At 69.4% G+C, this 226,527-nt stretch carries 231 protein-coding genes, 1 tRNA gene, 3 pseudogenes and 1 riboswitch (1 of these 236 only partly in view); of the genes and pseudogenes, 137 read left to right on the top strand and 98 right to left on the bottom strand.

The features are described 5' to 3' along the window. Positions 1-805: the 3' portion of a bifunctional hydroxymethylpyrimidine kinase/phosphomethylpyrimidine kinase gene (gene thiD / locus OHB21_RS10265; RefSeq protein ID WP_067511819.1), read on the top strand. 41 nt of this gene lie to the left of the window's left edge; only the last 805 of its 846 coding nucleotides appear in the window; its start codon lies beyond the left edge, outside the window; its stop codon occupies positions 803-805. Positions 806-985: 180 nt separating this feature from the next. Here thiD and OHB21_RS10260 read toward each other — a convergent pair whose 3' ends face one another. After that, a complete protein-coding gene (locus OHB21_RS10260; protein WP_067511820.1) occupies positions 986-1,708 on the bottom strand; it encodes a TetR/AcrR family transcriptional regulator in 723 nt (240 codons plus the stop codon). A gap of 157 nt (positions 1,709-1,865) precedes the next feature. On the opposite strand from OHB21_RS10260, the gene OHB21_RS10255 reads away from it, so the two are divergent. The 9 genes and pseudogenes from OHB21_RS10255 (at position 1,866) to OHB21_RS10215 (ending at position 10,674) form a co-directional block, all read left to right on the top strand. Beyond that, on the top strand, positions 1,866-2,543 hold the full coding sequence (locus tag OHB21_RS10255; protein ID WP_195124578.1) for a TetR/AcrR family transcriptional regulator: 678 nt from the start codon (positions 1,866-1,868) through the stop codon (positions 2,541-2,543). A 4-nt stretch (positions 2,544-2,547) separates the two neighbouring features. Further along, positions 2,548-3,465, top strand: a pseudogene (locus OHB21_RS10250) (SDR family NAD(P)-dependent oxidoreductase); the annotation flags it as partial. Between the two features lie 143 nt (positions 3,466-3,608). Further along, positions 3,609-5,261, top strand: a complete 1,653-nt coding sequence (locus OHB21_RS10245) for an AMP-binding protein (RefSeq protein WP_195124576.1) — start codon at positions 3,609-3,611, stop codon at positions 5,259-5,261. Positions 5,262-5,290: 29 nt separating this feature from the next. Next, complete coding sequence (locus OHB21_RS10240; protein WP_067511826.1) at positions 5,291-6,775, top strand: flavin-containing monooxygenase; 1,485 nt, start codon at positions 5,291-5,293, stop codon at positions 6,773-6,775. 15 nt (positions 6,776-6,790) lie between these two features. Next, positions 6,791-7,906, top strand: coding sequence for a lipase family protein (locus tag OHB21_RS10235; protein ID WP_067511828.1), 1,116 nt, complete (start codon positions 6,791-6,793; stop codon positions 7,904-7,906). A 119-nt stretch (positions 7,907-8,025) separates the two neighbouring features. Next, positions 8,026-8,655: a class I SAM-dependent methyltransferase gene (locus tag OHB21_RS10230; protein ID WP_067511830.1), complete on the top strand. Its 630-nt coding sequence runs from the start codon at positions 8,026-8,028 to the stop codon at positions 8,653-8,655. Between the two features lie 90 nt (positions 8,656-8,745). After that, positions 8,746-10,020: an AAA family ATPase gene (locus tag OHB21_RS10225; RefSeq protein WP_067511832.1), complete on the top strand. Its 1,275-nt coding sequence runs from the start codon at positions 8,746-8,748 to the stop codon at positions 10,018-10,020. Beyond that, positions 10,017-10,376 (top strand): RloB family protein, encoded by a 360-nt coding sequence (locus OHB21_RS10220; RefSeq protein ID WP_084537970.1) that lies wholly within the window; start codon positions 10,017-10,019, stop codon positions 10,374-10,376. The genes OHB21_RS10225 and OHB21_RS10220 overlap by 4 nt, the downstream gene beginning before the upstream one ends. Further along, positions 10,363-10,674: an RloB domain-containing protein gene (locus OHB21_RS10215; RefSeq protein WP_170160794.1), complete on the top strand. Its 312-nt coding sequence runs from the start codon at positions 10,363-10,365 to the stop codon at positions 10,672-10,674. Before OHB21_RS10220 ends, OHB21_RS10215 begins: the two co-directional genes overlap by 14 nt. A gap of 101 nt (positions 10,675-10,775) precedes the next feature. Here the strand turns inward: OHB21_RS10215 and OHB21_RS10210 are convergent, their stop codons facing one another. The 7 genes from OHB21_RS10210 to OHB21_RS10180 form a co-directional block, all read right to left on the bottom strand. Next, the gene (locus OHB21_RS10210; RefSeq protein WP_067511836.1) at positions 10,776-11,390 is read right to left on the bottom strand and encodes a TetR/AcrR family transcriptional regulator; all 615 of its coding nucleotides are present in this window, start codon (positions 11,388-11,390) and stop codon (positions 10,776-10,778) included. Positions 11,391-11,395: 5 nt separating this feature from the next. Beyond that, on the bottom strand, positions 11,396-12,178 hold the full coding sequence (locus OHB21_RS10205; protein WP_195124575.1) for an enoyl-CoA hydratase family protein: 783 nt from the start codon (positions 12,176-12,178) through the stop codon (positions 11,396-11,398). A 62-nt stretch (positions 12,179-12,240) separates the two neighbouring features. Continuing rightward, positions 12,241-13,401 (bottom strand): acyl-CoA dehydrogenase family protein, encoded by a 1,161-nt coding sequence (locus tag OHB21_RS10200; RefSeq protein WP_067511840.1) that lies wholly within the window; start codon positions 13,399-13,401, stop codon positions 12,241-12,243. Positions 13,402-13,405: 4 nt separating this feature from the next. Further along, positions 13,406-15,412: an ATP-binding protein gene (locus OHB21_RS10195; RefSeq protein WP_195124574.1), complete on the bottom strand. Its 2,007-nt coding sequence runs from the start codon at positions 15,410-15,412 to the stop codon at positions 13,406-13,408. A gap of 8 nt (positions 15,413-15,420) precedes the next feature. Next, a complete protein-coding gene (locus OHB21_RS10190) occupies positions 15,421-17,019 on the bottom strand; it encodes an acyl-CoA carboxylase subunit beta (RefSeq protein ID WP_195124573.1) in 1,599 nt (532 codons plus the stop codon). Continuing rightward, complete coding sequence (locus OHB21_RS10185) at positions 17,016-18,176, bottom strand: acyl-CoA dehydrogenase family protein (RefSeq protein ID WP_195124572.1); 1,161 nt, start codon at positions 18,174-18,176, stop codon at positions 17,016-17,018. Before OHB21_RS10185 ends, OHB21_RS10190 begins: the two co-directional genes overlap by 4 nt. Continuing rightward, a complete protein-coding gene (locus OHB21_RS10180) occupies positions 18,173-19,888 on the bottom strand; it encodes an acyclic terpene utilization AtuA family protein (protein ID WP_195124571.1) in 1,716 nt (571 codons plus the stop codon). Before OHB21_RS10180 ends, OHB21_RS10185 begins: the two co-directional genes overlap by 4 nt. Before the next feature lie 148 nt (positions 19,889-20,036). Here OHB21_RS10180 and OHB21_RS10175 point away from each other — a divergent pair, with 148 nt between their 5' ends. After that, the gene (locus tag OHB21_RS10175) at positions 20,037-20,195 is read left to right on the top strand and encodes a hypothetical protein (RefSeq protein ID WP_170160795.1); all 159 of its coding nucleotides are present in this window, start codon (positions 20,037-20,039) and stop codon (positions 20,193-20,195) included. Between the two features lies 1 nt (position 20,196). Here OHB21_RS10175 and OHB21_RS10170 read toward each other — a convergent pair whose 3' ends face one another. From OHB21_RS10170 to thiO, 6 genes are all read right to left on the bottom strand, one after another. Beyond that, entirely contained in the window at positions 20,197-20,958 is a 762-nt protein-coding gene (locus OHB21_RS10170; RefSeq protein ID WP_067511913.1) for an adenylate/guanylate cyclase domain-containing protein, read from the bottom strand. Positions 20,959-21,462: 504 nt separating this feature from the next. Next, on the bottom strand, positions 21,463-22,263 hold the full coding sequence (locus tag OHB21_RS10165; protein WP_195124570.1) for an ABC transporter permease: 801 nt from the start codon (positions 22,261-22,263) through the stop codon (positions 21,463-21,465). Continuing rightward, positions 22,263-23,222 (bottom strand): ABC transporter ATP-binding protein, encoded by a 960-nt coding sequence (locus tag OHB21_RS10160; RefSeq protein WP_067511915.1) that lies wholly within the window; start codon positions 23,220-23,222, stop codon positions 22,263-22,265. The genes OHB21_RS10165 and OHB21_RS10160 overlap by 1 nt, the downstream gene beginning before the upstream one ends. A gap of 112 nt (positions 23,223-23,334) precedes the next feature. Next, positions 23,335-24,102 (bottom strand): thiazole synthase, encoded by a 768-nt coding sequence (gene thiG / locus OHB21_RS10155; RefSeq protein WP_067511853.1) that lies wholly within the window; start codon positions 24,100-24,102, stop codon positions 23,335-23,337. Further along, on the bottom strand, positions 24,099-24,317 hold the full coding sequence (thiS, locus tag OHB21_RS10150) for a sulfur carrier protein ThiS (RefSeq protein WP_067511855.1): 219 nt from the start codon (positions 24,315-24,317) through the stop codon (positions 24,099-24,101). Before thiS ends, thiG begins: the two co-directional genes overlap by 4 nt. Continuing rightward, positions 24,314-25,411: a glycine oxidase ThiO gene (gene thiO / locus OHB21_RS10145; RefSeq protein ID WP_067511857.1), complete on the bottom strand. Its 1,098-nt coding sequence runs from the start codon at positions 25,409-25,411 to the stop codon at positions 24,314-24,316. Before thiO ends, thiS begins: the two co-directional genes overlap by 4 nt. 53 nt (positions 25,412-25,464) lie before the next feature. Between thiO and thiE the strand changes: the two genes are divergently transcribed. Next, positions 25,465-26,163 (top strand): thiamine phosphate synthase, encoded by a 699-nt coding sequence (gene thiE, locus OHB21_RS10140; RefSeq protein WP_067511859.1) that lies wholly within the window; start codon positions 25,465-25,467, stop codon positions 26,161-26,163. Between the two features lie 377 nt (positions 26,164-26,540). Here thiE and OHB21_RS10135 read toward each other — a convergent pair whose 3' ends face one another. After that, positions 26,541-27,239, bottom strand: coding sequence for an NUDIX hydrolase (locus tag OHB21_RS10135; RefSeq protein WP_067511861.1), 699 nt, complete (start codon positions 27,237-27,239; stop codon positions 26,541-26,543). 176 nt (positions 27,240-27,415) lie between these two features. On the opposite strand from OHB21_RS10135, the gene OHB21_RS10130 reads away from it, so the two are divergent. The 7 genes from OHB21_RS10130 to OHB21_RS10100 all read left to right on the top strand — a co-directional run bounded on the left by OHB21_RS10130 (position 27,416) and on the right by OHB21_RS10100 (position 35,401). Next, entirely contained in the window at positions 27,416-28,792 is a 1,377-nt protein-coding gene (locus tag OHB21_RS10130) for a hypothetical protein (protein ID WP_195124569.1), read from the top strand. After that, positions 28,789-29,766, top strand: a complete 978-nt coding sequence (locus OHB21_RS10125) for a glutamate ABC transporter substrate-binding protein (RefSeq protein ID WP_195124568.1) — start codon at positions 28,789-28,791, stop codon at positions 29,764-29,766. Before OHB21_RS10130 ends, OHB21_RS10125 begins: the two co-directional genes overlap by 4 nt. 6 nt (positions 29,767-29,772) lie before the next feature. Next, complete coding sequence (locus tag OHB21_RS10120; RefSeq protein WP_228788975.1) at positions 29,773-32,190, top strand: serine/threonine-protein kinase PknG; 2,418 nt, start codon at positions 29,773-29,775, stop codon at positions 32,188-32,190. A gap of 94 nt (positions 32,191-32,284) precedes the next feature. After that, complete coding sequence (locus OHB21_RS10115) at positions 32,285-32,800, top strand: toxin-antitoxin system HicB family antitoxin (RefSeq protein WP_067511865.1); 516 nt, start codon at positions 32,285-32,287, stop codon at positions 32,798-32,800. A gap of 79 nt (positions 32,801-32,879) precedes the next feature. Beyond that, positions 32,880-33,737: a DUF4097 family beta strand repeat-containing protein gene (locus OHB21_RS10110; protein WP_067511867.1), complete on the top strand. Its 858-nt coding sequence runs from the start codon at positions 32,880-32,882 to the stop codon at positions 33,735-33,737. 105 nt (positions 33,738-33,842) lie between these two features. After that, positions 33,843-34,643, top strand: a complete 801-nt coding sequence (locus OHB21_RS10105) for an ABC transporter ATP-binding protein (protein ID WP_195124567.1) — start codon at positions 33,843-33,845, stop codon at positions 34,641-34,643. Beyond that, complete coding sequence (locus OHB21_RS10100; protein ID WP_195124566.1) at positions 34,640-35,401, top strand: ABC transporter permease; 762 nt, start codon at positions 34,640-34,642, stop codon at positions 35,399-35,401. The genes OHB21_RS10105 and OHB21_RS10100 overlap by 4 nt, the downstream gene beginning before the upstream one ends. A 205-nt stretch (positions 35,402-35,606) precedes the next feature. On the opposite strand, the gene OHB21_RS10095 is transcribed toward OHB21_RS10100, so the two are convergent. Together OHB21_RS10095 and pta are read right to left on the bottom strand one after the other, a co-directional pair. Next, complete coding sequence (locus tag OHB21_RS10095; protein ID WP_195124565.1) at positions 35,607-36,815, bottom strand: acetate kinase; 1,209 nt, start codon at positions 36,813-36,815, stop codon at positions 35,607-35,609. A gap of 67 nt (positions 36,816-36,882) precedes the next feature. After that, positions 36,883-38,955 (bottom strand): phosphate acetyltransferase, encoded by a 2,073-nt coding sequence (pta, locus tag OHB21_RS10090; RefSeq protein WP_195124564.1) that lies wholly within the window; start codon positions 38,953-38,955, stop codon positions 36,883-36,885. 122 nt (positions 38,956-39,077) lie between these two features. On the opposite strand from pta, the gene OHB21_RS10085 reads away from it, so the two are divergent. From OHB21_RS10085 to OHB21_RS10065, 5 genes are all read left to right on the top strand, one after another. Next, complete coding sequence (locus OHB21_RS10085; protein WP_195124563.1) at positions 39,078-39,587, top strand: nitroreductase/quinone reductase family protein; 510 nt, start codon at positions 39,078-39,080, stop codon at positions 39,585-39,587. 47 nt (positions 39,588-39,634) lie between these two features. Then, positions 39,635-40,276, top strand: coding sequence for a DJ-1/PfpI family protein (locus OHB21_RS10080; protein ID WP_195124562.1), 642 nt, complete (start codon positions 39,635-39,637; stop codon positions 40,274-40,276). Between the two features lie 49 nt (positions 40,277-40,325). Then, positions 40,326-40,778 carry a MarR family winged helix-turn-helix transcriptional regulator gene (locus OHB21_RS10075; protein WP_067511882.1) on the top strand — a complete coding sequence of 151 codons (453 nt, stop codon included), beginning with the start codon at positions 40,326-40,328 and terminating at the stop codon, positions 40,776-40,778. 72 nt (positions 40,779-40,850) lie between these two features. After that, positions 40,851-41,438: a hypothetical protein gene (locus OHB21_RS10070; RefSeq protein WP_195124561.1), complete on the top strand. Its 588-nt coding sequence runs from the start codon at positions 40,851-40,853 to the stop codon at positions 41,436-41,438. Positions 41,439-41,479: 41 nt separating this feature from the next. Next, complete coding sequence (locus tag OHB21_RS10065) at positions 41,480-41,707, top strand: hypothetical protein (RefSeq protein ID WP_195124560.1); 228 nt, start codon at positions 41,480-41,482, stop codon at positions 41,705-41,707. Between the two features lie 245 nt (positions 41,708-41,952). On the opposite strand, the gene OHB21_RS10060 is transcribed toward OHB21_RS10065, so the two are convergent. Beyond that, the gene (locus tag OHB21_RS10060; protein ID WP_067511921.1) at positions 41,953-42,708 is read right to left on the bottom strand and encodes an HAD-IIA family hydrolase; all 756 of its coding nucleotides are present in this window, start codon (positions 42,706-42,708) and stop codon (positions 41,953-41,955) included. A 250-nt stretch (positions 42,709-42,958) separates the two neighbouring features. On the opposite strand from OHB21_RS10060, the gene fgd reads away from it, so the two are divergent. Next, complete coding sequence (gene fgd, locus OHB21_RS10055; protein ID WP_195124559.1) at positions 42,959-43,969, top strand: glucose-6-phosphate dehydrogenase (coenzyme-F420); 1,011 nt, start codon at positions 42,959-42,961, stop codon at positions 43,967-43,969. 604 nt (positions 43,970-44,573) lie between these two features. On the opposite strand, the gene OHB21_RS10050 is transcribed toward fgd, so the two are convergent. The 3 genes from OHB21_RS10050 to OHB21_RS10040 form a co-directional block, all read right to left on the bottom strand. Next, complete coding sequence (locus OHB21_RS10050) at positions 44,574-45,788, bottom strand: O-succinylhomoserine sulfhydrylase (protein WP_067511922.1); 1,215 nt, start codon at positions 45,786-45,788, stop codon at positions 44,574-44,576. Next, positions 45,785-46,201 (bottom strand): rhodanese-like domain-containing protein, encoded by a 417-nt coding sequence (locus tag OHB21_RS10045; protein ID WP_067511924.1) that lies wholly within the window; start codon positions 46,199-46,201, stop codon positions 45,785-45,787. Before OHB21_RS10045 ends, OHB21_RS10050 begins: the two co-directional genes overlap by 4 nt. A gap of 15 nt (positions 46,202-46,216) precedes the next feature. Beyond that, positions 46,217-46,332: riboswitch (SAM riboswitch) on the bottom strand. 35 nt (positions 46,333-46,367) lie between these two features. Beyond that, a complete protein-coding gene (locus tag OHB21_RS10040) occupies positions 46,368-46,817 on the bottom strand; it encodes an Rv0361 family membrane protein (protein ID WP_067511890.1) in 450 nt (149 codons plus the stop codon). A gap of 295 nt (positions 46,818-47,112) precedes the next feature. On the opposite strand from OHB21_RS10040, the gene OHB21_RS10035 reads away from it, so the two are divergent. The 3 genes from OHB21_RS10035 to OHB21_RS10025 all read left to right on the top strand — a co-directional run bounded on the left by OHB21_RS10035 (position 47,113) and on the right by OHB21_RS10025 (position 49,980). Continuing rightward, positions 47,113-48,468 (top strand): FAD-dependent oxidoreductase, encoded by a 1,356-nt coding sequence (locus OHB21_RS10035; RefSeq protein ID WP_232331847.1) that lies wholly within the window; start codon positions 47,113-47,115, stop codon positions 48,466-48,468. Positions 48,469-48,610: 142 nt separating this feature from the next. Next, positions 48,611-49,477 (top strand): amidohydrolase family protein, encoded by an 867-nt coding sequence (locus OHB21_RS10030; protein ID WP_067511892.1) that lies wholly within the window; start codon positions 48,611-48,613, stop codon positions 49,475-49,477. An 83-nt stretch (positions 49,478-49,560) separates the two neighbouring features. After that, a complete protein-coding gene (locus OHB21_RS10025; protein WP_067511894.1) occupies positions 49,561-49,980 on the top strand; it encodes a hypothetical protein in 420 nt (139 codons plus the stop codon). 39 nt (positions 49,981-50,019) lie between these two features. Here OHB21_RS10025 and OHB21_RS10020 read toward each other — a convergent pair whose 3' ends face one another. Beyond that, complete coding sequence (locus tag OHB21_RS10020) at positions 50,020-50,502, bottom strand: DUF456 domain-containing protein (protein WP_067511896.1); 483 nt, start codon at positions 50,500-50,502, stop codon at positions 50,020-50,022. A gap of 193 nt (positions 50,503-50,695) precedes the next feature. Here OHB21_RS10020 and OHB21_RS10015 point away from each other — a divergent pair, with 193 nt between their 5' ends. Then, a complete protein-coding gene (locus OHB21_RS10015) occupies positions 50,696-51,796 on the top strand; it encodes a CaiB/BaiF CoA transferase family protein (protein WP_067511898.1) in 1,101 nt (366 codons plus the stop codon). Between the two features lie 146 nt (positions 51,797-51,942). Here the strand turns inward: OHB21_RS10015 and yczR are convergent, their stop codons facing one another. Further along, entirely contained in the window at positions 51,943-53,436 is a 1,494-nt protein-coding gene (yczR, locus tag OHB21_RS10010) for a MocR-like transcription factor YczR (protein WP_067511900.1), read from the bottom strand. Between the two features lie 62 nt (positions 53,437-53,498). Here yczR and OHB21_RS10005 point away from each other — a divergent pair, with 62 nt between their 5' ends. From OHB21_RS10005 to OHB21_RS09995, 3 genes are all read left to right on the top strand, one after another. Continuing rightward, positions 53,499-53,798 carry a hypothetical protein gene (locus OHB21_RS10005; protein WP_067511902.1) on the top strand — a complete coding sequence of 100 codons (300 nt, stop codon included), beginning with the start codon at positions 53,499-53,501 and terminating at the stop codon, positions 53,796-53,798. A gap of 79 nt (positions 53,799-53,877) precedes the next feature. Further along, positions 53,878-54,435, top strand: a complete 558-nt coding sequence (locus OHB21_RS10000) for a methylated-DNA--[protein]-cysteine S-methyltransferase (protein WP_195124558.1) — start codon at positions 53,878-53,880, stop codon at positions 54,433-54,435. 273 nt (positions 54,436-54,708) lie between these two features. Beyond that, positions 54,709-55,527 carry an alpha/beta fold hydrolase gene (locus OHB21_RS09995; RefSeq protein WP_195124557.1) on the top strand — a complete coding sequence of 273 codons (819 nt, stop codon included), beginning with the start codon at positions 54,709-54,711 and terminating at the stop codon, positions 55,525-55,527. 353 nt (positions 55,528-55,880) lie between these two features. Here OHB21_RS09995 and OHB21_RS09990 read toward each other — a convergent pair whose 3' ends face one another. The 6 genes from OHB21_RS09990 to OHB21_RS09965 form a co-directional block, all read right to left on the bottom strand. Then, positions 55,881-56,156 (bottom strand): hypothetical protein, encoded by a 276-nt coding sequence (locus OHB21_RS09990; protein WP_195142073.1) that lies wholly within the window; start codon positions 56,154-56,156, stop codon positions 55,881-55,883. A gap of 121 nt (positions 56,157-56,277) precedes the next feature. After that, positions 56,278-59,322, bottom strand: a complete 3,045-nt coding sequence (locus OHB21_RS09985) for an NACHT domain-containing protein (RefSeq protein ID WP_195142072.1) — start codon at positions 59,320-59,322, stop codon at positions 56,278-56,280. 119 nt (positions 59,323-59,441) lie between these two features. Further along, the gene (locus tag OHB21_RS09980) at positions 59,442-60,176 is read right to left on the bottom strand and encodes a transposase (protein WP_328439888.1); all 735 of its coding nucleotides are present in this window, start codon (positions 60,174-60,176) and stop codon (positions 59,442-59,444) included. A gap of 1,214 nt (positions 60,177-61,390) precedes the next feature. Then, complete coding sequence (locus OHB21_RS09975) at positions 61,391-62,311, bottom strand: hypothetical protein (RefSeq protein WP_113975257.1); 921 nt, start codon at positions 62,309-62,311, stop codon at positions 61,391-61,393. A 293-nt stretch (positions 62,312-62,604) separates the two neighbouring features. After that, positions 62,605-65,202: a helix-turn-helix transcriptional regulator gene (locus OHB21_RS09970; RefSeq protein ID WP_113975258.1), complete on the bottom strand. Its 2,598-nt coding sequence runs from the start codon at positions 65,200-65,202 to the stop codon at positions 62,605-62,607. Positions 65,203-65,252: 50 nt separating this feature from the next. Further along, complete coding sequence (locus OHB21_RS09965) at positions 65,253-66,542, bottom strand: adenylosuccinate synthase (protein WP_067513092.1); 1,290 nt, start codon at positions 66,540-66,542, stop codon at positions 65,253-65,255. Between the two features lie 273 nt (positions 66,543-66,815). Here OHB21_RS09965 and OHB21_RS09960 point away from each other — a divergent pair, with 273 nt between their 5' ends. Both OHB21_RS09960 and OHB21_RS09955 read left to right on the top strand, forming a co-directional pair. Next, positions 66,816-67,475 carry a hypothetical protein gene (locus tag OHB21_RS09960; protein WP_228789818.1) on the top strand — a complete coding sequence of 220 codons (660 nt, stop codon included), beginning with the start codon at positions 66,816-66,818 and terminating at the stop codon, positions 67,473-67,475. Next, positions 67,472-68,257, top strand: a complete 786-nt coding sequence (locus OHB21_RS09955) for a site-2 protease family protein (RefSeq protein WP_067513096.1) — start codon at positions 67,472-67,474, stop codon at positions 68,255-68,257. The genes OHB21_RS09960 and OHB21_RS09955 overlap by 4 nt, the downstream gene beginning before the upstream one ends. Positions 68,258-68,638: 381 nt before the next feature. Here the strand turns inward: OHB21_RS09955 and OHB21_RS09950 are convergent, their stop codons facing one another. From OHB21_RS09950 to OHB21_RS09935, 4 genes are all read right to left on the bottom strand, one after another. Further along, positions 68,639-69,733 carry an FUSC family protein gene (locus OHB21_RS09950; protein WP_195125210.1) on the bottom strand — a complete coding sequence of 365 codons (1,095 nt, stop codon included), beginning with the start codon at positions 69,731-69,733 and terminating at the stop codon, positions 68,639-68,641. Positions 69,734-69,809: 76 nt separating this feature from the next. Then, positions 69,810-70,259, bottom strand: a complete 450-nt coding sequence (locus OHB21_RS09945; protein ID WP_067513161.1) for a DUF3151 domain-containing protein — start codon at positions 70,257-70,259, stop codon at positions 69,810-69,812. Positions 70,260-71,401: 1,142 nt separating this feature from the next. Next, positions 71,402-72,037, bottom strand: a complete 636-nt coding sequence (locus OHB21_RS09940) for a hypothetical protein (protein ID WP_195126390.1) — start codon at positions 72,035-72,037, stop codon at positions 71,402-71,404. A 462-nt stretch (positions 72,038-72,499) separates the two neighbouring features. Beyond that, the gene (locus tag OHB21_RS09935; RefSeq protein WP_157115872.1) at positions 72,500-72,838 is read right to left on the bottom strand and encodes a hypothetical protein; all 339 of its coding nucleotides are present in this window, start codon (positions 72,836-72,838) and stop codon (positions 72,500-72,502) included. A gap of 291 nt (positions 72,839-73,129) precedes the next feature. Here OHB21_RS09935 and OHB21_RS09930 point away from each other — a divergent pair, with 291 nt between their 5' ends. After that, positions 73,130-73,753: an Rv0361 family membrane protein gene (locus tag OHB21_RS09930; RefSeq protein WP_147265889.1), complete on the top strand. Its 624-nt coding sequence runs from the start codon at positions 73,130-73,132 to the stop codon at positions 73,751-73,753. Between the two features lie 98 nt (positions 73,754-73,851). Then, positions 73,852-74,895, top strand: coding sequence for a fused (3R)-hydroxyacyl-ACP dehydratase subunits HadA/HadB (locus tag OHB21_RS09925; RefSeq protein WP_195125183.1), 1,044 nt, complete (start codon positions 73,852-73,854; stop codon positions 74,893-74,895). A 19-nt stretch (positions 74,896-74,914) separates the two neighbouring features. On the opposite strand, the gene OHB21_RS09920 is transcribed toward OHB21_RS09925, so the two are convergent. Beyond that, positions 74,915-76,378, bottom strand: a complete 1,464-nt coding sequence (locus OHB21_RS09920; protein ID WP_067513102.1) for a DUF4185 domain-containing protein — start codon at positions 76,376-76,378, stop codon at positions 74,915-74,917. Between the two features lie 137 nt (positions 76,379-76,515). Here OHB21_RS09920 and OHB21_RS09915 point away from each other — a divergent pair, with 137 nt between their 5' ends. Then, complete coding sequence (locus OHB21_RS09915; protein ID WP_232331878.1) at positions 76,516-76,833, top strand: excalibur calcium-binding domain-containing protein; 318 nt, start codon at positions 76,516-76,518, stop codon at positions 76,831-76,833. A 1-nt stretch (position 76,834) separates the two neighbouring features. On the opposite strand, the gene OHB21_RS09910 is transcribed toward OHB21_RS09915, so the two are convergent. Next, entirely contained in the window at positions 76,835-77,953 is a 1,119-nt protein-coding gene (locus OHB21_RS09910) for a BTAD domain-containing putative transcriptional regulator (RefSeq protein ID WP_067513106.1), read from the bottom strand. A gap of 31 nt (positions 77,954-77,984) precedes the next feature. Beyond that, the gene (fbaA, locus tag OHB21_RS09905) at positions 77,985-79,019 is read right to left on the bottom strand and encodes a class II fructose-bisphosphate aldolase (RefSeq protein WP_195125182.1); all 1,035 of its coding nucleotides are present in this window, start codon (positions 79,017-79,019) and stop codon (positions 77,985-77,987) included. Positions 79,020-79,366: 347 nt separating this feature from the next. Between fbaA and OHB21_RS09900 the strand changes: the two genes are divergently transcribed. Next, positions 79,367-80,074: a DedA family protein gene (locus OHB21_RS09900; RefSeq protein ID WP_067513110.1), complete on the top strand. Its 708-nt coding sequence runs from the start codon at positions 79,367-79,369 to the stop codon at positions 80,072-80,074. 9 nt (positions 80,075-80,083) lie between these two features. Here the strand turns inward: OHB21_RS09900 and OHB21_RS09895 are convergent, their stop codons facing one another. The 3 genes from OHB21_RS09895 to OHB21_RS09885 all read right to left on the bottom strand — a co-directional run bounded on the left by OHB21_RS09895 (position 80,084) and on the right by OHB21_RS09885 (position 82,428). Next, positions 80,084-81,172 carry a glycoside hydrolase family 76 protein gene (locus OHB21_RS09895; protein WP_084538073.1) on the bottom strand — a complete coding sequence of 363 codons (1,089 nt, stop codon included), beginning with the start codon at positions 81,170-81,172 and terminating at the stop codon, positions 80,084-80,086. Positions 81,173-81,400: 228 nt separating this feature from the next. Then, positions 81,401-82,087 carry a TrmH family RNA methyltransferase gene (locus tag OHB21_RS09890; protein WP_407675233.1) on the bottom strand — a complete coding sequence of 229 codons (687 nt, stop codon included), beginning with the start codon at positions 82,085-82,087 and terminating at the stop codon, positions 81,401-81,403. Positions 82,088-82,101: 14 nt separating this feature from the next. Beyond that, positions 82,102-82,428 carry a DUF4190 domain-containing protein gene (locus tag OHB21_RS09885; protein WP_067513117.1) on the bottom strand — a complete coding sequence of 109 codons (327 nt, stop codon included), beginning with the start codon at positions 82,426-82,428 and terminating at the stop codon, positions 82,102-82,104. Positions 82,429-82,537: 109 nt separating this feature from the next. Here OHB21_RS09885 and OHB21_RS09880 point away from each other — a divergent pair, with 109 nt between their 5' ends. The 4 genes from OHB21_RS09880 (at position 82,538) to OHB21_RS09865 (ending at position 85,666) form a co-directional block, all read left to right on the top strand. Next, the gene (locus OHB21_RS09880) at positions 82,538-83,911 is read left to right on the top strand and encodes a sensor histidine kinase (protein WP_195125181.1); all 1,374 of its coding nucleotides are present in this window, start codon (positions 82,538-82,540) and stop codon (positions 83,909-83,911) included. Further along, positions 83,908-84,561: a LuxR C-terminal-related transcriptional regulator gene (locus tag OHB21_RS09875; protein WP_067513119.1), complete on the top strand. Its 654-nt coding sequence runs from the start codon at positions 83,908-83,910 to the stop codon at positions 84,559-84,561. Before OHB21_RS09880 ends, OHB21_RS09875 begins: the two co-directional genes overlap by 4 nt. Before the next feature lie 82 nt (positions 84,562-84,643). Continuing rightward, positions 84,644-85,090: a DUF3592 domain-containing protein gene (locus OHB21_RS09870; protein WP_067513167.1), complete on the top strand. Its 447-nt coding sequence runs from the start codon at positions 84,644-84,646 to the stop codon at positions 85,088-85,090. Further along, complete coding sequence (locus OHB21_RS09865; protein ID WP_195142377.1) at positions 85,091-85,666, top strand: hypothetical protein; 576 nt, start codon at positions 85,091-85,093, stop codon at positions 85,664-85,666. It abuts the gene before it with no gap. 20 nt (positions 85,667-85,686) lie between these two features. Here the strand turns inward: OHB21_RS09865 and OHB21_RS09860 are convergent, their stop codons facing one another. From OHB21_RS09860 to clpB, 7 genes are all read right to left on the bottom strand, one after another. Next, entirely contained in the window at positions 85,687-86,376 is a 690-nt protein-coding gene (locus OHB21_RS09860) for a lysoplasmalogenase (protein ID WP_195125179.1), read from the bottom strand. A gap of 2 nt (positions 86,377-86,378) precedes the next feature. Next, entirely contained in the window at positions 86,379-87,437 is a 1,059-nt protein-coding gene (locus OHB21_RS09855; protein ID WP_067513124.1) for a beta-ketoacyl-ACP synthase 3, read from the bottom strand. A gap of 51 nt (positions 87,438-87,488) precedes the next feature. Next, the gene (gene pyrE / locus OHB21_RS09850) at positions 87,489-88,070 is read right to left on the bottom strand and encodes an orotate phosphoribosyltransferase (protein WP_067513127.1); all 582 of its coding nucleotides are present in this window, start codon (positions 88,068-88,070) and stop codon (positions 87,489-87,491) included. Positions 88,071-88,072: 2 nt separating this feature from the next. Then, entirely contained in the window at positions 88,073-88,885 is an 813-nt protein-coding gene (locus OHB21_RS09845; RefSeq protein WP_195125178.1) for an SDR family NAD(P)-dependent oxidoreductase, read from the bottom strand. Between the two features lie 25 nt (positions 88,886-88,910). Continuing rightward, the gene (locus OHB21_RS09840) at positions 88,911-90,125 is read right to left on the bottom strand and encodes a type III secretion system chaperone family protein (protein WP_228789811.1); all 1,215 of its coding nucleotides are present in this window, start codon (positions 90,123-90,125) and stop codon (positions 88,911-88,913) included. 48 nt (positions 90,126-90,173) lie between these two features. Beyond that, positions 90,174-90,968 carry a DUF5666 domain-containing protein gene (locus OHB21_RS09835; protein WP_195125177.1) on the bottom strand — a complete coding sequence of 265 codons (795 nt, stop codon included), beginning with the start codon at positions 90,966-90,968 and terminating at the stop codon, positions 90,174-90,176. Between the two features lie 150 nt (positions 90,969-91,118). Further along, positions 91,119-93,674 (bottom strand): ATP-dependent chaperone ClpB, encoded by a 2,556-nt coding sequence (gene clpB / locus OHB21_RS09830; RefSeq protein ID WP_195125176.1) that lies wholly within the window; start codon positions 93,672-93,674, stop codon positions 91,119-91,121. A gap of 278 nt (positions 93,675-93,952) precedes the next feature. Between clpB and OHB21_RS09825 the strand changes: the two genes are divergently transcribed. The 3 genes from OHB21_RS09825 (at position 93,953) to OHB21_RS09815 (ending at position 97,318) form a co-directional block, all read left to right on the top strand. After that, on the top strand, positions 93,953-94,834 hold the full coding sequence (locus OHB21_RS09825) for an LLM class flavin-dependent oxidoreductase (protein ID WP_195125175.1): 882 nt from the start codon (positions 93,953-93,955) through the stop codon (positions 94,832-94,834). Positions 94,835-95,108: 274 nt separating this feature from the next. Further along, complete coding sequence (locus OHB21_RS09820; protein ID WP_067513140.1) at positions 95,109-96,266, top strand: FAD-binding oxidoreductase; 1,158 nt, start codon at positions 95,109-95,111, stop codon at positions 96,264-96,266. 275 nt (positions 96,267-96,541) lie between these two features. Beyond that, on the top strand, positions 96,542-97,318 hold the full coding sequence (locus tag OHB21_RS09815) for an FAD-binding oxidoreductase (RefSeq protein ID WP_067513142.1): 777 nt from the start codon (positions 96,542-96,544) through the stop codon (positions 97,316-97,318). Positions 97,319-97,322: 4 nt separating this feature from the next. Here OHB21_RS09815 and OHB21_RS09810 read toward each other — a convergent pair whose 3' ends face one another. The 5 genes from OHB21_RS09810 to dnaK form a co-directional block, all read right to left on the bottom strand. Further along, a complete protein-coding gene (locus OHB21_RS09810; protein ID WP_067513144.1) occupies positions 97,323-98,492 on the bottom strand; it encodes a globin domain-containing protein in 1,170 nt (389 codons plus the stop codon). 541 nt (positions 98,493-99,033) lie between these two features. Beyond that, the gene (locus OHB21_RS09805) at positions 99,034-99,435 is read right to left on the bottom strand and encodes a heat shock protein transcriptional repressor HspR (RefSeq protein WP_067513169.1); all 402 of its coding nucleotides are present in this window, start codon (positions 99,433-99,435) and stop codon (positions 99,034-99,036) included. Continuing rightward, positions 99,435-100,592 carry a molecular chaperone DnaJ gene (gene dnaJ / locus OHB21_RS09800; RefSeq protein WP_067513145.1) on the bottom strand — a complete coding sequence of 386 codons (1,158 nt, stop codon included), beginning with the start codon at positions 100,590-100,592 and terminating at the stop codon, positions 99,435-99,437. The genes OHB21_RS09805 and dnaJ overlap by 1 nt, the downstream gene beginning before the upstream one ends. A 24-nt stretch (positions 100,593-100,616) precedes the next feature. Continuing rightward, positions 100,617-101,273, bottom strand: a complete 657-nt coding sequence (gene grpE, locus OHB21_RS09795) for a nucleotide exchange factor GrpE (protein ID WP_067513146.1) — start codon at positions 101,271-101,273, stop codon at positions 100,617-100,619. Continuing rightward, positions 101,270-103,120, bottom strand: a complete 1,851-nt coding sequence (gene dnaK / locus OHB21_RS09790) for a molecular chaperone DnaK (protein WP_067513148.1) — start codon at positions 103,118-103,120, stop codon at positions 101,270-101,272. The genes grpE and dnaK overlap by 4 nt, the downstream gene beginning before the upstream one ends. 465 nt (positions 103,121-103,585) lie before the next feature. Here dnaK and OHB21_RS09785 point away from each other — a divergent pair, with 465 nt between their 5' ends. After that, on the top strand, positions 103,586-104,743 hold the full coding sequence (locus tag OHB21_RS09785) for a zinc-binding dehydrogenase (protein ID WP_067513150.1): 1,158 nt from the start codon (positions 103,586-103,588) through the stop codon (positions 104,741-104,743). A 60-nt stretch (positions 104,744-104,803) separates the two neighbouring features. On the opposite strand, the gene OHB21_RS09780 is transcribed toward OHB21_RS09785, so the two are convergent. From OHB21_RS09780 to OHB21_RS09770, 3 genes are all read right to left on the bottom strand, one after another. Beyond that, the gene (locus OHB21_RS09780; RefSeq protein WP_067513152.1) at positions 104,804-106,342 is read right to left on the bottom strand and encodes a dynamin family protein; all 1,539 of its coding nucleotides are present in this window, start codon (positions 106,340-106,342) and stop codon (positions 104,804-104,806) included. 28 nt (positions 106,343-106,370) lie between these two features. After that, positions 106,371-108,215: a dynamin family protein gene (locus OHB21_RS09775; protein WP_067513154.1), complete on the bottom strand. Its 1,845-nt coding sequence runs from the start codon at positions 108,213-108,215 to the stop codon at positions 106,371-106,373. Positions 108,216-108,370: 155 nt separating this feature from the next. Beyond that, positions 108,371-111,187 carry an IniB N-terminal domain-containing protein gene (locus OHB21_RS09770; protein ID WP_147265890.1) on the bottom strand — a complete coding sequence of 939 codons (2,817 nt, stop codon included), beginning with the start codon at positions 111,185-111,187 and terminating at the stop codon, positions 108,371-108,373. A 297-nt stretch (positions 111,188-111,484) separates the two neighbouring features. On the opposite strand from OHB21_RS09770, the gene OHB21_RS09765 reads away from it, so the two are divergent. The 6 genes from OHB21_RS09765 (at position 111,485) to OHB21_RS09740 (ending at position 120,868) form a co-directional block, all read left to right on the top strand. Beyond that, positions 111,485-113,296, top strand: coding sequence for an Hsp70 family protein (locus tag OHB21_RS09765; protein WP_195125173.1), 1,812 nt, complete (start codon positions 111,485-111,487; stop codon positions 113,294-113,296). After that, positions 113,286-115,784: a LuxR C-terminal-related transcriptional regulator gene (locus OHB21_RS09760; RefSeq protein WP_228801464.1), complete on the top strand. Its 2,499-nt coding sequence runs from the start codon at positions 113,286-113,288 to the stop codon at positions 115,782-115,784. Before OHB21_RS09765 ends, OHB21_RS09760 begins: the two co-directional genes overlap by 11 nt. Positions 115,785-115,827: 43 nt before the next feature. Beyond that, on the top strand, positions 115,828-116,961 hold the full coding sequence (locus OHB21_RS09755; RefSeq protein WP_195125172.1) for a hypothetical protein: 1,134 nt from the start codon (positions 115,828-115,830) through the stop codon (positions 116,959-116,961). Positions 116,962-117,135: 174 nt separating this feature from the next. Then, positions 117,136-118,491, top strand: a complete 1,356-nt coding sequence (locus OHB21_RS09750) for a S1 family peptidase (protein WP_067503962.1) — start codon at positions 117,136-117,138, stop codon at positions 118,489-118,491. A 75-nt stretch (positions 118,492-118,566) separates the two neighbouring features. Continuing rightward, complete coding sequence (locus tag OHB21_RS09745) at positions 118,567-119,892, top strand: S1 family peptidase (protein ID WP_195125171.1); 1,326 nt, start codon at positions 118,567-118,569, stop codon at positions 119,890-119,892. Positions 119,893-120,016: 124 nt separating this feature from the next. Beyond that, positions 120,017-120,868 (top strand): NRDE family protein, encoded by an 852-nt coding sequence (locus tag OHB21_RS09740; protein WP_067503956.1) that lies wholly within the window; start codon positions 120,017-120,019, stop codon positions 120,866-120,868. Between the two features lie 59 nt (positions 120,869-120,927). Here OHB21_RS09740 and OHB21_RS09735 read toward each other — a convergent pair whose 3' ends face one another. After that, complete coding sequence (locus OHB21_RS09735; RefSeq protein WP_067503953.1) at positions 120,928-121,638, bottom strand: hypothetical protein; 711 nt, start codon at positions 121,636-121,638, stop codon at positions 120,928-120,930. 462 nt (positions 121,639-122,100) lie between these two features. Here OHB21_RS09735 and OHB21_RS09730 point away from each other — a divergent pair, with 462 nt between their 5' ends. After that, the gene (locus OHB21_RS09730) at positions 122,101-125,379 is read left to right on the top strand and encodes a (Fe-S)-binding protein (RefSeq protein WP_195125170.1); all 3,279 of its coding nucleotides are present in this window, start codon (positions 122,101-122,103) and stop codon (positions 125,377-125,379) included. A gap of 161 nt (positions 125,380-125,540) precedes the next feature. Here OHB21_RS09730 and OHB21_RS09725 read toward each other — a convergent pair whose 3' ends face one another. The 3 genes from OHB21_RS09725 to OHB21_RS09715 all read right to left on the bottom strand — a co-directional run bounded on the left by OHB21_RS09725 (position 125,541) and on the right by OHB21_RS09715 (position 128,549). Further along, complete coding sequence (locus OHB21_RS09725; protein ID WP_195125169.1) at positions 125,541-126,704, bottom strand: acyl-CoA dehydrogenase family protein; 1,164 nt, start codon at positions 126,702-126,704, stop codon at positions 125,541-125,543. Then, on the bottom strand, positions 126,704-127,933 hold the full coding sequence (locus OHB21_RS09720; protein ID WP_195125168.1) for an acyl-CoA dehydrogenase family protein: 1,230 nt from the start codon (positions 127,931-127,933) through the stop codon (positions 126,704-126,706). Before OHB21_RS09720 ends, OHB21_RS09725 begins: the two co-directional genes overlap by 1 nt. 223 nt (positions 127,934-128,156) lie before the next feature. Further along, a complete protein-coding gene (locus tag OHB21_RS09715; protein WP_324192252.1) occupies positions 128,157-128,549 on the bottom strand; it encodes a hypothetical protein in 393 nt (130 codons plus the stop codon). A gap of 231 nt (positions 128,550-128,780) precedes the next feature. Between OHB21_RS09715 and OHB21_RS09710 the strand changes: the two genes are divergently transcribed. The 5 genes and pseudogenes from OHB21_RS09710 (at position 128,781) to OHB21_RS09690 (ending at position 133,071) form a co-directional block, all read left to right on the top strand. After that, positions 128,781-129,581, top strand: coding sequence for a hypothetical protein (locus tag OHB21_RS09710; protein WP_324192251.1), 801 nt, complete (start codon positions 128,781-128,783; stop codon positions 129,579-129,581). A 42-nt stretch (positions 129,582-129,623) separates the two neighbouring features. Beyond that, positions 129,624-130,838: an AAA family ATPase gene (locus OHB21_RS09705; RefSeq protein ID WP_067503934.1), complete on the top strand. Its 1,215-nt coding sequence runs from the start codon at positions 129,624-129,626 to the stop codon at positions 130,836-130,838. Beyond that, on the top strand, positions 130,835-132,034 hold the full coding sequence (locus OHB21_RS09700; RefSeq protein ID WP_195125167.1) for a vWA domain-containing protein: 1,200 nt from the start codon (positions 130,835-130,837) through the stop codon (positions 132,032-132,034). Before OHB21_RS09705 ends, OHB21_RS09700 begins: the two co-directional genes overlap by 4 nt. Before the next feature lie 217 nt (positions 132,035-132,251). After that, positions 132,252-132,361: pseudogene (locus OHB21_RS09695) on the top strand (DUF4433 domain-containing protein); the annotation flags it as partial. Positions 132,362-132,396: 35 nt separating this feature from the next. Then, positions 132,397-133,071 (top strand): Panacea domain-containing protein, encoded by a 675-nt coding sequence (locus OHB21_RS09690; RefSeq protein ID WP_195125166.1) that lies wholly within the window; start codon positions 132,397-132,399, stop codon positions 133,069-133,071. Positions 133,072-133,212: 141 nt separating this feature from the next. Here the strand turns inward: OHB21_RS09690 and OHB21_RS09685 are convergent, their stop codons facing one another. Next, positions 133,213-133,734, bottom strand: a complete 522-nt coding sequence (locus OHB21_RS09685; protein WP_067503924.1) for a YdcF family protein — start codon at positions 133,732-133,734, stop codon at positions 133,213-133,215. 206 nt (positions 133,735-133,940) lie between these two features. Here OHB21_RS09685 and OHB21_RS09680 point away from each other — a divergent pair, with 206 nt between their 5' ends. Both OHB21_RS09680 and OHB21_RS09675 read left to right on the top strand, forming a co-directional pair. After that, complete coding sequence (locus OHB21_RS09680) at positions 133,941-135,263, top strand: UDP-glucose dehydrogenase family protein (RefSeq protein ID WP_067503920.1); 1,323 nt, start codon at positions 133,941-133,943, stop codon at positions 135,261-135,263. A gap of 127 nt (positions 135,264-135,390) precedes the next feature. Continuing rightward, on the top strand, positions 135,391-136,818 hold the full coding sequence (locus OHB21_RS09675; RefSeq protein ID WP_067503917.1) for an Hsp70 family protein: 1,428 nt from the start codon (positions 135,391-135,393) through the stop codon (positions 136,816-136,818). Positions 136,819-137,205: 387 nt separating this feature from the next. Here OHB21_RS09675 and OHB21_RS09670 read toward each other — a convergent pair whose 3' ends face one another. Beyond that, the gene (locus OHB21_RS09670; protein ID WP_067503913.1) at positions 137,206-138,480 is read right to left on the bottom strand and encodes a YibE/F family protein; all 1,275 of its coding nucleotides are present in this window, start codon (positions 138,478-138,480) and stop codon (positions 137,206-137,208) included. Positions 138,481-138,675: 195 nt separating this feature from the next. On the opposite strand from OHB21_RS09670, the pseudogene OHB21_RS09665 reads away from it, so the two are divergent. Further along, a pseudogene (locus tag OHB21_RS09665) lies at positions 138,676-138,894 on the top strand (dihydrofolate reductase family protein); the annotation flags it as partial. 368 nt (positions 138,895-139,262) lie between these two features. Beyond that, entirely contained in the window at positions 139,263-139,616 is a 354-nt protein-coding gene (locus OHB21_RS09660; protein WP_147265891.1) for a hypothetical protein, read from the top strand. Positions 139,617-140,176: 560 nt separating this feature from the next. On the opposite strand, the gene OHB21_RS09655 is transcribed toward OHB21_RS09660, so the two are convergent. Then, a complete protein-coding gene (locus tag OHB21_RS09655) occupies positions 140,177-141,433 on the bottom strand; it encodes a pyridoxal phosphate-dependent aminotransferase (RefSeq protein ID WP_067503908.1) in 1,257 nt (418 codons plus the stop codon). A 49-nt stretch (positions 141,434-141,482) separates the two neighbouring features. After that, the gene (locus OHB21_RS09650; protein ID WP_084537344.1) at positions 141,483-142,820 is read right to left on the bottom strand and encodes a helix-turn-helix domain-containing protein; all 1,338 of its coding nucleotides are present in this window, start codon (positions 142,818-142,820) and stop codon (positions 141,483-141,485) included. A 287-nt stretch (positions 142,821-143,107) separates the two neighbouring features. Between OHB21_RS09650 and OHB21_RS09645 the strand changes: the two genes are divergently transcribed. After that, positions 143,108-143,557: a hypothetical protein gene (locus tag OHB21_RS09645; RefSeq protein ID WP_067503902.1), complete on the top strand. Its 450-nt coding sequence runs from the start codon at positions 143,108-143,110 to the stop codon at positions 143,555-143,557. A gap of 428 nt (positions 143,558-143,985) precedes the next feature. Here the strand turns inward: OHB21_RS09645 and dcd are convergent, their stop codons facing one another. Then, positions 143,986-144,585: a dCTP deaminase gene (gene dcd, locus OHB21_RS09640; protein WP_067503899.1), complete on the bottom strand. Its 600-nt coding sequence runs from the start codon at positions 144,583-144,585 to the stop codon at positions 143,986-143,988. Positions 144,586-145,198: 613 nt separating this feature from the next. Between dcd and OHB21_RS09635 the strand changes: the two genes are divergently transcribed. Beyond that, complete coding sequence (locus tag OHB21_RS09635) at positions 145,199-146,548, top strand: tyrosine-type recombinase/integrase (RefSeq protein ID WP_195125164.1); 1,350 nt, start codon at positions 145,199-145,201, stop codon at positions 146,546-146,548. Between the two features lie 48 nt (positions 146,549-146,596). Here OHB21_RS09635 and OHB21_RS09630 read toward each other — a convergent pair whose 3' ends face one another. Both OHB21_RS09630 and OHB21_RS09625 read right to left on the bottom strand, forming a co-directional pair. Then, a complete protein-coding gene (locus OHB21_RS09630; protein ID WP_195125163.1) occupies positions 146,597-147,094 on the bottom strand; it encodes an ImmA/IrrE family metallo-endopeptidase in 498 nt (165 codons plus the stop codon). Between the two features lie 161 nt (positions 147,095-147,255). Further along, on the bottom strand, positions 147,256-147,648 hold the full coding sequence (locus OHB21_RS09625) for a helix-turn-helix domain-containing protein (protein WP_195125162.1): 393 nt from the start codon (positions 147,646-147,648) through the stop codon (positions 147,256-147,258). A 248-nt stretch (positions 147,649-147,896) separates the two neighbouring features. Between OHB21_RS09625 and OHB21_RS09620 the strand changes: the two genes are divergently transcribed. The 11 genes from OHB21_RS09620 to OHB21_RS09570 all read left to right on the top strand — a co-directional run bounded on the left by OHB21_RS09620 (position 147,897) and on the right by OHB21_RS09570 (position 153,870). Further along, positions 147,897-148,127 (top strand): MerR family transcriptional regulator, encoded by a 231-nt coding sequence (locus OHB21_RS09620; protein WP_195125161.1) that lies wholly within the window; start codon positions 147,897-147,899, stop codon positions 148,125-148,127. A gap of 103 nt (positions 148,128-148,230) precedes the next feature. Beyond that, positions 148,231-148,536, top strand: coding sequence for a hypothetical protein (locus OHB21_RS09615; RefSeq protein WP_195125160.1), 306 nt, complete (start codon positions 148,231-148,233; stop codon positions 148,534-148,536). Then, entirely contained in the window at positions 148,533-148,658 is a 126-nt protein-coding gene (locus tag OHB21_RS09610) for a hypothetical protein (protein ID WP_267466137.1), read from the top strand. Before OHB21_RS09615 ends, OHB21_RS09610 begins: the two co-directional genes overlap by 4 nt. Continuing rightward, positions 148,655-149,584, top strand: a complete 930-nt coding sequence (locus OHB21_RS09605; RefSeq protein ID WP_195125159.1) for a YqaJ viral recombinase family protein — start codon at positions 148,655-148,657, stop codon at positions 149,582-149,584. Before OHB21_RS09610 ends, OHB21_RS09605 begins: the two co-directional genes overlap by 4 nt. Positions 149,585-149,657: 73 nt before the next feature. Next, complete coding sequence (locus OHB21_RS09600; RefSeq protein ID WP_195125158.1) at positions 149,658-150,782, top strand: hypothetical protein; 1,125 nt, start codon at positions 149,658-149,660, stop codon at positions 150,780-150,782. Next, positions 150,779-151,051, top strand: coding sequence for a hypothetical protein (locus OHB21_RS09595; RefSeq protein WP_195125157.1), 273 nt, complete (start codon positions 150,779-150,781; stop codon positions 151,049-151,051). Before OHB21_RS09600 ends, OHB21_RS09595 begins: the two co-directional genes overlap by 4 nt. 220 nt (positions 151,052-151,271) lie before the next feature. Further along, positions 151,272-151,559: a hypothetical protein gene (locus OHB21_RS09590; RefSeq protein WP_328438338.1), complete on the top strand. Its 288-nt coding sequence runs from the start codon at positions 151,272-151,274 to the stop codon at positions 151,557-151,559. A 31-nt stretch (positions 151,560-151,590) separates the two neighbouring features. Continuing rightward, a complete protein-coding gene (locus OHB21_RS09585) occupies positions 151,591-152,616 on the top strand; it encodes a hypothetical protein (RefSeq protein ID WP_328438337.1) in 1,026 nt (341 codons plus the stop codon). After that, positions 152,613-152,822, top strand: a complete 210-nt coding sequence (locus tag OHB21_RS09580) for a hypothetical protein (protein ID WP_328438335.1) — start codon at positions 152,613-152,615, stop codon at positions 152,820-152,822. The genes OHB21_RS09585 and OHB21_RS09580 overlap by 4 nt, the downstream gene beginning before the upstream one ends. Further along, positions 152,822-153,292, top strand: a complete 471-nt coding sequence (locus tag OHB21_RS09575) for a hypothetical protein (RefSeq protein WP_195125155.1) — start codon at positions 152,822-152,824, stop codon at positions 153,290-153,292. The genes OHB21_RS09580 and OHB21_RS09575 overlap by 1 nt, the downstream gene beginning before the upstream one ends. Positions 153,293-153,318: 26 nt before the next feature. Then, positions 153,319-153,870: a hypothetical protein gene (locus tag OHB21_RS09570; protein WP_328438332.1), complete on the top strand. Its 552-nt coding sequence runs from the start codon at positions 153,319-153,321 to the stop codon at positions 153,868-153,870. 111 nt (positions 153,871-153,981) lie between these two features. Here the strand turns inward: OHB21_RS09570 and OHB21_RS09565 are convergent, their stop codons facing one another. From OHB21_RS09565 to OHB21_RS09530, 8 genes are all read right to left on the bottom strand, one after another. Beyond that, on the bottom strand, positions 153,982-154,236 hold the full coding sequence (locus tag OHB21_RS09565; protein ID WP_195125153.1) for a hypothetical protein: 255 nt from the start codon (positions 154,234-154,236) through the stop codon (positions 153,982-153,984). 468 nt (positions 154,237-154,704) lie between these two features. Further along, positions 154,705-154,986 carry a Clp protease N-terminal domain-containing protein gene (locus OHB21_RS09560; protein ID WP_195125152.1) on the bottom strand — a complete coding sequence of 94 codons (282 nt, stop codon included), beginning with the start codon at positions 154,984-154,986 and terminating at the stop codon, positions 154,705-154,707. 14 nt (positions 154,987-155,000) lie between these two features. Next, positions 155,001-155,366, bottom strand: coding sequence for a hypothetical protein (locus OHB21_RS09555; RefSeq protein WP_195125151.1), 366 nt, complete (start codon positions 155,364-155,366; stop codon positions 155,001-155,003). Then, positions 155,345-155,554, bottom strand: a complete 210-nt coding sequence (locus OHB21_RS09550; RefSeq protein WP_195125150.1) for a hypothetical protein — start codon at positions 155,552-155,554, stop codon at positions 155,345-155,347. The genes OHB21_RS09555 and OHB21_RS09550 overlap by 22 nt, the downstream gene beginning before the upstream one ends. Next, positions 155,551-155,949, bottom strand: a complete 399-nt coding sequence (locus OHB21_RS09545; protein ID WP_195125149.1) for a hypothetical protein — start codon at positions 155,947-155,949, stop codon at positions 155,551-155,553. The genes OHB21_RS09550 and OHB21_RS09545 overlap by 4 nt, the downstream gene beginning before the upstream one ends. Then, entirely contained in the window at positions 155,942-156,079 is a 138-nt protein-coding gene (locus OHB21_RS09540; protein ID WP_328438327.1) for a hypothetical protein, read from the bottom strand. Before OHB21_RS09540 ends, OHB21_RS09545 begins: the two co-directional genes overlap by 8 nt. Next, the gene (locus OHB21_RS09535) at positions 156,072-156,524 is read right to left on the bottom strand and encodes a DNA-directed RNA polymerase subunit beta (protein ID WP_328438325.1); all 453 of its coding nucleotides are present in this window, start codon (positions 156,522-156,524) and stop codon (positions 156,072-156,074) included. The genes OHB21_RS09540 and OHB21_RS09535 overlap by 8 nt, the downstream gene beginning before the upstream one ends. Continuing rightward, a complete protein-coding gene (locus tag OHB21_RS09530; RefSeq protein ID WP_328438323.1) occupies positions 156,521-157,150 on the bottom strand; it encodes a DUF5753 domain-containing protein in 630 nt (209 codons plus the stop codon). Before OHB21_RS09530 ends, OHB21_RS09535 begins: the two co-directional genes overlap by 4 nt. Positions 157,151-157,401: 251 nt before the next feature. Between OHB21_RS09530 and OHB21_RS09525 the strand changes: the two genes are divergently transcribed. From OHB21_RS09525 to OHB21_RS09465, 13 genes are all read left to right on the top strand, one after another. Beyond that, on the top strand, positions 157,402-158,760 hold the full coding sequence (locus OHB21_RS09525; RefSeq protein WP_195125146.1) for a helix-turn-helix domain-containing protein: 1,359 nt from the start codon (positions 157,402-157,404) through the stop codon (positions 158,758-158,760). An 11-nt stretch (positions 158,761-158,771) separates the two neighbouring features. Beyond that, a complete protein-coding gene (locus OHB21_RS09520) occupies positions 158,772-159,446 on the top strand; it encodes a RibD family protein (protein WP_328438321.1) in 675 nt (224 codons plus the stop codon). Then, positions 159,443-159,898, top strand: coding sequence for a deaminase (locus tag OHB21_RS09515; protein ID WP_324196557.1), 456 nt, complete (start codon positions 159,443-159,445; stop codon positions 159,896-159,898). Before OHB21_RS09520 ends, OHB21_RS09515 begins: the two co-directional genes overlap by 4 nt. A gap of 446 nt (positions 159,899-160,344) precedes the next feature. After that, complete coding sequence (locus OHB21_RS09510; protein ID WP_195125144.1) at positions 160,345-160,785, top strand: hypothetical protein; 441 nt, start codon at positions 160,345-160,347, stop codon at positions 160,783-160,785. Then, positions 160,785-160,931, top strand: coding sequence for a hypothetical protein (locus OHB21_RS09505; protein WP_195125143.1), 147 nt, complete (start codon positions 160,785-160,787; stop codon positions 160,929-160,931). Before OHB21_RS09510 ends, OHB21_RS09505 begins: the two co-directional genes overlap by 1 nt. 36 nt (positions 160,932-160,967) lie before the next feature. Beyond that, a complete protein-coding gene (locus OHB21_RS09500) occupies positions 160,968-161,327 on the top strand; it encodes a hypothetical protein (protein WP_195125142.1) in 360 nt (119 codons plus the stop codon). 245 nt (positions 161,328-161,572) lie between these two features. After that, positions 161,573-162,553 carry a DUF3560 domain-containing protein gene (locus tag OHB21_RS09495; RefSeq protein WP_328438319.1) on the top strand — a complete coding sequence of 327 codons (981 nt, stop codon included), beginning with the start codon at positions 161,573-161,575 and terminating at the stop codon, positions 162,551-162,553. A 155-nt stretch (positions 162,554-162,708) separates the two neighbouring features. After that, a complete protein-coding gene (locus OHB21_RS09490; RefSeq protein WP_328438317.1) occupies positions 162,709-163,287 on the top strand; it encodes a WDGH domain-containing protein in 579 nt (192 codons plus the stop codon). Further along, on the top strand, positions 163,280-163,534 hold the full coding sequence (locus OHB21_RS09485; RefSeq protein ID WP_328438315.1) for a hypothetical protein: 255 nt from the start codon (positions 163,280-163,282) through the stop codon (positions 163,532-163,534). The genes OHB21_RS09490 and OHB21_RS09485 overlap by 8 nt, the downstream gene beginning before the upstream one ends. A gap of 10 nt (positions 163,535-163,544) precedes the next feature. Then, entirely contained in the window at positions 163,545-163,811 is a 267-nt protein-coding gene (locus OHB21_RS09480; RefSeq protein ID WP_328438313.1) for a hypothetical protein, read from the top strand. After that, the gene (locus OHB21_RS09475) at positions 163,808-164,158 is read left to right on the top strand and encodes a hypothetical protein (protein ID WP_328438311.1); all 351 of its coding nucleotides are present in this window, start codon (positions 163,808-163,810) and stop codon (positions 164,156-164,158) included. The genes OHB21_RS09480 and OHB21_RS09475 overlap by 4 nt, the downstream gene beginning before the upstream one ends. Beyond that, positions 164,155-164,409, top strand: coding sequence for a hypothetical protein (locus tag OHB21_RS09470; RefSeq protein ID WP_328438309.1), 255 nt, complete (start codon positions 164,155-164,157; stop codon positions 164,407-164,409). The genes OHB21_RS09475 and OHB21_RS09470 overlap by 4 nt, the downstream gene beginning before the upstream one ends. A gap of 25 nt (positions 164,410-164,434) precedes the next feature. Next, positions 164,435-164,923 carry a single-stranded DNA-binding protein gene (locus OHB21_RS09465; RefSeq protein WP_328438307.1) on the top strand — a complete coding sequence of 163 codons (489 nt, stop codon included), beginning with the start codon at positions 164,435-164,437 and terminating at the stop codon, positions 164,921-164,923. Between the two features lie 24 nt (positions 164,924-164,947). Here the strand turns inward: OHB21_RS09465 and OHB21_RS09460 are convergent, their stop codons facing one another. Continuing rightward, a complete protein-coding gene (locus OHB21_RS09460) occupies positions 164,948-165,661 on the bottom strand; it encodes a hypothetical protein (RefSeq protein ID WP_328438305.1) in 714 nt (237 codons plus the stop codon). A gap of 111 nt (positions 165,662-165,772) precedes the next feature. Here OHB21_RS09460 and OHB21_RS09455 point away from each other — a divergent pair, with 111 nt between their 5' ends. Further along, entirely contained in the window at positions 165,773-165,982 is a 210-nt protein-coding gene (locus OHB21_RS09455) for a hypothetical protein (protein WP_195125135.1), read from the top strand. Between the two features lie 83 nt (positions 165,983-166,065). Here the strand turns inward: OHB21_RS09455 and OHB21_RS09450 are convergent, their stop codons facing one another. Next, a complete protein-coding gene (locus OHB21_RS09450) occupies positions 166,066-166,611 on the bottom strand; it encodes a hypothetical protein (protein ID WP_328438302.1) in 546 nt (181 codons plus the stop codon). A 20-nt stretch (positions 166,612-166,631) separates the two neighbouring features. On the opposite strand from OHB21_RS09450, the gene OHB21_RS09445 reads away from it, so the two are divergent. The 12 genes from OHB21_RS09445 to OHB21_RS09390 all read left to right on the top strand — a co-directional run bounded on the left by OHB21_RS09445 (position 166,632) and on the right by OHB21_RS09390 (position 173,683). After that, positions 166,632-167,138, top strand: coding sequence for a hypothetical protein (locus OHB21_RS09445; protein WP_328438300.1), 507 nt, complete (start codon positions 166,632-166,634; stop codon positions 167,136-167,138). A 133-nt stretch (positions 167,139-167,271) separates the two neighbouring features. Continuing rightward, positions 167,272-167,586, top strand: a complete 315-nt coding sequence (locus OHB21_RS09440; RefSeq protein WP_328438298.1) for a hypothetical protein — start codon at positions 167,272-167,274, stop codon at positions 167,584-167,586. A 74-nt stretch (positions 167,587-167,660) separates the two neighbouring features. Beyond that, on the top strand, positions 167,661-168,044 hold the full coding sequence (locus OHB21_RS09435; RefSeq protein WP_328438296.1) for a hypothetical protein: 384 nt from the start codon (positions 167,661-167,663) through the stop codon (positions 168,042-168,044). 161 nt (positions 168,045-168,205) lie between these two features. After that, on the top strand, positions 168,206-168,469 hold the full coding sequence (locus tag OHB21_RS09430) for a hypothetical protein (protein ID WP_195125130.1): 264 nt from the start codon (positions 168,206-168,208) through the stop codon (positions 168,467-168,469). A gap of 623 nt (positions 168,470-169,092) precedes the next feature. Next, positions 169,093-169,323, top strand: coding sequence for a hypothetical protein (locus OHB21_RS09425; RefSeq protein WP_328438294.1), 231 nt, complete (start codon positions 169,093-169,095; stop codon positions 169,321-169,323). Between the two features lie 8 nt (positions 169,324-169,331). After that, positions 169,332-169,808, top strand: coding sequence for a RusA family crossover junction endodeoxyribonuclease (locus OHB21_RS09420; RefSeq protein WP_195125129.1), 477 nt, complete (start codon positions 169,332-169,334; stop codon positions 169,806-169,808). A gap of 22 nt (positions 169,809-169,830) precedes the next feature. Then, on the top strand, positions 169,831-170,193 hold the full coding sequence (locus tag OHB21_RS09415) for a hypothetical protein (protein WP_328438292.1): 363 nt from the start codon (positions 169,831-169,833) through the stop codon (positions 170,191-170,193). Then, positions 170,190-170,765 (top strand): ParB N-terminal domain-containing protein, encoded by a 576-nt coding sequence (locus OHB21_RS09410; RefSeq protein WP_328438290.1) that lies wholly within the window; start codon positions 170,190-170,192, stop codon positions 170,763-170,765. Before OHB21_RS09415 ends, OHB21_RS09410 begins: the two co-directional genes overlap by 4 nt. Next, on the top strand, positions 170,765-171,844 hold the full coding sequence (locus OHB21_RS09405; protein WP_328438288.1) for a phosphoadenosine phosphosulfate reductase domain-containing protein: 1,080 nt from the start codon (positions 170,765-170,767) through the stop codon (positions 171,842-171,844). Before OHB21_RS09410 ends, OHB21_RS09405 begins: the two co-directional genes overlap by 1 nt. Beyond that, a complete protein-coding gene (locus OHB21_RS09400) occupies positions 171,841-172,389 on the top strand; it encodes a ParB N-terminal domain-containing protein (protein ID WP_328438286.1) in 549 nt (182 codons plus the stop codon). The genes OHB21_RS09405 and OHB21_RS09400 overlap by 4 nt, the downstream gene beginning before the upstream one ends. Beyond that, positions 172,389-172,958, top strand: a complete 570-nt coding sequence (locus tag OHB21_RS09395; protein WP_195125124.1) for a class I SAM-dependent methyltransferase — start codon at positions 172,389-172,391, stop codon at positions 172,956-172,958. The genes OHB21_RS09400 and OHB21_RS09395 overlap by 1 nt, the downstream gene beginning before the upstream one ends. 2 nt (positions 172,959-172,960) lie before the next feature. Further along, on the top strand, positions 172,961-173,683 hold the full coding sequence (locus OHB21_RS09390) for a hypothetical protein (protein ID WP_328438284.1): 723 nt from the start codon (positions 172,961-172,963) through the stop codon (positions 173,681-173,683). 48 nt (positions 173,684-173,731) lie between these two features. On the opposite strand, the gene OHB21_RS09385 is transcribed toward OHB21_RS09390, so the two are convergent. Next, positions 173,732-174,106, bottom strand: a complete 375-nt coding sequence (locus tag OHB21_RS09385) for a hypothetical protein (RefSeq protein ID WP_328438282.1) — start codon at positions 174,104-174,106, stop codon at positions 173,732-173,734. A gap of 550 nt (positions 174,107-174,656) precedes the next feature. Between OHB21_RS09385 and OHB21_RS09380 the strand changes: the two genes are divergently transcribed. The 25 genes from OHB21_RS09380 to OHB21_RS09260 all read left to right on the top strand — a co-directional run bounded on the left by OHB21_RS09380 (position 174,657) and on the right by OHB21_RS09260 (position 198,063). Next, the gene (locus OHB21_RS09380) at positions 174,657-175,106 is read left to right on the top strand and encodes a helix-turn-helix domain-containing protein (protein WP_328438280.1); all 450 of its coding nucleotides are present in this window, start codon (positions 174,657-174,659) and stop codon (positions 175,104-175,106) included. Next, positions 175,103-176,410: a PBSX family phage terminase large subunit gene (locus OHB21_RS09375; protein WP_195125120.1), complete on the top strand. Its 1,308-nt coding sequence runs from the start codon at positions 175,103-175,105 to the stop codon at positions 176,408-176,410. Before OHB21_RS09380 ends, OHB21_RS09375 begins: the two co-directional genes overlap by 4 nt. Continuing rightward, positions 176,410-178,077, top strand: a complete 1,668-nt coding sequence (locus OHB21_RS09370) for a hypothetical protein (protein WP_328438278.1) — start codon at positions 176,410-176,412, stop codon at positions 178,075-178,077. The genes OHB21_RS09375 and OHB21_RS09370 overlap by 1 nt, the downstream gene beginning before the upstream one ends. A gap of 18 nt (positions 178,078-178,095) precedes the next feature. Further along, a complete protein-coding gene (locus tag OHB21_RS09365; protein ID WP_328438276.1) occupies positions 178,096-179,868 on the top strand; it encodes a phage minor capsid protein in 1,773 nt (590 codons plus the stop codon). Continuing rightward, a complete protein-coding gene (locus OHB21_RS09360; protein WP_195125117.1) occupies positions 179,865-180,035 on the top strand; it encodes a hypothetical protein in 171 nt (56 codons plus the stop codon). The genes OHB21_RS09365 and OHB21_RS09360 overlap by 4 nt, the downstream gene beginning before the upstream one ends. 46 nt (positions 180,036-180,081) lie before the next feature. Beyond that, positions 180,082-180,891, top strand: a complete 810-nt coding sequence (locus OHB21_RS09355) for a prolipoprotein diacylglyceryl transferase (protein WP_328438274.1) — start codon at positions 180,082-180,084, stop codon at positions 180,889-180,891. A 76-nt stretch (positions 180,892-180,967) separates the two neighbouring features. After that, positions 180,968-181,825, top strand: coding sequence for a P22 coat protein - protein 5 domain protein (locus OHB21_RS09350; RefSeq protein WP_195125115.1), 858 nt, complete (start codon positions 180,968-180,970; stop codon positions 181,823-181,825). 80 nt (positions 181,826-181,905) lie between these two features. Then, positions 181,906-182,334, top strand: coding sequence for a head-tail connector protein (locus tag OHB21_RS09345; RefSeq protein ID WP_328438272.1), 429 nt, complete (start codon positions 181,906-181,908; stop codon positions 182,332-182,334). Continuing rightward, positions 182,331-182,657 carry a hypothetical protein gene (locus OHB21_RS09340; protein WP_195125113.1) on the top strand — a complete coding sequence of 109 codons (327 nt, stop codon included), beginning with the start codon at positions 182,331-182,333 and terminating at the stop codon, positions 182,655-182,657. The genes OHB21_RS09345 and OHB21_RS09340 overlap by 4 nt, the downstream gene beginning before the upstream one ends. 9 nt (positions 182,658-182,666) lie before the next feature. Beyond that, on the top strand, positions 182,667-183,005 hold the full coding sequence (locus OHB21_RS09335; RefSeq protein ID WP_195125112.1) for a hypothetical protein: 339 nt from the start codon (positions 182,667-182,669) through the stop codon (positions 183,003-183,005). After that, entirely contained in the window at positions 183,002-183,445 is a 444-nt protein-coding gene (locus tag OHB21_RS09330) for a phage tail terminator protein (RefSeq protein WP_328438268.1), read from the top strand. The genes OHB21_RS09335 and OHB21_RS09330 overlap by 4 nt, the downstream gene beginning before the upstream one ends. Then, positions 183,442-184,218 carry a phage tail tube protein gene (locus OHB21_RS09325; protein ID WP_328438266.1) on the top strand — a complete coding sequence of 259 codons (777 nt, stop codon included), beginning with the start codon at positions 183,442-183,444 and terminating at the stop codon, positions 184,216-184,218. Before OHB21_RS09330 ends, OHB21_RS09325 begins: the two co-directional genes overlap by 4 nt. A gap of 12 nt (positions 184,219-184,230) precedes the next feature. Further along, positions 184,231-184,887, top strand: coding sequence for a DUF7426 family protein (locus OHB21_RS09320; protein WP_195125109.1), 657 nt, complete (start codon positions 184,231-184,233; stop codon positions 184,885-184,887). Between the two features lie 8 nt (positions 184,888-184,895). Beyond that, the gene (locus OHB21_RS09315) at positions 184,896-185,279 is read left to right on the top strand and encodes a DUF7426 family protein (protein ID WP_195125108.1); all 384 of its coding nucleotides are present in this window, start codon (positions 184,896-184,898) and stop codon (positions 185,277-185,279) included. Positions 185,280-185,299: 20 nt separating this feature from the next. Continuing rightward, positions 185,300-189,187 carry a phage tail tape measure protein gene (locus tag OHB21_RS09310; RefSeq protein WP_328438263.1) on the top strand — a complete coding sequence of 1,296 codons (3,888 nt, stop codon included), beginning with the start codon at positions 185,300-185,302 and terminating at the stop codon, positions 189,185-189,187. A gap of 24 nt (positions 189,188-189,211) precedes the next feature. Then, positions 189,212-190,042 (top strand): hypothetical protein, encoded by an 831-nt coding sequence (locus OHB21_RS09305; RefSeq protein ID WP_328438261.1) that lies wholly within the window; start codon positions 189,212-189,214, stop codon positions 190,040-190,042. Next, the gene (locus tag OHB21_RS09300; RefSeq protein WP_328438259.1) at positions 190,039-191,601 is read left to right on the top strand and encodes a Gp37-like protein; all 1,563 of its coding nucleotides are present in this window, start codon (positions 190,039-190,041) and stop codon (positions 191,599-191,601) included. The genes OHB21_RS09305 and OHB21_RS09300 overlap by 4 nt, the downstream gene beginning before the upstream one ends. Positions 191,602-191,628: 27 nt before the next feature. Next, entirely contained in the window at positions 191,629-192,633 is a 1,005-nt protein-coding gene (locus OHB21_RS09295) for a peptidoglycan-binding domain-containing protein (RefSeq protein WP_328438257.1), read from the top strand. Continuing rightward, positions 192,630-192,851, top strand: coding sequence for an Acb2/Tad1 domain-containing protein (locus tag OHB21_RS09290; RefSeq protein ID WP_328438255.1), 222 nt, complete (start codon positions 192,630-192,632; stop codon positions 192,849-192,851). Before OHB21_RS09295 ends, OHB21_RS09290 begins: the two co-directional genes overlap by 4 nt. Positions 192,852-192,858: 7 nt before the next feature. Next, positions 192,859-193,113 carry a hypothetical protein gene (locus tag OHB21_RS09285; RefSeq protein ID WP_195125102.1) on the top strand — a complete coding sequence of 85 codons (255 nt, stop codon included), beginning with the start codon at positions 192,859-192,861 and terminating at the stop codon, positions 193,111-193,113. 77 nt (positions 193,114-193,190) lie between these two features. Continuing rightward, positions 193,191-193,583 carry a hypothetical protein gene (locus OHB21_RS09280; RefSeq protein ID WP_328438253.1) on the top strand — a complete coding sequence of 131 codons (393 nt, stop codon included), beginning with the start codon at positions 193,191-193,193 and terminating at the stop codon, positions 193,581-193,583. 2 nt (positions 193,584-193,585) lie between these two features. Then, the gene (locus OHB21_RS09275) at positions 193,586-194,605 is read left to right on the top strand and encodes a hypothetical protein (protein WP_328438251.1); all 1,020 of its coding nucleotides are present in this window, start codon (positions 193,586-193,588) and stop codon (positions 194,603-194,605) included. Then, entirely contained in the window at positions 194,606-195,211 is a 606-nt protein-coding gene (locus OHB21_RS09270; RefSeq protein ID WP_328438249.1) for a glycine-rich domain-containing protein, read from the top strand. Continuing rightward, positions 195,211-195,552: a hypothetical protein gene (locus tag OHB21_RS09265; RefSeq protein ID WP_195125098.1), complete on the top strand. Its 342-nt coding sequence runs from the start codon at positions 195,211-195,213 to the stop codon at positions 195,550-195,552. The genes OHB21_RS09270 and OHB21_RS09265 overlap by 1 nt, the downstream gene beginning before the upstream one ends. Before the next feature lie 3 nt (positions 195,553-195,555). Then, positions 195,556-198,063 carry an SGNH/GDSL hydrolase family protein gene (locus OHB21_RS09260; RefSeq protein ID WP_328438246.1) on the top strand — a complete coding sequence of 836 codons (2,508 nt, stop codon included), beginning with the start codon at positions 195,556-195,558 and terminating at the stop codon, positions 198,061-198,063. 18 nt (positions 198,064-198,081) lie between these two features. On the opposite strand, the gene OHB21_RS09255 is transcribed toward OHB21_RS09260, so the two are convergent. The 6 genes from OHB21_RS09255 to OHB21_RS09230 all read right to left on the bottom strand — a co-directional run bounded on the left by OHB21_RS09255 (position 198,082) and on the right by OHB21_RS09230 (position 201,672). Then, entirely contained in the window at positions 198,082-198,735 is a 654-nt protein-coding gene (locus tag OHB21_RS09255; protein WP_328438244.1) for a DUF2637 domain-containing protein, read from the bottom strand. Positions 198,736-198,774: 39 nt separating this feature from the next. Beyond that, positions 198,775-198,993 (bottom strand): hypothetical protein, encoded by a 219-nt coding sequence (locus tag OHB21_RS09250; protein WP_195125095.1) that lies wholly within the window; start codon positions 198,991-198,993, stop codon positions 198,775-198,777. A gap of 24 nt (positions 198,994-199,017) precedes the next feature. After that, positions 199,018-200,568: a UvrD-helicase domain-containing protein gene (locus OHB21_RS09245; RefSeq protein ID WP_328438242.1), complete on the bottom strand. Its 1,551-nt coding sequence runs from the start codon at positions 200,566-200,568 to the stop codon at positions 199,018-199,020. 89 nt (positions 200,569-200,657) lie between these two features. After that, positions 200,658-200,840, bottom strand: a complete 183-nt coding sequence (locus tag OHB21_RS09240; protein ID WP_195125093.1) for a hypothetical protein — start codon at positions 200,838-200,840, stop codon at positions 200,658-200,660. Between the two features lie 326 nt (positions 200,841-201,166). After that, positions 201,167-201,240: transfer RNA gene (locus tag OHB21_RS09235), tRNA-Gly, on the bottom strand. A 51-nt stretch (positions 201,241-201,291) separates the two neighbouring features. Next, a complete protein-coding gene (locus tag OHB21_RS09230; RefSeq protein WP_147265821.1) occupies positions 201,292-201,672 on the bottom strand; it encodes a hypothetical protein in 381 nt (126 codons plus the stop codon). 265 nt (positions 201,673-201,937) lie between these two features. Here OHB21_RS09230 and OHB21_RS09225 point away from each other — a divergent pair, with 265 nt between their 5' ends. Both OHB21_RS09225 and OHB21_RS09220 read left to right on the top strand, forming a co-directional pair. Then, positions 201,938-202,618: a phosphatase PAP2 family protein gene (locus OHB21_RS09225; RefSeq protein ID WP_067503620.1), complete on the top strand. Its 681-nt coding sequence runs from the start codon at positions 201,938-201,940 to the stop codon at positions 202,616-202,618. A 21-nt stretch (positions 202,619-202,639) separates the two neighbouring features. Beyond that, positions 202,640-203,146 (top strand): SRPBCC family protein, encoded by a 507-nt coding sequence (locus tag OHB21_RS09220; protein ID WP_195125092.1) that lies wholly within the window; start codon positions 202,640-202,642, stop codon positions 203,144-203,146. Positions 203,147-203,185: 39 nt separating this feature from the next. Here the strand turns inward: OHB21_RS09220 and OHB21_RS09215 are convergent, their stop codons facing one another. The 6 genes from OHB21_RS09215 to OHB21_RS09190 all read right to left on the bottom strand — a co-directional run bounded on the left by OHB21_RS09215 (position 203,186) and on the right by OHB21_RS09190 (position 208,710). After that, positions 203,186-203,536, bottom strand: coding sequence for a hypothetical protein (locus tag OHB21_RS09215; protein ID WP_067503614.1), 351 nt, complete (start codon positions 203,534-203,536; stop codon positions 203,186-203,188). Positions 203,537-203,622: 86 nt separating this feature from the next. Further along, positions 203,623-204,147, bottom strand: a complete 525-nt coding sequence (locus OHB21_RS09210; protein WP_195125091.1) for a flavin reductase family protein — start codon at positions 204,145-204,147, stop codon at positions 203,623-203,625. Next, positions 204,140-204,652 (bottom strand): NADPH-dependent FMN reductase, encoded by a 513-nt coding sequence (locus OHB21_RS09205; protein ID WP_195125090.1) that lies wholly within the window; start codon positions 204,650-204,652, stop codon positions 204,140-204,142. The genes OHB21_RS09210 and OHB21_RS09205 overlap by 8 nt, the downstream gene beginning before the upstream one ends. 29 nt (positions 204,653-204,681) lie before the next feature. Further along, on the bottom strand, positions 204,682-206,028 hold the full coding sequence (locus tag OHB21_RS09200; RefSeq protein ID WP_195125089.1) for an acyl-CoA dehydrogenase family protein: 1,347 nt from the start codon (positions 206,026-206,028) through the stop codon (positions 204,682-204,684). Then, positions 206,028-207,143 (bottom strand): dimethylsulfone monooxygenase SfnG, encoded by a 1,116-nt coding sequence (sfnG, locus tag OHB21_RS09195; RefSeq protein WP_195125088.1) that lies wholly within the window; start codon positions 207,141-207,143, stop codon positions 206,028-206,030. Before sfnG ends, OHB21_RS09200 begins: the two co-directional genes overlap by 1 nt. A gap of 181 nt (positions 207,144-207,324) precedes the next feature. Continuing rightward, positions 207,325-208,710, bottom strand: coding sequence for a styrene monooxygenase/indole monooxygenase family protein (locus OHB21_RS09190; protein WP_195125087.1), 1,386 nt, complete (start codon positions 208,708-208,710; stop codon positions 207,325-207,327). Positions 208,711-208,807: 97 nt separating this feature from the next. On the opposite strand from OHB21_RS09190, the gene OHB21_RS09185 reads away from it, so the two are divergent. Next, positions 208,808-209,293, top strand: a complete 486-nt coding sequence (locus tag OHB21_RS09185) for a GAF domain-containing protein (RefSeq protein WP_067503593.1) — start codon at positions 208,808-208,810, stop codon at positions 209,291-209,293. A 7-nt stretch (positions 209,294-209,300) separates the two neighbouring features. Here OHB21_RS09185 and OHB21_RS09180 read toward each other — a convergent pair whose 3' ends face one another. Beyond that, positions 209,301-210,731 carry an LLM class flavin-dependent oxidoreductase gene (locus tag OHB21_RS09180; protein WP_195126387.1) on the bottom strand — a complete coding sequence of 477 codons (1,431 nt, stop codon included), beginning with the start codon at positions 210,729-210,731 and terminating at the stop codon, positions 209,301-209,303. Beyond that, positions 210,728-211,939 (bottom strand): acyl-CoA dehydrogenase family protein, encoded by a 1,212-nt coding sequence (locus tag OHB21_RS09175; protein WP_195125085.1) that lies wholly within the window; start codon positions 211,937-211,939, stop codon positions 210,728-210,730. Before OHB21_RS09175 ends, OHB21_RS09180 begins: the two co-directional genes overlap by 4 nt. Positions 211,940-212,040: 101 nt before the next feature. Between OHB21_RS09175 and OHB21_RS09170 the strand changes: the two genes are divergently transcribed. Beyond that, a complete protein-coding gene (locus OHB21_RS09170) occupies positions 212,041-212,343 on the top strand; it encodes a DUF1905 domain-containing protein (protein ID WP_067503585.1) in 303 nt (100 codons plus the stop codon). Between the two features lie 173 nt (positions 212,344-212,516). On the opposite strand, the gene OHB21_RS09165 is transcribed toward OHB21_RS09170, so the two are convergent. The 3 genes from OHB21_RS09165 to OHB21_RS09155 form a co-directional block, all read right to left on the bottom strand. Then, on the bottom strand, positions 212,517-212,930 hold the full coding sequence (locus OHB21_RS09165; protein WP_195125083.1) for a hypothetical protein: 414 nt from the start codon (positions 212,928-212,930) through the stop codon (positions 212,517-212,519). A gap of 63 nt (positions 212,931-212,993) precedes the next feature. Continuing rightward, on the bottom strand, positions 212,994-213,290 hold the full coding sequence (locus OHB21_RS09160; protein WP_067503577.1) for a hypothetical protein: 297 nt from the start codon (positions 213,288-213,290) through the stop codon (positions 212,994-212,996). After that, positions 213,277-213,501 (bottom strand): hypothetical protein, encoded by a 225-nt coding sequence (locus OHB21_RS09155; RefSeq protein ID WP_067503573.1) that lies wholly within the window; start codon positions 213,499-213,501, stop codon positions 213,277-213,279. The genes OHB21_RS09160 and OHB21_RS09155 overlap by 14 nt, the downstream gene beginning before the upstream one ends. Before the next feature lie 97 nt (positions 213,502-213,598). Here OHB21_RS09155 and OHB21_RS09150 point away from each other — a divergent pair, with 97 nt between their 5' ends. Continuing rightward, positions 213,599-214,387, top strand: a complete 789-nt coding sequence (locus OHB21_RS09150; protein WP_067503570.1) for an alpha/beta fold hydrolase — start codon at positions 213,599-213,601, stop codon at positions 214,385-214,387. 13 nt (positions 214,388-214,400) lie between these two features. On the opposite strand, the gene OHB21_RS09145 is transcribed toward OHB21_RS09150, so the two are convergent. The 3 genes from OHB21_RS09145 to OHB21_RS09135 are packed head-to-tail and all read right to left on the bottom strand — an operon-like array spanning position 214,401 to position 217,331. Next, positions 214,401-215,036, bottom strand: a complete 636-nt coding sequence (locus OHB21_RS09145; protein WP_067503567.1) for a TetR/AcrR family transcriptional regulator — start codon at positions 215,034-215,036, stop codon at positions 214,401-214,403. A 4-nt stretch (positions 215,037-215,040) separates the two neighbouring features. Continuing rightward, positions 215,041-215,805, bottom strand: coding sequence for a crotonase/enoyl-CoA hydratase family protein (locus OHB21_RS09140; protein WP_195125082.1), 765 nt, complete (start codon positions 215,803-215,805; stop codon positions 215,041-215,043). Then, positions 215,802-217,331 (bottom strand): acetyl-CoA acetyltransferase, encoded by a 1,530-nt coding sequence (locus OHB21_RS09135; RefSeq protein ID WP_195125081.1) that lies wholly within the window; start codon positions 217,329-217,331, stop codon positions 215,802-215,804. Before OHB21_RS09135 ends, OHB21_RS09140 begins: the two co-directional genes overlap by 4 nt. A gap of 118 nt (positions 217,332-217,449) precedes the next feature. Here OHB21_RS09135 and OHB21_RS09130 point away from each other — a divergent pair, with 118 nt between their 5' ends. The 4 genes from OHB21_RS09130 to OHB21_RS09115 all read left to right on the top strand — a co-directional run bounded on the left by OHB21_RS09130 (position 217,450) and on the right by OHB21_RS09115 (position 221,446). Then, the gene (locus OHB21_RS09130; RefSeq protein ID WP_067503557.1) at positions 217,450-218,199 is read left to right on the top strand and encodes a crotonase/enoyl-CoA hydratase family protein; all 750 of its coding nucleotides are present in this window, start codon (positions 217,450-217,452) and stop codon (positions 218,197-218,199) included. A 198-nt stretch (positions 218,200-218,397) separates the two neighbouring features. After that, positions 218,398-219,504, top strand: a complete 1,107-nt coding sequence (locus OHB21_RS09125) for a DUF4185 domain-containing protein (protein WP_067503552.1) — start codon at positions 218,398-218,400, stop codon at positions 219,502-219,504. Between the two features lie 84 nt (positions 219,505-219,588). Further along, positions 219,589-220,746, top strand: coding sequence for an erythromycin esterase family protein (locus tag OHB21_RS09120; protein ID WP_324192249.1), 1,158 nt, complete (start codon positions 219,589-219,591; stop codon positions 220,744-220,746). Positions 220,747-220,756: 10 nt separating this feature from the next. Next, entirely contained in the window at positions 220,757-221,446 is a 690-nt protein-coding gene (locus OHB21_RS09115; protein ID WP_067503548.1) for a class I SAM-dependent methyltransferase, read from the top strand. A 166-nt stretch (positions 221,447-221,612) separates the two neighbouring features. Here the strand turns inward: OHB21_RS09115 and OHB21_RS09110 are convergent, their stop codons facing one another. Then, the gene (locus tag OHB21_RS09110) at positions 221,613-222,209 is read right to left on the bottom strand and encodes an alpha/beta hydrolase family protein (protein ID WP_195125080.1); all 597 of its coding nucleotides are present in this window, start codon (positions 222,207-222,209) and stop codon (positions 221,613-221,615) included. Positions 222,210-222,439: 230 nt separating this feature from the next. On the opposite strand from OHB21_RS09110, the gene OHB21_RS09105 reads away from it, so the two are divergent. Next, a complete protein-coding gene (locus OHB21_RS09105) occupies positions 222,440-224,275 on the top strand; it encodes an acyl-CoA dehydrogenase (RefSeq protein WP_067503543.1) in 1,836 nt (611 codons plus the stop codon). A gap of 392 nt (positions 224,276-224,667) precedes the next feature. Continuing rightward, entirely contained in the window at positions 224,668-225,753 is a 1,086-nt protein-coding gene (locus tag OHB21_RS09100) for a DUF4185 domain-containing protein (RefSeq protein WP_067503540.1), read from the top strand. 78 nt (positions 225,754-225,831) lie between these two features. On the opposite strand, the gene OHB21_RS09095 is transcribed toward OHB21_RS09100, so the two are convergent. Further along, positions 225,832-226,035, bottom strand: coding sequence for a hypothetical protein (locus OHB21_RS09095; RefSeq protein ID WP_067503537.1), 204 nt, complete (start codon positions 226,033-226,035; stop codon positions 225,832-225,834). Between the last annotated feature and the right edge of the window lie 492 nt (positions 226,036-226,527).

Raw genomic sequence — 226,527 nt, 5'->3', positions numbered from 1 at the left:
CCGCGTCCTCACCATCGCAGGCACCGACTCCGGCGGCGGGGCCGGAATCCAGGCCGATACGCGCACCATGGCGCTGTGCGGCGTGCACGCGTGCGTCGCCGTCGCGGCGGTGACCGTGCAGAACTCGGTGGGCGTGAGCGGCTTCCACGAGATCCCGCCGGGGATCGTGGCCGACCAGGTGCGCACCGTGGTGAGCGATATCGGGATCGCCGCCGCCAAGACCGGCATGCTCGCGTCCACCCCGATCATCGAGGCCGTGGCTGGGGTGTGCCGCGAGGTGGGCATCGGCCGCGACGGCCATATCCCCTTGGTGGTCGACCCGGTCGCCGCCTCCATGCACGGCGACCCGCTGCTGCACGCCGAGGCGCTGGACGCGGTGCGGCACACCCTGTTTCCGCTGGCCACGGTGGTGACGCCGAACCTGGACGAGGTGCGCTTGATCACCGGCGTCGAGGTGGTGGACCGGGCGACCGCGCGCAAGGCCGCCGAGGCGCTGCACGCGCTGGGCCCGAGCTGGGCCATCGTGAAGGGCGGGCACCTGCGGTCCTCGGAGGTCAGCACCGACCTGCTGTTCGACGGCGAGGCGTTCCACGAGTTCACCGCCCCGCGCATCGCGACCGGCAACGATCACGGCGGCGGCGACACCCTCGCGGCCGCGCTGGCCTGCGCGCTGGGACACGGCTACTCGGTGCCCGACGCGGTGGCCTTCGCCAAGGAGTGGACGCGGCGCTGTCTGGAGGCGTCCTACGATCTGGGCGCGGGCCACGGCCCGGTCTCCCCGCTGTGGCGGCTGCGCCACTCCTGAGACACGCCGTCCCGACCAGCGGGCCGGGCTACCGGAACTTGTCGGTGGGCGGGTCCATACTGGGTGTGTTGCGCAACACCATCGGCCTCAACGGCGCGGCCGGTTCAGGACAACGGCGTTCGCGGTGTTCGCGACGAGGCGCCCTCCCTACCGTCCGCGGCGGTATCGCGGGGCCCGGTCCTAGCGGGCCGAGAAGGCCAGGTGCAGGGGCTGCTCGGCGTCGATCGCGATGCCGTTCAACCGCGCGTTCGCCTCGGCGAGCGCCGAGATGATCTCCGCCAGATACGCCACGAACTTCTCGATCGGCATGGCATTGGCCGCCAGCCGGTTCGCGCCGAGCCACCAGTCGGTGGCCGAGGCGACCGCGCCGAAGATGGAGTAGTTGACCAACTCGATGCTGGCCACGTCGACCGTCTCGTCCAGCAACCCCGCGAACAGCTCCGCCAACCGCCGCGCCGACTGGCGGGCCGATTGCAGCGCCCGCTCCGATTCGTCGGCCTGCTGGGTGAAGTGACTGTGCAGCATGAAGCGGAAGACGTTGGGGTGTTCGGTCACCACCAGCGCGTATTCCGCGGCGCTGCGGCGCACCAGTTCGCGGGCGGAGTCGCCGGTGAGGTCGATGCCCGCCAGGATGCGCTCCCACAGGATGTCGCGCACCCGGTCCACGATGGCGTTGTAGAGGTCGGTCTTGTCCTCGAAATGCCGGTACAGCTTGGGTTTCGCGGCGCCGGCCTCCTTGGCGATATCGCCCATGCTGACCTCGGGGCCGTACTTGTCCAGCGCGCGGAACGCCGCGCTCACGAACTCCTGGCGCACCTGGCGCCGGTGCTCGCGCCACCGCTCGGTTCTGGCATCGACGCGACCTGATCGCGCCCGGTCGGTGCTCCGGCGGCTGCTCTTCACCCTTGCGACCGTATCAATTCCCGGTGGCGACCGGTGGTGCGCCGAGTCCGCCCGCCGTGACCGGATCGACGGCGAATCGGATTCGCCGCGCCGTTGACGTAACTGTCTGTGACAGGCTAGCGTCCTTTTTGAATCCGATTCAAGAACTGGAGGCGCGATGGTCGGCAACCGCCGCGGCGAGGCCGCCCGCGCGACACTGCTGGACGCGGGGCGGGTCGCGTTCAGCACCCAGCGGTACGAAGAGGTGTCCATCGTCGATCTGGCGCGCTCGCTCGGTGTAGCCGCCGGGTCCATCAGTTACCACTTCGGTGGTAAGCGCGGCTTCTACCTGGCCGTCATCGCGCAGGCGGCCGACGAGTTCTGGAGCGAGCTGCTGGCGATGCGCGGCCCCGCGCTGGACCGGCTGACGTGGGGCGTGGAGAAACTGCTCGACCGCGCCCACGCCCAGCCCGGGGCGTTCGAGGCGCTGCTCGCCGACGTCGCCGACGCCGAGGTGCGCAAGATCCGCGACGAGCACCGCAGGCGGCTCGCGCACGCGCTGGCGGTGGAGATCTCCGGGTCGGCGGCCACACCCGTGCTGCGCGCGGCGATCGCCGGGTGGATGTCGTTCATCGAGGGCGCGGTCCTGGACTGGCTCCACACCGGCGACCTCGCGCGCGACCAGGTCCGGGATCTGATCCTGGGCAATTTCTTCGGCACCGTGCTTTCGGCGGTGTCGGTCGATCCGGGCATCGAACTCAGCAAGCGCGTCGTGGACGCGGTGCTGTCGGACGCGCGGCTGGGCTCGTTCCTGGCCGGTATGGCGATGACGATGCCCGCCGGAACCGTGGAGTGATGCGATGCGAAATACCTTGCCCACCGGCCCTTCTCGCGTAGTGCACCATCCGCTCGCGCGCGCCGCGGCCCACGCCGTCGGGCCGCGCGGCCTGCGGGACGAGCGACGGTTGCGCCGCGAGGTCGACGGAAAGGTGGTGGTGATCACCGGCGCGTCCTACGGCGTCGGCGCGGCCACCGCGCGGCTGTTCGCCCGTGCGGGCGCGCACGTGGTGCTCGCGGCGCGGTCGAAGGAGCGCCTGGCCGAGCTCGCCGGGGAGATCGGGGCGGCGGGCGGGCGCGCCTACGCCTACCCGCTGGACCTGACCAGCGAGGAGTCGGTGGCCGAATTCGCCGCCGCCGTCCAGCACGATCTCGGCGGCGTGGACTACCTGATCCACAACGCGGGCAAATCGCTGCGCCGCTCGATCCACCTCTCCTACGACCGGCCGAAGGACGTCACGGCCACCGCCGGCGCCAACTACGTCGGCCCGATGCGGCTGACGCTGGCGCTGCTGCCCGCCATGCGCGCTCGCGGCAGCGGCCACATCGTCAACGTGTCCACGGTCGGCGTCATGTTCCCGGTCGTGCCCAAATGGGGGTTCTACCTGTCGTCCAAGGCGGCGTTCGACTGGTGGATGCGCGCGGTCGGCATGGAGGCGCGCGCCGACGGCGTCACGCTCACGACGTTCTACGCCGGGCTCATGCACACCAGGATGAGCGCGCCGAGCCGGTGGATGCGCGTGCTGCCGGGCCAGACGCCCGACGACGCCGCGCGCGTCCTGGCGCGCGCCGTGGTGGAGAAGCCGCGCACGCTCACCCCGGTGTACGGGCATCCGTCGGCGATCGCGGTGCCGCTGTTGCGTTTTCCGCTCGAAGTGATCATCGGCGCGGTGTATCAGCGGCTCGGGGATACCGAAGCATCGCTGTCGCGGGTGCGGGCGGAGGTCGTGTCGGACAACGGCGAGACGGGTAGCGATGCTCGCCCCTCGCCGGGCGGCGGTGAGTCTGGGCGGCAGGAGAATTCGGCGGGTGCGATCCGGACGCCCCTTGATCGAGGGGCCGATCGGAACGGAGGTGGTTCGCGATGAGAACCGACCTGATTCCCGACGTACAACGCTGGGCCGCAGCGATTCCCGCGATCGCCAAGTCGGGGATGCTGGCTCCCGTCGGCCCGAAGACGGGCGCGCGGCTCGCGCAAGCCTTCTACCGGTACGGCTCCACACCGGCAATGCTGTTGGCCGCCAGCGCAATTCGACATCCCCACCGCACCGCCCTCATCGACGACGCCGGTGCGCTCACCTACGCGCGATTGCAGTCGACCTCCGAGGCGATCGCCGCCGCGCTCTACGCGCTCGCCTCGGCACCACCCACCTCGGTGGGGATCATCTGCCGCAACCATCGCGGCTTCGCGCAGGCGATGGCGGCGGGTGCGCAGCTGGGCGCGGAACTGATCTTCCTGAACACCGAACTCACCGACGCGCAGCTGGCCGCGATCCTGGCCCGGCACGCCCCCGACGTGCTGATCTTCGACGAGGAGTACGCGGACGGGGTCGAAGCGGCGGACTACCCGGGGCTGCGCGTGCTGGCCTGGCGCGACGACCCGGCCGCCCCGTCCGCGCTGCCCTCGCTCGCCGACCTCGCGACCCGGTCACACCCGGCGCCGCCGCGAGTCCGGCACTCGGTGCGGATCACCTTGCTCACCTCCGGCACCACCGGACTCGCGAAAGGCGTTCCGCGGTCGGTTGATCCGGCCGCGATCGGACTGCTGTGCGCGACGGCGATGTCGGTGGTGCGGCTGCGCTCCACCGACACCGTGATCGCGGCGCCGCCCTTCTTCCACGGGTTCGGCCTGCTCGCGCTGCTCGGCCCGCTGACGCTGGGCGCGACCGCGATCTGCCGCCGCCGGTTCGACGCGCAGCGCACGCTCGCCGATATCACCGAGCACTCCGCGACGGTGCTGATGGGCGTGCCGGTGATGCTGCGACGGCTGCTCGCCGCGCCCGCGCTCGACCGCCGCGCGCTGCGCGAATCGTCGCTGCGCGTGGTGCTCACCGGCGCGGCGCCGATCACCCCGGCCACGGTGCGCCAGGTCATCGACGTGTTCGGTCCGATCCTGGCCAACGGCTACGGTTCCACCGAAGCCGGGCTGGTCAGCGTGGCCGGCCCCGCCGATCTCGTCGAGGAGCCCGGCACCCTCGGGCGGCCGTCGCTCGGTGTCTCGGTGCGAATCCTGCGTCCCGACAACAGCATTGCCGTACCAGGCGAGATCGGTTCGATCTTCATCCGCAGCGGATTGGTCTACTCCGGATACTCACCCGACGCCACCGGCCGCCCGGCCACCAAACGGGTGGTCGACGGTTACGTGGATACCGGCGATATGGGCCATCTCGACGCGAAAGGCCGCCTCTACCTGGACGGACGCAGCGACGACATGATCGTCTCCGGCGGCGAGAACGTCTTCCCCGGCGAGGTCGAGAACCGGCTGGCCGAACACCCCGGCGTCGCCGAGGCGGTGGTCCTGGGGACCCCCGATCCGGAGTTCGGCCAGGTGCTGCACGCGTTCGTGGTGCCCGAACCCGGCGCGGGCGAGTTGCGCGACGACGATCTGAAATCCCATGTGCGCGAACGGTTGGAGCGCTACAAGGTGCCCAAGCGCTTCACCGTGGTCACCGAGATCCCCCGCAATGCGGGCGGCAAGGTGCTGCGCGCTCGACTACAACCCGGCACCGCGAGCTGAAACCGGCTCCCCGCGAAAGGAATTACGCCATGGCAACGACGCACCGGCGCGACCCCGAGATCGTCATCATCGGGGCGGGTGTGGCGGGTATCGCCACCGCCGTCACCTTCAAGCAGGCCGGTTTCCACAATTTCGTCATCGTGGAGAAGGGCTCCGATGTGGGCGGGGTGTGGCACTGGAACCGCTACCCTGGACTCACCTGCGACGTGCCGTCGCAGATCTATCAGTTCTCCTTCGCGCCCAAGCCGGACTGGCGACGCGTCTGGGCGACCGGGCCCGAGATCCAGCGCTACCACCGTGAAGTTGTCGAGAAGTTCGGCCTGACAGAGCATTTGCTGCTCGAGTCCGAGGTGGTCGGCGCGCGGTTCGGCGACGACGGGTGGGGGGTGAACATCGCCGACGGGCGAGAGTTGCGCGCCGACTTCGTCATCGCCGCCACGGGCGTGCTGCACCACCCGTTCACGCCCGACATTCCCGGCCTCGGCGAGTTCACCGGTTCGGTCGTGCACACGGCCCGCTGGGACGACTCTATCGAGACGGCGGGCAAGCGCGTCGCGGTGATCGGCACCGGATCGACCGGCGTGCAGATCGTTTCGGCGCTGCAACCCGAGGCGGCCACGCTCACCCAGTTCGCCCGTACCCCGCAGTGGGTGCTGTGGGCGCCGATGGGCCTGCCGCAGCCCTGGCTGCTCGGCAAGGCACTCGATCTCGTGCCCGGGGTACACCGGCGTCTGTACGACGGAATGCTTCGGGCCTCCGGCATTCTGGCCGATGTGGTGTTGCGCCCGAGCTGGCGTCGGCGCGCGGTGCAGGATTTCGCGCGACTGTCGCTGACGGCGCAGGTCCACGACCCGCGGCTGCGCCAGGCGCTCACGCCCGACTACGAACCTTTGTGCAAGCGACAGGTTGTGTCGGGCACGTACTACCGGGCGATCTCCGCGCCGAACGCCGAGCTCGTCACCGACGCGATCACCGCGATCACGCCCACCGGCATCCGCACGGCCGACGGCAGGCATCACGAGGTGGACGTGATCGTCTTCGCCACCGGGTTCAAGCCGCACAACTACATGCGACCCATGAATCTGATCGGCCGCGACGGCCTAACCATCGATGAGGCGTGGTCGAAAGGTCCACGCGCGTACCGGATGACGGCGATCCCCGGCTTCCCCAACCTGTTCACGGTGCTGGGCCCGAACTCGCCGACCGGCTCCATCTCCCTCCAGTACTCCGCCGAACTCACCGCCCGCTACATCACCTCGTGGCTGCGCCGGTTCCGCGCCGGGGAGGTGGACACCGTGGAGGTCACCGAGGAGGCGACTACCCGGTTCAACGACGAGGTGGCCGACGCGCTCGGTCCCACCGTGTGGAACACCGGGTGCCGGTCCTGGTACTTCACCGACCAGCACACCATCGACCTGTGGCCCTTCGACCGCGCGACCATGACCCGGATGCTCACCACCCCGGACGAGCGCGACTACCACCTCACCCGCGCGCCGCGCCTGGCCGCGCTCTGATTTCGAGGACCGACGATGCCGAACACCCACCTGCGTCCCACCTCCGCCGACGACGCCGTACCCGGGCGGATCCTGCGGGCCGAACCGATGACCGCGCGCCTCGTGCCCGGCTGGGCCATCCGCGCCCGCGCCTGGCGGGTGCGGTACGAATCGACTACCGCGACCGGGGAACCCACCGTGGTGTCCGGCACCATCCTGGCTCCCGAACGTCTCCGCTCGGGCGCGCCGTTGCTCGGATTCGCCCCTGGCACACAGGGACTCGCGCACACGGCGGCGGTGTCGCGACTGTTGCGCTACGGGCTGGAGTACGAAGGGGCCTTCCTCGCGGCCGCGCTGGGTCGCGGGTGGGTGCTCGCCGTCACCGACTACCCCGGGCTCGGCACGCCCGGAACGCACCCGTACGTGGTGGGTCCGGCCAACGGGCGCGCGGTGCTCGACATCATGCGCGCCGCTCGGACCTCGCCCGAGCTGGGCCTCGATCCGAGCGGCGTAGCCGGCGTGTACGGGTATTCCGAGGGCGGGAACGCCGCGGGCTGGGCCGCGCAACTGCAACCCGGGTACGCGCCCGACGTGGCGCTGGCCGGGGTGGCGGTCGGCGGCGCGCCCGTCGATCTGATGGAACTGTCCGAGGCCCTGGACACCAGCCTGTTCGCGTTCCTGCTGATCTACGCCGCGATCGGGATGGACGCGAGCTTCCCCGAACTGCGGCTCGACGAATTCCTCAATACGCGTGGGCGACTGGCCGCGGCCGTCATGAAGCGGACGCACATCGTTCCCGCGGTCGCGCTCGGGCTGGCGCTGCCCAAGACTCGCGCGCGGTACCTGGCCGAGGATCTCCTGCGCGATCCCGCCTGGATCGCCCGCATGAGCGAAGCGAGCCTCGGCCACCTCCCGCCGGGCGCGCCGGTGCTCATCGGCCACGGCCGCCAAGACCAGGTGCTGCCCTACCGGCAGTCCGAGTTGTTGCTGCGCCGCTGGCGCGCACTGGGCGCCGACGCCACCCACCACCGCATCGCCTGGGGCGAACACCTCACCGCCGCACCCCAATTCGCCCGCGCCGGGTTCGCGTTCCTCGGTGGGCGGTTCGCCGCCTGGGAGCGGGCGGGGCTGGCCGGGTCGACCGCCGTGTAGCCGCCGCCCCGCGGTCCCGGACTTGCCGGTCCGGCAACGAAAGTGGCCGGTTCGGCACGGTCGACCCACCATGGCGTGAGGCGGAGGTTCCGCCCCGCACGGTGAGCAGGAGATTGCGAATGACCGCGAGCACGGCCGAAGAGTACTGGGAAGGGTTCTACCGCGAGCGCGACAAGGTGTGGACCGGTAACCCGAACCCGCTGCTGGCGCGCGAGGCCGCCGGCCTGGTGCCCGGCTCCGCGCTGGACCTGGGATGCGGCGAAGGGGGCGATGCGCTCTGGCTGGCGGGGCGCGGCTGGCGAGTGCTCGCCGTCGACGTCGCCGAGGTCGCGTTGCGGCGCGGGGCCGCGCACGCCGCCGACGCCGGTGTCGCCGACCGCATCACCTGGGAGCGCCACGACCTCTCGCGCACCTTCCCCGAAGGCGCCTTCGACCTGGTCTCCGCCCAGTTCCTGCACTCCCCGGTCGCCGCCGACGGCGAACGCGACGAGATCCTGCGCCGCGCCGCCGCAGCCGTGGCGCCGGGCGGCACCCTCCTCCTCGCCGCCCACTCCACCTTCCCCACCTGGATGACCGACCCCCCGAAGATCCATTTACCCACCAACGCAAGCCAACTCGAAGCCCTCGCCCTCGACCCCACCGAATGGACCGTCCTCACAGCCGCCCTCATCGACCGCGACCTCCCCGGCCCCGAAGGCCAACCCGGCACCCGCACCGACTCCCTCCTCCGCATCACCCGCCGCAAGTAGGACCAGCCCGATCGCCGGACACCCGCTGACAACCCCTTGATTTGGTAGTCTTCTGACGAAATTGGCCATCTAAGTGCAGCGGGGTGTCGAATGCTCATCCGGTTTGAAGTGGAGAACTTCCGCTCGATACTCGAACCCGCAGAGCTGTCGATGGTTGCGATCGATGACCGGCCGGAGGTGCGGGTCCATCCGAAGTTCGGTGCGTCACTGGTGCCGGTCGCGGGCATCTTCGGGCCCAACGCATCGGGCAAGTCGAACGTGCTGGCGGCGTTGGCCTGGCTGCGTGCAGCGGTTCAGCACTCCCTGCGCATGTGGGACGAGGAGATCCCCGTCGAACCGTTCGCTTTCGGTGATGCGAAGACTCGGGACTCATCATTCGTTCTCGAGTTGGAGATCGACGGAGTTCGCTTCGAGTACCTTCTCGATGTCGGGAGGCATCGAGTCAGCTATGAAGCGCTGTTCCACTATCCCGAGGGACGGCGTCGACGCGTCTTCGAACGCGAAGCCAACGAGCTCACCCTGCAACGCGGGCTGGGGCAACTTTCGGGCACGCGAACGCTTCTCACCGATCGGTCACTGGCGCTGTCGATTATGCGGCGATTCGATGAGCCGACGACCTCGGCGTTCGCACGATCCGTCGTCCGCATGACAGGGCTGGGAAAGTCGTTGGGCCGGAATCGCCGCTTTCCTGTTGGCACGGCACGCTCGACGATCAGCCTCTTCGGTCCACCTCGGAACGAGCAACTCACATTCTATGACGACGACCCGTTCTACTACTCGGAGTGGCAATCGGGTCGCCACCAAGCGATGTCGTTGCTGAAGCTCGCGGATCTCGGAGTAGCCGATGTACAAGTCGTAGAAACACGAATCGAAGCCGCCGGAGAAAAACCCGTGGTCCGCCGGAACGCACAGCTTGTCCATGTCTCCGACGGCGAACAGCTACCCTTCGCGTACCACGACGAATCGGCTGGCACACGTGCCTGGTTCGAACTGATCGGTCCGGTGCTCGATTCCCTGCGACACGGGGAAATCGTCCTCTTCGACGAACTGGACGCGAGTCTGCACCCGACTCTCACCGCTCAGCTCGTCAAACTCTTCGAGGGGCGGAGGTCCAACCCGCACGGCGCGCAGCTGCTGTTCACCTCCCACGACACCAACCTGTTGAATCACCTCAACCGGGACGAAGTGTGGCTGACGGAGAAATCCGAGAAGGGATCGACACGCTTCGCTGCCCTGTCCGACTTCGCCGGTGAACGCGTTCGCCGATCGGCGAATCTCGAAAGCAGCTACCTCAGCGGCCGATTCGGTGCACTACCCGACGTCTCCCGGCCCGAGGTCCTGCGTGACTTGGGCTTGATCGGATGACCGCCAAGGAGCGAGGTAAACGAGGAAAAGAGCTCAAACGCGTCACGGAGACCACACCGGTTCGGGCGACCTTTCGCGTGTACACGGAAGGAAAGTCGACCGAACCCGAGTACATCGACGCCCTCAAACGGCTCCCTGAGTTCGCCGAAGCGGTGTCGGTGGATATCTCCATCGAGGAGGCCGGAGCGACGCCGATGCACCTCGTGGAAAGCGCGTGTACCGACAAGCGCCGCGCCGACCTAGACGTCGACTTCTACTGGTGCGTGTTCGATGTAGAGTTTCCACAGCGACATCCACATCTCCATCGGGCCAGACTGATTAGCCGAAGCCAACGGTATCCGGTTGGCGATCAGTAATCCCTGCTTCGAGATCTGGCTGATCCTCCACCATGGACACCACGGGAGCCACCTATCCACCGACCAAGCGATTCGGCTCCGGCGCGAACGCGATGGGTCCGATGGCAAACACATCGACAGCGCGCTCTATATGAAACGCATGCCCACGGCCATCCGCCACGCACGTACCCTTCGCACGAAGCATGAGCGGGACGGCACAGAATTTCCCGAGGACAACCCCTCCTCCTCGGTCGACCAGTTCGTAACCCACATTCGTGAGGTGGTTGAGTCCATGACCGACGACGCTGCCCACCAGTAGACGGGCACAGCGGGTTGTCTCTCAGCTTGCCGACGGCTGGCTCGTCCGATGCGATGGCCAGGACAGTCAGTCCCTCATCTGCGCGGGCAGCTCGTGCAACGTCAGTGGGGGTTGTTCAAGGCGGTGTGCAAAGTGATCGCCCACTGGTGGACGATGTCTTTGCGGCGGGCGGAGTCGTCGGTGAGGACGTTGGCGAGGCCGAGGCCGCGGGCCATATCGAGGGTGCCTTGGACGAGGTGGTGGACGACGGGGTCGGTGTCGTCGACGCCGAGGGCTTCGATGGCGAGGCGGTGCTGGATGCGGCCGAAGCGGGCCTCCATCGGGACGATGCGTTCGCGCAGGACCGGGTCGGCGGCGGCGTGGGTCCACACCTGTAGCGCCGCCTTGAACAGGGCGCCCGCGTAGGACTCGACCAGGCCGGTGACCACGGCGTGGGTGCGGTCCACGCCCTGGGTGATCGCGCTGAGGCTCGCCGCTTCGGCCTTCGCCTGCGCCATGCGCGAATCGAACATGTAGTCCAGCGCCGCGGTGATCAGGTCTTCCCTGGTGGGGAAGTGATGCTGGGCCGCGCCGCGCGACACCCCCGCCCGCTCGGCGACCACGGCGACCGTGGCGGCCGCCCAGCCCATGGAGGCCAGGCAGTCGATGGTCGCCTCGAGCAGGCGCTGCCGGGTGGCTCGGCTGCGGTCCTGCTTCGGTTCGTGGGGTGTCGCCATGGCGGTTATTCTGCCCAGCTCGGCGGACGGCGCTGCAGGAAGGCCGTCATGCCCTCGCGCACCTGGTCGGTGCCGAAGAAGCTCGCCGACCGCACCGCCAGCTCCTCGGCGGAGGCGTCGAACTCGGCGAGGATGCCGGTGTTGACGAGCCGCTTGGCCTCCGCCAGCCCCTGCGGCGCGCCTTTGCGCAGTTCGCCGCACAGGCGCGCCACCTCGGCCGCCGGATCGTCGGCCACCACGGTGACCAGCCCGATCTCGGCGGCCTCCGCGGCGCCGAACTTCTCCCCGGTGAGGTAGTACCGGCTCGCGGCGCGCGCATTCAGGCGCGGCAGCAGAGTGAGCGAGATCATGAACGGCGCCAAGCCGATCCGCACCTCGGTCAGCGCGAACGAACTGCCCGGCCCCGCCACCACCAGGTCACACGCCGCCACGATGCCCATGCCACCGGCACGCACGTTGCCGTCGACCTGCGCGATCACCGGCTTGGGGATCTCCACCAATCGGCGCAGCACCCCGATCATCACGCGGGTGCGCTGATCGGCCGCCACCGCCGGATCGGCGTCGCTGGCCTCGCTCAGGTCCGCGCCGGCGCAGAAGGTGTTGCCGGTGTGGGCGAGCACGATGCCGCGCACCCGTTCGTCGCCCGCCGCCTGGTCCAGCCCGGCGATCAGCTCGGCGACCAGCCGCGAGGACAGCGCGTTGCGGTTGTGCGGGGAGTCCAGGGTGAGCACCGCGAAACCGTCGCGGATCTCGGAGCGGACCAGCGGCGCGGTGGAGGTCTCGGTCATCGGGTGAGCTCCTGTCGGATGATCGGCATCCGTGCGACCGCCGCCGCACGGATGCCGTTGTGTCAGTAGGACTTCGGCAGGCCGAGGGAGAACTGGGCCACGAAGTTCAGCACCATCTCCCGGCTCACCGGCGCGATGCGGCCGATGCGGGACGCCGACAGCATCGCGGCCAGCCCGTAGTCGGCGGTGAGGCCTGCGCCGCCGTGGGTCTGGATGGCCTGGTCGAGCGCCTTGATACTGGCCTCGGCCGCCGCGTATTTCGCCATGTTCGCGGCCTCGGCCGCGCCCATCTCGTCGCCCGCGTCGTAGAGGGTCGCGGCCTTCTGCATCATCAGCTTGGCCAGCTCGGTCTCCACCTTCACCTGCGCGAGGGGATGCGAAATGCCTTGGTGCGCACCGATCGGCGTCTTCCACACGGTGCGTTCCTTGGCGTATTCGACGGCCCGGTCGATGGCGTAGCGGGCCAGGCCGACGGCCATCGCCGCGCCCATGATCCGCTCCGGGTTGAGCCCGGCGAACAACTGCATGAGCGCCGCGTCCTCCTTGCCGACCAGCGCCGTGGACGGCAGCCGGACGTCGTCGAGGAACAGGCTGTACTGGTGGTCGGGCTCGATGATGTCCATCTCCTGCGCCACCTTGGTGAAACCGGGGGCGTCGGTGGGCACGATGAACAGCGCGGGCTTGAGCTTGCCGGTCTTGTGATCCTCGGTGCGCGAGACGATCAGCACCGCCTCGGCCTGGTCCACGCCGGAGATGAAGATCTTGCGGCCGTTGAGGATCCAGTCGTCACCGTCACGGCGGGCGGTGGTGGTGATCTGGTGCGAGTTGGACCCGGCGTCGGGCTCGGTGATGCCGAAGACCATCTTCGCCGACCCGTCGGCGAGCTTGGGCAGCCACTCCCGCTTCTGCTCGTCGGTGCCGAACTTGGTGATGATGGTGCCGCAGATGGCCGGCGACACGACCATGAGCAGCAGGCCCGCGCCCTGCGCGGACAGCTCCTCCAGCACCAGCGACAGCTCGTACATGCCCGCGCCGCCGCCACCGTACTCCTCGGGGAGGTTCACGCCGAGGAAGCCGAGTTCGCCCGCCTCGTCCCACAATTCGGTTAGCGGCTCGTTCTTGCGCGCCTTGGGCAGCACGTAGTCGCGGTAGGTGTACTTGGCGGCCAGCGCGGCCACCGCCGCGCGCAACTGCTTGCGCTCGTCGGACTCGATGAAACTCATGTCCCTACTGCTCCTGGTTCTCGTTGGCCGCGTCGTCCGGTTCGACGACGGCGAGGACGGCCCCTATGTCGACCTGGTGGCCGACGGTCACGTTGAGCGCGCTGAGCACGCCGTCGGTGGGCGCGGCGATGGTGTGCTCCATCTTCATCGCCTCCAGCCACAGGATCGGCTGGCCCGCCGTCACGCGGTCGCCCTCCTGCGCGCCGAGCCGGATCACGCTGCCGGGCATGGGCGCCAGCAGCGAACCGGTCGCGAGCTGCGCCGACGGATCGCTGAACCGCGGCAGCCTGCGCACCGACACCGGGCCGAGCGGCGAATCCACGCACACCAGATCGTCGTAGCGGGCGACGGTGAACGCGCGCCGCACGGGCCCGCGCTCGCCCGGCACCGCCAGCACCACCCGGTCCGGGCCGAGCTCGAGCAGTGCCAGCCCCTCGTGCCCGTCCACGGTGACGCCGGAACGCGTGAACCGGTAACCGATCTCGTGCACGCCGCTGGCGCGGCTCTCGTAGGACTTGCGCTGCGACTGCGAGGGCAGGTTGCGCCATCCGCTCGGCAGGCCTGCGCCGACGCGCGCCTTCACCCGGTTCGCCGCGGCATCGGCCAGCGCCGCCGCGACGATCGACAACTTCTCGTCGCCCTCGGAGACCAGTGGCTCGGAAAGCGCTGCCAGCCCGTGGGTTTCGATGAAGGCGGTGTCGGTGTCACCCGCCAGGAACGCCGGGTGCGTCAGCACCCGCACCAGCAGGTCGCGGTTGGTGACCAGTCCGTGGATGCGCGCCCGCCGCAACGCCGACGCCAGCAGCCGGGCCGCCTCGGTGCGGGTCTCGGCGTAGGAGATGACCTTCGACAGCATCGGGTCGTAGTGCACGCCGACGACCGAACCGTCCACCACACCGGTGTCCAGGCGCACGCCCGCGCGGTCGATCAGATCGAATTCGGCGGCGACCGAGGGGATCTCGAGCCGATGCACGGTGCCGCTCTGCGGCTGCCAGTCGTGCGCGGGGTCCTCGGCGTAGAGGCGCACCTCGATCGAATGCCCGCGCAGGGCGGGCGGTTCGGCGGGCAGCGCCGCGCCGTTCGCGACATCCAGTTGCAGGCGAACGAGATCCAGACCGGTGGTGAGCTCGGTGACCGGATGTTCCACCTGGAGACGGGTGTTCATCTCCAGGAAGAAGAACTCGCCCTGCTCGTCGGCCAGGAACTCGACCGTGCCCGCGCCGGTGTACCCGATCGCACCGGCGGCCAGCTTGGCGGCCTCGAAAAGCCTTGCGCGCATGCCGTCCACACGTTCCACGAGCGGAGAAGGCGCCTCCTCCACCACCTTCTGATGCCGCCGCTGAATCGAGCACTCGCGCTCGCCGACCGCCCAGATGGTGCCGTGCGTATCGGCCATGACCTGCACTTCGATGTGCCGGCCGGTCTCCAGATAGCGCTCGCAGAACACGGTCGGATCGCCGAATGCCGACTCCGCCTCGCGGCGCGCGGCTTCGATCTGCGGTTCCAGATCGGCCAGCTCGCGCACCACGCGCATCCCGCGCCCGCCGCCACCGGCCGACGCCTTGATGAGCACCGGCAGGTGCGCCGCGGTGACCTCGGCCGGGTCGAGTTCTGCCAGCACCGGCACACCGGCGGCGTCCATCATCTTCTTGGACGCGACCTTGGAACCCATCTGCTCGATCGCCTCGACCGGCGGACCGATCCACACCAGCCCGGCCGCCTGCACGGCGCGCGCGAATTCGGCGTTCTCGGAAAGGAATCCGTAGCCGGGGTGGATGGCGTCGGCGCCCGCCGAGAGCGCGGCCTCGATGATCAGCTCACCGCGCAGGTAGGTTTCGGCCGGGGTGTTGCCCGGCAGCCGCACGGCGGCGTCGGCCTCGGCGACGTGGGGCGAGGCGGCGTCCGCGTCGGAGTACACGGCGACGGTGCCCAGTCCGGACCGGCGGCACGTCGCGAACACGCGCCGCGCGATCTCACCGCGATTGGCGACCAGAACGTTCGAGATCTCCATGCTGGGCCTCACATCCGGAAGACGCCGAAGCCCTCGGCGCCCTTGATCGGGGAGTTGTGGATGGCCGAGAGCGCCATCCCCAACACCGTGCGGGTGTCGCGCGGGTCGATCACGCCGTCGTCGTAGAGGCGGCCCGACATGAACATCGGCAGCGACTCGGCCTCGATCTGCGCCTCGATCATCGCGCGCATCCCGGCGTCGGCCTCCTCGTTGAACGGCACGCCCTTCGCCTCGGAGGCGGCCCGGCTCACGATGGAGATGACGCCGGCCAGCTGCGCGCCGCCCATGACGGCGGATTTCGCACTGGGCCAAGCGAACACGAAGCGCGGATCGTAGGCGCGCCCGCACATGCCGTAGTGGCCCGCGCCGTAGGAGGCGCCCATCAGCAGCGAGATGTGCGGCACCTTCGAATTCGACACCGCGTTGATCATCATCGCGCCGTGCTTGATGATGCCCTTCTGCTCGAACTCCTTGCCGACCATGTAGCCGGTGGTGTTGTGCAGGAACAACAGCGGCGTGTTCGACTGGTTGGCCAGCTGGATGAACTGCGCCGCCTTCTGCGCCTCCTCGGAGAACAGCACGCCGCGCGCGTTGGCCAGGATGCCGACCGGATAGCCGTGCAGCTCCGCCCATCCCGTCACCAGGCTGGAGCCGTAGAGCGGTTTGAACTCGTCGAAATCGGAGCCGTCCACCACGCGCGCGATCACCTCGCGCGGATCGAACGGGATCTTCAGATCCGAGGGCACGATGCCGAGCAGTTCTTCCTGGTCGTACAGCGGCTCGATCACCTCGGCGCGCGGCGCGGGACCCTGTTTGCGCCAGTTGAGCCGCTTGACGATCGAGCGTCCGATGCGAATCGCGTCGTGCTCGTCGGCGGCCAGGTAGTCGGCCAGACCCGAAGTGCGGGCATGCATTTCGGCGCCGCCCAGGGATTCGTCGTCGGACTCTTCACCGGTCGCCATCTTCACCAGCGGCGGACCGCCGAGGAACACCTTGGAGCGCTCCTTGATCATGACCGTGTAATCGGACATGCCGGGCACGTACGCGCCGCCCGCCGTGGAGTTGCCGAACACCAGCGCGATCGTCGGGATGCCCATCGCCGACAGCTTCGTCAGATCGCGGAACATGCGCCCGCCGGGGACGAAAACCTCTTTCTGCGTGGGCAAGTCGGCTCCACCGGATTCGACCAGGCCGATCACCGGCAACCGGTTCTCCATGGCGATGTCGTTCATGCGCAGGTTCTTGCGCAGCGTCCACGGATTCGAGGTGCCGCCGCGCACCGTGGGATCGGGCGCGACGATCATGCATTCGACGCCCTCCACGATGCCGATGCCCGCGATCACGCTGGCGCCCACGTGGAAATCGCTGCCCCACGCGGCCAGCGGGCACAGCTCCAGGAACGGCGAGTCCTCGTCGATGAGCAGTTCGATGCGCTCGCGCGCGGTCAGCTTGCCGCGCTTGCGATGTCGCGCCATCTTCTCCGGACCGCCGCCGCCCACGTTCTTCTCGAACTCGGCCTCGATCTCGGCGAGCTTGGTGTTCATCGCCTCGGCCGCCGCACCGTATTCGGGCGAGCCGCTGTCGAGCGTGCTGCGCAGTGTGGTCATGACTGGTACCCCAATCGCTTCGCGGCCAGGCCGGTGAGGATCTCGGTGGTGCCGCCGCCGATCCCGATGATGCGGATGTCGCGGTACTGGCGCTCGACTTCGGACTCGCTCATGTACCCGAGCCCGCCGAACAGCTGCACGGCCTGGTTGGCCACCCATTCGCCCGCCTCGACGGCGGTGTTCTTGGCGAAGCACACCTCGGCGATCAGATCGGTCTCGCCCTCGGCCGCGCGCCGCGCGACCTCGCGGGTGTAGACGCGGGCCACGTCGATGCGCCGCGCCATCTCGGTCACCGTGTTCTGCACGGACTGGCGGCTGATCAGCGGGCGCCCGAAGGTCTCGCGGTCGCGCACCCAGTCCAGGGTGAGGTCCAGGCAGCGCTGGGCCTGCGAGTACGCCTGCACCGCCAGCCCGACGCGCTCGCTGACGAAGGCGGCCGCGATCTGGTAGAAGCCCGTATTCTCTTGTCCCACCAGGTTTTCCACCGGCACCCGCACGTCCACGTAGGACAGTTCGGCGGTGTCGGAGCAGCGCCAGCCCATCTTGTCCAGCTTGCGGCTGACGGTGAAGCCGGGCGTGCCCTTCTCCACCACCAGCAGCGAGATGCCCGAGGAGCCGGGCCCGCCGGTGCGCACGGCGGTCACCACGTAGTCGGCGCGCACGCCGGAGGTGATGTAGGTCTTGGCGCCGTTGACGATGTAGTGGTCGCCCTCGCGGCGCGCGGTGGTGGTGAGGTGGCCCACGTCGGAGCCGCCGCCCGGTTCGGTGATGGCCAGCGACCCGATCTTCTCGCCCACGAGGGTGGGACGCACGAAGCGCTCGATCAGGTCTTCGTTGCCGGAGGCGATGATGTGCGGCACCGCGATCCCGCAGGTGAACAGCGAGGCGAACAGGCCGCCCGAACCGCCCGCCTCGTGCAGTTCCTCGCACACGATCATGGCGTCGATGCCGTCGCCACCCGCGCCGCCCACCGATTCGGGGAACTGGATGCCGAGCAGGCCCAGTGCGCCCGCCTTCTTGTGGAGCTCGCGCGGCAGTTCGCCCTCGCGCTCCCAGTCGGCGAGGTAGGGCAGCACTTCGCGTTCGGCGAAACCGCGGACGGTGGCGCGCAATTCGCGCCGCTCCGGGGTGTTCCACGGACTGACGGCAGTGGTCATGAGAGCAACTCCACGGGGATGTCGAGGTGGCGGGAGCGCAGCCATTCGCCGAGCCCCTTGGCCTGCGGATCGAAGCGGGCCTGGTAGGCCACGCCCTGGCCGAGCAGGCCGGAAACGAGGAAGTTCACCGCGCGCAGATTGGGCAGCACGTGGCGGGTGACGGTGAGCGCGGCCGTCTCGGGCAGCAGCTCCTGGAGTCGGTCCACGGTGAGTTCGTGCACCAGCCAGCGCCATTGGTCGTCGGTGCGGACCCACACGCCGATATTGGCGTCGCCGCCCTTGTCGCCGCTGCGCGCCAGCGCGAGGGTGCCCAGCGGCACGCGGCGGGTTTCCCCGGCGGGCAACGGCTCCGGCAGATCGGGAGGCGGAACCTCTTCCAGCGCTGCGGTTTCCGATGCCTGCGCAACGGCGATTCGAGATCCGTCGGGCAGCACCGCCGTGTGCGGCACCTCGGCGGCGTCCACGAAGCCGGGGCTGAACACGCCGTACGGAGAACCGTTGCCCGGCAAGGTCGTGAAGCTGCACCCCGGGTAGCTGGCCAGGGCCAGTTCCACCGCGACGCTGGAGAACGCGCGCCCCACCTTGTTCGGATCGGGATCGCGGACCACGCAGCGCAGCAGGGCGCTGGCTTGTTCCTCGGTCTCGGCGTCCGGGCGGTCCAGGCGCGCCAGCGTCCACTCCAGCTCGGCCGGGCGGACGGGCAGCCAGGACTCCAGCTGTCGTTGCGCCAGTGCGGCTTTGGCCTCGATGTCGAGTCCGGTGAGCACGAACTCCATCTCGTTGCGGAAGCCGCCGAGGGTGTTGAGCGAGACCTTCAGCGTCGGCGGCGGCGCCTCGCCCCGCACCCCGCTGATGCGCACGCGGTCGGGCGCCTCCTGGGTGAGGCGGATGGTGTCCAGGCGGGCGGTGACGTCGGGCCCCGCGTAGCGCGGGCCCTGGATCTCGTACATGAGCTGGGCCTCGACCGTGTCGACGGTGACGGCGCCGCCGGTGCCCTCGTGCTTGGTGATGACGCTGGACCCGTCGCGGCGGATCTCGGCGATCGGGAAGCCGGGCCTGCCCAGCTCGGGCAGTTCGGTGAAGAAGGCGAAGTTGCCGCCGGTGGCCTGGGTGCTGCACTCGATCACGTGGCCCGCCACCACCGCACCGGCCAGGCTGTCGTACTCGGTTCGGCCCCAGCCGAAGTGGGCGGCGGCCGGGCCCACGATCACCGAGGCGTCGGTGACGCGGCCGGTGACCACGATGTCGGCGCCGGCGTTCAGGCACTCGACGATGCCCCACGCGCCCAGGTAGGCGTTCGCGGTGAGCGGCGCGCCGAGCCCGAGTTCGCCTGCGCGCGAGAGCAGATCGTCACCCTCGACGTGGGCGACCTTGGCGTCCAGTCCGAGGTCGGCGGCGACCTCGCGCAGCCGTTCGGCGAGACCGGCCGGATTCAGCCCGCCGGCGTTCGCGACGATCTGCACGTTGCGTTCCAGCGCGAGTCCGAGACAGTCCTCGATCTGCTTGACGAAGGTCTTCGCGTAGCCGAGGCTCGGGTCCTTCATCCGGTCGCGCCCGAGGATCAGCATGGTCAGCTCGGCGAGGTAGTCGCCGGTGAGCACGTCGAGTTCCCCGCCCTCGAGCATCTCGCGCATCGCGGAGAGCCGGTCCCCGTAGAAGCCGGAACAGTTGCCGATCCTGATCAGGTCCGGATCGGCGCCCAATCTACCCATCTGCCGGGTGCCTCCTGTGCGGTGGACATCACGTTCCGACCCAGGATCACACGCGGGCAAGAAAAAATCAAGCGCGCGTGCTTGTTAAATATCCGCGCAGGTCAGGCCCGGTAAATCCCCGGCATCCGGGGCACGGCAGAATGGGTGTATGTCGACCGACGTGACCATGATCGTGCTGCTCGCCCTCGCCGGATTCCTGCTGGGCGGTGCGTATTCGATGTGGAAGACGGCGCGCCCGGTCGCGATCGGCCTCGCCTCCTGCGGGCTGCTGGCCGTCGCCGGCGCGCTCGTGTGGGGCCTGTCGTAGCTCAGGCCTTCGTGAGCCGGAAGATACGCAGGTCTTCCGGGACGCCGCTGAGCGGGGCGGCGAAGAAACTGCGCCGGTAGGGCTTCACCGAGACGCCCAGCTCCTCGAGGGTTTCCGGGGGCAGCGCGCGCAGGGTGGCGTCGGAGATCATGGTGTTGCCGTTGCCGCCCGCCTCCATGACGCGGGCCGCCACCGTCACGTCCACGCCCAGCCAGTCGCCGCCGATCTCGCGGGGCGACCCGGTGTGCAGGCCGACGCGCATCTTGGGGCGGTAGCCGCGCACGTTCACCTCGGCGAGATTCTCCTTGGCCTGCAGGGCGGCGCGCACCGCGCGCTCGGCCGACGGGAACACCGCCATCACGCCGTCGCCCATCCGCTTGACCACCTGGCCGCGGCGTTCGATCGGCGGCTCGATGGCCTTGGCCACCTCGCGCAACAGCTCGAGGGTCACCTCGTCACCGGCGGACAGCGACCAGCTGGAGAAGGCCACCAGATCGGTGAACATGATGGTTACTTCCTGGCTACCTTTTCCGCGGCCGACTCGCTCCAGCATCGCCTGCCACACCTGCAGCGCGCCGAAACCGATCTCGCGGGCCGCGCTGGGGGTGTCGCCGACCAGCTTGTCGGCGGCCCGCGCGACGGCGCGCGCGCCACCCGGCCCGGACACCGACAGCGGATCGCCGAAGGAAGGGTCGCCCGGCAGCTGTTCGCGCGCCTTGCGCAGCACCCCGATGAAGTCGGGCCGCTGGTTGGCGGCGTTCATCAGCGCCGAGAACTGCTCTTTGCGGAAAACCCGTCCGGGTCCGCGCGTTTCGCTCGCCTCGTCCGCGGGCACCAAGGGAATCACCACCTCGGGCGCCGCGCCCCCGTTGTCCTCCGGCCGCGGTCCCGATTCGGGACCGCCGGAAGGTGTATCGCTCACGCCCCGAGCGTATCTCAGCGGTCGGGCGGTCGGCTGATTACTCATGATCGCCACTGTGCACCCCTCGATCGGACGGAGCGGCCGCCTCTTTGGGCCCGCCGATGGATAGCGCATTGGTTGCTGCCAGTGATGCTACCGTCCGGAAGCTCTCACGCCGTGGTGTCCTGCGTCACAGACACCAACCGGCCCGGTGCGGAAGGGGGATTGTTCTTCACGCACCGGGCCGGTGGTCGGCACCTCCGCCGGGCAGTGGCGGGGCGGTGCCTCGGGGTCGCGGACCTCCCGACAAGGTCGCTTCCCTGGTACCCGAGTGGCGAGGGAGGGCAACTCGGGTAGATCTTCGGGTCAGGCGTCGCGCTTGTTCACCACGTAGAGCGCGGCGCCGAAGATCACGGCGACGAAGGCCGCGAAGTAGAACAGGGCGGGCCACGGGCCCCAGTGCCAGGGCAGATCGGGGTTCTCCAAGCCGAGGAACCGGTTGGCGTTCTGGAAGGGCAGGAACACCTGGATCTCCCGGCCCCACCGGCCGAACGCGCCGATGATCGGCTCGATCAGCACCGGCCACACGATCAGCAGCGACAGCGCGCCCGCCGACTGGCGTACCAGCGCACCCACCGCGACGGCCAGGAACACCGCCAGCGCGATGAAGATCGGCACGCCGTAGAACACCGTGAGGTCACCGTCGGTGAGGCTGAGCCTGCCGCCCACCTCCGCGTCGGTCACCGCCCGCAGGATGAGGAAGCTCAGGAAGGTCAGGATCGCCGAGAGCACCGCGGCGCCCACCGCGATCATGCCCGCCTTGGTGACCAGCACCGACGCGCGGTGCGGGACGGCGAGGAAGGTGGCGCGGATGGTGCCGAAGCGGTACTCGCTCGTCACCGCCAGCGCGGCCAGGATCATGATCAGGATGTAGCCGAAGCCGGGCATGCCCGCCGCGCCGGTGATGCCGAGGCCCGCCAGCGCGTTCTCCGCGTACGGCGCCTCCGGGAAATCCTGCGGATTCTCCTTGTAGGCGTTCATCGACACGTTGAGCAGCAGGGCGAACAACGCGGTGATGCCGAGGGAGAACACGATGGCCAGCGCCGTGCACCACCACGGCGACCTGGTCGAGGTCAGTTTGATACGTTCCGCCGCCAAGACGCCCATCAGAGCGCACCTCCCATCGCCACGGCCGCCGCCGGGTCGTCCATGCCTTCACCGTGGTACTGCACCGCGCCGCCGGTCATCCGCATGAACGCCTCCTCCAGCGAGGCGCGCTGCGGGGAGAGCTCGAACAGGGTGATGTCGTTGGCCGCGGCCAGTTTGCCGACGGCGTCGCTGGGGACGTTGGCCACCAGCAGCGCGGGGCCCTCGGCGCCCGCGCCGTCCTCGCGCACGGTCATGCCGTTGGAGGTGAGCAAGCTGCGCAGCTGGTCCAGTTGCGGGCTGCGCACCCGCACCGACTGTTCGGAGGCCTTCTCGATGAACTCGGTGGTGGTGGAGTCGGAGATCAGCTGACCGCGCCCGATCACCACCAGGTGTTCGGCGGTCTGCGCCATCTCCGAGAGCAGGTGGCTCGACACCAGCACCGTGCGGCCCTCGGCCGCCAGACGCTGCATGAACCGGCGGATCCACAGGATGCCCTCGGGGTCGAGGCCGTTGACCGGCTCGTCGAAGAGCAGCACCTTCGGATCGCCGAGCAGCGCGCCGGCCAGGCCGAGGCGCTGGGACATGCCGAGCGAGAACCCGCCCGCGTTGCGTCCCGCCACCTCGGACAGGCCCACCAGCCGCAGCACCTCGTCCACGCGGGACTTGGGGATGCCGTTGGAGGCGGCCATCCACTGCAGGTGGGCGCGCGCCGAGCGGTTGGGATGCACCCACTTGGCGTCCAGCAGCGAGCCGACCGTCCGCAGCGGATGGTCCAGCTCGTGATACTGCTTGCCCTCGATCAAGGCGGTGCCCGCGGTGGGCTTGTCCAGCCCGAGGATCATCCGCATCGTCGTCGACTTACCCGCGCCGTTCGGTCCCAGGAAGCCCGTCACCTGTCCGGGGCGAACGGTGAAGGTCAGATCCTGAACCGCGGCGGTCCGGCCATAATGCTTGGTCAGGCCCCTCAGTTCGATCATGGCGTCCAGCATTCCGCAAATTCCCGGCGTTCGCGTCACTACTAGGTGTCGTTTTCGGTCATCCTCGAGGATGACTTCCCCCGCCGGGGTCCTCCGGAAGTACCCCTCGGGGTCACCTGGCGGGCGAGGAGGCCTGCGCCCAGAAACGCTTGGGGATGCGGCCCGCGCGCCGCGCCAGCAGGCCGGCGCGCACGGCGTCGGCCATGGCGGCCGCCATCAGGGCGGGCTCCTTGGCCCGGGTGACGGCGGTGGCCAGCAGCACGGCCGCGCATCCGAGTTCCATGGCCAGGGCCGCGTCGCTGGCGGTGCCGATGCCCGCGTCCAGGATCACCGGCACCCGCGCGCCCGACACGATCATCTCGATATTGTGCGGATTGCCGATGCCCAAGCCGGTGCCGATGGGCGCGCCCAGCGGCATGACGGCCGCGCATCCGGCCTCCTCTAGCCGGCGCGCCAGGATCGGATCGTCGTTGGTGTACGGCAGCACCACGAAGCCCTCGTCGACCAATTGTTCGGCGGCGCTGAGCAATTCGACCGGATCGGGCAGCAGGGTGCGCTCGTCGGCGACGACCTCGAGCTTCACCCAGTTGGTGTCGAGGGCCTCGGCCGCCAGCTGCGCGGTGAGCACCGCCTCGGCGGCCGTGCGACAGCCCGCGGTGTTGGGCAGCGGCGTGATGTCGAGCCGTTTGAGCAGGTCCAGCACGCCCGTGCCGCCCGCGGCGTCGATGCGGCGCATGGCGACGGTGGTGAGTTCGGTGCCCGAGGCGACCAGCGCCTCCTCCAGCACCGACAGGCTCTCCGCGCCGCCGGTGCCCATGATGAGCCGGGAGCCGAATTCCCGGTCGGCGATGCGCAGCGGCTCGAGTTCGGTGGCCGTCATCCGCCCTGCACCGCGGTGAGCACCTCGATGGTCCAGCCACGCCCGACCGGCTCGTCCCAACGCGACTTCGGGAACACCGCGCCGTCCACGGCCAGCGCGACGCCCTGGCAGGGCAGCTCGAGGCGGGCCAGCAGTTCTCGCACGGTGAGCGGTTCGGCGAACTCGTGGTCGGCGCCGTTGACGGTGACGCCGATGGGGATGGATGTCGCGGTCATCGAACTCCTCCTGCGATGGATGGGGACGACGCGGCCGGCGTCGCCGATAAGCGTTGCGGGAGCGCGTCGCGCGCCTCGGGCAGCGTTTCGCCGTCCAGCAGCGCCAGCACCGCGTCGGCGGTGAGCGGCGTGGTGAGCATGCCGTTGCGGCCGTGGCCGGTGGCGGCGATCACGCGCTCGGAGAGCGGGCCGATCAGCGGCAGGTTGTCGGGGCTGCCCGGCCTGGAACCCGCCGCGGCCTCCGCCAATTCGTACTCGCCGATGCCGGGCAGCACGGCCTCGGCGTCGGCGATCAGGTCGCGCACGCCGGCCACGGTGACGGCGGTGTCGAAGCCCGCTTCGTATTGCGTTGCGCCGACGACGATTCCGTCGCCGCGCGGCACCAGGTACACCGGCCTGCCATGCACCCTGGCGCGGATCACCCGGCGCGGCGCCGGCGCCGCGCCCGGCCGGTGCCGCAGGCGCAGGATCTCGCCCTTGACCGGACGCACCGGCAGGTCCGGCCACAGCCGCGCCGAGGCGGCGCCCGCCGCGAGCACCACCCGGTCGTGGGGCAGATCCGCGAGCGCGGTGACCCGCTCGGCGCGGATCTCGACGCCGGCGGCCGCGCAGGCCGCTTTCAGCGCCTCCAGTAACCGGCGGTTATCGACGGCCGGTTCGGCGGGGGCGAGCAGCCCGGCGCGGACGGTGCGGGCCAAGGCGGGTTCGAGCGCGCGAACGCCCGCGCGGTCCAGCAACCGCATGTCGTGACCGCGTTCGCCCACCCACTCGGCGACGGTGCGCAGATCGGCGGCGTCGGCACCGTCCAGCGCGACGGTGAGGGTCTCGTCGGCGACGACGACCTCGAGGCCCGTCACCTCGGCCAGACGCGCGGCGAACCCGGGCCAGCGCGCCAGCGACGCGGCGCCGAAGGCGAGGACGCGGTCCTCCCCCGGCCAGCCCTCCGAGAGGGGGGCGAGCATACCGCCGGCAACCCAGGAGGCGCCGGAGCCGGTGGCCGGGTCGAACAGCGTCACCCGCCGGCCCGCCTCGGCCGCCCGCCACGCCACCGCCATACCGATGGCGCCGCCACCGACGACGGCGACAGTGCGCATGTCAACCAACCTCCTGTTTCGCTCCCCACGGTAGCGCGGCTACCGTCGAAGGCGTGCAACCCTCCCACCACAACCGGCCGCTGCCACCGCGGGATCGCCTGGCCACCGCGCGGCTGTACCTGTGCACCGACGCCAGGCGTGACAAAGGCGATCTGGCCAAGTTCGCCGAGGCGGCGTTCGCGGGCGGGGTGGACATCATCCAGCTGCGGGACAAGGGCTCGCCGGGCGAGGCCAAGTTCGGCCCGCTGGAGGCCAAGGCCGAGCTGGGCGCGCTGGCCGAACTGAAGGCGGCCGCGCGCAGGCACGGCGGGCTGGTCGCGGTGAACGACCGCGCCGATATCGCGCTCGCCGCCGGCGCCGACGTGCTGCACCTGGGCCAGGGTGACCTGCCGCCCTGGTACGCGCGCCGCATCCTCGGCCCCGACGTGGTGATCGGCCGCTCCACCCACAGCCGCGCGCAAGCCGGCCTCGCCGCCATCGACGAGCACATCGACTACTTCTGCACCGGCCCCGTCTGGTCCACCCCCACCAAACCCGGCCGTCAGGCCGCCGGCCTGGACCTGGTGCGCTCCACCGCAGACTCCCACCCAACCCGCCCCTGGTTCGCCATCGGCGGCATCGATCACGAACGCGTCCGGGACGTGCTGGCCGCGGGGGCGGAACGGATCGTCGTGGTGCGCGCGATCACCGAAGCGCGCGACCCGGAAGCCGCGGCCCGGGAGTTGAAGACGGCCCTGCTTGCCAAGGGGTGAGACGCTCCGGCGGCTGCCTTCGATCCGGATGTGACGGCGCGGCGCATCGAGTCGCACGTCTCCCGGCCGACACGAACGGGGGTGACGCGGTATCCGGAGCCGCCGCCCACGGTGACGCGCGGGCGGTCGAGTGAGTGCTGACGGTGCGGGCGGGCACGCCGGATCGCCGCCGATACCTGTGTGCCCACCCCGTTTTCGTGCGGTCCATGCGCGACCGGACGACGAACGCGACCCGACTCACGAGTCCGCCGAGTCCGGCCAACGCGATCGCGGCTGGGTGTGCGCCAACTCGTGGCCGTATTCGCGGGCGGAGACGCAGCGGTCGGGATACCCGGCGGCGCGGGGCGTGCCGGACATCCCGGTGCGGGATCGCGACGCTACTGCGACAACGAAGCCAGGACCTGTCGCATCGTGAGCGAGAGCACCGGCTCGAATTCCTTACCGGCCGAGGGTGTTTCCACCGACACACCCTCCTCGTCGGTGATTCTGGCGTACCCACCCGGCCCGTCCCGCACCGTGTGGAGCCAGACGAAGCCCTGGTCGGCGAGGTCGAGGGTGCGCGGGAGGGCGGCGGCGACGGTGTGGGCGTCGGTGAGGCCCGCGAGGCAGGCGCGGGCGGGGGCGGCGCGCAGGGCGGGCCAGGCCTCGGCGAAGGCGGGGTGCAGGGGGCGGGTGGCGACCTCGTCCTCGGGGACCCAGGCCAGTTCGGTGCTCTCCCGGTTGCGGCTGGTGGGCAGGGTGGCGACGGCGTCGGCCACGACGGTCGTGTAGGTCCAGCCGCCGGTGACCCCGGCCGTCACGCGCTCGCCGCGCACCCGGACGTCGGTGGGCTGGATGCCCGCTTCCTCCCAGGCCTCCCGGACGGCGGCGTGCAGTGCGGTCTCGTGACTGTCGCGCGCGCCGCCGGGCAGCGCCCAGGTGCCGCCCTGATGACTCCACGGGGCCCGGTGCTGGAGCAGCACCGCCGAACCACCACCGGCCAGTGGCGCACGCAGCAACAATCCGGCAGCGCCGAAGCGGCCCCAGTGCTTGGTCCCGCCCGGACCGAGCGACCAACCGTCGCCGTCACCACGCATCGCCCACCGTCCTCACTCGCACCGCCCACCCCGGCAGGTCCCCGCGCGGGGTTCCGGGGCGGGCAGATCTCACATCCGCCGGTCCGCGGGGGGTGTTTCACACGCCGCTAGCCCGGTAGGACCACAATAAACTCCGACGCAGGCGCACAGGTGGGGCGCGGACCCGGAGGTGGACATTGGCTCGGACCGAGCAGTTGGCGACCGCTCGGCCACCGTCGGCCGTCGCCGACCAGGTGCGCAAGCATCTCGGCGGCCCCGCCACGGCCGCCGTGCGCGCCCAGCTCGACCCGGCCGATCTGCGGTCCTTCGCCGGTTCCTCCCCCGGCCGCTTGATTGCCATGAGTTTGCTCTTACTGCTGCTCTGCCTGGCGGCGGGCGCGGTCACCTCCTCGACGGTGAACCATCGCCAGGACGCGCTGCACACCCTGCTGGCCGACACCGAACCCGACGCGCACTCCGCGCACCGCCTCTACACCTCGCTGTCGATCGCCGACGCCGCCGCCAGCACCGCCTTCATCGCGGGCGGGGTGGAACCGCAGGAGGTGCGCGACCGCTACACCCAGGCGATCGGCGAGGCGTCTGCCGAACTCGTCGCGCAGACCGCGCACACGGCCGGCTACGACGAGAGCGGCCCCGACGCCCAGCTGCGCACCGGCATCGCGACCGGCCTGCCCGTATACACCGGCCTGGTCGAGACGGCGCGCACGAACAACCGGATCGGCTACCCGGTCGGCGCTGCGTACCTGAGCGAGGCGTCGCACCAGATGCAGACGACGCTGCTGCCGATGGCCGAGGAACTGCACGACCACCGCACCGAGGCCGTGCACGCCGCCCAGCGCGCGCACGTGCGCCCGCCGTGGACCGCCATCGCGCTGCTGATCGCGGCGCTCGCCGCGCTGGTGTGGGTGCAGACCCAGCTGGCCAAACGGTGGCGGCGTACCTTCAACGCCGGATTGTTGCTGGCCTCCGGCGCGGTGCTGATCCTGTTGGCGTGGACGGTGATCGCCGGGTCGGTGTCGGCGGCGGCGATGATCAGCGGCCGCGACGAGGGCGCCGTGCCCGTCTCCCGTCTCACCGAGAGCCGCATCCTGACCCAGCAGGCGCGCGCCGCCGAGACGCTGAAACTGGTGCGCCGCGACGCCACCGGCGACTACGACCGCGTCTACGACACCAGCGTCACCCGGCTCGCCGAACTCCTCGACGGCCATCCCGCCGGCGCGCCCGCCGCCGAGGATCTGGCCAATGCCCGTGGGGCGCTGGACCGGTGGCGCGAATCGCACGCCCGCATGAACGAGGCGCTGGCGCGCGGCGATTTCACGGGCGCGGCGGCGGTGGCGACCGGACCGGGCGCGGCCCAGTCCACCGCGCACGTGCACGCGCTCGACCTGTCGCTGGACAACGGCATCGAGGAGACGCGAAACGCGTTGCGCGGCGACATCTCCCGGGCCGTGCAGGTGCTGGACTTCCTCTCGCCGGGCGCGTTCGTCCTCGGTGTGCTCGCGGCCGCCGCCGTGGTGCTCGGCCTGTGGCCGCGACTGCGGGAGTACCGATGAGCGCCGCGCGCGGCCTGCTGGCCGCCGCCTCCGCCCTCGCGCTGCTGCTCACCGGGTGCGCCGACACCCGCGACACCGCCCACACCGAGAAGATCGCCACCTACACCGACCCGCCGCTGCCGGCGCAGGCGACACAGCTGCCCAGCGACGCGCCCCCGCCGCCGGAGACCGGCGAGGACTGCGGCGACCCGACCGCGAGCCTGCGCCCGACCGGTGGTCGCGGCGCGCGCGGCCCCAGCCTGGACGCCATCCGCGCCAGGGGCCGGCTGCTGGTGGGCCTGGACGCGGGCAGCAATCTGTTCAGCTTCCGCGACCCGATCAGCGGCGCCATCGTGGGTTTCGACGCCGATATCGCCCGCGAGGTCGCGCGGGATCTGCTGGGCAGCCCGGATCTGGTGGAGTTCCGCAGCCTCGGTTCGGCCGACCGCGAGCAGGCTTTGCAGGACCGCACCGTCGACATCGTCGCCAAGACCATGACGATCACCTGCGAGCGGCGCACCAAGGTCGCCTTCTCGACGGTGTACCTGCGCGCGGGCCAGCGCGTGCTGACCATGAAGAACTCCGGGATCGACGGCATCGCCGATCTGGCGGGCAAGCGGGTGTGCGTGGTCAGCGGCACCACCTCGCTGGACCGCATCCGCCGCGAACAGCCCGCCGCGACCGTGCTGACCGTGCCCACCTGGGCGGACTGCCTGGTGGTGCTGCAACAGCGCCAGGTGGACGCGGTGAGCACCGACGACTCCATCCTGGCCGGGCTGGCCGCGCAGGACCCCTACACCGAGGTGGTCGGCGAGGCTATCAGCGTCGAGCCGTACGGCATCGGCATCACCAAGGGCAACGACGATCTGGTGCGTTTCGTCAACGCCACGCTGGACCGGCTGCGCCGCGACGGCACCTGGACGACGATCTACAACCGGTGGCTCACCTCACTCGGCCCGAACCCCGGCCCGCCCGCACCCACGTACGAGGACTGACGGCCGATGACCATGCGATACCAGCCCTTTCCGCGACCGGAGGACCGGGACGCGCGCGGATCGGAGCCGCCGGAAGAAGCGCCGGCGACGGTGCGGTGGTCCGAGCCCGTCGGCGACCCGCATGCGACGCAGTTGAATCCGGCGTCGGCGCGAACCGGTGACGACGATCCGCACACCGAACCGATCCCGTCGACCGGCGCCGAGGAGCAACCCGGCACGGCCGCCGCGGATTTCGGCCCCGGCACCCAGCGCTCCGAACCGGATTCCGGTGCCGCGATGCGCACTTCGGGCCGCAGCGTGCGCACGGCCCGTTCCCGGCCGTCGGTGCGCAGGCTCGGCGGCGGACTGGTGCCGATCCCCACCGTGCCGCCCGCCGACCCGCGCGCGGCGGTGCTCACCGACCCGGTGGTGTCGGAGGGCAAGCGATTCTGCTGGCGCTGCGGCAATCCCGTGGGCCGCGCCACCGCCGTGCGCCCGGCGACAACGGTTGGCGTGTGCGAAACCTGCGAAGCCCCTTACGATTTCCGCCCGTCACTGCATCCGGGCGAAATGGTCTCGGGTCAGTACGAGATCCAAGGGTGCCTGGCACACGGCGGTCTGGGCTGGATCTACCTGGCGATCGACCGGAACGTGAGCGACCGGTGGGTGGTACTCAAGGGCCTGCTGCACGCGGGCGACGCCGAGGCACAGGCCGTCGCGGTGGCCGAACGCCAATTCCTCGCCGAGGTGGCGCATCCCAGCATCGTGAAGATCCACAACTTCGTGGAACACCCCGGCACCGACGGCGAACCGGTCGGCTACATCGTGATGGAGTACGTGGGCGGGCGTTCGCTGCGCGCGCTGCTCGACGCCCACCCGCGCCCGGAGCGGATGCCGGTGGCCGAGGCCATCGCCTACGTGCTCGAGATCCTGCCCGCGCTGGACTACCTGCACTCCATCGGGCTCACCTACAACGACCTCAAACCCGATAACGTGATGATCACCGAGGACCAGGTCAAACTCATCGACCTGGGCGCGGTGGCCACCATCGAGGCGTACGGAAACCTGTACGGCACCAGGGGTTTCCAGGCACCCGAGATCGCGAAGACCGGGCCGACGGTCGCCTCCGACATCTACACCGTCGGCCGCACGCTCGCGGTGCTCACGCTGGACCTGCCGATGGAGCACGGCCGCTACCGCGACGGCATCCCCGACCCGGCTGACCATCCGGTGCTCGCGCGCTACGAGTTCTTCCACCGGCTGCTGCTCAGCGCCACCGATCCCGACCCGGCCCGCCGCTTCCCCTCGGCCCGCGCCATGGCCGCGCAGCTCTCCGGCGTGCTGCGCGAAATCCTCGCACTGGACACCGGTTCCGAACATCCCCAGCTGTCCACGGTGTTCAGTCCCCAGCGCGCCAGCTTCGGCACCGAGGAACTGATCAGCCAGACCGACGCCTACGCCGACGGCGTCGGGCGCAGCCCGCTGCTCAATGCCGCCGATATCGCCGCGGCACTGCCGATTCCATTGATCGACCCGTCCGATCCGGCCGCTCCGCTGCTGGCCGCCGTAGTGCACCCCGAACCCGAACAGGCGCTCGAAGCGCTGCGCGAAGCGCGCGACCGCGCCGAGACCGATTCCGAGAACACCCCGGAGACAGCGGAACTGGAGTTCACGCTCGCCGAGGCGCGGGTCCGGCTGGACATGGGCGAATCGGCGGCCGTGCTGTACCTGCTCTCCCGGCTGCCGCACTACGACTGGCGGGTCGACTGGTTCACCGGCCTCGCGGAGCTGCGCGAACAGAACTACGAGCGCGCCTACGACGCCTTCGACGCGGTGCTGCAGGTGCTGCCCGGTGAGATCGCCCCCAAACTCGCCCTGGCCGCCACGGCGGAACTCGTTCTGCAGCACTGGGATTCCGAGGACCGGGAGCAGTGGCGCAGCTACGCCGAGAAGTTCTACGCCACCGTCTGGCGCACCGACCGGGCCGTGGTGAGCGCCGCGTTCGGCCTCGCCCGCCAGCTCGCGGCCGACGGGCGCGTCCCCGACGCCGTCGCGGCGCTCGACGAAGTCCCGCCCACCTCACGGCATTTCACGACCGCCCGCATGACGGCGGTCCTGCTGCTGCTCACCGCCGCCCCGGTCGCCGAACTCGACGAGGCGACCCTGCACTTGGCGGCCGCCCGCGTCCAAACCCTCCCGCCCGGCGAGAACCGCGTCCTCCAGATGCGCGTGCTCGTCCTCGGCGCGGCCCTCGCCTGGCTCCAATCCGGCCACCAACCGAAACGCCCCAACGCCACCCTCTTCGGCGCCCCTTTCGCCGAACGCGACCTGCGCGACGGCACCGAAACGGGTCTGCGCGCCCTGGCCCGCGGCGCTCCGGGGCGCACCCACCGCTACGCGCTCGTGGACCTGGCGAACGCGATTCGCGCGAAGACCTGGTTCTGACCCGACGACGCGGGACCCGACCGACCCGCGTCTCACCCACTCTGAGCCACATACACCCTTGCATCTGAGCCAAAATGATGCCAGACTGGCTCACATGGATCTCAGGCCCTATCTCGACAGCATCCGGTACGAGTTGGCCATTGCCGCGCAAGCCGCCGGCGATGAAGCCCATGAACTGGCCGAACGGCTCACGTCGACCCTTCATTCGGCCACCCGGCTGGCCCTGCTCAACGCATTGTCGGACGCGGCAGACGAGATCACCCGGGACCTCGCGCCGGGGTCGGTCGAAGTGCGGTTACGCGGCGTCGATCCCACCTTCGTCGTGACACCGCCCCCCACGGAGCCACCGGAGAGTGGCGCGGCGCCACCATTCGTGGCACCACCAGTAGCGCCAATCGATGACAGCGGTGGCACCTCCCGGATCAACGTCCGGCTCCCCGACCGACTCAAGCAGCGTGTGGAAGAGGCCGCGAGCCGGGAGGGCCTCTCGGTGAACGCCTGGCTGGTCCGCGCGGCCGCCGCCGCGCTGGAGCCGCGACCGGCCACCGCCACGGGCTGGGGCGTCCCCCCGACCTCCGGTGGCAACACCTTCAAGGGCTGGGCGCGCTGACGCGGCGCCTCGCCACCCTCTGCACCACCCACACCCCGACCGGGGTTTTCTCATCACACCACCAAGGAAGGGCACCGCCATGCCTGAATTCGACACCCCCGAACCCATTTCCGTCGTCGTGGACACCTACGTGGGCGACGTCAGAATCATCGCCGGAGACCGCGACACCACCGTGGTCGACGTGCGCCCGGTCAGCAAGGACCGCTTCGATGTCGAGGCCGCCGACCAGACCCGCGTGGACTACTCCGCCGGGCTGCTGCGGGTGCTCACGCCGCGACCGCCGGTATGGAAACAGGCGATCATCTTCGGCCGCAAGCACGGTTCGGTCGAGGTCGTGATCGAGGTGCCGAGCGGTTCACAGATTCAGGCCGACACGGATATGGGCAACATCCAGACCAGGGGCACGCTCGGCGAATGCCGGCTCGAGAGCGGGTTCGGCGACATCCAAGTCGACGCCGCCGACGCGCTGGAGCTGAACTCCGGGATGGGCAGCATCGTGGTGGAGCGCGCCCGCGGCATGCTGCGCGCGCACACCAGCTCCGGCGAGGTGCGTATCCGGCACATCGACGGCTCCGCCGAGATCGACAGCGCCAACGGCGCCGCCACCATCGACGAGGTCACCGGTGAGCTGCGGGTGAAGTCTGCCAACGGTGATATCACCGTCGGCACGGCGAAATCCGGTGTCACCGCCAAGACCGCCGCCGGCGCCATTCGCATCGGAGAGGTCACCCGGGGATTGGTCACGCTGGAGTCCGCCGCCGGTCGGCTGGACGTCGGCATCCGGCAAGGCACCGCCGTACTGCTCGATCTGCACACCAAGTTCGGCTCGGTGCGCAATGAACTCGACACCGCCGCGGGCCCGGAACCATCCGACGAGAAGGCCGAGGTGCGGGCGCGCACCTCCGCCGGCGACATCATCGTCCGCCGCTCGGCCTGACAACACCGCGGGTCGCGAGAGGGAAAAAGCAGTGTCCACCACCACAACTCACGCGCGCGAGCCGCTCTGGGACAAGATCATTCTCGACGAAGGCAGGACCGCCCGATGACAACACCACCTACTCCCGCGATCCGGGTACGGGGCCTGGAGAAATCCTACGGGGACCATCACGTGCTGCGCGGCGTGGACTTCGAGGTGGAGCGGGGCAGTGTCTTCGCTCTGCTCGGCTCCAACGGAGCGGGCAAGACCACGGTCGTGAAGATTCTGTCCACGCTGATGCGCGCCGACGCGGGCACCGCGCACGTCGGGGGCTTCGACGTCGCCGCGCAGCCCGCGCAGGCTCGCGGGGCCTTCAGCCTCACCGGGCAGTTCGCCGCGGTCGACGAGATCCTCAGCGGGCGAGAGAATCTCGTGCTGATCGCCCACTTGCGCCATCTCGACGACCCGGGCGCGATCGCCGACGACCTGCTCGAGCGGTTCTCGCTGACCGAGGCCGCCGCGCGCAAGGTCTCGACCTATTCGGGCGGTATGCGCCGCCGCCTCGACATCGCCATGAGCCTCGTCGGAAATCCGCCCGTCATCTTCCTGGACGAACCGACGACCGGCCTCGATCCGCAGGCGCGCGTCGAGGTCTGGACGACAATCACCGAGCTCACCGAGCGCGGCACCACGGTACTGCTGACCACGCAGTACCTGGAGGAGGCCGAGCAACTGGCAGACCGGATCGCGATCCTGCACGAAGGACGGATCGTGGTGAACGGCACCCTCGCCGAGCTCAAACGGCTGCTACCGCCCGCCGAGGTCGAATACGTCGAGAAGCAACCGACCCTCGAGGACATCTTCTTCGCCGTCGTCGGTGACGACAGCACCGCGGCGTCGGCGCACACGGGTAAGGAACAACGATGACCGCACACTTCGCCGGCGACACCACCTACCTGCTCGGCCGGTCGCTGCGCCACGTCACCCGCAGCATGGACACCATCATCACGACCGCGATCACGCCGATCGTCATGATGCTGCTGTTCGTCTACGTGTTCGGCGGCGCGATCGAGACGGGAACGGATTCGTACGTGCAGTATCTGCTGCCCGGAATCCTGCTCATCACGATCGCCTCGGGCATCTCCTACACCGCCTACCGGCTGTTCATGGATATGAAGAACGGCATCGTCGAGCGATTTCAGTCGATGCCGATCGCACGATCGTCGATCCTGTGGGCACACGTGCTGACCTCGTTGGTGGCCAACCTGATCTCCCTCGTGGTGGTCATACTCGTCGCCGTGCTCCTGGGCTTTCGTTCCAGCGCGAACATCACGGCGTGGCTGGCGGTCGGCGCCATCCTGCTGCTGTTCACCCTCGCGTTGACTTGGCTGGCCGTCATCCCGGGTCTCACCGCGAGCACCCCGGACGGCGCGGGTGCGTTCTCTTATCCGCTGGTCTTCCTGCCTTTCGTCAGCTCGGCTTTCGTCCCGACCGACACGATGCCGGGACCGGTTCGCGCCTTCGCCGAACATCAACCGGCGACGTCGATCGTCGATACGATCCGAAATCTGCTCACCGAGCAGCCCGTCGGCTCCGGGGTCTGGGTCGCTCTCGCCTGGTGCGTCGGCATCCTGGTGGTCGCGTACGCGGTCGCCATGACCACCTACCGCCGCAAGATCGCCTAGCATCCGAACGGCCGCGCACCCCGGCGCGCGGCCGTTCGGTCCTGCGTCCGCGAGCGGGGGCATGCCGCTGTCACGCCGGTTTCGCGCAGCCGCCGATATCCGCCGCCGCACTGCCATTCCACTGATGGACCCGTCCGATCCCCTGTCGGCCGCCGTCGTGCACCCGAGTGGGCACTCGAGCATCGCACGAGGCGAGGCCGCGAGCTCAACCCAGCTCCGCCACGACCCCCCGTGCGCCCCGCGCGATGGCGAGCTCTTCGTTGGTGGGAACCACCAACACCGCGACCGGGGCACCCGGTGGTGAAATACGCCGCGCGGCGCGGTCTCTGGCGGTGTTGAGAGCCGGGTCCACCTCGATGCCGAAGGCCGACAGATCGGCCAGGGCGTCGGCGCGGACCTGGGCGCTGTTCTCCCCGACGCCCGCGGTGAAGGTGATCGCGTCGACGCCGCCCAGCTCCACCAGATACGCGCCCAGGTAGCGGCGCAGGCGGTGGATGTAGACGTCGTAGGCCAGCTTCGCGGCGGCGTCGCCCTCGTCGATGAGCCGGGTGAGTTCGCGGAAATCGTTCACCCCGGACAGGCCCTTGAGTCCCGAATTGCGGTTCAGGAGTCGGTCGATCCGCTCGATGTCGTACTCGCCCGACCGCACCAAGTGCCCGATGATGCCCGGGTCGATGTCACCGCCGCGCGTGCCCATCACCAACCCCTCCAGCGGGGTGAGCCCCATGCTGGTGTCGATCGGCTTCGCGCCACGGATCGCCGACGCCGACGCGCCGTTGCCGAGGTGGAACACGATCTGCCGCAACGTCTCCGGGTCGCGCCCGAGCACTTCGGCGACCCGCCCCGACACGTACTCGTGCGAGGTGCCGTGGAACCCATAGCGCCGAATGCCGTGCGCGGCCGCCACTTTCGCGTCGATGGCGTAGGTGCGCGCGGCCTCGGGCAGTCCGTGGAAGAACGCCGTGTCGAACACCGCCACCTGCGGTACGCCGGGCAGCAGTTCCCGGGTGCTCTCGATGCCGGTGAGGTTGGCCGGATTGTGCAGGGGCGCGAGGTCGGACAGCTTCGCGATGGTGTCGACCACCTCGTCGGTGATCAGCGTCGGCCGGTAGAACACCTCGCCGCCGTGCACCACCCGATGCCCGACCGCGCAGACGTTCGCCTCGGCCAGATCCAGGCCGGTCTCGGCGAACATGTCGAAGGCCAACCGCAAGCCCGCCTTGTGATCCGGAATGGGCCCGGTGTGTTCGAGGGTGTCATGCCCCGCAACGCTGTGCTCGATCGCGCCGGTCGGCTCGCCGATCCGTTCCACCAGCCCGGACGCCGCGACCACCCCGGTGGCCGGATTCAGCAGCTGGTATTTGATCGAGGAGGAGCCGGAATTGATCACCAGCACGAGTTGGTCGTCGCTCATCAGGCCTCCTGCCGGTCGTTCTGCCCCTGCCGCAACCGCGCCGCGCGCGGGTTTGTTCCGCGCCGGCTCACTGCGCGCCCGCCTGGATCGCCGTGATCGCCACCGTATTGACGATGTCGGCCACCAGCGCGCCACGCGACAGGTCGTTGACCGGCTTGCGCAGGCCCTGCAGCACCGGACCGATCGCGATCGCGCCCGCGCTGCGCTGCACGGCCTTGTAGGTGTTGTTGCCGGTGTTCAGGTCGGGGAAGATGAACACCGTGGCCCGGCCCGCCACCTCCGAATCGGGCATCTTGGCGTCGGCGACGGTCGGTTCGATGGCCGCGTCGTACTGAATCGGACCCTCCACCAACAGGTTCGGCTCGCGTTCGCGCACCAGTTTCGTGGCGACGCGCACCTTGTCCACGTCGGCACCGCTGCCGGATTCGCCGGTGGAGTACGAGAGCATCGCGACCTTCGGGTCGATGCCGAACTGTTCTGCGGTGCGCGCCGAGGAGATGGCGATATCGGCCAGCTGCTCGGAGGTGGGGTCGGGCACCACGGCGCAGTCGCCGTAGGCGAGCACCCGGTCGGCCAGGCACATGAGGAACACGCTGGACACGGTGGACACGCCCGGCACGGTCTTGATGATCTCGAAGGAGGGCCGGATGGTGTGCGCGGTGGTGTGCGCCGCGCCCGACACCATGCCGTCGGCGATCCCCTTGTAGACCATCATCGTGCCGAAATACGAGATATCGACGACGGTTTCGCGGGCACGCTCCAATGTCATGCCCTTGTGCTTGCGCAGTTCGGTGTACTCGGCGGCGAAATCGTCCAGGTGGCCGGAGCTGCGCGGGTCCAGCACTTCGGCCTCGGCGATGTCGACGCCGAGTTCGGCGGCGCGGGCGCGGATCGAGTGCTCGTCGCCGAGGATCACCAGGTCGGCGATCCGGCGCTGCAGCACCCGTCCGGCGGCGCGCAGGATGCGGTCGTCGTCGCCCTCGGGCAGCACGATGCGCTTGCGGTTGGCCCGCGCGCGCTCGATGAGCTGGTACTCGAACATCTGCGGGGTCACCACGGTGCTGCGCGGAATGCTGATGCGCCGCAACAACTCCGGTGCGTCCACGTGCTCCTCCATCAGCGCCAGCGCGGTGTTCACCTTGCGCGGGTTGCCCGCCGACATGCGGCCCCTGGTGCGGTAGGCGGCGCTGGCGGTGTCGTAGGTGCCCAGCGCGGTGGTGAGGATCGGCAGCCGCGGTTTCAGGCCCTCCATCAGTCGCGCGACGGTGGGGTGCGGCAGCAGCCCGCCGTTCATGATTATGCCCGCCAGCGACGGAAAACCTTCGGCCTCATGGGCGTTCACCAAGCCGAGCAGCACGTCGGAGCGGTCGCCGGGCGCGATCACCACGACGCCGTCCACCAGGCGCTCCAGGATGTGCTCGGCGGTCATGCCGCCGACCATCACCTTCATCGCCTCGCGCTGCAGCAATTCCGGGTCGCCGCTGTACATTTCGCCGTCCACGGCTTCGCACAGCTCGGCCATGGTGGGCGCGATCAGCAGCGGCACCTCCGGCAGCGACCAGGACGGGACATCGAATCCGCCCAGCGCCGAACAGACTTCGTTCAGCTGGTCGGGATCGCACCGGTTGGCGACCACCGCGACCAGCGTGGCGTGCTCCTGCTCCAGCTCGCCCTCACACAGCTCCACCAGCTGCTTGACCTCGGCGGACGTGCGGTCGGCGCCGCGCACCACCAGCAGCACCGGCGCACCCAGGTTGACCGCGATCCTGGCGTTGAAGCGCAGCTCGCTGGGGCTGGCCACATCGGTGTAGTCGCTGCCCACGATCACCACGGCATCGCAGACCTTGGCGACCTCGTGGTAGCGCATGACGATCTCGGAGATCGCGGCGTCGGGGTCGGCGTGCACCTGCTCGTAGGTGACGCCGATCGCCTGCGCGTAGTCGATGTCGGCGGTGGAGTGCTCCAGCAGGAGTTCGAGGATGTAGTCGGGCTCGGTGGTGGAGCGGGTGATCGGGCGGAACACGCCGACCCGTGCGGCCGTCGCGCAGACGATCTGCAGTACGCCGAGCGCGACCGTCGATTTGCCGGTGTCGCCCTCGGGGGACGCGATGTAAACGGAGGACGCAGCGGATTCGACCATGGGCCCGAGCTTAGTGAGCCGAAGGGCACTGTCTCGGCCAACCGACGGCAAATACCTCCGAAATCACTTTCGCGCCGGATTCCGGACACTTCGGGCGAGCCGGGTTCCGTACGCTCGCGCGTATGACGACGTCCTTCCCGGATCGGCAGTGGGGTTCGCGCACCGGCATTCTCGGGCGCGCGGCCGACAGACTGGCCGCGTCCGGCTTCGGTTCCCGGCTCATCCGCACGCTCACGCCGCTGGATCGCAAGCTGCTCGAGCGCACCGACGCGAAGTACACGGTGCTCGGCCCGATCGGCGCGCCGGTCATCCTGCTCACCACCACCGGGCGCAAGTCCGGGCAGCCGCGCACGCAGCCGCTGCTGTACGTGCACGACGGCGACACCCTGTACGTGATCGGGAGCAATTTCGGGCAGGCGCACCATCCCGCGTGGACGGGGAATCTGCTGGCCGAGCCGCGCGCGACGGTCGCGATCGCCGGGGAGCGCATCCGGGTACGGGCCACGCCGGTGACGGAGGAGGCGGTCAAGGAGTCGGTGTTCGCGCGGTTCGTGGAGATCACCGGGGCGTATGCGGCGTATCGCGATCGGACCACGCGTGACCTGCGCATCTTTGCCCTGACTAGGGACTGAGGGTTTGGTCATTGACAGTATGCTGTCAAATATGACAACATACTGTCATGCTCACGAAGACCGTTCACGTCGCCGTCTACGACACCCTCGCCGACTGGGAAGTCGGTGCCGCCACCGCGCACATCAACAACCCCAGCTGGCAGATCGCGCCCGGCACCTTCCGGATCGAAACCGTCGCGCTGACCGCCGAGCCGATCACCACCAAGGGCGGCCTGCGCATCACGCCCGACCGCACGCTGGATCAGCTCACGCCGGCCGAGAGCGCGATGCTGATCCTGCCCGGCGCCGACACCTGGGTGACGGGTGAACTCGCGCCTTTCGCCCGCAAGGCGCGTGAATTCCTGGACGCGGGCGTGCCCGTCGCGGCGATCTGCGGCGCGACCTTCGGCCTGGCCGCCGAAGGTCTGCTCGACACCCGCAACCACACCAGCAACGTCGCCGAATTCCTCGGCTACAGCGGGTACGCGGGAGCCGACCGGTACGTCGACGCGCCCGCCGTCACCGACGGCACCCTCGTCACCGCCGCGGCCATGGCGCCGTTCGAGTTCGCACGCGAAGTGCTCGGGGTGCTCGGGGTGTACGAGCCGCACATCCTCGACGCCTGGTACCGGCTGTACGCGCACAGCGATCCGGAGGGGTACGCAGTGTTGGACGCGTATGAGCACGCGCGGGCCGGGGCCGGGGCGTGAATGGTGTCGAGTCACAGCGTGCCTCGCGCGCCGGAGCCGAGGTGACGGCGTGAGCGAGAACCCCGAGCAAGTCCTGTTCAGCACCGCCGCCATCACCTCCTTCCGCCTCAACGGCCAATTCCTCACCATCGCCGAAGAACTCGCCGCCCCCGCCGGCCTGACCGCCGCCTGGTGGCAGGTGCTCGGCGCGGTCCTCCCCGAACCGCTTCCGGTCGCGGGCATCGCCCGCACCATGGGCATCACCCGCCAGAGCGTGCAGCGCATCGCCGACCTCCTCGTCGACAAGGGCCTCGCCGAATACCACCCCAACCCAGCCCACCGCCGCGCCAAACTCCTCACCCCCACCCCCGAAGGCCGCGCCGCCATCGCCCGCATCAACCCCCACCACGCCACCCTCGCCCACCGCCTCACCGAAGAACTGGGCCTCGACCACTTCACCCGAATAGTCGAAGCCCTCACCGCCCTCTCCACGGCTTTGGACCGGGTCACCGACCAGAAGTAGATACGCCGTCAGGCCGTCAGCGCCGTGGGTTACGCTGCTGCGCAGCAGATTCGGCGCTGATCAGGGGGTTCAGTGGCACGAGGCGGTCCGACGCGCGGCCAGATGGTCAGGTTTCGCGCCTTTCGTGAGTACGAGGATCACAAGGCCGAGGCCAATAACGCGATGATGGCGCTGCTCGCCGGCGCCCAGTTATCGGCCCACCTGCTGAAGCTGACCGAGGGTTCGGACCGCTTGCTACCCGAAGTATTCCTGGCGGTCGATCACATCCACCGATTCAATCTGAAGTCCGACCAGGCACGGCAAATCCTGCACGGAGCCGACACTCACCTCGGCAAGATGGCCGTACCCTACGTGCTGTCTTTGCACGAGGACTTCATGCGAACTTGCGTCGGGATGCTGGCCGACAATGGCCTATGCGCGAAAGCCCTCGCCAAACGAAACCTCAGTGACCTGCACACGGACTTCGAGAGCGTGACGAGCCACGTCTACGACACCGACATGATGTCGTATATGACGGTGCTGGGGCACATGCGAAACGCCGTGATCCACAACGGCGGCACAATGACCCGGGTTCTGTTCGACACCCTGGCCCACTGGAGTGGCGCCCAGGAACAAGGCTGGGGCGACCTGGCCAAGCGGAACCCGAAGGACTCCGGGTAGGAGACCGGATCGACTTCGGACAGGGCGAGATGATCGCCGCATTGGCGATTACCAAACGTCTCGATCGCGAGACGAACCTCGGCTTGCAGTCCGCTCTCCCCCGGCCGTGCTGGGCCGCGTTGGTCGTAGACGAAGTGGTCGCCGCTCATCCCAAGATCTTGAACGACGCCAAGGTCGCGCTGCGGAACGCACGGGGAGTCGCCCGGCACAGCTACGGCGTGCTCGGGCTCACCGAGGCCGAGCTCACGGCCGAGATAGCGTCCAGATAGCAGATCGGGCGGCCCTCCTGGGCCGCCCGATCGCGATGACAAAGCGGGGCTCTACAGCTTGAGCTATCGGTTGTGGCCGACCGGGGTGTCAATCCCGGATCTCCGCGCTTCTGTGGAAACTCCGGTCGTGAACCGGCAGGGCCTCGAACCCAGTTCCCGCACCCACTCGGGCGCATGGCCACTATAGCACCCGTCCGGGCCGCGAGCAGGCGTCGTTTTGCCTGCTCCCGGCGATGCGAACCGATCTACTCGAAGGGCTTTCGGGTGCGGCCGATGAGGTCGGCCACGGAGTCGATGACGGCGGTGGGGCGGTAGGGGAAACCTTCCACGGAGGCGCGGGTGGAGATGCCGGTGGTGACGAGGATGGTGCGCATGCCCGCTTCGAGGCCGGCGATGACGTCGGTGTCCATGCGGTCGCCGATCATGACCGTGGACTGGGAGTGGGCGCCGATGCGGCGCAGGGCCGAACGCATCATGAGCGGGTTCGGTTTGCCGACGTAGTACGGTTCGCGGCCGGTGGCGCGGGTGATGAGCGCGGCGACCGAGCCGGTGGCTGGCAGGACGCCCTCGCGGGAGGGGCCGGTGGCGTCGGGGTTGGTGGCGATGAAGCGGGCGCCGCGTTCGACCAGGCGGATCGCGGTGGTGATGGCCTCGAACGAGTAGGTGCGCGTCTCGCCGAGCACCACGTAGTCGGGGTCGCGTTCGGTGAGCACGTACCCGATCTCGTGCAGCGCGGTGGTCAGCCCCGATTCGCCGACCACATAGGCGGTTCCGCCGGGACGCTGGTCGTTGAGGAAGGTGGCGGTGGCCAGCGCCGACGTCCAGATCGACTCCTCGGGGACGTCGAGACCGGTCTGGCGCAGGCGAGCTTGGAGGTCGCGCGGGGTGCGGATGGAGTTATTGGTGAGCACGAGGAACGGCGTCTCGTTGGCGCGCAGTTCGGCGAGGAACTCGTCGGCGCCGGGCACCAGGTGTTCCTCGCTCACCAGCACCCCGTCCATGTCGGTGAGATAGGACAGGATCGGTTCGGTTTCTGCGGTCACCGGACAATTGTCGGCTATCGCGCCCGAACAAGCACGCGACTTGCGGCAGAACCGGCCCGCCCCACGCGGGTTCACCGCGCTGACTATGGTCGGAAAGGACGCCTCCGGACCCGGCCGCCGCTGCCCCCTCGCGACACCGGCCGCGTCCCGGTGGCCGACGGCGTGCGGAACTCCGCACCCACACAGCGAAGCGACAGGAGTGGCGCACATGAGTGAGCTGAAGCTCGGATACAAGGCGTCGGCGGAACAGTTCGGACCGCGCGAACTGGTGGAGATCGCGGTGCTCGCCGAGGAACACGGCCTCGACAGCGCGACGGTCAGCGATCATTTCCAGCCGTGGCGGCACAAGGGCGGGCACGCGCCGTTCTCCCTGGCGTGGATGGCCGCGGTCGGTGAGCGCACCCAGCGCATCTTGCTGGGCACCTCGGTGCTCACGCCGACCTTCCGGTACAACCCGGCGGTCATCGCGCAGGCGTTCGCCACCATGGGCTGCCTGTACCCGGGCCGCGTGATGCTCGGCGTCGGCACGGGCGAGGCGCTCAACGAAATCGCCACCGGCTACACCGGCGAATGGCCGGAATTCAAGGAGCGTTTCGCGCGCCTGCGCGAGTCGGTCGAGTTGATGCGCGCGCTGTGGACCGGCGACCGCGTCGATTACGACGGGCAGTACTACAAGACCGTCGGCGCTTCCATTTACGACGTGCCCGAGGGCGGCATTCCGATCTATGTCGCGGCGGGCGGCCCGCTGGTCGCGCGATACGCCGGCCGCGCGGGTGATGGTTTCATCTGCACTTCCGGCAAGGGCATGGACCTCTACACGGAGAAATTGATGCCGGCCGTCGCGGAGGGTGCGGCGAAAGGGGGCCGCGAGGTCTCCGATATCGACCGCATGATCGAGATCAAGATCTCCTACGACACCGATCCCGAACTGGCGCTGGAGAATACGCGCTTCTGGGCGCCACTCTCCCTCACCGCCGAGCAGAAGCACTCCATCACCGACCCCATCGAAATGGAAGCCGCCGCCGACGCCCTGCCCATCGAGCAGATCGCCAAGCGCTGGATCGTCGCCAGCGACCCCGACGAAGCCGTCGACCAGATCAAGCCCTACCTGGACGCGGGCCTCAACCACCTCGTCTTCCACGCCCCCGGCCACGACCAACGCCGCTTCCTCGACCTCTTCGCCCGCGACATCGCCCCCCGCCTGCGCAAACTGGGCTGAGCTACAAGAGAATTCGAGCGCACCGGAAGCGAAATCGCGCGCACCGCATGGGCGCGGCACCGTAAGTGATGGCGATCCGATACTTCCACGGGCGAATCAACCGTTCCGACTGTCGGCAGTCACCGCCAACGACACGGTCGACCGTGAAAGGCGGTGCGGGCGCACTTACAACCCGCGGCCGCACCGCCTTTCGCTCCGCGACCAGGATGGCCAGCGAAGAGGAACCCTGCTACTGATCACGGGTACGCTCCGTGATCAGTAGCCCGACGAGCCCCGGCCAGGTGCGAAGCCGATCGCATCCGCATATTGCTGTTGACAGCAGAGCAACCTCGAACCGCGAACGCGATATCCGCATGCACGGGCAGCGCACCGTCGTTCTCTTGGTCGCCAACTTCCGCCAAGATCTTCCCGGGTCCTGGGTCCGAGAGGTCCGGGACGGCAACTTCCAGACCAACCCCTGGGATGGGACGCCATCCCAGGAGGCCGAGTTCGCACTGTGGGAAGACGTGACAATTCACGGTAGCCCGTGACCTCGAAGCCGGTTTCCGCGCTCGAACGAATCACGCGCGGCCCGCGAGACCAGCGAGCCGCGCGGGAATCGTTCCTACCCCAGCGCCTGTTCCAGATCCGCGAGCAGGTCCTCGGTATCCTCCAACCCCACCGAAATCCGCACCACACCATCGGTCAATCCGATGGTGGCGCGACCCTCCGGACCCATGGCGCGGTGGGTGGTGGTGGCGGGGTGGGTGATGAGGGATTTCGCGTCGCCGAGGTTGTTGGAGATGTCGATGATGCGCAAACGGTTGAGCACCTCGAAGGCGCGCTTCTTCCCTTCGCCCTCGGGGGCGTCGAGTTCGAAGGTGACCACGGTGCCGCCGCCCGACATCTGGCCGCGGGCCAGATCGTACTGCGGATGTGATTCCAGGAAGGGGTATTTCACCCAGCGCACGCCCTTGTTCTCCTCGAGGAAGCGCGCGACGCGCAGCGCGGACTCGGTGGAGTAGCGCACCCGCAGCGGCATGGTCTCGAGCCCCTTGAGCAGGGTCCAGGCGTTGAAAGGGCTCAGCGCCGGACCCGTATGGCGCATCAGGGTTTTCACGGGTCCGTCGATGTAGTCCTGCGTGCCGAGGATGGCGCCGCCCAGCACGCGGCCCTGCCCGTCGATGTGCTTGGTGCCCGAGTAGACCACCACGTCGGCGCCGAGCTCGAAGCCCTTTTGCAGCAGCGGGGTCGCGAAGACGTTGTCCAGCACCACCTTCGCGCCCGCCGCGTGCGCGAGCTCGGTCACCTTGCGCACGTCGACCAGGGTCTGCATCGGGTTGGCCGGCGTCTCGAAGAACACCGCGGCGGTGGGCTTCGACAGCGCCGCCTCCCACTGGTCCAGATCCTCACCGTCGACGAAGACGGTCTCCACCCCCCAGCGCGGCAGGATCTCGTTGCACACCACGAAGCACGAACCGAACAGGCTGCGCGCCGCCACCAGCCGGTCGCCGGCGCCGAGCAGCGCGCCGAGCGCGGTGAACACCGCCGACATGCCGCTGGCCGTGGCGAACGCGGCCTCGGCCCCGTCGATCAGGCGGATGCGCTCCTCGAACATGGCGACCGTCGGGTTGCCGTAGCGGGAGTAGACGAAGTGCTCCACCTCGCCGGTGAACGCGGCCTCGGCGGCCTCGGCGCTCTCGTAGACGAATCCGGAGGTCAGATACAGCGCCTCGGCGGTCTCCTCGAAACCGGAGCGGCGCAGGCCGCCGCGCACGCCGAGCGTGGCGGGACCGACGCCCTCGGGCAGCGGTTTGTCGAAGGCGCCACCGGTGATCACGACTGGCTCCACGGGAGGCCCTCGGCGCGCCACCCGGTCGAACCGCGGTGCCCGGACGCGTCCAGACCGCCCTCGAAACCCTCGGACACGTTGTAAGAAGGCCCGATGCCGAGTTCGGTGGCCACGCGCGCCGCGTGCGCGGAACGCTGGCCGGAGCGACAGATGAACAGCACGGGTGCGTCCTCGGCCCGGTCGGCCAGTTCCTGCTTCAGCTGGTCGGCGAAGCGCGGGTTGCGGGCGCCCGTGCTGTCGACCCACTCGATCAGGACCGTGCGGCGGTCGAGCGAACTGACGTCGGGCACGCCGACGAAACGCCATTCGGCGTCGGTACGCACGTCGACCAGGACGGCGGCGGGGTTGTCGCGCAACACTTCCCACGCCTGCCGCGGGGTGATGTCACCGGCATAACTCATGTGGACCTCCTGTGGAATCCGCACTTGCCGCGCCCGGGTTCGGCGCGCGGCCAGGTCGTCACCCGGAGCACCCCACCGCGGAGGAGGGTTGCCGACCAGCCAGCCGGGGCTTGACGCTGGTTCTCATGACCTCAGCGACGAGATTGCACCGCGGGCCCGCACCCTGTCAAACAGTGCAGACCAGCCATTTACCGTCGGCGCGGATCAGGTTCCAGGTGGCGGTGCGCTCGGCGCCCTCGACGTCGGTGGTGACGGACACGGTCGCCTTCTCGCCGTCGATGGCGGGCGCGGCGATGTTCTTCACCTGAATCGTCTTGCCCGAACCCTCTTGTCCGGCCAGCGGGGACCGTTCGGGGTCGAAGTCGGCGCAGCCGGTGCCGGGCGGCGGCACCAGGTCGCTGCTGTTGGTCCCCTCGACGAAGTTGCGCACGGCCGCGGAGACCCGGTCGGCCTCTGTGACATTTTTCTCAGCGGGCGCGAGCACGCCGCCGAGCACGATCGCCACCAGGACGATTCCCGCCACCACGGCGGCGGCCACGAACGGCGCCAACGAGCGCCGATCGGTCTGGTCGATCGGAATTGATTCACCTTCGTCGGGCGGCTGCTGCTCGGTCATGGATCGATGATCCCCGACCGTGTTCGACGCACCGGCGCGGGTAGTGCACAGTGGCACGGATAGAATCGCCACAACCACAGCCGTCGCGGTGGGCGTTGGGGGGCGTACCCACGGCGCTCGATGAACTTAGCCTAAGCTAAGACCGCCGACGTTGACGTTTCGACCATAAGGGTGCGCGTAAGAGATGACCGAACAGAGTGCAGTGTCCAATGGCGGTGTTCGCGAACCCTCCGTGGTGACGCAGGCTGCCGCCTCCGGGTCTGACGCGCCCACCGCGGGGCCCCGACCGCTCCGCATCGCGATCGTGGGTGCGGGACCGGCCGGTATCTACGCCGCCGACGCGTTGATGAAGTCCGACGCCGACGTGTCGATCGACCTGTACGAGCGCATGCCCGCGCCGTTCGGGCTGATCCGCTACGGCGTCGCCCCCGACCACCCGCGCATCAAGGGCATCATCACCGCCCTGCACAAGGTGCTCGACAAGGAGCAGGTGCGCCTGCTCGGCAATATCGACTACGGCACCGACATCACCCTCGACGACCTGCGCCGCTTCTACGACGCGGTGATCTTCTCCACCGGCGCCAACGCCGACCGCGCGCTGCCGATCCCCGGCATCGACCTGGACGGCTCCTACGGCGCCGCCGACTTCGTCTCCTGGTACGACGGGCACCCCGACGTGCCGCGCACCTGGCCGCTGGACGCCGAGAAGGTCGCGGTGCTGGGCGTCGGCAACGTCGCCCTCGACATCGCCCGCGTGCTGGCCAAGACCGGTGACGAACTGCTGCCGACCGAGATCCCGCCGAACGTCTACGAGGGCCTCAAGCAGAACAAGGCCGTCGAGGTGCACGTGTTCGGCCGCCGCGGCCCGGCGCAGGCCAAGTTCACCCCGCTGGAGCTGCGCGAGCTGGACCACTCGCCCACCATCGAGGTCATCGTCGATCCCGAGGACATCGACTACGACGAGGGCTCCGAGGCCGCGCGCAGGCACTCCAAGCAGGTCGACATGGTGGCCAACACCCTCGAGCAGTGGGCCATCCGCGACCAGGGCGACCGCCCGCACAAGCTGTTCCTGCACTTCTTCGAATCGCCCGCCGAGGTGCTGGGCGACGAGAACGGCAAGGTGATCGGCCTGCGCACCGAGCGCACCCAGCTCGACGGCACCGGCAACGTCAAGGGCACCGGCACCTACCGGGACTGGGACGTGCAGGCCGTCTACCGCGCGGTCGGCTACCTGTCGCAGAACATCAGCAGCCTGCCGTTCGACGACCAGGCGGGCACCGTGCCGAACGAGGCAGGCCGCGTCATCGCCGACGAGAACGCCGACGGCGCCGCCCGCTACCTGCCCGCCACCTACGTGACCGGCTGGATCAAGCGCGGCCCGGTGGGCCTGATCGGCCACACCAAGGGCGACGCCAACGAGACCATCGCCTGCCTGCTCGACGACGCCGCGAACTTCACCCCGGCGCCGGAGCCCGATCCGCAGGCCGTGGTGGACTTCCTCGAGGGCAAGGGCATCCCGTTCACCACGTGGGCCGGCTGGTACCGCCTGGACGCGCACGAGCGCTCGCTGGGCGAGCCCGAGGGCCGCGAGCGGGTGAAGGTCGTGGAGCGCGAGGACATGCTGCGCGCCAGCGAACCGCACAAGGTGTGAGCGCACGGTCGCGGCGGGTGCACCCGCCGCGACCCTTTGCTTTCGGCCACCGCACCGCCGTCCGCGCCCGTCGGGGCGGCCCGACCGGCAAACCGTTCCCGGCCGACGCGCCGCGAACCCCTACTCGAGGCATTCTGTACCCGTGTTCGATGCCCATGTCCACATCATCGATCCGCGGTTTCCGCTGATCGAGAACGAGGGCTACCTGCCCGACCCCTACACCATCGCCGACTATCGAAAACGGATGTCGCGCTTCGATATCGGCGGTGGCGCCGTGGTGAGCGGGTCGTTCCAGGGGACCGACCAGACGTATCTGAAGGCCGCGCTGGCCGAGCTCGGCGAGGGCTGGGTGGGCGTCACCAACCTGCACCTGGACGCCACCGACGACGAGATCGCCGACCTCGACCGCGCCGGCGTGCGGGCGATGCGGTTCAACCTCAAGCGCGCCGCCACCGACATCACCCAGATGACCGTGCTGGCGCTGCGCGCGCACGAACTGGTGGGCTGGCACGTCGAGCTGTATATCGACGGCCAGATGCTGGCCTCGCTGCAACCGGTGATCACCAAACTGCCCGCGCTGTCGATCGACCACCTCGGCATGTCGGCCGACGGCCTGCCCTACCTGCTGGACCTGGTGGACCGCGGGGCGCGGGTGAAGGCGACGGGGTTCGGCCGGGTGGAGATGCAGGTCGCCGACACGCTGCGCCGCATCCACGCGGTGAATCCGCAGGCGCTGATGTTCGGCACCGATCTGCCCGGCACCAGGGCCGGGCGCCCGTTCGAAGACACCGACGTGGACCTGATCTGCGATGTGGTGGGCGTGGACATGTACGCGGTGCTGGAGGACAACGCGCGCGCTTTCTACCGGCTGCCGCCGGTGGAAAGGAACGTGGAGGATCCGGCCCCGACACTGCCGCTGCATCCGATCGAGCCCACGACGCCGTTGCGCCGCGAGGCACCGCCGAAAAACACCCAGACGGACACGATTCCGTTCCCGACGGTCGAATAGGCGCGCGGCCGGATCGTCCGACGTGCGGTATACGGTGGGGATCGAACGAACCGCCCTGAACGATTCGATCCGGAGGCCCCACAATGAAGTTCGGCTCCATCGCGGGACTGGGCATCGCCCTGGCCGCCGCGGCCCTCTCCGTCGCCCCGGCCGTCGCCACCGCCGACGACCCCGAATTCCCGCGCAACGGCGTCATTCCGCCCGGGAACTACCACATCGTCCGGCACCCCTCCAATGTCGTGGGTTCGCCACTGGAGAACTGCGAACTGCGCGTCCACCCGAACGGCGTGAACACCGATCTGGCCTGCTTCGGCGGCGTCCACCCCGGTAGGCAGCGGCCCATCGGCCCGGACCAGACGTACGTGACGTTCGCGTTCCCGCTCGGGTTCGACCTGCGCGATATCGACCCGCGGCAGGGGCACTGGATCGGGACGGTGAACATCGCCGACACCCCGGCGAGCATTCCGTATCCGCTGGCCGGGGTCACGCTTCAGCGTCGCTGAGTGCCCGGTGGTGAGCCCGCGGGAGTGGGCTCACCACGGTCAGGCGATGAACGCCCCCACGATCCACACGCCGGTCGCCAGCAGCGCGCCGAAGAGTTCGATGAGGATCGACAAGCCCACACCTTTGAGCGCGTGTTTCGTCGCCACCCAGGCCTGCCGGTTCTCGCGCAACCGATGCAGTTCCGAAAGATAGACGCCGAGTACGAAACCCACGAACAACCCGACCACCGGGATCACGAAGAAGCCGATGATTCCGAGGACGAAGCCGAGGAAGATCGCGCGGTTCGACACGCCCGCGTCCTTCATCTTCCGGCCGGGCCACGTGTATTTGATGACGCCGGAGATCACCAGGAACACCGTGCTCACCGCGAACACCACCCACGCCGTGGTGCCGCCCGTGACGATCGCCCACACCAGGATCGCGCCGAAGATCAGGATCACCCCCGGCAGGATCGGCACGATGATGCCGAGTATCCCGACGAAGATCGCCACCGCGACGAGAATCTCGCCCCACACACTCACCGCCGGTATTCCTCCCGTTTCCGCGCACAGGCACGCCGCAGGGATTCTCGCCCACCGGGCGCCCGCGCGCACGACGGAAGTTCCCCTGGAACCGCGCGCCGTTATTGTCGTAATGTCAACATCGGCGGGCACGCGCCCGCGACGCGGCACCGTCCGCCGGTGCACAAGGATCAACGACGAACCGAGGTAGGGCGTGAGCACACCATCCACCGCCACCAAGCAGGGCCCGCTCGCGGGCATCCGAGTTGTCGAACTGGCCGGTATCGGCCCCGGTCCGCACGCGGCGCTGCTGCTCGCGGACCTCGGGGCCGACGTGGTGCGGGTGCAGCGGCGCAATCTGCTGCCCGGCTTCATGGAGCGCCCGCAGTGGCGCGGCCGCACCATCGTGGAGGCCAACCTCAAGGACCCCGCCGATATCGAGAAGGTGCTCGGGCTCGTCGAGAAGGCGGACGTGCTCATCGAGGGCTTCCGCCCCGGCGTCACCGAGCGCCTGGGCCTGGGCCCCGAGGAGGCGCTGGCCCGCAACCCGCGCCTGGTCTACGGCCGGATGACCGGCTGGGGCCAGGACGGGCCGCTGGCCGAGCGCGCGGGCCACGACATCAACTACATCTCGCTCACCGGCGTGCTCAACGCCATCGGCCGCAAGGGTGAGCGCCCGGTGCCGCCGCTGAACATGGTCGGCGACTTCGGCGGCGGCTCGATGTTCCTGGTGTTCGGCATCCTCGCCGCGCTGGTGGAGCGGCAGAGCTCCGGCAAGGGCCAGGTGATCGACTCGGCCATGATCGACGGCGCGCTGGCGCTCTCGCACATGATCTGGGGCATGCGCGGCGTGGGCCTGTGGTCCGACGAGCGCGGCACCAACCTGCTCGACACCGGTATGGCGTTCTACGACACCTACGAGACCTCCGACGGCAGGTACATGGCCGTCGGCGCGATCGAACCGCAGTTCTACGAACTGCTGCTGAAGGGCCTCGAGATCGACCCCGAGGGCCTGCCCGCCCAGATCGACCCGAACGGTCAGGACCAGCTGCGCAAGCTGTTCACCGAGAAGTTCAAGACCAAGACCCGCGACGAGTGGACCGCCGTGTTCGACGGCACCGACGCCTGCGTCACCCCGGTCCTGACCCTCACCGAGGCCACCGAGAACGCGCACATCGTGGCGCGCAACGGGCTGGTGGAGATCGACGGCGTCGTCCAGCACGCCCCGGCGCCGCGCTTCTCCCGGACACCGGCCGGAATTCCGACGCCGCCGCCGGACGAGGCGACGCCGATCGAATCCGTCTGGGCGGATTGACCATTCGCGTGGACGCCCGGTTTCCCGCTGGGCGTTCACGCGGGGGTGCGGCCGTCGCGATCGCGGTCATCGGCCGCCGGGTCGGACCCGCACGTCGATGTCCCGTATTCGCGCCGCCGAAGCATGCTGCGGCAGCGAGGAGTTCGTCAGTACAGCGTGAGCGGGTTCAACGGGTCGGCGGCCCGCGGGGTCAGCGCGTCGTAGGCCGCGGCGATGCCCTTCACCGCGATCCGCAAGTCGCCCTCACTGTGGGTGTAGGGCAGGCGGAGGAAGCGTTCGAACGCCCCCTGTACGCCGAATCGCGGTCCGGCGGCGAGTAATACGCCGTGGTTGGGCGCGGTGGCGGCCAGAGCGGTCGACACCGGCGCGGGCAGTTGCGCCCACACCGACATGCCGCCCGCGCCGGGGCTCACCTTCCACTCGGGCAGTTCCTCGGCGAGCGCGGTGAGCAGCGCCGAACGCTGGGCGCGCAACTGGTCGCGGCGCAATTCCAGGATGGCGTCGGCGTTTTCGATGAGGTGCACGGTGGCGAGCTGGTCCACCACGGGCGTGCCGAGGTCGACGGTGGACCGGATGCCCAGCAGTTTGGTGATGAGCGACTGGTGGGTGCGAATCCAGCCGACGCGCAGACCACCCCAGAACGATTTCGACGCCGACCCGATGGTCACGATCTCGGCGCCCTTGCCGAACGCGGCAACCGGCGGGGGCATGGTGTCGACGTCCAGCCCGAGGTCGGCCATCGACTCGTCCACCACGATCGTCATGCGGGTGTCGCGGGCGATGGCGGCCAGTTCGGCGCGGCCCGCCTCGTCGAGCAACATGCCGGTGGGGTTGTTGAAATCGGGCACCAGGTAGGCCAGCGTGGCGGCGGTTTGCCTTGCGGCGCTGCGGATTCCGTCTAGATCCCACCCGGCCGAGGGGTTCTCCGGCAGCAGCGGCACCGGCACCGGGCGGGCGCCGACGTCGCGGATCGCCTCGATGGCGTTCGGGTAGGTGGGGTGCTCGATCAGCACGCGGGCCGCGGGCGCGGTGAGCACGTTGAGCAGCAGGCGCAGACCGTGCTGGGCGCCGAGCGTGATGAGGATCTGCCCGGGTTCGGTGGGCAGCCCGCGCGCGGTGTAGCGGCGGGCGACCGCCTCGCGCAGCGCGAGCACACCGACGGGGTCCATGCCGTGCGTGCCGAGATAGGTCGGAAGTCCTTGCAGCGCAGCCGCATACGACTCCTGCATTTCGGCGGGGGCGGCCATCGCGGCATATGTGAGGTCCACGGTGGCCAGTTCCGGCTGCGACATCGTCGCCAGGATGCTGCGCGCGGGACGCTCCCCGTCGTGCGGCACGGCGGGCGGCAGCGCCACCGTGCTGCGCGACCCCTGGCGGCTGATCAGGTAGCCGTGCTCGCGCAGCAGCGCGTAGGTGGAGGTGATGGTGGTGCGGCTGACGCCGAGCGTGGCCGCGAGATCCCGCTCACTGGGCAGCGCGACGCCGAGCGGGGCGCGACCGTCGTGGATCAGCAGCCGGATGCCCTCGGCCAGGGCCAGGTAGGCCGGGCGGGCCCGGCGCGCCGCCTCGTCCGCGCCTATGTCGCGCCAGTTACCCAGGTCACGCGCCAGGCCGGCCGCGCCGATCACTCGTGTCGCCATAAGGTCCAGTATTCCGGTAGTGGCTATTTAGGCGCAAGGCCAGTTGGCCCGATTCTGGTGTCATGACCGCCTTGCTCACCGTCCTCATCTTCGCCGCCGCGGGCGGCGCCGCCTATCTGCTCCTGCGTCGCGACGCCGTAGCCGCGCTGCTCGACGACCAGCTCCACCCGTGGGCGTCGATCCGCGAGGGTGGTGTGAATCACTACGATGAACTGCGGCAATACGCTGACATCGCCGCCGTTCGGGCGCACTCGGACGCGCAGGGGCTGCCGTCGGCCGCAGCCGAGGGCACCCTCGAATCGCTCACCATGCGCACGGCGCTCCAGCCGGAGGCCACCCCGTCGCCCACGCCCATCTCGTAACGAAGCCACCAGCAGGCCAGTTTCAGAAAACTGGCCTGCTGGTCGCGAACCTGTCGGGGGCCGGGTGCACACTGGGGACATGAGTGCGCCCGTCCGTCCGTTCTCCGCCGCGCTGTTCGACACCGCCGTCGGCGTGTGCGCGATCGCGTGGAGTGACGCGGGCGTGATCCGCTTCCAGCTCCCCGAGGCCGATCCCGACGCCACACGCACCCGCATCACGCGCTCCCGCGCCGGCGCCGAGGTGCGCGAGGAGGAGCCGGGCGGCGCGATCGCCGAGGCCGTGGCCGGTGTGCGCGCTCACCTCGCCGGAGAACTCGACGACCTGCGCTGGATTCCCGTCGACCTCGGCGGCGTCCCCGAATTCCACCGCTCGGTCTACGACATCACCCGGGCCATCGACCCGGGCCACACCCTCAGCTACGGCCAGGTCGCCGATCGCCTCGGGTTGCCCGGCGCGGCGCAGGCCGTGGGACAAGCGTTGGGGCGCAACCCGATTCCACTCATCATCCCGTGCCACCGCGTGCTCGCCGCCGACCACGCGCTGCACGGGTTCTCCGCGCCGGGCGGGATCGATACGAAGGCGCGGCTGCTCGAGATCGAGCGGACGCCGGGGTTCGGGGAGCCGACGCTGTTCTGAGGGTGTGGGTGCACGCAGGTATGCGCGTTCGCGGTTCGCCGCCCCGTGTGCGGACTGCCGAACTCCCGCACGGCACCGGCTGGAATCAGGGTCCGCTGTACCGCACGGTGCTGGGTCACGCCGAGATGGAACCCGGCACACGTTCGTCGGGGCGCACGGGGTCTCGACCTTCGCGCTCAGCCGATACGCGTGGCGTGCCCAGGTGCGGCGGGCGGTGCGCGAACACCGGTCGGTACCGTTTCCAGGAGTCGAGCCAGAGGTGGAGGAGCAAGCATGGAGACCGTCACATCGGCGGACGGGACCGTCATCGCCTACGACCGGATCGGGGAGGGTTCGGCGGGGACGGTCATCGTGGTCGGCGGCGCGCTCAGCTTCCGGAAGTTCCCGAAGATGGTGCGGCTGGCCGAGCGACTGGCCGCCGACCACGGGCTCACCGTGCTCAACTACGACCGGCGCGGGCGCGGCGACAGCGGCGACACCCCCGGCGTGTACGACGTGCGGAGCGAGATCGACGACATCGGCGCGCTGATCGAGGCGGCGGGCGGTTCGGCGGCGCTGCTCGGGTGGTCATCGGGCGCGGTGCTCGCGCTGCAAGCCGCCGGATCGGAGCGGGCACCCGGCGTGACGAAGGTGGTGGCGTTCGAGCCGCCGTACGTGGTGGACAAGTCCGGGCACGTGCCGCCGAAGGACGCCGACGCGAAGCTGCGCGCGCTGGTCGCCGCGGGTAAGCGCGGCAAGGCGGTGAGCTACTACCTGCGCAAGATCATGGGCGTGCCGTGGACGATGGTGTCGGCCATGCGGATCACCCCGTACTGGAAAACCCTGAAGGGCCTGGCGGATTCAACGCCTCACGATTGGACGGTGCTCAGCCCGTTCGCGCGGGGGGAGAAGCTGCGCGGCGTCGAGTGGGCGCACGCCGACGTGCCGGTCCTCGTGCTCTCCGGTGCACAGAGCGCGGCCACCCTGAAGACCGCGGCGAAAGCGATCGCCGCGGTGCTTCCGGACGCCGAACATCGCGAACTCGACAAGCTGGGCCACGACCCGAACGTCGACCTGATCGCCGCACCGGCGGGCGAATTCCTCACACGTTAGGCAACTTCGACGCCACTTGGCCCAGATGGACGACGCGTTCATGGACGGCAACGGCGAGGTACTCGGGCTGCTCGGGCCGGACCTGTTCGGATCGGCCGATTCGCTGCTCGATAGGCACCCGCGTCACTCACGCCCAGCGCTGACACTGCCGGACCGGCCCGTTGAACAGCATCGACGCGTCGTCGAAGTACCGCGTTCGGCGCGCCACGCATGCCGCGCGGACCGGTCCGATGCTCGCGCCCGGGTCGCTGACCCAGCGGTCTTGCGGGACTCGGACTTCCGCCACGCTCCACACGAATCACACGATCCGACAACCACATTCACCCGAGGCGGGTGCCCATCGCCCAACCGGCTCACGGAGGGTGCTGCCGATAGAACTCACACACCTCACCGGTGAGCAACCCATCCATGCACGCGAAGTACGTCTGAATACAACTGTTGGTGGTGCACCCGAGCTCCCGCAGCCGCTCCACCAGATCGAGGTTCCGCTGCTGCTCCGGATTCGGCGCCGGCGCCCCCGGCACCGACGTCAGCGTCTCGCTCACCGGCACCGCCGTCCCCGGCTCCGAGCACGCGGCCAGCGCCAGCACGACCACCGCCGCGCCCATCACCACACCACGCACCATCATCGAACCTCCGAGAACACCTCCGATTTCGCCAGCGTAATCCCATTCGCGAGAGGAAGCTCGCACGGCGTCGAGATCCATCAACCTGCATGCGAACGAGGAGGAATCAACACCGCCACGCGTGCTATTTCGTCTTCACCAACGCCCAGAACTTCTTGATCCGAGGATCCTCAGAGTCTTCATCGAGGATATTCGTAGGCCCAGATTTAAGCCTGAGACGAACCTTTCGCGCGCCTCTAGCGGCAAGAGTTTCCACACGAGCAAGATCAGCATTCTGCAGGTTGTCAATGAACGGCTTCCACTCGTTCGAATATTCATGAGCCCAGCTCAGACGGTGGTCCTCCGGCTGATAACTGTCTTTGAGAATCAAGGTCGTGTGGGCGTATTCCAAATTCTTCAGATAGTGACGTGTGGCCTCCAACCTAACCGGTATCTCGGCCACTGCCTGTTCGCCTGCATCCACCACTTCGGCGCCACTGGACCGCAGCGCCCTCAAGATTTCTGGACGCCGGTAATTGTATTCCCCATTCCGGAACATGAGTTCGACAAGATCTTTGTGATGCACACCGGTGAGCCCCTTTAGATCCGCATTCGAGGACGGCACAGTCATCTTCTTGACCTTAGTTTCCACGAGTTCGAGGCGCCAACCGGAACCGGTGGGCAATACCAGAGAATCTATCCGGCAATCAACTAAGCTGACATTTTCCACATTGACCCTGCTGAGATCGAGCGGATCCACAAAGGCAGCACCTACAATTTGCGCGCCCGGCATATAGCCTGCAGCCGCTATAACAGCAGACCACATGGCGCCAAGATTCGTAGCCGCGACCGCGTCATGAACAACACCGTGACGCCGATCTGTTGCTTGAAACTTATTCAGCGCACCTACAATGGCCGAAAGGTCCGAGGAAGCAACTACACTGCTAACCGTCGCAGATCGCCACTCCGTTCGAGCCATCAGCCTGTGGAACGACCCGAGTTGACCTTCACTGAGGTGGTTCGACGCCATGCCGGCGAGGAAGTTGTCGAAAAAAACTTCATGCTGAAACCTGAACCGCGTCGGACCGCGCGTACCCGATTCCGAAGTCAATCCGCAGAGAACTTGCAGACGTTCTCGAAGCCCGGTACGCTCATCCAACTCATCTACATCAGACAAACCCAATGCCATAGCAGCCGCTAGCTCGAGGTCGCCTGAGTCTACTTCTCGCTCGCGGCTGTCGACCATAATTTCCGCGACATATTCGAATGTGCGTTTGAGTTCTTTTCTATTCAGTAGTCCGGTACCGCTCTCCTCCGAGTACGCCAGCTTTCTCTCTTCCCGAACTATATAGTAATTTAGAAGTTGCTCGGTAAAAGACAGTTCCTGACTTGAGGTTTCATAGTCGCCAGAGAGACACATCTCCGCGAACGCCCGGGCAAAGAACGGGAGTCCCAGTAACAAGCGATCTCGCCCGGAGAGCCTCAGGAATAGATCGGCCGAAAGACCATAGTCCTTCAAGAAGGAAAGGACCTCATCGGATGACCAACGTTGCACTTCGGCTATTCTGTGACGCACAGCGGCGTTACCCGTCTTGGTCGCACGCTGCACACTTGAACGATACTGATTCACATAGAATGACGAGCGCGCTGAAACCACCAATACACCCCGGCCGCCGAGGGCGTCGAGCCAGCCCTGCAATGAATCGAGTGCATCACTATAGGCAGCTCCGCCGAGTAGCTCGTCGAATCCGTCGATGAGTAGCGCAATCAGACCATTTCTACACAACGCCTTGACTCGCTCGTCAGTCAAGTTTTGAGTCAATGCAACTGCGTCGTTGACGGCCGCATCCAAGTTGTCGAGCACCCGACCGGTGGACCGGACATAGAGAAACAGTGGGGAATCGCCACCGTTCTTTCCCGTCCCATTCTCCACTTCGTATGCCCGATTCCTGGCAGCTTTCACCATCGCCCGCGTCTTACCTATGCCGGCCTCACCGTTTATGAAGACGACCTGCGTCTGCCCCTTCTCGACCCCTAGATCTTCGTCGACACCGTCGATCAACTGTGAGAACATCTGCTTGGCAGGATTACCGCCGCCATATTCGGTCACCATCACATGTGCTTCACGGTGAGCCTTAACGTCAGATTTCCAACCCAGATGCTTTACTTCTTCTTCCGCGAATTGGCGCTCGATATCGTCGAGCTTGTAGCGGAGTCGACTGGCAATGATAGGCCAATTGGCCAGTTGCCTCAGGTACTCTCGATACGGGACCCATCCTTGCTCACTCTGCCACTGGGGCCCGTCCGGACCCAGACGAAAGTAGTCTCTACGCGCCTGCACGCCTTCGCTTACGGATTTTCCCCACTCGTACCCGAAGCCATGATCGTGCTCGAAGTACTGTGGAGCGAGGTACGCGACATCAGAGAAGGCGCTGAGATCGCTCTCGACGTCCGCGCGGAATACCTCCAGCACAGAGTCGGGCACCCGCTTGCTGACCAGCCGCTGCCGCAGTAGATCAACTAGACCTTCATCGACGACGACTCGCCTGTAATCGTGCGTTCCAAACTCCAAGAATACTGGCTGCCCGCCGTGAAAATTGGAGTATACACACCATACATCGGCGGAACGCGCGAAGATGAACGGCCATAGCGACACGCTCACACCCGGCCAGGCCAAGGTTGGGCGAAGAAGCCGGCTTTCATCGACCTCCACGAGGTTGACCTCAGCCTCGGAAAGAAGTAGTGCGACTTCGTCGGAAATGGCACGAACCAGCTCCTCGACAATTTCAGAAAGTCCATCAGGGATAGCGCCACCATGACTGACGTGATCGCGGAGGTTCTTTGTCGAGCGAATCATCGGAGGCGCATCAGGAATTCCCAGATCGTAGCGGGACAGAACCCGATCCAACACTGAGTTCAAGTCGGATCCCAGCGTTCCAGATGGCGCCTGCTCAAAACTTCGGCGAAGATTCCTGAGCAACGAGACCCATTCGCCCAATCCGGGAGACCTTCCGATGCTCACCGTTGGCAAACCTAGCGAATGAAGAGATGATACTGCAATCAGCGCCAAGAACCTCACCTGAAAGTCCAGGGCTGAGAAGCTCTCATGCACGCTCAGCGGCCTGTCTGCCGAAGTTCTCGCATATGCTGCTTCAATTCCACGAAATGCGGCTAAAGCAGAGCTGGTCATAGCGAACCTCTACACTGTTGTGCGGCTTGCGATTCACTCGCCGCGAAATCTGTGAGTAGAAGGCTAAGGGATGTCCCGTAAGTCTGACTCGGTGACAGTGCCGGTCCACTGGCCAGGAATCAGCAGGCGTGGGCAAGGTTGGCCAGCCTCGCCACCCCGGACATCGCGACACTCACCCCATCACCGCGCAACCGGCAGTCGCGCAATATCTTCCAGGTCTTCATCCGGGCGAAGGCATGCTCGACACGGGCGCGGACCTTGCGGTGGGACTTGTTGTGTGCCTGTTTCCATTCCGGCAGCTCGACACCAGGCGAGCGGCGGTGCGGGATGATCAAGCCGGTGCCCTGGTAGCCGCCATCAGCGATCACCACCGCGTTGCGGCAAGCCTCGGCCGCACCGGACTCGGTCCAGGCCCGGCAGTCGTTGCGGTTGCCCGGCAACGGCCGCCCGAGCGCGACGACGAGCTCGGTGTCGGCATCGATCACGACCTGATGATTGGTCGAGTACCGGTAGTTCTTACTCTGGGCGGCGACCTTGTGATCACGGGTCGGGACCAGGGTCCCGTCCACGATCAACACCGCACCACGGCCGAACCGGGCCCGGGGCCGTAGCGCCAACGCCGGCCCCAGGTCATCGATCACCCGGGCCGCGGCCGATTTCGAGACCCCGAACACCGCCGCGAGCTGACGCATCGTGAGGTTGGTCCGCCAGTAGGAGGCCACCAGCAACACCCGGTCTTCGAAACACAACCCCCAAGGCCGGCCCCGCAACGGCCGATCAGCGCCCTCGCGCCGCAACTGGGTGATCAGGCGAGCGAACGTGCGTGGTCGCAGCCCGGAGAACAACTCCACCATCACCGGGTCAGACGCCGAGTTCACCACCCGCGACACGATACCCGTTGCCGCTCAACGGCTTACGGGACATCCCTTAGCACCGCCCCCTTGCGCATGTGTCACTGTTGTCGCTTACGCCGACCTCAGATGCATCAGACGTACGCGACTTCCCAGGACAGACTGTTCCCCACTAAACAAGCAAACGTGGTCGAACCATATAATGCGAAATCATCGTTTTGCAGTCATCGATTCCGAAACTTCTGAAACAAATACCCACCTATCTCAGACCTGCGTGGCGAGGTCCTCGCGGAAGGGAGGGCGGCATCGGTGACAGCCTGGTCGACGTACTTGGGGACGTCGTAGAAGTCCACGTAGGCGCCTCCTTCGACCACCACGAGCTTCTTCGGGCCGAGGGCGCGGGCGCGAAAGTTCGGTCGAGTGCCAGAGCGAACAGCCTCGCCGCCCGCGACGATGAAGACGGGCTGAGCGAGCAGGTCCTCCCCCAGGTCGAAGGCGAGGATGCGGGGATGCCGTGCGCGGCGAGGTGCCGGTTCTTCGCGTTGGGGTGCTGGGCGCGCGGGTGAGGCAGTACCACAACTAGCCCGGCACCCTGGGACCCATGGCCTCGCCCTCACTCCGCCCCGGCCAGAAGTGCGGATGGACGCGGCGGAGTGAGGGGCGCGCATTTGCGTGCCCGAGGCAGTTCAGCGCGGAAGGTGCTGTGCCGGAGAGTGTTTACGATAAGACCGCCGGCCAGATGGCCGCCTCGATACCACGCGCACCGCCGGCCACTCTGCACGCCGCTGGCGTATTCGCCGGGGAGGTCATCCGCACAGGAACCGGTGCACGTCCTAGAGCAACCTGCTACCTCGGCGACCGGCGCCGTCGCCCGCCACGACGGCAGCCTGGAGGCCGTGTGTGATGCTCTCCGCCCGGACGTGCGGGTGCTACTTCGAATCCGCACGGTAGCTCGAGCCGCCGGCGCCCCTGGAACACGCTGCTTGGGCCAGCGGCAGGGAGGCCGCGAGCGTCAAGGACACCGCTGCGCGCCGGGCATGGTCATCACCGAATCCGCCTCGGTGATCGCATCGTCGAGGCGGTCCTCGTTCACCGCGCCCGCCGAAGAAGCCCGACCTGCGTGGCGACAATCTGCGGGTGCTGTGGAAGCGCCGGGGGCGCGAGCCTCCACGAGTTCCCGGGCCGTGGGAGTAGGAGGGTTGGCGGCGAGCGCCGGCTCAGATCGTCGCGCCGTAGCTGGCGCCGGCAGTCCCGCCGAGGATGCCGCCGACCACCCCGCCCGCGACGGCGGCGGGGATGCCGAGGGCGGCGGCGCCCGCCGCGGCGCCGACGCCGAGGCCGATGAGGGCGCCCGCTCCGGCGGTGGCCGCGCCGGCACCGGCGATGACGGGTACCGCGCCGGCGAGGACGGTGGGCAGGGTGGCGACGGCGGCGGGGCCGGTGGCGGCGGCGACCACGCCCGCGATGGCGGCCGCGCCGGCGGCGGTGGCGCCCGCGCCGACGATCACGCCGATGCCGGCGCCGACACCCGCGCCGAGGGCGCCGCCCGCGACGCCGCCGACGACGGCGGCCGGGACGCCGGCGATGGCCGCGCCCGCCAAGGCCCCGCCGACCGCGCCCGCGGCGGTGGCGGCGGCGATCTTGTCGGAGCGGCTGGGGTTGATGCCGACGGAGCGGCCCTGGGTGGCGATGAACGCCTCCACGTCGGCGGCGGTGCCGTTCACACCGCCGAGGAGGTCGTCGGGCACCTCGTCCGGGACGGGGGTGCTGAACTCGCCGACGCGCAGGGTGCGCGGCGGCGGGGCGATCGGGGCGACGGGCTCGACCGGCTCCGGCAGGTGCAGGTCCTCCACCGCGATGGGCGGCGGGGGCGGGGCGCTCGGCGAAGGAGCCGGGCGCTGCTGCGGGCGCAGGTGCTGGACCGGCGCGTCGTCCGAGGGGCCGGGGCCGGTCAGGTTGTCCTGGTTCGGTGCCGCGACGCCCGGCTGCTCCGGTGTGGGAGCGGGCGCGGGCGCGCTCGGCGTGGTGACGCCGGGCTGCACCGGCGCCGGATCGGCGAGTGCGGTGCCCGCGCACGCCACGGCGATCGCCAGCGGCAGCGCCCCCACCATCGGCCGCACACCGCGCCGGCCGTTCATATCTCGATTACGCCGCGCCACAACACCCTCACTTCGGTTCGAGCACGCCACGTCCCCGCGTGCCGTGCGCAGGCACGATAGCCGTCATCGATCAGATGCTGTCAAGTCGCCGGTTATCCCCAGGGCCGCCCGATTCGACCCGATTCCGGCACATTCCGGCCGCTCGGAACAATCATCCGCACATCAAGATCATTTGCTGAAAAGTGACTATCACCGCATTGCGGAACCGAACCGCGGAACCTCCGGCCCGGATCACTCCACACCCATCCCCAACCGGCGCAACGGCCCCCAACTCACCGCGACTCCCCACGGATCAACGCGGCGAGGGACTCGCGATCCGTCACATCCATCTTCGTGCACGCGCGGTACAGATGCCCCTCGACGGTGCGCACCGATACGGTGAGGCGGTCGGCGATCTGGCGGTTGGACAACCCCGCCGCGACCAGGTTCGCGATCTCGCGTTCGCGGGCGGTGAGCGGGAGGGGTTGGGCGGTCTGGCGCAGCGCCGGGGTGGCCGCGCCGCCGCAGGCCGCGGCGAGGCGGTTGGCGTTGGCGGCGGATTCGAGGACGCGGCGGCGGTCGCCCGCCCGCTCGTGCGCCGAGGCGGCCTGGGCGGCGGCGTCGGCGGCGGAGAGCTGCGCGCCGATGGCTTCGAATTCCGCTGCGGCGGCGTCCAATCCGGGCCCGTCGTGCGCGGCGAGCGCCACCGCGTGTTTGGCCTGCGCCTGCACCAGCTGTCCGTCGATGCGCGCGGCGAGATCGGCGAGCCGGCCCGCCACCGAATGGTCACCGAAGCGGGCGGCCGCGTGCAGCGCCATCGCCTCGATGGCGTGCTGATGGGAGCGGGCCGCAGCGTCGGCCGCCCCCAGCGCCAGTTTCACGGCCGGGGTGACGCTGCCCTCGGCGGCCGCCGCGCACGCCTTCGCGATCTGCAATTGCGGTTCGTAGACGGCGCTGTGCCGCCCGCCCCGGCGCACCGCCTCCGCGATGGACTCGGTGGCGTCGCTGCCGCGCCCCAGCGCCGAATACGCTTCGGCCAGGCGCACTCTCGCGGGGAACAGCCAGGCCGCCGCGCCCTCGGTGGTGAGCGCGGCCAGCGCCTGTTCGAGGTTCTCGATGCCGTCGAGGAAGCGCCCCTGCGCCACGTCGACGGTGCCCTGCAGGATCTTCGACATCCCCCACGCCAGATACTGTCCCGGCGCCGAGTATCCGAAATACGAAGTGGCGCAACGCCTCGCCGCTTCGAGCTCGCCGGTGAAGGTGAGCGCCAGCACTTCGGCGTGGGTGGACATGAACCGGTTGAGCCCGTCGATCTCGGTCTCCACCTCGTGCCCGCGCGCGGTGTATTTGCGGGCCGCCTCCCCTTTGCCCATGAGCGCCAACGCGAGTCCGCCGCCGAACGCCGCCCACCACACCGCCCACGGCGGCGCGTCGGGCATGGTCATCACCGAATCCGCCTCGGTGAACGCGTCGTCGAGGCGGTTCTCGTTCACCGCGCACGCCGAGGAGAGCCCGGCCAGCGTGGCGACGATCTTCGGGTGCCGCACCCGGGCGCGCACCTGCGCGAGCACGTCGTCGGCGCGATCGGCATCGCCCATGGCCCACAACAGATTCGACACGCGGGTGCTGCCCCAGCGGGCCAGCTGGACTTCGTTGAGCTGGTCGGGATCGAAACTGGCCAAGGTGCGTTCGGCCTCGATGCGGTGCCCCTGCCACAGCAGCGCCCGCGCCAGCAGATCCGCCGATTCCACACCGCCGCGCCGTTCCACCGCCGCCCGCGCGAACCGCTCGCCGAGCGGCAGATTCGCCAGTCCGATCGCATCGGCGGCCGCCGCCTCGAACAGTTCGAGATCGGCGGATTTGTCACTGTCCAAAGCCAATTCGGCCAATCGGATGCGATCGGCGGCCGAGTTCACCGGGCGCTCCTTGAGCGAGGAGTACAGCCGCCCACGTAGTCGCCGCGCCGAGGCGATTCCCAATCGGCGGCGGATGACCTCGCCGAAGAGCGGATGGTTGTAGCGCACGATCAGCTGGTGGGAGTTCTCCACCACGCGGATCACGCCGCGCGTCTCGGCCGCCTCCACCGCGTCGTCGCCGGCGAGTTCGGTGAGCACGTCGAGGTCGATCGGCTCGCAGAAGGTGAGCAGTTCCAGCACGCGCAGCACCGGTTCGGGCAGCTGCTCCACCCGATCCTCCAGCAGCGCGGCCAGTTCCGAGGTGACCGCGGCGCGCCCGCGCAACTGCCACACGCCGTTGACCTGCCGCAGCGTGCCCGCCTCCAGCGCACCCTCCACGAGATGCCGCAGGAACAAGGCGTTTCCGCCGGAGGACTCCCACATCAGGTTGGCGGTGAACCCCTCCAGCTGCCCGCCCAGCATCGATTCCACCAGCCGCACGCTCTGCGGCTGGGTGAACGGCCGCAGGTCGACGCGCAGCAGATGCCCGTCCTTCCACAGCGAGGTCACCGCGTCGGGCACCGGCACGCCGCTGCGCACGGTCGCGACGATGTGGGCCGCCTTGTCGATCGCCAACTGCAGCAACAGCGTTGCCGAGAGCTGGTCCAGCAGGTGCGCGTCGTCGACGCCGATGATGGTGTGGCCCTCGGCGAGCAGGGCTTCCCGCGCCGCCGCCATGTACGCGACCGGGTCGTGCGCGGTGTACACGCCGACCATGTGCGCGAACACGCCCAACGGGATGCTGCGCGCCGATTCGGTGCCCGCGACCCAGCGCACGCTGCCGCCGACGGCGGCCGTGGCCTGCCTGGCCAGGGTGGTCTTGCCCACCCCCGCGTCACCGGTCAGGATCGCGCCGACATACGCCGGGCCGGTCAGCGCGGAGCGAATCGTCTCGAACTCGCTCTCCCGCTCGATCATCGGCCAGTTCCGAGCCATGCGTCAACTGTAGATCTTCGCGGTTCACCACGGGTGAAACCGCCGGTGGCTCAGCCCAGCACGTCGTGGCGCACGATCGTCTGATCGCGGCCGGGACCCACGCCGATGCAGGAGATCCGCGCGCCCGACAGCTCCTCGAGCCGCAGCACGTAGGCCTGCGCGTTGGCGGGCAGCTCCTCGAAGGTGCGCGCGGCGGAAATGTCCTCCCACCAGCCCGGCATCTCCTCGTACACGGGCTTGGCGTGGTGGAACTCGGTCTGCGTGGTCGGCATCTGCTCCACGCGCTCGCCGTCGATCTCGTAGGCGACGCACAGCGGCACCCGCTCCAGGCCCGAGAGCACGTCCAGCTTGGTGAGGAAGTAGTCGGTGATGCCGTTCACACGGGTGGCGTAGCGGGCGATCACGGCGTCGAACCAGCCGCAGCGGCGGGCGCGACCGGTGGTGACGCCCACCTCGCCGCCCTGCTTGGCCAGGAATTCGCCCCACTGGTCGAACAGTTCGGTCGGGAACGGGCCCGAACCGACGCGGGTGGTGTAGCACTTGAGGATGCCGAGCACCGTGTTGATCTTGTTCGGCCCGATGCCCGAGCCGACGGCCGCGCCGCCCGAAGTCGGGTTGGACGAGGTCACGTACGGGTAGGTGCCGTGGTCGACGTCGAGCAGCGTGCCCTGCGAACCCTCCAGCAGCACGGTCTCGCCGCGCTCGAGGGCCTCGTTGAGCTGCAGGCGGGTGTCGGCGATGCGGTGTTTGAAGCTCTCCGCCTGCGCCAGCACCTCGTCCACCACCTGCTGCGCGTCCAGCGCGCGGCGGTTGTAGATCTTGACCAGCACCTGGTTCTTGAACTCGAGCGCGGCCTCGACCTTCTGGGTGAGGATCTTCTCGTCCAGCACATCGGCCACGCGCACGCCGACGCGGGCGACCTTGTCCTGGTAGCAGGGGCCGATGCCGCGGCCGGTGGTGCCGATCTTCTTGTTGCCGAGGAAGCGTTCGGTGACCTTATCGATGGCCACGTGGTACGGCATGATCAGGTGCGCGTCGGCGGAGAGCAGCAGGCCGCTGGTGTCGACGTCGCGCTCCTCCAGGCCCGCGAGCTCGTCGAGCAGCACGCCGGGATCGACCACCACGCCGTTGCCGATGACGTTGCGCACGCCGGGAGTGAGGATGCCGGACGGGATCAGGTGCAGCGCGAACTTGTCACCGTTGGGCAGTACCACGGTGTGACCGGCGTTATTGCCGCCCTGGTACCGGACGACCCATTGCAGTCGGCCACCGAGCAAATCGGTAGCTTTGCCCTTACCCTCGTCGCCCCACTGGGCGCCGATGAGGACGATTGCCGGCATCGTGGTGTCTCCTACGGTTCGACGCGCAACACACCTGTGTTGCAGCTACCTGCCGTACTGAGGCGGTGGCCGGAAGCACAGCTTACCGAATGCCCCTGGCCACCTCGGCGACCAGGCACCGCCGCCGGGTCACAGTAGCGACTCGGGCCGGGCGGGACCGGATGATCGCGACTATGGTGGCTCCGGGCGGTCCCGGGGCAGCGAGTCCGTCCGGCGAGCGAAGGATGTCGACGGGCGAGTTGTCGGCGGGATTCGAGGAGGGTGTACGGCAGTTTGAGTACCCACGTTGTCCGCTGCGACGGCGCCCCCGTCCCGATCGCCCTCGCCGCGCTGCCGACCACTCAGACGGCGGCCCTCCCCGACCCGGCCGTCATCGATGAACTCCTCCCGGTGCTGGCCGCCGACAGCCTGCCCCGCCTGATCGTGCTGGGCGAGGACGCCGGATTGGCCGCTGTCCTCACCCATTTGATGCGCACCGAACGACTGCACGTGGAGATCGGGTACGTGCCCGTCGACAAGACCTATGGTTCCCGCGCGTACGAGACCGGCACGGGGAACGCCGCCGCCAAACGGGCGATCGAGGGCAAAGCGCGCGAAACGCCGCTGATCCGGGACGACACCGGCAAGGTGCTCATCGGCCGCGCCACCCTCAACGGCGTGGAAGGTGCGAAGCTGGAAGGTGAAGCGTACGTGGACGATACGCTGCTGTTCACCGGAAAGGTCACGGCGATGCACGTTTCGCCGACGCTGCACATGCCCGGCGTGCGGGCGACCGTGGAAAAGGGTATGCGCAAACGGCGTTGGGTCGAGGGGCGCGCCGCGCAACTCGGCACCGTGGGCGCGGTGGTGACCCGCGACGGCATCACGACCGAACGGCCCGTGCCGCGCTCCACGTTCTACCGGCATCACGAACCCTGGCTCCTGGTGCGATGAATTACTCCCTGCCGCAACGGCGTTCGGGGCGGGGAGCCGTGCGGCCCAGCCCGGTGTTCCTGCTCGTCCTCGCCGTGACGCTCGGCGGCGGTGTGCTGGCGTGGCTCTCGGACTACGGCTCGACCGAAGCCAAGGTCGGCGTGTTCGTGATGGTGGTGGCGGGGTGGATCGTCACGCTCTGCCTGCACGAGTTCGCGCACGCTTATATGGCGTGGCGGGCGGGCGATCACGAAGTGGAGTTGCGCGGGTATCTCACGCTCAACCCACTGAAGTACTCGCATCCGCTGCTGTCGATCGTGCTGCCGGTGGTGTTCATCGCGCTCGGCGGTTTCGGCCTGCCCGGCGGTGCGGTGTACGTGCACACGCACAGCGTGAGCGCGCGGATGCAGCGGATCATCAGCGGCGCGGGCCCGGCCGTCAACGCGGCGTTCGCGGTGGTGCTGCTGGTGATCGTGGAGATCTTCGGCAGCCAGACCTCGCATGCGGCGTTCTGGTACGGTCTGGCGTTCCTCGCCTTCCTGCAAGTGACGGCGGCCGTGCTGAACCTGCTGCCGATCCCGGGACTCGACGGCTACGGCATCCTCGAACCCTCGCTCAGCTACCGGACGCGGCGGTCGCTGGACCAGCTCAAACCGCTCGGCATGCTGCTGCTCTTCGCGCTGATCCTCACACCCGCGATCAACGGGCCGTTCTTCGATTTCATCTACACCGTGTGCGGGGTGTTCGGCGTGGAGTCGTCGTGGATCGCGCGCGGCGCCGGTCAAGTGCGGTTCTGGCTGTGATCCCCCCGGTCGCCCGGCTCGCGGCGTGAACCGGGCGACCTTCTCCGCCGAGCCGCCGTGCCCACCCGCAAGGCCACCGTATCCAGAGAACGGGTGTTTCGGCAGCGTCGCGCGAAGTGTGTCGACCGCGACACCCCTCGAATCACCGCGGTCTGGATAGGACAGTAGGGGCGCTGGTCGTGCGGGTCGTGAGTAGTGGACTACCCGAACAGTGGGGTGTGCGGGGCGTGGAATGTTCGGGCAGAGCCGGATTCAGCGAGTAGAGGTGCTGATCGCGCCTGGTGGGCGGGGATTCGCGGGAGGTGTGCGCACATCGGATCCGTCCGATGCCGATTCGGTTGCCGAAGGTATCCCGGGCCCTGATTCAGCCGTCAGAGAGCGTCAATCCTCCGGCCGCACATACGGATTGGGAACCGTGGGCGGCAGCAGCGCTATCGCCGAGATGCGGTTCATCCCGCACACCTGCATCAGATCGACCACGATCGACCGCACCTGGGCGAACACCACGTGCGCCGAAAGTCCCGCGCCCTCCACCAGTTCCGGGCGGGCCGCCTTCGCGACCGAACGCAGCACGCGGGCGGCCTCGGCCTGGTCGGGTTGTTCGCCGGGATCGGCGAGCATCATCTTGCGCACCACCTCCACCGACTGCGCGAGCCGCTCCACCTCGTCGATCAGGCGCGGGTCGAGGATTTCGTCGTCGCGCACCAGGGTGAGCGAACGGCGCAGCAGCACGCGGGTGTTGCGGATGGCGTTGTCGAGCGGGTCGGCGGTGGCGCGGACGCGTTCCAGGCGGGCCCGGGAATTCCAGTACAGCGGTGAGATCCGGCTGATCTCGCGGCCGCCCTCCAAGCTGGAGCGCAGCGAATCGATCTTGGGCTGGGTGTCGCGCGCCTGCGCGAGCGCGTCGCGGATCTTGTCCGGGTCCTGTTCGAGCAGGCCGTCGGCGCAGTCGGAGAGGGCCTTGCCCATCACGGCGAGGATGTCGGCCGCGTGCTCACGGGCGCGGCGCACCGGGTGCAGCGGGATCGCCGCCACCACGATCACGCCCACCAGGCCGCCGACCAGCGCGTCGATCATCCGGGAGACACTGCCGCCCGCCGAGGGCGGCATGAGCGTGGCCACCAGTACCGCCGAACCGGCGGCCTGCATGGTGATGACCGAACCGCCGTCCAGGAACACGGCCAGCGCCATCGCCACCGCGACCACCAGCGCGATCTGCCACGCCCCCGAGCCGACGCCCGAGATGAACAGATCGCCGATGCCGATGCCCACCGCGACGCCCACCACCAGCTCGAGCGCGCGTTTGATGCGCGCGCCGAACGAGATGCCGATCGACACCACGGCCGCGGTCGGCGCGAAGAAGGGCTGGACGTGGCCGATGATGTTGTGCGCGACGAACCAGGCCAGCGCGGCGCCGAGCGCGCACTGCACGATCGGCAGGGCGGACAGCCGCAGCCGGGCCGACGCGCTGCGCAGGCGTTGCAGGCTGTCGGCCTTCGCCGTGCCGAAACGTCCCGCCGCGGGCGGGCTCGGTACCGCGCTCACCCGCCGCTCAGTCGAGGCCGAGCTCGGCCGCGGCGCGCGGGTCGCAGTCCTCCAGCAGGTCCAGGCAGCGGGCGTACTCGTCGGCCTCGCCGACGGCGCGGGCCGCCCGCGCCAGCGCGCCCACGCTGCGCAGGAAGCCGCGGTTGGGTTCGTGGCTCCACGGCACCGGGCCGAAACCCTTCCAGCCGTTGCGGCGCAACAGGTCCAGGCCGCGGTGGTAGCCGGTGCGGGCGAACGCGTAGGCGGCGACGACGTCGAGGTTGACGACCTCGTCCGCGCCCGTCACACCCCCGCGCTCCAGCGCCGCCTCCGCCAGGTGCGCCCACGCGATCGAGGCCGCCGGATAGTCCGCCGCCACCCGCACCGGGTCCACGTTGTCGAGCAGCGCTTCCTCCGCCTCGGAGATTTCCGGGAGGAGCACAGGCTGCGGTCCGAGCAGATCACCGAACGAAGTCATGCGCTCATTGTGCACCGCGTGGGGACGGGGGTGGGGTGGGGAGCCGTGCGGGGGCACCATGCGCATGAACGCGGGCAGCACGGGCTCGGGTGCGGTGGGAGCCCGTGCGGGACCGGCTGCGCCCCGGTCCGGGCATCCACCAGTGGTGGACGTTGCCGGTTCGAGCCCTCAACACCGCCCGAAAACCAACGTCACGTTGTGCCCACCGAACCCGGCGCGGGCCGCGGCGCGGGTAAAGACCGTGCGGTGTTCGCGCTGGCTATTAGGCTGGCGCACGAGTTCGATTGTTCAGGCTGAGCGAGGGGTAGTAGGTGTCCGACCCGAACGACAACAAGAACCGGGCCGACGGCGGCGCTGGTTCCGCCGAACAGGCCGCCGCGCGGGATGCGCGCGGTGAGAACCCTGCGCCGCAGGACACCGCGAAAGGCGGGGCGCGTCCCGGTGACGGCGCGGGTGGGGGTGCGCCCAGTCGTTCCGGCGCCGACGCCGATTCGCCTGCGGGACAGGCGGATTCGCGCGGAGGTGATGCGCCGACCACCGAGATCCCGCAGAGCAGTCGCGCTCCGGGCACCTCGGGAACAGCTGCGCCGGAGGCCGTCGGCGGACGGGTCGAGGATCAGCTCGCCGACGCGAAGACCACCGAGATCCCGCGCAACTCGCGCGGTGACGAGGAACCGGTGACGGAGGGCGGGGACGAGTCCGCCGCCGAGGGACCTGCACCCGTGGTGGCACCGCACGGTGATGTCTCCGGCTCGGACACCGCGGGCGAGGGTGGAGCGGCGGGTGCGGAATCGCGCAATGCCGGTTCGGCAGAGGACGCGAAGACGGTCGCGTTCCCTCAGGTGGCCGCGGGAGGTGGGAGCACGGCAGCCGGCGGCCCGGGTAACGAGGCTTCGGCCGGTGGAGCCGGCAGCGGTGCGGTGACGGGTTCCCAGGAGGCGGACGCGAATACCGAGGCTGGTGCGAATTCATCGAGGACCGAGGGTGACGCGGGAGCGGGGGATGTACATAGCGCTGCGGCTGCGGGCGCGACAGCAGCTGCCGCCGCGGGTGTAGCGGCCGGGGCCGACGGTGACGCGGAGCCCGCGCGAGGAGCGGCAGGCAACGGTCCGGCCACCGGCGGTGCGGCAGCCGGGGGCGCCTCAGCCGGCGGTACAGCAATCGAGGGTGCGGCGGCCGGGAACGCGGCAGCTGGGGCCGAGAGCGCGGCGGCCCCACCCGGGAACACGACAGCCGGAGCCGAGAGCACGGCAGCGCCCGGAGGTCTGGAGGTGGCCGGGAGCGCCGGTGAGCGTGGGGCGGACGCGGCGGGTTCGGAGGGGGCGGATGCCGAAGACGCAGGCGCTCAGGACTCGGAAGAGGGTGCGGGGCAGGGGGATTCGGAGGTTCCCGAGCCCGGGGCCGAGCACGCGACGATGGTGATGCGGCGGGTCGATCTGCTCGCCGATGACGAGGACGGCGGGGCGGGGCCCGACGCGCAGACCGTCGTGATGCGGCGGGATCAGCAGGGGGAGCCGGATATCGCCGGGGCCGACGCGGCGACCGTCTCGATGCCGATCGCGCCGCACGCCGGTGACGCCGACGCGCAGACGGTGGCGATCCCCGTGCAGCGCCCGACCACCGACCGCGTCGTTCCGCCCGGCCAGCGCCAGCCCTTGAGCAAGCCACCGAACACCCCGCGGCCCGCGTCGGGTCCGCGGCAGGCCGGACAGCAAGGCGCGTCCGGTCCGGTGCAGGGACCGTCCGGCCCGCAGCACCAGGGCCCCGGCGCCTCCCATCAAGGGCCGCGCGGCCCGCAGGCACATGCTGACCCGGCGGGCTCAGGCCGACCGGGCCGTCCCGAAACCGACGCACCCCGGCCCGCCGCTTCCCCGCAGGGTGGCAGCACCCCGCAGGGCGACGGTCCCCGACCGGGTTCCGACGCGCCGCAAGGTTCCGGACCACAGCCGGGTGGTGGCGACCGGTCGGCCGACGACAAGCGGGACTCCGGCGCGAGCAAGCAGGGCCCGAGTGCCGCGGCGCTCGGTGCCGCGGGTGCCGCCCTCGCGGCCGGCGCCGCGGCCGCCGCTACACCGGGTCCCGGCGACGGACCGAGTGGATCGCGGCACGACCACGGCGGCGCCCCGCAGCAAGGACCGGCCGAGGCCACGCACGATTCCGAGGCGGGTCGACCGGGCGGCTCGGCAGCCGATGCGGCAACTGCTGCGGGAGGCGCGGCCGCCGCCGCGCAGGATGCCGGATCACCGACTGCCGCCGGTCCGCAAGGGCGTGGACCCCAGCAGGGCCCGGGGCAGCGCGGGCCCGGTGGGCCGCAGGGGCCCGGACCCCAGCAGGTCGCCGGTTCGCCGCAGGGCGGTCCACAGCACGGGCCGGGCGCACCGAAACAGGGCCCAGGTGAGGCACCGCTCGGGCCGGGCGGGCCGCAGCAGGGGCCCGGCCAACGTCCGGGCTCGCAGCAAAGTGCGCAGCAGGGTCCGGGGCAACGCGGGCCCGGTGGGCCGCAGGGGCCCGGACAACAGGGCAGCCAGCCGCGGCCCGGGGCGCAGCAGGGGGCCGGTAGCCAGCAGGGCCCCGGACAACAGGGTCCCGGCGGCCCACAAGGCCCCGGCCGGCAAGGCGCCGGTGGGCCGCAGGGACGGGGACCCCAACCGGGCGGACAGCAGATCACCGGCTCGCCGCAGGGCGGGCCCCAACAAGGGCCGCCCAAGCAGGGCCCGGGCGGAGTGCCCCTGGGTCCGGGCGGGCCGCACCAAGGTCCCGACCGGCGGCCAGGTCCTCAGCAGGGTCCGGGTGGTACACCGGGCAGTCCGCAACAGGGGCAACCCCAACCCCCGCACCTGACGAAACCCGCTCCCCCGCACCAGGACGACGTGGAGACGACCAGACCGTCGTCCACTCCCCCTGGCGCACCGCGACCGGGCTCCGCCCCTTCCCCCGCGGACCAGAATGCCACCCGCCCCGCAGCCTCCCTGGCCGGACAGGGCCGGGCGATCGCACCTCCGCAGCGGGTCGAGCCGGCGGCGGCGAAACCGGCGGGCGACACGCCCGGGGAGCCGGGCCGTCCGAAGAAGTGGTTGCTGGCGGTGGGCGCCGCCGTGGTGGTCGCGGTGCTCGCGGTGGCCGGACTGGTGGCGCTGCTGACGGGTGGCGACAGCCCGGAGGAGCAGGTGCGCGCCACCATCTCCGACTACACCGGCGCGCTGCGCGACGGCGATCTGAGCACGCTGCGCAGCAGTACCTGCGGCTCGCTGCACGAGTACTACCGCGACATCCCCGAGGAGCAGTTCGCCGGCGTGCACCAGATCTCCCGGGAGCAGGGCACGGTCCCGGTGGTGGACAGCGTGGACGCGATCCGGATCACCGAGGACACCGCGATCGCGCAGGCCACGGTGTACACCGAGGCCGATCCGGGCAACCGCACGCAGCGCACGTTCGACCTGCAGCGCACCGACGACGGCTGGAAGGTGTGCGACCCGCCCGCGGCGAACCCGTAGGGACATCGAATCGGTAGGTGTGACCACCCTGGTAGACGGTGCGGGTGGTCACACCTACTTGGTCAGCGGACCGGTACGGCCAGTAGCATGGCCCGATCATGGGCAGGGAGCAGACGATGGCGCAGCCGGACACCGGCACAGTGGACACGGCGACGCTCGCGGGACGGCGATTCCTGGTACGCGACCACTACGAGGTCGGCAGGGAGAAGATCCGCGAGTTCGCGAGCGCGATCCAGAACGCGCACACGGCGCATCACCGCGCGGCGGACGCGCTCGCGCTCGGCTACCCCGGCGTGGTCGCGCCGCCCACGTTCGCCTCGGTGATCGGGGTGGCCTGCACACGCGCGCTGCTGGATTCGGTGCTCACCGACTACCACCTGACCCAGATCCTGCAGACCGACCAGGTTTTCGAGATCCACCGCCCGATCGTGGCGGGCGATTCGATCCGCACCGGCATCGTGATCGAGTCGATCCGCCAGTTCGGTGACAACGACTTCATCACCGTCCGTTTCGAATTGGTCAATCAGCACGGCGAGCTGGCGCAGGTGGGGTCGACGACGATCGTGGCCCGGCGCGGCGCCGAGATCGACCCGAACCTGACACAGGCGGTCGAGGCCATCTACATGCATCCGCGCCCCGCGGGCAGCACCGACCCGAGCGCGCTGGTCGACGCTCCCGACGCGGTCACGGCCCCGGCCGCACCGGCCGCGCCGGTGCACACCCGCCCCGATTTCGACGCGCTGTCGGCTGGTGACGTGCTCCCCGCGGCCACCGCGAGCCTCACCCGCGGCGACCTCACCAACTACGCGGGCGTCTCCGGCGACCCGAACCCGATCCACTTCAGCGAGAAGGCCGCCCGGCTGGTCGGCCTGCCGACGGTGGTGGCGCACGGCCTGCTGACCATGGGCCTCACCGCCGACTACGTCACGTCCTGGCTCGGCGACCCCACGGCCGTCGAGAAGTTCAGCGTGCGGTTCTCGGGTTACGTTCCGGTGCGGGCGGATTCGGCGAGCGAGATCGAATTGGGCGGCAAGATCAAGTTGCTCGATCCGCGGCGCCGCGCCGCCACCATCGTGCTGACCGCGACCTCGGAGGGCCGCAAGCTCTTCGGCCGCGCGGTCGCCGAAGTGCGCCTGAGCTGAGGTTCTCCGAAACCCCTTGTCACTCTTCGATTTCGGCGTGCATCAAGTACACGTTGTAATCGCTCCACGTGGTGATGTTGAAGTAGAGGTCCGACCCCGTCGACCACGGGTGGATGAACCCGCCGTAGAGCTCCGGGTAGTCCAGCACGGTCACCGTCGGCGACGGCTCGGACCACACTCCTTGCGGTGAATCCGATTCGCGCACCACGATCGCCGCGCGCGAGGTGTCGAGATAGCTCATCTGCCAGACGTCGCGGCTCGCGTCGAACCGCACCGACAGCTCACCGGCGGGCGCGTGCACCACCGGCGTCGCGCCGCCCGCACCGCCCACGGGCGTCCACTGTCCGTCGCGCCAGTACTGGTAGGCGGTGACGTTGAGGATCTGGTCCTTGGCCACCCGCGCCAGCCCCACCGCGCCCAGCCGGGTGTTGGGCGTGCCGAACATGTAGACGTGGTCGCCGTGCGGAACCATCGCGCTCACTTGGAAATTCGACAGCCCGAAGATGTTGTCCCAGCGCGCGTGCGGGTCCTTGGTCCAGGTCTGCCCGCCGTCGTCGGAGTAGGCGATGCCGCCGTAGTTGGTGTAGAAGGTGCCGGGCAGGCTGTGCCAGGTGCGGATGGACATGTAGCTCAGGTACTGCCGGTCGCCGAGGGCGAAGCCGGAGGTCGGGATGGTGGTGATCTCGACGTTGTCCATCTTGCGGCTGGACAGGATCTCGGCGGCGTGGCAGCGGCTGTCGGTGACCATCCGGTCGTAGGTCATGCCGTCGGACAGGTCGCGATCGGAGCTGAACGCCAGCACATTGCTGCGCCAGTCTCCGCCCATGCCGCCGGGCGGGTGGAAGCCCTGCCCCACGGTGTCGCCGAACGCGACGGCGATCTCACCCGGCGCGCTCTCCCACATGATGCCGAGGTCGGTGCCGTCCACCTGCCAGCGCTTGTCGGTGCGGTTCACCGAGTTCGCGCCGGTCTGCTTGGACACCTCGCGCACGTTCCTGACGCGGGGCGCGGGCCGCTGCGCCGACACGGGCGCGGCTTCGACGGGTGGTTCGACGCGCTCCGGGGGCGGCGGCACGTCGCCGGGGTCCGGACCGGGCCCGGGGACGGCGAAGTGAAAAGGCTGGGGGTTCAACAGGATTTCGGGAATCCCGAGCTGTGTGGCCAGGCTCGGCGGCGGCTTCGGGCCGTCGGTGAGGTCGGGGCACGGGTTGACGCACGGGTCCTCGGGCAGCGTCATCTCGGTGCGCACGGGCTCCGGATCGGGCCGCTGCGGCGGCAGCACCGTGATCACCGGATACGGCACAGGCACCTCGAGCGTCTTGGGGATGAGCGGCTCGTGCACCGGCGCCGGATCGGTCGCGCACGGCCCCGCGCCCGGCACCGGCGGCTCGGGTTGCGCGAACGCGATCGACCGATCGCCGTACAGCAACGCACCAGCACCCAGCACCACGGCTCCGACCGCGGCCAGCACCCGCTTGGCCATGCACCAACCCCTCGACGCTCCGCCGAACGCAATCGGGCTAGACCCTACCGGGCGCGCGGCGAATCCACCGGAAACGGATCGAAATACACCGGGCAGCACCCTCGCCATGCGGCTCGGACGGGAGCACGATGGAAGATGTGAACAGCTCGCCCACCCGCCGATGGGCCGCCGCGGCCTGCGGCGCGCTCATCCTGGCCGGCACCGCGGCCGCCGTCGCGCAACCCCCGCCCGGCGCCCCGCTCACCCGGCCGTCCGACCATCCGATTCCGACCGAACGCAACGGTCCCCGCTACGGGAACCAGCCGAAACAGGACAGCGAGGAAGACCAGCCGCGCCGCGTGCCCTACATCAACTGCACGCAGGTGATCAACGACGGCGCGTGGCCGCTGTATCGCGGGCAGCCGGGCTATTCGCGGCTGCTGGATCGCGACGGCGACGGCATCGCCTGCAACTGACTCAGGACACGGCCTCGAAGGTCAGGATCGTCGCGCCGATCCGGATCGCGTCGCCGTCGGCCAGCAGTGACCCGCTCTCGATCGGCTCCTCGTTGATGTAGACGCCGTTGGCCGAATGCAGATCCTTGATGAGCAGGCCGGCCCGGCTGGGCATGATGTGCGCGTGGTACCGGCTGGCCTTGGGGTCGTCGAGCACCAGGTCGTTATCGGTCATCCGGCCGATCCGCATGCCGCCCATCGCGATCGGCAGCACGCGCCCGTCGGCCATCCGCAGCTGCCCGCTGCGCACCGCGCGCGGCACCTCGGTGACGGTCTCGGTCATGGCGGCCGCCAGCCGCTCGGTGCGCTTGAACTCGACGGTGTTCAACGGCTCCTGGCGCAGCACCCGCTGTTCCAGCTCGACCAGAGCCGGGCCGGGATCGATGCCCAGTTCGTCGGCGAGCACGGTGCGCACCCGGCGGCAGGCGTCCAGGGCGTCGGCCTGACGGCCCGACAGGTACAGCGCCGTGATGAGCTGGCCCCACAGCGGTTCGCGCAGCGGATGCTCGTTCGTCATCGAGACCAGTTCGCTGATCACCGAAGCGGCACGGCCGCAAGCGATCTCGGCGTCGATCCGGGCCGCGACGGCGAGCAGGCGCTCCTCGTCCATCGCGGTGGCGAAGCCCTCGGCGAATTGCAGGCCCGCCAGATCCGAGAGCGCGCGCCCGCTCCATTCGCGCAGCGCCTCGCCGAACAGCTGCGCCGCCTGCTGATGGTCGCCGCGGTCGGCCGCCTTGGCCGCGCTGTCGCGGGTAGCCTCGAAACGGCCGATATCGCAGGCTTCCTCCGGGATCTCCAGCCGGTATCCCGACGACTCGGTGCGCAGCACCTGCGCCGGATCGACACCGGAATTGCGCAGCGCCTTGCGGATGTTGGAGACGAACACCTGCAGGCTGGCGGCGTAGGAATCCGGCGGATCCTCGTTCCACACCATGTCGGCCAGCGCGGCCGAGGCGACGGCGCGCCGCCGGTTCACGGCGAGCGCGGCCAGCAGAGCTCGCGGCTTGGGCCCGCCGACCGCCACCGGCTCACCGCCGACGAACAACCGGACGGGCCCGAGCACACGCACGTCAAGACTCATGAGCTCGGGCCCCCGAAGTACGAAAGAAGGGTCAGGCGCTGATCGACCGTCCCGCGGACTTCAGATCATTGCACGCCTCGACGATGCGCGCCGCCATCGAGGTCTCCGCCTTCTTCAGGTAGCTGCGCGGGTCGTAGGTCTTCTTGTTGCCGACCTCGCCGTCGATCTTGAGCACACCGTCATAGTTGGTGAACATGTGCGCCGCCACCGGACGGGTGAACGCGTACTGGGTGTCGGTGTCGACGTTCATCTTCACCACACCGAAGCGCAGCGAGTCCTCGATCTCGGACTTCAGCGAGCCCGAGCCGCCGTGGAAGACGAAGTCGAACGGCTGCGCGTCGGCGGCCAGGCCCAGCTTGGCGGCGGCCACGCGCTGGCCCTCGGCCAGCACCTCGGGCTTGAGCACCACGTTGCCCGGCTTGTACACACCGTGCACGTTGCCGAAGGTGGCGGCCAGCAGGTACTTGCCGTTCTCGCCCGCGCCGAGCGCGTCGATGGTCTTCTCGAAGTCCTCCGGCGAGGTGTAGAGCTTCTCGTTGATCTCGGCCTCGACGCCGTCCTCCTCGCCGCCGACGACGCCGATCTCCACCTCGAGGATGATGTTGGCGGCCGCGGTGGCCTTGAGCAGTTCCTTGGCGATCTCGAGGTTCTCGTCGATCTGGATGGCCGAGCCGTCCCACATGTGCGACTGGAACAGCGGCAGGCCGCCCGCGTTGACCCGCTCCTGCGAGATCGCGATGAGCGGGCGCACGAAGGTGTCCAGCTTGTCCTTCGGGCAGTGGTCGGTGTGCAGGGCGATGGTGACGTCGTACTTGGCGGCGACCACGTGGGCGAACTCGGCCAGCGCGACCGCGCCGGTCACCATGTCCTTGACGCCGAGGCCGGAGCCGAACTCCGCGCCACCGGTGGAGAACTGGATGATGCCGTCGCTGCCCGCGTCGGCGAAGCCCTTGATGGCCGCGTTGATCGTCTCCGACGAGGTGCAGTTGATGGCGGGGAAGGCGAACGAGTTCGCTTTGGCCCGACCGAGCATCTCGGCGTAGACCTCCGGAGTCGCGATGGGCACTGTGAAGACCTCCGTGTCGTGCGGCGTAGGCAGAAGCCAATTCTGTCAGGCCTAACCCTAGAGGCTGGAGCGTTTCGCCAGCCATGGGGCCCTTGGTCACGCGGGCGTGGGCCAGACCACAACGGTGGGCGGAACCGGAGGTGAACGGCCCGGTTAACCGCCGGTAATTTGCCGCTCGAGGGGGGATTCTCAGTTCGGCACGGTACTGTGGGGCCCGGAAATCGAGGTCGGCGCTCCCTTCGGGCGGGCCGATCGGATCGGACAGGAGGCCGCGTGATTGGGCAGGCAGTGACGACTTCGGTCACGAGCGATCTCGCGCTGACGAACGAGACCACCCGCTGAGGCCGGTGTCCACCGCTTCGACGCCCCTCGCGCTGGGCAGTTTCGATCCTCTCCTCTCGGCGGGTCCCGCACTCGTCTGGACAGTGGTCCTGACCTTCGTCTTCCTGGAGTGCGCGCTCATCATCGGGCTGTTCCTGCCCGGGGATTCGATGTTGATCACCGCGGGCATCGTGATGGCCTCGCACGCCACCGGAGAGGCGCAGGTGTGGGCGCTCTCGGTGGGCGCCATGGTCTCCGCGATCGTCGGTAACCAGGTCGGCTACGTGGTCGGGCAACGCACCGGGCACCGCCTGGTGGCGCGCAAGGACGGCCGCTACATCAACACCCGCAACCTACAGCGGGTGGCCGAGTTGCTGGCGCGGCACGGATTCCTCGCGGTGCTGGTGGCGCGCTGGATTCCGTGGGTGCGCACGCTGTGCCCGATGGTCGCGGGCGCGGCGGGCATGGACCACCGCAAGTACACGATCGCCAGCACGCTCGGCGCGATCATCTGGGCGCCGGTGCTGTTGCTGATCGGCTACTACGCGGGCGGATTCCTGCAGCGGGTGCCCTGGCTGATGCCGGGCGTGGTGTGCCTGCTGGTGATCGGGTTGATCATCGGCACCGTGATCGGGATCCGGCAGTACCGGATGGAGATGGCCCGCCCCGCCGAGGACTTCGACGTGGAGATGGACGACGCTCCCACCGCGGTGCTGCCGCGCGTGGAGTCCTGAACCCGGCGCTCAGAGCCCGGCGCCGCTCACCTGGTAGGCCGCCTCCATCAACATCCAGCCCGACAGCTGCACCGACAGGTCGCGCTCGGGCACCTTCGACGCGGTGACCGACCCGCCCGAGGTGAAATGCCCCGCGCCCGAGGTGCCGCCGGGCAACTGCGCCGGGCGGCTCCAGTCGGCGCCGAACAGCGGCTCGCCCTCCACCTCGAGCCGGTTCGCCCACGCCGCCTCCGCCGAGGCGCGCACCAGGGCCGCGGCGGCCTTGCGATCCTCGACCTGCTGACGCTCGTCGCCGGGCAACATCAGGGCGACCACCGCCAGGTACCGCGCCAGGATGCCGTTGAACAGGCCGCCGTCCCCGCCGCCACCCCCCTTGACGACACCGCCCGCCGTCATGTGCTCGGCGACGGCCGCGAGCAGGTTGTGCACGCGGTCCAGATGGCGCTGTTCGCCGGTGTGCACGGCCAGTTCGGTCTCCACACCGAGCACCACGCCCTGGCAGTAGGTGAACGTGGGGCGTTCGATCACGCCGGAGGGCAGGTGGATGCCGTCCAGGATCAGGCCCGACTCCTCGTCGCGCAGCGTCGTGTCCAGCCAGTCCGCCATCTCCTGGCCGCGGGCGTGGCGGCCGAGTCGGACCAGCGCGATCGCGGCCGGACCGTTGGCCGGGGCGTTGAAGTAGTCGCTGCGCACCCGCCACGGGATGCCGCCGCCGATCTCGGGCTGCCACGCCTCGTACAGGCGCTTCTCCAGCGCCACCAGCGCGCCGCGCGCCTCGGTGATGCCCTGCGTGCGCTCGGCGCGCTCGAGGGCGATGGCCAGCCAGGCCATGTCGTCGTAGTACTTGTTGGTCCAGCCCGTGAGGTTGCGGGCGCGATGCGAGCGCACCAGCTCGCCGATGCGCTTGCGGCGGGCCGGGGTGGGGGTGCGGTTGGCGGCGTCCACCGCGCAGTCGATCAGGTGGGCCTGCCACCAGTAGTGCCAGGAGAAGAAGGCGCGCTCACGCCGGGTCGCGGGCCAGCCTACGACGCCCAATTCCGTTCCGGGACATACCCACAGCGCCCGCAGGTGCCGGGAGACGATCGCGGATTCGGCCATGTCCGCCCGCTCCGACCACAGCGCGGGCGTCGATGCAGCATCCTGCCCGGTGTGCGGGCTCCGCGAGGTCATCTCTCAATGGTGCCAGCTCCGAACGAATTCTCGCCGCCGAATTGTTACCCGGCCGACGCCGAATCGTGCACCCGGCGGCCGGGAGTCCCGCGATCGGCGCGGTCGCCGAGCCCCGTCGGCCGGCACGCGCGGGACGGCCGCGCACCCCGCACCCGTTCACCAAGCCGTCGACAGGTCCGCGTGCTGACGAATCCACGCGTGCATCGCGATGCCCGCCGCGACACCCGCGTTGATGCTGCGCGTGGAACCGAACTGCGCGATCGAAACCGTCATGGCCGCGGCGTCTTTCGCGTGATCGGTGACGCCGGGGCCCTCCTGCCCGAACAGCAGCAGGCACTCGCGCGGCAGCTGCGCCGTCTCCAGCGGGACCGCGCCGGGCACGTTGTCGACGGCGACCACCGCGAGGCCGTGTGCCGCGGCGTACTCGACCAGGTCCGCGACGCTCGCGTGATGTTCGAGGTGCTGATAGCGGTCGGTGACCATGGCGCCGCGACGATTCCAGCGGCGCCTGCCCACGATGTGCACGGCGGCCGCGGCGAACGCGTTTGCGGTGCGCACCACGGTCCCGATGTTGGCGTCGTGCCCGAAGTTCTCGATCGCCACGTGGAACGGGTGGCGGCGGGCGTCGATGTCGGCGACGATCGCCTCGCGCGTCCAGTAGCGGTAGGCGTCGACCACATTGCGGCGGTCGCCGTGTTCGAGCAGTTCGGGGTCCAGGCGCGGATCGTCCGGCGGGGGCGTGTCGTGTTCGGCGCGCCACGGGCCCACCCCGTGCGGGTGCTCGCCCCACTCGGTGGGTCCGGGTAGGTCCTGCTCCGGCGGCGCTTCGTTCACGCCGACGATGCTAGAGCGGCCGGTCAGGACGGCGAGGTGGAGGCCACTACCAGCGAGATCACGATGATCGCGACGACGCCGATCACCACCAGCAGCATCAGGATCGTGCCGATCACGCCGCAGATGTAGCCGGCCTTGACGTTGCTGCGCCCGCCGATCGCGCCGCCCGAGGCGTCGATCTCCGCCAGCGCCTTGCGGCCCAGGAACCACGCGACCGGCGCGAACAGCTGGCAGAACACCAGGCCGAGGATGCCGAGCACCAGGATCGTGGTGGCTTGGGGATGGTCCGGCGGCGGACCGTACGGGCTACCGTAGGGCTGTGGATAACCGGACGCCGGTGGCATGGACATGCACTCGATGCTAACTCCCGGCAACCCTTCGATGGTGTAGCTGGCCACACCCGCGATCCGGGGGCGGGCTCCATCGAGAACGCGGCCGCACGCGAGAAACATGGGGTTCATGACCGAGACGCATGCCGAACCGACCCTCGTGCTCGACAAACCCGACGCCCCGCCGGGCCCGGCGGGGCGCTCGCCGCTGCGCGCGGTGCTGCGCGCGCCGATCGAGGCCAGGACCTGGAAGGAACTGGCGTACCTGATCGCGGTGTGCGTGCTCGGCGGGGTCGCGATCAGCTACCTGTTCTTCGGGTTCGGCGGCGGTCTCTACCTCTCGATCTTCCTGGTCGGCATCCCGATCCTGGCGCTGGTGCTGCTCGGGGCGCGCCTGTCGGGCTACGTGTATCGCGCGCTGTGCCGCGATCTGCTCGGCACCCCGGTCGACGCGCCGCCGCCGTTCCAGCCGCCGCGCGGCTTCTTCGGATTCCTGCGCGGTGCGTTCACCGACCGGCCCAGCTGGCGGGCGGTGCTGTTCCTGCTCGTGCAGTCGGTGCTCGGGCTGATGGCCGGATACGTCGTGCTCGTCGTCATCGCGATGACGGTGTTCCTGGCCATCTCCCCGATCCCGTGGGCGGTGTTCCGGCCCACCAACGTCGACGCGAGCGGCGTGGAGCGGCAGTCGCTCATGCAGTTCGGCGAGTTCTACATCGACACCTGGCCGCGGGTGCTCGGGCTCGCCGCGCTCGGCGTGCTCGGGTGCTTCGCGCTGCCGTGGCTGGTGCGCGGCGTCTGCCACATGCACCGGTGGCTGACGGTGCAGCTGCTCGGCGCCACCCCGCGCGACCGCCAGCTCGTCGAGTTGCGGGAGAGCAGGCGCGCCGCCGTCGACGATTCGGCCGCCACGCTGCGCCGCGTCGAACGCGACCTGCACGACGGCACCCAGGCCCGACTGGTCACCATCGCGATGGCGCTCGGGCGCGCCGAGGAGCGCATCGCCGCCGGTGGCGACCCCAGCGACCTCATCGCCGACGCGCACGCCAGCTCCAAGGAAGCGCTCACCGAGCTGCGCGAACTCGTGCGCGGCATCCACCCGCCCGCCCTGGAACTGGGGCTCGGCCCCGCGTTGGAGACGCTGGCGGCACGCTGCGCGATCCCCGTGGAGCTGCGGGTGCACCTGCCGCGGCGGCCGAACCCGGCCGTGGAGGCGATCGCCTACTTCTCCGTCGCCGAACTGCTCACCAACATGGTGAAGCACGCGCACGCCGAACGGGCCTGGGTGTCGGTGATGCCCGACAGCCAGCGCACCATCCGGGTGACCGTGCGCGACAACGGAGTGGGCGGGGTGCTCCAGCCCGCCGAGGGCGCGCCCGTCGCGGGCAGCGGGCTGGCCGGGCTCGCGGCGCGGGCGCGCGCCGTGGACGGCACCCTGACGGTGGACAGCCCGCCCGGCGGACCGACCGTGGTGACGATGCTGCTGCCGGTCGAGGACCTGCGATGAGCACGCCGCTGCGGATCGTCATCGCCGAGGACAGCGCGATCCTGCGCGACGGGCTGGCCGGGCTGCTCACCGAGCGCGGGCACGAGGTGGTGGCGATGGTGGGCGACGCGTCCACCCTGGCCGATGTGGTGGCGGCGCACAATCCCGACGTGGCGGTGGTGGACGTGCGGATGCCCCCCTCGTTCACCGACGAGGGGCTGCTCGCCGCCATCGAACTGCGCCGCAAGTTCCCCATGACCGGGGTGCTGGTGTTCTCGCAGTGGATCGAAACCCGGTACGCGACAGAACTTCTCGCCGGCGGCGCGAGTGGGGTCGGCTACCTGCTCAAGGACCGGGTGGCCGACGTGCGCGAGTTCGTCGACGCGCTGGGCCGCGTCGCCACCGGCGGCACCGCCCTCGACCCGGAAGTGGTGAGTCAGCTGATGGGTGCCGCACGCCAACAGGATTCGCTGGCCCGCCTCACCCCGCGCGAGCGCGAGGTGCTCGAACTCATGGCGCAGGGGTTGTCCAACGGGGCGATCGCCGAAGCGCTCACCGTGACCGAGCGGGCGGTGGAGAAGCACATCGGCAACATCTTCACCAAACTCGATCTGCCGCCGTCGGACACCCACCACCGGCGGGTGCTGGCGGTGCTGCGGTTGAAGGGGTAGGGATCGGCGCGAAGGCCGGTTCATCCACCCGGAATCGGCCTATCCTGGAGGGATAAGGGCGGGTCAGGGGGTGGAGGCTGCCATGGATCACGCACGGATTCTGCGCACGGTGCTCGGCGTCACCGCCGGATACCTGATCCTGCTCGGCCTGTGGCTCGGCTGGCTCGTGCACCACACCCCGCCCGGCACCGTCCCGTATCAGATCGTGGCGCTGGTCGGCCTGTTCGGCTCCTGCGTCGGCCTCGGCATGCTGCTCGCCGCCCGCCCCTCCCGCGCCGACCGCAAACTCTGGCGCCACGGCCTCGAAGGATGGGCCACCATCGAAGGCGTCCACCCTCTCGCCCGCACCGACCACTACACCGAACTCACCGAACTGGACCTCGAACTCACCGTCCCCGGCTCCGAAACCTACCGCGGCACAATAGTCTTCGACGTCACCCCCGCCGACAAACCCAAGCTCTCCCCCGGCGAAACCATCTCCATCCGAGTAGACCCGGAGAACCGCGACCGCATAATCCTGGTCCTGTAGGTGCCACCGCTCGCGGGCCGAGACTCGATCCGAGTGGAAGTGCGACTCACGAGCGAGGTCCGGGCGCCCCTCGGCGCGGCGTTCGGCCAGCTTTCGCCCGCGCTCGATCACCCCGGCCGCGCGCAGCGCGAACCAGGCGGTCACCGACTCCCAGCGCCGCTCGGCGCGGCCCGTCTCGTGGAGCAGCCAGAGCGGCGGGTCGGCGCGCAGCAGGTCGCCGCCGTCCACTACGACGTAGCTGTACGCCCCGGCCTCCGCGATCACCAGCAGATCGGCGGGGGCACGCAGCGGGACGGTCTCGGCATCGTCGAAACAGCCCAGGGCGTCACGCTTGGTCGCGGCGTCGACCATCCGCACACCGAAAGATGTTCCGGAGAACCAGATTCCCGGGTCCTCCCCGATCAACCGCAGCACTTCACGAACAGCCGCGGGAACCGTCTCGACGCCTTGCTCGGCTGCCCATCGGTCGATCTGCGCGTCTGTGGCTCCGGTCGCCGAATCCGGGTTCCATCCCCGCGCGACCGCCTGGTCGCGGGACCGGCGGATGGCGGCGGCGGCGCGGTCGTCCGCTGGTGACGTCATGGGTCCGTCCGGACCTACTTTTCGTGGACTCGGGGGTCGGTGAGGAGGTACTGGGCGGCGGCGTAGGTGGCCAGGATGATGCCCTCGGTGGTGCGGCGGGCGCGGGGGGAGCTGGCGAAGATGCGGCGGAGCACGATCAGGCCGTCGGAGAGGGTGAAGAGGAGGGCGCCGAGGCCGAGGCGGGAGCGGGGGTCGGGGCCCGGGATATTCAGGCCCGCAAGGTTTTTCGCGCCGGGGGCCAGGGCCGGGTCGGAGGCGAGGGTGGCCGCCGTGCCGAGGGTGGCGCCGTAGGCGGTGAGGGGCGCGGCGACGGTGGGGGCCTTGACACGCATCAGCGCGGCCGCGCCCAGCCAGGCCGCGAGGCGCTGGCCGGCGATGGCCGCGCGGGGCCGGGCGCCGCGCCGCCACCACAGCACGGAGTAACCCGCCTGCATGACGGCGAACGACGACGCGCCCGCGATCAGCCTGCGATCGTCGTCGGGATCGATGAGCAGCACGTCACCGAGGGTGGCCGCACCGAGCGAACCGAGCAGCACGGTGCGGTCGACGGGGTCGAGCGCCACCTCCGAGGTCGCCACGTCGGCGGCCAGCAGCGGCATCATGAGCGGCTTGGCCACCCACTGGAGCTTGTCGCGACCGGTGACGGCGCCGAACACCGTCACCGCCGCCGCGCCGACGAACGCCGCGCGAAAGGGCCTCGCCATAGTCAGAAACTGGCCTCGGCCGGCTTCGGGGGCAGGGTCACGACCTGGCCGGCGTAACTCAGGCCCGCGCCGAACCCGAGCAGCAACGCCAGTTGCCCGCCCTTGGCCTTACCCGTCACCAGCATCTCCTCCATCGCCAGCGGAATGGACGCGGCGGAGGTGTTGCCGGTGTTCTCGATGTCGTTGGCCATCGGGATCTCGTCGGCCAGCCCGAGGTTCTTCTTCATCAGCTCGTTGATGCGGGCGTTGGCCTGGTGCGGGATGAACACCTCGATATCGTCCTTGGACACCCCCGACACCTCCAGCGCCGAGGCCAGCGCGCGCGGCAGAGTGACGGCGGCCCAACGGAATACGCGCGGCCCCTCCATGCGCAGCGACATCCGGCCGACCGGCTCCACCGCCGGGTCGGTGCCCTGCAACCGCTGTGCCTTGTTCATGTACTCGAGGAAGTCGACGTCCTGGGCGATCGCTTCGGCGTTCTCGCCGTCGCTGCCCCACACCGTCGGGGAGATGCCGTTCTCCTCGCTCGGCCCGACCACCACCGCGCCCGCGCCGTCACCGAAGATCATCGCGGTGCCGCGGTCGGTGGGGTCCAGGCCCACGGTCATCGTCTCGGCACCGATGACCAGCACGTAGTCGGCCGAGCCCGCGCGGATCAGGTCGGCGGCCACGCCCAGCCCGTAGCCGAAGCCACCGCAGCCGGAGGTGAGGTCGAAGGCGGGGATGCCGTTCATGCCCAGGTCGGAGGCCACGGTCGGCGCGCCGTGCGGGGTGAGCTTGAGCCAGCTCGAGGTACACAGGATGAGCGCGCCGATCTTGGCGCGGTCGATGCCGGTATTGGTGAGCGCGCGTTCGCCCGCGCCCGCGGCGATGGAGCGCAGGGTCTCGTCGCCGCTGATCCAGCGCCGGTTGCGGACGCCGGTGCGCTCGAAGATCCACTGGTCGGTGGAGTCCAGGACCTCGCACACCTCGTCATTGCTGACGATGCGCTGGGGTCGGTAGGCACCGATTCCGAGCATCGCAACATTCTGGCGACTCTTGTTTACCGCAATGCTCACCACTGGTGACTCACACGTCCTTCACCGTCCGGACAAACTTGAACAGCGTCCAGGCTATCCCAGGGCCAAATCCTTCAGGCCGAGGATGGATCGATATTCCAATCCCTCGGCGGCGATCACCTGATCGGCCCCGGTCTCCCGGTCCACGACGGTGGCCACGCCCACCACGGTGGCACCGGCGTCCCGCAGCGCGCGCACGGCCGTGAGCGGGGAGTTTCCGGTGGTGGTGGTGTCCTCGACGACGAGCACGCGCTTGCCGACGATGTCGGGGCCCTCGATCTGGCGCTGCATGCCGTGGGTCTTGGCGGCCTTGCGCACCACGAACGCGTCGATCGGGCGGCCCGGCGCGTGCATGACGGCCAGCGCGACGGGGTCGGCGCCCATGGTGAGACCACCGACGGCGTCGAAGTCCCAGTCCGCGACGAGTTCGCGCAGCAGTTTGCCGATCAGTGGCCCGGCCCGGTGGTGCAGGGTCGCGCGGCGCAGGTCCACGTAGTAGTCGGCCTCCTTGCCGGACGACAGCGTCACCTTGCCGTGCACCACGGCCAGCTCGCGCACCAGCGCGGCCAATCTGTCGCGGTCGGCGCCGCCCCCGTGCTCGGTGTCACCGTGCACCGCACTCGCCTGGTCGATCATGTCTAAGTCCTTCCGCGTGAATTGAACAAGCCCCGATTCATTCGGACCTGCAGGGTTCGCGGGATGAGTCCGGCCGCGGTGGTGATCGCCTTGTACTGCACGCCGGGCACGCTGACGACCCGGTTCTTCTCGAGATCACGCAGCGAACCGGCGACGACCTGTTCGACGGACAGCCACAGCGGCGCGGGCAGCGAGGACATCTCGATACCCGCGCGGTCGTGGAATTCCGTGCGGACGAATCCGGGGCACAGCGCCTGGATACGGACACCGGTTCCGGCCAGGCCGCCCGCCAACCCTTCCGTGAAGGATACGACGTAGGCCTTGGAGGCCGAATAGGTCGAGCCCCGCCCCGGCACGAGTCCGGCGACGCTGGCCACATTGACGATGGTGCCCTTGGCCGCGGCGATCATGGGCGGCAGCGCGGCGTGGGTGAGTTCCAGCACGGCGCCGACGTTGAGGTCGAGCTGGGCGCGCACCCGGTCGAAGGGCAGCTCCCAGAACTCGCCTTTGAGCCCGATTCCCGCGTTATTGACGAGGAAATCGACGCCGTCGGCGGCCCGCGCCGCGACGCGTTCGCGATCCGCGTCGACCGTGAGGTCGGCGGTCAGCACCTGCGAGCGGGTATCGAATTTGCGGGCCACCTCGGCGGCGAACGCGGCCAGGCGATCGGCGTCCCTGGCAACGAGCACCAGGTCGTAGCCGAGCGCGGCCAGGCGCTGGGCGTAGGCCTGGCCGATGCCGGAGGTGGGACCCGTGACGAGGGCCACGGGGCGGGTGGCGCCGGGCAGGCGCGCGGGGGCGGAACCATCGGTCATGACGACGCGAATCCCCTCGGGTGGGTCACTTGGGCACGGGGCCCTGGTACGGGCGGAAGCCCGGGTGGAAGGGTCCGCCCGGACGGTCGGGCGTGCTCTCCGGAGCGCGCGCGGGGTCCTCGTCGAGGTCCCACTCACCGCGCGGCAGCGGGTCCTCGTCCTCGCGGCGCTGCTCGTCGCGGGACTTGGCGTCGGGGACGACCGCGAGGGAGGGGCGGCGCGCGGGTTCGGCGGCGGGTTCCTTGCGCAGCGGGGCGGGCTCGGCGGGCTCATCGTAGCCCTCGTCCTCGAACAAGGCTTCGTCGTCGTAGTCCGGCTCGTCGTCGTAGGCGCGATTCTCGGCGCGGTCGGCGTAGGCGCGGGGGCCGTCCGGATCGAAGTCGTCGTCGTAGTCGGGCTCGTCGTCGTAGGCGCGATTCTCGGCGCGGTCGGCGTAGGCGCGGGGGCCGTCCGGATCGAAGTCGTCGTCGCCGTCGAGTTCGTAGCCGCGCGGGCCGACGCCGCGGGAGGCGGGCAGGTCACTGTCCCGCTCGTCGCCTTCGGGCGGCGCGACACGTGCTGCGCCGCGCGGGGATTCGGCTTCGCGCTCCGGGGCGCGGCCGCGCGCGCGATCCTCGAAACCGCGCGGATCGGCGACGGGCGGCAGCACGTGCAGCAGACCCGAGAGGCGCAGCACCGCGTCGATGGCGCTCTCCCAATCCTTGGCCACCGTGCCGACATTCAGCATGCCGAGGGTCCAGTTACCCTCGCTCCACAGCATCTGCACGGTCTCGGGCAGCGACTCGATGAACGCGACCATGCGCTGATCCACCGCGTGCCTGGCGATCTCGGGGTTGGTGGCGAAGACCACGCGGTCGCCGATGGCGCCGAGCAGCTCCAGGTCGGCGTCCTTGGGCGGCGAGGCGGTCTTGAGCCGCATGTCGACGTCGATGTCCGAACCGATCTGGCGGCGCACCGCGACCAGCGTGGCCGCGTCCTCCAGATCGAAGAGCACGAACTTCTCGCCCTTGCGGATACCGGAGACCACGTCCACCGCGGACAGGTAACCGAGCTTGGCCAGCGCGCCGCGTCGCCACGTCGACGGGAGCGCCGGTTCCACCGACACATAGGTGTATCCCTGTGCCTTCGCCCAGACCTGGCGCGCGTGACCGGTCCGCTGCCGTTGGACCCGATCGAAATACAGCAGCACGATCGCACCCACGAGCGCGATCGCCGCCAACCCGAACCACATTGCCGTCATCAGGGTCCAGCGTAACTGGCGATGGCGGTCAATGAGCCGCGTACACGCTCAGCGTCCGCCGCCGGGCAGCGCGGTGCTGATGATGATCCGCGCGAGGATGGCGCCGTCGGCCTCCTCGTCGCCCTGCACCATCACCAGATCCCCGACGGGCAGGTCGGCGACCGACGCGCCGGACAGCGCGATCACCTGCGTCGACGCGTCGGTGCGCACCGTGACGGTGCCGCCCGACACGGTGCTGATGGTGAGCGTGCCCGCGTCGTTGGCGCTGATGGTGCCCATGGTGGCGCCGAGTCCTTCGATGCCGGGCAGGCCGGGCACACCGCTCGGCGACGGGCGGGTGGGCTGCGGATTCTCGGTGGGTGTGGGCGCGCCCGTCGGAACCGACAGGGTGGTCGTCGAACCCGCTGTCGTGGACGAATCGTTATTGCCGATCAGCAGCCCGGCCACCACACCGCCCACGGCGATGAGCGCGATCACACCTATGGCGAGCGCGATCCACAGACCCGTATTGCGTTTGGGCGGTTGTTGATCCGGTGGCTGCACCCCCGGAGGTTGCGCACCCGGCGGCACGTACTGGGGTGGTGCGCCCGCCCCCTGCGGGGCATCCTGCGCGCCCGCCCACGCCCCGTACCCGCCGTCATAGGCGCCCCACGACTGACTCTCCAGCGGCGGGAACTCCTTGGTGGCGTTGGCCGGAGGCGGGCCCCACGGTTCGTAGCGCTCGGTGGTCGGGTAACTCGTCGTCTCCCCGGCCTGGTCGAACGCGGACGCCCCCGGCGCTCCGAGATGCTCGGTCGGCGCATCCTCCGGCCGCTGTCCCCAGGGGTCCTTCGGGTTCGTCATGACTCCAGGGTAGGCCCGCCGGTCCGTCCGGCCCGGCAATCGCCGGATGCCGGGCCCGACTCGGCACGTTGTTCGCGCCACCGCACGGCCGCGCGGACACGAGACAGCGCGACCCCGACGCCCACGCCGGGCGTCGGGGTCGCGACGCACTCACTTGCCGACGATCAACCCGTCGCTCTCCAGGCTGACGCCCACCTTCACGGTGTCGCCGTCGGTGATCTCCCCGGCCAGCAATTCCTTGGCGAGGGTGTCGCCGATGGACTGCTGGATCAGCCTGCGCAGCGGCCGCGCACCGTACACCGGGTCGTAGCCGCGCACCGCCAGCCAGAACCGCGCCGAATCGCTCACGTCCAGCTTCAGCCTGCGCTGCGAGAGCCGCTTCTGGAGCTGGTCGAGCTGGATGTCGACGATCCGCTCCAGCTGCTCCTCGTCCAGCGCGTGGAACATCACCACGTCGTCGAGACGATTGAGGAACTCCGGCTTGAACGCCGAGCGCACCGCGTTCATGACGAACTCCTTGTCACCGCCCGCACCCAGGTTCGAGGTCAGGATGAGGATGGTGTTGCGGAAGTCCACCGTGCGGCCCTGGCCGTCGGTGAGCCTGCCCTCGTCCAGCACCGCGAGCAGGATGTCGAAGACGTCCGGGTGCGCCTTCTCGATCTCGTCGAACAGCACCACCGTGTACGGCCTGCGCCGCACCGCCTCGGTGAGCTGACCGCCCTGGTCGTAGCCGACGTAGCCGGGCGGCGCACCGACCAGGCGGGCCACCGCGTGCTTCTCGCTGTACTCGCTCATATCGATGCGGACCATGGCGCGCTCGTCGTCGAACAGGAAGTCCGCGAGCGCCTTGGCCAGCTCGGTCTTGCCGACGCCGGTGGGGCCGACGAACAGGAACGAGCCGGTGGGCCGGTTCGGATCGGCCACGCCCGCGCGCGCCCGGCGCACCGCGTCCGACACCGCCTGCACGGCCTCGGTCTGGCCGACCACGCGCCGGCCCAGCTCCTCCTCCATGCGCAGCAGCTTCTGGGTCTCGCCCTCCATCAGCCTGCCCACCGGGATGCCGGTCCACGCCGACACCACCTCGGCGATGTCGTCGGGGCCGACCTCCTCCTTGAGCATCACCTCGCCGTCGGCGGCCGCGCCGGAGGCCCGCTCGGCCTCGGCGAGATCCTTCTCGAGGGTGGGGATGCGGCCGTAGCGCAGCTCGGCGGCCTTGCCCAGATCGCCGTCGCGCTCGGCGCGCTCGGACTCCCCGCGCAGCGCCTCGAGCTGTTCCTTGAGCACGCGCACCTGGTCGATGGCGTTCTTCTCGTTCTGCCAGCGGGTGGTGAGCTGGTTGAGCTTCTCGCGGCTGTCGGCCAGTTCGGAGCGCAGCTTCTCCAGGCGCTGCTTGGAGGCCTCGTCGGTCTCCTTGCTCAGCGCGACCTCCTCGATCTCGAGGCGGCGCACCGCGCGCTCGACCTCGTCGATCTCCACCGGGCGCGAGTCGATCTCCATGCGCAGCCGCGAGGCCGACTCGTCCACCAGGTCGATGGCCTTGTCGGGCAGGAACCGCGAGGTGATGTAGCGATCCGACAGGGCGGCGGCGGCCACCAGCGCGGAGTCGGTGATGCGCACGCCGTGGTGCACCTCGTAGCGCTCCTTGATGCCGCGCAGGATGCCGACGGTGTCCTCCACCGAGGGCTCGCCGACCAGCACCTGCTGGAAGCGCCGCTCCAGCGCCGCGTCCTTCTCGATGTGCTGGCGGTACTCCTCCAACGTGGTCGCGCCGACCAGCCGCAGCTCGCCGCGCGCCAGCATGGGCTTGATCATGTTGCCCGCGTCCATGGCGGATTCGCCCGTGGCGCCCGCGCCGACGATGGTGTGCAGCTCGTCGATGAACGTGATGATCTGGCCCGCGCTGTTCTTGATGTCCTCCAGCACGGCCTTGAGCCGCTCCTCGAACTCGCCGCGGTACTTCGCGCCGGCCACCATCGCGCCCAGGTCGAGCGAGACGACGGACTTGCCGCGCAGCGATTCCGGGACGTCGCCCGCGACGATGCGCTGGGCCAGGCCCTCCACGATGGCGGTCTTGCCGACGCCGGGTTCGCCGATCAGCACCGGGTTGTTCTTGGTGCGGCGGCTGAGCACCTGCACCACGCGCCGGATCTCGGTGTCGCGCCCGATGACCGGGTCCAGCTTGCCCGCGCGCGCCGCCTCGGTGAGGTCGGTGGAGTACTTCTCCAGCGCCTGGTAGCTGCCCTCGGGATCGGGGCTGGTGACGCGCGCGCTGCCGCGCACGGCGGTGAACGCCTCGCGCAGCGCGTCGGCGGTCGCGCCGTACTTGGTGAGCAGCATCGTCACGTCCGAATCGCCCTGGGCGAGACCGACGACGACGTGCTCGGTCGAGACGTATTCGTCCCCCAGTTCGGTGGCCAGCCGCTGCGCCGCGGTGATGGCGGCCAGCGCCTCGCGGCCGAGTTGGGGAGTGGTGGTCGCACCGGTCGCGCGCGGCAGCCGGTCGACGATGTCCTGTGCCTCGCGCCGGACGGCGGCGGGGTCCACGCCGACGGCCTTGAGCAGCGGGGCGGCGATCCCGTCGGTCTGATCCAGCAACGCCACCAGCAAGTGCGCCGGGCGAATCTCCGGATTGCCCGCGGCGGAGGCCGCCTGCAGGGCCGCGGTCAGGGCCGCCTGGGTCTTGGTGGTGGGATTGAACGAGTCCACGCGTCACCTTCCTACTTGTCGTGTCCGCAGCGTCGAGTGCCCTTTCCCGCACGCGCGGGCTCGCGCTGTTCTCTGGGTTCAACGTCGGAGAGGTTGAGTCTGTTCCGCTCAACTTTGAAAAAGTTTCGCGCGGATCCACCGGTCGCGTCAACGCTACGCCGCGCCGCCCCCGGATGCGATGAATCACACCGTGCGTGGTGTAGGGATGACTACGGGCAACCCGCCGCTTCCGGCGCGCGCGGCAAGACAGTCCCGGTGATCTGCGAACGGAGCACGAAATGACCACTCGGCAGCCCGAATTCGGCCTCTTCCTGATCCCGGAGGCCGACAACTACGCCGGACTCACCGACCTGGCCGCCTACGCCGACACCCACGGGCTCGACCTCATCGGCATCCAGGACCACCCCTATCAGCGCCGCTTCTTCGACACCTGGACCCTGATCACCGCGCTCGCCGTGCGCACCACCCGGCTCGCGTTCTTCCCCGACGTCGCCAACCTGCCGCTGCGCAATCCGGCCGTGCTGGCCAAATCGGTTGCCTCCCTGGACATCATCACCGGCGGACGCGTCCACCTCGGGCTCGGCGCCGGCGCGTTCTGGGACGCGATCGCCGGGATGGGCGGGGCGCGGCTCTCGGGCGGCGAGGCGTTGCGGGCGACCGGCGAGGCGATTGAGATCATCCGGGCCATGTGGTCCGACGAGCGCACCGCGCGGGTGCCGGGCGAGTTCCATCGCCTCGTCGGGATCCACCCCGGCCCCGCGCCCGCCCACGCCCCCGGCATCTGGCTCGGCGCGAGCGGCCCGCGCATGCTGGCGCTGACCGGCGCGCGGGCCGACGGCTGGCTGCCCTCCTCGTCGTGGGCGACGCCGGAGTTCCTCACCGAGGCGGGCGCGCGGATCGACGACGCGGCCGCGGCGGCGGGGCGCGACCCGTCGGCGGTGCGGCGCCTCTACAACGTCTCGGGCACGATCACCGACGGCGCGGACGGCGGCTTCCTGGCCGGTCCCGTCGAGCGGTGGGTCGATGACCTCATCGCCCTGCACCTGGAGCGACGGGTGGACGGCTTCGTCTTCTGGCCCAGCGAGGGCGACGCGGCCGCACAGGTCCGCCGCTACACCGAGCAGGTCGTGCCCGCGGTTCGCGCGGCCGTTGCCCGCTGACCGGGCACATCGGGTCGTCGCGGCGGCGTCGCGCCGCTATCCTGGACAGCGGCCCAGACCCATGGGCCGAGCGCAGCGACGGTGCCGTCGGCGCGTCGACGCCATGAGCCCGTCGTGTTGGACCTCCGCAGGCAGTGAAATAGCCGAGCGATAGCTCTCGGCGGGCTCGGTACGTGCTGCGCATCCCGACACGGCCACGGACTTTTCGGGGATACTTGATCCCCGAGGACCGCCGGTTTCGGGTACGTCCCTGCTGAGAAAGGAAGCTCTCGTCGTGGATGCGCGTTCGGCTGCGCTGGTCCGCGCCAACTTCCGTTCGGTGACCGAATCCCCGGGCGGACCCGAGCGGTTGATCAGTGCCTTCTACGGTCACCTGTTCGCCGAGAGCCCCCGGCTGCGCGAACTGTTCCCGCCCGCGATGGACATGCAACCCAAGCGCCTGACCACCGCCATCCAGTACGTGCTCGACCACCTCGAGGACTGGGATCGCGCGCAGCGGTTCCTGGAGCAGTTGGCCCGCGACCACCGCAAGTACGGTGTCGAGGCCCAGCACTACGACCAGGCGGGCCGGGCCATGCTCACCGCGTTCCGCGTCTACAACGGCAACGGCTGGACCCGCGAACTGGAGGAGGGCTGGCGCGATATCGCCATCCTCATCTCGGCCGCGATGGCGATCGGCGCGAACTCCGACAAGTCGCCGCCGTACTGGGAGGCCACCGTGGTCGGTCACCGCAAGGTGCTCGACGACCTGGCCATCGTGCGCCTGCAATCGGACACGCCGGTGCCGTATCAGGCCGGGCAATACGTGCCGGTGGCGATTCCGCAGCGGCCCAAGATGTGGCGGTACCTCTCGCCGGCGATTCCCTCGAATCCCTACGGGGAGATCGAGTTCCACGTGCGCAAGGTCCGCACCGGCTGGGTGAGCCCGGCCATTGTGAACGAGACGCAGGTGGGCGACCGCTGGCAGATCGGCGGACCGCTGGGCGGCCTGCACGTGGATCGCGAATCGGGCCGCGACGTGCTGCTGATCGGCGCGGGCACCGGTATCGCGCCGCTGCGCGCCCAGCTGATCGAGATGAGCCAGCGCGGGGTGAACCCGCGCGTGCACTTCTTCATCGGCGGCCGCTATCCCTGCGACCTGTACGACGTGGAGAACATGTGGCAGCTCTCGCAGAGCAACCCGTGGCTCACCGTGGTGCCGGTGTGCGAGCAGAAGACCAACCCGTGGTGGTACCCCCACCCGCCCGCCGACGCCCCCTACGGCATGCACCGCCGCCTCATCGGCAACCTCGGCGCCGTCGTCGCCAGCTTCGGCTCCTGGTCCGACCGCCAGATCCAGATAGCCGGCTCGGCCCGCATGATCGCCGACACCAAACGCGCCCTCATCGCCGTCGGCGCACCGGAACACATCATCGCCAGCGACCCGGTGTGATGTGCCCACTCGGCCCGGCTCAGCCCTCACCTGCACGCACGATCCGCACTCTCCCAACCACATCGGGGAGGGAGCCCGACGACCGACCGTTCGCGGCCGTCTCGCGGCCCAGCGCTCGAAGCGCATGCGCGCAGCGCGAGTCTCGAGCGCTGGGCCGCGAGACATCAAGGGCCGCGAACACGCGCGCACCAGCGCGCCAACAAACACAGCCCGTACACCCATTTCGGGCTCGCCCCAACCATGACACACCCGCCTCGAAGACAGGACTCTCCTGAATGACGGACCCCCAGCATCTCGGTAACGGTGTGGCGCAACAGGAATGGACCGCGACCGTCGTCGGCCACCATCGCCTGCGTCACGACGTGGCGGTGATCCGCCTGATCGGGGAGTTCGTGCCGTTCGTCGCCGGGCAGTCGGTGGAGATCCGCACGCAGCGCCATCCCGGGGTGCGGCGCAGGCTCTCCCCCGCGCTGCCGCCGTCGCTGGACGGGAAGCTGGAGTTCCACGTGCGGGCGGTGCCGGGTGGGTGGCTGAGCGGGTCGCTGGTGGCCGACACGGAGGCGGGTGAGGAGTGGTTGATCTCCGCGCCGCAGGGGTCGTTCGCGGTGGATCCGGAGGGCGGCGAGGTGGTGATGATCGCGGGCGGCACCGGTCTGGCGCCGCTGCGCGCGCAGATCCTGGAGCTGGCCAGGCTGGCCGAACCGCCGCGCACCTACCTGTTCGTGGGCGGCCGCTACCCGCGCGACCTGTACGCCGCCGACATGCTCTACCTGTTGGCCGAGGAGCTGGAGTGGCTCACCGTGGTGCCGGTGGTGGAGAGCCTGGAGGACCCGGACTGGCCCGACGAGTGGTTCGAGCACTCCCGGGTGGACGTGGGCTTCCCCGCCGACGAACTGCTGGAGGGCACGCTCGCCGAGGTGGTGGGCGCGCACGGTGCGTTCGCCGAGCACCAAGTGCTGGTGTGCGGGTCACCCGCCATGGTGCGCGCCACGGTGGACCGTCTGGTCGAGACCGGCACCCCGGCCGAACGCATTCAGTACGAAGGACTCTGAGCGCTCAGAACAGCGGGTCGTGGCGGATGTTCTTGGTCTGCGTGCCCGCCGCCATGAGCCGGAACTTGGTGGTCTGCACCATCGAGGGCGAGCCGACGATCTGCACGTCGCGGTCGGCCCAGGACCCGAAACTCGCCACGACCTTGCCGATCTGCCCGGTCATCCGCGGCTCCAACCCGGGCCACTGCCGGTCGACCGAGCCGGAATCGTAGTACCACCAAGGGTTCTCATCGCTCTCGCTGACCGGCGTGACGGTGAGCCACTTGTTGGCGACGGCCAGATCGCTCAGCGTCTCCAGGTCGTAGAGATCGCACGGGTGGTGCCCGCCGACGAACAGGTGCACCTTCGGGTTGGTGCGCCGCTGCGCCATCTGCATGAGTTGCGCACGCAGCGGGGCGATTCCGGTGCCGCAGCCGACCATGAGCATCTTGCGCTTGGTGTTGCGCGGCACCCCGAGCCCGCCCAGCGGCGAGCCGATGTGCCACTGGTCGCCGACACCGGTGTGCCCGACGATGGCCGGACTCACCCAGCCGCCGAGCACACCGCGCACGTGGAATTCGATCTCCCCGTTGGCATTCGCGGGCACGGCGGGCGAGAGGTAGCGCCACATCCGGGGCCGCGCGGGGATCTGCACGCTCATGTACTGGCCCGCGGCATAGGAGATGGGCTGGTCCAGTTGCAGGCGGACGATCGCCAGATTCCGCAGCACCAACCGATTTTCGACCACGGTGCCCGACCACACCGCCGGCGTGGTCTCCTTGTCGGCCGCCTCCTGCATCGTCGCGCCGATGACGGCGAGTCCCTCGTCCCAAGCCTTGCCGACCTCGTCGGTCCACATCTCGGTCCCCGCGAAGCGGCGCACCGCCTCCTTCAGCGAGGTGGCCACCGCGACGTAGTGTTCGGCCCGCACACCGTATTTGCGGTGATCGCGGCCGAGCTGGGCGAGGAACGGCAACAATTTGTTCGGTTCCTCGAGCCGGTCGAGGGCGTAGGAGATGGCCTTGACAAGACGGTCACGCTGTGAATCCATCGCCGCGGGGAAGAAGTCGCGGGTTTGCGGGTAGTCGGTGAACAGGATCGAGTAGAACGACCGCGCCAGCCTCTCCGGCCCCCCTTCTTCCGCAGCAACCGCCTTGAACGTCGTTCTGATCAAAGCGACAGTCCGCGAATCCATTTGTGTCACAACCCCATTTCGCACGAGAACACAAACCGTGCCGGCGAGTGAGGTGCTGCGGGACACTCGACAGCAGCCGATGCCCACTGAGTGTAGGCGAGGTTTGCCGGGTACGGAATGATCCGTCCGAAACACACACGTGTAATTCCCCTGAACCAAGAAGCCCGCGCGCAAAATCGCCGTATAACAGACCGAAAGACCGTTCAGGAGCAATGAATTCGATCACAGATACACCAAATGCGCGCGATCCACTTTGCAAGACTCACCTGGTCAAGCCACCTAGAGCGACCCTGTGGCTACCCTCACGAGCCGCCGACCACGGCCGATGGGCAACCTCCGCGCATTCCGCGCGGAATCCGAAAATACCGACCGGTCCGCTGAATTCATGCCGACAGCAAAGGCAGCTCGACGGAATTCCCTGCGCGCCAGCAAACTTGAACACTGTTCCAGCAAACCCCGCACCGGCCGGAAAGGACAATCGGGCCCCGCCGCTTCCGAATTCCGGAGAGTTCGAAAGAAACGGGGCCCGATCGGCATTCGTTCAGCGCTGGTTGCGCGGCTTCCACACCACCAGCGCGGTACTGCGTTGCGGCGGCGAGAGATCCGGGCGGTAGCCCGCCCGCAGCCGCTCCAGTTCGGCGCGCGTCTCGGCGAGTTGTTCGCGCAACTCCTCGACCTGATTGGTCAATTCGATGATGCGCTTGATCCCCGCCAGATTGACGCCCTCGTCCTGGGAAAGCCGCTGCACCTCGCGCAGCAGCTCCACATCCCTGGCCGAATACCGGCGACCCCCACCCGAAGTGCGTTGCGGCGTCACCAGACCGAGACGGTCGTAGGTGCGCAGCGTCTGCGCGTGCATACCGGCCAGCTGCGCCGCCACCGAGATCATGAAGAACTCGGTGCGCGACGCACCCGCCGACGCCTTCTTCGGATCAGTGGTCATCACGCACCCGCCCATCCCGCACGTGGATCGAACCCGCCGGCCCGTTCCGCCTCCTGATAGCGCTTCAGCGCCTCGGTGGCGTCGGGGTCCAGCTGTTGCGGCACCGCGACCTTGACCGTGACCAGCAGGTCACCGGCCCCGCCGCCGCGCTTGGGCACACCGCGCCCGCGCACCCGCAGGATCCGCCCGTCGGCGGTGCCGGGCGGCACCTTCACCCCGACGCGGCCCTCCAGCGTCGGCACGGAAACCGTTGTGCCGAGCACCAGTTCACTGTAACTGACCGGCAGCACCAGGGTCAGGTCGTCGCCGTTGCGGCCGAACACCTTGTCCTGGCTGACGTGCACCGTCACGTACAGATCGCCCGAGGGCGCGCCGCGCAGGCCCGCCTCGCCCTGCCCGGCCAACCGGATCCGCTGGCCGTCGCTGACGCCCGGCGGGATGCGCACCGTGATGGTGCGGGTCCGGTTCTGGATACCGCTGCCGTGGCAGTCGACGCACGGGTCGTCGATGATCGAGCCCGAACCGCGGCACTCGTCGCAGGGTTCGCTGAACCCGAACGCGCCCTGGTTGCGGCTGACCACGCCGGCCCCGTTGCAGATGGGGCACACCCGGGGACTGGTCCCCGGCTTGGCGCCGCTGCCGTGACACGTGGTGCACGGCGACGGACTGGTCATCCGCAGCGGAACGGTCACACCCTGGGCGGCCTCGCGGAACCCGAGGGTCGTCTCGGTCTCCACATCGGCGCCGCGCCGCGGACGGCTCGTGGTGCGCGTGCCGCCCCGGTTGAACAGCCCGCCCAGCAGATCGCCGAGCCCGCCGTCACCGGCCGAGGCGCCACCGAAGATGTCGCCGATATTGAAGTCCTGCGAGAACCCGCCGCCCGCACCGGGACTGAACCCGCCGCGTGGGTAGCCGCCGCCGGCGAAGAGCCTGCGGGTCTCGTCGTACTCCTTGCGCTTGGCCGGGTCCGACAGCACGGCGTGCGCCTCGCTGACGGTCTTGAACCGCTCCTCGGCCTTGGTGTCGCCGGGGTTGGCGTCGGGGTGCAGGTCACGAGCGAGCTTGCGGTAGGCCTTCTTGATCTCGTCCTGCGAGGCGCCGGAGGAGACACCCAGCTCCTTGTAGAAGTCCTTTTCGATCCACTCCCGTTGGCTCACCGGGTCTCTCCTCCTCTCGCGTGATCAGTGACTGTCAGCACTGGCATCAGCGTCCGATGCCTCTGTCTCGGCCGTCTCCGGCGTCTCGGCCAGGTCGGCGACGCCGTCGGTGACGCCGACCAGCGCGTGCCGCAGCACCCGGTCACCGAAGCGGTAACCCTTGCGCATCACCACGCCGAGCACCGGGTCGTGCCCGGAGCCCTCGTGCTGCACGGCCTCGTGCAGGGTCGGGTCGAAGGGCTCGCCCTCCGCGCCGAACTCCTCGAGGCCCTGCTTGCGCAGCGCGTCGACCAGCTTGTCCGCCACAGACTTCAGCGGCCCGGACTCCAGGTCGCCGTGCGCCTTGGCCCGGTCCAGATCATCGAGCACGCCCAGCAGTTCGGTGACCACCGCCGCCTTGGCCGCGTCCACGGCGGCCTTGCGATCGCGTTCCACCCGCTTGCGGTAGTTCGCGTACTCGGCGGTCAGCCGCTGCAGATCGGCGGTGCGCTCGGCGAGTTCACGACCACCGTCGCCGGTGACGGGCGCCGCCTCGGGGGCGGTGCCGTTGCCGCCCTCGGGCGCGGCGTCCTCGGCCGCGCCCTCGCGGACCTCACCGGTTTCGGGGTCGATCTTGCGCTTGTCGACCACCGAGATCGGCTCCTGCTCGGAGGCGTGCTGCTCCGAATTCCCCTGCGTCACTTCTTCTCCGTGTCCACCGGCTCGTCCACGACCTCGGCGTCGACGACCTGGTCGTCATCGGCGGCCGAGCTCGACGCGCCGTTGCCGGACGCGGCCTGCTCGGCGGCCGAGGCCTCGTAGATGGCCTGGCCCAGCGCCTGCGACTCGGTCGCCAGCTTCTCCACCGCGGCCTTGACGGCGGCGATGTCGGTGCCCTCGAGCGCCTCGTTCGCCTCGGCGATGGCCGCCTCGACCTTGGACTTCACGTCCGCCGGCACCTTGTCCTCGTTGTCCTTGATGAACTTCTCGGTCTGGTGCACCAGCGACTCGGCCTGGTTGCGGGTCTCGGCCTCTTCCCGGCGGGCCTTGTCCTCGGCGGCGTGCGCCTCGGCGTCCTTGACCATCCGGTCGATCTCCTCCTTGGACAGGCCGGAGCCGTCCTGGATCTTGATCGTGTTCTCCTTGCCGGTGCCCTTGTCCTTCGCGGTGACGTGCACGATGCCGTTGGCGTCGATGTCGAAGGTGACCTCGATCTGCGGCACGCCGCGCGGGGCCGGCGGGATGCCGGTCAGCTCGAAGGAGCCGAGCAGCTTGTTGTGCGAGGCGATCTCGCGCTCACCCTGGAAGACCTGGATCTGCACCGAGGGCTGGTTGTCGTCGGCGGTGGTGAAGGTCTCCGACCGCTTGGTGGGGATGGTGGTGTTGCGCTCGATGAGCTTGGTCATCACGCCGCCCTTGGTCTCGATGCCCAGCGAGAGCGGGGTCACGTCGAGCAGCAGGACGTCCTTGACCTCACCCTTGAGCACACCGGCCTGCAGGGCGGCGCCGACGGCGACGACCTCGTCCGGGTTCACGCCCTTGTTGGGCTCCTGGCCGCCGGTCAGTTCCTTGACCAGCTCGGAGACGGCGGGCATGCGGGTGGAGCCACCGACGAGGACCACGTGGTCGATATCGGCGACCTTGATGCCGGCGTCCTTGATGACCTGCTGGAACGGCGCACGGGTGCGGTCGAGCAGATCCGAGGTGATCTTCTGGAACTCGGCGCGGGTCAGCTGCTCGTCCAGGAACAGCGGGTTCTTGTCCGCGTCCACGGTGATGTAGGGCAGGTTGATCGAGGTCGACTGGCTCGAGGACAGTTCGATCTTGGCCTTCTCCGCCGCCTCGCGCAGGCGCTGCATGGCCATCTTGTCCTTGGTCAGGTCGATGCCCGAGCTGGCCTTGAACTTCTCCACCAGCCAGTCCACGACGCGCTGGTCCCAGTCGTCGCCGCCGAGGTGGTTGTCACCGGAGGTCGCGCGGACCTCCACGACGCCCTCGCCGATCTCGAGCAGGGACACGTCGAAGGTGCCGCCGCCGAGGTCGAAGACCAGGATGGTCTGTTCCTTGTCGCCCTTGTCCAGGCCGTAGGCCAGCGCGGCCGCGGTGGGCTCGTTGACGATGCGCAGGACGTTGAGGCCCGCGATCTGGCCGGCTTCCTTGGTGGCCTGGCGCTGCGCGTCCTCGAAGTAGGCGGGGACGGTGATGACCGCGTCGGTGATCTCCTCACCGAGGTAGGCCTCGGCGTCGCGCTTCAGCTTCATCAGCGTGCGCGCGGAGATCTCCTGCGAGGTGTACTTCTTGCCGTCGATCTCGACGGTCCAGTCCGTGCCGATGTGGCGCTTGACGGAGCGGATGGTGCGGTCGACGTTGGTGACAGCCTGGTTCTTGGCGGGCTGGCCGACCAGTACTTCGCCGTTCTTCGCGAACGCGACGATCGACGGGGTGGTGCGCGATCCCTCCGAGTTGGCGACGACGACCGGTTCGCCGCCTTCGAGAACGGCGACGACCGAGTTCGTGGTCCCGAGGTCGATTCCGACCGCACGAGCCATGGTGGTTCCTCCTAGTTGACGTACCTGTTGTGCCGGTGCCGGGCGAGACTGCCCGCCCTGCGGCCTGTTCTTTCGTTGTGCCGCGAGACCTCGCCCCGGCACCTCACGGAGCACGGTCCCAGCAACGCTGAGCGTGGTCGGCTCAATCCTGCCCCCGCTATCGCCGGGAGTCAACTGAAACTTGAGTCGGACACGCTCAATGTTGTCGTACTGACCAACGGGTGGTGCGGGCCGGATAATTCCCGCGGCGGGGAATGTGGTGTAGATCACTTTGGTGAGATAGCAACTGGTGGGGCCGGTGATCCGCAGGCGGGGACGACCTGCTGGCGCGGGTCCCGCTGCCTACCGAGAGCACGGAGGGCGCGGGCGGCCACGAGCCCGTTCGCGCGGGTCCGTCGCTCTCGCTCCGCGTCGTGCGCCCCGGTGATAGGTTGCGGCCAGGTGAGCCGACCGTCAGGAGTGCCCATGCGTGCCGCTGTTGTCACCGATACGAAGTTCTCGGTCGAGCGGCGGCCGACGCCGCAGCCGGGCCGGGGGCAGGTGCTGCTGAATGTGCTGCGGTGCGGGATCTGCGGATCGGATCTGCACGCGCGCGCCCACGCCGACGAGATGGCCGACCTGGCGGCGGCGAGCGGATACGACGAGTTCATGCGCGCCGAGCACAGCGTGGTGCTCGGACACGAATTCAGCGGCGAGGTGGTCGATTACGGGCCCGGGTGTCGCAAGCGGTGGCGGCCGGGCACGAAAGTCGTTGCACTGCCGATTCTCCGGGAGTCCGGGAAACCCCAGCTGATCGGCCTGTCGCCCGCCGCGCCCGGCGCCTACGCCGAGCAGGTCGTGGTGCAGGAATCCATGACGATGCCGGTGCCGAACGGGCTCTCGGCCGAACTCGCCGCGTTCACCGAACCGATGGCGGTGGCCTGGCACGCGGTGCGCAAGGGGCAGGTCGGCAAGGGGCGGCCCGCGTTCGTGATCGGTTGCGGGCCCATCGGTCTGGCCGTGATCAGCATGCTGAAGGCGGCGGGCGTGCGCACCGTGGTGGCCAGCGATTTCTCGCCGCGCCGCCGGGACCTGGCGGCGGCGTGCGGTGCGGACGTCGTGGTGGACCCGGCCGTCGAATCACCGTGGGAGGCGGGGCCGAAGCCGCGGATCGGCGGCGCCACCGACCTGCTCACCCTGGCCTTCGACACCATGGAGCAGCTGCGGCGCATCCCGAACCTGCCCTGGTGGTACGTCTTCCGCGCGGCGGGCGCACTGGGGGCCGCGCCGACGGGGCCGGTGATCTTCGAATGCGTCGGCGTACCGGGGGTGATCGACCAGATCATCGCCGCCGCGCCGCCGAGTTCGCGCGTGGTGGTGGTCGGAGTGTGCATGGAGACCGACCGTTTCCACCCGGCGCTGGCCGTCAACAAGGAGATCGAGTTGCGCTTCGCCCTCGGGTACGACCCCGGGGAGTTCCGCGACACCCTGCACATGATCGCGGACGGAAAGGTCGACCCGCGCCCGCTGCTGACGGGGACGGTGGGGTTGGCGGGTGTGGCGAATGCCTTTGACGCCCTCGCGAATCCGGAGCATCACGCGAAGATTCTGATCGATCCGGGGAGCGGTGCGCTGGAACCGTGAGGTGCGACGGGGCGGATCGTCGCGTCGGCGTAGCTCCGGCGGGCTGCGCATCCGGTGAATTCATCCCGGCGGCAACGCATCCAGAATCCCTTCGGCGCTGCGCGCGGCAGTCAGGCACGCGCGGGCGGTGAGCTGGTCGGCGAGCGGGTGGCGGGCGCGGTCGCGCCACTTGCGGACGGCGGCGAGGGCCTGGGTGCGCAGAGCGTCGAGGGGCACGTCGGCGGGTAGGTCGAGGCGCAGGTGCGGGGCTATGCCGGAGCCGCCGACGAGGCGGTGCAGTTCGGTGAGATCGGCCGGGGGCAGGGTGAGTTCGTCGGTGCGCAGGCGGCCCAGCAGGCGGAGTTCGGTAAAGCCGTGCACGTCGGCGAGGAGGTTGTGCACGCGCGGCAGCAGCCCGTCGGCGGAGGTGCCGGGGTAGGCGGTGATCACCCTGGCCAGCGCGGCCAGCGCCGAGTGCGCCTTCAATTGGTCGGCGCGCTGGCCGAATTGGACGTCGAGCACCGACCGCAACTCGTCCACTCCGCTGCGGGCGGTGAGTTCCGCTGCGAGCGCGGCGGAATCGCGCACCCCGAGACGAATCAGCGTGACCGCCATGCGAATACCGAACATGCCGAAACGTTCGGCCAGCTGAGCTCGCAGCTCGGCGGGCACCGGCAGCGCTGTGTCGTTGTGCGCGAAGCGATCCGCCGAGAGCATCGCCACGGCGAGATCGTCCACCGGCACACCGGCCAGCGCCTGGAACGCGGCGAACTCCTGCTGGCGCAGCGTGGCGGCGGCGAACGCCAGCAGACCGGCCACCGGAATCACCGCCTGGCACAAGCCGGTTCGCTCCAGTTCGGTCGCGAAACGAGTGGCGACGTCGCGGGCGGAATGCAGGGCGTCGATGCGGCCCGCGCCGATCTCGTCGGCACGGGAGACCACGCCGATCACGCCGAGCGGACCCGCCGGAGCCGAATCATCCTGCTGCGCGGCGGTTCCCGCACCGATGCGCTCCAGGAACCGCACGTCGGTGGCGTCGAGCCTGCGCAGCAGGTAGACCACCGCGTCGGCACCCGGCACCGCCACGTGCTCGGTGTCGTCCTCGTCGTCGGGGGTGAGCAGCCGGGCGGTGCGCCGCGACACCTCCCGCGACAGCGACGACGTGCCCGGCGTATCGATGATCGTGGTCTGCGCCAGCGTCGAGGCCGGCCACTCCACCTCGAGGTGGTCCACGTCGCGCGGGCCCGCCACGTCCCAGGCCAACCCGCTCAGGTCGAAGGTCAACCCGCCCGCGCCCCGGCGCACCACCACATTGGCGCGCGCCCCGTCGGCGGCGTACGCGGTGACGCTCGGCGTGGGACCGCCCCGGTACCAGGTGACCACGCGGGTGCATTCCGTCGCGTCGGTCGGGGCGATGTCCTGCCCCACCAGCGCGTTCAGCAGCGTCGACTTGCCCGCCTTGAGCGAGCCCGCCAGCGCCACGCGCAGCGGCTGATCCAGGCGGCGGGCGCAGTCGGCCAGCAGCGCGCGGGGGCGCGGCTCGCTCGCGAAGGAGCGCGCGGCCGCACCGATCAGCGCGTGCGCCGCGCCGACCAGACCGGGGGCCGGCCGCGTTGTCATCGCGCGCTCGAACGGCGTGTCGTCGTGATCACCCGGCTACCGTACCGGCGGCTCCCGGGACGGCGTCGGCGTAGCGGCGCAGTTCGGCGACCACCCGCAACTGACGCTCCAGCTCCGCGCAGCGCTCGGCGCGGCGGGCGGTCTCCATGGTGGCCGCCTCCTGCGCGGCGCGCAGCGAGTCCTCCAGGGAACGCAGGCTGCGCTCGGCCACCCCGGCGTAGTGGTCGCGCAGCGCGCGGTGGATGCGGTGCAGGCGGTCCTTGGACTCTTTGCCCGCCTGGAAGGCGACATCGTCGACGAAGCGGCGCACCGCGTTCTTCGCCTCCGCGCGGCGGCGCGCCAGCCTGGCCTGTTTGTCGTCGCGGAAAGCCTTGCCGCCCACGATGACTCCCGCGCCCAGCGAGATCGGGTTCAGCATCGCCAGCCCGGCGAACGTGCTGGCCAGGCCGACCATCAGCACGCCGCCGTAGGAGCCGCGCAGGCCGACCAGGACCTTGCTGGTGAACCCGATGTCGGGCTCGAGATCGGCGAGGGTGCCCGATCCGGCGCGGCTGTCGCCGTCGTCCAGGCCGGCGCGCACATCGGGCAGATCGACCGCGCCGACGTGGGCGAAGTGCTCACCGACGCGTTCGGCCAGCTGCACCGCCCGCTTGTGCGTCCACAGCAGGTTGTCACCGAGCGCGGAATCGACTGTCTCGGCGAGCCATTCGGCGATCGCGTCCCAGTGCCTGCCGGGATCGTGGCCGTCGATCCACTCCTCGCCGGTGCGGGTGATGCCGCGCAGCCGGTCGCGCAGATCGTGGTCCACATCGCCCGCGAGGTCGGTGATGCCGTCGGCGAGGGTCTGCTGCCAGGTGGCGGTGCGGCGGTGCAGATCCTCGGCGGCGGCCTTCGCGCCGGTGAGTTCGCCGATCGCGGCCGCGGCCTGCTCCGGATCACGCAGCGCGACAAGTTCGCTGCCCAAGGTGAGCGCGAGATGTTCTGCGGCGGCATGGATGTCGCGCGCGACGGCGGCGCGGGTTGCGGCCATGTCGCGGGCGACGACCTGCTCGCGCAGGAACTGGTACAGCGTGCCGAAGCCGGATTCGGCGCCGAGGCGCGGGTCCTGGGTGCGCATGGCGTGGGTGCGCAGCAGCGAGGAGACCGGGATGATCGGCACGTCGAGGCCGGCGCGGTCCAGGTGGGCGCGGTCGGCGTCGAGGACGCGGCGCCAGTGCGGGTACAGGTCGATCTTGGTGAGCACCAGGGCAACCGTGGGGCACAGTTCGCGCACCTGGCGCAAGAAGGAGAGTTCGGGCTCGGTGAGTTCGGTGGACGCGTCGGAGATGATCAGCACCGCGTCGGCCGCCGGTACCATGCCGAGAACCGTTGACACACCGGCATTTCCATGACCGCCGACGCCGGGGGTGTCGACCAGGACGATGCCGTCGGCCAGCAGGGGATTCGGCAGCTGGATCTCGAGGCGCGTCACGCGGCGGCCCTCGGCGAGCGGGGTGCGCGCGTCGACGGCGCCCGTCTCGTCGACCGGGACCGCCACCCGGGCCTCCGGGCCGCCGCCATGCGGATCGGCGAGTACCAGGTGGGCGTCGGCTTCCGCGCCGTGCGCGAGCACCGCCGGGACCACGGTGGTGGCGTCATCGCCCACCGCGCAGATGTCGACGTTGAGCAGAGCGTTGACGAACCGGCTCTTGCCCTGCCCCACCTGTCCGGCGATCACGATCCGCCGCCGAGGATCCCGCACCCGCTCCACCGCCGCCCCCAACCGCGCCACCAGATCCCCCCGCCCCACGGCGCGCGCCACCGTCGCCGCTTCCCCCAAGACCGAAAGCAACGGCACGGCAGGCGCTTTCGTCACCGCGACAGGAGCAACCATCTCACCCGACCTCTTTCATTGTTGCGAGAACTGCTGGCGGACAGGGTCTTGCGTGCGCGCTCGGCGTGCGACCCCACCCGCTCGCTCCGGGGCGCCCGGGTGGGTGCTCGTGGAGGCGAGGCGGGTGGGGTGCATGGGTGGGGCCTTCCGGTGGGTCAGTTGAGGAAGGAGTCGGTGGAGAGGTCGGCGGAGGCGCCGGTGTCCATCGACGTGTCGGTGTCGGCGAACAGCGAGGTGTCCGTGGTGCCGAGGGTGTCGAAGCCGGAGCCGAAGGCACCCGAGACGTCCAGGGAGGACCAGGTGTTCGCGGTGGAGTCGAGGGCGCCTTGGGCCGAACCACCTGCGGCGGCACCGGTATTCGCGGTCGCGCCGATACCGGTGGTGAGGCCCGCGCCCGCATCCGCAGCAGCACCGGCACCGGTCGACAGGCCACCGGCCGCACCGCCGACCGCACCCGCGCCACCGTCGATACCCGCCGAGAGGACTCCACCCGCGCCACCTGCCGCGCTGCCATCGAAGGCGCCGCCGAGGCCGGTCGACAGGCCGCCGGCCGCACCGCCGACCGCACCCGCGCCGCCCTCCAACGCGCCACCGATGCCGGTCGACAGACCCGCCCCGGCTTCCGCGGCACCGCCGATACCGGTCGAGAGCCCGGCACCGGCCTGGCCCGCGGCATCGAGGCCGGCCGACAGACCGCCGTCCAGCGTGCCGCCGAGGCCGCCCGCCGCCTGCGCGCCACCCTCCAACGCACCGGTCAGGCCACCGGAGAGCTCCGCGCCCGCGTCGGCCGCCGCACCGAGCCCGGCGGTCAGACCCGCACCCGCGTCGAACGCGCCGCCGAGTCCCGATTCCAGACCGGCACCCAGCTCGCCGGCCGCGCCGGCCGCGATATCGGCGCCCGCCTGCGCGCCCGCGCCGAGACCCGTTTCGAGTCCGGAGGCAAACTCACCACCGGCCGCGATCGAGCCGGAAAGCCCTGTCTCCAAACCGGTTCCGGCCGCACCGCCACCGATGCCGGCCACACCGCCGACCAGCCCCTGCCATCCACCGCCCAACTCCGCGCCGCCCTGCGCCCCACCGGCCAGCGCACCGCCGAGCTCACTGCTCAACCCGCCACCGATCTCGGCGCCGGCCCCGAGCACGGTCCCCAGCCCGGCCGACACACTCGATTCGAGTCCACCCCCGGCCTGCCCGCCGACCGCACCGGAGACGCCACCGACCGCGTCGATACCACCGGAGACCCCGGCTCCGAACTCACTCCCGAGACTTCCGGCCGCCCCGAGCGCGCCTTCGGCCGCCGCACCGAGATCGGCACCCAGGCCGCCTCCGGCACCCACCGCACCGTCGAGCCCCGCACCGATTCCGGCCACCGCCCCGAGCGCACCTTCGAGCCCCGCGCCACCTTCCGCAACGGCACCGAGCGCACCCTCGACCCCACCGGCGACCGCGCCCTCCACTCCGGCACCGATTCCGGCCCCAGCCCCGAGCGCACCCTCGAGCCCGGACTCCACCGAACCGGCCGCACCGAGCGCGCCTTCCAGTCCCGCCCCGACACCACCGACCGCGCCACCGATGCCGGCCGCGAGGTCTCCACCAAGACCACCCCCGACCTCGGCCACAGCACCGAGCGCACCCTCAACGCCCGCAACCGCACCCGAGGCCCCGCCTGCCCCCAACTCCCCACCCGCACCGAGCGCACCCTCGAGCGCACCCGAAAGACCAGCCCCCACACCGGCACCCGCGTCCACCGCACCTCCGACACCGGCCGCCAGATCTCCAGCCCCGGCGAGCGAACCTTCCAGCCCCGCACCGAGATTCGCCACAGCGTCCACCGCGCCACCGAGGCCCGCCGTCAGGTCGCCGCCCGCGCCGAGCGCGCCCTCGACCGCGCCACCTACGCCAGCACCCAGACCGGCCGCCGCACCGAGCGAAGCTTCGACACCGGCTGCCAGATCACCAGCCGCGCCGAGCGCACCCTCCAGCCCCGCACCGATACCCGCAGCAGCGTCCGCACCGGCCTCCACAGCGCCGCCCACTCCCGCACCGATCCCGGCCGCCGCATCCCCCACCACACCAAGCGCACCCTCGACCGCGCCACTCACGCCAGCGCCAATCCCCGCAGCAGCGCCCAGCGCTCCGCCAACTCCGGCCGTCACATCTCCCACCGCACCGAGCGAACCCTCGAGCCCCGCACCGAGATTCGCCGCAGCGTCCACCGCACCGCCGACGGCGGCACCCACGCCGGCGCCGAGCCCGGCGGCCGCGTCTACCGCACCGCCCAGGCCGGCCGTCACATCGCCGACCGCGCCGAGCCCGCCGTTCAATCCGGCACCCAGCCCCGCGCCGACGCCGGCGGCGGCGTCCACCGCGCCGCCGACCGTGGCACCCAGGCCGGCGCCCAACCCGGCGGTCAGGTCGGTCACCGCGCCGAGGGAGCCGCCCAGGGTCGCACCCAGGCCGGCGGCCGCGTCCACGCCCGCTTGGACCGCTCCGCCAAGGCCGGCGGTCACGTCGCCGACCACGTCGAGTGCGGCGTCCAGTCCCAGGTCCAGGCCGCCGCCCAGCCCCAGATCGATATCGGTTCCGCCGCCCAGCCCCAGGTCGATGTCAGTTCCACCACCCAGACCCAAGTCGATATCGGTGTTCACACCACCGCCGAGATCCACGCCGATTCCGGCGGTCAGGTCGGTGGCGGCGTCGATGCCGGCGGAGGCGGCAGCCCCCACCACGGCGGCCGCGGCGGCCGTGGCCGTGGTGGCGGCGCCCGCGGCGATGATGGCGGAGAGCTGGGAGCCGCCGGCGACGAGGGCCGATTCGGCGACCATGGGGGCGCAGGCGGCGATGTCTTCGGGCGTCACCTCACAGAGGCCCGCCGCGGCCAACGCGCCCTCGGGGTTCGCGCAGTAACCCACCGCGGCTTCGCGGTCGCGCAGCAGGCCGAGGATGAACTCGAGAATCGCGTTGGGAGTCATCGTGCATCATCTCCTGGAATCGGCGGACCGGGCGATCCGCACTCGTTGGAATGCATTTCACGCTAGGCACGCATCGTGTTACGGAGAAACGGGGCGAACCCCCACTCTTCGCCGGGGGCACACCGTTAGGGGGTTGCCCGGCATTAGGGGAATTTCCCCGAACCTGCCCCCAGAAGTAACGGCGGACACCCAGCAACCGACAGATCGAACAAGTCGGCCGGACCACACGGCTTTCGCAGGACATGGCAACAGACAGCAGGGGCTACCGGGCCCCGGTCTCGGCGAAGAGGTTCACGAATGACACAGCGTCTGGCGCTCGGCATCACCGTCGGGTCGTCGAATTCGGTCGCGGTCGCGGCGGTGGGGGAGAACGGCACGGCGGAGGCCACGGGTGCGGTATCGACCCGCCCCAGCGTGCTCCGGCTGGCCGCCGACGAGCCGCCCGCTCTGGGCGCGGCCCGCGCGGGCAGGCATTCCGGCGACGTGGTGGTGGAGGGTTTCCTGGCCCGCGTCGGCGATCCGGTCGCGATGCTGGCCGAGGACGGGTCCGCGCACGCCGCGCACGATCTGGTCGCCACCGCCGTGACCTGCCTGATGGCCGAGGCCGCGCACCGCGAGGGCGCGGAGCCCACGGCCACCGTGGTCTGCCACCCGGCCTGGTGGTCGCGCCACACGGTCGACGTGCAGCGCGCCGCACTCGAGGCCGCCGTCACCGGCGACGTCACGTTGGTCCCGGAGCCGATCGCCGCGGTGCGCTGGCTCGCCGCCGCGCACGGTCCGCTGGGCGACGGCGCGCTCGTCGTCGTGGATCTGGGCGCCACGGCCACCACCGTCTCGGTGGTGCGCACCGGCGCGCAGACCGCGCTGCTGGCCGCGCAGCACACCACCGAAGCCGCTGGCACGGAATTCGATCTGCTGACCATGCGCTATGTCCTGGCTAACGCGGTGCGCGGAAATGATTTCGACCCGTTCGATCCGGTGGTGGAACGGGAATTGTCGGTATTGCGCGACCGCTGCCGAAAAGCGAAAGAAGAGCTTTCCATCAATACCGCCACGGTGGTTCCGGTGCGGGTGGACCCGGCCGAGGAGGCGGGTGAACGCGTCCGCTTGGTGCGCGACGAACTGGAGGAGCTGCTGCGCGGCCCGCTGCTGACGGCGGTGGAGTTGGTGCGCGAGGTGACCCGTCGCGCCGGCCTGGACGTCGCCGATCTCGGGCGCGTCCTGCTGACCGGCGGCGGGGGCGCGATTCCCCTTGCGGCCGAACTGATCTCGACGGAGTTCGGCCTGCCCGTCACCGCCGCGCCCGAGCCCGCCCACACCGCGGCGCGCGGCGCGGCCCTGCTGGCCGCCGACCTGCTCGACGCCGACGCGGCCGCCGCCGTCGCCATGCCGCTCGCGGCGCAAGCCGAGGCGGCCACCGTCCGGCTGCCCGCCGTCGAGCGCGACAACGGCGGCGCGACGCTGCCGACCGACCCCGAAGCCCCGCCCCGCAAGCCATCGGGCGGCAAGCGGATCGCGATCGTGGCGGGCGCCGCGCTCGCGATCGGCCTGCTCGCGACGGGCACCGTCGCGATCGGCACCGGCGTGCAGTCCAGCCCGTCCCCGGCCTCGCCCACCCAGCAGACCACCGTCGCGACCGAGGCCGCCACACCGGGCGCACCCGACGCGGCGCCGACGGACGCACCGGCCGCGGAGCCCGTGTCCGGCCCAGCCGACCCATCGAATCCGGCTGTGGCCCAGACCGGTTCGCCCGCGAGCGCCCCGCAGGGCTCGACCGGCGCTCCGACGGCGAACGACCAGCCCGGCACCCAACAGCAGACGCCAGGCACCCCGGCCGCGCCGCCCCCGGCGCAGGGCCAGCAGCCCGCCCCGAGCCCGAATTCCCCTGCACCGCAACCTCAACCGCAGCCTCAACCGCAGCCTCAGCCGCAACCCCAGCCCCAGCCCCAGCCCCAACCGCAACGCCCCGGCGGCACCGTCGGCGGTGCGGTCGAGGACGTCGTCGGCGGTGTGGGTGGCGTGGTCGGCGGCGTCGGCGAAGGCGTCGGCGGGGTCGTCGGCGGACTGGGCGGTGCAGTCGGCGACGTCCTCGGAGGCAATGGTGGCTGAAACGGCGTTCGACACCCTGCCGACCGCTCGCGAACTGCTCCGCGACATCGATTGCCCGGACGCCGAACCCACCGCCTATCTGATCCGCGGCAGGTCCGGCACCGGTAAATCGACATTGCTGAGCGCGATCCGCACCCGCCTGAGGGCCCGGGGTGTCCCGCTGCGCGACACCCTCACGGCCCTCGAACCGAACGGCGCGGGGCCGCATCAGGCGCTGATCGTCGACAACGCACACACCCTCCCCCAGGGTGATCTCGAAAGACTGTGCGCCGTAGTCGAATCCGGTCACCTCACGGTGGTCATCGCGGCCCAGCCCCGCCCGCACGAACCGGCACTGCGCACGCTCACCGACGCCGTGACGCGCCGCGGCCGCGTGGTGGATCTGCGCCCGCTCGGCGTGGCCGACATCCTGCCCTTCGCGCGCGAACTCGGGATGATGGTGCCGCGCCCGGTCGCCCAGCACATCCACCAGCAGACCGGCGGTATCCGCGGCGGCGTGGTGGCCGCGCTCTCCGCCGCGGGCACCGGCCGACTGGACGCGGGCACCGCGGCGGTGGACGAGGCCGTCACGAAATGGGCACGCGCGCAACTGGAAAGCATCGAACCCGATCTGCTCGAGACGCTGGCCGTGGCCACCACGGGCACCGGCCTGGACGCCACCGAACTCACCGAGGTGCTGGGCGTGCCGCCCGAGACCGCGCAGTCGCTCATCGACCGCGCCCGCGCCAGCGCCCTGGTGACCGACGCCGATCTGCTCCTCGCGCCCGCAGTCGCGCCGCTGCGCACCATGCTGGGCGACCGCCGGTTCGTCGCGGTGCAGCGCCGCCTGCTCGGCGCGCGCCTGGACGCCGGACTGTTGCGCGACCACACCGCCCTGCTGCTCGCCGAATCCGGCGTGCAGGACCCCCGGCTCGCCGAATTCCTCAGCGCCGCAGCCGAACAAGCCGGACGTGACGCGGTGCGCTACTACGCGGCCGCCGCCTCGGCGGGCGCCGAACCCGGTCTGATCGGCCTGCGCTGGGCCGAAGCCGCCGCCAATATCGGCGACGGCGAGACGGCGATGCGGCTGGCCGAACCCGTACTGGCCCGCGCGGGCGCGGCGGGTGCGGATCTCACCGCCGCCGTACGGATCTGCGCGGGCGTGCTCACCCGGCGCGGGCTGGTCGGGCGGGCAGCCCAGCTCTACGGCTGGCTCGGTCCCGACCGCGTCGGCCCCGACTGGGCTGTCGGCGCGACCGTGCTCTACCTGGCGGGCAACACCCCCGCCGCGGCCGATCTCCGCGCCACCGCCGACCGCTGGCCGCCCACCCAGGCCGGGGCGCACGCGAGCCTCATCGCCACCTCACTGGGCCGCTCGATCGACGGAAAGTCGACCGCGACAGCCATTTCCGCGCTCATCCAGGCCTCGCACGCCGATTCGGGCATCGACCGCTTCCTGCCCTGTACGGCGGTGTCCATCGCCGCGCTGCTGTGCCTGAGCACCGGCGACCCGCGCCGCGCGGGCGAGGCACTGCGCCGCGCCGCCGCCAGCGGGCTGCGCTGCCACCAGCTCCAGGTGCTCACCGCCTGGACCGCGATGCTCGGCGGCGACGAGCGCACCGCCGCCGACACCGTCGCCGACCTCGACTGGGACCGGCTCGACCTGCGCGACAAGCTGCTCGCGCACGGCGTCACCGTCGGGCTGGCGCGCCGCGCGGGCGACCACACCGCGCTGACCCGGGCCTGGCAAGCCGCAGCTCCCATGTTCGACCAGGTCGACGCCGACCTGCTCACCGTGCTGCCGGTCGGCGAGCTGTGGCTGGCCGGTATCCGCCTGCGCGACGAGGAACGCGTCCAGCGGCTCGTCGAGGCCACCCGCGAGCTGCTGCACCGCCTGCACCAGCCGCCCGCCTGGGCGAACGCCTTCCACTGGTACGGCGTGCAGGCCGCCATCGCGCACGAGCGGCCCGACGAACTGCTGCCGCCCGCGCACCGGCTCAAGGCGGCCGCCGCCGCGGGCGACCGGCACGCCGCCGTGCTGGCCGACGCGGGCCGCACCTGGGTGCTGGTGCTGCGCGGGCAGGTCGAGGTGAAACTGGTGGAAGTGGCCGTCACCGGACTGCGCGGCATCGGCCTCACCTGGGACGCGGCCCGGCTGGCCAGCGAGGCGGCGCTGGCCGCCGCCGATTCGGCCACCGCGACCGCGCTGCTCAAGCTGGCGCGCACCGTGCGCACCGAATCCCGCCCGCAGGAACGCCCGATCACGACGGCCGTCACCACCCCGGAACCGGCGGCCACAGGCGCGGCGATGCTCAGCGAACGCGAACGTGAGGTGGCCGAACTGGTGCTGCTCGGCCTCACCTACCGTGAGATCGGAGCGCGGCTGTACATCTCCGCCAAGACGGTGGAGCATCACGTCGCACGGATTCGGCGCCGGATCGGTGCACGGTCGCGTTCGGAGTTATTGTCAATGCTCCGCGCCATGGGACACGGATCGTTGCTCGTGTGATCGCCCCGGTGCGGCCGATCGAAGAGCCGAAGCGAGGAATGTGATGGCCACAGGGGTGGGCCTGCGGATCGCCGACGAGGACAGCACCGCCGCCATCGTCACCGACGGCGGGGAACTGCACTACGTGGTGCGCGAATCGGTGCTGCACATGTCCGACGACGGCGACACCGTGCTCGGCGGCGAGCCGCCCGCCGACCATTCGCACTCCATCACCGGTTTCGTGGCCGCCGTCGGCGACCCGGCCGGCATCACCGTGGACGACGGCGAGGCCTACCGCGCCGAGGACCTGGTCGCGACCGCGCTGTTCTGCCTGATCAACCTCACCGCCGAACACCTGAGCGGCGCCGCCGAGTTCTACGCCACCCACCCCGGCGGCTGGCCCGCCGAGCAGGTGCAGGCGCTGCGCGAGGCGCTGGACTACCTGGGCCTGAAGTCGGTGGTGCTGGTCAGCGAGGCCGATCTGCCCGCCGTCGACACCGCCGAGCCGGGCAAGTCCTTCTCCTACGACGCCGCCCGCGCCGCGCTGGCCGCCGTGCTCGCGACCCCGGCGGGTGCGACGCCGCCCGATCCGACCGCGGCGGAGAATTCGACGATCGTGACCGACGTGATCCCGGCGGTGCCCGTGCCGGAGACGCAACAGGCGTACTCGGCGGCGATGCCGATCGCGACGGCCCTGCCCACCGAGGCCATCACCGACGTCCCCGAGACGCCCGCCCCCGCGCCGCAGCCCACCCCGAAGGAGGACCGCAAGCGCGTCACGGTGCTCATCGCGGCCGCGGCGCTGGTCGGCCTGACACTGGGCGGTGTGGGCGTGGCCCTGCTCTTCCGCGGTGAAGACTCCCCCGCGGTGCCGCCCGTGCGCGACGCACAATCGGGCGTGTCCACCACCAGCACGGTCGCACCGCCCCCGCCGCCGCCCGCGCAACCCGTCGCGCCGCCGCCCGCGCCGATCACCACGGAACCTCCGATCGTCACCACGACCACGACGGAGCCGGAGCCTGCGCCGCCACCCCCACCGCCGACGACCACCGAGGAACCGACCACCACCACGGTCCCGCCCACCACCACGCCGGAGGAGACCACGAGTCCGACCAGGACCCGTCCGCGCAATCCCTGGCAGCCCTACGACCCGGAGAATCCGTTCGAGTGGTGGGAGACCCCCACGGTTCCCCGATGATCATGCCGATTGGTAGCGACCGATCGGGGTTTGTGCCTTAAAGTGAAGCGCTGACCGGATCGGACGGGGTTTCCCGGTACCCTCCGGTCGCTCGACGAGGACTTGTGCGCCAACGGATTCGCCGCCGCGAGCGCACGGATGTAGCTGGCACCCGTGTGCCGACGAAGGGACTTCATGCGCAAGTTGGTGGCGCGTCGCGCCTCGGTCAAGGCTGCCTCGATCGCGGCGGCGGCGACCGTTCTCCTGGTTCCGATGTCCGGCACGGCGGCGGCGGAACCCGCGCCACCGCAGCTGAGCCCCGACGCGCTGCCTGCCGAACTCGTAGAGGCCGTCACCCGGGATCTGAAGATGAGCCCGACCGAGTACCTGGATCGCGCCGCCCGCGCCCAGCAGCTGCGCGAGTACGCGCGCGACTTCCGCTCCGAGCGCCCCACCGACTTCGCGGGCGCCTGGATGAGCGCCGAGGGCAAGGCGGTCGTCGCGGTCACCTCCCCCGACGCCGCGCGCGTCGCGGCGGGCGACGGCTACCAGACCCGCCTGGCGCCCGTCTCGGCCGACAACCTGGAGAGCTCGCTGAACCAGCTCACCCAGTGGATCGGCACGCTGCCGCGCGAACTGTCCGAGGCGATCAACTCCGTCGCCATCGACTTCCTCAACAGCCAGCTGGTGCTCAGCGTCGCGAACACGCCCGTGGGCCACATGCTCAACCTGCCCACGCTGATCGCCAACGTGAAGGTCATCCTGTCGCCGGGCGGCGGCGGGCCGGTGGAGCGGCGCCCGATGGGCGGCGACACCTACATCAGCGTGCCCGGCTCGTTGCGGGACACCTCGCTGCGCGGCGTGGACGTGTGCTCGTTCGGTTTCAACAGCGTGGACGCGGCGGGCAACGCCCTCAATATCAGCGCGGGCCACTGCGACCCGAACCTGGGCAAGTCCGATCAGCGGGCCGGCGTCTACCTGCCCAACGTGCGCGATATCGCCAACAGCCCCGAACTGGGCACGTTCGTGCGCGCCGAACTGGGTGGCAGCAGCGCGCTGGACTACTCGGTGATCCAGCTCAACGACCGCGCCGTGCGCGCGGGCATGGACCAGCCCTCGGTGCGCGCCGCCAACGGCACCACGCTCTCGATCACCGGCACCGCCGATCCGATCGTCGGCGCCCCGGTGTGCAAGTCGGGCCAGACCTCCGCGTTCACCTGCGGTTTCGTGGTGGCCGACCGGGTCGAGACGCAGCTCTACACCGCTGACGGCGAGAGCAAGACCGTGCGCGGTTTCGCCAGCTCCGCCTGCACCCTGGGCGGTGACAGCGGCGGCGCGATCGTGTCCGGCACGCTGGCGCTGGGCATCACCAGCGGTTCCAACGCCGCCGACGCCCCCGACTGCGACGAGGCCAACCTCGCGCTGGCCCCGTACGGCGGCACCGCGACGCTGGGCATCCCGATCCGCTCGATCCTGGCCGATATCAACGCCTCCTCCGGCGGCGGGCTCGGCAGCGGCATCACCGTGCGGACGCGCCCGAACGCGGGCTGAGCGCGACGCGCCGAGCGAGGAGAACAAGCCGGGCGAGGAGTGGGATTACCGGCTCGGACCCCATATAGTCTCCCCATGCTCCTGCCACGTATCGGTCTGTTCCGATCCACTGCGCGACAGACCGGCTTCCGCAAGTCCGTGATCGCCGCTTCGGCGGCGATCCTGCTGTTCGGTCCCAGCGCCGCGGTGGCCAACGCCGAACCGGCCGTGCCCGGCCTGCCCGCCGAGCTGCTCAGCGCCGTCACCCGCGATCTGAAGATCTCGCCCGACGAATACCTGCGTCGCGCCGAGCTCGGCCAGCAGGTCGCCGCGTTCGCCACCTCGGCGCAGCGCCAGTACCCGCAGGTGTTCGCGGGCGCCTGGCTCGACGACGCGGGCAAGGCCGTCGTCGCGCTGGCGCAGGGCCCCGGCGCGCAGGAGGCGCGCCAGGCGGCCCAGTCGGCGGGCTTCGAGGTGCGCGACGTCGCCAAGAGCGAGGCGGCGCTGCGCGGGGAGAAGAGCGCGTTCGAGCGGTGGCTGGACAGCCAGCCCGCGGCGGTGTCGGCGCTGGTGCGCGGCGTCGTGATCGATACGGTCAACAACAGCATCGCGGTGCGGGTGGACCAGGCGGGCGTCCCGATGCCCAGCTTCGTGGACCCGGCCCGCGTGATCGTCACCGCGCCGCCCGTGGCGGGTGAGACGCTGCCGCAGGGCACCCCGATCGCCGAGGGCGTCGACCGCGCCTCGCTGACCGGTGGCGACGGGTACGCCGCGGTGGGCGGCGACGTGCAGCTGCGCTGCTCGTTCGGGTTCAACGGCACCGACCGCTCGGGCAACGTCGTCAACATCTCGGCGGGCCACTGCGATCCGAACGGCGCCGCCGCGGGCGGTGCGAACGCGTCGGGCGTGCACGAGATGCTGCCGCAGGACCGGCGCGGGGCGCGCCTGGGCTCGTTCGCCAAGTCGGTGCTCGGCTCGCAGGACTACTCGATCATCCGGATCGACGACGCGGTGGCGGATCGCTTCCGCAATAACGGCGTCCGCGTCCCCGGCGCCGCGCCCGTGCTCATCGAAGGCGTCGCGACGCCTGTGATCGGCGCGCCGGTGTGCAAGTCGGGTTCGCGCACCGGCTTCAGCTGCGGAATCATCAGCGCGGTCGACCAGACCGTGCAGGTCGGCGAGCGCCAGCTCACCCAGAGCTTCTCCGCCACCATCTGCGCGCTGCCCGGCGACAGCGGCGGCGCCGTGGTGACCGGACGGATGGCGCTCGGCATCTCCAGCGCCTCGTCGGTGGCCGACTTCCCGATCTGCGAGATCCCGAACCTCATCGGCGCGCTCACGGGCAACGCGCCGCAGCTGTTCGCGCAGCCGCTGAGCGTGGTCCTGTCGGACAACCCGGGTCTGCGGGTCCGCACGAACTGAGATACCGCGAGAAGGCCGCCGGTTGGGAGCACCGGCGGCCTTTTCGCTGTCTCGGGGACCGTTCCACTGCCCTTGCGCCCCGATAACCGCGATCCGTTCCGGCCGTTCCGGCATTCTGGAATGCATGTGTTTGGTGTTGATCGGCTGGCGCGCCCACCCGGACTACCGGTTGATCGTGGCGGCCAACCGGGACGAGTTCTATGTGCGGCCCGCAGAGCCGATGCGGTGGTGGCCGGAGGTGTCCGGTCTGCTCGCGGGCCGCGACGTGGGCGCTCCGGGCTACGCACCGGGCGTGCGGCCCGGTACTTGGCTCGGTGTGGCGGAATCACCCGCCCGTTTCGCGGCCGTCACCAATGTGCGCAACCCGCGCGACGAACGCCGCGACGCCCGTTCGCGGGGCGCGCTGCTGATGGACTTCCTCGACAGCGCCGAACATCCCGGCCCGCGCCGCTACCTCGATGCGGTCGCCGCCGCCCCGGACGACTACAACGGCTACAACCTGGTGCTGAGCGACCTCGAGACGCTGTGGTGGCACTCCAACCGTTCCCAGCGACCCCCGCGAGCACTGGAGCCCGGCTTCCACGGGCTGTCCAACGGCCCGTTCGTCACCTCGGCGGCGCCCGCGCCGGACGCCGAACTGTCCGCGCCGCGACGGATCTGGCCGAAGGTGCGCGGCGGCCTGACCGAACTGCGCAAGGTGGTGGAATCCGACCCCGATGCCCTCGACCGCTACTTCGACGTGCTCTCCGATCGCACCGAGGCGCCCGACGACCAGTTGCCGGGCACCGGCGTGCCGCTGGAGATGGAACGATCGCTCTCGGCCCGGTTCATCGCCCACCGGATCCACGGCACCAGGGCGAGCACAGTGCTGCTGGTGCGTGAGGACGGGTCGTTCACGGTGGCGGAGCGCTCGTTCGGCGAGCTGGGTGAGAGTCTGGGCGCGGTGAGCTTTCACGGCACGCTCGCGCTGCCCTGACCACGCGAAAGGCCCGCTCCCTTCGCGGGAGCGGGCCTGATTTCGTGCGGTACCGCGGGTCAGTTCGCGGCCTGGGCGGCCTTCGGCTTGTCGGCCCACTGCGTGGTGCCTTCCGGCGCCTGCAGGGTGTTGATCAGCTCGATGCCCGCGGCGAGCAGCGTGGGACCACCGACGGCGATGGTGCCCAGGATCCCGCCGATGCCCGCGCCGATCGGCAGGCCCGCGATGCAGCCGACGCCGAACAGCGGCAGGCCGAATACGCAGCCGACGACCGCGCCGATGGCGGTGCCGACGAAGCCGCCGATGGCGGTGCCGATGCCGAACTTGCTGGCGAAGTCGTTCATCGCGCGCTGATTCTCGATGGGACCCGCGATGGGCTTGACCTCGACCGGCTTGTCCAGCTGCACGCCCTCGGGCTTCTCCGGGGTCACCTCGAGGACGGTGCCGTCCTTCTTGACCTCGGTGGCGACCGGGATGTCGGTCCCGTTGACGTTGAAGCTCAGCGGCAACGAGATGACCGTGTTGCCTGCGTCGTCCTTGATGTCCAGGATGTTCGTCTTCGGGTCGTCGACGGTGGCTCCATCCTTCTCGACCAGCGAGAAGGTCCCCCCACGGAGCGATGCGACGACGGTCTTGTCCACCAGCTTGACGGAGTAGCTGATGTCCTCAGCAGGCGCGGGCGCGGCGGGCTCGGCATGAGCGGTCCCCATACCGACGGTCAACGCACCGATGACCAGCGCGGCAGCCGCAGTGGTTCTGCGGAAGTTCATTCGGTTTTCCAATCCATCATCAGGGTGTGCGCGGGCCGCTGTCGTCACGCGAGAGCTCATTCAATCCGAAAGCTGGTCAGGCACTTCGGATTCTCCCCGAGCGGTGGGCAGCGGATGCCGCGAACAGAACGGTCGTGAGCGTAGTCGACCCCGGCGACTAATGCGAGATCCGTTACATGTGCACACGAGTAAGCCTGCCCTTACCGAATGGGCCTACTTCCTCGGCGTTTACGGTGGTTACCGGCCGATAGCCCCGCGGGCCGGATTTTCTTGGTGTGACATTGATCACACCGGAAATCCGGCCCGCGCCCCAGGAAATAGGGCTGGGTCACAAAAGTGGATCGTACGATGGACACATAAGTTACCGGTGGGTAACTTACTGGGGGTTACGATACGAGCCAACCGGGGCGGCGCGCATGCCGCGCCCGTACAGCTCGTGTTGCCGCAAAGAAAGGTCGCGACATGAATGCCCTGACAGTGACGCTGGGCACGATCGGGGCGACGCTCAGCATCGTGTGCTGGGCGTCGTTCTTGGGCGGCGTCAGGAACATCGCGCGCACCATCATGATCGGGCAGAGCGCGCCGGACCGCTGGCGGCCGTTCTTCCCGCGCTTCAAGCAGATGGTCATCGAGTTCCTCGCTCATACGCGGATGAACAAGTTCCGTACGGTCGGCTGGGCGCACTGGCTCGTCATGATCGGCTTCATGGGCGGCGCCATCCTCTGGTTCGAAGCCTACGGCCAGACCTTCGACCCGTCGTTCCACTGGCCGATCATCGGCAACCTGGCGATCTACCACCTGTGGGACGAGATCCTCGGCATCGGCACCGTCGTCGGCATCACGGCGCTGATCATCATCCGCCAGCTCAACCACCCGCGGGTGCCCGAGCGCCTGTCGCGATTCAGCGGCTCCAAGTTCGCCCCGGCCTACGTCATCGAGACCATCGTGCTCCTCGAGGGCCTCGGCATGATCTTCGTCAAGGCCGGCAAGATCGCGACCTACCACCACTCCAACACCGCGACCGACTTCTTCACCATGCAGGTGGCCAAGCTGCTGCCCGCCAGCCCGGTGATGGTGTCGATCTTCGCGTTCATCAAGCTCATGTCGGGTATGGCCTTCCTCTACCTGGTCGGCCGCAATATCACCTGGGGCGTGGCCTGGCACCGCTTCTCGGCCTTCCCGAACATCTACTTCAAGCGCGAGGACGACGGCGACGTGGCCCTCGGCGCCGCCAAGCCGATGATGTCCAAGGGCCGCGCCCTGGACATGGACAACGTCGACCCCGACACCGACACCCTCGGCGCGGGCAAGATCGAGGACTTCTCCTGGAAGGGCATCCTCGACTTCACCACCTGCACCGAGTGCGGGCGCTGCCAGTCCCAATGCCCCGCCTGGAACACCGGTAAGCCGCTCTCGCCCAAGCTGCTCATCATGTCGCTGCGCGACCACGGCTACGCCAAGGCGCCCTACCTGCTGGCCGGCGGCCGCAAGGACATGGGCGGCGACGAGATCGGCCTGGTCGACGCCGACGGCAAGCCCGACGAGGCCGCGCTGGCCAAGATCCCCGAGGCCGCGCGCGCCGAGGCCGAGCGCCCGCTGGTCGGCGGTGAGGACGCGCACGGCATCATCGACCCCGAGGTGCTGTGGAGCTGCACCACCTGCGGCGCCTGCGTGGAGCAGTGCCCGGTGGACATCGAGCACGTCGACCACATCATCGACATGCGCCGCTACCAGGTGCTGATCGAATCGGAGTTCCCCTCCGAGCTGGCCGGCCTGTTCAAGAACCTGGAGAACAAGGGCAACCCCTGGGGCCAGAACGCCAAGGACCGCCTGAACTGGATCAACGAGCTGGACTTCCAGATCCCGGTCTTCGGCAAGGACGCCGACAGCTTCGACGGCTACGAATACCTGTTCTGGGTCGGCTGCGCCGGCGCCTACGAGGACCGCGCGAAGAAGACCACCAAGGCGGTCGCCGAACTGCTGGCCACCGCGGGCGTGAAGTTCATGGTGCTCGGCCAGGAGGAGACCTGCACCGGCGACTCGGCGCGCCGCGCGGGCAACGAGTTCCTGTTCCAGCAGCTGGCCATGCAGAACATCGAGCTGCTGAACTCGGTGTTCGAGGGCGTCGAAGAGCGCAAGAAGAAGATCGTCGTCACCTGCGCGCACTGCTTCAACGCGCTCAATAACGAGTACCCGCAGGTCGGCGGCACCTACGAGGTGGTGCACCACACCCAGCTGCTGAACCGCCTGGTGCGGCAGAAGAAGCTGGTGCCGGTGGCCTCGGTGTCGCAGAACGTCACCTACCACGACCCCTGCTACCTGGGCCGCCACAACAAGATCTACAACGCCCCGCGTGAGCTGATGGAGGCGTCGGGCTCCAAGCTGGTCGAAATGCCGCGTCACGGCGAACGGTCCATGTGCTGTGGCGCCGGTGGTGCGCGTATGTGGATGGAGGAGCAGCTCGGCAAGCGCATCAACGTCGACCGTGTGGACGAGGGCCTCGGTGCGCTCACCGAGTCGGCCAACGGCTCCGGCCCCGGCAAGATCGCGACCGGCTGCCCGTTCTGCCGCGTGATGCTCACCGACGGTGTGACCGCGCGCCAGGAGAAGGGCGAGGGCGAGGGCGTCGAGGTCGTCGACGTCGCGCAGCTCATGCTCGACGCCATCGACCGCGTCGACGCCGGTGTGCTGACCGAGAACCTGACCGTCATCCAGGAGCCCAAGGCCGAGCCGGAACCCGAACCGGAACCCGAGCCCGTCGCCGAGGCGGCCCCCGCGGCCGCGAAGGCGGCGCCGAAGGGCGGCGGCCTGGCGATGAAGGGCGCGAAGGCGCCCGGCGGTGGCGGTCTCGCCATGAAGGGTGCGAAGGCGCCCGGTGGCGGTGGACTCGGCATGAAGGGCGCGGCCAAGGCGCCCGGTGCCAAGGCCGACGCGCCGGCCGCCGAGGAGAAGCCGGCCGCCAAGGGTCTCGCCATGAAGGGCCCCGCGAAGGCGCCCGGCAAGGGTCTGGGCATGAAGGGCGCCGCCAAGGCGCCGGGTGCCAAGGCTGCTGCCGACGCTCCCGCCGCGGAAGCCGAAGCACCTGCCGCTCCGCCCGTGAAGGGGCTGGGGATGAAGGGTGCGGCCAAGGCACCCGGCAAGGGTCTCGGCATGAAGGGCGCCGCCAAGGCGCCCGGTGCGAAAGCCCCTGCGGCCCCGGCCGAGTCGGCTTCCGAAGCTCCGGCCGAGGCGACCGAGTCCAAGCCTTCGGTGCCCGCCAAGGGGCTGGCGATGAAGTCCGGGTTCAAGCGACCCGGCCCCAAGGCGCCGGGCGGCGCGACCCCGGCCACTGCGGAAGCGGCCGTCTCGGAGACGGCTGTTTCGGAACCGGCTGTCCCGGAGACGGCGGAGTCGGCGACGGCCGAATCCACGTCGGCGGCAACGGCTTCGGCTCCCACCGAAACCAAGCCGTCCATCCCGGCCAAGGGACTCGCCATGAAGTCGGGCTTCAAGCGTCCCGGCCCGAAGGCCCCAGGCGCTCCGGCCCCGGCTCCCGCTCCGGAGCCGACCCTGGCCACCGAGGAGCCCGAGGCGGTCGCCGAACCGGAACCCACCCCGGAGCCGGAGCAGCCCACCAACGGCACCGGCCACGACGCCAACGGCACCTCCGGCAACGGCGCGGGCACCATCGCCCCACCCACCGCCAAACCCGGCGCTCTCGGCTTCAAGTCGGGCGCGAAGGCGCCGGGCCGCAAGAGCTAGGCACGTGAGAGTGGCCCGGATCCCTATGGATCCGGGCCATTTTCGTTGAGTCGAGGGCTCGACCAGGGACCCCTGAACGCGCCGGTAGCGGGCGATCAGCTCACCCACCGACGCGCGGACGCCCGGCAGCACAGGGGTGCTGCCGGGCGGCGTTTCGGTCTTTACGCCCGCGTCGGCTGCGGGCGGGTGAGGTGGGCGTAGCGGGTGCGGTGGTGGTCGGCGGTGCCGTGTTCGCGTTCGAGGGCGGTGAGGCGTTTGAAGTAGTGGCCGATGGCCAGTTCTTCGGTCATGCCCATGGCGCCGTGCAGTTGGACGGCGTTCTGGCCGACGAAGCGGGCCGCGCGGGAGATGGTGGCCTTGGCGGCGGAGACGGCGCGGGCGCGGGCGGGTGGGGCGGCCGTGAGGGCGTGGGCGGCGAGGTGGGCCGCGGCCACGGACTGTTCCAGCTCGATGTACATGTCGACCATGCGGTGCTGGAGCACCTGGAAGCTGCCGATGGGCACGCCGAACTGATGCCGCTGCTTGGCGTATTCGACGGTGTCGGACAACACCTTCCGCAGGCAGCCGACTGCCTCGGCGCAGATCGCGGCGGTGGCGGCATCCACGGCGGCCGAGATCGTCTCCCCCGCTTCGCCTTCCGCGCCGAGCAGCGCGTCGGCGGGCAGGCGGCAGCCGGTGAACTCGAGGTCGGCGGCGGCGCGGTCGTCGATGGTGCGGTACGGGTGCACTCGCACACCCTCCGGCGGGGCGGAGGCATCGAATTCGGTGAGGAACAACGAGATTCCCGCATCATCCAGTCGCCCACCGGAGGTGCGCGCCGAGACGACGAGGTGCGTCGCGGCGGGCACGCCCACCACCACGACCTTCGCGCCGTCGATCACCCACGACTCCCCGTCGCGCCGCGCCGAGGTACCGACGTGCAATGGCACGGCACCCGAGTCCGCTTCCAGCGAAGCGAACGCGACCCGCGCCTTCCCGAGCACGATGTCCCGCAACACAGCTGACGCGCGTTCCCCACCGGCGCCGGCCAGAAGGCCGCCGCCGAGTACCACGGTATCCACGAAAGGTTCCACGACCAGCGCACGCCCCAATTCCTCGGCGATGACCATGGTTTCGATCGGACCGCCCCCATCGCCGCCGACGCCCTCGGGCAGCGCGGCGCCGAGGATACCCAGCTCCTCGGCGAATCCGCGCCACACGTCCGGCTGCCACCCGGCGGCCGATTTCGCCGCGGCGCGGCTGGATTCCAGGTCGTATTTCGCGCCGAGGTACCCGGCGACGGAGTCGCGGAGGAGCTGCTGCTCCTCGGTGAGTGTGAAGTCCATCAGAGCCCCAATGCTGCCTTGGCGAGAATGTTCCGCTGAATTTCGTTGCTGCCCGCGTAGATCGAGCCCGCGCGATCGTTGAAGTACCGCAGCGGCGCGACCGCCTGCCAGTCCGCCCCGCTGTGGTAGCCGTCGGCGGGCGGGGTGTAGTCGGCGACGGGACCGCCGGGCGCCGTGGCGTGCGGCTGGTAGGCCCGGCCGAGCGGCCCGGCCGCGTCCAGCGCGAGTTCGGTGAGCTGCTGGCTCAATTCGGTGGCGAGAATCTTCAGCAGCGAGGACGCGGGACCCGGGTCGCGCCCCTGCGCCATCGCGGAAATGGTCCGGTACTCCAGGACTTCCAGGACCTCGGTGCGAATCCTGGCGTCCGCCAACCGGTTCGCGAACAGCGGATCGTCGATCAAGGCGTTGCCGTCCGGACCGGGCTGCGCGGCCGCCGCCTCGGCGATGTCCTGCGCCATCACCTGCAACCACGGGGCCGCCGCGCCGCCGCGCTCGTGCACCAGCAGGTACTTCGCGACAGTCCAGCCCTCGTCGACCCGGCCGAGCACGTTCGCCTTCGGCACCCGCACGTTGTCGAAGAACACCTGGTTCTGCACCTGCTCACCCGAAGTCATGACCAGCGGCCGGATTTCGATGCCGGGCGCGGTCATGTCGATGAGCAGGAAGGTGATGCCCTGCTGCTTCTTGCCGGTCTTGGCGGTGCGCACCAGGCAGAAGATCCAGTTGGCCTCGGTGGCGTGCGTGGTCCAGATCTTGCTGCCGGTGCAGACGAAATCGTCGCCGTCGTCCACGGCCGCCATGGTGAGCGAGGCGAGGTCCGATCCGGCCTCCGGCTCCGAATAGCCTTGGCAGAAGAACACTTCCCCGGTCAGGATGCGCGGCAGGTAGAACGCCTTCTGTTCGGGGGTGCCGAAGGCGATGATGGCGGGCGCGACCATCCGGATGCCCATCGGCGAGAGCGGGGGCGCGCCCGCGAGGGTGAGTTCGCGGTGGAAGATGTAGTGCTGGGTGAGGCTCCAGTCGCAGCCGCCGTGCTCGACGGGCCAGTGCGGCGCCGCCCACCCGCGCTCGTGCAGGATGTGCTGCCACTCCATGCTGGCCTCGTGGTCGGGGTAGACGCTCGTCGCCGAGCGCCCGGCCCGCCGCAACTCCGGCGTGAGCTTCGCGTCGAGGAACGCCCGCACCTCGTCCCGGAAGGCCAGATCGGCCGCTGACCAGTCGTAATCCATCTGTCCTCCCGGCGGTGATGCCACGGCGCACAACAATTGGCCACCGGCCAATACGCCCCCAATGTAGGCCCATCGGGGTCCGGAAATCAAACTGACGCCACCCGCCCTCAGTTTTCCGCGCCAGCCGGGCGCGACACGGTGCCGCCATCCCTGCCGACAGCCCGGGGACGGGCGCGGCACCACGCGCCGCACCGCACGCGCGTATGATCGGCACGGTGACCACTCATCCCGAGCAAAGATTGGGGGTCCCGTTCGTGCCAGGTGAGTGCTGATGGGCACTCGATTCACGAACAGGGACGATTCCCGCCTCGCCTTCTGGCTGCGCGTGCGCGAGTACGCCGTGCCGCCCACGATGATCGAAACCGCGACCGCCCGGCGTCATGCCGGTGATTGGGTTGGTGCTTGTGCCGCAGCGGGTTTCGATACCGATATCAATCCACGTGCCGTAGCTCGCGTCCACGGCACCGAGACCGCCGCCCAGCTCCGGGCCGACTTGCGCCATCTCGCACCCGATCTGCTGCGATGGCACCTCCCCCGCGTCGCACCCGACGGATTGCTGCGTCCCGGCCTGACCATCGCCCTGGCGCGATACGGTCCACCGGACTTGGGAAAGCATTGCGGTGCAGTCTATTTGGTGGCCCGCACTGCACCGGCGTGGGCCGATGCCGGGCAACGGATCACGCTCGCGCTGTGGGACGGATCCGACACCGGACCGCATCCGCACCCGCGCCCCAACCGGCGCTTCCGCCTGGATCTCCACCGCCACCTGTGGGATGCGCGGAGAACCAGTGAGCTTCGAATACGTTCCGGGGCAGACAAATTCGAAGTTCTCACTGGGCCGTATTCAGTGTCGGAAAACCTCGCCGGGAAGACCGCCGACCTCCCCGAAGGCTGCGCCATCCACACCTGGGCGTCCGAAGCGGAAATCCTGCTGCGCGCCGAGGGCCGCCCGAAGGGCCTCGTCCGGGTGCGGTTCGGCGCGCGGCGCGAGGTGGTGGCCGAGGTTTCGGACGACAAGGCGTTGCGGATCGCAGATCCCCCGCGCGGCACCGTATCCGGACTCCCACTCCTCCCCGACGCGTCGGTCTGGACACCGCCCGATCTGGAATTGCTCCGCGCCGGTGCGATAACGGCCGACCGCCTGCATCCGCTGATCGCCGAGGCGCTCGCACCGGATCGCACGCCGATCACGACAGCCCCTCCGGATCGAACCGACCGGGTGAAGCTCGTGGAATGCCGAGGCGAACAGCACCGAATCGGCCTGTCCGAGGGCGTGCTGACCGCGCTCGATCACGATCCCGCCGAAATCCGTCGCGAAGAACTGCTCGCCGCCCTGACCGGCGCTCCCCTGCCCTGCCTACGCGCCATCGACCGAGCCCACCGTCACCCGGACTGCCTCACCGGCGTCCGGGAACGCCTCGACCACGGCGACACCGCGGGCGCGCTGGCAGTGGTCGAGGGCCTGCTCGGACCCGATGCCGTGCTGCGCGACGGCCCGTTGCGCGACGAACTGGAACTCGCCGCGCAACGGCGGATCACCTACGGACTGTTCAAGGCCGGGCTCATCGCAGCCGGCCCCACCCGCGTGCGGCCCGATGCGCGCCGCCGCGACCGTCGCGCGCATCCGCGCCACGCGACCACGCGCTGACGCGCACTCCCCAATTCCTCTACACCACAAGGTGATTCCCACATGACGAATACCGCCCTCCGTGAACGCGCCCAACTCGACGTCGCCGGCGAACTGCTCGGCTTGCTCGGCGCGGTGTCCACCGAACCCCGCCCGGACAATCAACTCGAAGCGCTCACGCTGGCCGTGGCGGCCGACCTGCCCGTACTCCTGTGGGGCGAACCGGGGATCGGCAAGACCGCGGCCCTCACCCAGCTCGCGGCGTCCCTGGAACTGCCGCTGACCACGGTGATCGCGAGTGTGCACGAGCCCTCGGACTTCGCCGGCCTGCCCGTGCTCGGCGACGACCCCGCCGAACAGGGCGTCCCGATGGCCCCGCCCGATTGGGCGGTCCGCCTCGTGCGCGCCGGCCGGGGCCTGCTGTTCCTGGACGAACTGTCCACGGCGCCGCCCGCCGTCCAGGCCGCGCTGCTGCGCCTCGTGCTGGAACGGCGGATCGGCGCGCTGCGGCTGCCGCCCGAGGTCCGGATCGTGGCCGCCGCCAACCCGCGCGCGTCGGCGGCCGACGGCTGGGAGTTGAGCCCGCCGCTGGCCAACAGGTTCGTGCACCTGCACTGGGCGCACGACCACGAGGTGGTGGTGCGCGGGCTGGGCGGCACCTGGCCGCGCGCGATCATGCCCCGGCTCGATCCCGAAAAGCTTACGGAAGCAGTAGCTTTCGCTCGTCAGGCGGTGTGCGGTCTGCTCGGCGGCCGACCCGCCCTCGTGCACCAGCTCCCCACCACCGAGACGCGCCGGGGCGGTGCGTGGCCGTCGCCGCGCAGCTGGGATATGACGGTGCGGCTGCTCGCGTTCGCGACCGCGGCGGGCTCGTCCCGGGACGTGCTGTCGCTGCTGGTCCGGGGCTCCGTGGGCGACGGTCCCGGTTTCGAATTGCTGGCCCACATCGATCGGATGGATCTCCCCGACCCCGAAACGCTGCTCGCCGATCCGGACGCCGCCGACCTGCCCGAACGCGGCGACCTGCGGCTGGCCGCGCTCGATGCCGTGGTGGCGGCGGTCCGGCGGCGGCCGGAACGGGCTCGCTGGGACGCGGCCTGGGCGCTGCTGGTCAAGGCGGTGGAGACCGGTGCGCCGGATCTGGTGGTCGTCCCCGCGACCACGCTCGCCACGCTGCGCCGCGAGGGCTGGGACGTGCCCGCGTCGATCGAACAGCTCGCCGGGATGGTGTCGATGTCCCGGGAGGCGGACCGCGTCGCCGCGCAGGTGCGCCGATGACCCTCGACAAACTCTTCACGGCCCGCCTGCACGCTGCCCGCGCGCGGCCCTACCTGGCGACCGCGCTGTACGCGCTGCACCTCGTGGAATCGCGACAGGTGCCCACGATGGGCGTGGACCGGTACTGGCGCTGCTACTTCTCCCCCGCCTTCGTAAATCGCACGCCCGTAGCGGATTTGGCGTCGGTGCTGGTGCACGAGGTGTCGCACCTGCTGCGCGATCATCACGGCCGCAGCGACCGCTACGCCCGCGCGCACAACCTGACCGGGCCCGCCGAGCACCTGCGGATGAACATCGCCGCCGACGCCGAGATCAACGACGACGCGTTCGGCGACGGGTTGGTGTGTCCCGAGGGCGCCGTCCTGCCCGCGGACCTCGGGCTGCCCGCGGGCGAACTCATGGAGGACTACCTGCGGCAGTTCCGCCTCGGCCCGCACACCGAGAACGCGGCCTGGCTCGACTGCGGCAGCGGCGCCGACGGCCTCGACCGCGACTGGGACCTGGGCCCCGACGGCGCGCACGGGCTCACCGATCAGGAGCGCGATGCCGTGAGATTCCGGGTGGCGCAAGGCATCGTCGGCCGTCCGGGGAACGCCTCGCGGGGCTGGCGGCGCTGGGCCGAGGAGGCGCTGCACCCGCCGCAGCCGTGGCGGGAACTGCTCGGTGCCGCCATGCGCGCGGCGGCCACCGCACCCGGCGCCGGCGACTACAGCTATGGTCGCCCGGCGCGACGCTCGGCCGCGGTGCCCGGCGCCGTGCTGCCGAGTCTGCGGCGCACACCACCCCGCGTCAGCGTGGTCATCGACACCTCGGGATCGGTCAGCGACGCCGAATTGGGCAGTGCGCTACTGGAAGTGGCGGCGATCGCCCGAGCCGTGGGCGGCCGGCGCGACCTCGTCACCGTTGTGTCCTGCGATACTGCGGCACGGATCGCGCACCCGCTGTGCCGCGCCGAAGGGATACCCCTGATCGGCGGCGGCGGAACGGATCTGCGCTCCGGCATCGCGAAATCCATTCGCGGACAATCCCACCCGGACGTCCTCGTCGTCCTGACCGACGGCCAGACACCCTGGCCACTCAACCCGCCGGGGTGCCGCACCGTGGTCGGCCTCTTCCGCCGATCCCGGACCTCCTACGACCCCGCCTACGTGCCGGACCAACCACCGGATTGGGCGCGGGTCGTGCAGATCGGATAGCTGAGGAGTCCCGCCGAGTGTTCTCAGGACCACCCGCGTGGGCGGTCGCGCGGCCACTCCGCTGGTTCGAGCCGCACACGCTCACCGGTGCGGAACCGAGAAGTGTTGCGTGTCAACACTACTGAACCTCTCGACACGCCGACGCGGCGTGCGTCGGAGCTCGAATCCGTCTAGCGTTGATGGCCGATGCTTCGGCTGACAGGGGGAGACGGGAGCGTTGAAGTATTTTCCGGAGTCGGGATTCGCGGCCAGGCGGGGCAGCCCAGCAGAACCAACCCGCGCGACTGGCTCGTCTGGCATTTCACGCACGTCGACAACCTGCCGGGAACGGCGGACTCGACTGGGCCGACGTCAAGCCTCGGTTGATCGCGGCGTTCGCCGAACGTACGGGCCTGGAAGTCGTCCTGTTCACACCGTCCGATCGGCCTCGAACTCTGGACGCGCCGTCCGATGTCCCGATGACCTGGGGGCGAGCGCTCGTGCTCCAGTTGCTCCGTTCCTATGCCGCGAAACGGCGATCCCTGGAACTGCGCGACGGGCCCGACGGCGCGTCGCATCTGGAGATTCAGAAACTCATGTACTTCGCGAATCAGGTGGAGCCCGCGCTGGGGCTGAAGTTCGCTCCGGCACGCTACGGCCCCTACAGCGAGACGATCCGCCATTTGCTACAAGATATGGAAGGTGCCTTCACGACAGGACTCGGAGACGGGACGGCGCGCACGCTGGACAACAATCCGATCTCGCTGACCGCGGACGGCTCGCGCGCCCTGAACGAATTTCCGGCGTCGGAGCGCGGGGCGCGCGTTACGGAAGCCTGCGACGCGGTGCTGAGAATCGTTGAGGGTTTCGAAGGCCCTTATGGTGTCGAATTGTTGGCCAGCGCACACTGGGTCGTGACCAACCAGGACGCGCACGAGAAGAGAGCAGCGGCCGAGGCGGTACGGGGGTGGACGGAGCGCAAGGGACGAATCTTCACCGACGCGCATGTCGAAGCGGCGCTCGAGCAGCTGGCGGAGCGGATCATGCCGCGGGCGTAGCAGTCGGCACCGCATCGATAGCCGCGAACTCGACGGACTCCGCCAGTTGGTCCAGATTCGTCTCGCCACGGTGGACAAGAACGAAAGGTGTTCCGACCTCGCGGTTTTCGGTCCGGTTGGTTGATGGGAGACACAGCGCGGTCAGCAGTCCTCGAAGAAGGCTTTCACGTAGGCCGCGGATTGGTAGAGGTAGTCGTAGGCCCAGCGGGGTGGGGACAGGTTCGGTTGCGGGTCTACGAAGAGAAGTTCGCCGTCCCAGCACTTTTCGAAGATGTAGCGGGCGCGGGAGATGTGCGGGGTGAAGGTGACGACGATGACGCGGGTCCAGCCTTCGGCGCGGGCGCGGCGGGCGAGTTCGCGGCCTTCGCCGCGCGTGGTGCGCGGGTCGGGGTCGAAGCAGATCACCTCGACGCGGTAACCGCCGTGGCAGATGCGGTTCATCACCGAGCTGTACTCGTACGGGTTGGAGAACAGCACGCGCGGCGCATACCCCTCCCGCGCCAGCCGCAACCCCAGCGCCTCGCGTCCATCGTGCGCCCCACCCAACACCAGAATCGCGTCGGCGGCCGCGGGCACATCCACCCGCGGCCGCACATACACCGGCCACAGCGCCGCCACCCCCACAGCCACCACCACCGCGAGCCCGATCACACTGCGAACCATCAACCGCCCTGGCACACGCCAAACTCTATGCCGACGTGAGCCACAACCTGGGCAGCGGCAAAGACTGCCGATCGTGGGTCGGTCGGGGGCGGTTCGCGCAGTTCAGAAGCGTGCGCCCGGCGCTGTTGCCGCTTGTACACCCAATGTTGCCTCGACTCTTGCCTCGCTGACGTGGCGCGGCCACGCACGGGGCATACCAATCGATCATGCGATGCACTGTCTTCGGAACCGGGTACCTCGGGGCTACGCACGCGGCGTGCATGGCCGAGCTCGGGCATGACGTGATCGGGGTGGATGTCGATCCGGGCAAGGTGGCGAAGCTGTCGGACGGCGTGGTGCCGTTCTACGAGCCCGGGCTCGAGGATGTGCTGCGGCGCAATCTCGACGCGGGCCGGCTGCGTTTCACCACGTCCTACGCCGAGGCGGCCGCGCACGCGGATGTGCACTTCCTCGGGGTCGGCACGCCGCAGAAGAAGGGCGAGTACGCCGCCGACCTGAAGTACGTGCACGCCGTGGTGGACACGCTGGCGCCGATGCTGGAACGCCCGTCGGTGCTGATCGGCAAGTCGACCGTCCCGGTCGGCACGGCCGCCGCACTGGGCGAGCGGGCCCGCGCGCTCACCGCCGCCGAGGTGGAGGTGGCGTGGAATCCCGAGTTCCTGCGCGAGGGCTTCGCCGTGCAGGACACCCTGCGCCCCGACCGCCTGGTGCTCGGCGTCGACGACGCGCGCGAGAGCGCCGGGTGGGTCGAGGATCTGGTGCGCGAGATCTACGCCGACCTGCTCGACGCGCAGGTCCCGTTCCTGCGCACCGACCTGGCCACCGCCGAACTGGTGAAGGTGTCGGCGAATGCCTTTCTGGCGACGAAGATCTCGTTCATCAACGCGGTCTCTGAGGTGTGCGAGGCGACGGGCGCGGACGTGACGGTGCTGGCCGACGCGCTCGGCTACGACGCGCGCATCGGCCGCCGATTCCTCAACGCGGGACTGGGTTTCGGCGGCGGCTGCCTGCCCAAGGACATCCGCGCGTTCATGGCGCGCTCCGGCGAACTCGGCGCCGATCACGCGGTGGCGTTCCTGCGCGAGGTCGACAACATCAACATGCGCCGCCGCACCAAGGTGGTAGACATGGCCGCGAAGGCCTGCGGCGGTTCGCTGCTCGGCGCGAACGTCGCGGTGCTGGGCGCGGCGTTCAAACCGGAATCCGACGATGTGCGCGACTCGCCCGCGCTGAACGTGGCGGGCATGATCCAGCTGCACGGCGCGGTCGTCACCGTGTACGACCCGAAGGCACTGGAGAATTCGCGCCGGGTGTTCCCGACCCTGAACTACGCGACCTCGGTGGCCGAGGCGTGCGACCGCGCCGACGTGGTGCTGGTGCTGACCGAATGGGACGAGTTCACGGCGCTGCGACCTGCGGATCTGGACGGGGTGGTGCGTGAACGATCCATCATCGACGGACGAAACTGTCTCAATCGTGCCACCTGGAGAGGGGCGGGATGGGTGTACGCCGGACTCGGTACACCGTAGAGTTGCCTGGCGAGGCCTCCTCCGCCTGCCTCGTGTGCGACCCAGCGTCGCCGGTAGGGTCCCGGGAGCGGATCGCGTCCCACGGCGCGAACCCTTGTCGTGAAGCGTGGAACGAGATGGGCAGCTGATGAGTTCGGTACTGGGAGTTTCGGTGGGGGCCGGCGCTGTCCGCTTGGCGCGCCCGCACGCCGGTATCCAGCCGGGTCATGTCACGCCCGACGCGTTCGACTTGCACACCGTACCCGTCGACGAGCAGCGCGCGGAGGAATTGGCCGCCGAGGCCGTCGGCGTGACGCTCGCCACTCCACCGGGCATCGCGGCCACCGCGATCGCCTACCGCAGCGAGCAGCAGGCGCACGGGGTGCGCGCGGCGATGGCTCGCCAGCAGGTCACCAATTACGAACTGGTGCCCGAGATCTTCGCCGCGCTCGAATTCGCCCAGGCCACCGGCGATATCCGCGGCATCTCCTCGCTGGTCGTCTACGACCTGGGCGCCACCGGGCTCTCGGTCAGCGTGGTCGACGCCCAGACCAAGCAGGTCCGCCACACCGAACGCACCAGCGATATCAGCGGTGACTACCTGGATTCGCTGATCCGCGAACAGCAGATCGCCTCGGGCCGGATCGCGCACCCGCAGGACCCGGCGGGTCTGGCGGCGCTGGACGCGCTGTGCCGGGAGGCGAAGGAACAGCTCTCGTCCAATACCGCGGTCGCGCTGCCCAGCGAGCAAGGCCTGGTGCTGCTGGCGCAGGAGAACTTCGAGTCGCTGATCATGCTGGCGGTGGAGTCGTCGGCGCGGATGGCGCGCGACGTGATCTCCCGCTCCGGCCACCCCGTGCACGGCGTGCTCGCCATCGGCGGCTGCGCGCGAATTCCGTTGATCGGCAAGGTACTCGAGCGCTGGATGGGTGTGCCGGTGATCGTGCCGGAGAGCCCGGAGACGGTGATCGCGCGCGGCGCGGCGCTGCTGGCCCGGCCGGTGCGCCCAGCCGCCCCGGTCCCGGCCTCGGCGCCCGCGCCGTCCCAGGCCCCGGCGGAGGATTTCACCGACGACGACCTGTCGCCCGCGTGGCTCTCGGCCCCGCCCAAGCGCAAGCAGAAGCGCCGCCCCCAGCCGGACCCGGACTTCGACGATATCGACGGGCTGGCCGACGACTGGCTGGCCGCCACGCCGCGCCGCCGCAAGAAGCGCGAACTCAACGCCGCGGTGCTCACCGTGAGCGCGCTGGTGGTGGTGGCCGCGATCGGCATCGGTCTCGGCTACGGACCCCAAGTGCTGGAACGGGATTCGCGCTCGAGCGAACTACCCCCTTCGGCCACCCCCACCAGCGCGCCCCGCACCACCACCTTCGATCCCCAGATCGCGGTCGCGCCCGCCACCACCACCGAGACCGAGACCGAGTCGGTGGCCGCGCCGCCCCCGCGCCGCCAGACCAGCGAGCCCCCGGCGCCGACCCAGGGGCCCAACACGTTCGTCGTGCCGGGCCTGCCCCCGATTGTCGTCCCGACGATCCCGCCGGAGCTCATTCCCCCGCTCCCGCCCCCGCCGGGCTGACGAGCCAGGGCGAATCACCAGCGCTGACAACGTAATCCGGCATGCCACGGACAGGCTATCAGCGGAACCGGACCTGACCACCCCGCGCGGATCGGCTACCCCAACTGGTCCGCCGAACGCGCGGTCTGCGGTCGTGGCGTGCGCTGCGCAACCGGGAAGTCGTCGAACCCCTCGGCAGCTACCTCGATCTCACGGCCGGGGCCTACGACGTGACCATCCCGCAGACAATCGAGTCAGCGGCCACCACGATCCGTCGGCCGGGGTCCACGACGTGACCATCCCGCAGGTAATCGAGTCAGCGACTACCTCGATACCTCGGCCGGGCTCCACCGAGAGTAAGGCGTGCGCTGCGCGGCAGCCGCCAAGGACGCGGGCGCGCCCCAACCCTCAGCCGCGCGCGTGCCGCCCGTGCCGGGGCGCGCTCACTTCCGTCTTCTGCCCGAAGGGGCGGGCGAGCAGGACGGCGATGCCGGTGGTCAGCGGCACCGACAGCGCCAATGCGATGCCGCCGACGGCCGAGCGGGCGATCTCGATGGCGACCGCGTCGCCGACCAGCACGTCGCGGATCGAGCGGCCCGCGACGCTGAACAGCAGCAGCAGCGGCAGCGCGCCACCGGCGTAGGCGAGCACCAGGGTGTAGACGGTGCTGGCGATGTGGTCGCGCCCGACGCGCATGGCGGCGGCGAAAACCTCACGGCGGGAAGCGCCTTCGTCGAGCGCCGCGAGTTCGAACGCCGCCGACGCCTGCGTGATGGTCACGTCGTTGAGCACACCGAGCGAGCCGATGATGAACCCGGCCAGCAGCAGTCCGGTGATGCTGACGTGCTGGATGTAGGTGGCGACGTTGGTGTTCTGTTCCTCCGACAGACCGGTGAGGTGGGTGATCTCGATCGAGATCCAGGAGAGCACTGCCGCCAGCGCCATCGAGGCGAGCGTGCCCAGCAGGGCCGAACTGGTGCGCAGGTTCACCCCGTGCGCCAGATACAGCACCGCGTAGAGGATGAGCGAGCCCGCCACCAGCGCGACCGGGATCGCGGGCTTGCCGTCCAGCAGCGCGGGCAGCAGGAACACCACCAGCACCCCGAACGCGAATCCGAGCCCGATCAGCGCCTTCAGGCCGCGCCACCGCGCCACCGCGATGATCACCACCACGAACGCGATCACGATGAGCGCCAACGGGAATCCGCGCGCGTAGTCGTCGAACGAGTACAGCGGCGTGCCGTTGGGGTCGGTCTGGCGCACGATGCGGATGTGGTCGCCGGCCCGCAGGTCGGGCTGGCCGGGGCCGGGCGCGATCTCGAACAGCGTCTTGTTGCCCTGGTGCGGTCCGGAGTCGATGGTGATGAGGCTGCGCTGACAGGTGTAGGCGTCGTTGCGCGGCGCCTCGGGTTTGTCGGCGAACACCTTGCCGATGGAGGGGCTGCCGCAGGGCCCGACGTCCTGGGCCACCACGGTGCCGGCCTCGGTCTCCACCGCCCCGCCCCCCGCGTTCTGCATGGGCAGCGGAATCTCGACGTGCTGGGCGCTGGGCCACAGGATGATGGTCGCGATCACGGTGATGACCCCGATGACGGTGAGCAGCCCGATCACGACACGGGTGGCCGTGGCGCCGATCTGGATCGGCTCCGAATGATCGTGATGGTGGTGATGGTGGTCGCTCACCGGGCTCCTACTTCCGTCGTGTCCCCCGGACGGGAAACGTGCGCGGTGCCGAGCTTAAAGGATTTCGTTTTCAAGTTCGGCGGGCCCCGAACTCACACCGAGCCCCGGCAGACCCACCGGCTCGGCATTCGAGCCCGCGGTTCTCCCACGTCGAGCTGTTCTGGACTCCCGAGACCGGCGGAAGAACGCGGCGCCATGCGCAAGCTGATCTACGGCATGAACCTGGCCCTGGACGGCTACGTCTCCGCGCCCGACGGCGACCTCAACCGGAGCGACCCGAGCGACGAACTATTCGAATGGTGGCTCGAGCGAGAGCGGCCGATCGGCCTGTTCCTGTACGGCCGCAAGCTGTGGGAGATCATGAGTTCCCACTGGCCGACCGGCGATCAACAGCCCGATGCCGCCCGGCATGAACATCCGCGGTGATGCGCTCGATACCGGTCAGGCCGCGAAATGCCGCTTGCGTCCTGCCATATCCCTCGGTGTCACTTCGAGCCCTCCGCCATGGCCGAAATCGAATCCCGAACGGCCTTATTCAATCTGCGGAAACTGGCGCCGTCCCCGGATGCAACGCAGGAGCGGCGCCGGCGATACGATACGCTTCATGGCGATCGATGATCACCGGGGGTGTTCTTGTCGCAATCGCGGGGTGGGCAGTTCGTTGCCGTACCAGCTGAAGTCACCGACGCCGTGCGCTGTATCCAGCTGTCAGGGCAAGGATCTGGTGAGCGGGCTCCGCGCCATGGACTCCTACGTCAACGCTCGTTCGAAAGAAGATGATAGTGGCACCGATCAACAATTCAACGCTCCTCTTCATCTTCTACTTCATCATCGTCGTGCACGTTTTCGATTCGGTGAAACATCTATGGTCCGCGAGGACTCGCGAGACGGTTCAGGACGATTCCGCCACGGACGGGCCAACCAGCGTAGTTCACACCAAGAACATGCACCGGCTTACCGCCCTCTGGTCGATCGTCCTCTGCCTGCTTTGCCTTCCGTGGGTGGCATATTTGAACTACATAATCAGCGAGGAGGATCGTCGCATACCACTTCCCGTCCTCATCTTCATGGCAATCTATGTCATCGGATTGGGCGTCATCGGACCGCTCGGCAAGAAACTCATCAACGAGCAGTAGCGCCGACCTGGCCGCCACAACTCACCTCGATCAGACGACAGACTCGGTCACCGCCATCCCACCCCGCACCGATGCACTCGCCCGCCCCGCAGAGCGCCCTCCGCGGCCGACCGACGAGCCGACCCGAACGAACGAGACGACTGGAAGGGCGGCACCGCACACGGCACCACACCCCGGCAAACGCAACAACTGATCACGCACGAACATGGGGGACTCGCCGCGAACGGGCTAACTCCGAACCCCCGGCCGCGTACACAACTCACCCCGCACCTGAATCAGGCCAAAAAACGCGGAGAGACGGGGGAGGGGGCGGCGGAGAGCAGGGGGATGTCTCCGCCGCCCGCGGGCCGACGCCCAGGGGGGTAGGCGGCCGGAACCCGAGGCCAGGTTGCCCAGGGGGGGTAGGCAACCCGACCGGGCACTAGAAGTGCCGAGAGCCACTGTACACAAAAGCTCCACTTTTGCGCTAGTCGGTCTTCAAAACTCGCTCGTATCCATACATTCGGTATGTTTCAGGGGTCGAACCGGGGCGATTCCGGCGTTTGCACCCGAGACGCGCGTCACTGCCGGTAGCTCGCCAGGAAGTTGCCGAACCGCTCGATCGCCACCGCGAGGTCTCGCGCCCACGGCAGCGTCACGATCCGCAGGTGGTCGTGGTGTGGCCAGTTGAAGCCGGTGCCCTGCACCATGAGGATCTTCTCCTGGAGCAGCAGATCCAGGATCAGCTTCGAGTCGTCGTGGATCTCGTAGACGTTCGGGTCGAGGCGCGGGAACGCGTACAGCGCGCCTTTCGGCTTCACGCACGAGACGCCCGGGATCATGTTCAGCCGCTCCCACGCCACATCGCGCTGTTCGAGCAGTCTGCCGCCGGGCAGGATCAGGTCCTCGATGCTCTGATGCCCGCCGAGCGCCACCTGGATCGCGTGCTGCGCGGGCACGTTCGGGCACAGCCGCGAGGAGGCGAGCAGGTCGATGCCCTCCAGGAAGCCGGCCGCGTGCTCCTTCGGCCCGGTGATGGCGAGCCACCCCGACCGGTACCCCGCCACTCGGTACGCCTTGGACAGTCCGTTGAACGTGAGACACAGCAGGTCGGGCGCGAGCGAGGCCAGCGAGATGTGCTTGGCGTCGTCGTAGAGGATCTTGTCGTAGATCTCGTCGGCCAGCAGCAGCAGTTGATGCTTGCGCGCCAGATCGACCAGCTGCTGCAACACCTCGGCCGAGTAGACCGCGCCCGTCGGGTTGTTCGGGTTGATCACCAGCAGCGCCTTGGTGCGCTCGGTGATCTTCGACTCGATATCGGCGATATCGGGCTGCCAGCCGTTGGACTCGTCGCACAGGTAGTGCACAGGGGTGCCGCCGGCCAGACTCGTCATGGCCGTCCACAGCGGGTAGTCCGGCGCGGGGATGAGCACCTCGTCGCCGTTGTCCAGCAGCGCCTGCATGGTGATGGTGATCAGCTCGGAGACGCCGTTGCCCAGGTAGACGCTGTCCACGTCGAGCTCGGGGAATCCGGGCACCAGCTCGTAGCGGGTGACGATCGCGCGCCGCGCCGACAGGATGCCCTTGGATTCGGAGTAGCCCTGCGCGTACGGCAGCGCGGCGATGATGTCGCGCATGATCACGTCGGGCGCCTCGAAACCGAACGGCGCCGGGTTGCCGATGTTCAGCTTGAGGATGCGGTGGCCCTCGGCCTCCAACCGTGCCGCGTGCGCGTGTACCGGTCCACGGATCTCGTAGACGACGTTCTGCAGTTTCGTGGACTGCTCGAAAACGCGCGGCGGGCGATGCGGTAGCTGACTCGGACTCACCTGTCCCATGGTGCCATCCCCCCGCAATCACATTTCCCCTGATCCGGCACCGCGACCCTCAGGCCGGTCGCTCCCCCGGCGGGATGCCCTTGGCTGCGGTGGCGCCGCAGAACTCCTCGATGCGTTCGTCGAGCGCGCGCGCCTCGGTCGCGGCGCGGAAGGTGGGCGCGGCGATCCGCCTGCGCACGCCCGTCAAACGCTCCTCGAGCTGTTTGATGCGCTTGTCCTCGTCGAGCCCGAGCACCGGGTCCAGCGCCTCGGCCGCGCCGTCGAGACTGCCGTTGATCAGGTGCGCGGCCGCGCAGTCGACGCGGGCCAGCGCCTCCGCGCCGTAGGAGCGTTTCTCGGCGGGCCCGCCCGCGTAGAGCTCGATCGCGCGCCGAGTGGCCGCGAGGGCGGGTTCGGCGCGGCCGAGGTGGATGAAGGTGGCGCCCGCGTAGTACTGGGCCTTGGCGTCGGGGAAGCCGAACACGCCGCCCACCTCGTCGTGCAGGTCGTCGGTGGCGGCGCGGGCGCGCGCGTCGTCGGCGGCGCGCACGCAGCGTTCGGTGTCGTCGGCGCTGCCGATCTTGGACCAGATCCTGGCCTCGATATTGAACAGCCGCACCCGCGCGGTCGCCGATTCGGCGTACTCCTGGCCGCTCTGGGCCAGCAGCACCGCGCGGCGCGGGCGCTCCGACCAGTACTCGATGAGCGCGTGCATACCGCGCGTCCAGGCGCGCAACCCGTTGTGCCCGCACAGTTCGGCGTAGGCCCACGCGGCCCTGACCTGCTCGCCCGCGGCGTCGTAGTAGCCCAGGTCGGTGCTCGCGTTGGCGAGCAGACCGGAGAGGGTGCCGGCCAGCAGGTAGAGATGGCTGGTGTCGGCGGGACGCTGATGCCCCTCGAGCAACCGATAGACGCGACGCCGTACCCGCAGCATCTCCACCATCATCGGCACCGGTGGGATGTGCACGTAGTCGTTCGCGATGCGCATGACATCGGCGTCGAGCTGGTCCAGCGTGGTGGCGCCCACGTTGGTGCTCTCGGCCCGGCCCGCGTGCTCGCTTGCCTCGTGGGCAGCCGCCATGATCAGATCCCTCTCCGAAATCGCTGCTAACGCATCACCTCTCAACGCACCCGCGTCTATGAGAGCCAGAAGGTCGGCGTCGCTCGAATAATTGCCGCGCGCTCGGGACGAGCGCGCACCGGAACCGGGCGCGGCGCGCCCGTCGACCCGCGGTTGTTCGATCAGCTCCGCGAATCGCGCCCGCACCACGTCGTCGGACCTGGCCAGGGACGTGTCGAGCGCGGCCTGATTGACCGGGCGCGGATGGACCCGGTCACCGCCCGCCTCCCACTTCGACACCAGTCGTTCGTGCACGCCCAGATGCGCGGCGAACTCCCGGATACTCATCCTCTTGGCATCGCGAAGGGCACGGGTCTCCCTGCCTGACCACTCCCTGACCACGATGTCATTCCTTCCGGACGAACTCCCATCCCAGGGTACGAGGGTGATGTGTCCTGTGCCACACACAATTCGGAGCGGCTATTGGACGCTCGTCCATAACGGAACCGTTGGGAGACCGGCGAATACGTGGCACACACCTGGTGAATCCGCAGGGGCAGCGTAAGGGCAGCGGCAGGGCGATTCCGCACGGCGACCGGGCGCGCGACCCTGGAACCGGAGGCAAGGAGTCGGCCGTGAACGTGGACAAGCTGAGGACCGTCGAGGACTGGGTGGCGCTCTACCGCCACGATTACGGACTGCCCGCCACCGAGCGCGGCGGATTCGTGATGCTGCCCGTCACCGGCCGGGTCTGCGTCGTCCACCTGCCCACCGTGCGTGCCGAAAAGGTCAGGGCGGCACTGGAACAGCACGGGGCGAGGGGTCCCATGCTGGCCCGCCAGATCCGCTGGAGCTTCCTCGCCGAACCCGACAGCCGCCCCGGCCCGCAGGTACTCGAGGTGCTCGACCGCCTCGATATCGGCATCCCCGCCGTGGGCAGCGCCGTGATGTTGCCGACCGGACTCGGCCGGTGGACCCGGGAAGGGTGCTTCTGGGTCAACCCACCGAGCCGGGGCGACGCGCTCCCGCCGTTATCGCTGGTCATCACGACGGCGCTGGCGGTGGGAGCGGGCGGCGGGGACTGAATGCGTCGTCGGTCCCCGCTGCCATCGAACCCGGTCCGCCCCACCCCTGCCCCTAACAGTCGACGGGGCGGACCGGGTTCGATGCGAAAAGGACGCCGCGCGAGGCGGATTCACTGGGGAAGGTGAATCGGCCCCGTTCGGCGTAAGGGTCGTCAACTGGCGGCGGGGCGTCGCAGGCCCGCGCGTACGGCTGTGCCTGCCCGACGGTGAACGGCCCGGCACCGGGCTCGGGGGCCCGCTCCAGCGCGCGTGCGATCGTCGCTCAGGAGGCGGAGGTCACCACCATGTGCCAGATGCGCTGCGGCGCGCGGGGCCTGACCACCACCGTGGGCGACCACGGCATGACGACGCGGCCAACCCTGCGCGCGCCTCAGTTCTGGCCGGGGCGGCCAATTTCCCGCGCGACAACTCCCGGCGACGGGGCGGGGTCAGTGCGACTCGGCCGCGTTCAGCGCGTCGGCGGGCAGGGGGAAGTTGAGGTAGGAACGCGATGGCGTCGGCCCGCGCTGGCCCTGGTACTTCGAGCCCGCGCCCGCGCTGCCGTAGGGGTGCTCGGCCGGGCTGGTCAGGCGGAACAGGCACAGCTGGCCGATCTTCATCCCCGGCCACAGGGTGATCGGCAGGTTCGCGACGTTCGACAGCTCCAGGGTGATGTGCCCGCTGAAACCGGGGTCGATGAACCCGGCCGTGGAATGCGTGAGCAGACCCAGCCGGCCCAGGCTCGACTTGCCCTCCAGCCGCCCGGCCAGATCGTCGGGCAGCGTGCACACCTCCAGCGTGGACCCGAGCACGAACTCGCCGGGGTGCAGCACGAACGGCTCCCCCTCGCCCGGCTCGACCAGACTGGTCAGCTCGTCCTGCCGCTGCGCCGGATCGATATGGGTGTACCGGGAGTTGTCGAACACGCGGAAGAGCCGGTCCAGGCGCACATCGATACTCGACGGCTGGATCAGGTTCTCCAGCAGCGGCTCGACCCCGAGACGCCCAGCGGCGATCTCCGCACGGATATCGCGATCGGAAAGCAGCACCGGGTGAGCGTAACCGTGATGCCCGCTCGCCGGTGCGCGCGGGTTCGCGGCACCGGGTGTTCGATGTCGGAGCGACTCAGCGCCGGCGATGCGTCCCGACGCCCATCCGCCGACGCAGCCGCGCCGACGGCGTCCCGTTGCCCAGCACGGCCGGCGCACGGTGGGGCCGCGGCATCGACCTGCGAACGAAGAACGTGTACCGGCTCACCGGGGAGAGTGCGCATCAGGCGAGCGGCACGCACCGCAACCCGACGTCGAGGACGTGACGGGGTGCCGACGCACCCGAATGACTGTTGACGATCCCGGCCGCCGACGGGAAACGCGCAGCCCCGAAACGACGAATCCCCCTGGAGTCCAGGGGGATTCGATGTGGAGCCGATGACGGGAATCGAACCCGCGCTGTCTGCTTGGGAAGCTGACAGTTCAGGTACAATGACCTGGCAGTTCGGACGCAAACAAGCAGGTCAGAGGCTATTTCGTTGGTCTCCGTTGGTCCTGGTTGGTCTGGCCGGACTACACCAATGGCTACACCACGCAAACGAATCTGTGCGCCCGCCGCCACGGACCCGCAGATCCCACACCCCGCCGCCACGGGGACGAAAGGAACCAAGCAATGACCACGGACGTGGGCAGCGACTCGCACCCCTACCGCGAGACTCGGAAGAAGACCGTCACCAACAAACGGACCGGCGAGAAGCGGCAAGTCGAGTACACGATGTGGGCCGTCGCCATCGAGCTGCCGCCGAAGCCGAACGGCGAGCGGGACCGCAAGGTCATCCGCCGAAAGAACCGCAACGCAGTCATCGCGGCGAAGAATGCGTTCATCGCCGACCTGATCGAGGGTCGGCCCATCCGGCAATCCGCCATGACCCTGGCGCAGTGGCTTGAATACTGGCTGATTGAGATCGCCAAGCCTCGGCTTCGTCCGCGGGTGTACCGCTCCTATGTGTCGATGGTGCGGCGGAACATCATTCCGCACATCGGTACGCACAGGTTGGTGAAGGTGGAGCCGAAGCACGTCCGGTACATGCTGTCGCAGATCACCAAGGCCGGCCTCTCCGCCCGGACCGCGGAGGTGGCGTACAACGTCCTCCATGTTGCCCTCCGGGACGGGCTGCGCGAGCCAGGGCTCGGGCTCCGGCAGAACGTCGTCGATCTGGTCGACAAGCCGAGAACTCGGGCAGCGTCGCAAGACCGTCACGCGCCCAAGGCAATTGCGACCGGCCGCGGCCGAACCCAGCGCACCCGCGCCGCGCTGACATCGGCGGAGGCGAGGGCCGTCATCCGGGCCGCGCTCGACACCGGCGACCCGCTGGCAGTCCGCTGGGCGTTCGCACTCCTAACCGGCGCGCGGCAAGGCGAGTGCCTGGGGCTCGAAACGGATCGGGTCGACCTCGATGCCGGGACGGTCGATCTGTCCTGGGCGATCCAGCGATTGCCGCTGAAACGGAAGGTGGGCGATCCCCTCCCGCTGAGCGATGTGTACCCGCTGGAGATGTTCGACGCGCCACCGGGATACGAGGTCCGCCCGCTGTACCGAGGGCTCGCCCTCGTGCGGCCGAAAACGGACGACAGCGTTCGCGCACTGCCGCTTCCGGCGCCGCTGTTGATACTGCTGCGCGCCCACATCGAGACGATGAGGCCGAACCGGTTCGGCCTTGTGTGGGTGAAGGAGAACGGCCTGCCCTACGACGGCGACGACGATCGGGCGGCGTGGGCGGCGGCGCTGCGGATGGCGGGCGCTCCGGACGTTGTGCTGCACGCGGCGCGCCACACCACGGCGACCCTCCTCCTCGAGGCCAATGTCCCGGAGGAGGTTCGGATGGCGATCATGGGGCAGTCCTCCGCCGCCGCGCAGCGGGCGTACGCGCACACCGATCTCGCGTTGAAGCGTGCCGCGCTGTCCGAACTGAACTCGGTCATCGTGGATGACGACGAGCGCGAGTTCGACGAGTCCGCGTAAGGCGAAGGCCCCCAACCGGACTGGTTGGGGGCCTTCCGTGGAGCATGGCTAACTCGCTCGCAGCGTGGACGCCCCGAGGGTGGCAGAGACCGAGCACCGAAGGGGGCTGCTGTAAGGGTCGGTCGACCACACGAGCCGACGGCCGGTTCGTGCGCGCACCTGCTGCAACTCCAGTTCCGTCAAGGTGCGGAGTCGTTTCGCGAGCACCGCGGTGGTCACTCCGAGACGCTCTGCGACCGCGTCGGCGTCGTCGGCGCGCTTCATCGCCCAGATGAGTTGCGGCAGACCGATCAGGCGGCTGGCGGTGAGTCGCGCGACTCGTACCTCGGTGTCGTGTTGGGGGCAGTCGCACCGATCGGCGAGGTTGCGGAGCGTGATGTGGGCGAGCATGTGCGCGCACATCACGCGGCGTTGCCGCGCGTCTAGCTGGGCGTCTAGCAGAACCGTCCCCTCGTCCTGAATCCACCACCCGTCTGTCCCCGGCAGGTCGGTGACACCGACCTGTACCCCCCTGTTGACCGCATCCGCGAATGGGTCATACCTCATCTAGCCGCTCGCTCTCACTGGTACGCATCCTGGGCACACACACAAAGCTCCCGGCGCGCGCCGCCTACCCCATGGCACGCTCGGAATCGGAGGATAATCCTCCGCAAAAATAGATGTACTCCGCGACCGACCAGTCGTTACGCGGATCGGAGAAATTGCCCTTAGGAATTTCTTTGCCCAGTCTTTAAGAACGCGACGAAGGCTCGGACCTTCTCGACGTCGTCGGCGCTGAGGCCGGAGACGTCGACGTGCTCATGGCCGACGCCAGCCGGAGGATCGGACTCGCCGCCCAGGCGAAGACCGGCGCAGGCCAGCAGGTCGGCGGGCGGAAGCTGCAGCGCTCGCGCTACGCGCGTAACGGTCTCCTCGGTAGTGCGCACAGGATACGGCTCGCCCCGGATCAGCTCGACCCCAGACTCAAGGTGCCGCCAGCGCGTTTCGCTGATTCCCGCAATGTCCGCGGCCCGCCGTTTCGACAGGCCCAGCGCGTGACGGGCCTCCTGCATTCGGACGCCGAGTGCCCACTGCGAATCATGCGCGTCCGTCTCAGTCATCCCGCCATTGTTGCGAAGCGGAAGTGCGAAGTCAATGAAGGTTGCGCAGCCGTTGCACACCCCTTTCGCAGGTCACTTCGCAGTCCCACTCGCATCAGAACATCCGATGTACCTGGTACACACGATGTTTCACGACCTCCCACCCGCCGCTCCCTGATAGGCCCTCGTTGCACTTCGCATTCACTTCGCGTAGGGTCTGCGGAGTACACACACCGGGGCCGCCACCCCGCACGAAAGGAACCAACCCCATGCCCGACCCGCGCGCCGAGAGGCCCGACGTCCCCCTGCGCGACAGGCTCGCACTGACCGTGCAGGAGGTCGCCGACTCGACCGGGTTCAACTACTTCTTCATCGACCGGGAGATCAAGGCCGGCCGATTGGCCGCAGTCGCGCCGAGCGGCACCGCGCGCTCCAAGCGCGTCCGGCCCGCCGACGTGGACGCCTGGCTCCAGGCGAATCCCTGGGAACCCGCTGCCTAACCCACTTCATGGTCGCGACTGTGACCTGGACGTAAAGCGGCCGACGTCTCTCCGCCAAGAGATTGCGACGTCGGCCGTGCACCCGAAAGGAACCAACCCACAAGTGCGTACCAACAGTACCATCTTGCATGAGGCGATTTCGTCTCTCGATGCCGCCGCTCCGCCGATGCACGGCACCAACGTCCCCCAGTGGGACCTGGCCCGCACAGGATTCGGGTACCGGGTCACCGTGTTCCTCCCCGAGAACTTCACCGGCATTGACAACGTTCGGTCGGCGACCAATCCGAATGTCGACGACTTCACTGCACGGTGGATCGAGACGCATGGATCGTCCGCGCTCGGCACGGTGAACGCCATGCTCGACCTCCTGGCGCAGGTCACTGCCGCCGCGCAGGCGGTGACCTCATGACCGCCCCGCGCCGCCCGTTGTCGCCGACGACCGCGCACCTGATCGCGGTCGCGCTCGGCACGTTCGTCACCGTCCTCATCCTCGGCGTCATCTATGCCGTGCGTGTGGGGGCGATCGGATGAGCGCGCCTGAACTGCTCATGCCGCGATCGGAGGCGTGGGTGCGCCGGATCACCGCGTCGAAGATCCCCGGCCTGTTCAACGCGAGCAAGTACAGCAGCCCGACGAAGGAGTACTACCTCCTGCGCGGGGAACTCCAGCCCGACGGCGACAGCGAGGTCACCGAGCGGGGCCGCGATTTCGAGCCGGTCATCCTGGCGCGCTTCTTCCGCCGCCACCCCGAACTGGAACGTGTCGACAGCGGGTCGTTCAGCCGCCCCGGCCTCGAAACCTGGGCTGCCGCAACACCCGACGCGATGGCGCGCCACCGCGAAACCGGCGAACTGTTCGTCATCGAAGCGAAGACGGACGGGCGCGGCGATTACCAGTGGGGGGCAACCGGTTCCAGTGAGATCCCCCTGGGCTACTACCTGCAAGTGCAGTGGCAACTCCACATGACCAGCTGCCACCGCGCGTACGTCGTGTGCCTCGGCCCGTTCTACGACGAGACCGAGCACCCCATTACGTACGACGCCGCGCTGGCCACCGAGATCGAGGACCACTGCCGCGAGTTCCACCGCAACGCTATGGACCCGCACGGTGAACCGCCGGAGGTCGATGGGCACGAGGAGACCTACAACGCGATCCGACGCGCGCATCCGGACATCGACCGGGGCGCGCATGAGGACTGGCGGGTCTCCGTCGACCTGGCGCGCGAGTTCGAGGCCGCCGTGCACGGACACTCGGCTGCGGAGGAAGCGCTCAACCTGATGCGGAGCCGCCTGCTGCGCACCATGGGCACAGCGCGGCGGGCCGTTATCGGCCACGGGAAGAACCGGCAGGTCGTCGCCACCCGGCAACCCACGAAGGGCGGTGCTGTCGCCCTCTACAAGTTCCGCAAGCCGATCGACTGGGCCGCCGCCGACCTTCCGCCTGTCCACCAGTCCTGACCGCCGCCACGGTCACCACCGCCGGGCACAGGCCGCCACCTGTGCCCGGCACATCACCCGAAAGGAACCACCCATGTCCGCCCCGAAACTCCGCACTCGCCGCCCGACCGGCGCTGTCCCGTGGCCGCTGATCCTGATCGAAGGCGGCGAGAAGAGCGGAAAGTCCTGGACCTGCGCCGAATTCACCGCCGACAACCGGCTCGGCCAGGCGTACTGGCTCGACCTCGGCGAGGGCGCGGCCGACGAGTACGCGGCCATACCCGGAGCCGCGTACTTGGTGCTGGAGCACGACGGAACGTACCCGTCCATCCTCGAGCAGATCCAGGCCGTTCACGCCGAAGCGAAGCGCGCCAACGCTGCTGGCGAGAAACCCGTCGTGCTGATCATCGACAGCATGACCAACGAGTGGGACCAGCTCAAGGACTGGACCACCGAACGCGCCCGCGAATCACGCCGCGGCCGACGCGAACTCGCCGCCGACCCCAACGCCGAGATCAAGCCGCCGCCCAACCTCTGGAACGACGCGAACGCGCGCCACTACCGAATCATGAACCTGCTCATGCAGTTCCCCGGCATCGTCGTGATGACGGCTCGCGGCAAGGAGGTCGCGGTCATGGGTGCCGATGGGCAGCCCGTTGCCGGTCAGAAGGAGTCGAAGCCGGAGGGGCACAAGAACCTCGGCTTCGACGCATCCGCGTGGGTTCGGCTCTCGCGCGACGAGGCCCCGAAGGTGGTCGGCGTCCGATCCGTACACGCCGGTATCCGCCCCGGCGTCGACAAGGCGCGCACTGCACCGAATTTCACTCTCGCCTGGCTGGTCTTCGACATCCTTCGGTGCGATCCCGCGACGGCGCAGGTGCGCGACCTCCGCACCCTCGACAGCACACCCGAGCACGTCGCCGAGCCGGAGCCGGACCACCAGGACCTGCCTTCGGTTGCCGATCGTGCACGAGCAGCCGTGGCGCGCAGCACTGGCAGTGCGCCGGACCCGGCGGCCGTCGAACAGTTCACCGCCGACCTTCGCGCGCAAATCACCGCCGCCGACACGGTCGAGCAGCTGCAGGCGCTGTGGAAGTCGGCGGGCGCCCTGCCCGAGACGATGTGCGCCGCAGTCCGCGCCGAGGCGGAGCAGGCTGTGAAGGTCCTCCGCGGCCACGAATCCGGGCGGGCCTCGGAACCGGAGATCGACGCAGCGTGACGTTCGCCTGCGGCACGAACGCCGGATACCACCGTCACCGCCGCGCGCGCGAAACACCGTGCGCGGCGTGCCGGGCCGCCCACGCCACCGCCGCCCGCGCCGAGCGCAGGCGGCCCCGTGGGGATATCCGACAGATTCGCGTCCCCGCCGACCTCCTCGCCGCCCTCTACCTGAACAGCACCGTCGAGCAGCAAGAGGCCGCGGAACGGCATCTCGGCCGCCCACTGCTGGACCAGCTCGTCAACGCCCTCGACAGGAAAGCGTCATGAAACGATCCGACGATTGGGTCTGGTGCGCGACCTGCCAGAAACGCCGCTACTGGACACGCAGGGCGGCCCGCGCCGTCGTGCGCCGACTCCCCGGCCGCCGCATGTCGCCGTACCAGTGCCCGGCCGCGGCCGACGGCTGGCACGTCGGCCACCTACCCGCCCGAGTCCGACTCGGCAAAGTCGGGCGCGACGCACACTATGCCGCTGACAGCCCGGCCGCATGACCGCGCCGACCGCGGCCGACCTCGCCGCATGGGTCACAGCAACCCGCTGCGAGGTCGGCCGCACATTCATGCGCCGACGCCCCGCGTGCAGCCGGCCTCCCGACCACGAGATCACAAGGCACGACTGCGACGCTCCGCCGCCGTGGCGCGCGGACTCCTACATCTGCCGCCGCCACCTCGTCGAGTTGGCCGCGCTCCCGTACCCGTACGTCCACTGCACCGCGTGCGGCCTCAGGCTGCCCACGTTCCGGGCCGCCGTGCCCGACGTACGCCCCATCCGCTGAATCCCACCGCACCCCAACGAAAGGGGACGCCATGCGCAAAGACACACGGCCGTTCATCAAGGTCTACGTCGACCTTCCCCGCCACCCGAAGTTCGCGGGCCTCTCGAAGGCCCAGAAATGGATGATGGTCGAGGCCTGGTGCCACTGTGGCGAATACCTCACCGACGGCGTCGTCTCGCCCGCCATCTGGCGCGGGCTCGGCACCAAACGGGACCGCGACGCCGTGCTCGCCACAGGCATCGCGGTCGAGTTCCGCCGCGGGGAGATCGTGCCGATTCCGAACGGATCGCAACTGGATTCGAGCGAAATCCGTGCGAAGTTCGAGTCGGCGACCGGTCAAATCCTGCCGACAGATTGCGTGCTGTTCTTGACGTACCCCAACCGTCAGAATCTGCGCGCCAATGTCGAGTCGATCCAAGAGAAGCGCAGGTCCGCGGGGCAGAAGGGCGGCGCGGCGAAGGCTCGGAACGCTGCCAAGAAGGATGTCGGCGGGGTAGCAAGTGCTACAGCAAACGCCAACCAAACGGGTACCAAAAACGTGCCAGAACAAGAAGACAAAGACAAAGTACCTACTTACGTAGGTACTTCAAATACTCCATCGGCCGCGCCCAGCCCGACACCGATCCCGTCCGGCTTCGTCGAGTTCTGGGACATCTACCCACGACGAACCGACAAGGGCGGAGCCCGCAAGGCGTACGCGAAGGCCATCACCCGAACCGACCCCGCCCTGATCCTCGACGGTGCTCGACGATTCGCCGCCGACCCGAACCTGCCCGAGGCACAGTTCATCCCACACGCGTCGACGTGGCTGAACAACGAACGCTGGACCGACGGCCCCCTGCCCACGCGGCACCGCCCGTCGCCTGCGCGCACCGTCGACCCGGCAGCGCAGACCCTGACCCCGGCCGAACTGAAGTTCGCCCGCGCGGAAGCGCTGAAAGACAACCCCGACCCGCGAATCCTCGCCGCTGCCGGAATCCCCCTGCCCATCCGCGTCGCGTCCGTCACTGAACTCGACGTCTGGAGCGGCGCCACAGCCATCGACGCCGTCTCATGAGCTACCGCGTCCAGTACACCCGACCACCCGACATGCACATCACCCACACGTGCAGCGGAATCGCCTGCGGCACAGGAACAATCGCGCACGACGGCGACTCATTCGTGTGTTCCGACTGCGGAACGTCCTGGGCCGACGAGAACGACGACGGCCAACTGCACGACCACCCGACCGACCTCCACCCCATCGACCCCGACGGACCGTGATGACTCCCGACGAAATCCTGATCCTCCTCCAAGTCGCCCAGTCCTACGACGCCCGCAACATCGACCGCCTCATGCAGTCCGCATGGCTCGATGCCGCGAACCGCGCCCGGTGGGATCGCGACGCCGCGCTCAACGCCATCCGTGCGCATTACGCCGAGTCGACAGAGCGGATCATGCCAGGCCACGTGACCGCGCTGGTTCGGTCTGCGCGTCCAGCTCCCGGCTACGCGCCTGCGTACCGGCCAGCGTTGCCCGCGGCTCCTCCTGCGTCGCCGGAGACGCGTGCCCGTGCGATGGCGATGTTCGGGCGGCGCGCGCGAACGCAGGAACCCCGGACGGGGCTCTCGTGGAGGCGTAGGCGCGCCTCGGCGGAGCCGGAGGTGTCGGGGGGTGGGTCGGAGCCGATGCGGGCGTTCTCGGGGGATGCGGGCCGGTTGCTCGACGGGCTCCGCGAGAAGGGCGGCATGTAGGCACGCCAGCTGGCAGGATGGCATCTGTGATCGAACGGCTCGCACAGGAATCCGGCGCTCCGACATCTGGCTCGTGGTGGGCCGACTTTCTCTTACTCGCTGCCCCGCTCGCTGCGATTACGGTCGCATGGATCGGGGGGAGGTACGCACTTCGCACCTCGCGAAAGAGCCCGTACGACAGGCTTGATCACCTATTGAAGCTCCGAAATGACTGGCCGAGCGAATTGGCCGGGACCGATACGCTCGACCGCTCTATTGCCCATGCGCTGGCAGAAGTTCGCTATATTGAAGGAATCGTCGCCCATCCTGCCCCATCGGGTGCCGCCCAAGCTGCCGACACCTGGTTCTTCCTTGCAGATCGGAGGCGTGCACGCCTAAGGCTGGCAACTTCGGCATTTATATCCGTGGCCGTGGCTTCGATGATGACAGTTCTGATATACCAAAAGCAGGCGACAGAAGCCCCCTTGTCGGACGACGCTTTGACTTACTGGACAGTCGGCGTGACACTTTGGACCATAGTCTCGTTCCTGCTGATGTGCCCTCGCCCGCAGGACGCGTTTAAACGACTACGAACATGACGATGCCCATCAGGCCCTACGGACAGCGATGCTACTTGACGCTGCGATAAACGAGGCCGACCAGGATCGACGATTGACCTTGTCACGAGCGACCCTGGGATCGACGACGATTCAGTTCATCTTCTCTTGACTTTCTTCCTCGTCAGCGCCTTTATCTATTACGACCGCCGCGACGGATGTCGGCGGTAGGTCGACCAGCTCATTGTCATGCGGCGCAATCGGTCGAACCCGCAGCCAACCGTTTTCTTTCGAGATGACTCGTTCGGCCTTGATGTATGCCAGTCCCTCGGCGCTATCGTCGTGGAACGCCAGGGCGTGAGGTACGCAGTCCGAGGCAATCTTGGTCAGGTAGACACGATTAGTCATGTCCGCCACGATACGGGCATTCTCAGGTGGACTGGATGATTGCCGCCGCAGCCGCCACTGACCGCCGATAATTGATCGTTATCGGCAGTCAGGACTGGGGTGCCGGGGGCTGACCATCGTCGTACGGATGCCGACACGCGTCGACGCGAGGCGGGGTGTAGACCATCACGCCGCACACCAGGCACAGGTCCGTGCGATGCAGTCGCTCCGGGATCGCACGGCAGAGGACCGCGCCGACCTTGCCCGTCCCGGCCTTGAGGCGGTGGCCATTGGGGCACCAGACCAAGGCCGGTTCCGCCCACCTGCCGTCCCGCGTGCGAACCAGCCGTGTTGGCGGTACGCGGCGCCCCTCCACCTCGTACACCGGCCGCCAGCCCGATTCGCTCATACGTTCGAGTATGCCGGATTGTTGCTGACAGCGAAACGGGCTGACCAGCCTCAGCCGGTCAGCCCGCTCCACACCACCGATCAATCGCCCTCGGTGACCGATCCGTCCAAACGCCGAGCCCGCCGCGTCGACTCCCGATACCCCGGCCGTTCCATCACCTGCCGCAGCGCCGCTACGAACTGGTCAAGATGGCCGCTCCGAGCGAGCGCCTCCGTGGGTATCGCGTCAGGGTCGGCGAGGATCGCCAACTGAAGATGCTCGACACCCACCGCGTCGTAACCGAACTCCCGTGCGGCGGATTGGGCCGACTCAAGAATGGTCGCGAGGCGGGGCGTCAGCGGCAACTGCTCCGCGTCCGTCATCAGCGCATCCCTTCTCACCGAGCGAGCGCGAACTCGCTCCACTCCCAGTAATCATCTCCGAAAACCCTCGTGATGTGGCGGCAGATCCACTTGGAGTGGCCGCCGTGCTGGTCCTCGGTACTCACCTGCTCACCGTCATTGCCGGGACCGCACTTCTTCAACGGCACGCCGTACGGGTCCGCGGGCACCCGCGGATAGTTCGCGGCGTCGCTGCCGACGCACGCCGAGTCCGGGTCGTTCGGGTCGACGTGCCCGAGCGGGCACCACCCGACCGGGGTCACCATCGGCGCAGCGACGGCGACGGCCGGACCGGCGGCGACGAGGCCGACCGCCAGGACGAACGCGGCGGCGACCGACTTCAGGGTGTGGGCGATGGACATGGTTCCTCCTGGATGGTCAACGAGCGCCTGGCGTGGCTGGCGTTCTCGCGGGCGACGCGCTTGGTGATGTCGGCGACGGAGAGGCCCGTCGGGATTCGGCGCGGCCACATCGAGTTCGCCTGCGCGACAAGACCGCCGATCAAGATCAGTGCGCCGAGGGTGTACAGGAACACCGCGAGCCCGTTCATGGCCGCACCCCACGGAGTCGCGGACGCTGACCCGCGGGCAAATACCGGGCAGCACCCGCGCTGGGATACCGTCCGTCCTGCCGGATTTCGCGGACCGCGCGGTCGATCTCGTCCCACAGGTCCGTGTAGGCGGGCAGGATTGGACGCACGGCGTCGGTGTCCGGCTGGTCCCCCAAGCCCCATGCGATCGTGCCGGGCGACCAGTACTGATCACGCGGGCGGCCGATGTGGGCCGGTTGCACCGTCGTCTGGTCGTGGAGTGCCATGATCCGCACGACGCCGTCCTCCAACTCCCACATCGCGTGAGCGCCGTCGGTGGGCCGCATCGTGCAGAAGATGCCGCCACCCGCCACGTAGAGGCTGACGGTGTCGGTGTACGGCGCGGTGTCATCCATCGGCGGCCCCCTCGGGGTGGGCGGCCGGCTCGTCCGGGACGAGTTCGTCGAGGGGTGGTTCATCAGGCATCAGATCGTCGAGCGGGCGCTCGTCCGGCATCAGGTCGTCCAGCGACCGCGGCTCACGCACCAACACGGACACCACTCCCTCGCAGGCACGCACGCACCTGATCGAGCACCACCAACCCGGACGGCCGAAACGCACTGCGCGGCGCAGAGATCCACGCCCGGTACTGCGACCTGCTCTCACTGGGGCCAGGCAACGCGACCGACCCACCGCGGCGAATGACGTGGACGTGGTTGCGCCACAACGACGGCTCATCGTCAGGGCTCTCGGGGATGTCCGGCCGCACGAGGAACAACCACGTGTGGCTGCGCGGGTGCGATATGACCGGGCCACCGCCGAGCTTCTGGCGATCCAGGCCGGCCTTAACCCGCTGCCCGAGGTCGGCGGGCATCCGCAGGGCGCCCACCATCCCGGTCGAGAACGAGATACGGCCGCTTGCGTCGATGACGGCTGGGAGATCGCACACGGCGCGGTAGAAGTCGCATCGTGTGCGTGGCGTGTCGCTCACCCCTCCGTCCCCCTGGCGTGGGGGGCCGCCGCGTCGGCGATGAGCCGTTCGGCGTCTCGGCCGGTCACCGCGCGCGCGGTGAGCGCCTCCACCGCGCGCTCGTAGTCGGCGATGTCGCGCGGGTCGGTGAAACGCAAAGCGCCGGTCAGTGTTTCGATCGCCACCGCCTCGTCATCGAACAGGGTGAAGCTGGTGATGCCCGTGAAGTACGTGGCGTCGCGGGGGATGATGCCCAACTCGGTGTTCTGCGGCAGCGGACCCATCAGCGCCCCGAGCTGGGCGCGCATCACGCTCGGCTTCCCCACGGTCGTGTACAGCGCCTGCTCGCCGAGCAGGAAGCGCGTGCGCCGACCGGACTTGCGCCAATCCGCCTGGCGCGCCATCCGGGCCGCGACGGCGGCATCGATCTCCTCGACGAACTCCTCGCCGACGGTGCCGAAGGCCGCGGTCAGCACCGCCGCCGCGTAGTCGAACGTCTGGAGCAAGCCGGGCACGAGATCCGTGGAGTACTCGACCTGCGTCGAGGTATCGGCCTCGAGCTGGCGAGTGCGGCCCTGGAGCGCGCTGGGCTGGTCGCGCCGCCAGTGACGGAACTTCGGGCTGGAGGTACCGGAGATGAGGGACATGGTTTCTCCTCCTTCGTGGGGTGGTCAGGCCGCCGTGATCGCCGTCCAGATCGCCAGGCCAACCGCCAAGCCGACAACTACGGGCGTCCAACGATTCGGTGTGCGAGCCATGAATTGAGGGTCGCGGCGATGGGGAGGGGGAACCATGGGGTCCCGGTGCAGCTCCCATGCAGTTTCAATGCAGTGGCGAACGGCGGCGGTGTACCTTCAAACCACCACGACTGCACAGACAGGGCTGGGGGCTGGGCGGGATGATCGTCTATCGCTGGACCGGACTTGAGTCGAAGGTGCTGCGCGAGGCGATGCAGTGCAGCATCGAGGGATTCGCCAAGCGCGTCGGCGTCGGCGTGCGCACCGTCGCCGACTGGGAGGCCCGTGGCAAAGCGGCAGTGATGCGGCCCTCCAGCCGCGCGCTGCTCGACAAGGCGCTGATGAACGCTCCCGCCGAAGTGCTTGCACGGTTCCAACGGACGATGGAAGGGTTCCCGTCTGGAGGAGAGCAACCCGCGACCGGGTTGCTCCCAACGGTTACTCTGGCGAACGACGCCCTGGACGTCGTTCCGACGGTGGGGGGTGTCGATGCCGCAGATCACGTCTGGGTGCCAGCCCGGACCGCCGCCGGAGAGGTCGTTCTCGTGTCACTCCCTCGTCGCACACTTGTCGCAGGCCTCGGGGCCGGGGCAATCGCCGCCGCCGTGGGTGTGAAGCCTGCCCCCGTGCTCGGCGGTGCGGTCGACCACGTCGACCATTTCCGCGCCCTCCGGATGGCGCTGATCGAGAACGACAACTTGTGTGGATCGAGGCCGCTCGTCCCGCTGATCGAGCAGAGTATCGAGACAATGATCCAGCTGCGCCGCGCCCGAGCGACCGACGCGCGCGACTTGCAGCGGATTCAGATCCTCTACGCCGAGTTCGCTGCGTGGCTGCACCAGGACGGACACAACTGGGGTCGCGCACAACATTGGACGGATCGTGCGTTGACGTGGTCGCACCAGCTGGGCGACGACTACGGAATCGCTGCCACTCTGATCCGGAAAGCGCAGTGCGCGGTCGACATGGGGGACGGCACTGAGGCGGTGGAGCTTGCGGAAGCGGCCGAGCGCGCTGCACCGCCCGGCACGCGGTTCGCCGCGTGCGCCGCCACGTTCGCCGGGTGCGGAGCCGCACTGATGGGAGACCGCGCGACGAGCGACCGCGCGTTCGACCGAGCGCGCACCCTGGCAGATGATGAGAACGCCGACCCTGCGTGGGGATTGTTCCTCGACGGGTCGTATATCGACGTGCACCAGGCGCAGGGGAGGGCAGTGCTCGGCGACTACGGAGCGGCGATCCGCGACTACGCCGCCGCCATCGCACGGATGCGGCCCGGTTTCACGCGCGACCAAGCCGTCTACATCTCCAGGGCGGCGGTAGCGCACGCACGCGCAGGCGAGATCGAACCCGCCGCCCAGATGGGTCTCAACGCGATGCGGGTTGGCGTGAGCACCGGTTCCGAGAGGATCCTGCAGAACGTGCGGCACGTCGACCAGCTGCTCCGCGGAATCGATACCGCCGCGCCGGAAGTCGCCGAGTTCCGCGACGCAGCGGACCGGTGGGCGGTGACCGCGTGACGCGACCGTACGTGCTGCTGTCGGTCGCGGTCAGCGTTGACGGATACATCGACGATGCGAGCCCGGACCGGCTGCTTCTGTCCAACGACGCCGATTTCGACCGCGTCGACAAAGTGCGCGCGGACAGCGACGCCATCCTCATCGGCGCCGGAACGATCTCAGCCGACAACCCTCGGCTGATCGTCAAAAGTGAACGGCGGCAGGCGGAGCGAGTAGCTTCCGGCCGTCCCGCGCACCCGCTCAAGGTGACGGTCACGGCGAGCGGCGCCCTCGACCCGGCCGCGAAATTCTGGCACCACGGCACCGAAGATCACCGGCCCGTCGTCTACACCACCGACACCGGCGCAGCGACCGCCACGGCCCGACTGGGCGAGTTGGCCGACGTCGTCCCCCTCGGTGCCGAGGTCGACTTCGCTGCCCTGCTCGACGATCTCGGCGACCGTGGTGTGAAACGGCTGATGGTGGAGGGCGGTAGCCGCATCCACACCGAGTTCCTTTCGGCCGGCCTCGCGGACGAACTTCAACTGGCGATCGGCCCGACCCTGGTCGGCCAACCCGCCGCACCCCGGTTCCTGAACGAGGCCGACTTTCCCGGTGGACCGACCCGCAGAATGAGGCTGGTGGACGTCTCCCAGATCGGGGACGTCGCATTGCTCCGCTACCACCCGCAGGAGAGGCCCCAGTGACCGACCTCGACCACAGCCACTGGATGAACCGAGCCATCGAATTGGCCCGCCTGTGCCCGGAAGTGGAGGGCGCGTTCTCGGTGGGCGCGGTCATCGTCGCTGATGGCGAGGAGATCTCGACGGGCTACTCCCGAGAAACCGACTCGAAGGTGCACGCCGAGGAAGCCGCCCTCGACAAGCTCGCGGCCGACGATCCGCGGCTGGCGCGCGCGACGATCTACAGCACCCTCGAACCATGCTCCGAGCGCGCCACGAAGTCCCGCATACCGTGCACCGATCGCATACTCGCAGCGGGCATTCCTCGTGTCGTCATCGCATGGCGCGAGCCCGCCACGTTCGTGGAGGACTGCGTCGGCGTCGAGAAGCTACGCCAAGAGGGCGTTGTCGTCGTCGAACTTCCGCAGCTGGCCGAAGCCGCCATGTCGATGAACCGGCACCTCGACCTCTCCTGATCGCCCGCCGGACATCCTGAGGACACCGGTACCGCCTTGCGGAACCCGCGGCCGTCGCACGCCGTCGAACTGGTCATGGACTACGAGGAGCGGCAGGCCCTGCGAGAGGCAGGCGTGAACCCCGACGATCTGCGTATTCAGCTGCGGCACGCCGCCGTGCGGTACTGGCTCCGGAGGCACGCAATCGAGGCCGGCATCCGCCCGCGCCGCCTACCTCGATGCTCCCGACGGTAGCGTGCGAAGTCGTCGCGAAGTGGACGCGAAGTAGCCGGTCAAACGCGAAGTGTGTGTTTGACACTCGGCGCGGGTCAGGATACTGTCATCGACAGGCCACACGGCCGAAACATCCCGGCCGCCAACGGGATTCCCCGCCGGGGCGGGCACACGCCCGCCCCGGCACCAACCCACACGGACCGCCGCCACGGTCCGCCGAAAGGAACCACATCATGAAGATTCACGTATTCGCGTCGTCCGACGAGGCATATGACGCGAGCCAGTGCCGCGACGACATCCTCGACGGCGACATCCTCATCGTCCCGAACGAGGGCGTAGCCGGATGGCTCAGCCAGGCATGGCCGATCGCCGCGACCCGCAACACCGGCGCGTTCCACCGCCTGAACGAGGCCGCCGCGATCAACGCGCAGGCGTTCGGCCCTGACACCGGCCAGCACATCGAGCAGAAGATCAACGCCGCTATCGCCGCCCTGCACAGCCACGGCCGCACGATCATCGCCGTTGAGCAGACCGCGCACGAGGCCGCGCTCGAAGACGAGGCGCACTCGACCAACGCCGATTACGACGCCGAGCACGACGCCCACGAGGCCGCGCTCGAAGACGACGCGCACGCGATGAACGCCGACTACGACGCCGAAGCCGCCACCGCGTAGTGCCCGACCGGGACCAGGAGCGCCGCCGACTCCAGGCGGCGCTCCGCACCGACGACGAGCAGCAGGCGTTGGCCCTGCTGTTCAACATCGACGAGCACGGCCACGAGTACCCGGCCGACCTGCTCGACCTCACCGAACACCCATGACCGCCGCCACGGTCACCCCTCGAAAGGAACCAGCCCATGACCACCAACACCAGCGACGCCGACTACGTCGCCGCCGGGCGCGACGCGCTCGCCAAGGGCATCGCCAATGCGGAACTGACCGCGCAGTTCTGGGCGAAGGTCGCCGCCACCGTCACCGCGTACCGCGCGGAATGCGCGAACCGGCTCCCCAAGACGCCGGACAGCGCCGAGGAATGGTTCGAGTCGAGCCAGCCCTACCTGCCGTTCAACATCGGCGAGCTCACCCAAGAGCTTGCCGCCCTCTCCGGTATCGCCACCAAGGCCCACACGATCGCCAACGTCTACGCCGTCGAGGCCGACCGGCTCAGGGAGGCGTGGTCGACGTTCAGCACGGAAGACACGCAGGATCTGGCCTGATGCCCCCGCGCGACCGCGAGGTCATGCCGGTTCGCTGCGACGCGTGCAACGGGCAGAGTTGCCGCCAATGCGATTGGCGCGGTGAGTATCTCATCACCGTACGGCTCGACGACCTCCTCCCCGCTGAACTCGACTCCTGACCGCCGCCACGGTCGAACACCCGCCCGGCGCTGGCCGCCACCAGCGCCGGGCGTGCACGAAAGGAACCAACCCCCAATGACGTGCACGAAAGGAACCAACCCCCAATGACATTGACCATCACGCACACCGCCGCCGAGGGCACCATGCTCAACGGCACCACGCGCGGCGACGGCACCTACGAGATCATGCGCGACGTCAAAGCCCGCGTCGGCCACTGGAGATGGGCGCGCAGTCTCCAATGCTGGATCGTCGTCTCCTCCCGCGACCGACAGCCGAAGGACTTCCACATCACGCAGGCCGCCGACGCTCTCCGTGCCGCCGGGCACGACGTCGAGATCCACATCGACCGCACCCCGCGCCCGACCGCCGAGGCCGAAGCAGACCGCGCCGCGCGCCAGCAGGACCGCGTCGACGCACTCGACGCCAAGGCCGCTCGTCGCGCCAGCCAAGCCGACACCGCCGAAGCCGCGCACCGCCGCGCCGTCGACCACGTGCCTCCGATGGGCGAGCCGATCAAGATCGGCCACCACAGCGAGCAGCGTCACCGCAACTCGATCAACAAGGCGTGGAACGCACTCGGCCGGTCTGTCGAAGCGGATCGCGCCGCCCGGTACGCACGCGGACGCGCGGACGCCGCCCGTTACACCACGGCCGCCCGCTACGCCCCGGTCACCGTCGCGAACCGCATCGACAAACTCGAAGCGGAGCAGCGCGCCGACCAGCGCATCCTCGACGGCGGCCAGCGCGGACGCGCCCCGTACATCCACATCGAGCCGCCCGCCAGCGGCACCTACCGGGAACGCGTCGAAGCCCGAATGGAGCAGCGCGCCCTCGACATCGAGTACTGGCGAGGAGTCCGCGCCCACCAGATCGCCGAAGGGCAGGCCACCAACTTCGGCCAGGACGACATTTCGGGCGGCGACTTCGTGAAGGTCCGAGGCACCTGGTACCGCGTCAACCGCGCCAACCGCAAGACGGTCTCAGTCGTCTACGACGACAACAGGTTCGGCACCGTGCCCTACGCGGAGGTGCAGGACGTGCGACTCCTGCTCGAGACGCGCGCCGCCCTCGGCATCACCCCGTGACCGGCGACGTCGACGAGGACGACGGCCCCACCGCGTTCGACGCCGAAGACCACTACTACGACCTCCACCGAGACGCCGATTTCGACTGAGCACGACGAAATCCCCTGGGGCACCGGCCGCCACCGGTGCCCCAGGACAACCCGAAAGGAACCAACATGTCCCCCTTCCGAATGCCTGCACGCGTCCGCCCGTACGTCCGCCACATGGAGGCGGTCGCCGCCGAGCGCGACCGCGCCTACCGCGACCGCGCCGAACTCCTCAGCGTCCTCGCGAACATCTTCCCGTCCCATATCCAGGCCGATTCCGAGCCCGAGTCCGATTGGCCCGTCCTGTATCTCGACACGCCCGCCGGGCAGACGTCCTGGCACATCAACCCCCGCGACCTCGAGCTGTTCGACATGGAGACCTACCAGGCCAGGGAGGCCGCCGGGCACCGCGTCACCTGGGACGGCCACACCCGCGCCGAGAAATCCGAGCGGCTGCGCACGCTCGCGCAATGGTTCATGCCGGAAGAACTGCTCACACTGCAGATCCCCGTCGACGACGAACCGACCCAGTTGCGCGCAGTCCGCGACGCGGCCGGAGACATCCGGCTCGGCGGAATGCTCGTCGCGATCGCAGGGACAACACGAGACCAGCTGCAGGCGTGGCACGACGCGGCCAGCAGCGACCGTTACCGCGGCGAGTACGCCGCAGCGCTCGAACTGATCGACCGCGAAAACGCCCATGGCTGACGACGCCCGGCGCTGTATCGGGTGCGGCCGACTCGTGCCGCACCCGTTCCAAGTCGGGTACGGCACACGGCTGTGGGTGTGCGACTCCACCTGTCTCCCCCGGTACTGCTCCCACCCCGGCCCCAGGCATCCCCTGGACGGGCCCGCGCTGTGCGCCCGCCTCTACGGGCACAGCGGCGATCACGCGGCCTACACGTTCGCGCAGCGCACCGTCACCTGGCCCCAGCACCCACCCAACCCGACCTGAAGGGAACCCGATGAACATCACCTACCTCACCGAGTGCACCACCAAGACCGGCACGGTCCGCGTCGGCCAGCACTACTACGACAACCGCGACGACAACATCCGAACCCTCCGCGTCGACCGCATCGTCGACACCAGCTACACCCGGAAGGTCGAGTGCACCGTCATCCGTCAGCAGTACCGCGGCCAGCTCACCGAACCCATGCGGATCACCACCATGACCCCCGAACGGCTCACCAGCCGGGTGTTCGTGCTCGTGCAGGAACGCCCGGCCGAGTGACCACCGTCGAACTGGTCGACCTCTCCGGCGCCCTCGCGCCGGAGACCGACCCGACCATCCCGCACGGCACCACCACGGCGTACTACCACCACCGGTGCAAGTGCGGCCCGTGCACGGCAGCCGTCCGCGGCTACACGGCGGACCTCCGCGCCCGCCGATACGCGCGCCGCATCGTCGGCACCAACGGCCGCCCCTTCGCCGAAACCGACGCCCGAGGCCGGCCACTACCGCACGGCCGCCTCGCCACATACCGCGAATGGGGATGCCGCTGCACCCCCTGCACCGACACCGCCAGCGCCGCGTCCGCAGCGCACAAGGCGACAACCGAAAGGAACCGAAACCGATGAGCGCCCCCGACCTCACACTCCTCGCCAACCAACTCAACGCGACATGGAGCGCGACCACCGACCTGCTCGCCGCGTTCGGCCTGGACGTCGACGACCTGATCGACGCCGCCCGCGCCACCGACCCGACCCGCACGCTCGAAACCCTGCTCCGGTCCGGCGGCCAGGTCCCCGGCGCCGCTGTCGCCGCCGACCACCTCCTCACCGTCGCGGTCGCCGCCGGGCGCGCCGCCGAAGCGATCCGCACCGCGTAACCCCAACCAGCACAAGGAGAACCACATGGCAGGCGAAACCGTCATCACCGTTATCGGGAACCTGACAGCCGACCCCGAACTGCGATTCACGCCCGCGGGGCTGGCAGTCGCGAACTTCACCGTCGCGAGCACACCCCGTGTGTTCAATCGGCAGACCCAGGAATGGGAGGACGGCGAACCGCTTTTCCTGCGCTGCAACATCTGGCGGGAAGCCGCGGAGAACGTCGCCGAGAGCCTGACCCGCGGGTCTCGCGTCATCGTGGAGGGACGACTCAAGCAGCGCTCCTACGAAACCCGTGAGGGTGAGAAGCGCACGGTCGTCGAGCTCGAGGTCGACGAGGTGGGTCCCTCGCTGCGCTACGCCACCGCGAAGGTCCACAAGGCCGGTCGCAGCGGTGGCCTGGGCAGCGGGCGGGGCGGTGGCTCACGCCCGGCGCAAACCGCCAATGCCGACGAAGACGCCTGGGGCAGCGCGCCCGCCGCGCACCACCCGCAGGACGAACCGCCGTTCTGACAACCGGTAGCCCGCGTCGCGCTGTCACTCCTCCTCGACGCGGGCGCTCGGAACTCCGTTCATGGCGGCCTGCAAGGCGCCCCTGACAAATCGAGAGTACTGTCGCGCCCAGTCGCGGGCCGCCTGGTTATACGCGTGAGCGGTGGCGACAGTTATCGCCTCGTCGCCGTACAGTACTGCCTGCTCGCGTATCTCGACCAATGTCTCGTACGCATCCATCAGGTTGTCCGGGGTACCAGGCCACAGAAAGTCCACAGTGTTCGGTCGCAGATAGCCGGGATACGACTTCTCAAGCGCTCTCATGAAATGACGATAGATCGTACGAACCGCCATGCTTGGACTCTCGCTAATTTGCCGCAGTACGCTGGCACCCCCGACAGAGAAGTCTTCCAACGCGGACAAACCAGACTGGACCTGCTCGTACTCGATCACGCTGAGAGGAACCGCAGCACTTACAGCTGGATCGTCACGCGCATCCCTGACAATTCCAGGCTCGGCTGACTCGCTGGGCGGCGTCGGTGCCGATTGAATTCCCGTTGGCTCTGATGCGGCCTCCACTGCCGCTTCAGCGGCCCGCGCCTCCAGTTCCGCTGACACCCCTCCGGCGTTTACTCGCGCAGATTGAAGGCGATCAAGAAAGTCACCGACCTTCGCACGAAAGAGGAAGGCAGCGCACGAAACGATTACTGGCCACTTCAGTGCGTTTATATACTCAAGTACCATCTCAGGCCCGCTCACGTGAGCATCTTAGAGCCGCAACGACTTTCCTCGCTGACGAACCCACATGTCCAGCGAGAATGACTAGCCCACCCGCCGCCACGATCCACCAGATTGGAACCAGGAACGCTGATGTCCAAGCTTGAACACCCGCGCATTGTCGACCAGGACGCGCACGACGAGCGCGTCGCGCTCGACTTGCGGATCGCCACCCTCACCGACCATCTCCAGACCACGGCCGCAACAACCAGTCGGGTCGATCATCACCGAGGGCTCGTCGAGCTGCGCGAATTGCAGAAGCGGAGGCGCGATGCGTTCCGCAGGGAGGTTGGTTGGCGCTAAGCGAGGTGGCCACGGCATTACGCCGTGGCCACCTCTCCCTGGGCTACAGACCAGCGCAGCTAGCTAGATAGATAGATAGGCCATCACTCTACACTGAAGTCCTCGCGAGAACCCACCCGTGTGAGGAAATCGCGCAGGAGGGACACGGCGATCGTTCCGCTCCTGATGAGTTCGCCGTAAGTGCCCGGAATCTTGAGAGTTCGCGTCAACTCCTCCATGAGGTATTCGATGTCGGATTGATCATTCCGTCCCAGGAAATCCGACAGATTATTGAAATTCTCAGTGATATTAGATTTTGTCGTGTCAACTTGACGACTGAGCCTCGCAAAACTGGCTGGGTCGTTGCGGTCGCGAAAACCGATGCGCACAGACCCGAACAGAAAACTTCTACTGCTTATTTCTTGCTCATGGACATGCGTGGAGAACTCTTTCAGAGTAGCGTCCAAAAAGTTCACCGACCGGTGACACTTGAACCACGCTGATCGAAATTCATTTCGCTCCCGGGCAGCCTCGCTGAGCCGTGCTCGGCGAGCCTCCAACCACGCCGCTGCGCCGCACGCAGCACCAAATATGCCCAAGCCAATCGAGAAGGGGTCAGGATCTATGACTTCCTCTGGCGCGGTGGTCATTTCGCATCTACTCCGTTCCTTTGACCCCCGAAAATAGCACGACCTGGTGCGCCCACGCCTTGCCGACAGCCAAAGCCCAACAGGAACTGCTGGAGTGGCAGTATCGGGGGATGATCCGACCCGCCGGTGCCGCCCTCGCCGCCCTCGCCGTACTCACTGCTGGCTGCTCGGTGGAGAGCGAACCGGCCGCCGTCGCAACATCCACCCCGGCCGCAGCGTCGACCAGTACCGCGTTCCCTGAACCGCCGCCGTACACGCACACGATCGAGGGCGCGGAAATTCGCGTGTGGACGTCGAGTGCGGACCCGACGGACCTGCTCGATACCTACAACCACGTCGCGCGCACGCTCCGGTCGACGCTGGCGGAGGGCGGCTACTGGGTGCGGATCAACTGCGAAACCGGCGGCAGCGACACGGCGGACAACCGACTGGCGAACGGCCACATCGGCGTTGGTCGACTGGGCATCGCGCAAACCGGCGACCTGGGAGGTTTCGACGGCGTCGTACCCGGTGCGACCTGCCCGTAAACCCCCGAGCCGAATGTATCGAACATGCGTTCGAGACCGGGTGTAGACTCCGGGCATGGGGATGGCAGCGAACAGGAAGCAACCGGGTGACTCCAACTCTGCAACCCGGCCCGCCGAGCCATACCGTTTCCCCGTGCCCCTCCACACCCTCCGCGCGAAGCCCGTGGAAGTCGCCGCCATCCAGTACACCGGCGACAACACCCACGAAATCAACCGCGCACTTCTCGGCCCCCGATATGGCCAAAAGCCCGGCCTCCGCCCCTTTCCCGGCTCTCAGGCGTACCCGCGCACGTACCAGCGTGACGACGTAACCGCCGAACTCTGGAACGCGGCGGACGCGCAGTGGCAGCCGGTCGGCGCGGGCGACTGGATCATCCGCGGACTCGACGGCTCCCTCTACGCCGCGCCCGCCGCAGTCGTCGCCGAAAAGTACGACGTCATCACCTGATTCTCTCCTCTGCGGCTCCGCCAGGCCGACCCGACCAGGAACCAACCCACAGTCCGAGAGATGCAGGAGATTCAGTGTCGCCGAACCCCGAGAATGCGATCGACGTAGTCCTGACTGCCATCGAGCAGGAAGCCAGCCGCGGCATTGAAGCCGCGCGACTCTCGGCTCTCGCCCGCACTCTCGACTCGCTCCTCCTGATGCGAGGGCTGCAAGAAACCCCGCGACCTTCTGCCGTGCAGGATGCCCCGACGGTCGTGGCGGCCGAATGGTCCGTAACCGAGTGGCTGCGCGCGCTGCCCGACCTCAGATCGGTGGCCGACTCCACCGGGACCATCTGGCAGAAACACACAGGACGCTGGTACATGCCTGGCAGCGAGGCGGGCCTGAATTCCGATGACCTCGCGGCGCGCGCCCCGTTCAGCCTGGTCAAAGTCTTGGCCGACCAGCCCACATTCTGAACCACCCAACCACACCGCGCCGGGGCCGCCGCCCCACTCCGACCGATTGACCGCCCACCGAGGAACGGAGACCCGCCATGCGCCTACATCTCGCCAGCCTCGATTCGGCGATCCACGTCGGGAGTGGAAGCGGCTCCGGCGCGATGCCCCGAAGGAACACGATGAACATCGCGACCGCACTGCTCGCCGACGTCAACAGGCCGCGGCCCTGCATCGTCGGCAGGTGGTTCGCACGCCTCGACCCCGCGAGCCGTGCGGAGGCGGACCAGTGGCTCGCCAGCGGCGGCAAGAAGTCGTCCCTGCTGCGCGTCGCCCGCTCGCGCGGGTACAGCGGCAGCGGTGCCATGTGGTACGCCCACACCAACGCCGCGTGCGCGTGCCACAACGGAAGCGCGGCGGCTGCGGTGCCGATCCCACCCCGCTAGCGCGACACGTAACACGCGCCCGAAGGTTGCTGCCAGGCACCGGAATTGCCGACCATGGCGAACGTGGTGGAAACGATCGCGATGCCGTGTCAGGGTGACCTGCGATTTCTGCAGCCAGGCGAGGATGTCGCATGGGGTAGCCGACCAGAAACCCGGGCCGCGGTCACGATCTGCCACACCGAATGTCCGACAAGCCGTCTCGTCGACTGCGCGCGACGCGCACTCGAAAGCGGCTCGGTCTCGGACGAATCAGAGCGCGTCACCCGCCCGGCGGATGGAGTGGTCGCAGCCGGCATCGTGTGCTCCGGCGACGACGCCACTGCAACCGCACTGCGCGGGCTGATCGCTCGCTACGGTCGCGAAACCGGCGCGCCGCCAACCTGTCTCGGTTGCCGACGACGGTTCGTGCCAGCGCGCGAGCCGCTGAGCGAAGACACGGCGCACCGGGCCGCGCGCGGGTTGTGCTCCGGCTGCTACTCCGCCACCGGGCGCGCAGGGCGACTCGCCCGCGTGCACCAGATCCGGCCCACCGCGTGCGTTGACTGCGCGAAACCACTTGTCGGCCGACATGATCCGGTCCCAGACGGGCATGCACGACACCACAGCCACGGACGCTGCACCACATGCCAGACGCGCCACCGCCGGAACGCCCGAAAGGCCGCATGAACTTCGCCGAACTCGCCGCCGAGCACGCCGGGCAAACACTCGTCTGGCGGGACCGAGGCCGAACGCGCCGCGCCCGACTCGCGAGAGTGGACACCCTCCGCACCCACACCGTCGCGCACATCAGCACGACGTCGGGCCGCCGTCGCCTGGTCCTCGCACACGACGCACCCATCACGCTCGAACCCTGAGGAGTCCGATGCGGAACCCCCGAGCCATCCTGCCGCTGCCATACACGCGACCGCCCCTCTCGCTCAACGACTCCGGAGCATCCCGGGGCGCGGCGTTCGCGAAGGCCCGCGTTCGTCGAGAGATCCGCGAGCATGTGTGCCGCATCGCCGCGCTCGCCTACGTACCGCGCGGCGTCGCGCACGTCACGGTCGAACTGCACTACCAGGCGCCCGACCGGCGACGTCGCGACACCGACAACCTCGTGGCCACGGCGAAGCCCGTGTGTGATGCACTCACCGCCGGACGGCCCGTGCGGATCACGAGCAGGGGAGTCCTGCCTCCGGTGCTCGGGTACGGCATGGTCCCGGACGACACACCGGCATGGATGAGCAAACCGGAGCCCGTCATCCACGCTGCCATCCCCGGCGAGCCGGGCCGCATGTGGGTCGAACTGACCTGGATCACGCACGCCGAGGCCGCGCGGGCCACCGAGACGTCCGCCTGACTGCGAACACCCGGAAGGAACCATGTCCCAGAACGCTGTTATCAACTTCACCGCCGAGCAGATCACCGAGCAAGTCGAAGCGACGCTGTCGCAGTACCCGGACGGTCCGGTGAAGGACGCGATCCGCGCCAAGCTCGCAGCTGGCCTCGAGAAGTTCCCGGACGGTGCCTCCATTCCCGTCGCCGTCCCGACCGATTCGACGACGCCCCCAATCCCGACGCCGGAGCCGGAGCGCGGTCCGGTGGCGGATTCCGCCGACGAGGACCAGGCGCTCACTCTCACCGCGCGGCTGTGGTCCGCGTACCTCGACGCACCGGTCGACACCGCCACCGTCCGCCACCTGTTCGCGCTGCGTGACGTGGCGCAGGAGCGGGCCGCCGCATGACCCTCGTCCCCATCGCCGACCTCATCCCGTACCCCGGCAACGCCCGCGTCAGCGACCTCGACACCATCGCCGACAGCCTCCGCGAAAACGGGCAGTACCGGCCGATCGTCGTGCAGCGGTCGACCAACTACGTTCTCACAGGCAACCACACGATGGAGGCCGCAGAAACCCGACTCGGCTGGAAAGAGATCGACGCCCACTACATCGACGTCGACGACGAGCGCGCACGCCGAATCGTGCTGGCGGACAACAGAACCGCGGACAAAGGGCACTACGACGTCGCCGCCCTCGCCGAGTTGCTGCAGGAGCTGCCGGACCTGGACGGCACCGGCTACACGGACGCCGATCTGGACGCGCTGCTCGAATCGCTCGAAGCCAGCGACGGCCCCGCCGACGAGGCACCCGCTCTCGGCAACCCGATCATCTCCTACAACCTGATCTTCGACGACGAGCAGCAGCAAGACGTCTGGTTCGAGTTCACCAAATGGCTGAAGCGCACGTACTCCGACCGGGCGACCGTCGCGGAGCGGCTGACCGAATACCTGGAAGCGACCGCAGGGGACCGCGGCTGATGGCGCGCGTCAAAGGGTTCATCGACGCGAACGTGTACGACGAGGCGAAGAAGCGGATGCACCGCGTCTACGACCTGTTCGACACGGTCATGGTCGCGTTCTCCGGCGGTAAGGACTCGCTCGCCGCGCTGCACCTGGTGCACGAGGTCGCCACGGAGCGCGGAGACCGCCGTCCGATCAAGGCCGTGTTCCGCGACGAGGAGCTGATACCCGATCAGGTGGTCGCGTTCGTCGACGAGTACCGGCAACTCGATTGGATCGATCTGCGTTGGTATTGCGTGCCGCTGGAGTCGACGAAATACATCCTGGGCCAGTCGACCCGCTACATCCAGTGGGACCCGGCGCGTGAGCACATGCGACCGATACCGGACTGGGCACTCACCCCGGCGAAGCTGAGCCTTCCCGAATCGGTGGTGCTCGATCAATACACCGCCGACACGCTCGTCTCGCGCGGCGAGCGGGGCAAGATCGCCATCGTGACCGGCGTGCGCGCGGCCGAGAGCATCATGCGTTTCAACGCGCTCAAGGTAAAACTGCACGACAACTACATCAACGCGACCCAGGATGCGCGCGTGATGACCGTGAAGCCGTTGTTCGACTGGCAGGAGAACGACATCTTCCGATACTTCTACGACAAGGGCATACGGTACTGCCCGCTATACGACGCGCAGGTGCTCGCCGGAAGCCCGCTCCGGGTCTCGACCCCACTCCATGCCGAGAGCGCGAAGACGTTCGGCCGGCTGCGGCAGTTCGCGCCGACGTTCTACGAGCAGGTGATTCAGCTCGTACCGGAAATGGCAGTGCAGGAGCGCTATTACGGCGAGCTGGACCGCGGCGCGCTGCTGCGCCGCTACGGGCAGTCTCTCGACGGCGTGCAGGCGTACATCGAGGAAACGATCACGGATGAGGCGCAGCGGGAGAAGGCGCTCAAAGCGCTCAATCGGGTGCGCCGGACTGCCGCCCACTCGCCCGCCGCGTTCCCACCTGACCATGTCCTCAAGCAGATGATGGCCGGTGCCTACAAGCGCGCCATCACCCCGCTCAGCCGAGCGGGCCAGCAGAAACGAGCGCGCCGATGAGCAACGCCGAGGGCCTGCCCAAGCTCACCCCCACCCCCGCCGGAGAGGATCCGCTGAACCACCTCCAGTGGGTTCCCGCCGACACGCTTGACCCGAACGCGTGGAACCCGAACCGCGTCCACCGGCCGGAACTCCGACTGCTGGAGCGAAGCCTGTTGTCGACCGGCTGGATTCAGCCGCTGCTGACCAGTCCCGACCGACTCATCATCGACGGATTCCACCGCTGGCGGCTCTCCCTGGACTCCGCGGCTGTGCGGCGCCGCTGGCGAGGCCGCGTCCCGGTCGCGGTGCTCGATGTCGACCGACCGACAGCCATGCTGATGACGATCCGCATCAACCGGGCGAAGGGGTCGCACGCCGCGGTGGAGATGTCCGCGATCGTGCACGAGCTCTTGGAGGTTCACCACCTCGACCCGGAGCAGATCGCCGCCGAGATCGGCGGGACCCGCGCAGAGGTCGACCTACTCGCGCAGGACGGCGTGTTCTCGGCGCGCGGGATCGCCGACTGGGCGTACTCGCCCGCCTGGTACCCGAAGGACGCGTGATGGCTCGATTCGACAGCGCCCAGCACCTCTACGACTGGCAGCGCAGCGGCCGGTTCCCCGCGATCCACGACGGCATCTACAACCTTGTGCGATCAGAGATTTCGCCCACCGACGGCCCCGTTGTCGACCTCGGCTCATCGACGGGACTGCTCACGCGCCGACTGGAGCAGGTCGGCTACACAGTATGCGGCGTCGAAGCGGACGCGAAGGCGGTCGACGCTGGGCAGCGAGCGGGCGTGTACGGGCGCGGCGCGCCGGTCTGGCATTTCGCTCTCGCGCCGCAAACGCTGCCCGAGTTCGCGGTGTGGGTGGAGGGTCGACGCACACGCGCCGTTGTGGCGCGTCGCGTGCTGCCCGAGCTGGACAACGTGGGAGTCGCCCCGGCGATTTTGGGCCGGACGCTCGCGGAGGCGGGAGTGCGGCACCTGTTCATCGAGGGCCGCGCACCACGACGCGACGCGACGCACCGCCTCCGACGCCTCGCCGACGAGATAGGCGAACTCGAAGAACACTGGCGGCCCGCCACTTTCGATGGTGCGCACCGCGCCTACCTGACCGTGAAGGAGTAGCGATGTCGGACGGCTTGGTCGCCGCGCTCGCCAAGGATCTACGCCGCGTCCCCGAACTGTTCGCACAACTCGACGTGACGATCACCCGCACGGACGTCACTCGGCCGCGGGGCGGCGGTGCGCACGGAGCTGGCGGAGAGCGCCCGCTCATCCTCGACGACCGCGCCAGCGAGCGGCGGCGCTCGCTACTGCGCATGCTGCGGCACGCCGCCGCGCCCGTGCCCTATGCCCCGCGCGCGCTGTCGCCGCGGGACGCCGCTCTCGCCATCCTGCGGGACCTGCCGCGCACGTCCGGGATGCGCGGTGCGGAGGTGTGGATGAGGACACTCCTCGCGGAGTTCACGCGGGCATGGGGCGCTGTCGACGCCCCGGCGCCGCTGATGTTCGCGGGACGATGCGAGGGGTGCGGTCGCAGCATCGCCGGACCTGAGTACCGGCGCACGATTCGGTGCCGTCGGTGCGGGGGCAAGCACGACGCCCGGCAGCATCGGACCTGGATGCAGGAAGCAGCCGAGGACCGAACCGGAACGGCGGCCGAACTCGCCGCGCTCATGCCGCACTTCGAGGGCGCGCCGGTGCGGGCAGCAAGCATCCGCAAATGGCATGAGCGCGGTCGGCTGATCGGATGCGTTGAGGAGCGCGGGACGACGTTCCGCCTCGGCGACGTGCTGGCCCTGCATCGCGCTCGGCGCGCCCGCCTCCGTCCGGTCGACCTCGTGGCCTGAAACGCGACGAGCGCCCGAACCTGTTGGTTCGGGCGCTATTTCGTATCGTCAGTTCTCGACGCGGACCAGGCGCGGGTCGTTCAGCGCTCGGTCGTCCTGGATACGGAACGTGCGCCCGACGATGCTGATGAGGTCGCCGTTCCGGACCTCGATCACGTCGGGCTGGTCGATCGGCGTGGCCGAGAGGATGGCGGGCTGCGCGACGAGGTACGCGTATTCGCCCGGCTCGATCGGACCGCGGTAGGTGCGTCGACTCTCGGTGGTCTCGTCGAGGTAGGTGACGGAGAATCGGCAGACGCGCCCCTGGTGGCGGAACCGGCCGACGAGGTCGACACTGCTCTCGAACTGGTGGCCGAACCACTCGTACGCGCTGTGCTTCGGGCTGGTGATCATCGGTACGACGGTGATCTGGGTGTTGCTCATGTGGTTCCCTTCGGGTTGTCGGCCGTGGCGGCGGCCGGTGCCTCGTACATTACGGGAATGTACGGGAGTCGTCAAAATCAGCAACGGCAAAAGGACTGCTCGCTCCGTACATTGCGACAATGCACGTGACGCTGTGCACCCCTGTGGGCTCGTCGACGGTCCTGACTCCAACTCCGCAGTGTCACAGTCGCGGCCGTAGGCTTGAGCCGTCGGCGCGTGACGTAATCGCCCACGCGCACCACAGATTCGAGGGCTGCAGGCAGCCACGCACGCCGCCCTCGCACAGCGCCCGCGCTCCCGAAACCGGTTGAGCGCGGGCGCTTCTCGTCACGGGGGGAGGTGTCCCATGTCGCACGAATGCCTCGCCAAGCTCATCGCTTGGCTGCTGTCGACCGGCTCGGCCATCCTCGCCTGATCGACAACCCCGCACCACCACGGTCCGGGGCAGACTTCGCCCACCCGCACAGGCCCCCGCACAAAGCATCCGCAATCCGGCGGCTGAGACCTGCGCGGGAAGGGCGAGCCCCAACCCCACCGAGGAGGCACCACGGTGCCAGGAAAGAGCGGGACCGGACCCGAATCCATCGAACGTCGTAGGCGCATGGCGAAAGCCCTGGCTCTGCGTGAGGGCGGAGCGTCGTACCGGCGGATCGCCGAAGCGCTCGACGTGTCGCTCTCGACCGCGCACGCCTACGTCGTCGAAGCGATGGCCGAAGTGACAAAGGAAGCTGCGGAGAGCGTCCTCCAGTTGGAGCTGGCGCGGCTGGACCGCATGATGCTCGGCATCTGGCGAGACGCCGCGAACGGCGAACTCAAGTCGATCCACGCAGCACTCAAGATCATGGAGCGCCGCGCCAAACTCACCGGCCTCGACGCCCTCGCCGTCATGCGCATCCGGGCCGACGGCCGCGAACTGTCCGCTGTCGACGAGTTCCACGCCGAAATGCTCGGCGACAAGGCCGACGACGACGAACCCGACGACGACGAGGTCGACCTGTGAAGGTGAAGCCGCTACGCGGGAAAGCCAAACTCGCGTACCGGCATTCAACCGCCGCGATAAACATCCTCGAAGGCTCCGTCAGGTCGGGCAAGACCATCGGCAGCCTGTTCGACTGGGTGCAGTTCGTGCGCCACGGGCCGCCGGGCAACTTGCTGATGGTCGGGCGCACCGAACGCACCCTGATCAACAACCTGCTCCTCCCGCTGCAAGAGCTGTACGGCGCAGACCGCGTCGTGATCAACACCGGCGCAGGCACCGTCACAATCTGCGGACGGACCGTGCTGCTCGTCGGCGCGAACAACGAGCAGGCGCGCACCAAGATTCAGGGCCTCACCCTCGCTGGCGCCTACGTCGACGAGGTCGCCGTCATCCCAGAATCGTTCTGGGACATGCTCGTATCCCGCATGTCCGTCGAAGGCGCGCGCATCTGGGCGACGTGCAACCCCGAGGGGCCGCGGCACTGGTTCAAACGGAAGTGGCTCGACCGCGCCAAGCTCTGGATCGACGGTGACGGCCGGTTCCACGACCGCCGCCGCGAGTGGCGAGAGCTACCGGAGGGGCACGAAGGCCGGCCGCTGAATTTGCACCGGTTCACGTTCACCCTGGACGACAACAAGCACAACCTGCCGGCCGAGTACATCGCCAACACCAAGGCGTCGTACTCCGGGATGTTCTACCTGCGGATGATCCTCGGGCGGTGGGCGCTCGCCGACGGCGTCATCTACGACGCGTTCGACCACGCACGCCACGTTGTCGCACACGACGACCTGCCGACGATGGCGCGCGTCCTGGCGCTCGGGATCGACTACGGCACCACGAACCCGACCGCCGGAATCGTGGTCGGCGTCGGAACTGATGGTCGGCTGTACGCGATCGACGAGTGGGAGCCGAAGCGGGGCACGGACGCCGACCTGTCGCGGCAGCTGGGCGAATGGCTGCGAGAGCGCGGGCACGCGCCCGAATGGACGTACGTCGACCCCGCCGCCGCATCGTTCAAGTTGCAGCTGTTCCGCGACGACACAACGCGCTGCACGGACGGCCTCAACCAGGTCGTCGACGGCATCCGCACGGTCGCCGCCCTCATATCGTCCGACCAGCTCCGGGTCTCCGACCGATGCACGCGGCTGCTCGACGAGATCCCCGGCTACGTCTGGGACCCGAAGGCGTCCGAGCGCGGTGAAGACAAGCCGGTGAAAGCCGACGATCACTTCTGCGACGCACTGCGATACGCGGTGCTCAGCAGTCAGTTCGTGTGGATGTCCATGCTCGCCAAACCGATCCACGTAGCCAAGGAGGCAGCGTAATGCCGTTGCCATCAGCGAACGCCCCATGGCCACCGAAGCACCTGCGCGACGCGTTCAACGCGTACACAACGTGCCAGGTGTGGTGGGAAGGCGACGCCGACAAGCTCGCCTCGGCCCACGGCGAGCCCGAACCCGCACGCCGCAGCGGCGGGTTCATGCAGCGCATCAGGCGGCTGTTCTGGGGCACGAAAACCGATGTCTCCCAACAGCCTCGGGCGCTGCACGTCCCGGTAGCTGCCGACATCGTTCAGACCGCCGCGTCAACGCTGCTGCCAGAGCCGGTGGCCTTCCGCGTCGCCGACGGCGATACGGTCGCCTCCGATGAGGCGCGGACGCGGGTCGACCTCATCCTGAACAGCCCGCAGATGCACTCGGGAATGCTGCAATCCGCCGAGGCGTGTTCAGCGCTCGGCGACGTCTACGGCCGCATCGTCTGGAACTCCGCCATCAGGGACCATGCGTGGATCGACTGGGTGCACGCCGATCAAGCCGTGCCCGAATTCCAGTACGGCGTCCTGTCGGCGCTCACCGTGTGGCGCGTCGTCGACGAAGACACCGAGAAGAACCGCGTGCTGCGACATCTGGAGCGGCACGAGCCGGGCCGGATGGCGATCGGTGACGACGGGGAGGCAACCCAGGTCTACGGCCGCATCTACCACGGCCTGTACGAGGGCACCGCGGTCTCTCTCGGTGTGCCGATCTCGCTGTCCGCACACCCGGACACAGCTGGCATTCCGGTCAACGATGAGGGATACGTCGACACCGGCACCACGCGGATGACCGCGTGCCACATTCCAAACGCGCTGCCCAATCCAGCCTTCCGGGGAAGGTCGACCGTTCAGCACTTGGGGCGGTCCGACATCGGCGACCCCGCCGTCATCGGTCTCATGGATCAGATCGACGAGACGTACAGCTCGCTCTCACGGGACGTTCGACTCGCCAAGGCCCGACTGCTCGTCTCCGAGTTCCTGCTCGACATGAAGTCGCCCGGCCAGGGGTCGACGTTCTCGGTTGAGCAGGAGGTGTACGAGAAGGTCGGCGGTGCACCCAGTGCCAGCCCGGTACTGGAGGCGCATCAGTTCCAAATCCGCGTCGACGACCACCTCCGCACGGCCGAAGGGTACCTTCGCGCCATATTGAGGCGAATCGGATTCTCGCCGTGGACATTCGGGCTTTCCGATGATTCCGGTGCGGCGATGACGGCGACCGAGGTCGATGCCCGGAGCGACGCATCGACGAACACCCAGCGCGCGCGGTCCGGCATCTGGAAAGCCCGCCTCGCCGAACTCGGCCGCACCCTGATCGAGGTCGACGCGGCAGTATTCGGCACCGGCGCCCTGATCGGGCAGGACCTCGAGGTGCGCTGGCCACCCGCCGCCCGCGACTCCGTGCAGGCGAAGTCGCAAACCCTCGTCGCGCTCAAGGCATCCGGGAGTGCGTCGAGGAAGTGGCGCGTTCGCTACCTGAACCCCGACTACGACGACGAAGCGGTCGACGACGAGGTCGCCCTCCTCGAAGCGGAGGAGTCGGTCGCAGCGGTCGACCCGTTCTCGGTCGGCTCCGACCAGCCGCCGGACACCGGTGCCGAGTCCGACGAGGACGCAGTCCCGGACGAGAACCGAGAAGTCGATGAGATCGACGACGAAGACGGCCTTGTTGCCGCATGACGAAAGGCGGGCTCGATCATGGCGTACGAGCCCGCCGCCGTCGACGGACTGCAGGACACAGTCGCTCAGATCTACGCGGACGCTGAGGTGCAGCTGCTCGCTCGTGTCGCCGCCGCGATCGAACGGGGCATCGACTCCCCGGAGTGGGTGACGACCCAGCTCGCCGAAATCTCGCGCCTCAGCGCCGAGTCACGAGGCTTCCTGCTGCAGCTCGACCCTGTCGTTGCGCAGCAGATTCAGGATGCGCTCGTCGGCGCGCACGCCGCGGGGGTGGCGGGAGCGGACGAGGATATCCCCGGCGCGCCGTCCACCGCGCCCGCGCCCGTCATCTCACAGGAGGCAGTCGCCGCGCTCGCAGCGGAGACGACTGCCGCCGTCCTGAGCACGCACACGCAGATCCTGCGCAGCACAGTCGACGGATACCGCGAAGTCGTCGCCGAGGTATCGGGGCGCGTCGTGACCGGCGTAGCGACACGGCGCGAGGTCACACAGCAGGCGCTCGATTCCTTTGCAGCGCGGGGTATCACGTCGTTTCGCGATCGTGCGGGTCGCCGTTGGCACATGGACACCTACGCCGAAATGGCGGTGCGCACGGCCGCTCTCCGCGCGCTCAAGGCCGGTCACACGGACCGGCTATTGCAGCGTGGCTACGACGTAGTGGTGATCAGCTCGCACCCGCGGGCCGCGCCGCAGTGCAGGCCGTTCGAGGGGAAGCTCGTCTCGCTGACCGGGCGGACTCCGACCGGACCGATTCAGGCGGAGTCGCGCACGACCGGCCGCACGGTGTCGGACACCGTCGTAGCCTCCATGGCGGAGGCGGAGACGGCGGGCCTCCATCACCCGAACTGCAAGCACGCTCACAGCCTGTGGGTACCCGGCGCGCCCCGGCCGAAGGTCGAGCCTCACGACCCACAGGGGTACCGAGACGAGCAGAAGTTACGCCGCCTCGAACGCGCAGTCCGTGAAGCGAAACGCCAACAGGCTGCGGCGATCACGCCGGAAGCGAAGACGAAGGCGGGCGCGAAACTCCGTGCCCGACAAGCGGCCATCCGCGACCACGTGGCGCAGACTGGCGTCCCTCGCCGCCGACACCGCGAGCAGCTACGAACCGGGAACCCGGGTAACGCGGTCGAGCCCGTGCGGCTCACGCGCACGCCACCGCCCGCTCCGCAGCCGGCCCCGACTGCCCAGAAGCCGCGGACGGTCCGCGAGTTCAAGAACCTCACCGACGAGGACTTGGAGGAGCGCATCATCAAGGCGGTCGAGGACGTCGACCTCGACCTGCTCGACCGCTTGGAGGCCGAAGACCTGCACCGCCGCCGCCTCGCGAAGAAGCGGGAAGAGCGGTGGGCGGGCTACGAACGCAAGTACGACGAACTGATCGGCCAGGGTGTCGACCACGAGACGGCCGTGGAGCGTGCCTACGGCATCAGCGTGAAGATGCAGCGCCAGCAGGCGGCCGTCGAGTTTCTTCGCGGGCAGGGGTACTCGGGGAAGTCGTTCGCCGAGTTGGCCCGGCACGCGCACAAGGATCAGGCGTATCAGCACTGGCTGGCAGCCGAAGAAGCGACCAATGGCTACATGCTGTCGCGCGCTGGCGAGAGGGCTGGGGTCGACCCGCGCACGCTCTGGTTCGGCAACGCCGCGACCGCCGAGCGGTATGCCAGCGAGGAACTGCGCGCCTACTGGGACCTGCACGGCCGCCCGACATTCGACGAGTTCAAGGCTGAACTGCTCGATCCGCAGAGCGCGGCCCGAATGCGCTCCGCGAGAGGCGATTTCCTGAGATGACCGCTCACGACCTGATCCGTGCGTACAGCGAAGGGCGCGACGCCGCGGACGTTGTCGGCGCAGTGAACCCGTACACCCCGGCGCCTGCAAGCAGTCCGCGCAACCTGCTCGCCCGTCTCTGGCTGAGCGGTCGACTCGCGCACGCCGTCGACGACGGCGACCTCTGAAAGTTCCACGCCCGCACGCGGGCCTCACCGCACCCCAGGAGGGTCGATGTCCACTGCCCTGCCCGTCCATCCCGTCACCGGTCTGACCGCGCTCGGCGTCACCAGCCGGGGCCCGATCTGGCCGCAGCTCGGCGGCGACGGAACCGGCGACGGCAACACCGGCGACGCACCTCCGGCGGCGGGCTCGGCGAAGGTTGAGACCGCGCCCACTGGCGCGCCGGAGCCCACCGCCGAACGCGAGCCCGAGGCCGCGGCGACTGGTGACCCCAAACCCACCGAGGAGGAGGGCAAGCCGTCGTCGACCGCGCCGAAGCGCGGCGGCAACAGTACCGCCGAGGATCCCAAGGTGCGCGAAGCGCGCAACGAGGCCAAGGCTGCGCGAAAGCAGTTCGACGACCTCAAGGAGATGTTCGGCAAGGCGTTCGGATTCGTCGCCGACGAGAGCGAGGCGGACCCGGCCAAGCTCGCCGCCCGCGTGCAGGCGAGCGCCAAAGAAGCGCGGGAAGCACAGTCCGAGCTGGCCGTTTTCCGGGCCGCACCGAAGGACGTCGACACCCAGGCGCTCGTCGACTCCCGCAGCTTCGCGCGGGCGCTGCACAAGCTCGACCTGACCGCCGACGACTTCGACCAGTCGGTCGCCGACCTCATCGCCGAGCACGTCGAGAAGCACCCCAAATTCAAGCTCGCCGCCGCGCCCGCGCCGAAGCCGCCCGCACGGTCCGGAGCCGACACCGGCTCCGGCTCCGGCGAATCCGGACAGCTCACTTACGAGCAGTACAAGGCCATGCTCCCGCAGGAGCGCGTGAAGGCCGTCAAGGACGGCCGCGCCAACCACATTCTGGGCCGCACCAAGTAGGCCCTCGTTTCACGAAAGGGGTTGAAGCCGCATGGCGATCAACTTCATCCCGGAATTCTGGGCCGACGCCGTCCAGATGCCGTTCGAGACCGACCTGGTTTTCGGACAGCCCAAGGTCGCGAATCGCAAGTACGAGGGCACCATCTCCCAGCAGGGCGACACCGTGCGCGTGACGAGCATCGGCGACCCGACCGTCCGGCCGTACAACAAGAACACCGACCTCGAGGTCGAGGACTTGACCGACGACGAGGATTCGATGGTCATCGACCAGGGCGACTACTTCGCGTTCCGCGTCAACGACGTCGAAAAGGCCCAGGCCGCAGTCGATTTCGAGGACCCCGCCACCAAGCGGGCAGGTTACAAGCTGCAGAACCAGGTCGACACCTTCCTGTACGGCCTGCTCAAGGCTGGCGTGCAGGCGAGTAACCAGCTTGGCCGCGTCACGGTCTGCGACGCCGAGCCCGAGAAGGCCAGCGCTGGCCAGCTCTCGATGTACGGCGTGGCCGTCAAGCTGCGCGAGAAGCTGGACCGCGCCAGCATCCCGAAGATCGGCCGCTACATTGGCCTGCCGCCGGAACTGATCTCGCCGCTGCTGCTCGACCCGCGGTTCGTCAACGCCGACAAGCTCGGCCAGGCCGGTCCGCTGCTCAACGGCACGGTCGGCCGGATCGCCGGTTTCGACATCCTGGAGAGCAACAACATCCAGAAGGTCGGCGGCTCCGGCGCAGCGAAGGACGACTACATCGTCGTCGCGGGTATCAGCGAAGCGCTGAGCTTCGCGAACCAGATCAGCAACGTGGAAACGCTGCGCGCTCAGAACCGGTTCGCGGACATCATCCGCGGCCTGAACATCTACGGCGGCAAGGTGTTCCACCCCGACGCACTGGCCTCGGCCTCCGTGCTCCTCGCACCGCCCGCCGACCCGACCCCGTAGCGGGTCACCGTGCCCCGCCTCGCCAGCCGTGACCCGCTCCGGCTGGCGAGGCGGGCAACCCCATACACAGGAAGGCCACCGTGCTCACCTACGCCACCGTCGAACAGCTCGCCGAACACGTCTCGGCCGCGCAGCTCGACAAGCTCGCCGACGGCGACGACGCGCGCTACATCAGGGAGGCGTCGCGTCTGGTGCGTCGCGCGACCCGCAACGACCGCTACGACGCGACACCGGCCGGAATCCCCACCGACCCCGTGCTATCCGACGCGCTCACCATCGCGACCTGCGTGCAGGTGCGGGAGTGGATAGCCAACGGTGTCGACCCGCTCGCTGGCGCCGCTGGCGTCACGCCCGCTGTCGCGTCGGCGTCCGTGAACGGTGCGTCGGTGAGCTATGACGTGGCAACGCAGTCGGCCGCGCGGGCGCGCGCCACCGTCGACGTGTGCGACGCGGCACGCGACATTCTGCGTGCCGCGGGCCTCGCCTCCGCCGCAGTGGGGCGCGTGTGACCGACCCGCTCGCGATGTTCTGGCAGCACGACGTCGTAGTCCAGCGCCGCACCGGTATCGGGGCGGCCGGAGCCGTGTACGACTCCGCCGTCACCGAACGCGGGAACGTCGCGGTGCGCAATCAGCTGGTGCGCGACGCGAGCGGCGACGAAGTGGTCGCGTCCGCGTCGGTCGCGTTTCCGCCGCACGTTGCGGCGATCCCGCCCGGCTCGCGCGTCACGCTGCCCACCGCATTCGGTGGGCGCGTCACGCGCGCCATCGGCGTCTCCGCGTCGAACGCGGGGCCGCCCTTTCCCGACACCCAGGTCGTCTACCTCGAGTAGGAGGAAACGATGGCGATCACGGCCGAATGGAACGGCGACGATATCGCCGCCGCGGTGCGCGCGGGAATCGAGGAAGGCCTGTTCGAGGCCGCTGAAGTCCTGCTCGCCCAATCGAACGCGCTCGTCCCGCTGGAGGAGGGCGTGCTCATGAACACCGGCACCGCCGAAGTCCGCGACGGCACAGCGCGCGTCGGCTACAACACGCCGTACGCGCGCCGACAACACGAGGACCTGACGCTGAACCACCCCAACGGCCGCGAGGCGAAGTACTTGGAGAAGCCGCTCAACCGGTTCAGCGGTGACCTCGAACAGATTGCGGGCGCGGCGATTTCGAGGCGGCTCACATGATCGACCCCGGACAGTTCCTCGACTCATTCGCCCGGCACCTCGACGCGGCCGGCCTCGCCCGCTACATCCCGATCGGCGCGTACCCTCCCGGCACGCTGCCCGCGATCACCTTCACACTGCTGCCGTCGGAACCCGACGCGGCTGTCGCGCTCACCGTCTACGACGAAGTGCTGGACCGCGACGACCACAACCCGGACATCTTCGTCCAGTTGCGTTGGCGCACCGGCGGAACCGACCCACGTACCACCGACGCGGTGGCTGACGCGGCGACGCGTCACCTGCACGACGCCCGCCATGTCCGACTGCCGGACGGGCCGCGAATCCTGCTGTGCCGCCGCCGCATACGCGGAGTCACGGCACCGGACAACAACGGCCGCTACGAGCGCGCCGACTCGTTCGTCTTCACCCTCAACCCTGCTGCCTCAGGAGGCGCACCATGACCGCACCCGCCCCGCTCCAGGCTCCGGACTCGGCGCCGCTGTCGACGGCGCTCGCCCGCGACTACGCCGTCCAGATCGACGTCAACTACGGCACCGGCCAGCCGCCCGAATGGGTGTTCATCATGGGCCTGAACAAGGTGTCGCCGACCACCGACATCACCATGCAGGACGACGGCGATATCCACTCGGGCGGCCGGAAATCCCAGATCGCAACGGCGATCGGTGAGAACTTGGAGCTGGGCGGGCTCCGCAAGGGTGAACGGTCACCGGGCTTCGTCCCCGATCCCGGCCAGGAGAAGCTGCGCGCCCACGGCGAGCAGATCGGATACGCGAACATCGCGCACGTCCGATACTGGCGCGTCGACGAAATCGCCGAGGCCAAAGAGGGCTTCTTCGCGGTCAACTGGACCGGGTCGGCCGACGACAAGGAGGGCCTGTACGGCTGGACCGCGACGTTGACCGGCCGCGGTAAGCACAAGGACATCGCCAAGCCGCTCGCGCCCGTGGTGAAGACGTTCGCGCTGCCGTCCGGCACCACCAGCGGCACCTGGACCATCACGGTCGACGGGCAGACCACCAGCGGTCTCGCGCACAACATCGCCGCCGCCGCTCTCAAGACTGCTCTGGAAGCGCTGTCCACTGTCGGCGCGGGCAACGCGAGCGTCACCGGGGCGAACGGCGGCCCGTACACCGCCGTGCTGCCCGGCACAGTAACCACCGTCTCGGCGTCCGGCACAGGCCTGACCCCGTCGGGCACGATCACCATCTCCTGACGGCCGCGCACAGTGCAGGACTTCGACGACTGGGCAGACCCAGACCTCTACCTGCCGGTGCGCGGCCACCGCATCCGCGTCGCGTCACCCACCGCACGCGACGGGCTGCGGCTGCGTCGACTACTTCTCGACACCGACGCGTTGACGCCCGAACGTGAACGGGTCGAGGTGAGGCGCATCCTCGGCGACGCAGTCGGTGAAATCGACGCCCTCGGCGGCGACGCGACCGTCGTCGCGCTCGTCGGCCGGACCGCGCTGCTGCACTTCGGGCAGTCCCCGGCGGCGGCGCAGGCGCTGTGGAACGGCGACCTCGGCGACGCACCCGCAGCGGCACCGGCCGATCCTGCGGCGCCTGGCCATCTCGGCCCGGACGACCCCGGCGGCGGACCGATCGACTCAGCGACCGGGATGCGCTGGTGGTACAACCCGCCCGAGATGGCCCCGCGGCCACCGGGCTCCACCGACGCGCCCGTGATGTCGTGGGCGGACGTGCTCGCGTGCTGGCCTGCGATCGAACTCGATCTGCACCAGCATTTCGGCGTCGACGTCGACTCTGGCGTCCTCGATGAGCGGCCGTGGCGCTGGCTCGAACAGCGCATCCGTGCGCTCGCCAGCACGCCCGGCACCCGCCTTCACCGGGCCGTGTTCCCCCGACCCAAGACACCGTAAGGAGCCTCGTGGCGCTGCGCGACCTGACCGAGTTCTACGAGCCCGACTTGCTGCTGCCGATCGGCGGCCGAACGTACCGGATCAAATGCCCCGGCATCCGCGAGGCGGACCGGCTGAGGCGGTTCATCCTCGACCCCTCCGTCACCGCCGACCAGGAGCACGACGAGATCGTCACCATCCTAGGACCCGCGCGGGACGAGATGGTCGCCAACGGCGTGCCCGCGACCATGGCGCTGCACGCGGGCCGGACCGCGCTGCTGCACTTCGGTGGCAGTCCGGCGCTCGGCGTCGCCAATTGGCAGCTCGCCCAGCTGGGCGACCTCCTCGAACTCGACGAAATCGAAACCCTTCTCGCCGCAGGCAGACCCGATCCCACCGGGAAGCCCGGCTGAGCTGACCTGCGGAGGCGCGCATGTCCACCAGTGTTGGCGGCATCTACGCCGAACTGTCCATCGACGACACGCGTTTTCAGCGGACGCTCGATTCCGCGCAGCAGGGGTTCACCTCGTTGCGGTCCGCTGCGCAGCGTGCCGCGAATGAGGTCGACCGCAGTTTCCGCGATACCGGATCGAACATCGAACGCGGCGGCCTCGGTGCGCGCAACGCTGCCCGCGACATGCGCGACGTCGGCAATGCAGCCGGCAGTGCGGCAAACGACATGGGACGCGTCGGTAACGCGGCCCGCGACGCGGCCCGCGATGTGGGCCGCGTCGGCGACGCAGCGCAGGAAGCGGCGCGCGCCGCCCGCGAAGCGGAGGACGCCGTCGACGGCATCGGCGACGCGGCGGACCGTGCAGGCAGCCAAGGCGGCGACTCGATGGGCAGCGGCTTCCTCTCCGGGTTCACGGACAAGATCAAGGGCCTCGGAGGCAAGGGCGGACCCATCGCCATGGCGCTGGTCGGCGTCGCCGGAATCGGTTTGGCGGCCGGTGCCGTGCTCGTCTCCGCCATCGCCGACGGCATGGAAGACGAGCGCGCCCGCGACCTCGTCCAGGCGCGCCTGGGCGTGAACGAGGGCACCGCGCGCGTCATCGGCGCGGCGGCCGGTGACGCGTACTCCGCCGGATGGGGCGAGTCGGTCGCAGCGAACATGGAGACCGCCCGCGGTGCCCTCCTCGGCGGCCTCCTCACCGGCGAGGAGACGGCCGCCGAGATGCAGCCGCTCATCGAACAGCTCACCGCGGTGAACCAACTGCTGGGCGAGGACATGACGAAGACGATCAGCGCGGTCCGAGCGCTGATGCTGAACGGTCTCGCGCGGGACAGCAGTCACGCACTCGACCTCATCACCCGCTCCATGCAGCGGGGCGGCGACATCGGCGAAGACCTGCTCGACAGTATTCGCGAGTACTCGAACGGCTGGAAACAGACCGGATTCAGCGCCGAGTTCACGCTCGGACTGATCAATCAGGCGCTCGCAAACGGCGCGGACTGGGGCGACCGCCCGGCCGACGCGATCCGCGAGTTCGGCCGCCGCATGTATGAGGAAGCGGACACGATCAAGGAGACGCTGACCGAGTTGCAGTTGCCCGCCGACGAACTGTTCGACCGGCTGAAGGCGGGCGGCCCGGAGGCCGAGGCAGCGTTTGACCAGATCTTCGACGCGATTCGCGTCATCCCGGACCCGCTCGAACGTGCGGCTGCCGCGCAGGCACTCCTCGGTGACACAGCGGGCGATTTCATCGACGCCTTCACCAAGTGGGACCCCTCCGAAGCGGTCGATGGGATGCGTGACACGGCGGGCGCTGCCGAAGAAGCGATGCGCGTTATGGGCAGCAACAGCGCGACACGGCTGGAGGCGGCGAAGAACTCGATCTCCACGTCGATGAGCGAAGTGAAGCTCGCGATGGCGGAGGCCTTCGGCCCCACGCTGCAGAAGATCGCCGAGTGGATCTCGACCCACAAGCCGGAGATCCTTCGGTTCTTTACCGGCCTCGCGGACGCTGGCCTGGCCTGCCTTGAGGGGCTGATCCGGTTCGCGTCGGGCACGCTCCGCGCGTTCGCCGAGTTGCAGGACGGTATCGGCACGGCCATCGGCGGGACCCTTGAGACCCTGGGCGGCTTCGCTCAGGGCCTAGGTGGCGTGATGAAGCACATTCCCGGGCTGGAGGACACCGGCGAGGCGCTGGAGTCGGTCGGCGGGCTGGCTGAGGGTATGGGTCGGGCGATGGGTTCGGCGGCGGAGCAGGCGCGCGCGCTGGCCGACAAGATCGACGGCGGGCTGCCGACGATCGCCGAAATGCGCGAGCATGTGCGCAACGCTGGCACCGAGGCGGCGAACGCCGCGGAGCTCACGCGCCTGTTCGGCGGCGAGGTGGCCGCCCTGCCGGACGGCAAGGCTCTCGTTGTCGAGGCGCTGACCGAGGACGCCATGGCGCGCCTGCGTGACTTCGGGTTCACCGTGGACAACCTGCCGGACGGCACGTCGCGGATCACTGCGAACACCGCCGAGGGGCAGACGATCATCGACGACTTCGTGTCGCGCAACGACGGCCGCCGCATACCGATGCAGGTCGACATCAATCTCGAAGACCTGACGCTGGACGGCACGTACTCCCGGCCGTCCGGTCCGCAGGCGATTCAGCGGGGCGAGCGCGCCGACGGCGGCATCGACCTGGCGCGGCACTCGTCCGGCACGCTGCCGCGCAACGCCACGATCAAAAGCCCTGTACCACAGCTGATTCAGTGGGCGGAGCCGGAGACGGGCGGCGAGGCGTTCATTCCGCTGGCGCTCGGCAAACGTGGGCGGTCGACGACGATCCTCGCCGAAGTCGCGAAGCGGTTCGGGTACAGCCTGCTCCAGATGGCCGACGGTGGCGTGCGGGGCGACGAGCTGACACAGCAGGCCCGCGGTATCGAGGGCGCCCAGTACGTATGGGGCGGCTGGGACGATTCGTGGAATACCGACTGCTCCGGCGCGGCGTCGAAGATCGCGAACTTGGTCGCGTACGGCGACCCGATGGTCGGCGGCCGGTTCGCGACCGGCAACCAGGAATCAGCGCTGCGCAGCCGTGGGTTCCTGCCCGGCCCTGGCCCCGAGGGCTCGGTGCGCATCGGCTGGGTGCACGACCCGAATATGCCGGGCGGCGGGCACACCGCTTCCACCCTGCACGACGGCACGCACGTGGAGATGGGCGGCGACAGGGGTGACGGGCAGTTCGGGGGGCGGGCTGCCGGGGCGATGGACTTCCCGAACGTCATGCACTACCCGATGCCTCCCAGCGTCGGCCCCAGCCAGAGCCGGAACTACAAAGCCCGGGCGGAGGACTTCAACGCCGAGAACGACCCGGCCGGGTTGCGCGCGTTGACGGAGGCGGGCGACTACACCGACCGATTCCGCACCAAATACGGTGCCGCTGAGGATGATCCGCTCACGGAGGCGTTCCTCACCGGCGGGTATGACGCCGAGGTGGACCCGGCCACACTGCACGCGGGCAATGACCCTGATGGGCTCCGAGCCCTCATGGGAGCGGGCGACTACACCGACCGGTTCGGATCGAAATTTGGTGTGGCGGAGGATGATCCGCTGGTCGACGCACTGCTTACCGCGCGCGAGGAGCGGCGTCGGGATGCGCAGCGGGCGAAAGCTGAGTCGGCGTCGCGCCCCACGTCATCGTCGGGCTCGGTGCAGGACGTCCGGGTCACGAATTGGCCGGAGTCGCTGGGCGGGCAGCCGGCCTCGGAGCGGCAGCCGATCGCCACCTTGTCGGCGCGCTGGTTCGCCGACGGGTCCGAGGATCACCGCGCGCAGATCGCGCAGCCCGGCGACCTGCGCGTCTGGGCGGAGCCGGAGACCGGTGGCGAAGCGTACATTCCGCTCGCCGCCGCGAAACGTGCCCGATCGACCGCGATCCTCCGCAACGTCGCCTCCCGGTTCGGGCTCACGCTCACCCCGTACGCGGTCGGCGGATTCGGCGGGCTCGGGCAGGACGGCGACGGCGGCGTCCACACCGGTTCATGGGAGCTCGCCAAAGTCGGTGAGCGCGGCGGAATTCCGTTGTCGACGCCGTCGCGGTCGGTGCCGCTGGCGGTGTGGAGTCAGGCCGCCTACCGAGCGGCTGCGCTCGGCGCAGGTGTGGCGCTCACCGCCGCGTCGGGCTGGGACAGCACGGGAAAGTTCGTCGGCTTCGACACCGGCAACACCAGCATTCCCGGGCTGGATCAGGGCCTCGACCGGCTCTCCGAACAGATGACCGTCCTCATCGAGGCCGTCAAGGCGGGCAAGCCGGTCGACGTCGAGGTCGATATCGACTCGGGTCGCCGGACCGCCGAGCTCAACATCGTTCAACGCGGGGTCTAACCACCCCGAGAGGGGAGGCCTCGCGTGCCCGTCCGCTACGAGCTGCACGGCGTGCAGTACCCCGACCAGCCGAGGACCGTATGGCGGTTCGGCGACCCTGAGTGCCCGCTGCGCCTCGCCGAGACTCCGAAAGGGCTCGGCGGGGCGCAGTTCGGGCACATCCGGCAGTCCAACGCCCGGGAACTGGGCGCAACCTGGCGAGGCCTGAAACGGGAAATCAACCCGGTCACCCTCACCGTGCGGGTCGGACCGGTGCAGCCGGGCGCTGTCGCCCTCGACCTCTGGAACGCCTGGAGGCTGTCGCTCGGCACGGGATCGGAGCTCGCTGAGTTCCATGTGATCTCGCCGGGTGGCGGCGACCGCTACCAGTTCGTCCGCCGCGAGAATGCGGTGCCGGATGCGACGCTGGACCTGCTCGAAACCGTCGGCGAGCTCACGGAAACCGTGGTGCTCGCCTCCGACGAAAGCCCGTGGCGTGGCGCCACTGTGAACCCCCCGCCGTTTGCGCCGACGGAATGGGCTGGGAAGACGATTCGCAATGACGGCGACTTCGAGACATGGCCGTTCTGGCGGCTCACCGGCCCCGGCGTGTTCTCGATCGGCGTCGGAGACGAGGCGGTGACGCTGCCGATGATCCCTGCTGGCACGCACTGGACAGTGGAGACGAACCCGCAGTATCCGCATATCCACGATGCCGCCGGTGTCGACGTGTGGGAGCAGGCGGGCAACGTCGGCTGGTACCAGCCTGTCCCCGCGAAAACGACAGTGCCGCTGAATATGTCGGGCACGGGTACGTCCGCGAGTTCGCGTGTCGAGGTGTGGTTGCCGCAACTGTATGAGTGGGCCGTCGCGTGACCGCCGCTACCGCTCCGAACCCGCTGTGGCGGCCGAACACCAAGAGCCCGCCCGCGTTCGACATCACCGTGTTCAGCCAGGACTACCTGCGGTCCCGACCGCTCGGGCCGTACCTCAAGGCGCGGTTCGGCTGGTTCTGGACCATCCCCGGCACCGGCACGATCCAGGTTCGCGCCGACCACCCGCTCGCCGGGCGGCTCATGGCCTGTAAACGCGACGTGGTCCCGATCCGCACGTACTACAACGGCATCCCGTGGGACGGGCGCGTGCTCACCGCGAAAATGGAAGGCCGTCCGGGCGAGGAAATCGTCACCGCGACATGCGTTTCCAACCTGTACTGGCTGCTGGTGATTCTGGCATGGGTGAACCCCATGCTGCCGCCCGAGGTGCAAATAGCACTCACGGGCAAGCAAGACATGATGTTCGGTCCGGTCGATTTCGTCCTCAAGTATTTCCTGGCGAAGAACTGCATCAGGTTGCAGAAGCCTGTGTATGTGAAATTGCCGCTCCAATATCATGTTCCGGAGTTGCCGCAGGTTGAGGATATCGACAGCCTGGACGACTTGCTCGATATCGTCGCCTCGATATTCGAGGACATCACCGTTCTGTCCGCACGGTTCACCCAACTCGACGAGCTGTACCAGAACGCGCTCGAAACCAGCGACCGCGGACTGTCCTGCAACCTATGGACGCCCGAGGATGGGCCGAGCCCGCACGTCTTCAACACGGATACGCTCGCCAGGCTGCAGAACGTGTTGGACTTGTCGGGGGACAACTTCCTGTGGTTCAGCAACCCCGACAATGTGCTAGGCCTGGCCGACCCGGACCAGTGGGGCAAAATGCAGCGCGCCGGGTACGTGTTCGACACTCATCGGCGGCGCGATCGCCGGTGGATGCAGTGGCGCACCGACTCCGGACACATCGAGCACTACGAGCGTGTGGTCAAGCATCCGACCGCGCACTCCGTCGTGGTAGGTGGCAAAGCGCCTGAGTTCATGAACTCTATCGTGGAGTGGGGTGCAAATCTCGCCCTTCAGGCAATCCTGAATCTGATTGTGCCCGGCGCGAATCTGGGTTCCATTCTGGTCGGCGATCTGTTCGACGATATCTTTTTCGCATACCAGAGATTCGACGATCCGCAACTTGAAGCGGACCTCGGTGAGCACGCATTCGGTGAGGCGTTCATCGACAACTCCGCCGCACACTCCCTCGACGGGTTCGCGATCGGCATGGCCGGCCTCAAGGAGCACGGCGGCGGCGAATCGCTCAGGTTGCAGGTGCGCGCTGGCGGAATCGACGGCCGCGGATTCAGCTTCGGCGTCGACGACGGCAGCGGTCGCCGTTTCCAGGTCGGCGACATCATGTCGTTCTGGGACCGCGGCACAGTCGTTTCCGACTATGTGTCGTCCGTCGAGGTCGAGGATTCCCGCGACGAGGTCTGCACGGAGTACGTGACGATCGGCGACGACAAGGAACTCCAAGACGCCTGGTCGAAGCTCATTTCCCGCGTCAAGGGCCTGGCTGCCTTCACTCGCGCGATCGCGAATGGCACTGGATAGCAACCGATTTCAACTTGGGAGGCCACCGTGGCTACCACTCATGCCCGGCTCATGCAACTTCTCGCTTTCGCTCAAGTACGGCACGGGCTGCCGTACGCGTATGGCGGAAGTTTCTCGACCAACCCGCGCGATAGTACGGACTGCTCGGGCGTCGCGTTCTCCGCCGCCGCGATCCTGCACGGGCAGTCTCCGTATCGACGGTACGGATCGACGGAGACGGCGAGGCTCGCCCGCCTCAACGGCGTACCCGCACCGTGCGGAATCCTGCCCGCGCGGAACGCCGTGAACATCCCCGCGGACGCACCGCTTCGCCTCGGATTCCAGCACGGTGGCGGCGGCATGAATTCGCATGTGGCCGTGTCGTTTTTCATCAACGGCCGCCAATACAACTTCGAGAGCCGCGGCTACCCCGGCGTGCTGCTCAACAACGGCGCGAGAGCGTGGAACGACAAGCTGTTCCACGACTTCTGGTACTACCCCGGCCCCGTCGACGGCCACGCCGACCCGCAGATGTTCCCGCTTCCCGCTGGCTACTACTACGGCCCGTACGAGGGACCGGAGGAGTCGATCAGCGGGCGCGCTGGCGAACCCCGCGAGTGGACCGACGGACTACGCCGCTGGCAGGAAGCGGTAGGCGTACCCGCCGACGGCATCTACGGCGACGCGACCAGGCGTGCCGCGATCGACCTGCAACTGCCTGCCGGGCTGCTGCCCGACGGCAAGATCGGCCCCCTCACATGGAGGTTGGGCCTCGACAAGAAGGAGGCCGGTTTGTCCGCAGCAGACGCCGACCGCGTGATTCAGCACGTCACCGACTACATCAACGGCTATCTCGCGCCGGTCATTTCGGACGTCAAGGATCTGCGCGAGCAGATCACTGGCTCCCGCGACCTGATCCGGTTCCCGGACGGCGCGATCGACCTTCAGGCCAGCTACCGGGGTCTGCCGCAGCTCGGTAAGCGGGCGGACGGCACCGACCGCACCCTCCCGGACGCGATCGCAGCCCTGCTCGCGGATCGGGGCCTGGCGTGAGCGCGGCCGATATCGCGCACCGGTTCGACTTCCATCCCGCCACTACGGCCGAAAAGAGGGGCGAACACGGCTCCGTGCGGGAGGCGTTCAAGGCGCTCGCCCTGTTCATCGACGAGCGGCTGCCGGACGGCCGCGAGAAGGCCACCGCTCTCACGTCCCTCGAAACCGCAATGTTCTGGTCCAACGCCGCCATCGCCCGACACAACCCCGAAAGCTGAGGCCCCCATGGGTACCCACCCCTTCCCCGCCCCGTCCCAGACCGCCTACCCGTGGCGCGCCACCGTGCGCACCGTCTTCCAGGTCGCGCTGGCGCTCGCCACCCTGATCCCCGTCGTCGTCGTCACCGGCGGCATTCCCACCGAGGGCGCCGTTGCGGTCGTGCTGAGCGCGTGCGCGGCCATCACCCGCGTGATGGCGCTCCCCGCGGTCAACGAGCTGCTGGCGCGATTCGCGCCGTGGCTGCTCGCCGAACCGGTCTGAGCCACAACTGATCTGACAGCCGCGAAGGGCCGCCCGGTTGGGCGGCCCTTCGTCGTGCTGCCCACCGAGGAGGTGGCATGGACATCCCCTACCTGAGCGAGATCTTCGCCGCCGCAGTAGGTCTCGCGGGCGCTCTGGGTGGCTGGCACGCCGCGCGCACCAAGACGCGTGCCGAGGCGACCGCCTCGGCGGAGGACGACGACATCGAGCGCGAGCGCCTGGCCGACACCCGCCTCAGAACCCTGCTGGACGCGCAGCGCGCCGACTTCGAGGCGGTCATCAGCCCCATCCGTGAGGACGTCGAATCTCTGCGGCGCGAGGTGCGGGAACTGCACGCCATGCTCGACGCTCTGCGAGCCCGCTACCGAGCGGCGATCGACTACGTGCGTGAACTGCTCCGATGGGCGCGCAGCCGGCCTGACGCCGACGCCGCGCCGCCGGTGCCGCCGGTGCTAGCGGACGAGGTGTAGCGGTGGACCGGCTCATACCGCCACCACGCGCGAATCCCGCGTTCGCGCAAGAGGTCCCGCTGACACGGATCATCAAGGCGATTCTGGGCGGCTTCGCCAGCATCGCCGACGCAATTTTCAACTTCGTCGACAACGACTACGTCTCCGCTCTCCCCATCATCAACGACCACAGCCAAAGCATCACGGAGATGCGCGAAGTGGTGGATCAACTGATCCTCCAAGGCGTCGCGCTCAAGTTCACGGGCAACGGGATCTACACGCCGAACCCGAACCTGGTTGCGCTGGACGCCATCCTGATCGGCGCGGGCGGAGGCGGCAGCTCCGGAAGCTATGACGCCCTCGTCGACGGCACACGTTCCGGTGGCGGCGGTGGAGGTGGCGGCGAAACCCACGTCACCATCCCCGCCAGCCTGCTGCCGACGAACCTCGACGGCTCGTTCAAGTCGATTCAGATCGTCATCGGCATGGGCGGCGCTGGCGCGCCCGGAGACAGCGACGTGGGCACGGGCGGCGGGCACACGCTACTCGGCCCGGAGGTCGGATCAGCCGCGCAGCCGTGGCTGCTCGCTGGCGGTGGCCAGGGCGGAAGCTGGGGCAACAGCGGACCGATCGCGCTCGGCGGGATTGGAATGATCCCCGGCGGCAACGGTGACCGTGGCCTTGGCCCGGCTGGCGCTGGCGACGGCGCGGGGCATTCAACCTCCGCGTTCGATCTGCACGGCGGCGGTGGCGGTGGCGGGCGTGGTGCGGCGCAGGGCCGCGGCGGCGGCACGACCGGCGGCGGTGGCGGCATCTCCCCCGGCGGCACTCCAGGCAACCCCGGCAACGCAGGAAGCGCACCGTCCGACATCGTCGCCACCGGTGCCGGTGGTGGCGGAGGAGGCTCCTCCGGCAGCGCGCGCGGCGGACACGGTGGCTTCCCTGCAGGTGGTGGCGGTGGCGCAGCGTGCGCGTTCGGCGGCGCGGGAGCAGGCGGCAACGGCGGGCACGGCGTCCTCTATCTGATCGAGAGGATGGCGTAAATGGCTGTCCTGGCCATTCTTCGGGTGTACACGGGTGACTCCGTGTGGTCCCGCCCCGTCGGACTGCGCGCGCTCGACGTCATCGTTCGCGGTGCGGGCGGTTCCGGAAGCGAGACGGTCGGTGGTGGCGGCGGCGCGCTGACGATCAACACCCAGCGGCGGATTTCACCGCTGGAACTGCCCGCGACATGCGCGATCACCGTGGGGCTCGGCGGAACCAACGGCGGCGACGGCGGCACATCCTCGTTCGGCGATCTGCTCATCGCGCCAGGCGGTCGCGGCGGACTCAACGGCGGCGGTGGCGGCCTCACGTTCGCGCCCGGCGGACGCGGCGGTGCCGCAGGACAGCCGGGCCAGACCGTCACGTCGGGCGTTGTCCGCTTGCTCGCCGCTGGCGGCGGCGGGGCTGGCTCCGGATCGACTGGCGGCGGGTCTGGCCGAGTCCCCGGCGGTACCACGCTGCCCCCGTTCTGGGAGTGGTGCCAGTCGGGCGGAGGCGGGCACAGCGGCGAGCCAGGGGGCTACCCGAGCGGGGGCGGCGGCGCTGGCGCAGCGGGCGCGCACGGCCTGGTCACGGTAATCGAGTACTACACCACGGAGGACTGATGGCAACCGCCACACTGCATATCGACGACATCGGCGGCCATCCCGGCCCGGCACGCGTCTGGAAGCTCGACGAGCCTCTACGAGTCCCGGACGGCACCGAGGTCCACTACCTGACCATCTGGGTCCAAATGCCGACACGCTGGCAGCCTGGCGAGGTCGCCGTGCTCTGGGCCAACGACCAGGGCGCCGGAATCGGCAGTCACGGCAGCGTCATCAAACGCGGAGGCTCGCAGGTGTTGCGCGAGGACTTCGCCGGACAACCGGACCACATCGACGGCGCGCACCTGCTCGCGCTCATGGCGAACGGCTACACCGTCCGCCCGACCGACGCGGAGGCGTGACTCGTGACCGTAATCTTCGAGAACTTCAGCGACATCGCCGACGTGCCGGTGAACGGGACCGTCGAGTTCTGGCGACCCGGCGAACCGTCCGGCGACACCGACGGCCCTGGCATGACCTACAGCGGTCGCGTGTACGTCGCGGTCACAGCCGGTGTGATGACAACTCCCGACCTGGACCCTGGCCCGGCGCGCGTGATGGTGCGGCTCGGTGAGTGGGGGCCGCCCCGCGACATCATCATCCCGGACTCGGACGAGCCGGTGCAGTTGCGTCCGCTGTTCGCACAGTACGAACCCGCCGACCCACCCGTCGTGTCGGAGGCGTGGGCTGCGGCGCGCGCCGCGGAGGCCGCACGAGACGAGGCGGTCGCGACCGCAGCCACCATCAGCGACATCGCCGACGATGTCGCGCAAGTCGCGGCGGATAGGGCGGCAGCGGAAGCTTCGGCGACCGCGGCGGCTGGATCGGCCACGGCGGCAGGCGCGGCCCGCACCGACGCTGAGTCGGCGGCGGACGCGGCGGCCGGTGCACAGTCGGCAGCGGCGACCGCGGCCAGCGATGCGGCGGCCGACGCGACAGCGGCCGACGCGGCCCGCGCGGCAGCGGTCACCGCGCGGGACGAGGCTGTCGCAGCAGCCGAGAGCGTCGAGGGCGTCCCCGCCGACGTTGCGCAGGTCGCTTCGGACCGCGCTGCGACCGAGGCCGCGGCCACGGCGGCGGCGAACTCGGCGACGGCGGCGGCCACCGCGCGCACTGCGGCGGAATCGGCACAATCGGCAGCGTCGACCTCGGCGGGCACGGCGTCGTCGGCGTCGGGCGCCGCTGTTTCCGCGCGCACTGCGGCGGAATCGGCGCGCGACGCCGCCGTCACTGCGCGGGAGGCGGCGACGACCGCGCGGGCCGATGCCGAGTCGGCGGCGGCAACCGCGGCGAGCGCCGCCAGCGATGCGGCGCAATCCGCCCTGGACGCAGCGGAGTCGGCAGCCGAAGCTGCGGCGGGTGGTGTGCAGACCTCGCGTCTGATCGCGACCGGCTCCGGCCTTACCGGCGGCGGCGACCTCGGCGCAGACCGCACAATCGCGATCGCGGCCGACGGCGTCACCGCGGCGCACGTTGCCGACGGCGCTCTCCCACAGTCGAAGGTCGGCGCGACCGGGCACCTCACCACGGCGATCGAGGCGCGGCAGCTCGCCAGCGAGAAGGGGCAGCCGGCCGGATACGCGTCACTCGACGGGACCGGCAAGGTCCCCGCCGGGCAACTCCCGGCGAGTGCCCCGGCGGCGCACACGCACACGCTCGCCGAGATTTCCGACGCGACCGCGTTCGGCCGGTCGCTGGCGTCGACGGTCGACGCTGCCGCGGCCCGGGACCTGCTCGATATCGAGGCGGGCGGCACGCCGGTCCTGCGCACGTTGTCGTTCGGCAACGGTGGCCAGGGCTACTACTCCAGCACGGTCAGCTCGACCGCGGGGTCCTTCCGGGTACAGGTGAAGCTCAACACCACCACCTCGCGGTGGCGGCTGCGTATCCGCAACTGGGACAGCATCGCCAACGCCAACAAGAGCGCCCTGACCGGCAAAACGGTGGTGGTTGGTGTGCACTCCACACCGAACGGTGCCGACACCGGCAACTTCGCTGGCGGTGCCGGGACCACGGTGCTCGGCACGGATTTCACGATCCCCGGCGACGGCACCTACTACGTGTCGCCCTGGTTCGACGACCCGGCCGCCCAGTTTCAGGAGGGCGTGGACCATCTGCTCGCCATCGCGTTCACCGGCCCGTCCGGCACCGTGCAGAACGGCAGCGGCCGGGCGTGGGTGTGGGCGAACGCCACATCGGCCGTGGACCCGGCAGTCACCGCGGGCGCGACTGTGGCGTCCGTGCCGACCACCTGGACCGTCGAGTACGAGACGCTGACCACCAAACCGGCGTGGCTGTTCATCGGTGACAGCATCATGGAAGGTCTGTCGGCACCGCGCGCCGGAGCGATCGGCCCCGCGAACTCGAATCTCGCGTACCCGCATCACTGGGCGTCGATGGCAGGTGCGCTGTCGCAGAACATGGCGCTGTCGAACACGTTGGCGCAGTCGTGGGCGAACCCGTCGTATCACCAGTGGTCGCGCATGACCACTGTCGGCCCGTGGGACGGTGCGGTGGTCGGGCTCGGTTCCAACGATGTCGCAGCGAGCCGAACTGCCGCGCAGGTGCAGGCCGACATCACGTCCATCGTGAACAACACGCGGGCGATCATCGGCGCGGGCAAACCGATCTACGTCGTGAACATCATGCCGCGCGCGCTGTCTACACCGGAGGCGCAGCGGCTCGCCGTGAACGACTGGCTCGCGACGTTGCAGCTCGACGCAGTCACCGTCGTCGACTTCGACAAGCCGCTGCGCGGGTCCTCCACTTCCGCGTTGGATGCGACCATGGCGTCCTCGGACGGGATTCACCCGTCGTGGGCGGGAAAGATGCTGCTCGCCAACCTACTTCGCCAATACCTGCCGACGGGCTGAGTCGGTGCGTGGTTGCGATCAGGCGGGAACGGTCTTCCGCCACCGCCTGATCGTCGCCTCGCTCACGCCAACACGGCCCGCGATGGCGTAGTTCGACAGCGTGGTGGTGCGGATCAGAAGCTCGGCGGCCGTGCGGGGCTCGACGTCGGCCACCTCGTGCTCGACGGCCTCGGCTTCCGGTGTCGTCGCCTCGGCGGTCTGCGGGTCTTCGGCGATCTCACGGTTCTCAGCGAGGGGAGTCGGGGCAAGCGTGTCGTCCGGGAGTGTCAGCGAGGCGGCGGCTGGCTCGTCTTGCTGCGCCCGCGGTGCTGGTCGGGCGAGGATGACGGTCAGGTGGGTGACCGCGAGGAGCGCGATCGGCGGCACGAGCGCTACGGCTGCGGCGACCTCGGCAACGACGGGGCCGGGCGGCAGCACGGCATGAATCACGTTCCCTGCGATGGATACCAGGGCGCCCGCGCCGAGTAGGACCCAGGCGTAGGCGGAGCCTCGGAGGGCGACGACGGCGACTGTGGCAACGACGATCAGGCCGTCGACGATGAGGGGCCAGGCGATCGGGTAGGCGACGCCGCTGCGGGCGGCGAGGTCGGTGAGTGCGGCGAAGCTGAGGATGAACGACAGCGCGGCGATGCCGATGGTGCCTGCGACGGCAATTCGGGCAGGGGCGGTCATGGGTTGGTTCCTTCGGGTTGGTGGCCGTGGCGGCGGCCGTCACTTCCTGATGATCGGCGATCCGGGGCGGTTCTCGTGCCACTCCCGGACTGCGGAGGGGAGCCACAGCGGGGTGCTGCCGATCTTGGTCACGGGCTTGGGTGCGGGGTGGTCCTTGGCCGGCCTGTAGATGTAGCTGCGCCAAGTGACCGGTGCTACGCCGATGTAGTCGGCGCACTGCTTCGCAGTCCACAGCTCATCCAGTTTGTATTCGGGCATCGTGGTTGCTCCTCTGCGGGGCGATCATGCCGTGCTTCGCGCGGTGTCGGGTGCGCTGACCACACGGCCCGGGTTGAGGATGTCTTGGGCGCGGGTCACAGCCACATAGCTCAGCATGAGTTCGTCGGCGAGTGCGCGGCGGGCACGCCGTGTCACTCCAGGGTCACCGGAGCGGTGTGCTTCCGCGAGGCGGTCGCGCGCGCCGTCCAGGTGGACGGCGAGGTCGTCGGCGAGCCGAACTCGACTCCACTCGCGCCCCTTGCTCTTGTGCGCGGTCACGACGAGAACGTCGGCCAGGCGCTCGTCGACGACACCGCCGAGTGCGGCCCGCAGCTTGTCGATCCCGTGGCGTTCGATCAGGTCGACGAGTGTCTTCCAATCGGCGGCGTCGGTCGCTTCCTCCGCGTACTCGACGACTTGCCCCCATGAGGTGAAGGCGGCGAGGTCTTCCATCAGGGCGGGGCGGCCCTCCTTCAGGGCGGCTGCGGAGTCGATGAACGCCAGCGCGTAGCCGGTGTCGGCCATCAGGTGTACGCGGGCACCGGATTCCAGCAGGTCGATCACCTGTTGCAGGGCGCCAGCGTTGGTGCGGCACAGGATGGTGTCGTAGTCGGGGTGGGCGCGGTCGATCGTGCTGGGTCGTCCGGGGTGGCCGGTGAGTCGGAGGTCGTCGCCGAGCTCGGCGAGAAGTTCGTTCGCGGCGGCGGCGACGACTTGGCCGAATCGCCACGACTGAGTGAGACGGCCTTCAAGACTGCCCGCGAACCCTTCCATCGCGTTCTCAGCGCCGGTGAACCGGTAAATGCTCTGGGCCGAGTCACCCACGTACACGCGGTGCAGGTGTTCTTGTTCGGCGATGACGGCCGCGAGGACCGGGCTGGTGTCCTGTGCCTCGTCGAGGAACAGCGCCGCGCCGGGGCGGCCGAGCCTCGGATGCTCCAGTGCCCAGAGCTTGAGATAGTGGCTGTGACCGAACGCGACCGCAGTGCCCTCCGGGTTCTGGATATCCGCCCACACCTTGCGCGCCCAGGGGAGCACGTGCTCCGCCAGGGCGCGGTTGTTGGTGTAGTCGCCGTCGCCGTCCAGACCCTTCATCGGCGGCACGTGGAAGACGGTCATCTCGTCGTCGGCGGTCTTGCAGAATCGGTCGATCGTGGCGAGTGCGTGGCGGGCGATCTTCCGGTCGTCGAGCCAGCGGCCTTTGCCGTCCGCGGTCTGGATTCCGGTTCCTGCGATGCCGAGGGCTCGGGCGGTCTCGTGGAACGGGACGCGGCGACTCCTCCGCATCTTCGGAAGAAGGTCGGCGTGGCGAGTGTTGCGGATTCCCTTGTACGCCAAGGCGTGCGCGGTGCTGGCCGTGATGCAGCTCGGCATCTTCCGCCCGGCTTCGTCGGCGATGCTCCGGTTGAACGCGAGGTAGAGGCCGAGTCGATTTTCCCGCTGGAGGATGTCGGCGAGCTGGATGAGGGTGGTGGTCTTGCCGGTCCCAGCTCCGGCGCGTACCCGCAGCGGTTTGCCGGTGCGGAACAGGTCGTGGATGTGCAGTTGCTCGGCGGTGGGCGCGAACGTGCTCATGGGTTGGTTCCTTTTCGGGCCGTGGCGGCGGCCGTGGTGCGCCGGACGTCGGCAGGTTGCTGACGTCCGGCGGGTGATTCGGTGGAGGGTTAGAACGCGGCGTCGATGGCGTCGTCGATCTGGGCGGCGGTCGCGCCCTCGGCTCGGGCGGCGGCCTTGGCGGCGCTGAGTTCGTCGAGCAGGGCGTTGACGTTGCGCGGCGCGGCCTGCGCTTCGTGTGCGGCGTCGAGCTGCGCGGTGAGGGTGGTAATCCGGTCGAGCGTCGTGCTCACGTTGGTTCCTTTCGTGCGGGGTGGCGGCCCCGGTGGTTGATACCCCACGTATCGTACATTGCTTCGATGTACGAGATGAGCAGGTAAAACTAGATCCTAGTGTGATTTACGTCATATCAAATGGTCTGCGCAAAGCGCTCGATGTACCGTAAAACGTGCTCTGACCTGGTAAATCCCGTCTCGGCGAACTGGATTCAGGCGGCGGTCGCGAGCACAGTTCCCCCGCAGTCGATTCGATGAGAGGAAATGGCTACACCCAGGGCTACACCCCGACGAATGCCTCTGCGGCTGAAATGCGAAACCCCCTGTCGCACAGGGGGTTTCGGTGGAGCCGATGACGGGAATCGAACCCGCGCTGTCTGCTTGGGAAGCAGAAGTTCTACCATTGAACTACATCGGCAGTGTGTCGCTCGCGACTTTATCAGACCGGGGTCCGGGCCGGTCAACTCTGTTACTCGGGAGGATCGGGCCGACCGGCCCGATCCCGCTCACGTGCTGTTCGCAGCTCGGCGATCTCCCGCTCGAGGTCCTCCGCCACCACCGAAGAAGCGGCGATGGTCTCATCGGACCGTCCCCGGGAGCCCCGGGCGTACCACTCCCTATCACTGTCGGGCGCGTAGCGGCCGGTAGCTTTCGCGAGAACGAGCCAGAGATGGCGCACAAGCATGGCTACGGCGATCACGACGACGGCGACGATGGATTTGACCATCGTGCCGTAGAGCACCGCGCCGACACCTCCATCACTCGATGCCAACGATAAGGCGAAGGCGCCCCCGAGCAAGCACGCAAAGACCAAGGGCGGCAACCACACCGGACCGAACTTGTTCGCCATCGCCCCCTCCCCGAGAATCCGCCCGCGCAAGCCCCGCGGGCATCGGACGCGCAGTGCCAGTTTACAGCGCGGTCCCGGGTACCTCCTGGACGAATCTCCTCCGAACCGAGAAACGCGCTGCTCATACGCCTTGGCTCGGGCACCGCGGGCCGGGACGTGCTTTTCTGCGCGGCTCACGCATGACACCAAGCCTTCGCGGTGGCGCCGCGCACCACGCGGGCCGGGCCCGGCGAATCAAGAGCTACCGAAGTGTCATGGTGGAGGGGTGACTTCCGAATCGGATCGGCGTTCGCGGGTGGCGGGGGTGCTGGTCGCGAGTGGGGTGCTGCTCGTGGCGTTCTTGGCGGTGCTGACGCGCAGTGTGGTGGCGGGCAGCGGGTTGGCGGCGGCCGATCCGGACGTGGCGCAGTGGGTGGTGGTGCGGCGCAACGGGACGCTCACGACGCTGGCGGCGGCGGTGAGCGATCTCGGCAGCACACTGGCGATGACGATCGTGGTGATCGTGACCTGCGGTGTGCTGCTGTATTGGCGCGATCAGCTGGGGGCGGTGCTGGTCGCGACCGCGGGGATCGGCGCGGGGTTGATCGTGACGATCGGCAAGCGGGTGATCGGGCGGGAGCGGCCGCCGGTCGCGGAACGGCTCGCGGTCGAGTCCAGCCTGTCGTATCCGTCGGGGCACAGCGCCGGGTCGTTCGCGGTGATCGGGATCGTCGCGATCGTGCTCATCCCGCTGTTGAGTCGCGCGGCGGCGCGGATCGCGGCGGCGGTGCTCGCGGCGTTGTTCGTGTTCAGCGTCGGTTTGTCGCGCGTGTACCTGGGGATGCACTGGCTCACCGACGTGCTGGCCGGGTGGAGCGTGGCGGCGCTGTGGTTGCTGCTGTGCGTGTGGGCGTTCTTTTCGATCGGATGGCGTCCGGCCGAGGTCCGCGCGGACACCCGGGCCTGAGCCGCCCGCTACAGTCGGGGCGTGTCACGCACGAAAACGGTCTCGGGCAGCATCGTCGTCGCCACCGACCCGGAAACGGTCTACGACCAGGTCAGCGACGTCACCCGCATGCACCGGTGGAGTCCGGAGAACACGGGCGCCCTGGTCGCCGAACCGGGCGTGCCCGCGCGGGTGGGCGACTGGTTCGTGGGCACCAACCGCCGTCGCGGCGTCCGCTGGAGCACCGGCTGCGAGATCATCGCCGCCGAGCGCGGCCGCCGCTTCACCTTCCGCGTCCGCCGCTACGGGGTCGGCGCGAAACCCGCCCTCCCGGTCGCCATCGCCACCTGGGAGTACACCTTCGAACCGGTCCCCGAGGGCACCCTCGTCACCGAAACCTGGACCGACGACCGCCGCGGCTGGCCCGACCTCCCCACCCTCTGGTTCGACCGCCTCGTCACCGGCCACCCCGGCTTCGCCTCCTTCCAGCGCCGCAACATCCACCGCACCCTCACCAACCTGAAAACCGACCTGGAATCCGCGGACTGAGAGCCCGACCCTCACCCGCCACCGGCCGCTCTGCGACACCTAGTCGCTCTGGGCCCAGGCTGCTACCGGGAAGGTGAGGTAGATGCCGAAGTTGCGGAGGGGGGTGGAGTCGGCGATGGCGGCGTGGAGGGTGTCTACGCGAGGTTGGCGGGTGGCGGCTCGGGAGCCGAAGTACTTCGAGCGGATTTCGATGACCGCGTCGAGGGCGGAGCGATCGTAGGGGCCGCGAGGGTGGAAGCGGAGTTCGACGTCGCCGGGTTGGAGGTTGTGGTCGTAGGGCTCCTCCGGGCATTCGACAGCCAGGGAGACCAGATGGGGGAGGTGGTCGGCGAGGGCTTCGAGGGTGGATTCGGGGACGGAGGGGGCGTAGGTGACGTCGATCAGTGGCACGGTAGGAGGGTAGTCCCCTGTCCGCGTGGTGATTCGATAGCTGAGGGAGATCCCGCCCGGCGGCCGGCCGGGCGGGATCGGGGTGGTCAGCTGGCCACGTGGGCTACTTCCGCGGGTTCCGCGTGCAGGCGGCGGAACCTACTTCCTTGGAAGACAAGGGGTTCCAGGTCGTGGCGGGCGGCGAGGCGGGTGATGCGGAGGATGACGACGGTGTGGTCGCCCGCGGGGACGAGGGATTCGGTGGTGCCCTCGATCCAGGCGGTGGCGCCGTGGATGAAGAGGGCTTCGGCGGCGCCGCGGTGCAGTTCGGAGGCGCGGAAGCGGTCACCGTGGCGGGAGCCGAGGGCACGCGCCGCGTCGTGCTGGTCGGTGCCGAGCAGGCTCAGGCCCAGGTGCGAGGCGGCGGCCAGGTGCGGCCAGGTGGAGGAGCTGTTCTGCACGCAGAACGACACCAGCGCGGGCTCCAGCGAGACCGGCACGAAGGTGCTCACCGCGAGACCGTAAGGGGTGCCGTCCACTTCGGCCGCCACGGCCACGACGCTGCTCGGGAAGTTCGCGAACGCGCGCCGCAAACCCGTTCCGTCACCGGGGGTTTCGAAGAGATCATGCATGTTCCACCGCCTTGCCCGCGGCCAGCGCCTGCGCGACCGGCCGCCATCGTTGCGTGTAAGCGTCGATCGCGCCGTCCTCGGTGAAGGTGCGATCGGAGAGGTAGAGACCGGGAAGCGCGGCAGTCGCGCCGATCTCCACGAGGACCGGTTTGAGCAGCAGATCCGGCGCCAGCGCGTGCGCGGGCCCGGCGCCGAGCATCACCGGCACGGCCACCACGCCGGCCAGCCCCGTCCCACCCTCGAACTGTTCGAGGAAAAGCTTGAGCAGTCCGGTGTAGGTGGCCTTGAAGGTGGGGCTGGCGACGACGACCAGCTCGGACTCGCGCACGGTGCGCACGGCCGCGCCGACCCGCTCGTCACCCCAACTGAGCAGGGCGGGACCGAATTCGACCAGGTCGAGCACGGTGGGCTCCACGTCGGGGCGCAGCCCGCGCGCGACCAGGGTGCCCGCGTCGAGGGTGCGCGAGGCGGGTTTCGGATTGCCGACGACGACGGTCACTGTCACAGCCGATGTCCTAACTTGTTGATAGCCGGTCAGATCACGCCGTGTAGCGGCGGCGCGGAATCGTGCAGCACGGCGCGGCCGATGTGCTGGTACTTCCAGCGGACCGGGTCGTGCAGGGTGTGGGTGCGCGCGTTGCGCCAGAAGTGGTCGAGTCCGAGTTCGGCTGCCGCGCTGCGGGTTCCGCTCACCTCGAACAGGGCGGAGGAGACGTCGGTCGCCGCGCGGTCGGCGAGGACCTTGGCGGTGGCGACGGCCAGCGACGCGGAGGCGATCGGGTTCGGCACCGGAACGGTATCCACCGCCGACGGCCCGGAATCGGTAGTGTGTCGCGCCACTCGGGAGCCAGGATCCGCGGCATCTCCGGAAGCGGAGGAATCGGACCGTGCCGCGCGACCGGACGGAACCTGCGAGCCCGGCACCTCGGAAACAGCGGCGCCCACCGCCACCCCGGCCGCGGTCAACGTCGCCTCGGCCGCCGACACCGCCACCGACAACTCCCCGAACCGCTGGATCAACAGCGGATCGTCGATCGCCCGTGACACCCCCGCCTCGAACCACGGACGGCTCTTGCTCCGCACGAATTCCGTTGCGGCGCTGAGCGCTCCGCGCGCGATACCGGTGTCGATCGCAGCGTGCAGCAGCTGCGCGAACGCACCGTACCCGGTGGGCGCGTTCACCGCGCCCGCCCGCGCGACGAGCTGATCGCGATCCACCACCACACCGTCGAATTCGACGGTCCCGCTGCCGGTCGTGCGCTGCCCCAACCCGTTCCAGTCGTCCACAATCCGCACACCCGGGGTGTCGGCGGGCAGGTAGACGACGTACTCCCCAGCCGGCAACCCGCTCGCGCCGTCCGGATCGTCCAGCCGCGTGAGCACCGCCAGCAGATCCGCGAAAAGCGAACCGGTGCAGTAGTACTTGATCCCGTCGACGCGGAACCGATCCCCCACCGGACGCACGGTGGTCGAGATCTCGGCGACCGTGGCCCCGCCGCGCTCGGACTGCGCGTTCGCGATGCGCGCGCCGTCGAGCACCTGCGAGAAGTGCCGCTGCCGCTGCGCGTGAGATCCCGCCAGCCGCAACAGGTTCAGATACACGAAGTGGCTGTGCGGGATCTGCGCGATATTCGGATCGGCCGCCGCCAGCACCCGCACCACCTCCGCCACCGCGCCGGGCGGCAGGTCGGCCCCACCGTATTCGGCGGGCACGGTGACGGCGAGCAGTCCCGAAGCGGCCAACCGGTCCACTTCCGCGTGCGGCAGCCGCCGCTCCCGGTCGCGCTCGGCCGCGCCCTCGGTGAACTCCGCCGCCAGCGCCGCCGCCACGCGCAGAGCCTGCTCCGCCGACGTGATGCGGTCGGCGGCGACCGCGGTCATCAGCTCACCGCCGCGACCGGTTCGCGGGCGGCCTCGAGCTCGCGCACCAGCGGGAGCACCTTCTCGCCGAAGTACTCGATCTCCTCCTGGAAGTGCAGGAATCCGCCGAGGATCAGGTCGACGCCGAGCGCCTTGTAGGCCACGATCCGCTCGGCGACCTGTTCGGGCGTGCCGATGAGCTCGGTGCGGAAGCCGTCGTTGTACTGGACCAGATCCTCGAAGGAGGAGTCGGCCCACATGCCCTTGCGGTCGCTGGTCGAGGCGCCCGCCTGCTGCACCGCGTCCCGGAATCCCTCCACCGCGGGCTTGTTGGCCTTGGCGATGATCTCGCGCAGGGTGTCCTGCGCCTCCTTCTCGGTGTCGCGGGCGATGATGAAGCCGTTGAGGCCGAACCGCACCTCGCGGTGGTGTTCGCGGGCCACGGCGCGCACGTCCTCGAGCTGTTCGGTGACGCCGTCGAAGTCCTTGCCGTTGGAGAAGTACCAGTCGGCGTAGCGGCCGCCGTTGCGGCGCGCGGCCGAGGAGTTACCGCCCTGGAACAGTTCGGGATTGGGCCGTTCGGGGGTGTTCAGCGGCTTGGGCTCGAGCGTGAAATCGCGGATGCGGTAGAAGTCGCCGCCGTAGTTCACGTCGTCCTCGGTCCAGATCTTGCGGATCACTTCGAGGAATTCGGCACTGCGCCGGTACCTTTCGTCGTGCTCGAGCCACGGCTCGCCGAGCGCTTGGAATTCGCCCGCGAACCAGCCGGAGACGACGTTGATGGCGAAGCGGCCGCCGGAGAGGTGGTCGGCGGTCGCGCCGAACTTGGCCAGCACGGCCGGATGCCACAGGCCCGGGTGCACGGCGGCGATGACCTTCAGGCGCTCGGTGGCGCCCAGCAACGCGAGGCTGAACGAGGTGGACTCGTGCTGGAATTCGGCGCCGTAGGAGGCGGTGTAGCGGACCTGCGAGAGCGCGTACTCGAATCCGTTGTTCTCGGCCGTCTGGGCGAGTTTCTTGTTGTATTCGAAGTCCCAGCTGGTGCGCTGCTCGATATCGCTGGTCACCAGGCCGCCGCTCACATTGGGCACCCAGTAGGCGAATTTGATCTCGTCGGCGATCCGCTCCGTGCTCATGGCCGCTCCGTGGTTGTCTCGGGACTCGTTCGGATTGCCAGGCGTCCGCTACCCGGCTTTCTCCCAGTGCAACACCGGCCCGGCCGGCAGACGAGGGTTTGAATCTGTGCGATCGGATGCCGCGACAGGCACGGCGAACACCCCGCGCGGTGGTGACCGCGCGGGGTGTGCGTACGTCGGATCAGGCGCGGGCGAGCGCGCTGCCGTAGGTGGACCGGGCGAACTTGCCCGCCGGCGCGAACCTGGCGAGCAGATCGGCCGCGTTCTCCCCGGTGACGGCGGTGATGTAGTCCGCGGCGGCGTCCGGCGAGTCGATGCCGACGAACGGCAGCGGCCGGTGCAGCAGCCCGACCAGCGCCGAGGCGAAGCGCGGATCCACGGCCGCGGCGGCGAAGAACTGGTTGCCGATCTCGGCGAGGTCGGGGTCGCCGAGGAACAGCTGCGTCACCTTGCTCGCCGCGACGGCACGCGCGGCCAGGAACTCCGAGTACCTGGCGCGCAGCCACTCCTCGTCGAAGGCGCCCTCGTGCACGGCCGCCGCGGCGACCAGGCGCTGGGCCTGGATGAGCCCGCTCTGCGCGCCCTGGCCGGCGATCGGGTCGTAGGCCACCGCCGTGTCACCGAGCGCGCCCACCGCGTGACCGCCCGCCGTGCGGCCCACACCGACCCGGATGGCCGGACGCACCGCGCCCTTCAGCCACGAGTGCGGGTCCTCGGCGATGTTGCGGGTGGCCAGCACCTCCGGCAGGTCCCACTCGATGTAGTCGCGGTAGAGGTCGTGCACGATGCGCAACGCCGACTCGGCGGAATCGGCTGCGGCGAAACGCTTTTCCCAATCGCTGCCGGGCCGCGCCCAGCCGAGGAACGCCCAACTGGGGCCGGCGTCCTTGTGCAGGTACGGCCCCCACCAGCCCTCACCCTGTTCGGCGAGGATGGAGAACCCGCTGTGCGCGCTGCCTGCGACGCTGCGGTGGGCGAACACGTCCGGCCCGTGCTCCAGGCCGGTCACGGTGACGGTGAGCAGCGACCGCTGCGGCGCGTCGTAGGCGGAACGCTCGGTGTCGATGGGGAACAGCTCCGAGAGGCCGCCGCGCCCGGTGGCCACCAGCGTCAGGTCGTTGGCGGCGGCGATCGGATCGAGCGATTCGGGCGTCACCTGCTCCACCACGAACCGGCCGCCGCGCTCCAGGAACGTGGTGAGCCGTTCGTCGGCCTTGAGCCGGGTGTCGACCGCGACGCCGACGTAGCCGTCGAAATGGCCGTCGAACGCGATGAGTTCGGCCTGCTCCGGGCCCGCGATACGCACGCTGAGCCCGGTGTGGCGGGGCGCGCGCCCGGTGAAGTTGTCGAGGCCGAGCGCGGACTCGGCCTGCTGGGCCTCCCCGAATTCGAGCGCGGTGCCGGTGGCGGGCACATCGTCGCGCAGGGCGCGCTGATCGCGATCGCTGTAGAGGGTCACGTCGAAACCGGCGTCGAGGAGGCCGAGTGCCGCAGTGACGCCGGCCTGCCCGGCGCCGATCACCGCGGCCGAACGTGTGGAACGGGAAACGGAATTCTGCGAAGTCATTGTCGGATAGTGCGCCTCGCGGGCGCCGTGGCGCAGGGGTTGGGATCAGCGAGAATCAATGGGCAGACAGGGTTTCGCCGGCGCCTACCATCGCGTCATGTCCTTCACCGTGGAGAACCTGACCGGCGACCGTCCCGAACAGTACCGCCAACTGGCCGAACAGGCGCGCGCGCTGGTGGCGGGCGAATCCGACCGGATCGCCAACGCGGCCAACCTCTCGGCGCTGATATTCCACACACTGCCCGAATTGAATTGGGCGGGTTTCTATTTCCACGACGGCACGGAGCTGGTGGTCGGGCCGTTCCAGGGGAAGCCGGCGTGCGTGCGAATCGCGCTCGGAAATGGGGTGTGCGGCACCGCCGCCGCGACGCGCACCACGCAGGTGGTGGCGGATGTGCACGCGTTCCCCGGCCATATCGCCTGCGACGCCGATTCCCGCTCGGAAATCGTCGTCCCGCTCACGCGCGGTGCGGAACTGATCGGCGTTCTGGATCTGGACAGCCCGAAACCCGGGCGGTTCGACGAGATCGACCGGGTGGGCATCGAAGCGCTGGCGGCGATTTTCGTCGATTCGCTCGGGTGAGCGGCGGCTATGAGACCGGCGCCGTCGCGCCCGGCCGCGACACCGCATCGGGCAGCGCCGTCGAACCCGGGCCGCCGAGCCGATACCGCGCGCCCCGATGCTCCTCGGGCAGCCGGTCACCCTTCTCGAACAACGCGTTGCGCAGTGTCCCCGGCGTGTACTGCGCCGCGTACGCGCCGCGTTCGGTCAGCACCGGAACCACGTGCCGCACAATATCTTCGAAGGTGCCCGGCGTGATCGCGTAGGCGAGGTTGAACCCGTCCACGTCGGTGTCGGCGACCCACTCCTGCAACCGGTCCGACACGGTCTCCCCCGACCCCACGAAGACCGGGCCGATGCCGCCGATGCCCGCCCAGCGCCCGATATCGCGCACGGTCCATTCGCGGCCGTCGTCGTCGAACTCCTGGAACGCGGCCACCGCCGACTGGATCGCGTTGCTCTGCACCGCGCCGATCGGGGCGTCGAGGTCGTAGCGGGACAGGTCGATTCCCATCCACCCGGACATGAACACCAGCCCGCCCTCGACGCTGGCGTAGCTCAGGTACTCCTCGTGCTTGCGTCGGGCGGCCTCGTCGGTGGCGTCGGTGATGATGGTGGCCAGCGCGTAGATCCGGGCCGCGTACGGGTCGCGCCCGGCCGCACGCAATGCGTCACGGATGCGGGAAACCGTCTGGGCAAGCACGCGTTTCGACGGTGCGGCGACGAAGATCGCCTCCGCGTTCTCCGCCGCGAAGCGCACGCCGCGCGGGGACGCGCCCGCCTGGTAGATCACCGGCGTGCGCTGCGGCGAGGGCTCGGACAGGTGCACGCCGGGCACCGTGTAGTGCTTGCCGCTGTGGCCGATGTGGTGCACCTTCGCCGGGTCCACGTACACGCCGCTCGCCGCGTCGCGCACCACGGCGTCGTCCTCCCACGAGCCTTCCCACAGCTTGTACAGGACCTCCAGGTACTCGTCGGCCTGGTCGTAGCGGTCGTCGTGGTCGAGCTGGTCGTCGGCGCCGAAATTCCTTGCGGCCGAGGGCAGGTAGCCGGTCACGACGTTCCAGCCGATGCGGCCGCGGGTGAGGTGATCCAGCGTGGAGAGCCGGCGCGCGAACGGATACGGATGCTCGAAACCGGTGCCGGTGGTGATGCCGAACCCGAGGTGCTCGGTCACCGCCGCCATGGCCGAGACGAGCAACAGCGGGTCAGCGACCGGGATCTGGGCGCCCTGGCGCAGCGCCGCGAGGTCGTTGCCGCCGTAGACGTCGTAGGTGCCGAGCACATCCGCGATGAAGATGCCATCGAATCGCCCCTGTTCCAACAGGATCGCCAGATCGGTCCAGTAGCCGAGCTCCTTGTAGCGGTGCGACCGGTCGTCGGGGTGGCGCCACAGTCCCGGGGATTGGTGCGCCACGCAGTTCATGTCGAAGGCGTTGAACCGGATGCGCCGGGTCACTTGGCGGCTCCGCGTTCGCCCGCGCTCCACGCGAACGGCAGATCGGTGCCGTTGAGCAGGTGATCGCCGATGGCGCGGGCCTTCTGGATGGCCGGGTTGTGCACGGAGATGGTGCGCGCGTTGCGCCAGTGCCGGTCCAGCCGCAGGCCCTCCGACACGATCGAGGCGCCACCCACCTCGAAAAGCAGGCTGGTGGCGGGCAATACCGTGTCGATGACACCCAGCTGCGCCTGCGCCGCCGCGAGTTCCACTGCCACCAGCGCCTTTTCGTCCTTCGCGCCGGCGTCGAGGACTTCGTCGAGCTGGTCGGCGACGGCCAGCACGGTGGCGCGCGCGGTGTAGGCCGCGGCCGACAGCTTGCCGATCACCTGCTGCACCAACGGGTCGTGACGCGGCAGGTCGGCCGCCGAGTGGGTGTAGCCGCGGGTGCGCTGGGCGACCCACTCCCGGGTGTCGCGTTCGGCCCGCTGCGCGATGCCGGCCAGCACCGCCAGCTGGACGAGCTGGAGGTAGGACGTGCCGTAGGTGGGTCCCGGCGCGCCGTACCCCGGGCCGAGGATGCGGTCCTCGGCGACTGGAACGTCGGTGAATTCCGTTGTGCCACTGGCTGTGAGGCGCTGACCGAATCCGTCCCAGTCGTCGTGCTGGCGCACCCCTTCGGCGTTCGCGTCCACCAGCACGCCCACCCGCTCGCCGTCGCGGTCGGCGGCGGCGAGGATGTAGTCCGAGTAGAGCGAACCGGTGCTGTAGTACTTGGTGCCGTTGAGCAGCCAGTGGTCGCCGCTGCGGGTGAGGGTGGTGCGGTAGCGATCCACCGCGCCCACACCGGGTTCGGTGATGGCGTTGCCCACCAGCGTGCCGTCGCTCAGTGCGCGCAGCCACTGCTCGCGCCGCGGGCCCGGATCGGCCAGCAGTTGGTCCTCGACGAACGAGAAGTGCACGCGCAGCGCCTGCGGCAGGTTCGACTCGGCCGCGGCCAGGTCGATGAGCAGCCGGAACAACTGGCGCACGCTGACGCCGTAGCCGCCGTATTCGACCGGCACCCGCAGCGCGCCGAACTTGGCCGCCCGCAGCCAGGCGATCTCGTCGTGGGCCAGTCGCCGGTCGGTCTCGCGTGCCACCGCGTCCCGGGCGATCCGTTCGAAGATCGGCCCGAAGATCTCATCCAGATCGGAGTCCGCGGTGCGTTTCTGCTCGATGGATGTCATCACCCCACGATGGACGCGATCGTCGCCGGCCTCACGGGTTGCGCGCAGTGCGATCCGAATACCCGGCGGATCTGTCGGACCACCGGCCTAGAGTCACGGGCGTGGCGAGTTCGCGGTTCACTTTCACGGCGGAGGTGTGGGAGCACGCCGGCGCCGGGTCCTGGCATTTCGTCTCGCTGCCCGAGGACGTCGCCGACGAGATCGAGGAACGCTACGGGCACCGGACCGGCGGCTTCGGCGCGGTGAAGGTGCGCGTGACGATCGGGGGTAGCACGTGGTCCACGTCGGTGTTCCCCGACAAGTCGCGCGGCACCTACATCCTGCCGGTGAAGAAGCCGGTGCGGGTCGTCGAGGACCTGGGGGCCGGGTCACGCCCGCGGATCGAGATGGCGGTCACGCTGTGAGCGAGGCCGCGGGTCCCGGTCGGCAGCCTTTCTTCGTACCGGCGACGCTCTGCGTACAGCGCGCCACCCCCCAGCGGCCTCTGTTCGCACCGGCGACGCTCCGCGTTCAGCGCGCCACCCTTCCCAGCGGCCGCTATTCGTAGCGGCGGCGCTCCGCATTCAACGCGCCGCGCTCAGAGGATGCACTCCTGGACCAGGCGCTGCGAGGCCGTGGACAGGCGCGCCCGATCCTCGGCGCTGAGCTCCAGTTTCGAGGAGTCGATCGGACCCGCGGAGAAATCGGTCTCCAGGATCTCGCGCAGCCCGCTCTCCGAGATCTCCTCCTCCACGTAGATCCTGGCGGCGCAGTCGGCCTGTTTCTGCGGCAAGCCCTTACCGGTGAGCGCCGCCGCGATCTCCGCTTCGGTGAGGTCCCCTCCGGCGGGCGCACCTTCGGTGGGAGTGGACGACGACGTGGCCGCCGATGTCGTCGTGGTCTGCGCCGGGGTGCTGGGCGCCGGGACGTCGGCCACCGGTTCCGCGTCGCCGCCGCAGCCTGCCAGCAGCGGCAGCGCCACCAGCGCCGCCGCCATGAGGGTGGTACGCACCGAGAATGCCTCGCTTCCACACGATTTCACTCCCGCGGACGGTATCAGCCCGAGGGCTCCCGGTCACAGGTCCAGCGCGGCCCGCAGCGCGGTGTCCAGGCGTTCCTGCACCTCGGCGTCGATCTCGTCGACGCGTTCGGCCAGCCAGTCGCGGTAGATGCGGCCGATATTGCCCGCGTGCACCCAGCCGTGGCCGGGCACCGCGACGGCGAGGATATCGAGCGGATCGGTGTCGAGCAGTTCGGCGGCGACGAGCCACGGGCGCGGCGAATCGTTGATGCCGTCACTGCTGATGAGCACGACGGTACGGCGCCGTGGCGAACCGTGCGGGTGATAGAGCCACAGTTCACCCCTGCGCACGCATCGCCTCCTCGGCGGCGGCCAGTTCCGCCTCGTCAGCCGCGGCCTGGGCGGCCGGGTCGGGCACGGGGCCGACGCCGGTGCGCACGGCCTCGCGCCGGGCGGCCTTGGAGATCCACGCCGACGGGGACATGCCCGCGCGGGCCGCCGCCTGTTCCGCGAACGACCAGGCCGCCTCGTCCAGCGAAAGAGTGACCTTACGCGTTGCCATACCGTTTATCGTACCCGCGAGCGAACGCTCTGCCAGGGTAAACGCGGGTGCGCTACCGTTGGCACGCCGCCAATGGAACGGAAATGAGGGGCCGCCGATGCCGACGTTGAACCACCACCGGACCGGAGCGGGCGAACCGCTGGTGCTCGTGCACGGGATCGGCAGTCGCTGGCAGGTGTGGGAACCGGTGCTCGAGTCGCTGGCCCAGCGGTTCGAGGTGATCGCCGTGGACCTGCCCGGCTTCGGCGGCTCGGACCCGCTGCCGCACCCGACCACCGTGCCCGCGCTGATCGACGCGCTCGCGGATTTCCTTGCGGCGCAAGGTATCGAGCGGCCGCACGTGGCGGGCAATTCGATGGGCGGGTACATCGCACTGCAACTCGGGGCGCGCGGGCTGGCGCGCTCGGTCACCGCGTTCTCCCCGATCGGGTTCTGGGACACGGCCGGTCGCGTGTGGACGCAGCAGTCGCTGGGCAAATCGGTGATCCTGGCGCGCACCCTGCGGCCCGCTCTGCCACGCATTCTCGGCACCGCCGCGGGCCGGACCGCGTTCCTGGGCTTGGTGTTCGGCAAGCCGTGGGCGGTGAGCAAGCAGGTCGCGGTCGACACCGCCGAAGGCGCGGCGAACGCCCCCGGCTTCGACGGCGCCCTCGCCTCGTTCTCCGAGGTCGGCCTGCCCGACGTGGACGCCGTCGCGAACATCCCGGTCACGGTCGCCTGGGGCAACCGCGACATCCTGCTCACCTACGCCACCCAGAGCCGCCGCGCCCGCGTCGAGCTCCCCGAGGCCAGGCACGTCACGCTGCACGGCAGCGGGCACACGCCGTTCTACGACGATCCGGCGGCGTGCGCGGGAGTGATCTTGGACCAGTTGTCCAGGGGCTGAACAGGATTCGTTCCTACGTCGTGCTCAGAAGAGCCTCCGGCGACTCCGGACCGAGCAGCAGCCGCACGGCGTTCTCCCAGCGGCGCTGGAGGATTCGGTTGTGCCCCGTGTCGCCGGTGAGCAGGGCGCGCATGGCCATGCCGGTCATGATCTCGAGGGTGAACTCGGTGATCGTGGGCACGCGCGGATCGTCGGGGAATTCGGCGCGGAACAGGTCGCGGATACTGGTGTGCATCCGCTCGAACAGGCGCTGCTCCAAGGGCAGAAACGCGGCGCGCAGTTCCTCGTCGGTGCGCGCGCCGACCCAGATCTCCAGCGCGGCAAGGAAAGTCGAGTCCTCGAAGATGCGCGCGGTGAGCCCCACGGCGGTGGCGAGCCGGTCGGCGCCCTGCGGGATCGCGGCGAATTCGGCGGCGAGCTGGTCGGCCCGGCGTGCCGCGATGTGTTCGGCGACACCGGCCAAGAGATCGGCCTTGGTGGGGTAATGATGTTGCAGCGTGCCGCGCGGCACGCCGGCCCGGTGCTGTACCTCGAGCGTGGTGGTGCCCGCGTAGCCCACCTCGAGCAGGCTCTCCACGGCCGCGTCCAGGAGCCGCGTGCGCATCCGCTCACGGCGCAGCGCCTGCGTCTCCCGGACGCGGCCCGTCATCGGATCAGCGCCCCTGCCACCGGGGTTCGCGCTTCTGCGCGAAGGCCAGCGCGCCCTCGGCGGCGTCCTTGGAGAACAGTGCTGGCAGCGCGATCTCGCCCTGTCTGGCGAAGCCCTCGGCCACCGTCCAGTCCGGCGACTCGTCGATGATCCGCTTGCTCGCGGCCACCGAAAGCGGCGCGGCGGCAACGATTTCCGCCGCCAGCTCCAGCGCGACGTCGAGCGCGGCGCCGGGCTCGGTCACCCGGTTGACCAGGCCCAGCTGGTAGAGCCGCTCGGCGCCGATCCGCCCGCCGGTCAACGCGAGTTCGGCGGCGATCGGCCGGGGCAGGCGCTGCGTCAGCCGCAGCACGCCACCACCGGCGGCCACCAGGCCGCGCTTCACCTCGGGGATGCCGAACTGGGCGTCGCGCGCGGCGACGAGGAGATCACCGGAGAGCGCGAGTTCGAAACCACCCGCCAGGGCGAACCCTTCGACCGCCGAGATCATCGGCTTGGCGGGCGGTTTCGCCGCGATGCCCAGCGGACCCCGCTTCTGCGTCATCGGCATCTCGCCCTTCGATGCGGCGACGAGATCCATTCCGGCGCTGAAGGTTCCACCCGCGCCGGTGAGCACCAGCACGCGCGCCTCGGCGTCGTCCTCGAACGCGTCGACGGCCGCCTCGATGGCGCGGGCGGTGGCCAGGTCGATGGCGTTGCGGGCCTCGGGGCGGTTGACGGTGAGCACGGTGATCGCCTCACGGCGTTCGACCAGTACCTGATCGGTCATCGGGCGGTCCTCTCGGTGCGCAGGGTGAGACGGTCGGCGGCCAGATCGGCGGGCGCGCCGATCGGATCGCCCTCGGTGAACGCCGCGAGCATGCCGGCGTCCGAAACCCGGACCAGTATGCGGGCGCCCGCGGGATTCAGTGCGCTCACCACCACGGCTTCGGGTTCGTCGATGTGGTCGGGCGCGGGGCCCTTGCGGTAGACCACGGTGTAGGCCTCGACGGTCGCGGGGCCGGTGTAGCCGGGTGCGGTCTCCCGGCGCGCGGCGGGCACATCGGCCTCGACCGGCTGGAACAGTCGCGCGGGCGGCCGCGAAGAGTACACGCCCACACCGTGTTTCGTGACGTACCAGCCGAGCGAGGTGGACAGGCCGTAGGCCGTGTCGTCAGCGCGCAGCCGTTCGGTGAGGGCGGCCAGCGCGTGCGTGGAGTAATTGTTGCCCGGTCCGCCCCCGAAGGTGAGACCACCGGTGAGGGTGAGCGGGCGCGACGGGTCATCGATCGGCAGGCCGAGCGCGTCGGCGGCGATCTGCACCGCGACGGGGAAGCAGGAGTACAGGTCGATGTGCGCGACCTCATCGATGCCGATGCCGGCGGCCGCGAGCGCCGCGCGCCCGGCGGCCGCGATGGCGGGCGAGGCGGCCATGTCGGTGCGCTCGGTCACGAACCACTCGTCGGTGGCGGTCGCGCCGCCGTGCGGGAAGACCCAGCGCTCGCGCGGCACCCCGGCGGCGTCGGCGGCGGCCGCGCTGCACACGATCAGCCCCGCGCCCTGATCCACCGACAGGTTCGCCACCAGCAGTTTCGGATACGGCGTCGAGACCAGCCGGTTCGCCGACGACGGCGTGACCAGTTCGGCGGCCGAATGCTCGCGCGGCAGCCACGCGTACGGGTTGGCGGCGGCGACCGCGGAGAACCGGGACCACAGCCCGCCGATGCGCGCCGCGTGCTCCGCCTCGCTCAGGCCCAGTTTCGCGCGCAGGGCCGTCTCCATGAGCGCGTAGAAGTAGACCGGGCCCCACATGCCCGCGGCCGTCTCCATCTCGGAGTTCGGGCCCCGGTCGGAGCCGACGATCTCGGTGGGCACGGCATCCTCGGGCTGTTCGGGCCAGTCGAGCGCGGCGCCGGAGCGAGTGGCGGCGTTCCACGAGGCGACCGCTTCCGCGCCCGTGATCAGGGCGACCTCGGCCCGGCCGCGCGCGATCTCGCCCGCGACCGTGTTGAGCAGCCGCTGCGGCGCGTCGCCACCGAACCGCACCGATTGCAGCGTCCGCGCCGGCGCGGCGCCGAGTTCGGCGGCGACGAGCGCCGCCAGGTCCGGGTACGGCTTGCTCACCGGGGCCGCGGCGGCGATCAGGTCGGCCGATTTCAGCAGGCGATCGCCCGATCCGCTGTCGGCGCCCGCGCGGCGCAGGGATTCGGCGGCGAGCGCGACGGGCCCCGGCAACCCGGCATCGCCGGTACGGTGCACGACCTGTCCGACGCCGACGATCACCGGCGTCCTCGGGTCCATTCCGGCTGGCAGCATGGTTCCTCCACTCCCAGTACCGTCAACTCTGACGGTAACTTGCCTTCGATTAGAGCAGAGGCCGCCGACCGGGGCAATGGCCCGTGGACAAGAACTGACTGCCGAGTAAGATCTGGGCATGGGTTCCCACATCGCGCTGCGGTTCGACGGCGATCGCGCCTACGTCACGCTGGACCGGCCCGACAAGCACAACGGCCTCACCCTCGAGATGCTGGGCGACCTGGTCGACGCGGCGCACACCGTCGGCAAGCGCGAGGACGTGCGCGCGGTGATCCTCGGCGGCAACGGGCCCAGTTTCAGCAGCGGCCTCGACATCGCCAAGGCCGCGAGCGACCCGCTGGCCATCGTGCGCAATTTCGTGCCGCTGCCCTGGCGCGGCACCAACACCTTCCAGGAGGCGTGCTGGGCGTGGCGCAGGCTGCCGGTGCCGGTGATCGCCGCCGTGCACGGCCGCTGCTTCGGCGGCGGGCTCCAGCTCGCCCTGGCCGCCGACTTCCGGTTCGCCACACCCGATTCGGAGTACTCGGTGATGGAGGCCAAGCACGGCCTGATCCCGGATATGACCGGCGCCGCGACGCTCTCGCGACTGGTCGGCGTGGACAAGGCGCTGCTGCTGACCATGACCGCCGATATCGTCGACGCCGCCTACGCCGAGCGGATCGGCCTGGTCACCGAGGTCACCGCCGATCCGGTGGCCGCGGCCGAGAAGCTGGCCGACCGCATCGCCGCCCGCCCGCAACACGCCGTCGCGAGCGCGAAGAAACTCTTCGATCGGTCCTGGCACGCGGCCGCGCGGCGCACCTTCGCGATCGAGCGCGCGACCCAGCTGCCCCTGGTGCTGCGGCTGGCATCGGGCCGTAAGGGTTAACCACAGTCTCCGGGCCGAAACCTTGTATCCGGGCCTTCATTTTCACCGTTCGACGGTGCAAGCCACCATTTTTCCCGGCATCGCTGTTAGCATTTCGGACGATTTGGCAGCTAGTCGAAGTGTGGCCCGGAACACAGTCGGTTGGGGATGTGACCGGTCCCCGCCTCGGCTTATCAACTCCCGGAGGGCCGAAGAACCGTGAAGAAGACCGCCTCGATCCTGCTGTCCACACTGGCGGGGGCCACGGCCGTGCTTCTCACCGCCCCCGCGCCCGCGGTGGCCAACCCCAACGCCATCAACCCGATCCCGGTGCTCAACGGCACCAACGGACTTCCCGTGCTGCACGGACGCAGTCGCGCGGTCTTCCAGGTGACGGGCATGGCCAGCCCCAACAACACCCACAACTACAACGTGCTCGGCACCGACCTGGGCATCATGTGGGACAACGGCCGCGGCGAGATGCTCACCGCCTTCGGCGACACCGCGGGCCTGGGTTTCCCCAATCTGCTCGCGGGCAGCACCTGGGCGTGGCGCAGCAACATCCTGGTGCGCAGCAACACCAAGAACCCCGCGCAGGGCATCTACTTCGACAGCGTGGTGCGCGACATCTTCGGGCAGGCGCGCGATCTGATCCCCTCCCCCAAGATCCCGTTCCTGGAAATCAGCCGCATCCCCACCGCGGGCATCGCGGTCGACGGCGTCCAATACATGAGCATGATGTCGGTCAAGACCTGGGACAACGTCGGCGAGTGGACGACCAACTTCTCCGGCTTGGCCGCCTCCGCCGACAACGGCGAGACCTGGGCCGACCTCGGCCACACCCGCAGGCCCAACGAGGGCGGCAACGCCAACTTCCAGATGGGCGCCTTCCTGAAGTCGGGCGGTTTCGTCTACCAGTACGGCACGCCGTCGGGCCGCAATAACGCCGCCTACCTGGCGCGCGTCCCCGAACGCGAGATCCAGAACCTCGGCGAGTACGAGTACTGGGACGGCCAGGGCTGGAAGAAGAACGACGTGAACGCGGCCGCGCCGGTCATGCACGGCGTCGGCGAGCTCTCGGTGATGTGGAACGACTACCTGGGCCAGTACATCTCGCTCACCACCGACCCGTTCAATTCCGTGGTGATGCGCCGCGCGTCGTCGCCGGAGGGGCCGTGGAGCGCGCCCGAGGTGCTCATCGACACCCGCGAGCTGCCGACGGCCTACGCGCCGTCGATCTTCCCGTACCAGACCGGGCGCGATCTGTATTTCCTCACCACGGTGCACACCCAGTACAACGTGGTGCTCATGCGTGCCACGCTCTGAATCTCCCTCCCGGGGCTTGACCTGAACGATGGTTGATGTTCGAGGGTGGTCTCAGGACCTACCTCGAGCCCCAGGGAGGACATCGTGACCACCCCAGCAGTACGTGCATGGCTGCGCGCCAACGCCGTGCCCCTCGTCGACGACGGCCCGGTCCCCGCGTTCGACGGTGCGCGCATCGTCGGCATCGGCGAGTCGACCAGGTTCTCCCGGCAGATCACCGGCCTCCGGCAGCGCTGGACCCGCGATCTGATCGAGCACCACGGGTTCCGCGCGCTCGGCCTACAGGACAGCGCCCGCGCCGGTGCAAGGTTGGACGCGTACGTCCGCGCGGGCGTGGGCGATCCGGTATCGGTGCTGGACGGCGCGTGGGCCCCGTGGCGCACGACCGAAACCGCCGAGGCGCTGCGCTGGTTGCGCGAATTCAACACGCGACACCCCGACGACATGGTCACCGTCTTCGGCGTGGAACCGCCCGCGGCCGAACCCTCGGACTACGACCTCGTGCGCGACCACGTCTACGCCGTCGCACCCGATCGGCTGCCCGAACTAGAGGCGCACCTGACGCCGATTCGCACGGCGCACCGGATCGGCGAACACGTCCAGCGGCACCAAGGCATCCACCCCGGCCGGCCATTCGTCGAGGACGCCGCCGATGCCCTCGCCCTCGTCGAGGCACTGCCCGACGCACCGGGAACAGCGGAAGCGCTCGCCGCGATGCGCTCGATCCACCACTTCCACGCCACCAGCGTGGCGGCCGGTGGCGCGCAGGCCAACGAACACGCCTCCGCCGAGTCGATCGCCGACCACGCGGCAAGCGCGAAGGTCGTGTACTGGGACGGCATCGCCCACACCTCGGCGCTGCCGCTGGGGGTCGGCTCGGCGGTGTTCCGCGGCGCGGGCAGCCACCTGCGGGAACGGTTCGGCGCGGCGTACGCGTCGGTGGGGATCGGGTTCCACCACGGCGACCTCGGGGTGGCGGTCGCGCCGCCGCCCGGCCCTGATCTGCTGGAATCGGCGCTCGGCGAGTTCGGGCTGTCCGCGTTCTCCGTGGACCTGCGCGCCGGCGGGCTTGACGCGCCCGCGCGGATGCGCGTCATCAGCGGCGTGTACGACCCCGAGCGCGACGAGGACGCCACGGCCGAGGTGCCGTCGCTGTCGGGCGCGTTCGACGTGATCGCGCACATCCGGGAAACCGCCCCGGTGGACTGGCTTCCCGAACCGGTGTCGGCGCGCGGTCAATAGACTCGTGCGCATGGATGCGGCCGAGTGGGACGCGCGGTACGCGCAAAGTGAATTGGTCTGGGGCGCACCGCCGAACAGCACCGTCGTGGAGCACGTCTACGGGCTGGAGCGGCGCGCGCCGGTGGGCGAGGACGCGCCGGAGCTGCCGCGGGCGCTGGACCTGGCCTGCGGCGAGGGCCGCAACGCGCTGTGGTTGGCGACGCACGGCTGGCAGGTGCACGCCGTCGACTACTCGCAGGTGGGGATCGACAAGGGCCGCACCGTCGCGACCCGGTTGTCACGGTCGGTGCGCACCCGCATCACCTGGCAGTGCGCCGACGTCACCGACCTGGACGCCGCCGAAATCACCGGGCCGTTCGAACTGGTCCTCATGGTGTTCCTGCACCTGCCCGCCGAACGGCGCCGCGCCCTGCTGCGCCGCGCCGCCGGGATGCTGGCGCCCGCAGGCACTCTGCTCGTTCTCGGGCACGACAGCATCAATCTCACCGACGGGTACGGCGGACCGCAAGACCCCTCGATCCTGTTCACGCCCGACGATGTGGTCGCGGATCTGGGCGGGGAATCCGAGGAGCTGCACATCCGGACCGCCGAGCGCGTGCTGCGGCCCACCGAAGGGCGCGATGCGATCGACGCGTTGGTCGTCGCGACGCGGCCGGGGCCGAAGATCGCCGAGATCGAGCCGATCGGCGCGCCGGACTGAGCGAGCCCAAGCCGCCGTCCACCCGGCGGGCCGAGCGACGCGAGTCCCGACCCGTCCACCCCGGCGGGCCGGACCGAGCGACGCGACCCGAACCTGTCCGCTCTGCGGGCGCGATCGCCGGCACGCGGTCGCCTGGGATCGCCGATCGGTCAGCCCGCCTCGCGCCTCACTCCGACCAGCGCACCAACCACGGCCGCACGGCCTCGGTGATCAGGTCGAACCCGGCCCGGAACGAATGCGGCTGACCGGGGATCACCCGGACCTCGGCGGCGTCGGCCGCGTCGGGGATGCCGAACGGGTCGTTGGCGCCGTTCACCACCACGACCTCGACCGGCGCCGCCGCGAGCAGTTCCTCGCGCCGCGTCTTCTCCGGTTTTCCGGGCGGATGCAGGGGGAACGAGATCGCCAGCACACCGCGGGCATCGGCCGCGACGGCCGTCCGGCACGCCACCCTGGCCCCGTTGCTGCGCCCGCCCTGGATCAGCGGCACACGCCGCACCTTCTTGCGCAGCGCGGCCACGATCTCGAGCCACGCCGCGTCCTGCTTCACCGCCGAGCCGGGCGCGCGCCCGCCCGCGACCCGATAGGGCTGAGTCACCCTGGCCACGGCGCCGTCCAGTTCGACGGCCGAATCACGCACGGCGAGAATGTCTCTCGTATCGACGCCGCCGCCCGCGCCGTGCGTGAGCAGCAGCAGGAAGGCCGGTGACCGCGGCCGGTCGAGCTCGACATCGGCCGGACCCGCACTCGTCTCGATGCGCACACCTCACCGTAACCGGCCTCGTGTAGCGAGCACGGGCGCCTCGCGCGGGGGCTGTTCAACGCGTCACATTGCGGCCGTTCGTCTTTGCCAAGCCCTTACCGGCCGGTAATATGTGTCATAAGTTACCCGCGAGTAGCATGCGGAAAACCGGAACACTACCCCGGTGACGACCACGGGCGGGAACGGCAACCACACCGACCGCACCAACTCAACGGAGAGTGAGTACTGACATGGGTCACTACAAGAGCAACGTCCGCGACCTCGAATTCAACCTCTTCGAGGTGCTGGGCATCGACTCGCTGCTGGATTCCGGCGCCTACGGCGATCTGGACAGCGACACCGTCAAGGAGATGCTCAACGAGGTGCGTCGCCTGGCCGAGGGCCCGCTGGCCGAGTCCTTCGTCGACGGCGACCGCAACCCCCCGACGTTCGACCCGAACACCCACACGGTCACGCTCCCCGAGTCGTTCAAGAAGTCCTACCGCGCGCTGCAGGACGCGGGCTGGGCCAAGGTCGCGGTCCGCGAGGAGCTCGGCGGCCTCGGCGCCCCCAGCGCGGTCTCCTGGGCCCTGGCCGAGATGATCCTCGGCGCCAACCCGCCCGCCCAGATGTACGACGCGGGTGCCGGTTTCGCGCAGGTCTTCTACAACAACGGCACCGATGAGCAGAAGAAGTGGGCTCAGATCGTCGCCGAGCGCAACTGGGGCGCCACCATGGTGCTGACCGAGCCCGACGCGGGCTCCGACGTCGGCGCGGGCCGCACCAAGGCGATCAAGCAGGAGGACGGCTCCTGGCACATCGAGGGCGTCAAGCGCTTCATCACCTCGGGCGACTCCGACGACCTGTTCGAGAACATCATGCACCTGGTGCTGGCCCGCCCCGAGGGCGCCGGACCGGGCACCAAGGGCCTGTCGCTGTTCTTCGTGCCGAAGTACCACTTCGACTTCGAGACCCAGACCCTGGGCGAGCGGAACGGCGTCTTCGTCACCGGCCTCGAGCACAAGATGGGCATCAAGGTCTCGGCCACCTGTGAGGTCACCTTCGGTGGCCACGGCATCCCCGCCAAGGGCTGGCTGGTCGGCGAGGTGCACAACGGCATCGCGCAGATGTTCGACGTCATCGAGAACGCCCGCATGATGGTGGGCACCAAGGCCATCGCGACCCTGTCGACCGGCTACCTGAACGCGCTGGAGTACGCCAAGCAGCGTGTCCAGGGCGCCGACCTGACCCAGATGACCGACAAGTCCGCGCCGCGCGTCACCATCACCCACCACCCCGACGTGCGCCGCAGCCTCGCGCTGCAGAAGGCCTACGCCGAGGGCCTGCGCGCGGTGTACCTGTACACCGCCGCGCACCAGAACGAGGACGTCGCCCAGCTCGTCTCGGGCGCCGACAAGGACGTGGCGTTCCGCGTCAACGACCTGCTGCTCCCGATCGTCAAGGGCGTCGGCTCCGAGCGGGCCTACCAGTACCTGACCGAATCGCTGCAGACCCTGGGCGGCTCCGGCTTCCTCCAGGACTACCCGATCGAGCAGTACATCCGCGACGCCAAGATCGACTCGCTCTACGAGGGCACCACCGCGATCCAGGCGCAGGACTTCTTCTTCCGCAAGATCGCGCGTGACCGCGGCGTCGCCCTGGCGCACGTGGCGGGCCAGATCCAGAAGTTCATCGACTCGGAGGCGGGCAACGGCCGCCTGAAGGGTGAGCGCAAGCTGCTGGCCACCGCGCTCGAGGACGTGCAGGGCATGGCCGCCACCCTCACCGGGCACCTGATGGGCGCCCAGGAGCAGCCGAGCGAGCTGTACAAGGTCGGCCTGGGTTCGGTGCGCTTCCTGCTCGCCGTCGGCGACCTGCTCATCGGCTGGCAGCTGCTGCGCCAGGCCGAGGTCGCCGGCAAGGCCCTCGACAACGGCGCCACCGGTGCCGACGAGGCCTTCTACAAGGGCAAGGTCGCCGTCGCCCAGTTCTTCGCCCGCAACGTGCTGCCGGAGCTCACGGCCACCCGCGCGGTGCTGTCGAACCTGGACAACGACATCATGGAGCTGGACGAAGCTGCCTTTTAATTGCCGCTCCGCGAATCTTGCCCACCCGCCTCTCCGCGTATAAGGCGGCTGCGCCAGGTGCGAGCATCGTGAGGTGCCGTCTGCGGTCGTGTGGGCGGTAGCGTCGGCCCGTTCCCCGACGGGTTACCCATGTTCTCGCGAGATCTCGTGGGGACTTGGGTGAGAGCTTGACTAGGAAGTGGCCCGGAGGATTCCTCCGGGCCACTTTCGTTTGTTCGGGTCGGCGCCCTTCGATGCAGGTGAGGTGTTGTCCACAGGGGTGACAGTTGTGGATAACACCGCGGGGAGGCTCGCTCGGGGGGCGGGGGCGCGGCTATGGTTCTTGGGGTGCGCTCATGATCTGGAGCGCGGGTTGTATCCGCCGGTGACGCCCGTCAGGAGGGACCGTAGGAATGAAGCGCTCGCTGTCGGTGCTCGCGAAAGCCGGGGTGGTCGCGACCGCGTGCCTGGTCGCGCTGGCCGGACCCGCCGCGGCGGACCCGAACAACGTCAACCCGATTCCGGGGCTCAACGGGTGGCGCGGGTTGCCGCAGCTGCCGGGGCCGACGCAGGCGGTGTATCAGATGACGGGCATGGACAGCCCGAACCGCACGCAGAACGTCAACGTGCTCGGCACCGACCTCGGCGTCATGTGGGACGACGGGCGCGGTGGCATGCTCACGGCGTTCGGCGACAGCGCGGGCCTCGGCGTGCCGAACCTGCTGGCCGGCAGCATGTGGGCATGGACGTCCAACGTCCTGTTCCGCAGCACCACCAAGGACCCGTCGCAGGGCATCCCCTTCACCGGCGTCGTCCCGAATCCGTTGCCCAGCCCCAAGATTCCGGGCATCGAGATCAGCCTCATCCCCACCGCGGGCATCTCCGTGGGCGGCGTGCAGTACATGAGCCTGATGTCGGTGCGCGAGTGGGGCGATCACGGCCGCTGGAACACCAACTTCTCCACCCTCGCCGCCTCCGGCGACGGCGGACAGACGTGGGCGCAGCTCACCAACACGCGGCGCGGCAACACCGACGGACACGAGCGCTTCCAGCAGAACGCCTTCCTCAAGACCGGCGGCTACGTCTACCGGTACGGCACCCCCGCGGGCCGCAACCACCTCGGATTCCTCTCGCGCGCCAAGGAATCCGACATCGCGAACCTCGACGCCTACGAGTACTGGGACGGCAACGGCTGGAAGCCGAACGACGCGAAGGCCTCGGCGCCGATCGTCGACGGCGTCGCCGAACTCTCGGTGATGTGGAACGACCACCTGGGCCAGTACGTCATGCTGACCACCGACCCGTTCAACTCGGTGGTCATGCGCACCGCGTCCGCCCCGGAGGGCCCGTGGAGCCCGCCTCGCGTCCTCATCGAGGCCGCCGCGCTGCCCACCGCCTACGCGCCGATGATCTTCCCCTACCAGACCGGCCGCGACTTGTACTTCCTGCTGACGGTGCACTCGCAGTACAACGTGATCCTCATGCGGACACCGCTGTAAGCGAACAGCGCGAGGGCGGCCCGGAGACCAATCCGGGCCGCCCTCTTCGCATTTGGGCTGTTCCGGTGCGCGCGTGACCTACGCGCCGTCAGCGGAGCCGGACGACAGGGCCTTCACCAGGTCGAGGAGAACCTTGTCGATCGGGTACATGTCCGCGACCTGCTGGGCCGACGGCGCGCCGGCCGGGGCGGGCGCGGGGGCGGCCGCGGCGGCCACACCGGAGCCGGCGACGACGATCCCCGCGGCGGCGAGGGCGATTCCGAATGCGCGAAGCTTGGTCATTGAGCAACATCCCCTTTGGAACTAATCGGACGGCCGCTCGGTGCGGCCGACCCCAGCGTTTCTACCACGGTGCGCCGACAGGTCAAACCCATACCCGCCCGATCAATGGCGCGGCAACACATATGAAACCTTTCATCCTGAAGTACTCGTAAAGCCCACTGAAATAGCGGCAATCAGCACAACGCAATCTCGAAAGGCGCTCACGGCTGAACTCGCCCTCCTCCCGGCGCTCTGACCAGCCAAGGGGCACAAACGAAATCGCCCCGCCGCGAGGGCGACGGGGCGATTCGCACGCATGACCCCTATTCGGTCGCGCCACCGTCGGCGCCGTCGCCCGAACCGCTCGCCAACGCCTTCAGCAGCGTGGTGAGGAGGTGGCGGAGCCGGTGTCGACGGGCTCCTCCCCGGTGACGTCACCGGTATCGGGCGCCATGCCGCAATAATTCGGGTTTCGGCTACGAACGCATCTCTCGGCCTTCGCTACGACGTCGG

It is taken from the genome of Nocardia puris (assembly GCF_036051655.1).
Taxonomy (GTDB): domain Bacteria; phylum Actinomycetota; class Actinomycetes; order Mycobacteriales; family Mycobacteriaceae; genus Nocardia; species Nocardia puris.
Note: the sequence above shows the minus strand (reverse complement) of the source record. Positions and strands in the feature narration are given on the sequence as shown.

Bases quoted from the DNA above. Each gene is read 5' to 3' on its own strand.
- OHB21_RS10255 (WP_195124578.1), top strand. From the start codon at position 1,866: ATGGTCGGCAACCGCCGCGGCGAGGCCGCCCGCGCGACACTGCTGGAC.
- OHB21_RS10245 (WP_195124576.1), top strand. From the start codon at position 3,609: ATGAGAACCGACCTGATTCCCGACGTACAACGCTGGGCCGCAGCGATT.
- OHB21_RS10240 (WP_067511826.1), top strand. From the start codon at position 5,291: ATGGCAACGACGCACCGGCGCGACCCCGAGATCGTCATCATCGGGGCG.
- OHB21_RS10235 (WP_067511828.1), top strand. From the start codon at position 6,791: ATGCCGAACACCCACCTGCGTCCCACCTCCGCCGACGACGCCGTACCC.
- OHB21_RS10230 (WP_067511830.1), top strand. From the start codon at position 8,026: ATGACCGCGAGCACGGCCGAAGAGTACTGGGAAGGGTTCTACCGCGAG.
- OHB21_RS10225 (WP_067511832.1), top strand. From the start codon at position 8,746: ATGCTCATCCGGTTTGAAGTGGAGAACTTCCGCTCGATACTCGAACCC.
- OHB21_RS10220 (WP_084537970.1), top strand. From the start codon at position 10,017: ATGACCGCCAAGGAGCGAGGTAAACGAGGAAAAGAGCTCAAACGCGTC.
- OHB21_RS10210 (WP_067511836.1), bottom strand. From the start codon at position 11,390: ATGGCGACACCCCACGAACCGAAGCAGGACCGCAGCCGAGCCACCCGG.
- OHB21_RS10205 (WP_195124575.1), bottom strand. From the start codon at position 12,178: ATGACCGAGACCTCCACCGCGCCGCTGGTCCGCTCCGAGATCCGCGAC.
- OHB21_RS10200 (WP_067511840.1), bottom strand. From the start codon at position 13,401: ATGAGTTTCATCGAGTCCGACGAGCGCAAGCAGTTGCGCGCGGCGGTG.
- OHB21_RS10195 (WP_195124574.1), bottom strand. From the start codon at position 15,412: ATGGAGATCTCGAACGTTCTGGTCGCCAATCGCGGTGAGATCGCGCGG.
- OHB21_RS10190 (WP_195124573.1), bottom strand. From the start codon at position 17,019: ATGACCACACTGCGCAGCACGCTCGACAGCGGCTCGCCCGAATACGGT.
- OHB21_RS10185 (WP_195124572.1), bottom strand. From the start codon at position 18,176: ATGACCACTGCCGTCAGTCCGTGGAACACCCCGGAGCGGCGCGAATTG.
- OHB21_RS10180 (WP_195124571.1), bottom strand. From the start codon at position 19,888: ATGGGTAGATTGGGCGCCGATCCGGACCTGATCAGGATCGGCAACTGT.
- OHB21_RS10175 (WP_170160795.1), top strand. From the start codon at position 20,037: ATGTCGACCGACGTGACCATGATCGTGCTGCTCGCCCTCGCCGGATTC.
- OHB21_RS10170 (WP_067511913.1), bottom strand. From the start codon at position 20,958: ATGAACGCCGCCAACCAGCGGCCCGACTTCATCGGGGTGCTGCGCAAG.
- OHB21_RS10165 (WP_195124570.1), bottom strand. From the start codon at position 22,263: ATGGGCGTCTTGGCGGCGGAACGTATCAAACTGACCTCGACCAGGTCG.
- OHB21_RS10160 (WP_067511915.1), bottom strand. From the start codon at position 23,222: ATGATCGAACTGAGGGGCCTGACCAAGCATTATGGCCGGACCGCCGCG.
- thiG (WP_067511853.1), bottom strand. From the start codon at position 24,102: ATGACGGCCACCGAACTCGAGCCGCTGCGCATCGCCGACCGGGAATTC.
- thiS (WP_067511855.1), bottom strand. From the start codon at position 24,317: ATGACCGCGACATCCATCCCCATCGGCGTCACCGTCAACGGCGCCGAC.
- thiO (WP_067511857.1), bottom strand. From the start codon at position 25,411: ATGCGCACTGTCGCCGTCGTCGGTGGCGGCGCCATCGGTATGGCGGTG.
- OHB21_RS10135 (WP_067511861.1), bottom strand. From the start codon at position 27,239: ATGCGTGGTGACGGCGACGGTTGGTCGCTCGGTCCGGGCGGGACCAAG.
- OHB21_RS10125 (WP_195124568.1), top strand. From the start codon at position 28,789: ATGAGCGCCGCGCGCGGCCTGCTGGCCGCCGCCTCCGCCCTCGCGCTG.
- OHB21_RS10120 (WP_228788975.1), top strand. From the start codon at position 29,773: ATGACCATGCGATACCAGCCCTTTCCGCGACCGGAGGACCGGGACGCG.
- OHB21_RS10115 (WP_067511865.1), top strand. From the start codon at position 32,285: ATGGATCTCAGGCCCTATCTCGACAGCATCCGGTACGAGTTGGCCATT.
- OHB21_RS10110 (WP_067511867.1), top strand. From the start codon at position 32,880: ATGCCTGAATTCGACACCCCCGAACCCATTTCCGTCGTCGTGGACACC.
- OHB21_RS10105 (WP_195124567.1), top strand. From the start codon at position 33,843: ATGACAACACCACCTACTCCCGCGATCCGGGTACGGGGCCTGGAGAAA.
- OHB21_RS10100 (WP_195124566.1), top strand. From the start codon at position 34,640: ATGACCGCACACTTCGCCGGCGACACCACCTACCTGCTCGGCCGGTCG.
- OHB21_RS10095 (WP_195124565.1), bottom strand. From the start codon at position 36,815: ATGAGCGACGACCAACTCGTGCTGGTGATCAATTCCGGCTCCTCCTCG.
- pta (WP_195124564.1), bottom strand. From the start codon at position 38,955: ATGGTCGAATCCGCTGCGTCCTCCGTTTACATCGCGTCCCCCGAGGGC.
- OHB21_RS10085 (WP_195124563.1), top strand. From the start codon at position 39,078: ATGACGACGTCCTTCCCGGATCGGCAGTGGGGTTCGCGCACCGGCATT.
- OHB21_RS10080 (WP_195124562.1), top strand. From the start codon at position 39,635: ATGCTCACGAAGACCGTTCACGTCGCCGTCTACGACACCCTCGCCGAC.
- OHB21_RS10060 (WP_067511921.1), bottom strand. From the start codon at position 42,708: ATGGACGGGGTGCTGGTGAGCGAGGAACACCTGGTGCCCGGCGCCGAC.
- fgd (WP_195124559.1), top strand. From the start codon at position 42,959: ATGAGTGAGCTGAAGCTCGGATACAAGGCGTCGGCGGAACAGTTCGGA.
- OHB21_RS10045 (WP_067511924.1), bottom strand. From the start codon at position 46,201: ATGAGTTATGCCGGTGACATCACCCCGCGGCAGGCGTGGGAAGTGTTG.
- OHB21_RS10040 (WP_067511890.1), bottom strand. From the start codon at position 46,817: ATGACCGAGCAGCAGCCGCCCGACGAAGGTGAATCAATTCCGATCGAC.
- OHB21_RS10025 (WP_067511894.1), top strand. From the start codon at position 49,561: ATGAAGTTCGGCTCCATCGCGGGACTGGGCATCGCCCTGGCCGCCGCG.
- yczR (WP_067511900.1), bottom strand. From the start codon at position 53,436: ATGGCGACACGAGTGATCGGCGCGGCCGGCCTGGCGCGTGACCTGGGT.
- OHB21_RS10005 (WP_067511902.1), top strand. From the start codon at position 53,499: ATGACCGCCTTGCTCACCGTCCTCATCTTCGCCGCCGCGGGCGGCGCC.
- OHB21_RS10000 (WP_195124558.1), top strand. From the start codon at position 53,878: ATGAGTGCGCCCGTCCGTCCGTTCTCCGCCGCGCTGTTCGACACCGCC.
- OHB21_RS09995 (WP_195124557.1), top strand. From the start codon at position 54,709: ATGGAGACCGTCACATCGGCGGACGGGACCGTCATCGCCTACGACCGG.
- OHB21_RS09990 (WP_195142073.1), bottom strand. From the start codon at position 56,156: ATGATGGTGCGTGGTGTGGTGATGGGCGCGGCGGTGGTCGTGCTGGCG.
- OHB21_RS09985 (WP_195142072.1), bottom strand. From the start codon at position 59,322: ATGACCAGCTCTGCTTTAGCCGCATTTCGTGGAATTGAAGCAGCATAT.
- OHB21_RS09980 (WP_328439888.1), bottom strand. From the start codon at position 60,176: ATGGTGGAGTTGTTCTCCGGGCTGCGACCACGCACGTTCGCTCGCCTG.
- OHB21_RS09975 (WP_113975257.1), bottom strand. From the start codon at position 62,311: ATGAACGGCCGGCGCGGTGTGCGGCCGATGGTGGGGGCGCTGCCGCTG.
- OHB21_RS09970 (WP_113975258.1), bottom strand. From the start codon at position 65,202: ATGGCTCGGAACTGGCCGATGATCGAGCGGGAGAGCGAGTTCGAGACG.
- OHB21_RS09965 (WP_067513092.1), bottom strand. From the start codon at position 66,542: ATGCCGGCAATCGTCCTCATCGGCGCCCAGTGGGGCGACGAGGGTAAG.
- OHB21_RS09955 (WP_067513096.1), top strand. From the start codon at position 67,472: ATGAATTACTCCCTGCCGCAACGGCGTTCGGGGCGGGGAGCCGTGCGG.
- OHB21_RS09945 (WP_067513161.1), bottom strand. From the start codon at position 70,259: ATGACTTCGTTCGGTGATCTGCTCGGACCGCAGCCTGTGCTCCTCCCG.
- OHB21_RS09940 (WP_195126390.1), bottom strand. From the start codon at position 72,037: ATGGGAGGCGCCGGGGCCCTGGTGCTGCGGGCCGGACGGTCCCTGCAC.
- OHB21_RS09925 (WP_195125183.1), top strand. From the start codon at position 73,852: ATGGGCAGGGAGCAGACGATGGCGCAGCCGGACACCGGCACAGTGGAC.
- OHB21_RS09920 (WP_067513102.1), bottom strand. From the start codon at position 76,378: ATGGCCAAGCGGGTGCTGGCCGCGGTCGGAGCCGTGGTGCTGGGTGCT.
- OHB21_RS09910 (WP_067513106.1), bottom strand. From the start codon at position 77,953: ATGAGTCTTGACGTGCGTGTGCTCGGGCCCGTCCGGTTGTTCGTCGGC.
- OHB21_RS09895 (WP_084538073.1), bottom strand. From the start codon at position 81,172: ATGGCCGAATCCGCGATCGTCTCCCGGCACCTGCGGGCGCTGTGGGTA.
- OHB21_RS09885 (WP_067513117.1), bottom strand. From the start codon at position 82,428: ATGTCCATGCCACCGGCGTCCGGTTATCCACAGCCCTACGGTAGCCCG.
- OHB21_RS09880 (WP_195125181.1), top strand. From the start codon at position 82,538: ATGACCGAGACGCATGCCGAACCGACCCTCGTGCTCGACAAACCCGAC.
- OHB21_RS09875 (WP_067513119.1), top strand. From the start codon at position 83,908: ATGAGCACGCCGCTGCGGATCGTCATCGCCGAGGACAGCGCGATCCTG.
- OHB21_RS09870 (WP_067513167.1), top strand. From the start codon at position 84,644: ATGGATCACGCACGGATTCTGCGCACGGTGCTCGGCGTCACCGCCGGA.
- OHB21_RS09860 (WP_195125179.1), bottom strand. From the start codon at position 86,376: ATGGCGAGGCCCTTTCGCGCGGCGTTCGTCGGCGCGGCGGCGGTGACG.
- pyrE (WP_067513127.1), bottom strand. From the start codon at position 88,070: ATGATCGACCAGGCGAGTGCGGTGCACGGTGACACCGAGCACGGGGGC.
- OHB21_RS09845 (WP_195125178.1), bottom strand. From the start codon at position 88,885: ATGACCGATGGTTCCGCCCCCGCGCGCCTGCCCGGCGCCACCCGCCCC.
- OHB21_RS09840 (WP_228789811.1), bottom strand. From the start codon at position 90,125: ATGACGGCAATGTGGTTCGGGTTGGCGGCGATCGCGCTCGTGGGTGCG.
- OHB21_RS09835 (WP_195125177.1), bottom strand. From the start codon at position 90,968: ATGACGAACCCGAAGGACCCCTGGGGACAGCGGCCGGAGGATGCGCCG.
- OHB21_RS09825 (WP_195125175.1), top strand. From the start codon at position 93,953: ATGACCACTCGGCAGCCCGAATTCGGCCTCTTCCTGATCCCGGAGGCC.
- OHB21_RS09815 (WP_067513142.1), top strand. From the start codon at position 96,542: ATGACGGACCCCCAGCATCTCGGTAACGGTGTGGCGCAACAGGAATGG.
- OHB21_RS09810 (WP_067513144.1), bottom strand. From the start codon at position 98,492: ATGGATTCGCGGACTGTCGCTTTGATCAGAACGACGTTCAAGGCGGTT.
- OHB21_RS09805 (WP_067513169.1), bottom strand. From the start codon at position 99,435: ATGACCACTGATCCGAAGAAGGCGTCGGCGGGTGCGTCGCGCACCGAG.
- dnaK (WP_067513148.1), bottom strand. From the start codon at position 103,120: ATGGCTCGTGCGGTCGGAATCGACCTCGGGACCACGAACTCGGTCGTC.
- OHB21_RS09785 (WP_067513150.1), top strand. From the start codon at position 103,586: ATGCGTGCCGCTGTTGTCACCGATACGAAGTTCTCGGTCGAGCGGCGG.
- OHB21_RS09780 (WP_067513152.1), bottom strand. From the start codon at position 106,342: ATGACAACGCGGCCGGCCCCCGGTCTGGTCGGCGCGGCGCACGCGCTG.
- OHB21_RS09775 (WP_067513154.1), bottom strand. From the start codon at position 108,215: ATGGTTGCTCCTGTCGCGGTGACGAAAGCGCCTGCCGTGCCGTTGCTT.
- OHB21_RS09770 (WP_147265890.1), bottom strand. From the start codon at position 111,187: ATGACTCCCAACGCGATTCTCGAGTTCATCCTCGGCCTGCTGCGCGAC.
- OHB21_RS09765 (WP_195125173.1), top strand. From the start codon at position 111,485: ATGACACAGCGTCTGGCGCTCGGCATCACCGTCGGGTCGTCGAATTCG.
- OHB21_RS09760 (WP_228801464.1), top strand. From the start codon at position 113,286: ATGGTGGCTGAAACGGCGTTCGACACCCTGCCGACCGCTCGCGAACTG.
- OHB21_RS09755 (WP_195125172.1), top strand. From the start codon at position 115,828: ATGGCCACAGGGGTGGGCCTGCGGATCGCCGACGAGGACAGCACCGCC.
- OHB21_RS09750 (WP_067503962.1), top strand. From the start codon at position 117,136: ATGCGCAAGTTGGTGGCGCGTCGCGCCTCGGTCAAGGCTGCCTCGATC.
- OHB21_RS09745 (WP_195125171.1), top strand. From the start codon at position 118,567: ATGCTCCTGCCACGTATCGGTCTGTTCCGATCCACTGCGCGACAGACC.
- OHB21_RS09740 (WP_067503956.1), top strand. From the start codon at position 120,017: ATGTGTTTGGTGTTGATCGGCTGGCGCGCCCACCCGGACTACCGGTTG.
- OHB21_RS09735 (WP_067503953.1), bottom strand. From the start codon at position 121,638: ATGAACTTCCGCAGAACCACTGCGGCTGCCGCGCTGGTCATCGGTGCG.
- OHB21_RS09730 (WP_195125170.1), top strand. From the start codon at position 122,101: ATGAATGCCCTGACAGTGACGCTGGGCACGATCGGGGCGACGCTCAGC.
- OHB21_RS09725 (WP_195125169.1), bottom strand. From the start codon at position 126,704: ATGGACTTCACACTCACCGAGGAGCAGCAGCTCCTCCGCGACTCCGTC.
- OHB21_RS09720 (WP_195125168.1), bottom strand. From the start codon at position 127,933: ATGGATTACGACTGGTCAGCGGCCGATCTGGCCTTCCGGGACGAGGTG.
- OHB21_RS09715 (WP_324192252.1), bottom strand. From the start codon at position 128,549: ATGCTTTCCCAAGTCCGGTGGACCGTATCGCGCCAGGGCGATGGTCAG.
- OHB21_RS09705 (WP_067503934.1), top strand. From the start codon at position 129,624: ATGACGAATACCGCCCTCCGTGAACGCGCCCAACTCGACGTCGCCGGC.
- OHB21_RS09700 (WP_195125167.1), top strand. From the start codon at position 130,835: ATGACCCTCGACAAACTCTTCACGGCCCGCCTGCACGCTGCCCGCGCG.
- OHB21_RS09685 (WP_067503924.1), bottom strand. From the start codon at position 133,734: ATGGTTCGCAGTGTGATCGGGCTCGCGGTGGTGGTGGCTGTGGGGGTG.
- OHB21_RS09680 (WP_067503920.1), top strand. From the start codon at position 133,941: ATGCGATGCACTGTCTTCGGAACCGGGTACCTCGGGGCTACGCACGCG.
- OHB21_RS09675 (WP_067503917.1), top strand. From the start codon at position 135,391: ATGAGTTCGGTACTGGGAGTTTCGGTGGGGGCCGGCGCTGTCCGCTTG.
- OHB21_RS09655 (WP_067503908.1), bottom strand. From the start codon at position 141,433: ATGGGACAGGTGAGTCCGAGTCAGCTACCGCATCGCCCGCCGCGCGTT.
- OHB21_RS09650 (WP_084537344.1), bottom strand. From the start codon at position 142,820: ATGAGTATCCGGGAGTTCGCCGCGCATCTGGGCGTGCACGAACGACTG.
- OHB21_RS09635 (WP_195125164.1), top strand. From the start codon at position 145,199: ATGACCACGGACGTGGGCAGCGACTCGCACCCCTACCGCGAGACTCGG.
- OHB21_RS09630 (WP_195125163.1), bottom strand. From the start codon at position 147,094: ATGAGGTATGACCCATTCGCGGATGCGGTCAACAGGGGGGTACAGGTC.
- OHB21_RS09625 (WP_195125162.1), bottom strand. From the start codon at position 147,648: ATGACTGAGACGGACGCGCATGATTCGCAGTGGGCACTCGGCGTCCGA.
- OHB21_RS09620 (WP_195125161.1), top strand. From the start codon at position 147,897: ATGCCCGACCCGCGCGCCGAGAGGCCCGACGTCCCCCTGCGCGACAGG.
- OHB21_RS09610 (WP_267466137.1), top strand. From the start codon at position 148,533: ATGACCGCCCCGCGCCGCCCGTTGTCGCCGACGACCGCGCACCTGATC.
- OHB21_RS09605 (WP_195125159.1), top strand. From the start codon at position 148,655: ATGAGCGCGCCTGAACTGCTCATGCCGCGATCGGAGGCGTGGGTGCGC.
- OHB21_RS09600 (WP_195125158.1), top strand. From the start codon at position 149,658: ATGTCCGCCCCGAAACTCCGCACTCGCCGCCCGACCGGCGCTGTCCCG.
- OHB21_RS09590 (WP_328438338.1), top strand. From the start codon at position 151,272: ATGACCGCGCCGACCGCGGCCGACCTCGCCGCATGGGTCACAGCAACC.
- OHB21_RS09585 (WP_328438337.1), top strand. From the start codon at position 151,591: ATGCGCAAAGACACACGGCCGTTCATCAAGGTCTACGTCGACCTTCCC.
- OHB21_RS09580 (WP_328438335.1), top strand. From the start codon at position 152,613: ATGAGCTACCGCGTCCAGTACACCCGACCACCCGACATGCACATCACC.
- OHB21_RS09575 (WP_195125155.1), top strand. From the start codon at position 152,822: ATGACTCCCGACGAAATCCTGATCCTCCTCCAAGTCGCCCAGTCCTAC.
- OHB21_RS09565 (WP_195125153.1), bottom strand. From the start codon at position 154,236: ATGACTAATCGTGTCTACCTGACCAAGATTGCCTCGGACTGCGTACCT.
- OHB21_RS09560 (WP_195125152.1), bottom strand. From the start codon at position 154,986: ATGACGGACGCGGAGCAGTTGCCGCTGACGCCCCGCCTCGCGACCATT.
- OHB21_RS09555 (WP_195125151.1), bottom strand. From the start codon at position 155,366: ATGTCCATCGCCCACACCCTGAAGTCGGTCGCCGCCGCGTTCGTCCTG.
- OHB21_RS09550 (WP_195125150.1), bottom strand. From the start codon at position 155,554: ATGAACGGGCTCGCGGTGTTCCTGTACACCCTCGGCGCACTGATCTTG.
- OHB21_RS09545 (WP_195125149.1), bottom strand. From the start codon at position 155,949: ATGGATGACACCGCGCCGTACACCGACACCGTCAGCCTCTACGTGGCG.
- OHB21_RS09530 (WP_328438323.1), bottom strand. From the start codon at position 157,150: ATGTCCCTCATCTCCGGTACCTCCAGCCCGAAGTTCCGTCACTGGCGG.
- OHB21_RS09525 (WP_195125146.1), top strand. From the start codon at position 157,402: ATGATCGTCTATCGCTGGACCGGACTTGAGTCGAAGGTGCTGCGCGAG.
- OHB21_RS09510 (WP_195125144.1), top strand. From the start codon at position 160,345: ATGAAGATTCACGTATTCGCGTCGTCCGACGAGGCATATGACGCGAGC.
- OHB21_RS09500 (WP_195125142.1), top strand. From the start codon at position 160,968: ATGACCACCAACACCAGCGACGCCGACTACGTCGCCGCCGGGCGCGAC.
- OHB21_RS09495 (WP_328438319.1), top strand. From the start codon at position 161,573: ATGACATTGACCATCACGCACACCGCCGCCGAGGGCACCATGCTCAAC.
- OHB21_RS09490 (WP_328438317.1), top strand. From the start codon at position 162,709: ATGTCCCCCTTCCGAATGCCTGCACGCGTCCGCCCGTACGTCCGCCAC.
- OHB21_RS09485 (WP_328438315.1), top strand. From the start codon at position 163,280: ATGGCTGACGACGCCCGGCGCTGTATCGGGTGCGGCCGACTCGTGCCG.
- OHB21_RS09480 (WP_328438313.1), top strand. From the start codon at position 163,545: ATGAACATCACCTACCTCACCGAGTGCACCACCAAGACCGGCACGGTC.
- OHB21_RS09470 (WP_328438309.1), top strand. From the start codon at position 164,155: ATGAGCGCCCCCGACCTCACACTCCTCGCCAACCAACTCAACGCGACA.
- OHB21_RS09465 (WP_328438307.1), top strand. From the start codon at position 164,435: ATGGCAGGCGAAACCGTCATCACCGTTATCGGGAACCTGACAGCCGAC.
- OHB21_RS09455 (WP_195125135.1), top strand. From the start codon at position 165,773: ATGTCCAAGCTTGAACACCCGCGCATTGTCGACCAGGACGCGCACGAC.
- OHB21_RS09450 (WP_328438302.1), bottom strand. From the start codon at position 166,611: ATGACCACCGCGCCAGAGGAAGTCATAGATCCTGACCCCTTCTCGATT.
- OHB21_RS09430 (WP_195125130.1), top strand. From the start codon at position 168,206: ATGAACATCGCGACCGCACTGCTCGCCGACGTCAACAGGCCGCGGCCC.
- OHB21_RS09425 (WP_328438294.1), top strand. From the start codon at position 169,093: ATGCCAGACGCGCCACCGCCGGAACGCCCGAAAGGCCGCATGAACTTC.
- OHB21_RS09420 (WP_195125129.1), top strand. From the start codon at position 169,332: ATGCGGAACCCCCGAGCCATCCTGCCGCTGCCATACACGCGACCGCCC.
- OHB21_RS09415 (WP_328438292.1), top strand. From the start codon at position 169,831: ATGTCCCAGAACGCTGTTATCAACTTCACCGCCGAGCAGATCACCGAG.
- OHB21_RS09410 (WP_328438290.1), top strand. From the start codon at position 170,190: ATGACCCTCGTCCCCATCGCCGACCTCATCCCGTACCCCGGCAACGCC.
- OHB21_RS09405 (WP_328438288.1), top strand. From the start codon at position 170,765: ATGGCGCGCGTCAAAGGGTTCATCGACGCGAACGTGTACGACGAGGCG.
- OHB21_RS09400 (WP_328438286.1), top strand. From the start codon at position 171,841: ATGAGCAACGCCGAGGGCCTGCCCAAGCTCACCCCCACCCCCGCCGGA.
- OHB21_RS09395 (WP_195125124.1), top strand. From the start codon at position 172,389: ATGGCTCGATTCGACAGCGCCCAGCACCTCTACGACTGGCAGCGCAGC.
- OHB21_RS09390 (WP_328438284.1), top strand. From the start codon at position 172,961: ATGTCGGACGGCTTGGTCGCCGCGCTCGCCAAGGATCTACGCCGCGTC.
- OHB21_RS09385 (WP_328438282.1), bottom strand. From the start codon at position 174,106: ATGAGCAACACCCAGATCACCGTCGTACCGATGATCACCAGCCCGAAG.
- OHB21_RS09370 (WP_328438278.1), top strand. From the start codon at position 176,410: ATGCCGTTGCCATCAGCGAACGCCCCATGGCCACCGAAGCACCTGCGC.
- OHB21_RS09365 (WP_328438276.1), top strand. From the start codon at position 178,096: ATGGCGTACGAGCCCGCCGCCGTCGACGGACTGCAGGACACAGTCGCT.
- OHB21_RS09360 (WP_195125117.1), top strand. From the start codon at position 179,865: ATGACCGCTCACGACCTGATCCGTGCGTACAGCGAAGGGCGCGACGCC.
- OHB21_RS09355 (WP_328438274.1), top strand. From the start codon at position 180,082: ATGTCCACTGCCCTGCCCGTCCATCCCGTCACCGGTCTGACCGCGCTC.
- OHB21_RS09350 (WP_195125115.1), top strand. From the start codon at position 180,968: ATGCCGTTCGAGACCGACCTGGTTTTCGGACAGCCCAAGGTCGCGAAT.
- OHB21_RS09335 (WP_195125112.1), top strand. From the start codon at position 182,667: ATGGCGATCACGGCCGAATGGAACGGCGACGATATCGCCGCCGCGGTG.
- OHB21_RS09330 (WP_328438268.1), top strand. From the start codon at position 183,002: ATGATCGACCCCGGACAGTTCCTCGACTCATTCGCCCGGCACCTCGAC.
- OHB21_RS09325 (WP_328438266.1), top strand. From the start codon at position 183,442: ATGACCGCACCCGCCCCGCTCCAGGCTCCGGACTCGGCGCCGCTGTCG.
- OHB21_RS09310 (WP_328438263.1), top strand. From the start codon at position 185,300: ATGTCCACCAGTGTTGGCGGCATCTACGCCGAACTGTCCATCGACGAC.
- OHB21_RS09285 (WP_195125102.1), top strand. From the start codon at position 192,859: ATGGGTACCCACCCCTTCCCCGCCCCGTCCCAGACCGCCTACCCGTGG.
- OHB21_RS09280 (WP_328438253.1), top strand. From the start codon at position 193,191: ATGGACATCCCCTACCTGAGCGAGATCTTCGCCGCCGCAGTAGGTCTC.
- OHB21_RS09270 (WP_328438249.1), top strand. From the start codon at position 194,606: ATGGCTGTCCTGGCCATTCTTCGGGTGTACACGGGTGACTCCGTGTGG.
- OHB21_RS09265 (WP_195125098.1), top strand. From the start codon at position 195,211: ATGGCAACCGCCACACTGCATATCGACGACATCGGCGGCCATCCCGGC.
- OHB21_RS09255 (WP_328438244.1), bottom strand. From the start codon at position 198,735: ATGACCGCCCCTGCCCGAATTGCCGTCGCAGGCACCATCGGCATCGCC.
- OHB21_RS09250 (WP_195125095.1), bottom strand. From the start codon at position 198,993: ATGCCCGAATACAAACTGGATGAGCTGTGGACTGCGAAGCAGTGCGCC.
- OHB21_RS09245 (WP_328438242.1), bottom strand. From the start codon at position 200,568: ATGAGCACGTTCGCGCCCACCGCCGAGCAACTGCACATCCACGACCTG.
- OHB21_RS09230 (WP_147265821.1), bottom strand. From the start codon at position 201,672: ATGGCGAACAAGTTCGGTCCGGTGTGGTTGCCGCCCTTGGTCTTTGCG.
- OHB21_RS09210 (WP_195125091.1), bottom strand. From the start codon at position 204,147: ATGCATGATCTCTTCGAAACCCCCGGTGACGGAACGGGTTTGCGGCGC.
- OHB21_RS09200 (WP_195125089.1), bottom strand. From the start codon at position 206,028: ATGACCGCGGTCGCCGCCGACCGCATCACGTCGGCGGAGCAGGCTCTG.
- sfnG (WP_195125088.1), bottom strand. From the start codon at position 207,143: ATGAGCACGGAGCGGATCGCCGACGAGATCAAATTCGCCTACTGGGTG.
- OHB21_RS09190 (WP_195125087.1), bottom strand. From the start codon at position 208,710: ATGACTTCGCAGAATTCCGTTTCCCGTTCCACACGTTCGGCCGCGGTG.
- OHB21_RS09185 (WP_067503593.1), top strand. From the start codon at position 208,808: ATGTCCTTCACCGTGGAGAACCTGACCGGCGACCGTCCCGAACAGTAC.
- OHB21_RS09175 (WP_195125085.1), bottom strand. From the start codon at position 211,939: ATGACATCCATCGAGCAGAAACGCACCGCGGACTCCGATCTGGATGAG.
- OHB21_RS09155 (WP_067503573.1), bottom strand. From the start codon at position 213,501: ATGGCAACGCGTAAGGTCACTCTTTCGCTGGACGAGGCGGCCTGGTCG.
- OHB21_RS09150 (WP_067503570.1), top strand. From the start codon at position 213,599: ATGCCGACGTTGAACCACCACCGGACCGGAGCGGGCGAACCGCTGGTG.
- OHB21_RS09145 (WP_067503567.1), bottom strand. From the start codon at position 215,036: ATGACGGGCCGCGTCCGGGAGACGCAGGCGCTGCGCCGTGAGCGGATG.
- OHB21_RS09140 (WP_195125082.1), bottom strand. From the start codon at position 215,805: ATGACCGATCAGGTACTGGTCGAACGCCGTGAGGCGATCACCGTGCTC.
- OHB21_RS09135 (WP_195125081.1), bottom strand. From the start codon at position 217,331: ATGCTGCCAGCCGGAATGGACCCGAGGACGCCGGTGATCGTCGGCGTC.
- OHB21_RS09130 (WP_067503557.1), top strand. From the start codon at position 217,450: ATGGGTTCCCACATCGCGCTGCGGTTCGACGGCGATCGCGCCTACGTC.
- OHB21_RS09115 (WP_067503548.1), top strand. From the start codon at position 220,757: ATGGATGCGGCCGAGTGGGACGCGCGGTACGCGCAAAGTGAATTGGTC.
- OHB21_RS09105 (WP_067503543.1), top strand. From the start codon at position 222,440: ATGGGTCACTACAAGAGCAACGTCCGCGACCTCGAATTCAACCTCTTC.
- OHB21_RS09100 (WP_067503540.1), top strand. From the start codon at position 224,668: ATGAAGCGCTCGCTGTCGGTGCTCGCGAAAGCCGGGGTGGTCGCGACC.
- OHB21_RS09095 (WP_067503537.1), bottom strand. From the start codon at position 226,035: ATGACCAAGCTTCGCGCATTCGGAATCGCCCTCGCCGCCGCGGGGATC.